The following is a 230,686-nucleotide window of genomic DNA, read 5'->3' on the forward strand; positions in this document are numbered from 1 at the left end:
GCGGAGGCGATGAAGCTGTAGCGGCCGGCACGTCGAGATCGTGCGCCTGGTGGTTGGTGCCGCGCTTGCCGTGGCACCCGTCAGAGCCGGCTTGTGCCTCGACTCCTGGACCGTGAACCGTCGCTCGCGTTTCGCTGCGCGGTTCGGCGTTTGGCATACATGGCGACATGAGAAAGACACTTCGACTTGAAATAGACAGAGTGTATTGATAAAACTGATGCCACCCTCCCAGCGGTGGGCATTCCACCCTGAGCGATCAGACGCGACAGGCAGGAAGGGCATGCACATGACCGGAATATCTCCCTACCTCCATTCCGGGGCCGGGCATTGGTCAAAGCCCGAGGAGCTGTATGCCAGCCCCCCGCCGTGGGACATCGGTCGACCTCAGCGGGCCTTCCTCGCTCTCGCCGACGAGGGGGCCGTCCGGGGCCGAGTGCTGGACGTCGGCTGCGGGACCGGTGAGCACACGCTCATGGCTGCCGGCCTCGGTCTGGACTCCACAGGTGTCGACCTCGCCGGCAACGCGCTGGACACCGCCAGGGAGAAGGCACGCGACCGAGAACTCAGGGCGCGGTTCCGCCTCCACGACGCCCTGAAGCTGGCCGATCTCGGGGAGTCGTTCGACACCGTGCTCGACTGCGGGCTGTTTCACATCTTCAGCGACGACGACCGCGCCGCCTTCGCGGGGAGCCTGCGGTCCGCGGTCCGGCCAGGCGGCCGCTACTTCATGCTGTGCTTCAGCGATCGGCAGCCGGGCAGCCAGGGGCCGCGGCGGGTGACGCGGGGCGAGATCGGAGCCGCGTTCACCGACGGGTGGCGCATCGACTCGCTCAAACCGGCCACGATCGACATCACCACCGACCCGGACGGCATCCGGGCCTGGCTGGTCGCCCTCACCAGGACCTGAACTCCGCAGGGCGCGTCGTGCAGCGGCATGGGAGCCCGTCGATGCCCATGCGTGCCGATTCCGAACGCACGAAGGCGCCCGCCCTGCGGCTGGCATCTCCGGAAAGGAACGCCTTGCCGACCTCCGAAGCCCGTATCTCGACCGACCGCGCGAGCCGGTATCTCACTCAACTCTGCCGACACTCCGACCAGATGGGCCGACGCCCGCACTACCGACCGCGCGCCCAAGGTGGCGGCGACGCGCCTCCCAAGGTGGAGCACACCGAATGGTCCGACACTCACGGAGTCATCAGGTTCGCCCGGGGGCAGTGCACCATGCAGGCCACCCAGAACACGCTGACGCTGCGCGCCGAAGCCACCGACGAGGACAACCTGCGGCAGATCCAAGCCGGCATCGCCGGACGCCTCGAGACGATGGGTCGACGCGATCAGCTGACAGTGACCTGGCAACGCCCCGAGGCGGCGGAGCCCGAGCCCGGCCACGGTGCAGCAGGGCCTCTGCGCCTGAAGGGCTCAGGGGCCCTCCAAGGCCGATGGCCCGTCAAGAAGATTGCCCTCATCGTCGTCGGCGTACTGGTCGTCTCCGTGCATCTGGGGCTGTTCGGTGCCGTACTGACGACCTCGCCGTGGACGGACTGGGCTGCCAACGCCGTCCTGGCGCTCGTCCTCCTGAAGGCCATCACCATTGCCGCCCACATCGTCCCGGCCCGTCTCGCGATCCGCCGCCGCAAGCGGCGCCCGGCACCTGTCAGCCAGGCCGTGCCGGACGAGCCCCATGATGACGAACTCGGCCGCGCCGCCCCGGCAAAGCTCGGCTCGAAGACCGGAGACGACAGACGATGAGCGTCCTCGACGTTCCCGGCGCCCAGCTCTACCACGAGAAGCGCGGCAGCGGCCCACCCCTGCTCATGATCCCCGGCGCCAGCGTCCACGGCCGCGTGTTCGCCACGGGGCCGACCATCTGGCGGGGCACCCTCAAGCCAACGCCGTCTACTCGTTCGAGCACGAGCTGCGCCAATGTCCCGCCCTGAAGCTCGACATCGACACCCGCACCACCCACGCCGGCCGGATCGTGCCGGCCGTCGGGCGGGAGTCACTCGGCTGCCCCTGCCACGAGGTCATCACGCGGCCGGGGATCAAACTCGGCTGGGACGTGATCGACATGCCCGGCGGACGCGTAGGTTGTGCCGCCCATCCCGCCGAACGCAATCAGCGGCGACTACTGCTTGGCACCTCTCCCACGGGTCTCTCACATCGTGACCTGCGTCACATGACCTTCGGGCTCGAATAAACCGAGCTTGGCCACCAACCCCGGCCAGTGATAAAGCCAGTCGCAATTCGGACCTAACAACGAAGGTGCTTAGTTGAAGGCTTGCACGCAGGGCCCGCAATGCCCGTTATGGCGTCAATAAGGGGCGACGTACCTGGAATTCGGGGCGCGCGCTGGACACATGTGGCGCACCACACGTCCCTTGAAGACATGAGGGACACCCTGGTACCAGTTGTCCTCATGTCCCACACCGCTCAGATACCAAGCCACAGGAAACCCAGCCGCAACACGTCGAGAATGGCAGTGCGGGCCGGAGTTGCCAGTGGCGTCCTCGGCACCCTGGCGATGGCCGGGGCGTCCGGCGTGGCGAACGCCGCCGAGCCGGTGACGCAGACCCTCGAACTGCCCACCCTCACGGCCGACTTGGCCACGCAGGTCGCCCAGTCCGCGGACGCCACGCAGCAGGCCGCCGCGAACTACGAGCTGCAGGCGGAGCGCGACGCGGCCACGGCCACGGCCGCCAAGCAGGCCAAGGCGGACCTCGCCGACGCGAAGAAGAAGGCGGAGGCCAAGAAGAAGGCCGAGACGGCCCGCAAGGCCGCCGCCGAGCAGGCCACCTCCCGCAGCGCCGAGCGGACCGCCCTGGCCGCTTCCACGGCCTCCAGCGCCTCGTCGAGTTCCTCAAGTTCGTCGAGTTCGTCGAGTTCGTCGAGTTCGTCGACGGCCACGGGTTCGGCGGCCGCTGTCATCGCCTTCGCCAAGGCACAGATCGGCGACGCCTACGTGCTCGGCGCCACCGGCCCCAACTCCTGGGACTGCTCCAGCCTGCTCCAAGCCGCGTTCAAGCAGGCGGGCATCAGCCTCCCGAGGGTGTCCCAGGACCAGTCGACCGCGGGCACCCCGGTCTCGCTGAGCAACCTCCAGCCGGGCGACATCCTCTACTGGGGCTCCGCCGGCAGCGGCGCCTACCACGTGGCGCTCTACGTCGGCGGCGGCAACTTCGTAGGAGCCGAGAACCCGTCCACGGGCATCGTCGAAAGGCCCCTCTCCTGGGACCCGCCGACCGGCGCGGTGCGCGTGCTCTGACGCGCGCTGATGTCACAACGGGCCACCTTGCCGGGACAGTATCCGAGTCCGGGGAAGGTGGCCCTCGCGCATGCTGGGGCCGCGCCGAGGGCGGCCAGCGTTGTCAGGCGGTACCTCGCCCGTCGATGGGCCATGAACCGGCGGCTACGGTCGTCGCCGTGAACTCGCGTCCCGCCGGGGGGATTTCACGCCCGCTTCCGGGCGCGGCCTTCGTATACGCACCGATGCGGGCGCGCCCACCTCGAAGCGATGAGCGCACCCGAGCGATGAGCGGAGAGCGTCAGGCCTTGTAGGCGACGTTCGCCATCATGCCGGCCTCACCGTGGTAGGCGTTGTGGCAGTGCAGCATCCACTGGCCCGGGTTGTCGGCGTCGAGGAACACGGACACCGTCTTCTTGGGCAGCACGATCGCGGTGTCCTTGCGCGGGCCGGTGGCACCGAGTTGGTACGTGTGGCCGTGCAGGTGCATCGGGTGCCACATCTCGGTCGTGTTGACGAAGTCGAGCCGTACGCGCTGACCCTCCTCGATGACGATCGGGTGCGCCTCGGGATTGTTCATGTCGAACGGGGTGTCGTTGATGGACCAGTTGTACTTCATCATGTTGCCGGTCAGCTTGATCCGGTGCGTGACGTCGGTCTTGGCGGACTTGAGCCGTACGTCGTCGGTGGCCTGCAGCTGGGACGCCGTCATGATCATGCCGCTGAGTTCCTTCGGCCGGACGGTCGCAGACGGCTTGCTCCCGGAGCCCGTACGCACCAGGGCGAGGCCGTTGGCGTTCTTGCCCTCGGCCAGAGCGACAAGCGGGAAGACTCCCTCGCCGAGGGTCACGAGGACGTCGTACCGCTCCCCCATGCCGACCAGCAGGGCATCCACCTCCTGGTGCTGGACCGGGAAGCCGTCGGTGTGGGTGATCGTCAGCTTGTGGCCGCCGAGGGCGACCCGGTAGGCGGTGTCCGAGCCGGCGTTGATGATCCGCAGGCGCACCTTCTTGCCGGGCTTGCCGGTGTAGACGTCGGGGTCGGCGGCCACCCTGCCGTTGATGAGGTGGTGCGGGTACGTCACGTCGCCGGCGTCGCCGCCGAGCAGCGTGCTGGTGGCGCCCGTGAGCATGAACTTCTTGGACATGCCGCCGGACGAGGAGGCCGAGGCGGACGGAGAGGCGGAACCGCCCATGTCCATCCCGCCCATGTCCCCCATGTTGCCCATGCCGGTGTCCGAACTGCTGGGGCTCGCACTGCCACCCATGTCCATGCCGCTCATGTCACCCATGTCGGCCATGCCGCGCTTGAGTTCGGCCAAGGCGTCGTCGGGGGTGCCGGTGACGCCGTCGAGCCAGTCGTCGAGGAGGACGACCCACTCGTCGTCGTACGACAGCGGCTCCTTGGGGTCCTCGACGATCAGCGGGGCGTACAGGCCGCGGTCGAGCTGGACGCCGACGTGCGGGTGGAAGAAGTACGTGCCGGGGTCGGGGGCGATGAAGCTGTAGGTGAAGGTGGAACCGGCCCGCACGGCGGTCTGGACGGCGGGCGGCACTCCGTCCATGTCGTTGCGCAGCGCGATGCCGTGCCAGTGGATCGACGTGGTGGTCTTGTTCGGGAGCTGGTTGGACAGCTCGGCGACGAGAGTGTCACCGGCGGACAGCCGGACCTCCTTGCCGGGGGTACGGCCGTCGAAGGCCCAGGTCCTGGGCATGACCCCGCCGCCCAGGTCGATCATCGCGGGTGCCGCGGTCAGGGTGACCTTCTTCCGCCGTCCCGTGGCTTTGCGCTTCATGTCGGCGGCGGTGACGGCCGAGGCGGTGGGGCTGACCAAGGCGTTGCCGCCGCCGGAGCCGGAGCCACTGCTGCAGGCAGCGAGCGCGCCCGCTCCGGCGGCTCCCAGGCCGGTGAGCAGGACGGAGCGTCGGTTGATGCTGTTCATTGCGTTGTGTCCTCTGAATCGCAACTGCCGATGTGGTCACGGAGGGACGGCACATCGCGCGCCGTCCGGCCCGGCCTATAGGCGCAGTTGAGAGAGGACGGAGAGGTCTGGCGGAGCGCGGCCGACCAGTGCACCGGGTGTGCGTCCCGCCGCGGCCTGCCGCAGGCTCACCAGGGGGTCGTACGAACTCTGGCCCGGTACGGCGAGCTGCACGGTGTCGACGCTCGCCGTGGTGCAGTGCTGCATGCCGGACATGGCGCACCCACCGTTATCGACGTCGTGCGAGGAGGCGTCCGAGACCGACGTTGCCGCACCGCCGCCCATCACGTGTACGACCTGGGCAGAACCCGGCATCACGTGCCCGGCATGGACCGACCCCGACATGGCCGACGACGTTCCCGTCGCGGACGTCTCGTGGTGGACGAGCACGGCCAGCGCGACGCAGAGGGTGAGGAACACGCCGTACGTCCAGCGGACGGCTGTGCCGCCTCCGCTGTGCGCTGTCCGTGTCGCCATGATCTCCACCTGTGTCGCGGGTACCGATCGCCGAAGTCGGCATCCTACCCCCAGGGGGTACCAGGAACCGACGAGACTACGAAAAAATTTAGTAGCCGCGGAAGAAGTCTGACACGCGCCACAATCGGCACCGGCAGCGCCCCGACGCGGGGGAACCGAAGGAGTCCGTCGATCGTCTACGAACATACTTAGATCATTAGGTAAAGAAGAGGAAGCATCATGGGACAGCGCCCGACAGCACGGCCGGTCCGCCGTACCGCGCGATCGCTCGCGCTCACCTCGGCCACCGTCGCCGTCCTCGCCGCATGCAGCTCCGCCGGCGGCAAGGCGGACAGCGGCGCGGACACGGCGGCCGGCGACGGCAGGAACGGCGGACCGGCCGCGATAGCCGTGGCACCCGGCGACGGCGACGCGAAGGTGCCGGTCGGCCGGAAGGTCACCGTGCGCGCTCAGGGCGGCTCCCTGTCCACTGTCGCGGTCACATCCCCTGGCCCCGGCACACTCTCCGGCACCTGGTCGAAGGACAAGTCCGTGTGGACCTCGACAACACCGCTCGCCCCGGGCGCCACCTACACGGTGAGGGCCCATGGCAAGGCGTCCGGCGGGTCCGCTCTCAACAAGAGCGCCTCCTTCACCACCGAGGCGGCCAAGAGCAGCTTCGTCGGCGAGTACTACCCCGACAAGGGCACGAAGGTCGGCGTCGCGATGCCGGTCTCGATCACCTTCAACAAGCCGATCGGCGACAAGGCGGCGGTGGAACGGAAGCTCAAGGTCACCGCGTCCCCCGAGGTCGAGGGCTCCTGGAGCTGGATGAAGGACCGCGACGGCAGGGACCGCGTCGACTACCGCCCCGAGAAGTACTGGAAGACCGGCACGGACGTCACCCTGCGCATGGACCTCGCGGGCGTGGACGCGGGCAGCGGGGTCTACGGCACCCAGCAGCACGTCGTGAACTTCCGCATAGGCGACGCCGTGACCAGCACCGTCGACGTCAGGAAGAAGACCATGACGGTCGCGAAGAACGGCAGAACGCTGCGAACCCTGAAGGTCTCCGCCGGCAAGAAGGGCTTCGAGACCTGGAACGGCACGATGGTGGTGTTGAGCAAGGTCCCGACCATCCGCATGAACTCCTCGACCGTCGGCATCTTCGGCCCCGAGGCATACAACCTCGGCTCGGTGAAGTGGGACGTCCAGCTCACCCCGTCCGGCACCTATGTCCACGCGGCACCCTGGAACGCGGGCAAGTTCGGCGTGGTCAACGGCAGTCACGGCTGCATCGGCATGAGTACGAGCGACGCCAACTGGTTCTACGACCAGGTCCACCTCGGCGACCCGGTCACCGTCTTCAACTCCGTCGACACGGTGGCGACCAACAACGGCTACGGCGACTGGAACGTCGGCTGGACCACCTGGAAGAAGGGCAGCGCGCTGAGCTGACACACCGGTTTCTCCATACCCCCAGGGGGTATATTCTCGCCGTATCGGCCATCGTCGACCACGAAAGCGGACGAGGACCATGAACCGGCTCATCACCGCGGCTGCCAGCGGGCTGCTGGCGCTGTTCAGCATGTACTGGGACGACTCCCTGCACACCGACGTGGGCCGGGACACCTTCTGGAGCGCACCGCACGCGCTGCTCTACGGTTCCCTCACGGTGACCCTCGCCGCCACCGCGTGGTGGGGGATCGGGAGGATCCGCGGCCAGGGCCTCGGCCTCCGTGGGGCTGCGACGGACCCTCTGCTGCGATGGGCGGTCGTATCCGCCGGTTCCATCGGGATCTCGGCCCCGGCGGACGCGGCCTGGCACACCGCGTTCGGCCGCGACGCGGTGCTCTGGAGCCCGCCCCACCTCCTCGCCGTCATCGCGACGTTCGCCCTCGCCGTCACCCTGCTCCGGGCGATCGCCTCCGAGGGCGGAGGCCTGCCGATGACGCTCGGCGGGGGGCTCGTGCTCGCGGCCTCGCTGGCGCCGGTCATGGAGTACGAGTCCGACGTGCCGCAGTTCTCGGCGGTCTGGTTCCTCCCCGCCGCCACGGCCGGGACGACCCTGGCCATCGTGCTGATCCGCCGGTTCGACACACGCCCGTGGGCCGTCACACGCGCGGCCCTGGTCGTCACCGCCGTACGACTCGCGGTGATCCCGGTCCTCGCCGGGCTCGGGCACTCCACGCCGATCGTGCCGCCCGTGCTCGCCGTCGCCCTCGTGGCCGACCTGGTCAGCAGGTGGCGTACGTCGCCGTGGTGGTCGGCACTCGTCGTTCCCCTCGCCGTGCATGCGGCGTACGTACCGCTGCTTCCCGTCCTGCCGCACGGCACGACTGTCGCGGCCGATCAGGTCGTCCCGTCCCTGCTCCTCTCGTTGGGGGGCTCGGTCTTGATCTTGCTCGCCGCCGAGGGGCTGCCACAGACTCTGCTCCCTCCCATCCGGACGGCCGGGCTCACGGTCGCCGTGCTGACGCTCACGCTGCCCCTGCTGTCGGCCGGGCGCGCGGCCGCACACGACCCCGGCCAAGGGACTGATGCCGGCCAGGCCCAATGGCGGGCGACGGTGCGCGGATCCCGGGTCGACGTCACGGTGACTCCGGAGCGGAGCACCTCGGATCGCGCCACTCTTGTCGTACGGCGCGCCGGGAAGAAGCTGACCGCACCCCTGACGCCGTCCGGCAACGGCGTCTACCAGGGGAACATCACGGTGTCGGAGTCCGGCCGCTGGTTCGTCTACGCCACGTTCTCCGGCTCCGGGGCATCGACGACGGAGTCATGGATCCCGGTCGAGGCCGGCTCCTCCCAACTCCTGCGCGAGACTCGGCCCTTGTACGTTCCCGCCCCGCAGAAGGACGGCGCGGGCCGGACGGCCGCCACCGTCGCGCTGTACGGGCTGGCGGCAGCGATCCTCCTGACCATCGCCCGCTCAGGCCGCCGCACGCCTTCACCAGCAGCGGCCTGATCCACTTCAGTATCTACGTACATGGCCGGGATCGCCGCCGTCTCCCTCGGCCTCGGCGGCTCCGGCACGACCGCGCAGGCCGCGCCGAAACCGGCTGTCCAACCCTCCGCAGCCAACGACGAGTTCGACATCCCGCTCAGCACACTCAGCCGGGAGGCCGACGACTTCGCCGACCGCGCGAGCCGTTCGCAGCAGCGCGTCGGCCTTGAACAGCGGCGACCTGGGGAGCAGGAACTCAGGGAGGCCGAGGCGGCCAGCAAGAAGGCTGAGGCCGGCGTCAGAGCCTGGACCGTCATCGGCTGCGCCGGCAGCTCTGGCAACTCGTCGGGCCCACACCTCCGTCTGGAGGTCCACCCGGGCGGTGGCGCCGCCGTGGATCCGCCGGCGTGGCTGCGCGGCCATGACCTCGGCGAGAGGTTCAGCCGGACTGGTCCGTCCCGGCGTCGGCGTCGAGGTCGTACGCGAGCCGGCGCAGTGCCGGGCCGTACTCGGGGTGGGCGAGGGCGTGGGCGAACTGGGCTTCGAGGTACGCCTGCGGGGAGCCGGTGTCGTACCAGGTTCCGGCGATGACCTGCCCGTAGACCGGATTGGCGGAGGCGTAGGCGTCCAGGGCGTCGGAGAGGTAGATCTCGCCCTGCGGGTTGAGGCGCCAGCGGCGGGTCTGCTCCTCCAACTCGGCGACGATGCCTGGGGTGATCACGTATCCCCCGATCGCGGCGTACGGCGAAGGGGCGTCCTTCGGCTTCGGCTTCTCCATCAGGCCGGAGATGCGTAGGCGACCGCCGCCGAGGTCGTCCTTGACGACCGGCACGCCGTAGCGGGAGGAATCGGCGGGGTCCATCGGCATCAGGGCCAGGACCGGGGAGCCGGTGGCCTCGTAGGCCGCCTTGAGCTGCTGGGCGCGCGGGATGTCGGAGACGAAGACGTCGTCCGCCCACAGGACCATGAACGGCTCGTCGCCGATGATGCGGGAGGCGTTGAGGATGGGGGTGCCGTTGCCGTACGGCCCGTTCTGGTGGATGAAGCTGACGTGCGCGGCGAGGTCGGAGAGTTCGCGCACGGTGTCGGCGAGGTCGTGTTTGTCGGTGGTCCGCAGTTGCAGCTCCATGTCGGTGTCGGGGGCGAAGTGCTGCTGGATCAGGGTCTTGCGGCTGGAGGTGACGATGGTGATGTCTCTGATCCCGGAGGCGATGAGTTCGCGCACCGTGTGCTCGATCACCGGCTTGTCGCCGATGGGAAGCATTTCCTTGGGCAGGGCCTTGGTCAGCGGGAGGAGGCGGCTGCCCAGGCCGGCGACCGGGATCACAGCTTTGCGGATCATGGGATTCCTATCGGGTTCGGCGGGATGGGTGATGCCCAACGGGGTGCGCCGGCCTGGCACTTGGCGTCACCGACGGCATGTGGCGGCGCGGTGAGAAGTCAGCGGACTCGGTCACCGCGAGGCGGTCTCCCGCATCGCGCAGAGCCGTGCCAGATGTGAACGGAAGTCGTCGAGCAGCGCGAGAGCGCCGGCCTCGCTGAACTCGGCCGCGTCGTAGGCGGTCCGTCCCACAAGAGCGCCCTGCGGGGTGCGTCGAACCCGCAGGAAGAAGCCCATGTGGTTGTCCTCCAGCTCGGTGCCGGTGGAGTGGACGACTCTGCCGTGCGCCTGGCCGAAGACGAAACCGGCGGTGTCTACGTTCGGGAGGTACTCGAACATGCGGTACCAGGTCGGCTCCTGGCCCGTGAGTCCGGGAACCAGTTGGGGGACGGTTCCCAGAAGATCTCGCAGGGGGAACTGCGCGCGTGGGTAAGTGGCTGTGACGGAGGTCCGGACCCTGGTCACCCATTCGGGCCCGGACTCGCCCGACCGGGTGCGCAACCGCAGCACGGTGGGATAGATGAAAGGGCCGACCAGCTGCCGGGCTTCCTGACGGTCGCGCTGCTCGAAGACAGTGGCCAGCAACAGGTCATCGGTGTCGGTGCGGCCCCGCAGTGCGAGGGCGAACGCGGCCAGGAGCGTGGTGAACGGCGTGCTGCGATGGCGTCGCGACCAGGCGAGCACCGTGCGCATCTCGGCGTGGTCGAGCAATTCGGTGCGCAGCACCCGGCTGGCGGGGGACGACCCAGGTCGGAAGGAGATGTCGCGTTCGTACCGGGGCGGCTGGACGCCGGCGAGCGCGGTCCGCCATGCCTCGCGGTCGGATGCTGCCCGGCCGGCCAGCCGCTCGACCTGCCAACGCGCGTACTGGCCGTACTGCATTGTGTTGGGCGGCATTCGCTGTCCGCGCAGCCGGGCGCTGTACAGCGCGGCCAGTTCGGTGACGGCCAGCCGCAGGGACGTCGGATCGACGGCGAAGTGGTGGAAGACCAGTCCGATCAGGTGCTTTCGCGGGTGGCAGGTGAGGAGGAATCCCCGGACGGACGGAGGCATGCCGAGATCGACCCGAGTCCTTTCCAGGAGGGCCGCCAGCCGGTTCGCGTCGGTTGCGGGGTCGCCGGACGTGTCGAGCGGCTCCAGCTCGGCGTCCTCGACGGACTCGATCTCCATCTGGGTGGTGCCTGCCACGGGTCGGGACCGGAGGGGTTCGTGCCACGCGATCAGGTCCCGGAACGCTGCGTCGAGGGCCTGGGGGTCAAGTGCTCCCTGCACGTCGACGACGATGTTCATGGTGTTCCGGGGGTGGGTGACGGCGCCGGGCCGGATCTCCTCCGCCTGTATGGCGTTCCTCTGGGAAAGGGACATCTCGCGTCTCATCGTGCGCGCTCCTTGATCAGGGAGTCCGGGTAGCTCGTGGCGCGGGCTCGGGCGTCGAGCAGGCGGTGGTGCATGCCTTCGAGGAGCGCACGGGACCGCCCGCTCCGCTGCCAGGCGGCGTACGGGATCCCGAAGCCGAGTCGCTCCCACAGACGTGCGTTGTGTGCCTCGTGTGCTCCGAAGGGCTCAAGCAGGACGACGGGGGTCGCTGCGGCCAGCGAGTCCATCAGGGTGCCGCCGCCGGGCTTGCTGATCATCGCCGTGGCGCTGCGGGCCAGGTAGAAGGAATCGTGGTGCGCTGCGGATCGCCGGAAGTCGACCGTGCCGTCGGACTCCACCTGGCCGAACGGCGGGAATCCGTCGTCGTGCCAGGGGTGCCAGTGCGGGTCGATCATGAAATACCGGCAGTCAGGAGCGCGGGCCTGGGCTCCGGCGCCGGGGATGTCTCCGCGCTCGTACGCGATGATGTCCAACGCCAGCCCGCAGTCGGCCAGTTCGCGGGCACGGGCCGCGTACGTCCCCATGCCCCAGCCGCCTCCATGGACCAGGAAGCGGGGTTCCCGTTCCGCCCAACCGACCGGTTCGGCCGGGCTCACCGGGATGGTCCGGGCGATCGCACCCGCGTGTTCCTCCAGCAGCCAGACGTCCCGGCAGCCTGTCCGCGCTCCGTCTGCCCCCGTGTCCGACGACGCGGCAGACGTGAACGAGGGCGACGCGACCGAGTCGACGTGGCAGGCATGGACACGGACGCCGGGCCGCTGTGCGGCGTACCACCGGGCGGCGGGCAGCCAGAATCCGGAGAGCACCACGAGCAGGTCCACCTCTGCGGACGTCCACTCGGCGAACAGCGCCCGGACGGCTTCCTCGTCCAGGCCCGCGGAGTTCTGGTTCGACAGCCGCTGTCCGGCCAGAGCCAGTCGGAAGTCGCGGTGAAAGGCGTGCTTGGACGCGGGTATCCGGCTGCGTCTGTCCGGCGGCAGGTACCGCTCGAGGACGTCGACGCGGACCGGTCGGCCGGACTCGGTGAGCCGGCGGGCCAGCAGCAGTCCCGGTACGTGCACTCCCAGTGCCACGCCCGAGGTGAGGACGGCGATCATCGGTCGGCCTCGGTGGCGAGGGCCAGGTTACGCGGCGCGTCCTTCAGTTTGTGGCGGCAGAAGCGCTGGGTGACGAGATGCCGGGGACCTGCGTAGCCTCGGGGCACCGCCTCGACGATCATGATCAGGTACAAGTAGGCCTGGTAGAGGGTGAGGCGCCGGCACAGCCGAGGTGTGAAGTCGACCTGTCCTCCGGCCACGCGGTACCCGGCCACCAAGGCGGCGTCCTTCTCGATGTCGTCGAACAGCGCCAGGGAGACGAAGTCGGCGTGCGGGTCACCCCCGAAGGCCCGCTCGGCGTCGATGAGTCCTTCGATGCGCGGTCCTGCCGCGCCGGTGTCCAGCACGAAGTTTCCCTCCCACAGGTCGAAGTGGACCAGCGTCGGTGTGATGACCTCGGCCCGCCTGGTGCCGTGCAGTCCGGTCTCCGGTTGCGGGTAACCGAACGTAGGCCCGTGGATCCGGTGCAGACCGGCCACCAGTTGGCCGAGCTCGTGCCGCAGTCGGCGGCGCACCGGGCTGGTCGGCTGCCTGCGCGCGCGGTGCCACGACGTCCCTCGCAGAGCGGAGGTGACCAGGAAGTCGCGGCCGAGGACGGCGGTGGCTTGGCCGAAGGCCCGGCTCACCGCTGCGGACAGCTCCTCGCCGCTCACCGCTTGTCCGGTTCGACTGTGCACGGTGCTCCCTCCTTGGCTGTGTGGCCGGTGCCGGACCGCAGTAGTCGGATCATGGGAGCCGCGAAGAACGCGCTGATCAGGGCACGGGACAGCAGGTAGGCGGTGGACCACAGCAGGCTCAGGGCGACCGCGTCGGAGCGCGGCAGCAGCTTCCACGTGTCGGTGAGCAGCAGGACACAGACTCCCTGCGGACCGCCGAACCCCCCGACGGAGACGGGCAGTTGGGTGGCGAGCAGGAACAACGCGCCGAACTGCGCGAGGTGTCCCGGGCCGAGCCGGTGGCCCGAGCCGAGCAGCAACAGCCACCAGGCGGCGAGCATTGCCAGCGCCAGGGCGAGCCGCAGCGCCAGTTGCACCGTCATCTCGGCAGGGCTGCTACGGATGAAGGCGGCCAGGAACGCACTGCGGCGTATCCGGGGGAAGACCCGACGTGCCGCCGGCAGCCAGGCCCAGAACAGGAGGAGAGCCAGTACCACGCACGCGCTGATGCCCAGCAGCACGACGCCTGCGGACAGTCCGGTACTGCCGAGCGCCGCGCCGCCCAAGACGAATGCGATCACCGCGGCAACTTCGGCGATGGTCAGGACCTCGGTGGCTCCCAGGGTCCGTGCCATCCCCACCCGCCAGTGGCGGTGAAAGTACACCGGGGCGATCAGCTTGGTGAGAGGCGGGAAGATCAGCCCGAGGAGCTGTTTGCCGCACACGATCGTCACTACGTGACGGACGGGCACCTGCGGGGTGAGATGGCGGCGGTAGACCAGCGTGAACCCGGTGGTGTCCAGGGCGTAGAACGCCACGGTGTAGCCCAGGGCCGCCAGAGCGATCACCCCTGGGTGGGTTTCGTGGAGGGCCCGGGCCAGAGCCGTCCGGTCGACTCCGCGCAGCGCCCACCAGCAGATCGCACCCGCGGCGCCCGCTGTGGCCAAGGCGCCGGTGGTCCTGCGCAGCGGTCCTTTGCGCGCGGGGGCAGGTGGGCCCGCATTGACGGGTGTTCCGACGGCTCCGGTCATCGTCCGGACCTTCCGCTGAGGGCATCGAGGTAATCGAGGTAGATGTCCTCCATGACGGCGACCCGCTCGGCGGCGGCGTCCGAGCAATCCACAGCACCTGGCTGGTCCAGCGTGCGGAGAATCCGGGAGAGCTGGTCGTCGTAGGAGACGGACTGTTCGAAGGACGCGACCCGGTGCCGGCCGTCCTGAGGGGCGATGACCAGATTGACGGGGAACGGCCCGGCAGCCGGTCGCAGGAAGTTGTTCAGCCGTATCCGGCCGCCGGTGAAGGTGAACTCGTGCTCCGCGCGATGCGGCTCGGCCAAGGCCGCGTCAAGCGTGGCGCGCCGACCGGACAGCCAGGTCAGCGTGGCCGTGAAGTCCAGGTCCGCACCGCCCGGACCGCTGAAGTCGGAGTGACCGCCCACCGTGGCCTTGGCGAGACCGACCGTGGCCTGTAGGGCCTGCAGCCAGTAGCTCGCAGTGTCGAGAAACGCGCCGCCGCCCAGCTCGGGCACGAAGCGGTAACCGGAGCCGACCGGGACGTCGAAGGCGATCCGGGAGCGGATCCCGGTCAGTTCGCCCCATTCCCGCGATGCGATCAGGGTTCGGATCACGGCCCGCCAGGGGTGATGGGCGGTCATCACCACCTCCATGACGTGGACACCTCCGGCCAACGCGGCGATCCGCAGCGCGTGCAATTCGTGGCGCCCCAGGCACAGCGCCTTCTCCACGATCACGTCCTCGCCCGCGCGGGCGGCCTCTGCGGCCCACTGGGCGTGAGCCGAGTTGTGCAGCGACACAGAGTCGGTGTCGATGCCCGGGTCGGCGAGCAATGCCCGGTAGTCGGGGTGGGCGACGGGGATACCGTGGGTCGCGCGGAAGGTCTCGGCCCGGTCGGCGGTACTGGCTGCGACTGCCCGCACCCGTATGCCGGGCCGCCCGGCCGAGGGCCCTACGATGGCCCGCTCCGCGATCCGGGTCGCGCCGAGCAGCCCGACCTCATGGAGCATGTGACACCTCAGTGGGATGCCGGCCCATCAGGTCCAGGGCCTCGCCCATGATCTCGTCCAGCAGACGGTCCTCTTCCTGGCTGCGGGCCACCACGGCGTAGTAAAGACGGCCTCGCGGCGGCCGCAGTGTGCCGACTGTCAGCGGAAGCAGCCCTGCACGGTCCGCCCGGAGCAGTGCGCCACGTTCGTCCAGGACGGTCGTCAGTCGGTCGAAGACACGAGAGGCCGTGGACGGTTCGGGCAGGCGCACCGTACGGACGGACAGCCGGGCCGTCCTGCCCGGACCGGCCAGCCGCCGCTCAAGGGCCAGGCTGATCAGGCCCATCGAGACCCGGGGATTGATTTCGAGAACCGGGACGAGGGCGCCGTCGCGCAGCAGCATCGAGTCGACACAGACCGGACCGTGGTACCCCTCTGCGGCCAGGGCCGCGCCGACGCCATTGATCAACTCCCGGTAGCCGGCCTGGGCGAGACGCTGTTCCAATGCTGCCGGGAGGGGACGTGATCCGGTGTAGGAGAACTCCGCGTTCTGCATGAGCCTGATGCCGCGCCGGCGGATCTCGCCGTCCCCGGTGACGTGGATCTGCGCCGAGAAATCGGCGGCCCGGTCGTAGTGGGGCTGCACGAGCAGCTCGACGGCCGCGCCCTGGTCCACCTGCCGCTGAAGGACCCGGGCGACGGTGCCCAGCGTCCGCGGCGATGACACCGCGATGGTGCCGCGACCGGCCACACCGTACGGGTCCTTGATGACCACTGTGCCGGATCCGAGCTGTTCCACCTGTGCCAGCAGTTCCGGCACGGACCTGGCCACGGTGCCGGCGCCGCGGAGTCCCATGGTCCGTGCCAGCGCGTTGGACCATGTCTTCGAGGAGACCCGGCGCACCACGTCGACACCGGGCAGATCCGCCCGCAGACCGCAGGCGCGGATCAGGGATGCGGTCTCCGGCAGGACGGCGTAGGGCGCCAGGCCGTAACCGGCCAGGTCTCCGGGCGGTGCATGCAGCAGCCGCTGCTCGACCGTCAGGTGCGTGTCGTCGTCGGTACCGGCGGGCGGTGCTGCCCGGTACCGCGGCGCGATGCCCGCTCCGGCCAGGACACCGATGAACGAGTCCGGCAGGGACGACCCGGTGATCAGCAGGTCATCGGGGCCGCACAGTACGGCGAGCAGCTCATCCATGGCGGCGACCACCCGGTCGCCGTCCGGGCTTCGGACAGCGGGGAGCGTGGCCAGCCCGCTCGGACGCCAGCTGCGCTCGGCGTCGAACGTGCCGAGGCGGATCAGCTTGCTCTCGCTCATATCGGCCGGCGCTGATGCTGCTGCGCGTCGGCCGTCACGAATGCGCAGAACTGTCGTACCGAGTCGAGCTGTACGAGCTCCAGACTCTCGAAGTCGAGTTCCAGGTCGAACTCGTCCTCGATGCGGAGCAGGAACGTGATCATTTGGATCGAGTCGAGCCCGAGTTCGTTGACGATTCCGGTGTCGTCGGTGATATCGGCCACCAGATCCTGGCCGAGGATCCCGCCCAGGACGGCCTTGACCCGTTCCTGGACCGAGGCACCCGATCCATAACCGTTCACCTGGTCACACTCCGTTCAGATAGAGAAGGATGCACTTGGAGCAGACGGGCATCAGTCCGGTGCCGCTGAGCACCTCTCGCACCCGGCGGAACGGCTCGCCCTGCCAGACCTCGGCGACGCTGTTCGCGTAGAGGTCTCCGATGACGAACTCGGGGAAGAACTTGCAGGAGCTGACCTTGCCGTCGGCGTGCACCTCCAGCCGGTTGGACACCGCCAGACAGCGGCTGCGCTGCTGCGCCGGCTGCGGCGTGCCCAGGACGAAGTCGGCGACCTCATCGGGTTCCAGCTGCGGCTGGTACCGGATGCGCACCCGCCAGGTCCGTTCGGCGAGCTTGGCCATGGAACCGCGCAGCGTCTCGATGAGGTCGGGGTTCAGGCGGTAGGTGTAGGAGTGCCAGGTCGGTTTCGCGCCGGGGGACGGCTGGTCGAGCCACTTGAAGGACTTCTCGTACAGTTCGTCCATGGACTGGGCCACCGGCGGGCTGATGTACCAGGGGAACTGGAAGTAGACGGAGTTGACGCCGAGTTCCTCGGCCCACTCCATGAACTCGTACATGCCGCCCACGGTTTGGTCGCTCACCATGCATGAGATCGAGATCTCTCCCTCGAACTCTCCTGAGCGCTGGAGGTCGAGCATCGTCTTGATGTTGCGGATCGTGCGCGGGAAGGTGCCGCGTCCGCGGAGCGCCTCGTGATCGCCGCCGAGACCGTCCAGGCTCACCAGCAGATTCAGGCCCGGCCCGAGCGGTAACAGGTGGGGCAGATTGCGCTCCAGCATCAGGCCGTTGGTGCACATGTTGATGGTGCGCGGGGTCCGCGCCAGCAGCTCCGAGATCTCCGCGAAGCGGGTGTGCATCAGCGGCTCGCCGCCCCAGAGGAAGACCTTGGCCCGCGTCTCCTCGGTGGCCCGCAGCACCCGGTCGACCACGTCCACGTCCAGCTCGGTGCGTTGCTTCTCCTTGCTGAAGTCGTGGAAGAAACCCTGATCGCTCCACTGGTAGCAGTGGTCGCATCGCAGATTGCAACGATAGGTCAGCTGCATGCTCACCTCACGCGGCATCGGCGTCGCGTATCCCGGATCCAGGACGAGGTTTCTCCGGGTCTCGGAGCGAATAGCGACGGTGCGTCGCAGATCGGCGAATTCGCTGGAATTCAACTTGCGGTCTGTTTTCGGATGCACAGTGCATTCCTCTTGTTGTCGGCCTGGAACGCGTTCGCGCTGCGGTGCCTTCAGCTGCGTGCGGGCCCGGTGACGGTCCAGGTGTCGTTACCGGCGAGGAGTGCGCCCAGGCCGCCCTTGCCGTGTTGTTCGACGGCCCGTTCCACGATGTCCGACTGGTTGGCCGGCCCGGAGCACACCGGTGAGGTGCTTGCGGTCGAAGTCGATGGTGCGGGCGACGAAGGACACCTCGGCGCCGATGGCCAGCGAGACCGTTGCGGCGCAGGGCGTGGATGCGCCCGACGCGTCGGACGGCCTCGGTGATGGGCCCATACGTGGAGCCCCAGCCGAGCACCAGTGTGCGTGCGTGCCCGGAAGGGTCGTCGACGGCGATGTCGGGGACGGTGATGCCGTCGGTCTTCGCCTGCCGGGTGCGGACCATGAGGTCGTGGTTGGCCGGGTCGTAGGAGATGTTGCCGGTGCCGTCCTGTTTCTCGATGCCGCCGATGCGGTGTTCGAGTCCCGGTGTGCCGGGGACCGCCCACGGCCGGGCCAGGGTCTGCGGGTCCCGCTCGTACGGCCAGGAGACCTCGGTGCCGTCGGCAGCAGTGTGGCTCGGTCGGGTGGCCAAGTGCACACAGGTCCGGGAGTTCGTCGGTACCGGCCGGTGATCCGGGGGGACAGTCTTGTTGTCGCTGTGGTCGGCCATGTCAGGTGCACTCCGGGGCAGGGACGGCGGGATGTGCGCGTACACCGGCGGTGTCGTCGGCGTCTTCCACGCTAGGGACGCCATCGGCAGCGGCAGCCAAGAGGCGATGCAGCGGAACGTCAAGAAAACGCGGCGGAGGGCGAGTTGGGGGGCGGCAGGACCGCTCTGCGCCCCGCGCGCAACCCCGGGACACGGGCGTTTCTCGCCCTCTGCCCATGGATGCCATGCTCGTGTGCGGGCATCGACGTCCCGGCCGTGCTGCGGCCGGACGTCGCCCCTCAAGGGATGTGTCAGGCCGTCGTGGTGACGGCGACCGTGTGATACCCGGAGGCACCGGTCGGGAACGGTTCGCGGGGAACAGCGCTCTGCAGCACTCCGCCCCGCCCCGCACAGCGCGCCTGGATCGTGTGGGGGCCCGGCGGCGGCGAGAGCGGCAGCCGCCAGCGACGCCAGGCCGCGGGGGCGAGTTCGGCGGCGAGTTCGGCGGTCTGCCAGGGGCCGCCGTCGACCCTCACCTCGACCGCCTCGCCCCCGTACGGGGGCGCCCAGGCCACTCCGGCGCACACCACCGGGGTGCTCGACCGCGGCCGGGCCGATGCCGAGAACGACCCGGGCTCAGCCGAGGCGATCCCGGAAGCCACCGGTCGTTGATCGTGCCCTCGGCGCGAAGCGGCCTTCAGAACAGGCACTGCAGTTGTCCGGTGGTGTCGTAGTGAGCCGTGTAGCCGACGAGCCCCTGGGTGCTGGACGTTGGCGCAGCAGCCAGTCGAGTCGGTCAGGAGGGTGTCAACAGTGTCGAGGGAGAGAGTGGTGGACGAGCGCGGCCGAGAGGTCCCTGCTCGCCCGCAGGCCGTCCTCCATCAGTGCGGCGGCGTATGCCTCACGGCTGCGGACCGGCGAGTACAGCCAGGCACGGCCCTCGCGCACTGTCGCCGGACGGTTCCACGTCCAGAGGCGATCCATGATCTCCGCCTCCAGGTCCCCCAGCCGCCGCATGGGCCCGGCTTCCCTTCACCGCCGAGTACGTAATGTCATAGTAGACGCCTCAACTGCCCTAAGGACCAGGTGCCTTGTCCGGTGACGTTCTGACAGGCGGACATCCGAAGGCCGGCCGTCGCCGATGTGTCACCGTGAGGTGTCCGTCAGCATGCGCCATCCCGGTGCGTAGTTGCCGTGCAGCACCAGCGACGCCGCCCCCACCGCACCCACGGTGTCCCCCATGACGCTCTGCTCGACGGCGACCGAGCGGATCGTACGGGCGACGGAGGTGCGGTTGACGGCGGTCTCGATCTCCTCCCGCATGATCGGCTCGATGCCGCGCAGCGCCTCGCCGCCCAGGACGACCCGGCTGACGTCGAGGAGGCTCGCGGCGCCCCGTGCGGCCTCACCGATCCGGCGCGCGGCACGGCGTACGACATCACAGGCATCGGGATCGCCCCCGCGGGCGGCGCGGCGCAGCGCCTTCCAGTCGTGGTGCACGGAGTCGGGCGTGCCGGTCAGGCCGATGCGGTCGGCGGCGTCCCGGCCGTGCAGCCGCAGCAGGTCGTCGATGATCGCGGGCGGGCTGACGTACGGGCCGAGACAGTCGAGGGCGCCGCAGTGACAGACGCGGTCCCCGGGTTCCACCGCCATGTGGCCGAACTCGCCGGCATTGCCCGAATCGCCGTGCAGCACCGTGTTGTTGAGGACGATGCCGGCGCCGATGCCGGTGCCGAGGTAGATGAACAGGAAGCTGCCCGCCCGCTCGGCACCGCCGATCCAGCGTTCGCCTATCGCCGCGGCTGTGGCGTCGTTGTCGAGGGCGACGGGCAGTCCGGTGGCCTCGGCGAACATGTCCGCGAGGGGGACCCGGCCCCAGCCCGGGAAGTTCGGCGGGGAGACGACGGCGCCGGTGGTGCCGTCGAGCGGTCCGGGGGCGGCGATGCCGAGCCCGAGCAGGCGGGAGCGGTCGACGCCGGTACGGTCGACGAGTCGCCCGGCGGCGCGCGCGACCCGCTCCACGACGTCGGCGGGGTCCTCGGCGTCGGTGAGCCTCAGCCGGCGTCCGCCGATCACGTGGCCGGCCAGGTCGACGACGACGATGACGGCGGCGTCGGGGTCGAGGTGGACGCCGACGGCACAGGCTCCGTCGGCCCGGATGGTCAGGAGGGTGCGGCGCTTGCCGCCGCTGGAGGGGGCCTGGCCGGATTCGGCCACCAGGCCGGCGTCGAGCAGCTTGCGGACGACGTTGGAGACGGTCTGGTTGGTCAGGCCGGTGATGTCGGCCAGCTCGACCCGGCTGACCTCTCCCGTGGTCCGGATGGCGTCCAGCACGACGGCCTGGTTGTAGCCACCGACCCGCGGCAGGTTCGTCCCGCTGAGCATCGTCACCTGTCAGTCACCTGAGCCCCTCACGTCAACCCCCGCTCCCCCTCGACCCGGTCGCGCAGCCGTCCGGGAGGCATACCGGCGGGTCCGCCAGTGGCCGAAGTTTACATACTCGAAGCATTGACTTCATCCATCAAATGGATTTAGCTAACGCCCACCAAATCCGGCTATGACGGCCAGACAGCGCAGGGCGGCGCCGAGCGTGGGGCGCCGTCGGTCTGGCCTCCCGTCCGGTCAAAATCCCGGCTTTCCCTCAGGTTTCGCGTTCCGGAGGAACCACTGTGCGCTCGTCGAGAATCGTCACCGCCGCGGCCCTGACCGCCGCCACCGCCCTGGCCGTCACCGGCTGCGGTTCGGGCTCTTCAGGCAGCTCGTCCAAGTCGATCAAAGTCGTCTACTGGCAGAACCTGGACAGCACGAACAAGCTCCAGGCCACCTTCCTCTCCTCGATGGTGAAGGAGTTCACCAAGGCCAACCCGGGCACCAAGGTCACCCTCGTGCCGGTGACCGCCTCCGAGAACGACTACTACACGAAGATCCAGCTCATGATGCGCTCCCCCTCGACCGCTCCCGACCTGGTCTACGAGGACACCGCACTGATCAACTCCGACATCGCGGGCGGCTACCTCAAGCCCCTCGACGCCTACACGGCGAAGTGGAGCGACTGGTCGCAGTACGCCAAGGCCGCCAAGGGGGCGGTGACCGGCGCGTCGGACGGCAAGACCTACGCCGTGCCGGACGACACCGACACCCGGGGGATCTGGTACAACAAGCAGCTTCTGCAGAAGGCCGGGGTCTCCGTGCCCTGGCAGCCCAAGACCTGGGCCGACGTGATCGCCACCGCCAAGAAGGTGAAGGCGAAGCTGCCGGGTGTCACCCCGCTGAACCTCTACACGGGCCAGGCGGGCGGTGAGGCGTCCTCCATGCAGGGTTTCGAGATGCTGCTCTACGGCACACCGGCCGGCGACAAGTCGCTCTACGACGCCTCGCAGAAGAAGTGGGTGGTGGGCAGCCAGGGCTTCAAGGACGCGCTGGACTTCGTCCACACCGTATACAGCCAGGGGCTGGGTCCGGCGAAGGAGCAGGCGCTCGGCGCCAACTTCGGGACCACCGTGGGCACCGAACTGATCCCCGAGGGCAAGCTGGCGATCGACATCGACGGCTCCTGGATGCCCAACAACTGGAGTTCCGCGGCGGCCAAGCCCTGGACCGAGTGGCAGTCGGTGATGGGCACCGCGGCCATGCCGACGCAGAACGGACAGGCACCCGGCCGTACCAGCATGTCCGGCGGGTGGGCCTGGTCGATCCCCGCGAAGGCGGGCAACTCGGATCTCGCCTGGAAGTTTTTGTCGACCACCCTCCAGACCAAGGCCAACGCCGCTCAGTGGAACGCGACCAACGCGAACATCGCGGTGCGCACGGACGTCGCCTCCGACTCGACGTATCTGAACTCGGTGCCGACCAACAAGTTCTTCACCGAGCTGGTCGCCGACACCCACTACCGGCCCGGCCTGCCCGCCTACAACCAGGTCTCCACCGCGATCCAGAAGGCGATGGAGTCCGTGACGACCGGTCAGGCATCCGTCGACAAGGCCGCATCGACCTTTGATAACGATGTCAAGGCGGCCGTGGGCGCCGGCAAGACCATCGAGGGCGGCTCGTGACCGCCCTCGCTCCGGCGCCTCACGGGACCGGCGCTCGCCGCCGGTCCCGTGAGGCGCCCGCCCCCGCCGTCCGCACCCTGCTGCGCGGACTGCCGACGCTGCCGGCCGTGGTGCTGCTGGCCGTCTTCCTGGCCGGGCCGATCGCGTACTGCGTGTACTACGCGTTCACCGACATGCAGCTCACCGGCGCCTCCGGTGCCCGCTTCATCGGCCTGGACAACTTCACCCGGGCCTTCCAGGACAGCGACTTCCTCAACGCGGTCAAGCTCACCCTGGTCTTCGTGGTCGGCTCCGCGGTCATCGGCCAGAACACGCTCGGGCTGGCCCTGGCCGTCCTGACGCAGAAGGCCACCAGGCCGGTGCGGGCCCTCGTCAACGGCGTCGTCATCGCCGCCTGGGTACTGCCCGAAGTGGTCGCCGGCTATCTGATGTACGCCTTCTTCTACGACCAGGGCTCGCTCAACTCGCTGTTGGACGCGCTGCGTCTACCGGGACAGAACTGGCTGTACACGATGCCGATCCTGGCGGTGTGCCTGGCCAACGTCTGGCGCGGAACCGCTTTTTCGATGATGGTCTTCACCGCCGCCCTCAACGACGTGCCCCAGGAGTTGACGGAGGCCGCCGAGATGGACGGCGCGAACCCCTGGCAGCGACTGTGGCGGGTCGTCCTGCCCGTCATCAGGCCGTCGATCCTCACCAACCTGATGCTGATCACGCTCCAGACGCTCTCCGTCTTCGGCCTGATCTACACCATGACCCGCGGCGGGCCGGGCAACAAGAGCGAGACGCTGCCGATCTTCATGTACCAGCAGGCCTTCCAGAACAGCCTGATCGGCTACGGCACCGCCATCGCCCTGGTGCTGCTCGTGGTGGGCGCCCTCTTCTCCGTCGTGTACATCCGGCTGCTGAAACTGGAGGACGACTGATGGCCGCCGTCGCCACGCCCCCCGCCACGTCCGCCGGACACACCGCACCGAGGACCGGCACCCCGCGCCGAAGCCGCCGTTTCAGGCCGAGCCGCGTCGCGATCAACGCCGTATTGCTGGCGGTCTCGGTGCTGTACGTCCTGCCGCTGGCGTGGATGCTCCTCGCCTCGGTGAGCGACACCAACTCCTTCCGCCTGACCATGCCTTCGTCGCTGACGCTCGACAACTTCGACGCGGTCCTCAACGTCGACACGACCTACCGGCCGATGCTCAACAGCCTGCTGCTGTGCGGCTTCGGGACCGCGGTGACCGTCGTGGTGTCCGTGCTCGCCGCCTACCCGCTCTCGCGCTACCGCTCACGGGTGCGGCGGCCCTTCCTCTACACGATCCTGTTCTCCACCGGCCTGCCCATCACCGCCGTGATGATCCCGGTGTACAGCATGTTCGTACAGGTCGACCTGATCGACTCGATGCCCGCCACAGCCCTGTTCCTGGCCGCCTCTGCGCTGCCGTTCGGTATCTGGCTGATGAAGAACTTCATGGACGGCGTACCCATCGTCCTTGAGGAGGCCGCCCGCATCGACGGCGCGAACACCATGCAGGTGCTGTGGCGGGTCGTGCTGCCGCTGATGCGACCCGGCGTCGTCGTGGTCACCATCTTCACGTTCATCGGCATGTGGGGGAACTTCTTCGTCCCCTTCATCCTGCTGCTGTCCCCGGAGAAACTCCCGGCCTCCGTCAGCGTGTTCACCTTCCTCAGCGCCCATGACCAGACGCAGTACGGACAGTTGTCGGCGTTCTCCCTCCTCTACTCAATGCCCGTGGTCCTGCTCTATCTGCTGCTGTCGCGCAAACTCGGCGGCGGTTTCGCCCTCGGCGGCGCTCTCAAGGGCTGACTCCCCCCACCCGTACGGAGAAAGACACCCATGCACAACAACCGTGACGTCATCGAACAACGGTTGGCCCGCGTGCTGAACGAGCGGATCCGGCCCGCCGTCCATGCCCGGTCCGTCCGTCTCGACGTGCAGATCTGGAACGTGTCCGGCGAACCGGTGCCGGTGCGCGAGGGCCTGGCCGCCCCCTACCGCCCGGCCCGGGTGGGCGACCACTGGGGACCGGCCTGGTCGACGAGCTGGTTCAAGGTGAGCGGGACGATCCCCGCGGAATGGGCCGGCGAGACAGTCGAAGCCGTACTGGACCTCGGGTTCTCCACCCACTCCCCCGGCTTCTCCGCGGAGGGGCTGGTCTACCGCGCCGACGGCACAGCCGTGAAGGCGCTCAACCCGCGCAACACCTGGGTTCCCGTCGCCGAACGGGCGGAGGGCGGCGAGGAGTTCACGGCCTTCATCGAGGCCGCGGCGAATCCGGTCGTCATGCACACCGCACCCCACGAGCTGACCTTCGGCCCCACTCCGGTGGGCGGGCGCGCACCCTGGCTCGACACCGACGGCGACACTCCGGGCGAACCCCTGTACCGGCTCCGGCGTCTGGACCTCGCCGTCTTCGACCGCACCGTCCACGAACTCGTCCAGGACCTCGACGTCCTGGGGCAGCTGATGCACGAGCTGTCTCCCGACTCCCCGCGCCGCTGGCAGATACTCCAAGCGGTCGGCCGGGCATTGGACGTCATCGATCTCCAGGACGTCGGAGGCAGCGCGGAAGCGGCGCGGGCCCTCCTCTCCCCCGCCCTTGCGGCACCCGCACATGCCGGCGCGCACCGCGTATCGGCCGTCGGGCACGCGCACATCGACACCGCCTGGCTGTGGCCGCTGCGCGAGACGGTCCGCAAGGTCGCCCGCACGGTCTCCAACGTCACCCAACTCATGGACGACCACCCGGAGTTCAAGTTCGTCATGTCCCAGGCGCAGCAGCTGGCCTGGCTGAAGGAACACCGGCCCGAGGTCTACGCACGGGCCCAGGAGAAGGCGAAGACCGGACAGTTCCTGCCGACCGGCAGCCTGTGGGTGGAGCCCGACACCAACATCAGCGGCGGCGAGGCGCTGGTACGCCAGTTCGTCCACGGCAAACGGTTCTACCTGGAGGAGTTCGGGGTCGAGACCGAGGAGATGTGGCTGCCCGACACGTTCGGCTACAACGCGGCACTGCCCCAGCTGATGAAGCTGGCCGGGGTGCGCTGGTTCCTGACGCAGAAGATCTCGTGGAACACCACCAACAAGTTCCCGCACCACACGTTCTGGTGGGAGGGCATCGACGGCACCCGCGTCTTCAGCCACTTCCCACCCGTCGACAGCTACAACGGCGAGCTGTCCGGCGCCGAAGTCGCCCACACCGTGCGGAACTTCCAGGACAAGGGCCCCGCCAACCACTCCCTGATCCCGTTCGGCTACGGCGACGGAGGCGGCGGTCCCACCCGCGAGATGCTCTCCCGCGCCGGACGGCTGAGAGACCTGGAGGGATCGGCCCGGATCGAGATCGAGCGGCCCACCGACTTCTTCGAGCGCGCCCACGCCGAGTACCAGGAGAACGGCGGCGCCCCCGTCTGGTCCGGCGAGCTGTACCTGGAGTTCCACCGCGGCACCCTGACCAGCCAACTGGCCACCAAGCAGGGCAACCGGCGCAGCGAACACCTCCTGCGCGAGGCCGAGTTGTGGGCCGCGACGGCAGCCGTACGCCACGGCCGGCCCTACCCGTACGAGGCGCTGGACCGACTGTGGAAGACGGTGCTGCTGCACCAGTTCCACGACATCCTGCCCGGGACGTCGATCGCCTGGGTGCACCGCGAGGCCGAGGAGACCTACGCGGCCGTCGCCCGTGAGCTGGAAGAACTGATCGGCGTTGCGCAACGGGCACTGGCCGGTCCGGGAGACGGGTCCGTGGTCTTCAACGCGGCACCCCACACCCGCGGCGGCGTCGCGGCATTCGGTGCCGCTCCGCGCTCCCAGCGGCCGGAGGCACCGGTGGCACCGGTGGCGGACGGGGACGGATTCGTCCTCGACAACGGCCTGATACGGGTCGCGGTGGACAGCCGGGGGCTCATCACTTCGGCGTACGACCACGCAGCCTGCCGGGAGGCCCTGGCGCCCGGTACGGTCGGCAACCTGCTCCAGCTGCACCAGGACTTCCCCAACCAGTGGGACGCCTGGGACATCGACGTGTTCTACCGCAACACCGTCCGCGACCTCACGGAGGCACAGTCGGTGACCTCGACCGGCGACGGCGTCCGGGTGGTCCGGGTCTTCGGGGACTCACGGATCGAACAGTGCCTCTCGCTGCCGGCCGGCTCCCGGCGCCTGGTGATCGACACGGTGGTGGACTGGCACGAGCGGGAGAAGCTCCTCAAGGCCGCGTTCCCCCTGGACGTACGGGCCGCGCACTCGACCGCCGAGATCCCCTTCGGTCACGTCGAGCGGCCCACCCACACCAACACCAGTTGGGACGCCGCCAAGTTCGAGGTCTGCGCCCACCGATTCCTCCATGTCGGCGAACCCGACTGGGGTGCCGCCCTGCTCAACGACTCCTCCTACGGACACGACGTCACCCGTGACGTCCGCCCCGACGGGGGTACGACCACCACGGTCCGGCTCTCCCTCCTCAGGGCTGCCCGCTTCCCCGACCCGGACCAGGACCAGGGAACGCACCGGCTCGGCTACGCGCTCCTGATCGGCGCGGACGTCTCCGACGCGACCCGCGAGGGCTACCACTTCAACCTCCCGGAACGCACGGTGCCTGGCGGTTCGACGGTCGCCCCCCTGGTCGCGGTCGACCACGAGGGCGTGGTCGTCGAGGCGGTCAAGCTCGCCGACGACCGCTCGGGCGATGTCGTCGTACGCCTCTACGAGTCCCGTGGCACACGCGCCCGCGCCACCCTCTCGACCGTGTTCCCGCTGGCCTCGGCGACCACGACCGACCTTCTCGAACGCCCCCTCGCGGATCCGGCGAGCCACCGACAAGTCGGCGACGACGTGGAAGTGACGCTGCGTCCGTTCCAGATCCTGACGCTGCGGTTGCGGCCCGCCCCGGGCGACTGACACCACGAGGAAGACAGAAAAGGGGGCCCGAGTCCGGGCCCCCTGGCCATGGCTCCTGCCCGACCCGAAGAAGGACGATGCCCTGCACGGCCCCGTCCCGCGACCGGGCCGTCGTCTCCCCGGCGCGAGGCGTCAGGCTGCCCTCACTCGCACACCGAAGGCCGGAATCGGGACTTCATCTGCTGCGTGGCCCGCGCCACCCGCAGGTGACCCACCTTCCCGTGTGCGGACCATGGCCGTGGTGGCCCAGGACGCGGATCCACCCGGACAGTCCAGACAACCCACAGGTCATGGCGGGATGATGCGGGTACGATCCGCCCTCAGCACCATCCGATGCCCGAGGAGAGGCGGCTGCCATGTCCGAGTTCGACCCGGCGCCCACAGATCTCAAAACACACTACGCCGCCCGGGTGAAGGCGGACCTTGAGCGCAACACCGCGGAGCAGGACCGTATCAACGCCGAAATGGCCGCGCTCCAGGAGCAGTTGCAGTCCCTGCAGCACGACCGGGTGCTGCTGGCAGGCTTGCAGCAGGCGCTGGGCGGCAACAGTCCAGCAGCAACGGGTCCCGGTCCGGAGGAGAAGACCACAGCTGCGCTTGTGGCACCGCAGCAGGCCCCGGCCGAGTCCCGGCCCACCAAGGGGAAGAAGGCCGCCGCAAGGAAGGCCACGGCCAAGAGTCCCGGCGCGTCGACGGCCACACCCGCGGCGAAACAGCCCACCCTGGTGGGCCTCATCCACACCCACCTCGCCCAGCAGACCGAGCCTCGTTCCGCCGCGGAGATCACCTCCGCGCTGGCCGATGCCCACCCCGAGCGTGACATCAAGCCCAAAGTCGTGCGTACCACGGTGGAGGGACTCGTCGCCAAGAGCCGCGTCCACCGCTCCAAGCAGGGCTCGTCCGTCTTCTACACCGTCCTCAGCACCGAGCCGGCCGACGCCCCGAAGGAGCAGAGCGAGCCGGTCACCGCGTGACGCAAAAGGCCGGCCGGATGCCGTCCTTCCCGTGGCCAGAAATTCCAGCACGCCGACGAACACCTGCTGCACTGCACCGGGCTGCTGCCACAGTGCCTCGTTGCGCTCTTCCATGGCGAACCACAGGGTGTAATAACGGGAGATCTGCTCCAGCCGCTCCGGGCTGCTGGTCGGATGCATCAATGCGGTGATGTGCGTGTAATCGCCGAGCAGGAAGGCTGCAAGCCTGTCGTCCGGGAGGACGCCCGTCGAAATGAACCAGTCATGCACGCGGGGCTTGGCCCAGGGGTAGTACGGGCTGACGGAGCACGCGTGCGGGAATCCCAGGTGCGGCATTCCGCGCTGCCGTTGTACAGGGGCCATGGGTGCGTGCCTGGGGCCGACGTGCGCCAGGGGTGTGTAAGCGGGCACCCTGCTCTCGGGAGGGCTGGGCATCTTGTCGGCTTCGCTCGTCGTCGGGACGGAGGTGTGCAGCTCGTCCACCCGGGCCTCCCATCAGGGCCGCAGCGCCTTGGATTCACAGCGTTGATGGCGCGGCTACGCCGGTGCCACAGGCGTTTCCTGTGAGCCGGAATCCGAACGGAGGCCTCGTTGCCACGGCTGTACGTGCTCGACCCGGTGGAGTTCACCTCAGCCTCACCGGCGTGTGATGGTGACGACCGGTGCGGCTCAGGGACGGGAATCGAAACCGCGCGCAACGGATTCCCTTACGCAGCGGATTCCCTTCCGGCGCTGCTGGACTCCGAATCGGTCTTGGTTTCAGGGCCCGGCGGGGCCGATGTCCTCAGCCGGCCCGTGAAAGTCCTTGGCGTTGTTCTCCAGAGACTCGAACGCATCGGCAGCTCCAGGACCCTTGGCGTCCTGGAGGGCCAGTGACTGTCGCGGCCCGGACCTGACGCCTCGTATCCGGCCCGGTCAGATCCAACCGCGTTGTGCCGCGCGCCAGCCCAGCTGGATGCGGTTGTCGGCGTCGGCGAGATCCATCAGGTGCCGGATTCTGCGGGTGACGGTGCGCAGGGACACGCCGATCTTGTTGGCGACGGTGCGGTCGGTGAGTCCGGCCAGCAGGAGGTCCAGGATCTTGGCGTCGAGAGGGGAGAGCCGGGCCGGGCCGAGGTCGCCGTCCGTGTAGGGCGTCGGCTCCTCGTCCGCGGCGCGGGGGCGCAGGGGGTAGGCGTCGGCCCAGGTCTTCTCGAAGAGGGTGACGAGTGGGCTCAGCAGGCCGCTGGAGCTGATCAGCACGGCTCGCGGGATCTCCTGCGGGTCGGCGAGGAGCGGCACCAGCGCGATGGCGGAGTCTGCGATGACCATGGACACGGGCAGTTCGGCGACGATGGCGATTTCCTGGCCCCGGCCGAGGGACTGGTCGATGTCGACTGTCGAGTCGGGGTCGGCCAGGTATGACTGCTCGATGACCGTTCGCATGCGCAGCCCTCGTCCCGCGACGACGGATTCGGCGGGGTTGTCCCGTGGGCCGACCGCGATCGACGGGGTCTTGGTGAAGCCGCATATCTCGTGGTCGGCCGATTCCAGGACCTGGAGGAAGCGTCGGCTGATGGTTTGTAAGCCGGTCACGATCTCGATGAGGCCGCCCGTGTCGCGACTGGCGGCGGCCCGGTGGCGTTCAGCCAGTTCGGTGATGGCGAGCTCGGCCTGACGCAGCTCGTCGCGCCGGGCGGCGAGCAACGAGCCGAGCGTGACGGTGGGCGGGCCGACAATATGGCGGCCGGGTTCGTCGGGTGTGGTGGTGACCAGCCCATGGCGGGCCAGGCCGCCGAGTGCTTCCGCGATGGCCTCTGCCGGGTGCCCGAGGGCCGCATCGAGCGCGGCCGTGGTGGGTTCGCTGCGGTCGACGAGGTGCTGGTAGACGTCCTCCTCGACAGCGCTCAGGCCAAGACCAGCCAGCATCGGGCCTGCCCTCCTTCCGGCCGACAACACGTGGATCAGCACAGCGTAGGCCTCCTGCGGCCGGTTCAGGGCAACGCCCGGTCAGGGCCTGCCTCTCTCGGGAGGCAGGCCCTGACCCGGTACGCCCGTGGCAGGTCGGTCAGTTGTCGCCTTGGGTGACCTTGAAGGCGCGGATGATCGTCTGCTCGGCCGTGTTCCCCCTGCAGTCCACCACCTTGGCGCGCAGGGACACGGAGCTGACGCCGGTGGCGGGCCGCAGCCGGATATCGCCCGCGGTACTGGCGGCGCGCTGCCAGGTCTTGCCCTCGTCGTACGAGACCTCCACGGTGAGCGAGCGCACACCTCCGCGGGCCCCCTCCACGGTGACCGGCACCCGCACCGGCCGGCCGGCCGGTGCGCTGGTGTCCGTCGCGAGGCGAGGCGAGTAGCGGACGTTCAGCAGCGGGATCCGCTCGGTGCCGGACGCGACTGTGGCGGAGCGGAACGTCCAGGTGGAGATGATCCGGGCGGAAACGTCGGTGTACTGGGTCGCCTGGGTCAGGTCGGTGGACAGGGTGTAGCCGACGTCACCGGCGGGGACGGCGACGTTGCGGATGGTGGGCGGACTGGCGGAGGCGAGGAGGGTGGAGCCGTCCGCTACGAGCGTGGTACGGGCGCTGCCGCCGAAGCGCAGACCTGTGCCGCCCGGGTGGCCGAGGCCGTCGGTGTAGAGGGGGAGGCTCATGTTGAGGCTGTTCCCGGTGCGGAACAGTCCCCAGCCGTCGCCGCCGAAGCTGCTCCGGCCTTCCGCAAGACCGACTCCGGGGCCGAACACGCCCACTCCGTAGCTGGTCCGATAGGTCCGGCCGGGCCGGTAACGTCGTTCCGGGCTGTAGTACTTGGCCTCCTCACGCAGCGTCGGGCTGTCCTGCGTCACGATGAAGCCCCAGGACAGGGCGGACTCCGTGGTGACGTAGTCGGTCTGTACTCGGGGCAGGGCGGTGGCACTGCGCAGAGCGATGCCCGCGGCGCTCATGCCGTCCGCCGCGTACGGAACCGCCGTGATCTCGGCCTGCTTGTTCGCGACGGAGGCACCGAGGGTGCTGTCGATCCGGGCCAGGTCACCTCGGGTGACGCGCCGGGTGAGACCGGCGTTCGGCTGGTCCGGCAGCGTATAGGCGAGGCGGTACTGCGGAGCGTCGTTGGCGCCGCCGGCCGTCGGGCGGGTCCATACGCCGGAGATCATCGCCTGGAGTGATCCGGTGGTGGCCGGGCCACCGATCTGCGCGAACGAGAGCCTGTCGAGCGAACCCAGCCACGATGACGTCAGCCTGCTCTGTCCGTCGCCGGCATTCCTTCGGACGGCGAGCACACCGCCCGCCTGCGCGGCCTGCGGGTCGGGGAGTGTGACGCCGATCGGCTTGGCGACGCGGGCGTCGAGCGTCAGGGACGTGTTCTTGTCCACGACGAGTTCGGACTGGTAGAGGACGGCTCGTAGATAGGTGCCGTCGGTCTGGCGGGTGAGGACGGTGCTGTTGAGGTAGTAGGTGCCAGGAGGAACACGCACCACCGAGGTGCCGTTGGACTGTGTGTCGGGCGAGTACAGGGTGCCGGTGGTGACGTCGTAGAGCGTGTCCCCGCCCCCGGGCGCCGGGGTGTTCCCGTCCGCTGCGATGTGGCGGAGCGTCACATCGTAGGCCTCGCTCTCCCGGACGGTGCCGAGCGGGGTGCGGGCTACGACGCCGGATGCCGTGCGCGCGGTGACCGTGCCGGACAGCTGGCCGTCGGCCTGGCCGATCCGGGTGTCGGAGGCGACGGTGGCGGTCGCGGTGCCGCCGGCGGGGACGGTGACCTGCTCCGGGGAAACGGTGAACGTGCCGTCGTCAACCGGCTTGCCCGAGCGGTCGGTCGTCGACGCGGTCAGGTCGAGTACGAGGTCCTCGTCACCGCTGTTGCGGTACGTCAGGGTCCTGGTGACCGGCGCTCCGTCGTGCGGATAGGCGGCGAAACCGAACGACAGCGAGGGCGGCTCGCTGGAAACCTGCTGGGTGATCGCGGCGGCGACGTCCACCCGGCCCGCGCCCTGCTGGAACGCGCCCTGATCGGCACTGGGCCGGGCAGAGGCCATCAGCGTGCTCTTCAGCTGTTCGCCGGACCAGTCGGGGTGCTCGCTCGCCAGGAGCGCCGCCGCACCGGCGACATGCGGCGTGGCCATCGAGGTGCCTGACGCCGAGGTGTAGTTGTCGTCGACCGGACCGTCGCCCGGCTGCACGCAACTGTCCTGGCACAGAGCCGTGCCGGCCGCGCGGGCGGCCACGATCTGCACACCGGGGGCGGTGATGTCGGGCTTGACGGCACTGTCGCCCACCCGGGGTCCTGTGCTGGAGAACGAGGCCAGGACGTCGGAACCGTCGACGGCGCCCACCGTCAGCGCGGCATCCGCACTGCCCGGGCTGTCGACCGTACTGTCACCGGTCCGGCCTTCGTTGCCCGCGGCGACGACGAACAGAGTGCCGTGCTGGGCGGACAGGTCGTCGACAGCGGCTTCGAGTACGTCGGTTTCCGGGCCGTCCTGGCCGCCCAGGCTCATGTTGACGATCTTCGCGCCCTGGTCGACGGCCCACTGCATCCCCGCCAGGATGCTCGAATAGCTGCCGCTCCCCTGGTCGTTGAGCACCTTGCCGTTCAGCAGGGCGACATCGGGGGCGACACCCTTGTACTTGCCGTCGGACGCGGCACCACTGCCCGCGATGATCGACGCCACGTGGGTCCCGTGTCCGTAGTGATCGACCGCGTCGGCGGTGCTGGTGAAGTTCTTCTGGTCGACAACCTTGCCGGCCAGGTCCGGGTGGCTGCTGTCGATGCCGGTGTCCAGTACGGCCACCTTGACGCCCCCGCCGGTGTAACCGGCCGCCCACGCGGTCGGCGCCCCGATCTGCGGCACGCTGCGGTCCAACGTGGCCTTCACCTGGCCGTCGAGCCAGATCTTCCGGACTCCGGCCGCCGTTGACCGCTGACCGTCCACCGCGCGGGAGGCGGCCGGGCGGGTCAGGGTCTGCCACAGCTGCTCGGCCGCCTTCCTGTTGACCTCGACAGCGGCGCCCAGGACGGCCGGCAACCTCCTCGTGACGACAGTCCCGTCGGGAACGGGCTGCGAGCCCAGGCGGGTGGCGGAGAAGGACTTGGCAGTGGACCCGCCGAGGATGAGCGGGAGTCTGCTGCGGTGCGCATCGTCGTACCCGTCGTCCAGCAGCGCCTTCAGGTCGAACAGGCGGCGGTCCACGGTGCCCCGCGCGATCAACTGCTCCGCGTCCGTGGGGATCGCGTAGAGGTGTTCGGCGGAGTTCTCGACCCGGAAGCCGACATCCTCGCGGCCCTCGGCGGGATCGACCGACACGATGTCGTCGTTCGAGTCCACCAGGAACCGGTCCCCGGTGATCAGTGTCACCGCCCGGGTCCCGGGTGCGCTGTGAGGCTCCTTGCCGGCGTCCGCCGAGGAGGCGGCCGTTGAGAGAGGCGCGGCTGTTAAGAGCATCGACGCCACGAGGGTCAGCGCCGTACCGGACGTCGCACAGACGCCCCGCAGTATCCGCAGGGGTATCACTCGTCGGCCTCCGTAGCGAATCAAGGGGTGGGGGATACGCGACAAGATGGCAGACGGGTCAACCTGCGGGAACAAAGCGAAGTGGGGGGGGGGGGGGGGGGGGGCGGCGCGCCCCCACGCGGGGGGGGGGGGGGGGCGCCCCCCCCCCCCCCCCCCACTTCGTGAGTCTCGCGGCCTGTGGACAGCCGACCGCTCAGCCTTCCAGATAGGCGAGTACCGCCAGGAACCGGCGGTTGCCGTCCTCGGACGGCTCGATTCCGGGTTTGGTGAAGATGTTGCAGCTGTGCTTGCTGACGGTCTTCTCGCTGACGAACAACCGGCCGGCGATGTCTGGGTTGGAGCCGCCCTGAGCCATCAGGGCGGCTCCACGGTGAGCACGATCCTCACCTTGATCGGTCTGCCCGTGGCACGGCGGGGCAGTGGAGGAGATCGGGGCGACGACTGAACGAGAGGCTGGAGCCCTACCGCCGGGGCCGCGGGGCGCCCCCTGCTGAGGACCCGATGGAACGCCAACCTCCGAGGCGTGGCTCGATCCCCTCATCCCCCGCAGATAATCACGCGGCTCGCTGACGACCGTATCTGTGCCTATGACCTGGCCGCCGATGCCAGAGGCGTACTGTCACCGGTCATGGTCTGTCGGCCGTCTCCCGATGACGTCGTCGTCGATCACGCCGCTACCGCCGGCCTTCAGCGCGCCTACTACACGACCCTCAACGCAGTCGTCTGCGTGACGGCAGACGGGGCCGAGACCTGGCGGTCGCGGTTCGAGCCATGGTCAGACCAGCAACACGGGCATCGGCCCAGCTGCGTGCTGTCGTTGGACGAACACGTGGTGTGGGTCTACGGGCCTGATGCCATGGCCGGCCGTAACCGCCCCGACCAGTGGGTCGCCCTGAATGCCGAGACCGGTGCGGTCATCGCACAGGCGGATCTGCAGACCGTCGGGCATGGCGGCCAGCAACTGCTGCACCCGGCGAGCGATCAGGTCCTCCTCGACGTGGGTGAAGGGCAGGACGGCTCGGTCATCTACCGCGCGTCGCTGACCGGGGACCGGATGGATCTCGTCGGCTATCCGTGGGACGACCGGTGCCTCATCGACCTGTCGCCCGACGGACACCAGTTCATGACCGTTCACCACGAGCAGGCCGACGTCGCCATCCACACCTACCCCGACGGCGAGGTGAGGTTCGCTCTCTCTGTCGACGCCTTCGGACACGACCCCGACGAGATCTACGTGGAATGGAGCGGCGGCTACCTGAGCCCGGACACCGTCATCGTCACCCTCGCCGGCGAAACCGAGGACGAGCAGGAGTGGTTCCGCCACTACCGCGTAGACGTGCGCTCTGGCCAGGTCCGAACTGAGTTCGACGCCCGCACGGACAACCCCTACGGCATCCAGCCTCTCGGAGACGGATCCTGGCTCACCACAGATACATCCGGTCACCCAATCCGCTGGACCGACTCATAGCCCCATCAGGCGAACTGGTACGTGGGCGCGTGCACGGAGCGGGCGCGGGTGTTGAAACGATGCTCCGGAAGCCGACGGCGGAGGTCGCGCCCGCCGGTGACCTCCGATCCCGACCGGGGTCACGGGCACGCGACGTCACGTGGGACGACCCCGGCGCGCGAAATCCTCCGGTGGCCGGAGGTACCGATGACCCGCGCGGGTCGGATCGAGAACTCGGGCGCGGCCGACAGTGCGTTCACTACGGGCGGTGGGCTCGTCGAGGCACACGCCGGGGACAGCCGTACTTGCCGGCCGGGGCACGGACGGTGCGTTACGCCTGACGGAGGTCATCGGCGGTGCCTTCGGGGAGGAGCACCTTCGCCGCTGTCCTGGCGGTGATGTCCTCGGCGGTGACGCCGGGGGCGGTCTCGACGAGGACCAGGCCGTCGTCGGTGACGTCGAGGACGCCGAGGTCGGTGATGATCCGCTTCACGCACTGCCTGCCGGTGAGCGGCAGGTCGCACTCCCGCACGATCTTCGGGCTGCCGTCCTTGGCGGTGTGGGTCATGGTGACGATCACCCGGCCGGCACCGTGCACGAGGTCCATGGCCCCGCCGACACCGGTCACCATCTTGCCCGGAACCGCCCAGTTGGCAAGGTCGCCCCTCTCGGAGACCTGCATGGCGCCGAGCACGGCCGCGTCGATGTGCCCGCCGCGGATCATGCCGAACGAGAGAGAGGAGTCGAAGAACGCCGCGCCCGGCAGGACGGTGACGGTCTCCTCGCCGGCGTTGATCAGGTCTGGGTCTACCTCGTCCTCGTACGGGAAAGGACCGGTGCCGAGAATGCCGTTCTCCGGCTCCAGCACGACCCGGACGCCCTCGGGCAGGTGGTTGGGGATCAGCGTCGGCAGCCCGATGCCCAGGTTGACGTACTCACCGTCGCGCAGTTCGCGGGCCGCGCGGGCGGCTATTTCCTCACGTGTCCAGGCCATCAGACCCACACCTCCCGCCGCGTCACCGTGAACGCCCAGCACGCCCGCCGCACCCGCCATGCCCGCCGCGCCCAGCACCGGCGGCACCCGAGGCACCGACAGCACCGGGGATCTGCGGCGCTACGACGGCAGGTCGGTCAACAGTCGGCAGTAGACGCGTGCGTAGGCGGTCAGTTGGCCCAACGACAGGGCGTCGCGACGGGGGTCGTCGGTGGCCGGTTTCGCCTGCGGGCCGAGGCGTACGGTCTCGGCGCCGTGGGCGCGCAGTACGACGCCGTCGGTCGATCCCGTCCAGCCGGTGATCGGAGGGGGCTGCGCACCGAACTCGTCGAGCCAGGCCGCCCGGGCGGCCGTCACCACCGGGGCGTCGGCCGGTGTCGCCGCCGCCGCCGCGACCGGCTCGGCCTCCACCTCGACCGCGCAGTCGCGCAGCACCGACTCCGCGCACCGGGCCCGCAGCCGGTCGGCCAGCTCGGCTGCCTGCGCCGCCGGTGCGACCCGGTCGCCCGCGACGACGTAGAGGTCGATCCGCAGCTGGGCCGGCAGCAGGTCCGGCTTGTCCGGCCAGCCCCCGCTGATCGCGCCGATGCCGCACGCCCGGCCGGTCTGGCCCTCCCTCGGGTCGGCGGCCAGGTAGTCCGTGCGCCAGTGGGCCAGCTCGTCCAGGACGACGCCCGCCCCGGCCACGACTCCCCCGGGCGGTGTGGCCGACTCCGCCGCCATCGCGGCCCCGGAGCGGCCCGTCACCCGGACGCTCAGATAGAACGCGCCCGGCTCGTGCCACAGCAGCGTGGGCGGGCCGCACTTGGCGACGATCGCCGAGCGCGGCAGCTGATACGTGTCCGCGTAGGCCTCCAGGCCGGTGGTCCCACCGCCGCGCCGGTGCGTGCCGGAGCCCGCGAGCAGCAGGCGTCCGGCGCCCGCCTCGGCGAACGCGACCAGCACGGCCGCCGCCGGCCCGCGGGCGACCCCGAGGCCGAAGCCGGTCACCAGATCGCCGTCCACGCCGAGCGGGGCGACGGGCGCGGTGTCACCTGTGACGAGACGGCTGTACGCCCCGCCGGCGTCCAGCGACGTGTCGAGGTGCGAGTACAACAGCGGTCCGGCCCCGTGCGCGGCGATCAGGCTGCCGCCCGCGGGGCCGTGCTCCAGTACCTGCCACTCGACGTGCGGCCACCGGTCGGCGCACCAGGCGCGCAGCCGGTGGGCCGCCGTCCGTTCCGCGCCACGGGGAGCGGGGGTCGCGTCGAGCAGGCGCAGGACGTCGAGCAGCTGCTGTCTCAAAAACGTCCCCAGTCGTCGGACGCCGGACGCCACACGTCGATGTTGCGCGGGTCGGCCGGCATCCTGCGGGCCCGGTGCGTCTCGTGCTCCTCCGGCGTGAACACCCGGTGCCGGTCGCACAGTTCGAAACGCGGGCCGAAGCGCGTGTCGTGCAGGTAGAACGCGATCGACGTCGACGCCGAGTGGTTGACGATGTCGGAGGCGATCGGCGCGCCCTTGTACAGCGCGCGAGCGCGCATCCTCATGACGTGGTCGAGGCTTTTCATCGCGAAGCACAGGTGCGCGACGTAGTGCTCCTTGTTGTTCTGCACCGCGAGGCTGTGGTGGTAGCGGTTCTCGCCACGGAGGAACGTGGTCGAGCCGACGACGTGGTCCGAGGGCAGGAACCGCAGGACGTTCTGGTAGAAGTCCAGCGTCTCCTCGTACTTCGCGGTGGCGATGAAGGGGTGCACCAGGTCGAGCGGCCGGATCTCGATGTGCGGCGGCTCCGCGTACTCCTGGAACTCGGTGAACAGCTCGACGACGAGGCCGTTGGGATCCTTGACGGCGAACCCCTTCTCGCACAGCGCCTGCTGCCGCTCCTGGAGTTCGAGGACCTCCAGGCCGGCGTCCAGGACGCTCTTGTGCAGCTGGTCGAGGATCTCCTCGCTCGCCACGCTGTAGCCGACCGCGGTCGTCCACCCGTCGGTGCGCTCGGGCGCGTGGATCAGCTCGATCGCGTGGTGCTCGATGTCGGCGCGCAGGTAGGCGTACTCGTCCGTGCGCTGCTCCAGCTGGAGTCCTACGTGGTATTCGAGGAAGTCGATGGTGGCCTGCATGTCCGGAACCTCGATCCGGGCGTACTCCATGCCGTACGGGCCGTGCGGGCGGGTGCTCACGGGCGCTGTCCTTCCGGGGGCGGGCGCCGGCTGCCCGGCGTACTCGAACGAGGTGATGGCCTGCCGGCCGATGACCGGGCGCCAGCGCGTGTGCACGAAGGTCTCGTGGGTCTCGCTGCCGAGATAGGCCAGCAGGTCGTCCACGCTGTCGAAGTCGACGGACATGGTGTGGGTGAAGGTCTGGTCGCGGGTGCTGATGTTCTCGCCGAGCACGAAGCCGCGCATGGCCGCGTACCGGTCCGGGAAGGTGCGCAGCTCGGCCAGCACGGACTCGCGCGTGGCCTGGTCGGTTCCTTCGGCGAAGCGGAAGGACAGGGTGTGTCGGATCATCGGGTCACCGTCCGTCGCCGGTCAGAGGATGAAGCTGAGCCGGGCGCCCGCGGCGAGCGACTCGTGGCCGAGGACCGAGCGCCGCAGCCGGAAGCGCAGTCCGTCCGCGGTCGGCACCAGCACATGGTCGTACCAGCCGACGTAGGCGTCGAAGTGTCCGTCGCGGGCGCGGTGCACCACGAAGGACGCCGCCACCCGGAAGGAGTCCTCCGTGTGCTCGGACAGCCGTACGTTGGACACCAGCCGGTGGGTGCGCGAGTGCGGGTTCTCGGCGTGCGCCTTGCGGGACTTCAGGCGCTTGACCCGGGCTCGGATCAGATCCCAGTCGTCGTCGACGAACGATCCTGTCTCGTGCGGCGACCAGCCGGGACGGTAGTCGGTGGTCGGGATCTCGTAGCGGGCGCCGGGCTCGAAGAGGGCCAGCCAGCCGTCGTAGTCCCAGCCGTCGAGGACGGCCGCCTCGGCGTAGAGGAAGTCCTCCACCTCCGGCCGGGTGATCGTGCGTCCCTGGCAGTGCACGGAGTGGGTGTTGCCGGTCGCGGTCATCGCACGTCCCTGCCCTGGAGGAAGGACGTCGGCCGCTCGCCGTGGACGGCAAGGTCGTCATCGAGCCCTACGGCTTCGATCCAGTGCCGCCAGAAGCCCCGCATCGCGCCTTCGTCGGTCGACCTGCCCTGTACGCCCTTGACCTCGTCGGCCATGCCGCGCGACATGTCGCTGTAGTCCAGCTCGGGCACGGCGGTGCCGGCCGTTGCCTGGATGCCGCGCTGGACCGCCTCGTACGCCTCGATGTCGTCCGGCGTCGCGAGCCCGCCCGGGCCGACGAAGCTGACGACCGTCTTCATGCGCAGGGCGCGCGCGGCGGGGTCCTCCTCGCGCGGGACCAGCTGCCAGGCGCGCACGTCGGTCTGGTCGGGCGCCACCGGCTCCAGCTGCCGGATCGACAGACCTTCGATGTCGAACAGGAGCAGGTTGGGGAACACGAACAGGATGTGGCTCTCGTCGGCCACGTAGTGTGCCCGTTCCTCCCCCAGCCGCTCCGCCATCTCGGCCCGGTGCTGCTCGGTGCGCACCCGCTCGTCCTCGCCGAAGCGCGGTTCCCAGATCATGCTGATCCGCCCGCCGTGCCCGGTCAGGACCAGGAGTCCGTGGCCGTTGCCGAGGTCGTACGCGTACTGGTTGTCGTCGGTGACGGCGAAACCGCTCTCCCGCAGGTAGCCCACGAACGTGTTGTGGGTCGGTGCGAAGTGGTAGCCGTCCATCGCGTTCTCGACGGCGAGTTTCCAGTTGCCGCGCACGCTGTACCGCTGTGTGCCGGGCAGTGTGGTCATGCCGCCGACGTGCTGCTGTTCGATCATCGTCATGTAGTCGGCCGCGTCGCCGAGGTGTTCGAGCAGCGGCGGGACGTCCGGGTCGAAGGCGACGAAGACGTATCCCTCGTGGATCTCCAGGCGCGGGACGCCGCGCAGTCCCATGGACGCCCGGAACTCGTCGCTCGACTCGTAGGCGCCGGCGTCGGGGATCGCGGCGACCTCACCGTTGTTGCGGAAGGTCCAGGCGTGGTAGAAGCACTGGAAGAGCCTGGTCGAGCCCTCGCTCTCGCGGCACAGCACAGTGCCGCGGTGCGGGCAGGAGTTCAGGAAGGCGTGCACCTCGCCGGCGGTGTCCCGGCAGAAGATCAGCGGCCGGCCGCCGAGGGTGCGGACCTTGAAGTCGTTGGGGTTGGGGATCTCGGTCTCGTGGCCGAGGTAGAGCCAGGTGTGGGTCCATACCCACCCGCGTTCCCGGGTGAAGATCTCCGCACTGCGGTAGGCCTCGCGGTTGACCCGGAAGGTGAGTTGGTCCCAGTCCTCGACGATCATCGGTGCTGGGACAGTCCTGGGGTTGCTTCCCATTACGGCGTGTGCCTCTCACAAGTCCCGACCCGAGTGGCATGCTGCGAGATGCCATCTCGTATGTCGCATTAGCTTCTCCCGGCATGCGCGGGAGTGTCAAGCAATCACCGTGGTTGACACTCCGAGTTGGCGGCGCCATCATCCATTCCATAATAGAAGACACCATCTCGCATTCTGTGCGACCGTGTGAAGGGTAAGAAGCCCGTGCCGTACGTCATCACGCAGGCCTGTCTCGACATCATGGACAAGTCGTGCATGGAGGAGTGCCCGGCCGACTGCATCTACGAGGGCGACCGGATGCTCTACATCCAGCCCGACGAATGCGTCGAGTGCGGGCGCTGCGAACCCGTCTGCCCGCAGATCTCGATCTTCCACCACGAGGACCTGCCCGCCGAGGCCCGGCAGGCGGAGCGCATCAACGCCGAGTTCTTCACCCTCGGCGTCGAGCCGCTCGGGTCGCCCGGCGGCGCGCGCAAGGTCGGCCGGGTCGGCCGCGACCATCCCGAGGTGGGCGCGTGAGCGCCTCCGGGAGCGCCACGGGCACCGGCCCCGAGGTGTCCGTCGACCTGCTCGTGATCGGCGCCGGCCCGGCCGGGCTGTACGCCGCGTACTACGCCGGCTTCCGCGGCCTGAGTGTCGCGGTCGCCGACGCCCTGCCCGAGGTGGGCGGCCAGATCACCGCGCTGTACCCCGAGAAGCTCGTCCACGACGTGGCCGGCTTCCCCGCCGTCCGCGGCCAGGAGCTGGTGGACCGGCTGGCCGAGCAGGCCGCACAGGGGAACCCGGTCTACCTGCTCGGACACGGGGTCACCCACCTCGACGACACGGGCGACGGCATCGTCGCGACCACCGACGCCGGCGCGCGGATCACCGCGGGCGCGGTGCTCGTCTGCGGCGGGATCGGCAACTTCGTCCCGCGTGAGCTCCCCGTGGGCTCCGACTACCTGGGCCGGGGACTGCGGTACTTCGTGCCGCGACTGGACGAACTCGCCGGACAGGACGTCGTGGTGGTCGGCGGCGGGGACTCCGCACTGGACTGGGCGCTGTCCCTGGAGGCGATCGCCTCGTCCGTGACGCTGGTGCACCGACGTGCGCGGTTCCGGGCCCACGAACGCACCGTCGAGCAGGTGCACGCCTCCTCCGTACGGGTCCTGACGCCCTACGAGGTCGAGAAGATCTCCGGCGACGGGGCGGTGTCGGAGGTCGTGGTCGCGGGCTCCGACGGCGACCGGATCAGTCTGCCCGCCCAGTGCGTGGTCGCCGCGCTCGGATTCATCGCCGACCTCGGCCCCATGGAGCAGTGGGGACTGGAGCTGCGCCGCCGGCGCATCCTCGTCGACCGCACGATGCGCACCAACCGGGAGCGTGTCTTTGCGGCCGGCGACATCGCCGACCACGACGGCAAGGTCAGTCTGATCTCGATCGGCTTCGGCGAGGCGGCCCTCGCCGTCAACCACATCGCGTCACTGCTCGACCCGGCACGCTCACTCAACCCGGGGCACTCCTCCGACCTGTGAGGTCGGCGTACCGGGTCGTCGCAACCGGTCGGCGTACCCGGGGCGTCGTACCGGGTCGGCGACCCGACGCCGGCGGCTCCGCGCGGGAGGCGCTCGCGGAGGGCCGGTCCCGGTGGCGCCGGTCCCGGCCGCGCGGCTCGCGGCGGCGGAATACCTCGGAACTTCCAGCACACGACCACGGCCCTCACCGTTACGCTATACGATACGGCGTTCCACTCAACGACTCATCACTTTACTGACACGGGATCAGGAGCAGGATTTCATGGCCACGAAGGCGCAGCCCGGCACCGGCGAGCGAAGCGGTCCCGACACGACCGCGCCGACCATCCAGACGGTGCAGCGAGCGGCGCTGATCCTCGGCTCGTTCACGGTCGGCAAGCCGCACATGAGCCTCAACGAGATCACCGCACGCCTCGGGGCGAGCAAGGCGACCGCGCACCGCTACACGAAGGCGCTGCGGGCGGCGAACCTGCTGCGCTACGACGAGCGCACCTCGCTCTACTCCCTCGGCTCCCAGGTGCTCACGCTGGCCGCGGCCGCACGGGCCGGCCTGCCGATCGTCGCCGCCGCCGAGCCGTACATGGAGAAACTGGTCCGGCGCATCGACGAGACGATCGTGCTGTCGGTCTGGGACGGCGAGTCGGCGACCGTGGTGCGCTCGGTGGACAACACCGACCACATGGTGCGCATCAGCGTCCGGGTCGGCTCGCGTCTCGACCTCACCTCCTCGGCGCAGGGACGGATCTTCCTCACCTTCCTGCCCCCGGACCAGGTACCGACGCTGCCGCGCTCGGTCCGTACGTCCCCCGAGCTCACCGAGGAGCTCGCCGCCATCCGGCACCACGGGCTGTCGGTCAACTCCCCCGCGGTCAACGGGGTCCGCACCATCGCGGCACCCATCTTCGAGGGCGACAAGATCAGCGGGACGCTCGCGGTCGTCGGCACGACGGCGACGGTCTCCGACGACGTCAAGGCGCCGATGGCCCAGGCACTGCTGGAGACGGCCCGCGCGCTGTCGCAGCGGCTGGGCGGCTCGGACGACGAACCCAACGGCGGCTGACCCACCGGTCGCGGCGGCGGCCGGCGCACCGCGCGGGCGGTGGGCCGGCTGGTCGGGCCCCGGTACGGGGCACCGCACGCCCTGCGGTCAGGGAAGCAGGTCTGCCCTCGGCGGGACGAAGAAGTCGATGTTCACGCAGGGGGCCTCCGTCGGCTCCACGTAGTGCTCGCTGCCTCGGGGGACGAGCAGGAACGACCCCGCGCGCATGTCGTGTGCGACCCCGTCCACGTAGTAGTTGGCCCGCCCCTGGGCGATGTGGACCAGCTGGTCGAACTCCTCGTGGCGGTGCGGGTTGAGCGTCATGCCGACGTCGAGTTCGTGGTGGCAGATCATCATCTCGTCCGTCGCGTAGACGCGACGGCGCACCCCCGGCCGTACCTGGGTCACCGGCAGCTCGTCCCAGGTGACGACGGTGCCGAACAGTGCTGTGTTGCGTGTGGTCACTGGTTTCCCTCTCCGGCGGTCACGCGCAGGGCGTCCGCCAACATCTGCAGGTCCGAGCCGACGACCAGGTAGTCGGCGTCACCGAGGCCCAGGTGCGCCGCGGCGTCCCGGGCCGGGGCCCAGCCGCCGAACGCCACCGCCGCCGAACGGGCGGCCCCCCGCACCCGGTCGACCGCGGCACGCAGCACCGCGGCGTCGGCCGGCAGGCCCAGGTCGACGGCGAGGTCGGTGCTGCCGACGAAGCACACGTCGAGCGGGGCGAGCAGCTCCGGCAGCGGATCGGTCCGGGCCGTCTCAATCTGGCCGACCAGCACCGGCGGGTCGTCCTGCTCGGCGCGCAGGAACCCGGCCAGCGGGATCGCGCCGAACCGGGCGGCCCTGTTGGCCAGGCTGACCGACCGGCGGCCGACGGGCGCGAACCGGGCCGCCGCCACGAGCGCCTCGGTCTGGGCGACACGGGTGAGCATCGACAGCTGGATTCCCGCAGCCCCGGCCTCCAGCAGCCGGTTGACGGCGGCGGCGTCCACCTCGGGCACCCGGACGAGGGCCGGCAGGCCGCACACATGCGCGTGGCGCACCAGGTCGACAGCGTTCCGCTCGGTGAGGGTGGAGTGCTCCAGGTCGACGACCACGAACGCGAACCCGGCCGCCGCGGCCAGCTCCACCACGTCGGACGACGCCAGTTTGACGAACGTGCCGACGGCGGGTTCCGCCGCCGTCACGGCCGCGCGCAGCCGGCGCCTCAGCAGGTGGACATCGACGACGGTCATCGCGCTCTCCCCGGGGCGGGCCGGTGGCTCACGCCGCCGGCAGACCGCGCCACGGCACGATGTCGATCTCGGTGCCCGCGTGCAGCACGACGGACGGCTCCAGGCGCGGCGCGAGGATCGTGTTGCCCGCGGCATCGGGCAGGGTGACCTCGTCGGTCCAGTCGACGACCGTGATGTCAGCCCGCCCGCCGACCGCCAGGCGCCCGTAGCCCTCGGCGTCGAGCCCCAGCAACTGCGCGGGAGCGACGGTGGCCCGCCGGACGCACTCCTCCAGCGGCGCGCCCAGCGCGACCAGCTTGGAGATGCTGGTGAGCAGGTCGAATACCGGACCGCGCCAATTGCGGGCGCTGGTGTCGGAGCTGAGGACGTCGGGCAGGAACCCGTCGGCGATCGCCCGGCGCGCCACCTCGAAGCTGAGGTTGCTCTTGCCGTGGGCGGAGTCGAAGAGCACGCCGCGCTCACGGGCCGCGGTGACGGCGGGGTGCACGCGGTCGCCGTCGAGTATCCCGTGCGGCTTGCCGGTGTAGCAGTGCGCCACGATGTCGCCGGGGCGCAGGTGGTCCAGAACAGTGGGCACCGGCTCCTCGGTCTCGCCGATGTGCACCATCAGCGGGAGCCGGGCCTGCTCGGCCAACGCCACGGACTTCTTCAGCAGCGACTCCCAGTTCTCGCCCACGACGTCCTCGGACAGCCGGATCTTGAAGCCGCGCACGATGTCGGGGTGGGCCTCGGCGGTCGCGAGCGCGTCCTCGGGGACCAGGGTGTCGGGGTTGAGGAGTTCGCCGAACCTGAAGTCGATCAGGCCGAGCACCGAGACGTTGAGGAAGTTGACGATGCGCAGCGGGTTCGCCTCGACCACCAGCTTGCGGAAGGCCGCGAACGTCGAGGCGCCGGCCGTACCGGCGTCCGCCGCCGCGACGACGCCGCGCCGCAGGTGGGCCTCCTCGGCCGGGGCGCCGACGGCGGAGACGTACTGGAAGATGTGGGTGTGGCCCTCGACGAGGCCCGGCAGCACGGTGGAGCCGCTCACGTCGATCGTGCGGGCCGCGCCCACCGCCAGCCCTTCCCCGATCGCGGCTATGCGGTCACCGGTGACCGCCACGTCGAGCCGGGCGTTGGTGCCCGACGCCGGATCGATGACGGTGCCGCCGGCCAGGACGAGGTCGTAGGGCGATGCGGGGGAATCGGGCATCGGTGTGGCTCCCATGGTGAGGGGCGGTCAGCTGACCGGTTCGGTCAGCCGGTGGTCGCGCGGTGCGGCGTCCGTGGGACGCACGACGCGGGTGACGAGGGGCAGTACGCCGTCCACCTCGACCCGTACCTCGTCGCCGTCGGCGAGGAAGCACGCGCGGTCCTGGCCGGTGCCGGCCGGGGTTCCGGTGAGGACGACGTCGCCGGGTTCGAGCGTGGTGAACCACGAGAGCCGGCTGAGCAGATCGGTGACCGCGAAGACCATGCCGGCGCTCGTGTCGTCCTGGACGAGTTCGCCGTTGACCCGGGTCCGTACGCGGATCGCGTCGCGGTCGGCGAGTTCGTCGGGGGTGCAGACCGACGCACCGAGCGGTGTGAATCCCGGGTAGCTCTTGGCGAGGGCGGGTGTCGCCGTGCCACGCATGATGTCGCGCGCGGTCATGTCGTTGGCCGCCGTGATGGCGGCGATCGCGGGCCAGACCTCGGCCTCGGACGCCTGGTACAAGGGGTGCCCGACGACGACCGCGATCTCCCCTTCGTAATCGGGTTCGGTCACGGCCCGCGGGATCACCACCTGTGCGCCCGGCGCCAGGACGCCGGACGACGCGGCCAGGTACAGGATCGGCTGCTCGGGCAGTCCCCGGCCGGCCCGGGCCGCCTTCGACACGTAGTTGAGCCCGACGCCCCACACGGCGCGGGGACGGCCCAACGGCGACAGGAGGACGGCTTCATCGAGCGGGATCCGCCGGCGCACCGCGCACGACTCCAGGCCGCGCAGCGATCCCTCCTGCTCCAGGACGGCGCCGACGTGCGGAAAAGCCGTGTTCAGCAGAGCGACGGACCCGTCCTCGATCCGGCCCAGGCCAACCTGTGTCGTTACCACTCGCATGACGGCATCTTTCAATGCGAGACGGTGTCATGTCAAGCAATGCGAGACGGCATCATGCCCAGCGATACGCAGGTCAGGCTGCGGGCATGCCAGCACCCCGTCCACGGGAGGCGGACGGGGTGTTCACGGCGGTGGTTCCGCGCTGCCGACCAGGTGCTTCAGGCGAGCTGGCGCCGCACCTCGCCGCTGTCCCAGTAGTCCGTACGACGCGTCACCAGCCCGTCGACGACCGTGAAAACGAAGACCCCGCGTACCCGTACGGGGCGATCGCCCGCCGAGCGCATCCGGAACGTCATGACGTACGGCACCGCGGCCGACCCGCCGTCGACCAGGAAACGCTCGGGCAGGTAGTGCAGGTCCCCGAAGTCCGCCAGGAACCCGGTCAGCGCGGCGCGGTACTCGGCGCGGCCCGTGCGGCTCTGTCCCAGCGACGAGGTGTGTTCGTTGACGAAGTCCTCGGCCACGCAGTCGGCCACGGCGTCGGCGTCGTGCGCGTTCAACGCCGCGAGGTACGCCTCGACGGCAGCGCGGGTGTCTTTCAGGACGAACCCCACTTCTTGCGGACCGAGTCGAACACCCGCTGGTCGTGGGAGATCTCGACGACGTTGCCGTCGGGGTCCTTCAGCGCGCAGATGTAGCCGACGGGATCGGGCATCTGCCGCGGCTCCCAGTGCAGACAGCCGAGTTCGCGGGCCTGGTCCGCCAGTGCGTCCACGTCCTCCCGCGTCGGCACCTCGATGCCGAGGTGCGCGAACGGGTGCAGCAGGCCCAACTGGTTGCCCCTGTCCTTGTTGAACGACACCAGGACGAGCACGAACGGCGTCTCGGCCTGCTGGTCGTTGGAGAGCCAGACGCTCTCGCCGTCCGCGTCCTTGAACCGCTCGACCACGACCAGCGGAGTCAGCGTGGTGTAGAACGCGATCGCCTTGTCGAGATCGCCGGTCGGCAGCGCGACGTGGGTCCAGCGTGCCGACGTGAGACCGGTGGCGGCCACGGGTACCTCCATGGTGAGTGGTGCGGATTTTCCTGAGACTAGGCGCGAGCGCGCCCACGGGTCGATGTGCTGCGGACACAACACGCAGGCCAGGGATGCTGGCCCCGCGCGACATCGGTTTCCGGCCCGCCGTTGTGCGAACCTGCGGGAGGACAGCGACAGGGCGTCGGCTGGGGATGCGAGGCGAGCGTGGACTACCGGATTCTGGGCGGGACGGGCATCGAGGTGAGTCAGCTCTGCCTCGGGGCGATGATGTTCGGCGCCTGGGGCAACACCGACGAGGCCGAGTGCCACCGCATGGTGGCGACGGCACTGGACGCCGGGGTCAACATCGTCGACACCGCCGACGTGTACGCCTCCGGCGAGTCGGAGGAGATCCTCGGCCGGGCCCTGAAGGGACGGCGCGACGACGTCGTCCTGGTGTCGAAGTTCTCGGGCCAGATGCCCGCCGGCCCCCTCGACCGCAACCGGCGCGGCAACTCGCGGCTGTGGATCACGCGCGCCGTGGAGGGCAGCCTGCGCCGGCTGGGGACGGACCACCTGGACGTGTACCTCGTCCACCGCCCCGATCCGCGCACCGACATCGAGGAGACCCTCGGCGCGCTCGGCGACCTGGTGCGGGCGGGCAAGGTGCGGGCGATCGGCACCTCCAGCTTCCCGGCCGAGGAGATCGTGGAGGCGCAGTGGGCGGCGCGGCGTGCCGGCCGCGAGCGGTTCACCGTGGAACAACTGTCGTACTCGGTCCTGGCCCGGCACGCCGAGGCCGCGACCCTGCCCACCGCGCAACGGCACCGGATGGGCGTCATGGTCTGGAGCCCGCTCAACGGCGGCTGGCTGACCGGCAAGTACCGGGCCGGCGCCGAACCGGCGGCCGACTCGCGCGCGCTGCGCAACAGCGACCACTTCGACTTCGCCGACGAGCGGGTGCGCACGCGCAAGCTCGCCGTCGTCGAGGAACTCGTACGGCTGGCCGCCGACGAGGGCTGCACGCTCGTCGAGCTGGCGCTGCGGTTCGTGCTCGCCCATCCCGGTGTCACCTCGGCCGTGATGGGCGCGCGCACCCACGACCAGCTCCTGTCGCAGCTCACCGCCGTGGACCGGCCGCTGTCCGCCGAGGCGCTGGACCGGATCGACGCGCTCGTCGCGCCGGGCAGTGCCCTCAACCCGCTCGACATCGGCTACACCCCGCCGGCCCTGGAGAACGCGGCACTGCGCCGGCGCTGACCGCGGCGGCGTGAGCCCGCGGCGGATGCCGGCCCCGTCCATGCGCGGGGCCGGCATCCGTCGTCGCCGGGTCCCGGCCATCAGGTCGACCCGCGCTCGAAGGGCCGCCCGAGCGCGGCGGGTTCCCGGTGCTGGGTGGTGAACATCAGCATGGCGAGGAGCGCCAGCAGATACGGGGCCGCGACGAGCAGCTGGGCGTTGAGCGTGACCCCGAGCGCCGGGAGCGCCAGACGCATCGCGTCGGAGAGCCCGAACACCAGGCAGCCGAGCAGGGTCCGGCCGAGCCGCCACGCCCCGAAGATCACCGCCGCGATGACGATGTACCCGCGTCCTGCGGTCATGTTCTGGTTGAACGATCCGACCTCGCCGACCGCGAGGTACGCGCCGCCGAGACCGGCCAGCGCGCCGCACCACAGCAGGGCCTGCCGGCGCCGCAGGTTCACCTTGATGCCCGTGACGTCGGCGGCCTGCGGGTTCTCCCCCACCGCCCGCAGTTCCAGGCCCCAGCGGCTGCGCTCCATCAGCCACCAGGTGAGCGGCACCAGCAGGAGCAGCAGGAAGGCGGGCCAGCGTTCGGCGAACAGGGGCCCGCCGATGATCGGGATGTCCCGCAGCAGCGGGATCGACAACATCCCGACCTGGTGCGACACGAACTCGTTGATCGTGATCAGGTAGCTCGTCAGCCCCAGTACCAGCGCGTTCAGTACGAGGCCGACGACGAAGGTGTTGATCTGCACCCGGTGGGAGAGGTTGCCGTGCACGAAGCCGAGGACGAGGCCGGTCACCACGCCGACCGCCAGGCCGACGGTGGCACTGCCGGTCGCGCTCGCCGTGGCGATCGACGTGAACGCGGCGCCGAGCATCATCGCCTCGACGGAGATGTTCATCGTGCCCGCACGCTCGGCCACGTACTCACCGCACGCGGCGAACGCCAGCGGCACGGTCAGCCGGACACCGCTCGCGAGAACGGTCGAGGTGTTGTCCAGAACGCTCACAGGACCGCCTTCACCTTGGTCGGGACAACGGACACGGCGGGCGTCGCCTGCGGTGCGGCACCGCGACGCCCGCGGAGGAGATCGACGAGGACGGGCGGCGCGACGAACGCGAGGACCAGCAACGCCTTGACGACATCGACGAGGAAGTACGGCACGCCCGTGGCCGAGAGGAAGTCACCGCCCGCGCGCAGCACGGCGAACGCCAGCGACACCGGGATCGTGACCAGGGGCCGGTTGCGCGCGACGAGCGCGACGAGCAGGCCGTCCCAGCCGAAGTTGCCCGACAGCCCGGCCTGCAGCCGGTTGGTGCCGACCGGGCTGACCAGCAGCAGCCCGCCCGCCAGTCCGGCGAAGGCGCCGGACAGCGCCAGGGTGAGGCCGCCGAGCGCGGCCACCCGGATACCGGTGTGCCTGGCCGTCAGGGGATTCAGGCCGACCATGCGCACCCGGAAGCCCCACCGGCTGCGGCTCAGGAGCACGGCGACGCCGACCGCGGCGACGAGGGCGATGACCATGCCCGCGTTCAGCTGCACCGACGGGTACTGCCCGAAGCCGCCGAGCCGCGCGTTCTCCGGCACGGGGTTGGACGCCGCGTCGGCGATACCCGAGGAACCCTGCGCGCTCTGCTGTAGGAGCGCCGGCGTGCTGACGGCGAACGTGACGAGCTGGATGGCGAGGAATGTCATCAGCAGGGTGCTCACGGGGATGTTGACCCCCCGCAGGCGGAGCATCAACGCGCTGAGCGCGGCCCAGGCGCCACCGCCGAGGGCTGCGGCGATCAGCACCACGACGACCAGGGACGGGCCGGGCAGGGCCAGCCGCAGCCCGACCCAGGCGCCGGTCAGGCCGCCGATGAGCACCTGCCCCTCCTGGCCGATGTTGAACGTGCCGGCCGACGCGCAGATACACGCGCCGACCGCGACCAGAAGCAGCGGCGCCGCGTTGAGCAGTGTCGTCGTCCAGCCCGTGGAGTCGGCGAGGCTGCCGGTCCAGATCGCGGACGCCGAGGCGGTCGGCGAGCCGCCGGTGAACAGCAGCAGCAGCGCGGACGCGCCCGCGGCGACGGCGACCAGTACGACGGTGAGGCCCGCCACGATCCAGCCACCGGGCCGGGGCCTCAGCAGGGCGAGCAGACGCGGGGCCGTCTCGTCCCCGCCCGTCGGCGAGGGGGCACTCATGCGGCCTCACCGCCGACCAGCATGCCCAGTCGCTCGGGTGTCGCCTCCGAGACGGGGAGTGCTCCGGAGATCCGCCCGGACGAGATCACCGCGATCCAGGTTGCAAGGGCCATGACTTCCTCGAGTTCGGTGGAGATGAGCAGCACTCCGACACCTTCGGCCGCCGCCCTGCGCAGCCGGACGTACATGTCCTCGATGGCGCCGACGTCGAGACCGTGGGTGGGCTGCGCCGCTACCAGGACGCTGGTGTGACCGGACAGTTCCCGGGCGAGCACGACACGCTGCTGGTTGCCTCCGGAGAGGCTGCGCACCGGCGCGTCGAGCGAGGGGGCGACGATGTTGAACTCGTCGGCGAGGCGCCGGGCCTCGGCGGCCATCGCGCGCCGGCGCAGCAGGAACCGGCCGCTGAACCTGTCCAGGGACTTCATCGTCAGGTTTTCGGTGACGCTCATGTCGAGGACGACACCGCTCTGGTGCCGGTCCTCCGGCACGATGCCGAGACCTGCCTTTCCGAGCGCGCCGGGCCGGGTCACGTCGACCTCGCGGCCGGCGATATCGATGGTGCCGGCGGTCGGCAGGACCAGCCCGGAGAGGACTTCGCCGAGCGTCGCCTGGCCGCTGCCCTCGACGCCGTAGAGGGCGCAGATCTCGCCCGCGCCGACGCTCAGGTCGATTCCTTCGAGAACCTTGACCCCGCTTCTTTCGACCGTGAGTCCCGCCAGGCGCAGGACGGGCGGGGGCCGGTCGTGCGCCCCGCCCCCGCCCGTGCGTGTCGTGTTGACGGGCAGCAGGCCGAGGGCGGCTCCCTCGTCGTGCAGGGACACGTCACGGCCCACCATCCGGCGGGCCAGTTCCGGCGCGGTGGTCTCGGCGGTGACCGCCCGGAAGGCGACACCGCCCTTGCGCAGGACCGTCACCCGGTCCGTGGCCTGCGTGATCTCGGCGAGCTTGTGGCTGATGAGGATGACGGCACGGCCCTCCTCCTGCACCACCCGGCCGAGCACGGCGAACAGCTCCTGCGACTCGGCCTGGGTCAGCACCGAGGTGGGCTCGTCCAGGATCAGGATCCGGGGGTTGCGCCGCAGGCACTTGACCACCTCGACGCGCTGCCGTTCACCCGCCGCGAGGGTGTCGACCCGCGCCTCGGGGTCGACCGGCAGCCCGTACCGCGCGGCGACCTCGGCGATGTCGGCGCAGATGGCCTGCTTGTTCACCGCGCCGGTGTCGCCGAGCGCGACGTTCTCCCAGACGGTGAGCCCGTTGATGAGGCTGAAGTGCTGGTGCACCATGCCGATGCCCAGCTCGGCCGCCTCCTGCGGGCTGTCCAGCGCGACCTCCTCGCCACGCACCAGTACGGTGCCGGCGTCGCGCCGGATCAGCCCGAGCAGGACCTTCATGAGGCTGGACTTGCCCGCCCCGTTCTCGCCCAGGAGACCGTGGATCTCGCCGGCGTCGACGGTGAGGTCCACGGCGTCGCAGGCCAGGACGGATCCGTAGGACTTGGTGATGCCGCGCAGTTCGAGGATCCGGGCCGCTGAGGTCGTCGATGTCATCGCGTGTGAGTCTCCTGGGTCGGTGTCGGCACGGTCAGCCGAGGCGCTTGACCTCGTCCTCCGGGATGATCTCCTTGCTGCCGATCTTCTTGATGAACGTCACCAGCTGCTGGTCCTCGTTGCCCTGGCCCTTGCAGATCTTGACGGTCGGGTAGGGGTCGACGCCCAGCTGCCACACTCGCGACGTGCCCATCTTCAGGTTGTCCTTGGCGAACTCCTCCAGCGCGGCGCGGAAGTAGTCACCCGGGTTGAAGATCACCGAGATGTCGAACTTCGGGCTGGTGGAGTCGCACCGGTCGGTGCCCGGGGTGAGGGTCAGCACGCCGGCGGCGTTCGCCACCCGTGTCGCGGCGTCGGTCGCGCCCCCGAGGTAGGGGTAGATGACCTTGGCGCCCTGGCTGATCTGTGCCTGCATGGCCTCCTTGGCCTTCGCCGAGTCGTCGAAGTCACCGGTGTAGGTGCTGACCAGGGTGGCCTTCGGGACGACCTCCCGGATCCCGGCCAGGAAGGCCTTGGCTCCCAGGACGCTGAAGTCGGCCTTGATGCCGGTGACGAACCCGGCCTTGGTGTAGCCGGCCGCCTTCATCTTCAGGCCGGCGGCGTAGCCGGCGACGAGCATCGACTGGTTGGGGTTGTCGGAGGACAGCAGGATCCGGGGGGTCTGGTCGATGTTCGCCGACGACGGCACGTACCAGGCGGTCTTGGCACAGACCGGCTCCTCGGAGGCCGGGATGGCGGCGCTGAGCTCACTGGCGGCGAGCGCGACCATGTCGACGTGCTGCCGGCACAGTGCGCGTGCCGCGGTGAGCGCGTCGCTCGCGGGCACGCTGCCGCGCTTGATGATCGTCCAGCCCTTCTCCTTGGCGTAGGCGTCCGCCGAGTCGACGAAACCCTGGTAGTAGCCGTGGTCGTTGATGTCGCCGGGGCTGAGAACACCGACGACGACCTTGCCGTCGCCGTTGACATCGGGTTCTTTCATGCCTGAGCCGCTGCCGCTGCTGCTCGCCGTGGCGGTCGTGCCGGTCGCCGTCGCCGTCGCGTCGTTGCTGGCGCAGCCGGAGAGCGCGAGAGTTCCTACGAGGGCGAGGCCGAGCGCCGCCCTGCTACACCAGAGTGATCTTCCTGCAGTCATGTGCGCGGTTCCGTTCACTGGGTGGCACCGCCCTGTCCGGGCGGTGGTGACGTCGAGTGGGTCGGTTGGCGGGGAAGGGAGGGTCAGTTGGCGGGCTTGTCGGCCCGGTCGAGCTCGGCGTAGGAGACACGCTCCTGGTGGAAGAGGGACTCCTCCCCCGCGGTGACGAACCACGGGAAGCCCATCCGCCCGACCGCTCGGACCCGGGTGGGGTCGATGCGGCCCGGGGCGGACATGACCGAGTCGTCGGTGGTGATGCAGACGACCTCGGCGAGCACGATGTGCACGCCCGAGAAGCAGCTGCTGTGGTCGCCGCGGTCGATCACCTCGTGCACCCGGCATTCGAGGTGCGCGGGGCTGTCGGCCAGCGACGGCGTGTCGAGGATCTGCGAGGGCACGGCCCGCCAGTCGGCGACGTCCATCTCGCTGACACCGCGGGGGTATTCGCGGGCCACCGCCTCGATGTGCTCGGCGATCTCGACGGTGGTGAGGTTGACGACGAACTCGCCCGTGCGCTCGATGTTGAGCCAGGTGTCCTTCGGCTGGGGGGTGTCCTCCCGAAGGGCGCCAATGGTGACCGCGATCAGCGGCGGTTCGCCGCTGACCGGCATGTAGTAGCTGTACGGCGCGACGTTGACCCCTCCGTCCGGGTCGAGCGTGGTGATCATCGCGATCGGCCGCGGTACCACCAGTTGTGAGAGCAGGCCCTGTTTCTGGGCCGGTGGGCGCCCGGACATGTGGATGACGTTCAACCGGTGCTCTCCTTCACTGGGTGCCCGCCGGCGGTGTCGGCCGGGTGGGCCAGGTCGGACGGTGTGTGATGCCCGCGCGCCGCAGGAGAGCGGCGGACCGCTCGGCGGCGGCCTCGGCGACGGCGGTGAGGTCGATGCCGGTCGGCCGCCGGTCGCGGAGGACCACGCGGCCGTCGACCAGCACGTCACGGACGGTCCGTGAGACGTGCCCCCACACGAGCTGGCGGGCGAGGTCGCCCCGGGGGATCCAGGCGGGGTCGCGGGTGTCGAGTACGACGATGTCGGCGGCCTTGCCGACCTCCAGGGAGCCGATCCGCTCGCCGAGACCGATCGCCTCCGCGCCGTCGACCGTGGCGAGCGCGAACGCCTGCTCGGCACGGATCGGGTCGGGCAGGTCACGGTCGCGTTCGAGACCGGCGAACAGGTAGGCGGCCAGGAGGACGTCAGGGGCGTCGCCGGCGTTGTGGGCGTCGCAGCCGAGCGCCACCCTGCCTCCCCGGCGCACCAGCTCGGCGTGGCGCGACGCGCGGGTGTAGCCCTGGGCGAGGCGCAGGTAGGCCCCGGGGCAGGCGGCGACCGCGGTACGGGTCTGAAGGATCGCGTCGACCTCCGCGTCGTCGAGCCAGACGGCGTGCCCCAGCAGCAGGCGCGGGCCGAGTACTCCCAGCTCGCCGAAGTGGGTCACCGGTCGGCGCCCGCAGCGCGGGGCGTAGGCCTCGACGTCGGCGGGTCCCGGCGAGATGTGCCAGGTCAGGCCGGTGTCGAGTCGTTCGGCCAGGCTGGCCGCGCCGGTGAAGAGCTCGTCGCTCGCGAGGTCGTGGCCCACCAGCGTCACCCACCCGGTGACCGGCCCGGTGGCCGGCAGCGCCCGGATGATCTCCTCCTGCCGGGCGAGCACCTCGTCGGCGGGGGCGCCGAACGGCACGCCCTCGGCGTCCCAGCCCCAGCCGCCGACCCGCGCGCGGATCCCCGCTGCGGCCAGCCCGGCGGCGACCCGTTCCGGGTGGGCCACCGTGCCCGGTTCCAGCACGGTGGTGATGCCCCGGGACAGGCACTCGACGGCGGTGACGGTCGCGGCCAGTTCGTCGTCGTCGCCGTCGGCGTGGGCGTGCAGCGGGACGATCCAGTCGAAGATCGACGACTGCGAACTGATGTGGTCCGGGATCGTGCTGCGCACGAGGGGGTCGACGGTCGTGTGCTGGTGGGCGTCGACGAGGCCCGGGATGACGACACAGCCCGACGCGTCGATCTCCCGCGCGCCGGGGAAGCGGGCGCGCAGTTCCCCGGCCGTGCCGAGTGCGGCGATGCTGTCCCCGGACACGGCGACCGTCGTGCCGGTGAGGACCCGCCGCGCGGGGTCCATGGTGACGACGTCGCCGCCCACGATCAGCAGATCGGTCATGGCGTGATCACGACCTTTCCGATGGTGTCGCGGGCGTCGAGCACGTCCCAGGCGTCGGCGAGATCGTCGAGCGGGAACTGTGCGGCGGTGGGCAGGTACAGGCCGGCGGAGAAGCAGGCCGACGTGGCGGCGACGAAGTCGGCCGAGGTGTAGCCTCCGGCGCCCAGCAGTCTGAGGCCGCGGTGGAAGACCTCTCGGAGCGAGAACGACACCTGGTCGCCGCTGGTGTTGCCCAGCAGCAGCAACCGCCCACGGATGCCGAGGCAGTCCAGTGAGGTGCGCCAGGTGTCGGTGCCGACATGGTCCAGGACCAGGTCCGCGCCGGTGCCGTCGGTGAAGGCGGTCACCGCTTTCACCAGGTCCGGTTCGTCGTTGCGCAGGGCCAGGTCCGCTCCGGCCGCGCGGGCCGCGGCCAGCTTCGCGTCGCCGCCCGCGAACGCGACGACCGAGGCACCGGCCCGCTTGGCCAGCGCGATGGCCGCCATGCTGACGGGACTCGCCGCCGCGTGCACGACGAGGACCTCGCCGGCGTCCAGCGCTCCGACGGTGTGCACCGCGTGCCACGCCGTCGCGAAGGCGGTGGGCAGGGTGACGGCCTGGGCGAGCGGCAGGGACTCCGGTACCCGGACGATCGATTCGGCGGACGCCAGGACGTACGCGGCGAGCGCGCCGGGGACGTTGCCACCGAGGATCCGCGGGCTGACGCAGTACGCCCGGTCGCCCACCGAACAGCGCGGACAGCCGCCGCAGCCCTGGGTGGGATCGGCGATGACCCGGTCGCCGATGACGGTGGAGCTGACCGCGGATCCGGCCGCCACCACTGTTCCCGCGAAGTCCATGCCGGGGACGTGCGGAAGGCGGAAGCCGGGGATCAGGCCCGGCCCCTTGCGCTGCAGCAGGTCCAGGCGGTTCAGCCCGCAGTACGCGACCTCGACGACAACGTCGCGCGCACCGCACACCGGTTCCGGGACGTCCTGGAGGGACACGGCCTCGGCTCCGCCGAAATCGGTCTGCACCATCGCTCTCACCGTGGGCCTCCCGACCTCAGCCGTCTCGCATTGCGAGGCGATGGAACGTATTGTGGGGCAACTCTGCCCATGGTGAACAGTGCTGTCAACGCCTGTATGGAAAAACTGGATTTCGTAGCTGTTTCGCCTTTTCCACCGCCTCACCACGCAGGCCGCGGGTCGGCACAGGCGGGTGCGGACGCGTGCGGAGCACCGCCCCGGCCGTGGCGAAGGGCGGCTCATCGACGGCTCAGACCGGCTCGTCGTCGCCGCGCGACCGCTCGTCGTCGGCGGCGAGCAGGTCGAGTGCCGCGAGCGCCAGGTGCAGCTCCGCCGAGGCGGCGGGAAGCAGGGGGTCCGTGCCCAGGAGGTTCTTGATCTGGCGAACCCGGTAGCCCACCGAGTTGCGGTGGAGATGGAGCTGTTCGGAGACGCTCTGCCGACTTCCCCGCTCGGCCAGCCAGGCGCGGAGCGTGGCCATCAGCTCCGGACGCTGCCGGATCGGCCCGAGGTGCGTCTCGACATACGCCTCCAACTGCGCGCGCGGGAGGGGCAGCAGTACCTGGACGACCCCGCCGCCGCCGAAGGTGAGCAGCGGGACGCCCCGGGCCCTGGCCAGCTGGAGCAGCCGTTCGGCCTCGGAGAAGGACCGGGCCAGACCGGTGGGCGAGTCGGGGTGGGAGCCGCTCGCCGCGACGACGTGCTCCCCGGCGGGCTCGTCGCCTGTCATGAGGCCCAGCCGGCTCCGCAGCCGGGCGAGCACGGCGTCGCCGGTCACCACCGTCCACGCCGTACGCCCCTCCTGCCGCACAGGGTGCTCCAGCCAGGCGAGGGCCGTGGACCAGGCGCGCAGGCGGGAACCGGTGTAGTGCAGTACGGCACCGGCCGGCGGTCGCCGCAGATCGATCCCCAGTTCCGTGGCCGCCGCCCACACCGAAGGGCTCACCGTCCCGGACCGCAAGGCGGCGACGACGTCCTCCGGTGTGTGCCGCGGCGGGACCTCGGCCGAGCCGTCCCCCGCACGCACGGCGTCGATGAGCAGCGCGGTGACGGCGGCACCGGCCAGCGCCCGCGTGCGCGGATCACCGGGCCCGACGGTCAGCAGCACACCGGCCACGGTCGTCCCCGCCCGTACGGCCAGCGCCGTGGCCCGCAGTCCGTCGAGCGTGTCGACCACCGGTCCGGCCACACCGGCGAGCACCCCGTCCGCCACCGTGGCCGCGACCCCGGATCCGCCATCGGTGGTCGCCAGCGGCACACCCTCGGCGGACAGCAGCCGCATCTGCAGGCCGGTCACCCGGGCCAGCGTGCGCAGGACGTCCGCGCGCGCGGCGCCGGCCAGCACGGCTCCGGTCAGTTCCCGTTCCAGCACGACCGGTTCCGCGTCCGGGCCCGCCCGCTCCCGGGCCGGTCCGGACCTCGCCTCGGCGATGGATGCCATGGTGCCGGGTCTCAGCGGGCCAACAACCGGATGGCCACGCCCTTCTCCTGGGTGTACTCGCGCAACGCGCCGTACCCGCCGCCCCGGCTGAAGCCGCTGTCCTTCCGCATGTTGAAGGGGAAACCGATCACTCCCGCGTCGTGGAACTGGTTGACGGCCACCTGGCCGGAGCGGACGTCCTTCGCCAGCCTCAGCGCCCGCGAGATGTCGTTGGTCCAGATACAGGCAAGCAGGCCGAAGTCCGTCGCGTTCATCAGCTCGGTCGCCTCGGCCGTGTCGCGGAAGGACTGTACGGCGAGCACCGGGCCGAAGACCTCCTCGCGGGCGACGCGCATGCCCGCGTCCACCCCGTCGTACACGGTCGGCCGGACGAACCACCCGTCGCCGGTGGGTGCGCCACCGGTGACCAGTCGCGCCCCCTGGCGGGGCGCGTCCTCCAGGAAGCCGCTGACGCGCGCGAACTGCGCGGCGCTGACCAGCGGCCCCATGTCCAGGTCGGCCTCCCAGGGCCCGGACTTCACGGCGGCCATGGCGGCGGCGACCCGCTCCACGACCTCGTCGTGCACCGAGGCCTCGACGAGCAGCCGGGAACCGGCGTAGCAGTTCTGCCCCGCGTTCTCGGTGATCGAGGCGACGACCGCCTCGATCGCCGTGTCGAGGTCGGCGTCGGCGAACAGCACGTTCGGCGACTTGCCGCCGAGTTCGAGTTTCACCGGGACGAGGTTCTGCGCGGCGGCCGTCATGATCGCCCGTCCGGTGACGGTGGAGCCGACGAAGCTGATGTGGTCGACGCCCGGGTGCGAGGTCAGCGCGGCGCCCGCGTCGGGCCCGCCCGCGACGACGTTGAGCACCCCCGGCGGGAAGCCGGCGCGACGGGCGAGCTCGGCGAGGGCGAAGGGGGTCAGCGGCGCGATCTCGGACGGCTTGAGTACGACCGTGTTGCCGGCGGCGAGCGCCGGCGCGACGTTCGCGGCCATGAGTACGGCGGGCACGTTCCACGGAATGACGACGGCGCACACGCCGTGCGGCTCGGGAACCGTGTAGCCCAGGTAGTCGGGGCTGCGGGTCGGCAGCGTGACCCCGGTGAGCTTGTCGGCCGCGCCCGCGAAGTAGCTGACGATGTCATGGGCGATGTAGATGTTCGTCCGGCCCCCGGACAACGGCTTGCCCACGTCCTGGGCCTCTACGGCGGCCAGCGCCTCGACGTCGGCGAGGATCAGGTCGGCCCAGCGCCGGATCAGCGCCCCACGCTCGGAGGGGCTGGTCGCCGCCCAGCCAGGGGAGGCGCGCCGCGCGGCGGCGACCGCGTCGTCGACATCGGCTCCGCCCGACCGCGCCACGTCGGTGATCACCTGCTGGGTGGCCGGATCGACGATGTCCAGGGTGCCGCCGTCACGGGCCGCGACCCACTCGCCGTCGATGAATTGCCTGGAGGAAGGGAAGTCAACAGCAGCCATACGTGAACCTTGACCGACCTTGTCACGCATGTCAATATGCGATCTCGCAATGCGAGTCACTGAGGAGCCCCCGTGCGCGCCACCGCCGCCCTGCTGGAGCAACCCGGACAGCCGTTCGTCCTGACCGAGGTGGACCTGGACGAGCCCCGCCCCGACGAGGTGCTCGTCCGTGTCGCCGGTGTCGGCATCTGCGGCACCGACCTCGAGTTCGCCACCTTCTTCCCCACCCCGGCGCTGCTCGGGCACGAGGGGTCGGGCGTCGTCGAGAAGGTCGGCGCGCACGTCACCTCCGTACGCCCCGGGGACAACGTCGCCATGTCCTTCGCGTCGTGCGGCAGGTGCGCGCTGTGCCTGACCGGCTCGCCCGCCTACTGCCGCAGCTTCGACGCGGTGAACTTCTCCGGCCGCCGCCCCGACGGCTCCACCGCCGTGACCCATGAGGGGCGGGAGGTCAACGCCCATTTCCTGGGCCAGTCGTCGTTCGCCAGCCATGTCGTCGCACCGGAGCGGGCGGTCGTGCGGATCGACCCGTCGCTGGACCTGCTGCGGGTCGGCCCCTTCGGCTGCGGCTTCCAGACCGGCGCCGGCGGCGTGCTCAACGTGCTCCAGCCGCGCCCCGGCTCGACGATCGCGGTCTTCGGCGTGGGAGCCGTCGGCGTGGCCGCCGTCATCGCCGCCGCGCTGAGCGGCTGCGCGGTCGTCGCCGCCGTCGACGTGAACCCGGCCAAGCTGGAGGCGGCCCGCGGTTTCGGCGCCACCCACACCGTCGACTCCTCGGCCGGACCGGCCGCCGAACAGCTGGCCGCCCTCGTCCCCGCGGGGTTCGACTTCGTGATCGACACGACCGGCCACGCGGACGTCCTGCGCACCGCCGTGGAGTCCCTCGGGCCGCTCGGCCGCGCCGGGGTCATCGGCATCGGCCCGAGCGAGTCGATGAGTTTCGAGTGGCGCAGCATCCTCAACGGGCGCAGCGTCACCGGCATCATCGCCGGGTCCAGCCTGCCCCAGCTGTTCCTGCCCCGGTTGCTCGAACTCAACGCCGAGGGCCGGTTCCCGGTCGAGAAGATGATCACCTACTTCCCGTTCGACCAGATCAACGAAGCCGTCGCGGCGGTCCGGGCCGGGGCGGTCGGCAAGGCCGTACTGACCTTCTGAACGTCGTCCGCCGAACGCCGTCCAGGCGTCGTTGTCGCAGGCAGCGGCACACCTTAGGGTGACCGGCACAGAAGGCATGAGTCATCCGGTGGCGCGGCCGGCCAACACCGCGCAGAAGAACGAGCACGTGGAGCGTGCCCTTCATGTACGCCGAAACCGACTTCGACCACCACTCCGACGAGGCCAACGCCGACCCTGTCGGCTACTACGCGCGCCTGCGCGAGACCTGCCCGGTGGGCCGGTCCGCCGCGCACGGCGGCTTCGTCTACACGACGCGGTACGCCGACGTCGCCCGCATCGCCCGCGACGACGAGACGTTCTCCTCGGCCCGCAGCGACCACGGCGGCCAGGGCGTCGGCATCGTCATCCCCAAGGGACCGGGGCTCGACCAGTATCCGATCGAGCTCGACCCACCGCGTTCGACCGAATACCGGCAACTGATCAACCCGCTGCTGACCCCCGAGGCGGTCGAGCAGCTGGTACCCATGATCGAGCGCCACGCCGCGCGCGTCGTGGACGACTTCATCGAGCTCGGCTCCTGCGACTTCGTACGCGACCTCACCAACCCGCTGCCTGCCGCGGTGACGTTGGACTGGCTCGGCTTCCCCGAGGAGGACTGGGCGAAGCTGGCCGGGCCGATCCACGACATCTTCGCCGCCCCCGCCGACAGCGAGCGCGCCGTGCGCGGGGCCGCAGGACTGGCGTACATGGACCGGCGCATCCGTGAGCTGATCGCCGAGCGCCGGTCGGCGCCACGGGCCGACGCGGTCAGCGCCCTGGTGGCCGGCCGGCGCGGCGACGGCGGCGAGTTCGGCGAGGACGAACTGGTGTCGGTGATCGGCCTGCTCATCGCCGGCGGCGTCGACACCACCACCTCCCTGACCGGATGGACGCTCGTCCACCTCGCCCGCCACCCCGAGCAGCGCCGGCAGCTGATCGACTCCCCCGACCTGCTCGACACCGCGACCGAGGAGTTCCTGCGCGCCTTCGCGCCCTCCCAGTCGATGGCCCGCACGGTCACTCAGGACGTCGAGGTCGGCGGCTGCCCGATGCACGCGGGCGACCGGGTGCTCATCCCGTGGGTCGCCGCGAACCACGACCCCGCCGTGTTCCCCGACCCCGAACAGGTGCGGCTGGACCGCGACGCCAGTCGGCACCTCAGCTTCGGGATCGGGTCGCACCGGTGCGCCGGCGCGCACCTCGCCCGCGCCATGTTCCGCGCGATGATGGCGCAGGTGCTGACCCGGCTGCCCGACTACCAGGTGATCGAGGACGGGCTCGTCGCCTACCCGACGCGCGGCAACCAGTCCGGCTGGGACGCGATCCCCGCGCTCTTCACGCCCGGTCCCCGGGCGAGCACGGCGGCGGGCTCGGTCCGCGTGCTGAACACGCCCACTCCGCTGCGGGTGACCGCCGTACACGCCGCGGCCGAGGGTGTGGTCGCCGTCGGCCTCGGCCTGCCGGACGGAACCGGACTCCCCCCGTGGCAGCCCGGCGCGCACGTCGAGGTGCGGCTGCCCTCGGGCAGGCTGCGTCAGTACTCGCTGTGCGGTGACCCCGCCGACGCCACGACGTGGCGCATCGGCGTCCTGCGTGAGCCCCAAGGCCGCGGCGGCTCGGCCGAGATGCATGAACTGGCCCGCCCGGGAGCCACCTTCGCGGTACGCGGGCCACGCAACCACTTCCCGCTCGTACCGGCGCCGTCCTACCTGTTCATCGCGGGCGGCATCGGCGTCACCCCCGTCCTCGCCATGGTCCGCGCGGCGGCCGGACGCGGCACGCCCTTCGCCGTTGTGTACGGCGGGCGCACCCGCTCGACGATGGCGTTCGCCGACGAGCTCTCCGCCGTCGCCGGCGACGCGCTCACCCTCCTCCCGCAGGACGAGGCCGGGCTGCCCGACCTTCCCCGGCTGCTGGGCGGGCTGGACGCGGACACCGCCGTCTACGCGTGCGGGCCGCCGCCCATGCTGGCGGCCGTCGAGCGCGAGTGCGCCCGCCTGGATCTCACCGACCGGTTGCACCTGGAACGCTTCACGGCCGGCGACGGCCTGGAAACAGCGTTCGACGCGACGCGGAACCGGACCTTCGAGGTCCAGCTCGCGCGCACGGGAGCCACGCTCACCGTGCCGGCCGACCGCCGCCTCATCGAGGTTCTGCGCGATGCCGTGAGCGGCCTGTCCTACGACTGCGAGAAGGGATACTGCGGGGCCTGCGAGACCCGGGTGCTCGCCGGGACGCCGGAGCACCGGGACTCCGTGCTCAGCGACGAGGAACGCCTTGCCGGGCGCACGATGATGATCTGCGTCGGCCGGTGTCAGGGCGACCGCCTGGTCCTGGACATCTGAGCCGGCCCGGGCCTCCAAGCCGACCCCGGCCGACGGACGGCGTCCGTGGACCGGCGGTCCGGCACCAGCCGGCTGCCGCGTGGGTCCGACAGCGGACACGACATTCGCCGTCGGACCCACGCCGCGGCCGGGGGCCGACGCGGGCCGGGTCCCCGTCTCCACGAACGGTCGGCCGAAGGCGCGGACGCCCAGCAGACGTCGGCCAGTACGCCGAAGCCGACCAGGGCGGCACGCGGCACCAGTTCGCTCGGCCTCGTCGCGCCATCCGGCCGCCGAGCACTCCGCCGAGGGGGGACGTCGGCGCGACCACGACCGCGATCGTCCAGTGCACGGGCCGGACAACGCGGACGCGACGAGCGACGGTGACCACGACCAGCTGCGACGTCCCCCTTGAGCACACCCACCTCGGCCTGCCGCCGTAGAGCGCGCCGGCGTAGAGCTTGACGCCGTGGTCGCCGTCGTCAGCGACGAGCAGTGCCCGCAACCGGGGCTGGAAAAAGAGCAGAGCGTCGGCGCCGAGGACGAGGAACGAGACCGCGACCGCTCAGACAGCGCGACGCGGCGCCCACTGCGGAAACGACCGCAAGTGACAGCGCGGAAACCCGCCGGGACGCCCCTCTCAGCGCCGCGGCATTGCCCAGGTGGCCCGCCTGAGCACAACGGAGTCGGTGGCGCACCACCGGCTGTGGAGCTGACGAATCCGCCGATGAGAACAACGTCGCCGACATCGGTCCAGCTCTCCCCCGAATCCACGTATGCGAGATGCCATGTTGCGATACGAGACAGCGTTACGGCGTGGACCCGCACCGGAAACACCGGGGCAACGGGAGGTTCCTAGCGTCGGGCCAGCCCTTCCACTCCATGAAAGGTGGGCCATGACCGCGATCGACTCGCCCCTCCTCGACGTAGCCGCCACCGGCTTCCCGATCCTCCAGCCCGGCCACGGAGCGATCGCGTCACCGACCTACGTCCCTGCCACGCCGGGGAACACCCTGTGGGGCCGCCTTCCGTGCGAGGCGGACACACCGTGCGCCGTCGTTCAGCCGGGCAGCGTCGTCACGGTCGACACGCTCAGCCACGAGGGGGTGCTGGAGGACCAGGGCCGCGACCCCGTCGGGTTCTTCGGCCGCTACGGTGTCGGCGGCGGCCATGTGCTCGACGACGCCCAGCAGATCGCGGACTCCGGGATGCCGCACGACTTCGACGATGACGGACCGCACCTCGTCACGGGACCGATCGCGGTGGCCGGCGCCCGGCCCGGCGACCTGCTCGCCGTGACCGTCCTCGGCCTCACCCCACGGGTTCCCTACGGCCTGGTCTCCGCCCGCCACGGCTTCGGCGCACTCCCCGGCGAGATGCCGTCGACGCCGGGTCCCGCGTTCACCTTCGCCACGGCGCACGCAGATCGCGACGGCGCGTGGGGCCGGATGGCGGTGGACCCGACGGACCCCTCGCGCGGCTCACTGCGCTTCCCCCTGCGGCCGTTCCTCGGCGTGATGGGCGTGGCGGTGCCCGGGGACGAACGCCCGCACTCGGTGCCGCCGGGCCGCCACGGCGGCAACATCGACGTCTCCCTGCTCGGCGAGGGCGCCACGCTGTACCTTCCCGTGCAGGTCGACGACGCGCTGGTCTACTTCGGGGACCCCCACTTCGCCCAGGGCGACGGCGAGGTCGCCCTCACCGCCTTCGAGGCGTCGTTGCGTGCCACCGTGAAGCTGGAGGTGGTGCCGGGCGGTGCGGCGCTGCGGCCCGGGCACGGCCGGGTCACCCCGTTCGCCGAGACGGACGAGTACCTGGTGCCCATCGGCCTGGACAAGGATCTGAACGAGGCGATGCGCGACTGCGTGCGCTGCGCCCTCGACCTGCTCGTGACCGACTACGGCATCGAACGCCACCTGGCGATGGCCTACCTCAGCGCGGCAGGCGACTTCGCGGTCTCCCAGGTCGTCGACGACGTGAAAGGCGTCCACGCGAGGATCCGCAAGTCCGACTTCCGCGAGATCCGCCGACCGCACTGACCGGCGGAACACCGCTTTCCCCGCCACGGAAAGGCTGTACGTAACGTACGAACCAGGCGGCGGGTTCAGGTCCAGGAGGAAAGCGCTCCGCGCCACACACAGTCGGCGACCGCGGTCAGGACCTGGGGACAGACCGGGCTCATGGACCGCAATATCGCCTCGTACTCGCTCCACTCCCGGTCGGCCGACGCGGCCCCGCACGCACTCGCCAGTGCGGCCAGCGCGATCGAGTGCCCGGAGGAATCGGCCGTACCACCGAGGGACCGGACCGCGGCATCCCGCCCCTCACCACGCAGGACGTCGTAGCGACGAGCCCGTCCAGCCGCGGAAGGCCACCGTCTCGGCGTGCGAACGAGGACACCCTCAGCGATCAGGTCAGCCGACAGCCGCTTGTGCGCGCCGACGCTCAGAGCCCTGACCCACTCCGATGCCGTGCGCAACGTGCGGGACGACCGGATCCGCACGAGCACCTCGCCGAGTGCCCGGTCACGGGGCTGCGCACCATGGACGGCGACAATGTATCCGTCAATGGTGTGGATGAAGCCGTCCAGAGCGAGCTCCATCAGCATCGCGCCGCTCAGGCCGAAGCCGAGTCCGGTGCGATAGCCAGGAACACGGCCATGTTCGTCCAGGTACACAGCCAGCATGAAGTCTCCACACAGGCTGGAGGTGGCATCGGTCTTCATCTCGTTCTCCCCAATACGGCACTCCGGCTTCAGCTTGTGGGGGGCTTCCTTACCGGGTGGCCGAGCCAGGTCCCGGGGAGTGTTCGCAGCACTATGGCGGGCCCAGAGCTCTGGCGTCAATGCAAGACATCGTCCCGGAATACGGAACAGGGTTGGCTGTCCGGCCAGACTCCCAGATCGATATTTCAGCGGCATGTCATGACGCCGAGCGGGGCATCGACAGCGCCTGCGGCCGTCCAGGCGCATCGCGGCACGGACCTGGAGGGGCCACAAAGTTCCGGGCAGGGACCCGATAGAGGTGTCCTAAAACTTCGTGCACCCCTCACCAGCTCGTCAACAGAGTCACGGCATCGCACGACAAGGGGCACGATCGGAGCTCACACCGACCCAGCAAAGCGTCAATCGCTGCGGCCGTCCTCACGTTGGAGCGGCAACGCCGAAAACCCTCGGCGAACGGACCGGCCAGCAGGACGAGCGCGACGCCGAGGCACATCTCGCCGAATCCGAAACGGCCCGTACGCTCCACTCACGCTCCCCGCGGCCGCAGTAGACGGGACGCGCCGGATTCATGCTCCTCCACCACCGCAACAACGGCGTCGGCCGTGACCAGCGGCGAGTCGCTCACACCGGCCGCCGGTGTCGCGTCGCGGTCCAGCGTTGCGCGGCCCTGTCCGCGCAGCCGCGGCGCATCCGCTGGCGCTGCGGCGGTTCAGGCTCCCTACTGCCCCGCGCAAGCTCCATGCGGCCACCCGTTCACCTTGTCATAGCGCATCACGAGACGACATCTCGCATATTGACCATCATCCCGACCTCTCCTATGGTGGAGGCACTTCTCGAAAGGGTGGGATCAGCATGAGGCCAGTCGCTCTGATCGGCGTCCTGCTCGTGTCATGCGCCGGCCGTCGGACCTACGACGAGCCGCTCAGCTACTTCCCACCCAGGGAAGGACTGCGCCCCGGCACGGCTGTAGGCGAGCCTCAGACTCCTTTCTGACCGCGGTAGGTCACCGCGCGACGAGCCCCCGCCACACCGAACGTTCGCCGTCCGTCAACGTTCGCCGTCCGTCGTGTCTTCGCCGACGGGACTTTCCATCACCTTTCAGAGGAGTGCATCATCGTGACCACCGCTGTCGGCCCTCAGCCGATCTCCGGACCGTCCGCCTGGCGCGGCGACGAGCTGTCGAAGTCCACCGAATGGATCTACGTACTCAGCGACGCCGAGCGCAAAGAGCTGGAAGCCCTGGGACGGCGCTTCGTCGCCGACGACCCGGACCTGAGCACGGTCACCGCCGCCGACTACCCGTTCGACGTCTGTCGCGCCCTCAACGACGAGTGCGCCCACCAGTTGGACGCCGGACGGGGATTCGTCCTGGTGCGTGGGCTGCGCACCGATGAGTACGGCGGTCCCATGGCCGGGGCGATCTTCTTCATCATGGGCCTGCATCTCGGCCGGCCGATCGGGCAGAACCAGCGGGGCGACCTGCTCGACCACGTGATCGCCACGTCGAACAAGACGATGTCCGACGAGGGCGCGCTGCCCTCGCGCATCCGGGACCGGCTCCCGTTCCACTCGGACAGCTCCGACGTCGTCGCCCTCCTGTGCCTGCGCGGCGCCAAGGAGGGCGGGGCCTCCAGCCTGGTCAGCGGCACCACGATCCACAATGAGATGCTGCGCCGCCGGCCGGATCTCGCTGCACGGCTCTTCGACACCTACCATTGGGACTGGCGGCGCCAGGACCCCGACTCTCCGGAACTGACGTACACCTCTCCGATCATCAGCAGCGTCGACGGCATCTTCAGTACCTACGCCGGCAGCTCGATGATCTTCAGTGCCCAGGAGTACCCCGGTGTCCCCAAGCTGACTTCCGACCAGGCTGCGGCGATCGAACTCTTCGATGAGATCTCCCAGGAGTCCGGTCTGCCGATCGACATGGATTTCCAGCCCGGCGATGTGCAGTGGCTGCTCAATTACGCTGCCCTCCACTCGCGCACCAGCTACATCGACTACCCGGAGCCGGAACGCCGCCGGCATCTGCTGCGTCTGTGGCTCAAGCGCGACGTCGGCCGCCCGCTGGCGCCCAAGTTCGGCAAGCATGTCGTCGTGATGGGTGAACCCACCACCCCTGTGGTGCCCGGAGGCCGGTTCCGCATCGCCGACGCCGTCACTGTCAACGACGACTGGGGGGTATGACGCCGTACCACCCCCGGTGACGGTCGTGCGTTCCCGCCGGCGTTCCCGCCGGCGTTCCCGCCGGCGAAGTCCACCGGCGGGCATCCGGGCTCTGCGCCGACAGGGCGGACGTCGGGTCGGCCGGATCCCAGAGCATCGTCGTCGACATCGGCGTGGTGGAACGCTCTCAACCCCCGTCGCCATAGCGACACCTGGCTGCGGCGGCTGTCTGTCGAAGCGACGAGGTACGCGAGCGCACCCGGGGCAGCGCGGCCGGTGTCCCGGTCTTGAGCTCTGGTCTCGCCTCGTGAGTCGCCTTCCGTCTCAGATTCGGGTGTTTGCCAGTGGCGAGCTGGCTAGGAACGGTGTCCTGAAGGCATCGGGGACACCAGGCTGGAGCCGCTAGAGCTGTCCGAGGACGAGCGGTCGATCTTGCGGAACCGGGCCCGGCCCAAGCAGGCCGCGATCGTGCTCGCCTGTGCGGACGGGCTGAGCAGTACCGCGGTGGCGGCCCAACTGGAGATCGACCGCAAGATGATGCCTCGTTGGCGGACCCGGTTCCTGGCCGAGCGGCTCGACGGCTTGTCCGACGAGCCGCGCCCCAAGGTGCCGTGCACCATCGCCGATGCGCAGGTAGAAGAGATGGTGATGCGGACATTGGACGCGGTGCCGGAGGGCGGCACGCTCTGGTCCCAGCGAGAGTTGCCACGCCAGGTGGGTATCGCGCCGACCGGTGTGCACCGGATCTGGCAGGCGTTCGGGCTGCAGCCGCACCATACCGAGACGTTCAGGATCTCCCCGGATCCGTCGGCCGCTGGACAAGATCCGGGATGTGGTCGGGCTCTGTCAGGCCCCGCCAGCGAACGCGGTGGTCTTCTCGGTCGACGAGAATTCGCAGATCCAAGCACTGGAACGGGCCGCGCCCGTGCTCCCGATGCTGCCCGGTGTCCCCGAGCGGCGCAGTTTCGGCCACATCCGGCACGGCACCACCGATCTCGCAAGGTACTGATCGGAACGCGAAATTGCGGACGCGCCGCCTCTTTCCGGAACCCACCTCCAGCCGCGCCTGGCGATGCCCGATGACGGCCGGGCCATGTCCATGCTCCCCACGACGACGCACCATGCGCCCCTGCCCGTTCTGCGGGCCGCGGTGTTCGCCACCGTCGGGACGGTACTGGGCGTGAGCGCCCACCATCTGATCGCCGAAGGGCCGGCCCCCTGGCGGCAGAGCGCCTGGGCCGTCGCCATGCTCTTCGCCATCGGGCTCGCCGGCGCGCGGCGTCCGCGCACGCTGGGCGCGGTGGCGGCGACAAGCGCCGCCGCCCGCCCGCACGATCACCCCCTTCATTGACTCCGGCCAACACGTTCGCCGGTTGTCGGAGTCTTCGCTCCCCGTTCCGGCCCCTCGGGGTCGGGCACGTCGCAGGTGGTCGGCGTGACGGGACCGTACATACCTCGCTGCCGGAGTCTCCGGCGTTGGATGCGCGCTTGGCGCTTGGCGGCTACGTCCCACAATCCGTCGGCTACTCCTACAACTCGACGAACATCGACTTGTCCGACTATCCGGACCTGGACGACGCGCTCTCGGATCTCCAGAGCGACTCAGACCAGGCGGCGAAAGTCCGCTGTCGATCAAGAACATGAGGCGCCCGGGCAGATGGCAAACGGAGAGTAGGCTGCCGCCCCAGCTGGTCGGCCAGTAGCATGCGGCAGCCCGCGTAAGCGATCCGGTCACGGAGTGTGTCCAGCGACGGCCTGGCGCCAACCGGTACCGGAGCAGCCGGCCTGATCCCTGAGCCGTACAGAATCCGGATGCAGGATGCTTTCGGACCGAAATGGCTGGATGCCATCATGAGGGGATCAGCACGGAACGACTTGTTGGATCACCACTCGGCTCCCCTGACGTCAGGGGACGCCATGACCGGCACGGATACACCAATCGGCACCTGCTGATACACCGAACGTGTTGAGCTGGGCGTGGCTGAGATGCGAGGACCGAATTGATCGACGCCACCGTCGGGTCGCGCCCTGTCCGCTATGCCACGACTTTTGTCGGCCGGGAGCGCGAGAGGGAAACGCTACGCCACGCGGTGCAGTCCAATCGTTTCGTCGGGCTCGTCGGACCAGGTGGTGCGGGCAAGACACGGCTGGTCACGGAGGTCGCCCAGGAGTGGGCGGGGCAATACGACAACGGCGTCTTCGTCGCCGATGTGTCCGAGGTGCGCGGGCCCGAGGAGCTGTGCTCTTGCGTCGCCGCCGCCGTGGGCATGCGGGAGAACGCGTCGCTGCCCCTGAAGCAGATCGCGGAAGGGCTCCGACAGCTCGAAGCCGTGATCGTGCTGGACGGCAGTGAGCTCTTGGGCGTCGACGGCGTCGCCATGATTCAGGAGCTGCTGCAAGCCGGCGACCGCGCCAGATTCGTGGCAACGAGCCGGCGCGCGATCCATGTCGACGGCGGCACGCTCATGACGCTCGCACCGCTACCGGTTCCCTCTGCAAGCGCATGGACGACGGCCGAGAGCGCCATGAGCTACACATCCGTACAGCTCTTCACCGAGAGGGCCCGACTCGTACGCCCGGACTTCGCCGTGACGGAGCACAACGCCGAAGCCGTGGCGTCGCTGTGCCGGCACCTCGACGGGCTGCCGCTGGCCATCGAGCTGGCGGCCTCGTGGGTGAGGGCCCTGTCGGTGGAGCAGATCATCGGCCGGATGCAGGCAAGCCCGGATTTTCCGCGTGCCGGTACCCGGAACGTCGCGCCACGCCATCGCGACCTGCGTTCCCTGACGGCCGGCACCTACGAACTCTGCTCGGAAGTGGAGCGTCGTCTGTGGTGCCGACTCACGGCATTCGAAGGAACCTTTGACTTGGCAGCCGTCGAGGCGGTGTGTGGCGCTCCTCCTCTCGACGGCGTGGACCTTCTGGACGCACTCGTGTCCCTGGTGGACCAGTCCGTGGTCATGGTCGACGACGTGGCCGGTCCGAGCCGCTACCGACTGCTGCGTGTCACGCGTGACTACGGGAACGAGAAGCTGGACGGCGCGGACAACCGTCAGCAGCTGGAAGACCGCCGCATGGAGCACTACGAACGTGTGCTGTCGCGGTTCACACAGGACCTGCCGGGCCCAGGACAGTTCCGTCTCATGGACCAGCTGCAGCTCGACTACTCCAACATCGTGGCGGCCATCGACCACGGTCTGGCGTCCTCGCAGGGTGCTGTTGCCGTAGGCATGGCCGCCGACCTGTGGAATTTCTGGTTCGCCAGCGGTCGCCTGGCCGAAGGCATCAGTGTTCTGCGCCGTGCGCTGGCCGCGTCTTCCGGGGAAGTGGACGCGGCCGATCGCGTACGTGCGCTGTATATCCAGGCATACCTGTGTGTGCTGCGGGACGAACTGCGCTCGGCGGAGAAGCTCCTGCACACCGCCGGGTCCGATGACCAGGGGGCGAGAGACGGGCTCAACAAGGGACTCAGCCTGCAGGTCGATGCCATGGTCGAGATGGCGTACGGCCGGCTGAACACTTCACGGGAACGGCTTGAGCAGGCGCTGGCGATCTACGAGCGGCTGGACAGCGCGCGGGCTCGTGTGCTGTTCATGGACGCGATCGGCGTAGCCGTTCTGCTGGCCGCACTGTCGGGGGACTCCGCCCAGGCTCTTGCGCTCGGACATCGTGGGCTCACCGCCTGCGACGAGTACGAAGACGTGATGTGGCGCGGCTACATCGAGTACGCGCAGGGCGTGAACGAATGGATGCGGAACAACCTGGGGGGCGCACGGCAATCGGCACTCTCGGTGCTGCGCTCATCTCACGATCAACTGTTGCTGACTCACTGCGTCGAACTGCTCGCATGGTGTGATTCTCGTGGCGGACGGCATCAAGCCGCGGCTCGGCTGTTCGGTGTCGCCGACAGGATGTGGAGCGTGCTCGGCGGCTATTTCTCCGGTTTCCGGCTGGTCGCGGAGCACCGGGAACGGTGTCTGGACGACAGTCGTGGCGCGCTCGGCGGGCCGGCGTTCAGCAAGGCCTACGTCGAAGGCGGGCGGCTCAGCCGAGATGAACTACTGGAGGTCGCGTCGGAGCAAGCTCCCGTCCGGCCTCGGACGGAGGCCACCGCACCGCTGACGGCGCGGGAGCTGGAGGTCGCCCACCTGCTGACGCAGGGGATGAGCAACCGCGACATCGCACGCACTCTGACCATCTCGCCCAGGACCGCCGAAAGCCACGTCGACCACATCCTGACCAAGCTCGGGCTGGTCAACCGCACCCAGGTGGCCACGTGGATGCTCTACGCCGACGGGGACGTCCGGTCCAGGTGAGCAGGGGACGTTTCCGGCTCCCCGACGCGCGTCACGCCCCTGCTTTCGCACTCCGATGATCTCCGCCCGAATCCTATGACCCGACATCATCCGGCTTCGGTGTGAAGTGTCCGTACCACGCCTCCGTAGTCCCGTAGGCACACCTCCGTAGTTCTACGGAAGCCATCCGCCGACCCCGGTGCCACGATCGCCCCACATCGGTCAAGCCGGACCTCTGTGAGTCCGGTCACCCTATTCGGAGGCGACAGATGGACACGGTGCAGTTGGCTCAGCAGTACATCGCAGGCCGTTGGCGAGACGGCTCCGGCGAGAAGAAGCTCGTCGATCTCAATCCCTACAGTGGTGACTCGATCTGCGACTTCGCGGTGGCGACGCGGGAGGACGTCGACCAGGCGTACCGGTCCGCGGCGACGGAGCAGCGGGGGTGGAGCAAGCAGAGTGCCTACGCCCAGCGGACAGTGTTCGAGAACGCCGCCCGCATCGTGCAGGAACGCGCGGACGAGATCGCCGAACTGATCGTCGCCGAAGTGGGGGGAACCCGGCTCAAGGCGGGATTCGAGATCGGACTCGTGATCGACTGTCTCAAAGAGGCGGCAACCCTCCCCCTGCGCATGGAGGGGCGCATCCTCGCCTCCCCGGTCGAGGACACGGAGAACTTCGTCTTCCGCAAGCCGGTCGGAGTCGTGGGCGTCATCAGCCCCTTCAACTTCCCGTTCTTCCTGTCGATGAAGTGTGTCGCACCGTCCCTGGCCACCGGCAACGGCGTGGTCGTCAAACCGCACGAGGAGACGCCGATCACCGGCGGCACTCTGATTGCCTCGATCTTCGAAGAGGCAGGGCTGCCGGCGGGTCTCCTCAACGTCACCGTCACCGAGATCCCGGTGATCGGTGACTACTTCCTGGAGCATCCGGTGCCCCGGATCCTGGCCTTCACCGGGTCGACGGCCGTCGGCCGCCACGTCGGTGAGGTGGCGGCGCGCCACTTCAAGAAGGCCATTCTCGAACTGGGCGGCAACAGCGCCTTCATCGTGTGTGAGGACGCCGATCTGGACTACGCCGTCGACGCGGCCGTGTTCAGCCGGTTCACCCACCAGGGCCAGATCTGTATGTCGGCCAACCGCATCCTGCTGCATTCCTCCATCGCCACGGAGTTCAAGCAGCGCTTCATCACGAAGGTGTCCGAGCTGAGGACCGGTGACCCCGCCGCTCCCGACACGATCGTCGGTCCGCTGATCAACGCACGGGCTGTCGCCTCGTTGGAGCAGAAGGTCGACGCCGCGGTCGACGGCGGAGCAACCGCGCTGCTGCGCGGTTCGGCCCAGGGCAACGTGTTCGCCCCGACCGTTCTGGAAGGCGTCGCGGCGTCCGCGGACATCGCACAGGACGAATTGTTCGGGCCTGTGGTGCTGCTGCTGGAATTCGACACGGACGACGAGGCGATCGCCATCGCCAACAACAGCGACTTCGGGCTCAGTGGAGCCGTCCACACCCGGGACATCGCCCGCGGGATGCGCATCGCCCGCCGTGTGGACACCGGCATGATCCACATCAACGACGCCACCATCGCCGACGAGCCGATCGTGCCGTTCGGCGGGGAGAAGCAGTCCGGGATCGGCAGGCTCAACGGTCCGGCGAGCATCGACGAACTCACGACCCTTCAGTGGGTCTCGGTCAATCACGGCCGCCGGATCTACCCCTACCAGTGAGCAGGAACGTCCCCGTGAGCAGCAACGACACAATATCTGGGTCCACTGACCAGCACACCGCTCTGCGGACCGGCTCGCTCGGCGTCACCGCGATCGTCTTCTTCGTGGTCGCCACCGTCGGTCCCATGTCCGCCCTCATCGGCGGGATACCTCTGGCCTTCGCTCTCGGCCCCGGGACAGGCGTTCCCGGCCTGTTTCTGTTCGTCGCGGCGCTGCTGATCCTCTTCTCGGTCGGCTACACCGCGATGAGCCGGCATGTCGTCGCCGCCGGCGGGTTCTACGTCTACATCGGATCGGCCTTCGGCCGCCGGGCGCAGCAGGCGGCGGGACTGGTGGCGCTCTTCAGCTACCACACAATGATCCTCGCCCTGTGGGCGCTGCTCTCGCTCACCACCTCCGCCTTCATCCACGAGGCCACCGACGTGAACGTCTCCTGGATCGTGGTGATGCTCGCCGGACTCGCCCTGGTCGGCATCCTCGGCCGTCGGGACGTCAACCTCAGCGCAGGGGTACTCGGCATCCTGATGCTGGCCGAGGTCGCAGTGATCGCCGTCATGGATGTAGCCGTCATCTTCCAGACCCCGGCGAGCAACTACACCGCTGCTCCGTTCGAGCTGAGCCACATCTTCCACGGAGACGTCGGCGCCGGATTCATGTTCTGCGTCGTGGTCTTCATCGGCTTCGAAGCAACCGCCATCTACAGCGAGGAGGCCCGGGACCCGCGGCGCACCATCCCGCGCGCCGCGTACGTGGCCGTCGGTGTCATCGCCGTGTTCCACATCGTCTCCTCCTGGGTGATGGTGTTGGCCTACGGCACAGATCACGTCCAGAACGCGGCGCTCGGCGACATGACGAACTTCGTCTACACCGTCGCCGACAACAGCCTCGGCGGCGCCTTCGTCGTCGTCATGAAGGTCCTGTTCGTCACCAGCACCTTCGCGGCCTGCCTGGGCATCCACAACGCCGTCTCCCGGTACCAGTTCTCCCTGGCACGGGAGGGCCTGCTGCCGCAGAAGCTGGCGCAGACCCACCCGAAGTGGAAGTCACCGCACCACTCCAGCCTGGCGCAAACCGTGATCGCCATCGTCGTCATCCTCGCCTGCTACTTCGCGGGGGTCGCCCCGACAACGGTCTTCGCACTGCTGCTGGCCGTGGGCACCTTCGGACTGATCACGCTGATGGGGGTGCTGTGTTTCGCGGTCATGTACTTCTTCGGTCGTGACCACCGCGGAGAGAACTGGTGGGTACGGCTGGCCGCCCCGCTGATCGCCGGCGCGGGCTTCGCCACGGTGATCGTGTTCCTGCTGAAGAACTGGGACATCCAGACCGGCTCCAGCACCTGGTTCGCCACCTGTCTGCCGTGGACCGTCCCGGCCCTGGCTGTCATCGGCTTCCTGCTGCCCGACCGGGTCACACGCCAGGGCCGGCACCTGTCCGGTCCCGTCAGCGGCCTGACCGAAGACTCAAAGGCCCAGGCGCAGTGACGGCCAGGCCGAGTGAGGAGCACGACCGAAAGGATCTCCCGTTGGAAGCCCAGCACACCGTCGTGGATGCCGCCCGACTCGCGCGCGGATACGTCCCGTTCCTGGTCGACGGACACGAGACGGGGGAGCTCTCCGAAGTCCGCGGCCGTGAGGACGTCCGTACGGGTGTCTTCCGTGTCTCCGAGGGAGTGTATCCGGACCGCACCGCGGTGCCGTACCTCTTCGAGGCCGACGAGTACATCTGGATCGTCGAGGGCGAGGTCCACATCAAGTCCAGCGAAGAGGAAGAGGAACTGGTGCTGCGAGCCGGCGACTCCGCCTTCTTCAGGCGCGGCAGCGAGTCCACCTGGACGTTCCACGCGCCCTTCCGCAAGTTCTCGGTGGAGATTGGAGTAGTCAGGTGAGTGCTCGCTACGACGTCGCGGTGATCGGCGGTGGATTCGCCGGTCTGGCAGCCGCGCGGGAAGCCTCCCAGTTGGGACGGTCCGTGGTCCTCATCGAGGCACTGGACAGGCTGGGTGGACGAACCTGGACCGACGACCGCCTCGGCACCCGGATCGAGATGGGCGGCACCGACATCCACTGGCTGCAGCCCCATGTCTGGTCGGAGGTGTCACGCTACGGTCTGACGATCGAGGAGTTCGCCCCACCGGAGCAGCTGCTCTTCCTCGACGACGGCACCGTCGCGGAGGGCTCGGAGGAAGAGGTCTTCGGCCTCCTGGACAAGGGCATGCAGGCCCTGGCCGAGGCCGCCCGCGAGGCCTACCCCCGCCCGCAGGACCCGCTCTTCTCCCCCGCCGCCCTGGACTTCGACAAGCTGAGCCTCGGCGACTTCCTCGACCGGGTGGAGATGAGCCAGCAGGAACGGGCCATGGTGTCCTCGTTCTGGTCGGCCGCCTGCCAGGCTCCGCTCAGCGAAGCGGGCCTGACCATCGCGCTGCGCTGGCTGGCCCTGGCCGGCTGGGACTGGCAGGTCATGCTGGACGTCATCTCCCGCTACAAGATCACGGGCGGTACGGGGCTCTTGGTCGACGGCATCGTCTCCGACATCAGAGCCGACTTCAGGATGTCGACGACCGCCAGGCAGGTGACCGAGACGTCTTCGGGCGTGGAGGTCGAACTGTCCGACGGGTCCACGGTCGTGGCGGGTGCGGTGGTGTGCGCCGTGCCGGTGAACGTCCTGTCGCGGATCACGTTCTCGCCCGAGCGTCCGCAGGTCACCGCCGTCGCCGAGGCCGGACAGATTTCCGGAGGCCTGAAGGTCCTCTGCCGCGTCAAGGGCGACAGGACCCCGTACATGGCGTTCGCGCCGGAGGGGCACCCCTTCGTGCTGCTGCAGTACGACCGGCCGGTCGGCGAGGACCACATCGCTGTCGCCTTCGGCCCCGACGCCACCGCGGTGAACGGTCATTCCCCCGCCGAGGTGCAGCGGGTGCTGCGGGCCTGGCTGCCCGACCTGGAGGTCGTAGAGGTCGCGTCGCACAGCTGGACCACCGACCCGATGTTCCGCGGCACCTGGGCCGTGCCCGCCCCGGGACAGCTGCAGCAGCAGCTCGACCTCGTCAGGGACCGGGCGGGCCGGGTGCTGTTCGCCGGCGCCGACCTGGCCAGCGGCAGCTACGCCCTGATCGACGGCGCGATCCACACCGGCATCAGGGCCGGCCGCGACGCGGCCAACCTGGCGTGACACGCGAACCCTGACCGGCAAGACCGTATCGCCGGCCTGCCACGACCGGACGTGTGAGGTGGGGCCCAGCGCCCCTCCCCCGCGTCCGGTCCGCGGTCGTCGCGTAACCAGACGCCCATTCGTGCTTCAACCGTCTGGAGCCATCATGAGAACCACCAGCCCGAACCCCCGCAGCACAGAGCGGTTCGCCCTGGCCATGCAATCGGCGCTCACCCGGAGCGAGGTGATCGACGCCTACCTCACCCACGCGCGCGCCGTGATCCCGGCCAGTGCCGTCGGTCTGTACCGACTCGACCAGCACTCCCGACGGGTTCTGGACGTGCACGCCGTCACCACGGACCAGTTCCTGGACGCCTATGAGGCATATGGCCGGGACGACGACCCGATCCTCAGCCGGGTGATGGATGAGAAGACTGCCCTGGACTCGTCGCGTCTGCCCTGCGGGCAGTGGGACCGCAGCGGGGCCCGCCAGGCTCTGGCGGTGGCCCGCTACGAGCACTCGCTCCTGGCCCCCGTCATGTCGGGAGCCGTGTTCTTCGGCACGATCAACTTCGCACGCAGCACATCCCAAGAACCCTTCTCGCGCGCGGACTTGACCGCCGCCCAGTGCATCGCCGAACACGTCGGACGAGGCATGGAACGCTCGCTGCGTTTCGAGGCGACAGCCCAGCACACCGCGCTGATCGAGAACGCTTTCGATCATCTGGACTACCCGGTGATCATCACCGACCTCGGCGGTCGAGTGCTGTTCTTCAACCGCGCCGCGCGACGTGAATGGCCCGTCCCACTGGGCCCCGACGGAAGTCTGCCCACCGCCGACGGGCTGGCCCGGGCCATCATGGACGCGACGGCGGGATTCGCCCGCGACGGCACGAGGGTGGCGAGCCGCACGGTCTCCACAGCCGGCGGGAAGAGCGTCATCGCCAAGACGGTCCGTCTGGCGGGAGACATTCCCGCCGCGGCTACGGTGCTCTTCGAGCACTCCGGGCCACAGTCCGAGCACCGGCTGCCGGACTGGGAGGTCCTGACGAGCCGAGAGAGGGACATCGCCCAGCTGGTGAGCGAGGGCTTGACGACCCGGCAGATCGCGGAACGCGCCTTCGTCTCCGAGAACACGGTCAAGCAGCACCTCAAGCGCATCTACGCCAAGACGGACGTCACCAATCGCGCCGGGCTGATCCAGCTGATCTGGGCCTCGACACATGGCCCAGCGAGTCGGTAGCGCCCCGCGCCCGCAATCACGTAGGGCGGGTGGCGGTCTCCTCAAGACCGCCACCCGCCCTATCGCGGTGTGGCCCACCCTGACATCCCCGTCTGGGTGGGCCACTGAACCGTCGGAGCAATATCTCTGGACACCCCCGGCTCGTTCATGGAACTCCCCGGCAAGACGGCAAGACCCTGCCTCGCCCGCCGATCGCATCCGGCGCACTACCTCAGGGCGCGACCGCCGTCGCTGTTGATGACGATGCCGGTGACGACCCGGGAGGCTCTCGGGTCGGCGAGGTAGACGTAGGCGCCGGCGTGATCGGCCGGCGAGGGCGTCACCCCGAGCATGGTTCCTGCGGCGATCCGTTCGTCCCTGCCGCTGACCGCGCCGACCGACGACCCGCTCTCCCCCAGTGCCGCAAGGCCGGAGAAACCGGTGCCGCTGGTGCCGCCGGGGGCCACACCGTTGACGCGGACGGAGGGGGCCAGGTCGGCCGCCAGGTGCTGTACCGTCCCGCGCAGCGCCCACTTGGAGCTGCCGTACAGCACACCGCCGCCCACGGGGTGGAACGCCGACTCCGACAGGGTCAGGGTGACCGAGCCGCCTGCCGCGTGCAGGGCGGGCCAGGCTGTCCTGACCGCGACGAGCGTGGCCAGGACGTTCACCCGCCAGATCTCCTCGGCCGCCTTGACCAGCTCGTCCACCGACAGCTCGCGCAGCGAGGCATAGTGGTCGAACACACCCACACAGCAGGTGAGATGGTCGAGCCCGCCGGTCGCGCTGATGGCCTGCGACAGGGCCTGGTAGAGCACGGCGGGAGCGGTCGCGTCCCCGACGACCACCTCCAGGGGTCTGCCCTTGGTCTCCCGCCGCAGTGCGTCGGCGTGGTCCTCGGACCGTTCGACCACGGTCACCACCGCGCCCTCGTCGAGATAGGCGAGCGCCGCGCCCTTGCCGATGCCGGCGCCGCCTCCCACGACGAGAACACGCATTCCTTCCAGCCGCCCGCTCACGGTGCGGGCCTCCTGGCCAGCATCTCGGTGATGAGGTCGGGCTCCTGGAAGCTGAGGCAGTCCAGTGCCACCGCGTCCAGCAGAACGCGGGTGCCCCGGCGGGGCGACCAGATGTCCAGCCGCATGCCGTTCCTGGTCTCCACCTTCCTGATGACCACGTCCGCGAACTCGTTCGCGATGACGATCGGCCCGTCGTTTCCCGGGCCCTCGGGGTAGTGGGACTCCTCACCGATGTCCGGGCGTTCGATGTGCGGCGTGTGGCTCGACGTGTCCACCATGGCCTCCTGATCAGTGCGGCGGGAGCCGGCTAGACGAAGATGGACAGGTTGTGCGCGTTGATCAGCGCCTGGTCGAACGCCGCCCACCTGCGCGCGAGCCGCCATCCGTCGGTCTCCCTGCGGACGGTGTCCTTCCTGGACAGTGAGTAGAGACTGGGCGTCGGGCTGTCCCCTCGGCTCCGGTAGATGAAGCAGTTGCAGTGCACGAGGTACTCGTCCGCCACGTCCGTCGTGTCGACGAGCACGTTGGTGACGTAGTGGCGGGTGCGGGAGGGCGGCTGCTCGGCCCAGGAGAAGTCCGTCTCCAGCCGCCGTACCCGCACCTCCAGTGTCTGGCGGTCGTCGTCGAAGATGCGTGAGGTGGGGGCCAGTTCCCAGTCGGCCTGGGCCTCACGGGTCACGCGGACCGGCACCTCGTAGGTGATGTCGTCGGCGAGCATGGCCAGCCAGTCGCGGAACCGCCGTTCGTCGAGGGCCAGCGCCTCGCGGTACAGGAACTCCTGGATCTCGGACACCGTGTCGCGGTCCACGGGGAGTCGGTCGCCCATCACGCCTCCCCGGCCAGGTAGTCGCCCCAACGGGTCCACAGGTTCCGGAAGTTGGTGTCGTTGACGTAGGGCGTGACGACATGGCCGGGACCGGCGAACTCGGGGTCGGGCTCGCTCTGCATGCCCATGATGTAGGGGAAGTCGAGGTCCTTGACCATGGTCGACCCCGCGGACTGGGTGACCTTGGTCCAGTTCTCGAAGTCGTCCTGTTCGAAGGTTCCGGCCTGTCCGAAGGCCAGGGTGTAGGCGCGGTAGGCCTCGGACTTGTACTCCTCCGAGGCGTTCCTGGGCACGAGACACCAGGAGTACATCTCCATGCGTCCGGGGCCGGCCGGGTGGTAGAGCCGCATGGTGACGAAGCGGACTCCCGGCTCGCCGGGCACCAGGCTGAAGGGCTGCATGAGGAAGGAGAGGTTCGGGAAGACCGTACCCACAGCCGTGCGGGTCCTGGCGAAGACCTCGACCTGCTCGGGCGTCAGGGTTTGTTTCATCTCCTCGACGAGTTCGTCGGGAAACCCGCCGAAGGCCGGGAAGTTGGGGCTGTGGCCAAGCCCGATGCCGTGCCCCTTGCCGGGAACGCTGGCGGCCCAGCCCTGGCTGTGCGTGGAACCTGACGACGGGAAGTAGCCCAGGTTGAAGCCCCATTGGTGGGCCACGGGGGTGTGGTAGCCGTCGCCGGCGAAGTTCTCGGCGCAGATCTTCCAGTCCGTGTCGGCGATCCAGTGGTCCGGCGGTCCGTGCACCTCGACGCCGCCGAAGCCGTGCTTGAGGTAGAGGTCGAGGTAGAAGCGGAAGTCGCCCAGGTACTCGTCGAGCGTGGAAGCCTGCGGATCGAGCGTCCCGAAGACGAGGCCTTCGTATCCGTCGACGCGAACGCCGACCAACCCCCAGTCCTTGCGCTTGAGTTGGCCCTCGTAGCCTTCCTTCATATAGGGCACGCCGATGAGTTCACCCGAGTTCTTGTACGTCCACCCGTGGTACGAACACCGGAAGTGCGAGGCGTTGCCCATCTCGGACTTGCACATCACGTTGCCGCGGTGCCGGCACATGTTCAAGCTGGCATGGATCTCGCCGTGCTCGTCCCGGGCCACGATCAGATTGTTGTTGCCGATCTTGCGGGTGACGTAGTCACCGGGTGCCGGGATCTCGCTCTCGTGCGCGAGGAAGCACCACGCCTTGGAGAACAGGCGTTCCTGCTCTAGGTCGTACACGGCCTGGTCGTTGAAGGCCCGGGCGGGGAACCGGCCAGCGGTGATCCCCACCCGGGTGTTCTCAACCCAGGCATCCAGCTGCTGCTGCTCCGCCTGTGGTGTCATCGGTCATCCCTGGTGCTTCGGCGTGCGCGGCCCGAACCGCTTCTCGATCTCGGTCTTGATCTGCGCATAGCGCTCGACGTGCTGGGCCGTCGTCTGGACGTGCACGTCGGGGACGAGGTCCTCGGTGTAGGGCGGGCGGCACTTGCCGACGTTGATGTATCCGGCCCCGTTCACCCGGATCTTCTCCAGCGGGATGTTGTACTTGGCGAACTCCATGAAGTCCTGGCCGACGAGGAAGGGCTCGTGGGCCCAGCGCAGCCGCTCGGTCAGCCAGCGGGCGTCATCCATGCGGCCCTGCTGGAGCGCGTCGCGCAACTCCAGAACGGGGCCAGGTCCCATGGCAGTGGTGGAGGACCAGGCCATGCCGACGAGCTCCTCGCCGTACAGCTCCCAGGCCGGGAACCAGTCCGTCTCGATCGACATCAGGGGGAAGCTGGTGCCGGTGTGGGCCATGTCGTTGTGGTAGCGGAAGCCGACGGAGGCGCCACCGGCGTACTTGACGGCGACGACCTGCGGCAGCTCGACGAGAGTCTTGTACACGCTCCGGGGGATGATCCCGCGGAAGGCCGCCGTGTTGTCGTAGACGACGATGGCGAGCTCGGGCACGGCCTCGGCCACGTCGCGGTAGAAGCGGTCCATCACCGGGGCGACCATCTCGCCCCACATGGGGCGGCCCAGCAGCGTGCCGGTGACGCCGAGGTCGGCAAGGTACTTCATCCGGGATACTGTGTCCCGGGTGTTGAGCGTGGTGGCTCCGATGAAGAGCGGGAAGTCGGGGTCGATGGCGCGGGCGGTCTCGGCCGCGCAGGCGGCGTACGCCTTCCACTCCTCCAGGGTGAGGGTGGCCATCTCGCCGAGCGTTCCGTTGAGGGCGATCGCGTCGACGCCGTCACGGATCAGGGCGCCGATCATCCGCTCGGTCTCCTGGAGGTCGACCGTGTCGACGGCGTCGACGCGCTCGGCGCCCGGCAGGGCGGGTGTGGGCGGGTAGGCCATCACACCCCGCATGTCACGGCCGGTGACCTTGGGCAGCTTGCTCATGGGGTTTCTCCTTGGACAGAGGGGAGGGAGGGTGTGTCACAGCCGGGCGGCTGCGACGGCGGTGCCCGTGAGCCACTCGGGCACGGGTTCGTAGGCCAGGACGTCGAAGCCGGTCCGGGCGGCGCCCGCGGCTGCGAGCCAGGTGCGGATCTCGTGCGCTCCGTTGCCGGCCGCGTCGATGGCGTCCTGGGTGTAGTCGGTCAGGCGCGCGGGGTCTCCGGATTCGAGGCGTGCGATGAAGTCACGGTCGAATTCCTCGTTGATGGAGCCAGATTCCGGCAGGCCCACCCAGTGCGAGAGGCCGCCGGTCGCCAGGACGACGACGCGCGGGGCGAAGCTCTGGGCCTCGACCGCGTCCCGGATCATCCGTCCCAGGTCGTAGCACCGCTTGGGGGTCGGCCAGGGCGGGTTGACGCCGTTGACGATCACCGGGACGAGCGGGTGCTTCGAGTCCGGGTCGAGATGCTTCAGCGGGACACAGAAGTTCTCGTCGAACTCCAGGCCGCCCTCGACCAGGGCGGGGTCGAACTCCGCCCCCAGGGCGTGGGCGTACAGGTGACGGCCCAGTTCCGCGTGACCGGGGTAGTGGTGCTGTTCGACGTTGAGGAAGGCGGCCATCTCCGCGGTGGTGGGCCCCAGATAGGAGTTGGCCGTGGCGATGGCGAAGGCCGGCAGGTTGCCGAGGTTGAAGTTGGTGAAGTGCTCCACCGAGACGGCTATCACGGCGTCGGGCCGCAGCTCTTCGATGCGCTTGCGTACCTCGGCGTAGGCGTTTTCCACGCTGGCGCGGGCAGCGGCGGGGACCCGTTCGGGCCAGCCGGTGATGCCCGGCGAGTGGGAGGCCGCGAAGACTCCCACGATGCGTCCGTTGCCGCTCATCGTTGCGTCTCCCCTCGTATCTGGGCGTAGTACTGGGCTCGGTCGACCTGGAGCTGAATGGCGCAGAAGTAGAGCAGGTAGGGGTTGATGCCGCTCTCGTACAGGGCCTTGAAGTCGAGGTCCTTCATCCACTGCCGGTGTTCGCCGTGGATGCCGTACGAGTCGAGGACGGCGTCGGGGTCGGCCTGGTAGGCCTTCTTCACCTCTGGATCGCGGCGGATCTCCCAGAGGAGCTGGTGGATCTCGTACACGACGTCACCTCCGGGGTGTGCTCAGGCACTCGCGTGGCCGGCGTCGAGCTTGTGGAGGAACCAGTCCGCCAGACGGGCGGTGGCCACGGAGAAGTAGTCGTAGCTGCAGTGCAGCGATCCGGCGCCGTCGTAGATGTCGACGGTGACGTCCTTGGTGGTCAGGGCGTCGATGAAGCGGCGGGCGCCGGCGATGTCCATGATGATGTCGTCGGTGCCGTGCATGACGTACACGGGGACGGTCAGCTTGTCGGCGACGCCGTCGAGGGTGAAGGCGGCCAGTTTCTCGCGGGCCTCTGCGTCGTCCTTGGAGCCCGACAGCCACTGCAACTGCTGCTGGAGCGGCGGGTAGAACTCGTAGAAGTCGGTGAGGATGCTCCAGGTGCCGCACCATGCGGCGACGGCCTTGATCCGGGGTTCGAAGGCGGCGGCCCGCGGGGCGTAGTAGCCGCCGAAGCTGACGCCGGCCACGCCGATGCGGTCGGCGTCGACGTCGTCGCGCTGCTGGAGGAAGTCGAGGACGGCGGCGACCGGGACTTCGTAGTCGGGGCGGCTGAAGAGCTTCTTGAAGCGCAGCGAACTGCCGCGGCCGGGGGTGTCGACCATGACCACGTTCATGTCGCGGGCGGGGAACTCGGTGCCGCCCATGAAGTACAGCTCTTCGGCCCAGGAGTCGGCGCCGCCCAGGAACAGGACGGTGGGCCGGCGCTTGCCGGAGTTGTCCGGGCGGACGATGTAGCCGTCCATGGTGATGCCTTCGAAGGGCACCTTGATGCGCTCGATGAGACCGTCGGAGAGTTCGACGGCGCGCTGGAAGTTCTTCGTGCCGGTGGTGTAGGCGAGTTCGCGGCGGGGGTCGTCGGAGTTGAGGAAGAACTCCGAGTGGCGCCAGTAGCCGCAGGAGCGCATGAAGGCCCGGCGGGCGGTGGTGATGTTGCCCTCGGCGAGGGCGGCTTCGGCCGCGGCGGCGACCTCCTGTGCGGTGCGGCTCCACTCCTTCTGCCACAGTTCGCCGTCGGTGCTGGTACGGCCGATGCGGGCGGCGGTGCGGGCACACTCGAACAGGTCGGAGCCGCCGACGGCGACCTGCGCCAGCAGGCGCATGGTCTGCAGCGACCAGTCTTCGTCCTGGGGGAAGAGTTCGATGGTGGAGAGGGCGTCGCGGTTGGCGGCGACGGACGACTGGGGCATCGGGCTTCCTTTGCAGAGGAGAGGGTGGATCAGGGCGTGGTGGTCACCGGGTCGGTGCTGCTGCCGGTGATCTCGCGGAAGTCCGCGCGCTGCGCGATGGCGTTGCGCAGGGTGGCGAGCTGCCTGGGGGCGTTGACGCAGACCGCTCCGCGGATGACGCCGTCGCGTCCGTAGGCGGCCACGAGCGAGGTCTCGTCGCGCCGCAGTACGGCGATGTCGTCTTCCGGGGAGACACGTCCGACGCAGCGCAGCTTCGCTTCGAACTGGTCGGTCCAGAAGTAGGGAACGGACTCGAAGGGACGCGACTCGCCGAGCAGGGTTCCCGCCGCGTGCATGCCCTGTTCGACGGCGTTGGTCCAGTGCTCGACGCGCATGGTCTCGTCGAAGACCTTGTTGTGCCAGCGGGCGACGTCGCCGGCGGCGACGACCCCCGGAACGCCGGTGGACAGGTCCGGTTCGCAGCGCACACCGTCGGCGAAGCCGATCGACGAGCCGGTCAGCCAGGCCGTGGCCGGGATGCCGCCCACGCCCACGAGGAGCGTGTCGGCGGTCAGGGTCTCCCCCGTGTCCAGCACCACGTGGGCGCGGTCGTCGGCCGCACGCAGGGAGTCGACTCCGGTGGAGCAGACGATCCGCACTCCGTTGCGCTCGTGCAGGTCGGCGTACCAGATCCCCACCTGTTCGCCGAACCGGTACATGGGGGTGGGCATGACGTCGACGACGGTGACGTCCAGGCCGAGCGCGCGGGCGGTGGCCGCCGTCTCCAGGCCGATGAATCCGGCCCCGATGACCACGAGATGACCGCCGCGCTCCAGTGCCCTGCCCAGCAGTTCCGCGTCGTCGTAGGTCCTGAGGGTGTGCGCGGTCGGCATGGACAGAGTCATGGGCATCCGACGGGATATCGATCCGGTGGCGATGACCAGACCGTCGTAGGTGATGGATGTCCCGGACCCGAGCCACAGCAGGCGGTCGCGGGTGTCGAGGGCGGTGGCCGCCTCGCCGAGTCGCAGCGTGACGCCTCGCGCGTCGAACCACTCCCTCTCCCGCAGGCGCAGTGCCGATTCACTCAGTCCGGTGGCGAGGGCGTCCTTGGACAGCGGGGGCCGGGTGTAAGGCAGCCGGTCCTCCGCGCCGACGAGGACGATGTCCCCCCGGAAGCCCCGTTCCCGCAGGGACTCGATGGCACTGACGCCAGCCAGGGAGGCTCCGACGACGACCACGCGGTTCAGGTTCATTCTGTTCCCTCCACGCGTATGGCCTGGGCCGGGCAGCAGCGTGCCGAGGCCTCGGCGTGGGCGCGCAGGGTGTCGTCGGGGTTCTCCAGCCGCAGCACGGCGGTGTTCTTGTCCTCGTCGAAGTCCCAGAGTTCGGGTGCTTCGATCAGGCAGTTGGCGTACCCCTGGCACTTGGCCGGTTCGAAGATGACGTGGAGGGACATGACACGCTCCCTGATGACTTGTGGTGCGCGGCCTAGTGGCCGGCTGCGGACAGGTGCGGCATCGGTGGGGTCACGTCGACCAGGCGAGCCGCGCGGGGCGTGTTGCGGCTGGTCAGATTGCGCAGGACACCTTGCGTGATGACCGCGGTGATGCCGGGGATGTCGCCGATGGCGAGGGCGCCGAGCGCGTCCGGGGCGGTGGATCCCCAGGGGGCGTCCATGACCACGAGGTCGGCCGCGGCGCCGGGGGCGACGAAGCCCGCGGGCAGGTCCCACGTGCGGGCGTTGTTGCCAGTGGCGGCGGCCCACACCTGTGCGGGGTCGATGCCGGAGAGCGAGGACAGCTCGGCGACGGTCTTGATGACGCCCAGCGGCATCACGCCGGTGCCGGTCGGGGTGTCCGAGCCGATGACGACCCGGTCGAAACGCCCTTCCGCGTGGCACTTACGGAGGATGCGCACCGCTGACTGGAGGTTGCCTGCCTGCACGAGCTGCAACGCCATCGACGTCTCTTCGATGATCTTGTCGACGCCCTCGACGGGCAGGGAGGTCGGCCCGCCGTTGACATGCCCGCACACGTCGGGAGCCAGATGGAGCAGGTGGTCCGGGGTGATCGGCTTACTGCCGGGGATGCTGGCGCCGCCCGAGTGGCACATCACGGTGATGCCGTGGGCCTGGGCCGAGCGCACCTGGTCGTATCCGTCGGCGGGGTCCTCGTACAGGCCGAACCCAAACTTGGCCAGCCGTACACCGGCCTTCTCCAGGTCGGCGAAGTCCTCGTCGGTCAGGGTGGGTTCCAGCACCACGGAGCCGGCGTGGACGGTCATGCCTCCGGGGTGGAAGTTCCTGAAGCACGACATCGCCGCGATGGCCAGCGCCTTCACCCCCGTCGCGTCGTGCGGGCGGCCCTGGGCGTGGATCTCGCCCGGGGACACCACACTGGTGATGCCGCCGTGCACATAGCTGGCGAGGAAGTCCACCGTCTTCTGCCGGGGCGTGTAGTCCCCCAGTACGACGTGGCAGTGCGAGTCGATGAGACCGGGGGCGACGGTCGAACCGTTCGCGTCGATCACCACCTCGGCGGTGTCCACCATGACGCCGAGATCACCGCGCCGACCGACCGCGACGATCACCCCGTCCTCGCTCACCACGGTGTCCGCGTCGGCGATCAGCGGGTTCCGATAATCACCGGACAGCACCGTGCCGGCGCCGACGACAGCGAGGGTGCTCATGACGTCACCCGCGCCTGCGCCTCAGCCTTCGTCAGCCCGCCCACCCGCGCGTTGATCCGCCCTCGATTGGCGACCACGGCGATGATCACCAGCTCGTCGGGGTGCGGGGCGTCGGGGATACGCACCGTCATGGCGTCGTAGTGGCTGCGCACCCAGATCTCGTCCTTGAAGGCGAGCGGTACGTCGATGGTGGCATCCGTGCCGGAGGCCTTGGTGACGGACGTGATCCAGGCCTCGCCCCCGCCGATCGCTTTGCGCAGGGCGTTGCCGAACGTCGAGGTGACGGCGGCGTTGATGTGCTCCTGCTCGCCCGCGGTGCCGACCAGCCCGCCTTTGCCGTAGCTCTCCGGAGTGGAGCCGAGCAGGCGGACCGCTTCCTGCCCGAGGTAGGTGCCGATCTCGTCCGAGCCCTCGACGATCTGGGAGAGGTCGGCGACGTATCCCTGCCCGGCGAAGGGGTTACGGACCACCGCGCACACCGCCACCTTGCGCAGCGGGCCGCCCTCGTCGCCTTCGTCGGCCACGGACCGGATCTCTTCGATCTGGGCGAATGTCTTCCGCACAACCAGGCCGCTCACGCTGACTCCTTCGTCCTAGGGCCCCCGGCGGTCCATCTCGCTGGGGTGACACGAAGAACGGTATGAACGGCGACCACCCGTCCGCCGTCCCTGAACGGGTGTATTCGCTGCCGCGTGAAGGCCCGGAGAACCGCAGCCGTCCGGCGGCGCGATCCCGGTCGAGGAACAGGGTCCAACGGGCGGGCCGGCGGCATTGTTGACGTCCCACGATCCCGCCGGCCATCAGCCGCGGCCGACGGCTCGCTTCGCTCAGAAGCCGAGCCAGGCGTACCGCAGCACAGTGAACGGGTCCGGGAGGCTCCATTTCCCGGCTGTACACGGCAGGCAGGACCGGTCGGGGTCGGTGGGGACTGGTACGACGCCATCCCGCTTTCCGGCACGAGGGTGGGGTTGATCGTCCGTGATGTCGCGGGACACGGCATCGGAGCAGCCTCCAGATGGGCCGGCTGCGTACCACCGTCAGGGCTCCGGCCGCACTCGATCTCGCGCCGGACGAGCTGCTCGCCGGGCTCGACGACCTGCTTGCCCGGGTCGGGTCCTCGTCCTCGGCCGACAACGAGCAGGAGAACCAGGCGCCGGGCGCGACCTGCCTCTACGTCGTCTACGACCCTGTGTCCCGGCACTGCTTCATGGCTCGCGCAGGACACCCGCCGCCGATCCTGGTCAGGGCCGATGGAGACAGCGAGATCGTGAGCCTACCGCCGACCCGCCACTGGGCCTCGGCGGACTGCCCTCCGAGAGCCTGGACGTCGAAATGCCCGAGAACGGCATGCTTGCCCTGGTCGCCGACGGGCTCGCCGAAAGCCGCGAACGGGACATCGACATCCGCACCCTTGCGAGACACCCTCGCGGAGCAGCACCGATGCTCTGGACAGTGCCTGCGACGCTGCCATCGACGCCTTGCTGCCCAGCCCGCCCCAGGATGATGCGGCGATTCTGCTGGTCCGCGTGCACTCCCTCTCCCTGAGCATCTGGTCGCCGCCTGGGACATGCCCGCCGATCCCGGCGAGGTGGCTCATGCCCGGGAACCGGCCTGCGAAAAGCTCGCCGAGTGTGACGTGGCGGACGGGACATCGTTCGTCGTCGAACTCGTCGTCAGCGAACTGGTCACCCATGCGATCCGCTGCGGTGGCGCCCCGGGTCGTCTGCGGCTCATCCGTCACCGCGGGCGCATCGTCGAGGTGGCCGACAGCGGCAACACCCCTCCCCACTTGCGGCGAGCCGCAACGGAGGACGAAGGAAGTCGTGGCCTGTTCCTCGTCGCACAGCTCACGGAGCGACGGGGTACTCGCTACACATCGACCGGGAAGACAATCCGGACCGAGGTATCACTGGGGGCGCGTGAACCACCCCGCATCCTGGTGGCCGGGAAACCTTTGTGGTCTCCCGGCAGGCGATCCGGCGATGCGCAGAACCGACGGTCCGTCATCTTCCCGTGCGCTGCTGCCAGTTGGTGAAGGAAGAAAGAGGGTCGGCGCTCTCACGGGACCAGGGGTACGCCGTGACGAGACCTCCGATCGCCCGGAACACCTCGCCTGCCTGCGCGCCCCGCCTCGCCTGAACGAGCGCGTACGCCAGCAGATTGAGATCAGCCACGGCCGCGGCGTGGGTCAGGTACCCCGGGCGGGGCCAGTCGGCCAGAGCACGGCCCACTGCCGCCTCGGCGTCCGGGCGGTTCCACAGGCGCTGCGCGGTAAGGGCTTCGATACTGCCCTGATCGACCGCGCCGTGGTAGAGGTCGATCAGGGCCGCTATCTCAATGCCGGCGGTCGGCGCGGTGGGAGCTGCCCCCGCGCGCACCCGGTCGAGGAACTCGACCGTCTGCCTGTGCGAACCGCACTCCCGCGGGGACAGATAGCCGAGCATGTGGAGGTGCGCCTCGCGGTGCCATGGGTCGCGTCTGACGATTTGTCCCCAGAGCGGGTACACCTCCGAGCTGGGCCGTCGCCACAGACGCAGCAGGCCCAGCCGCACCACCCATGGGTTGGGGTCTTCAGGCCGCGACGCGGCAGCCCGGGCGCAGGCGTCGAGCGCCTCTCGCGCCTCGGCCGCGTCGGAGGGTTCCCGGAACCCCGTGCGCAGCATCACGCCCCAGGCATAAAGGAGTTGTGCATCCGGTTCCTGAGGCTGATCATCAGCCCAGGAGCGTTGGAGGATCGGTGATGTCGACTCCGCAAGAACGCTCATCCGGTGAGACCTGCGGTCCCAGTCCCTCCCGGTATCGCGCAGCAACTGCTCGATCAACGCCACGGACAGACCGTATCCACCCGAAGCCCGCTTCTCGACAAGCCGTTTGCGCACCAGGCCGAGATCTGTGTCGTCGAGTTCGGGGGCGAGTCTGACGGGGGTTCGTCCGCGACCGAGAAGAGCCATGCCCGGAGAGTAGCGAAGTTCCGCCGGACAGCGACGACTTGAGCTTCTGATTGGCTGATCCGATATTCCGTCGGGTGAGGGCACACGGGACACCGGGCGGGCAGCATGAGACGCCGGACAATAATGGCCTTACCGTTGATACCCAAACGACGGAGATCTGCTCACCACGCACGTCGGGAACACCGGCTCAGCTCGACTCTGAAGCTGATCGGAAAATCGAAGTGCGGGAGGGCAGGCGGCAGCATCCGGGCCGCTGGCGGACCGGATGGCGGTGAGACGGGGCGGTCAGGCTGATGTCGGGCTGAGCGCGACTTGGTGGCCGAGGGTCCGGAGTTGGCGGACGAGGTCGCGGGTTTTGCGGGCGGGGTCGAGGTGACGGCGGTGCCAGTCGGCGCCGAGCTCCTGGTAGGAGTCGTCCGGGTCGTTGATCAGGTGCCAGGCGATGACGAGTGTCGAGCGGGCGACGGCGGCCAGAGTTTTGGCATGGCCGCGGCGTTTGACGATGCGCCGGTAGCGGGTGCCGAGGAAGGTATCAGCGCGGGCGGCTGCGTTGGCGGCCTTACCGAGAGCGTCCTTGAGCCAGAGATTTCCCTGCCCGGCCGGCCCCGAGGTGTTCTTCGCTCCGGACTGGATTGTGCGGGGGCACAACTTGGCCCAGGACACCAGGTGTTCAGGGGTGGAGAAGCGGCTCATGTCCGCGCCGATCTCGGCGAGGATGATCTGCGCGGTGGTCGGCCCGATCCCGGGGACGGCGTCCAGTTTCTCGGCGAGAGTCCGCGCACTGACCGCGACGGCTTCGTCCCCGGCGCCTGTGCTGCCTGGCGGGGTGGTGATCTCCTCCAGCGTCCGGGCGACCAGCCGGCCGAGTTTGTCGATCTGCGCAGTGAGGTGGTCGACGGTAGACAGCAGCACCCGCAGCAGCCGGGCGTGGTGGTCTTCGAACTACCCAGGTCAGGGCCTTGATGAGGGCTGGCATCTTCTTGACCAGGTTGCCCTTGGCAGGGTCGGCCAGGGTGCGCGGGTTGCCTTCTCCGGTGACCACCGCGTCGAGCATGGCCCGCCCGGACATGCCGAACAGGGCCGAGACGACGTCGGACAGTTTGATCCGTGCGTCCTGCAGGGTCTTGTCGATGCGGCGCTTGTGCCGGATGCACTCCTGGACGAACACGGTGCGGTGCGGGTGTAGTCCCGCAGCTGTCACACCGGCTTCGGTGGGACGAACGAGGCGCGGACCATGCCGCGTTCGGCGAGCTTGGCCAGCCAGACCGCATCCGGCTTGTCCGTCTTCGGGCGCCCGGGGACGTTCTTCACGTCACGGGCGTTGAAGAGCCGGCAGTCCAGGCCTCGGGCCTCCAGCAGAGAGAAGAACGGGCGCCACTACGAGCCTGTCGCTTCCATGACCACCCGCTCGACGCCCCGGCACACAAGCCGGTGTACCGATTCACCCGGTCTGGTCGAAGCGCTCGTTGCGCTCTTGGTCCTTGTGCGGCAGACGGGGGTTCCCGATCCGGCGCCCGTCGCGGTCGAACCACCCCGTCGGCACCCTGGCGCCCAGCCGCTTGCGGCCACGGCCAGACCCGCCGCGCGCATCCGGTCCAGGAACAGATCCGACAAGCGCTGAAGATCCCCACCCGAGATGTTGCGGTCGTACAACTCGGCTGAACAGCCAGTGGTCGAATCCGGTGTCCATCAGCTCCAGCCCCAGGGGAACCTTCCGTCGATGCGGCCGCGGTAGGCCGCGGCGACCTTCCGGTCGGACAGTCCCTGGGCGATCTGCTGGACGGAGCCGGGAGCCAATCGGGACAGCGACCAGCTGGACGCCCTCAACGTGTATCCACGTCCGCGAAGTCCTCATCCATGAACATCGGGGACCAGCGCCTCACGGATCCGCCCGCACAACAAGACCTTCGGGAATGCGAAATACGCCACCGCGGCGTTCGTGTCGGCACATCACCAGAGAACGGACCGGTGGCCGCCCCGGGGTACAGGTGGGCGCTTACCCGGGCGCGGCCAAGGGCATGGCGAACGACGGCTGTCAGCCGGGAGTGGCCGTCATGTCCGGGTTGCCGTAGTAGGCGTCGGGGCCGTGTTTGCGGGTGTAGTGGCGGGCGAGGAGGTGTGGGGGTGGGGGTGCTGTGGGGGACAGGGCGAGGGTGTTGATGGCCATGTCGGCGACGGCTTCGCAGATGATGGCGTGTTCGAGGGCTTTGCGGGGGGTGGTGCCCCAGGTGAAGGGGCCGTGGTGGGCGACGAGGGCGGCCGGGACCTCGGCGGCTCTGCGGTCGTCGCTTTCGAGGAGGTCGACGATGACTTGGCCGGTGTTGTACTCGTAGTCCTTCGCGCATTGGTCGGCGGTGAGGTCGGGGGTGCAGGGGATGGGGCCGTTGAAGGTGTCGGCGTGGGTGGTGCCCAGGACGGGTATGTCGCGGCGGGCCTGTGCGAAGGCGACGGCGTGGGTGGAGTGGGTGTGGGTGACGCCGCCGATGGACGGGAACGCCAGGTAGAGGCAGCGGTGGGTTTCGGTGTCGGTGGAGGGGCGCAGGTCGCCGCCGACGATCTTGCCGTCGGAGAGGCGGACCGTCACCAGGTGGTCCAGGGCGAGATTCTCGTAGGGGACGCCTGAGGGCTTGATGACGAAGACGCCCGCCTCGCGGTCGACGCCGCTGACGTTGCCCCAGGTCAGGGTGGCCAGTCCGGCCTGGGGGATGGTCAGGTTGGCGTCCAGTACCTCGTGCCGCAGGCCGTCACGGACTCGGACGGTCATCGCTGTTCTCCTCGCGTGCGGTTCTTCAGGAACATGGGGGTCACGGGGGTCACAGGGCCTGGGCGAGGCGGTGGTAGGCGGCGTTCCAGCGAAGTTCCTTGGCGAGGTGCTCGACCGTCGTCTCCGCGCCGATGGTGAGCAGTTCCACGCCGGTCATGTTGGCGTAGTCGGTGAGGGTTTCGGTGTCGACGGCGGAGCTGAGGACGGTGTGGTGGGGGGCGCCGGCGAGCAGCCAGCTCTCGGCGGACTCCGCGAGGGAGGGGCGTGGCTTCCATACGGCGCGGGCGACGGGGAGTTGCGGCAGCGGCTCACTCGGACCGACGACGTCGACCTCGTTGGCGGTGAGGCGGAAACGGTCGCCGAGGTCGGACAGACCCACGACTATGGCGGGGCCGGGGGCCGCGTCGAAGACCAGACGCACCGGGTCCTCGCGTCCGCCGATGGACAGGGGGTGGATCTCGCAGCGGGGGCGCTCGGCGGCGATCGTGGGGCAGACTTCCAGCATGTGGGCGCCGAGGATGCGGGGGGTGCCGGGGCCGAGGTGGTAGGTGTAGTCCTCCATGAAGGAGGTGCCGCCGGGGTGGCCGGTGCCCATGACCTTCATGGTGCGCAGCAGGGCGGAGGTTTTCCAGTCGCCTTCGCCGCCGAAGCCGTAGCCGTCGGCCATCAGGCGCTGCACGGCCAGACCGGGCAGCTGGCGCAGTCCGCCGAGGTCTTCGAAGTTGGTGGTGAAGGCGGTGAAGCCGCCCCCGGTGAGGAAGGCGCGCAGGCCGATCTCCTGACGCGCCGCGTAGAGGAGGGAGTCGTGGCGGATGCCGCCCGGCCGCAGGGCCGGCACCACGTCGAACAACTCCACGTACTCGGCGGCCAGTTGGGTGGCCTCCTTGTCGGTGACCTCGTCGACGACGGCCACGAGGTCGTTGACGGCGTACGTGTTCACCGAGTAGCCGAAGCGGAGCTGGGCCTCGACCTTGTCGCCCTCCGTCACGGCGACGTCGCGCATGTTGTCGCCGAAGCGGGCCAGGCGCAGGGTGCGGGAGGCGTGCCGGCCCACCGCGGCCCGCGCCCAGGCCACGACGCGGCGGATGACGCGGGGGTCGGTGGCGTGACCGGCGACGATCTTGCGGTCGATGTGGAGGCGGGATTCGATGTGCCCGAACTCGCGGTCGCCGTGGGCGGCCTGGTTGAGGTTCATGAAGTCCATGTCGATGCTGGGCCAGGGCAGGGACAGGTTGTACTGGGTGTGCAGGTGCAGCAGCGGCCGGTCCAGGACACTGAGCCCGGCGATCCACATCTTCGCCGGGGAGAAGGTGTGCATCCACACGATCACGCCGACGCAGGTGTCGGAGGTGCTGGCTTCCTGGCACAGGCGGCGGATCGCGTCGGCGTCGGTGAGGACCGGCTTCCACACGATCCGGACCGGGATCTTCCCGGGTCCGCCCAGGATCTCGGCGATACTTTGGGACTGGTCGGCGACCTGGTGCAGGATGTCGTCGCCGTACAGACCCTGGCTGCCGGTGAGAAACCAGATCTCCCGGCCGGGGTAGGGGCTGGCGTGGGTGTGGGTGTCCATGAGGGTTCCTTTCGAAGGGAGGTGACCGCCGGGCAGGGGGTACCGCTCAGGCGGAGGCCTCGGCGCGGAGGTGGCGCAGACGGTGCATGACCTCGTTGGCGCCGCGGCCGAAGTAGTCGTGCAGCAGCCGGTACTCGGCGTACAGCCGGTCGTAGGCGGCGGCCCGCTCGGGGTCGGGCCGGTAGACGGCCGGGCGCGCCTTGGCCATCGCCTGGGCGGCGGCCCGGATGTCCGCATACACGCCGGCGGCGACCGCCGCGTGCATCGCCGCACCCAGCGCCGGACCCTGCGCCGAGTCGATGACACCGAGCGGGAGGCGGGTCACGTCGGCGTAGATCTGCATCAGCAGCGGATTCTTCATCAGCCCGCCCGCGACGATCAGCTCACGGACCGGCACGCCGGACGTCTCGAACGCCTCGATGATCGTGCGGGTGCCGAACGCGGTCGCCTCCAGCAGAGCGCGGTAGACGTCCTCGGGGCGGGTGGAGAGCGTCAGCCCGACCACGACGCCGCTGAGATCGTGGTCGACCAGAACCGACCGGTTGCCGCTCTGCCAGTCCAGGGCGACCAGCCCGTGCTGTCCCACCCGCTGTTCGGCCGCCAGGGCGGTGAGGTGCTCGTGCGGGTCACGGCCCAGCGCGGCGGCCTCCTCCGCATACGCGGCGGGGAAGGCGGTGCGCACGAACCAGCCGAAGATGTCCCCCACCCCGCTCTGTCCGGCCTCGTAACCCCACAGGCCGGGCAGGATGCCGCCCTCGACGACCCCGCACATGCCCGGTACTTCGGCCCACTGGTCGCTGCTCATCACATGACAGGTGGAGGTGCCCATGATGGCGACCATCCGGCCGGGTTCCACGGCGGTGGCCGCGGGCGCGGTCACATGCGCGTCGACGTTCCCCACGCACACCGCGATGCCCTCCGGCAGGCCCGTCCAGGCCGCCGCTTCGGCCGTCAACCCGCCCGCGCGGTCGCCGAGCTGGCCGATCGGCTGCTCCAGCTTGTCGGTCACGAAGTCGGCGAAGCCGGGGTTGAGTGCGGCGAGGTAGTCGGGGGAGGGGTAACAGCCGTCCTGGAACTGGCCCTTGTAACCGGCCGTGCACGCGTTACGGACGTAGGTGCCGGACAGGCGCCAGACGATCCAGTCGGCGGCCTCCACCCACCGCTCGGTCAACCCGTACAGCTCCGGGTCCTCCTCGAGGAGCTGCAGGGCCTTGGCGAACTCCCACTCCGAAGAGATCTTCCCGCCATACCGCTTCAGCCACGGCTCCTTGCGGGCGTCGGCGAGTTCGGTGATGCGGTCCGCCTGGGCCTGTGCGGCGTGGTGGCGCCAGAGCTTGACGTAGGCATGCGGGCGGCCCGCGAGGCCCGGGAGTTCGCACAGGGGCGTGCCGTCGGCGAGCACCGGCAGGACCGTACAGGCTGTGAAGTCCGTGCCGATACCGACGACTTGGTCCGGTCGTACGCCGGAGCGGGCCAGTGCCTCGGGGACGGCGATGCGCAGCACGTCGATGTAGTCGGCGGGGACCTGGAGCGCCCAGTCGGGTGGCAGCGGGGTGCCGTCCGGGAGCTGCCGGTCGAGGACGGCATGCCGGTAGACGTGCTCGGCCGTCCCCAGTTCCGCGCCGTCTCTGACGCGGACGACGACGGCCCGCCCGGACAGCGTCCCGAAGTCGACCCCTACGACGCAGGGTTCCGAGTTCTCTGCCGTGTGGTCTCCGGCGTTCACCATCAGTCTCCTCCCAGAGTTGTTCGATACGCCGATCACTGTCCGACTTGCCGAAGATGCCGAGGCGGCGGTACCCGCGCGGGGATCGGCGGAGTCGACCGACGTACTAGCTCCGGCTCTTGCCGAAGTAGCGGGCGCGTGCCCGGTCGAGCAGGATGGCGATGCCGAGGACCGCTCCCTGGACCACCTGCTGGTCGTACGGGCTGACCTTGAGCGCGAGCAGGCCGTTGGTGATGAACTCCAGCAGGATCGCTCCGGCCGCGATGCCGGCGATGCGGCCCTCGCCGCCGGAGAGCGACATGCCGCCGACCACCGCCGCGGCGATCGCGGTCAGTTCCCAGCCGGCGCCGACCGAGGGGTCGGCCACGTTCATCCGGCCGATCACCATGATGCCGACCACGCCGGCCAGTGCGGCGCTGGCGACGTAGGTGGAGGTGATGCGGCGGGCGGTCGGGATGCCGGCCAGCCGGGCGGCCTCCTTGTTGCCGCCGACCGCGTAGATCTGGCGGCCCACGTATGTGCGCTCCAACACGAACCACGCGATGACGGCCGCGCCGACGAAGAACAGGGCGGGGACCGGAACTTCGCCGATGTAGTACTGGCTCAGGTTGCTGAACATCGGCGAGAGGTTGTTGATGGGCGAGCCGCTGGTGATCGCGAGCGCCATGCCCTGCGCCACGGTGTAGGTGACCAGGGTGATCACGAAGGGCGGCACGTTCAGGCGGGTGACCATGATGCCGTGCCAGAGACCGACCCCACCGCAGATCACCAGCGTGAACAGGATCGCGAGGGGCGCGGGCATGCCCTCGTTCACGTTCATCCAGGCGGCCAGGATGCCGGCCAGACCGGCCAGTGCGCCCACCGAGAGATCGATGCCGCCCGTCAGGATGACCAGCGACTCGCCGATCGCCAGGATGCCGACCTGTGACAGGTCGCGGCCCATCACCTGGAGGTTGCCCACTGCGGTGTATGTCTCCGCGTTGGCCGCGATCCCGATGAACACCAGCACGCAGGCGATGATCACGCCGGCCTCCGGGGAGGCGGCGAGCTTGCGGGCGAGGCTGGAGACGGCCGGGCGGGAGCGCGGCGCGGCCTCTTCGGGTGCGAGCGTGCTCGGCGCGCTCATGCTGGGGCTCCGTTCGTCAGTTGTTCCTGGTCGGGGTTTCCCGGATCGGGACGGTCGGCCTTTCCGTGCTCGGGCTCCGCCTCCTGGAGGGGGGAGGTGCCGGCCGCGGCCGTCATGATGCGTTCCTTGGTGGCTTCGGCCCGGTCGATGACCGTGGCCACCCGGCCGTGGTTCATCACCGCGATGCGGTGGCAGATCCACAGCAGTTCCTCCAGTTCGGAGGAGGCGACCACCAGCGCCATGCCCTGCTCCGCCGCCCGGTCGATCAGCTTGTAGATCTCCGCCTTCGCGCCCACGTCCACGCCGCGGGTCGGCTCGTCGAGCAACAGCAGGCGCGGTTCGGCGGCGAACGCCCGGCCGAAGATGGCGCGTTGTTGGTTGCCGCCGGAGAGCGAGCCGATCGGCTGCTCCACCGACTGCATCCGCACGTTGACGTTTTCGGTGATCTTCCGTGCCTCGGCGCGCTCGCGGCCCGGACCGAGCAGGCCGCGGGTGCTGATCCGCTTGAGCACCGAGACGACGACGTTGGACCGGATCGACGCGAACAGGACCAGCGACTGTTCCTTGCGGTCCTCCGGGATCAGCGCGATCCCGGCCGCCACGCCGTCCCCCGCGCCGCGCGGCCGGTAGGACTCGCCGCCCAGCCGCATCCGGCCGCCCGTCGCGGGCTGCGCGCCCGCGATCGTGTGGACCAGTCGGCTGCGGCCCGAGCCCATCAGCCCTGCCACGCCCAGGATCTCGCCCTCGCGCACCTCCAGGTCGACGGGGCCGAGACCGTCGGCGGTCAGACCCTCGACCTGCAGCAGGACCGGGCTCGTCGCCGGCGGCGCCTTCGGCTCGCCCTGCGCGACCTCGCCGCCGACCATCTCCCGGATCAGCCGTTCCTCGGTGGCCTCGACCGGTTCGAGGTCGGCGACCAGCCTGCCGTTGCGCAGTACCAGGACGCGGTCACTGATCTCCCGTACCTCGTCCAGACGGTGCCCGATGAACAGCACCGTGCCGCCGCGGTCGGCCAGTTGGCGGGCCAGGCCCAGCACCATCTCGGCCTCGACCGGCCCCAGCGAGGAGGTCGGCTCGTCCAGGATGAGCAGCTTGGGCTCGCGGCCCCAGGCCTTGGCGATCTCGATCATCTGCCGGGTCGGCACCGGAAGGGTGCGCACCTCCCGGCTCACCTGGATGGTCTCGGCGGACAGGCCGATCTCCGCCAGCATCGCTTTCGCCTCGGCGCGTTGGGCGGCGCCGTCGACCAGGAACCGGCGTTTCGACTTCCGCGGGCGGCGGCCCAGCAGCAGGTTCTCCGCCACCGACAGCTGTCCGACCAGGGGAAACTCCTGGGAGACCATGGCGATACCGAGCTGTCCCGCGGCCTCGGTGGACCCGGCGGCGAGCGGCTCGCCGCCGATCAGGATCTCGCCGCCGTCCCGGTGGACGGACCCGGCCAGGGTGCCCATGAGCGTGGACTTCCCGGCGCCGTTCTCGCCGACCACGCCGATGACCTGGCCGGCGTACAGGTCGAGTTCCGGCAGGTCGAGGACGCGCACCGGTCCGTAGGACTTGTGCACTCCCCGCAGCCGCGCCGTGACGGCGCGGTGCGGGGCGTTCTCCGTGGCCGTCATGCTCAGCCGATCCCGAGCTGCGACTCGAGGGACTGGTACGCGCTCAGGTCGGACTTGGTGACCAGGCCCACGCCGGAGCTGAGGGTCGAACCGTCCTTCTCCAGATAGGGCTTGACGAGGGCCATCGCCGCGGACTTGCCCAGCACCTTCTCCGCGGCCAGGATGTACGCCCCGGTGTAGCCCTGCTGGTACGGCATCTGCACGACGGTGCCGGAGATGACTCCCGACTCGATGAACTTCAGGGTCTGGGCGTCGGAGTCGTCGGACACGATGTGCACCGAGGCGGTCTTGCCGGCCGAGGTCACCGCCTGCGCCAGCGCGGGACCGTCGTAGGAGTAGACGCCGTAGAGGCCGGTGACGTCCGGGTTGTTGGCGAGGATGGTCTCGGCGTCGGAGGTCGCGGTGCTGGCCTGGAGGTTGTCGTTGACCTTCTGGGCGACGGTGATCTTGGTGCCCTTGAGCGCGTCCTCGAAGCCGGCGATGCGCTGGGTGGCGTTCGACGCGGTGAGCGAGCCGACCAGGATGGCCACCTTGCCCTTGCCGCCGAGGACCTGCTTCATCGCGGTGCCTGCCTGGAAGCCGGCGGTGTAGTTCGGGGTGCCCAGGTAGAGCGAGGCGGCGTCGGTGCCGGGCAGCGGCGAGTCGATCGCGAGGACTCCGATGCCCTTCTGGACGTCGGTGTGGATGGTGCCCGCGGCCGAGGTCGGGTCGATCGCCGAGATCGAGTAGCCGGTGACGCCCTGCGAGCGCAGGGTCTCCAGCTCCGAGTTCTGCTCGGTCAACTTGCCGTTGGGCGGGGCGAAGTAGGTGCACTTGCTCTTCGATATACCGAGGTCGGAGCAGCCCTTGAGGAAGCCGACCTGGCCGGCCTTCCAGTAGTCGGCGGCCACGTTCACGACCATCGCGATGTCGACCTTGGACAGGTCCTTGCCGGCCAGCGCGGACTTCAGTGCCGCGTCGAGCTTGGCGAGATTCGTCTGGTTGAAGGTGACCGAGCCGGCCAGGGCGACCGGCGCGGCGCCGGGGCTCGCCGAGTCCGAGCCGGAGGAGCCGTTGGCGTTCTTGGAGCAGCCGGCCGCTGCGAGCGAGAGGAGCACCGCGGTCGCGGCGGCCACAGTGCGGGACTTTCTGGTACGAATCATCGTTGATCAATGCCTTTCTGAGGGTGTCCGAGCGGGGAGAGCCCACGGCCGGTCGCGGTACGGGCGGATCGGGAACAGCCGGGGTACGGCGCTGCTGGATCTTTCCGGTAGCGGACATGACGGTGCGTCAGGAGGTGGGCAGGGACGGCGGGTTGCAGTCCGGTCCGGGGAAACCGGGCGGGCGGGTCACCGGCTGCCGTCGAGCAGGGGTCAACCCGGTGGGCGCGGTGAAGGCAGGGATGCGCGATTCTGACAGAGCGTCAGGAATTGACGCCAACCGGATTGACGGACAGATCACTTCGTAGGTGTCTCGGCCCAAGTGGTCCGGAAAGAGCGGTCGTTCGGCATACGGCACTCACGTGTCTCGGCACCCTGGCGGACGGGGGCCCGTAGCCGGATGGCCGGTGGTCACGTCCGTGGGAAGCGGCCCATCTCCCTTCCTCTTCTCTGAGCAGGCCGGTGGTGCGACCGGGGCGCCGGTCAGTGGCGGGGACGGGTCGCCGAAGTGCGCACCACAAGACTGGGTGGGATGACGATGTGGGGTCTTTCGTCGGCCGCCGGGAGTCCCCCGTCGGGGTCACCGACGATCTCGATCAGCGCGCGCAGGGCACGTCGGCCGAGTTCGTCGAAGTCCTGGCGGACACTGGTCAGTGACGGGCCGAAGTACTCGGTCTCCGGCATGTCGTCGAAACCGACGACGCTGATGTCCTCGGGCACCCGGCGCCCGGCCTGCTGCACAGCCCGCAGCAGGCCGAGGGCCATGTGGTCGTTGGCGCAGAACACCGCGGTGACCTCGGGGTCGGCGGCGATCCGTTGACCGATCTCGAATCCGGTACGGGCCGTCCAGTCGGCGCCGCCCAGCGGTTCGACCACCGGAGCACCCCGCTTTTCCAGGGTCCTGCGCCATCCTTCCTCGCGCTCCTGCGCGTCGAGCCAGGAACGCGGCCCGACCACGTGGTGCACGGTGCGATGTCCGAGGTCGAGAAGGTAGGAGGTGGCGAGTTCGGCCCCCGCCTCGTTGTCCACGGCGACCGAGGCCAGTCCGGCGTGGGTGCCGCAGCCGACCGCGAGCAGCGGCACGTCCGACGGCACGCTCGCCAGCGCTCCGACGGCCGAGGTCTGCGGCGCGATCACGATGATTCCCTCGACACCCTGATCACGGAGCCGGTCGACGGCGTCCAGCACCGAACGACGGTCGAGCGTGCCGACCGCGGCCACGGTGACGAAGTACTCGTGTTGCCTGGCCGCCTGCTCGATGCCGTAGAGCATGCAGGCCGGCCCGTACAGCGTGGTGTTGAAGCTGATCACACCCAGGGTGCGGGTGCGGCGGGTGGCCAGGTTGCGGGCGGCGGCGTTGGGACGGTAGCCGAGTTCACGGACCGCGGCGAGCACACGTTCACGGGTGGCGGACCGTACGTTGGGGTGATCGTTGAGGACTCGCGAGACCGTCTGGTGCGAGACGCCCGCGATCCGGGCCACGTCCGCCATCACCGGTGCGCGCTCCCCGTCCATCCTTCGCCTCCTCACCTGTTGTCGTGTTTCCAGTCGGTTGCCTCTCCGGTCGGCACCCGCCTGTCGTGGAGAATTGTTAGCGCACACATTCTGGAGCGGTCAAGGATCGCAACCGCTCGCTTTCGGATGTTTCGGACAGCGTTGTCAGGCTCCCCCGAACCGACCTGACCTGGAAGGTCATCACCGAGGGAAGCTCCGTATCACCGGGGCCGCGGACCGCGCACCACGAAATCCAGGGCATCTGTTTCCACACTCTTGACCGTCCGTCACTGTTGACCGCTCGTTCATCCCCACGTAAAAAAGGCGGAGTTGCGAGACCGGTCGATCACGTCGGCCGTGCGAGGCCGGCACATGCCCAACATCCCGGTTCCAGGCCGGGTCAGCCGCTGTGGCATGCAGCCATCACGCTTTGAAGCCGTGCCGAACCGAGGAACACACAGGCCGGCAGCACCCCTGTCCCCGTAGGGCTCGGATGAGTGACGGCATCCGGGAATCTTCACTGTTAGCGCTCACATTTCCTGCCTGGCGGGACGGCAAGGCTCCGTTCGACGCCGACGCCATGTCCCGGAGGCAGCTCCCGGCGTGCGGATCACCGCGTACCGGATGTCCCCCCCTGCTCCCTGCGCTTGCGGCGCCGGGCTCCAGAAGAACGCGACACGGAAGAGGTTCACAGTGACAGCAAGGCATTTGAGAGGGCTCCGGCTGCGGGTGGTCGGCGCGGTTCTCGCACTTCTCGCCGGCATCCTGGTCGCGGCCGTCGGCACCGCGGGCACCGCCCAGGCGGCCTCGTCCCTGCCGTGTGACATCTACGCGTCCGCCGGCACCCCCTGTGCGGCGGCGCACAGCACCACGCGAGCCCTCTACGCCTCGTACAGCGGCGCCCTCTACCAGGTCAAGCGTGCCTCGGACTCCACCACCGCCGACATAGGCGTCCTCAGCACCGGCGGCTACGCCAACGCCGCGGCCCAGGACTCCTTCTGCTCCGGCACGACCTGCGTCATCACCAAGATCTACGACCAGAGCTCGAACCACAACGACCTGACCATCGAGGGTCCGGGCGGCAACGGCGGCCAGGACGTCGGCGCGATCGCCAACGCCCTGCCGGTCACCGTCGGTGGCCACGCGGCGTACGGCGTCTTCGTCTCCGCGGGTGTCGGCTACCGCGACAACAGCACCACGGACATCGCCACCGGCAGCTCCCCCGAGGGCGCGTACATGGTGACCAGCGGCCACCACGTCAACAACCGGTGCTGCTTCGACTACGGCAACGCCGAGACGTCCGGCAACGACACCGGCAACGGCCACATGGACGCGATCAACTTCGGTACGGAGTGCTGGTTCTCGTGCACCGGCTCCGGCCCCTGGGTCGAGGCGGACCTGGAGAACGGGCTGTTCTTCGGGGCCAACGGCGCCTACTCGGGCAACACCGGCATCTCCAGCGAGTACGTCACCGCCATGGAGAAGAACAACGGCACATCGGCCTACGCGATCAAGGGCGGCAACGCCCAGTCGGGTTCGCTGAGCACCTTCTACAACGGGGCCCTGCCCACCACCAGCGGATACAACCCGATGCAGAAGGAAGGTGCCATCGTTCTCGGCACCGGCGGTGACAACAGCAACGGGTCCGACGGCTCCTTCTTCGAGGGCGTCATGACCTCCGGCTACCCGACCGACGCCACCGACAACGCCGTACAGGCCAACGTCACCTCCGTCGCCTACACCACCCCGACCGCGAGCTTCCCCGTCACCGGCACCGCCTACCGCCTGACCAACACCAACTCCGGCAAGGTCCTGGACGCGGTGAACTGCGGTACGGCCAACGGCACTTCGGTCGACCTCTGGTCCTCGCTCGGCAACACCTGCCAGCAGTGGAAGTTCGCCAGTGCGGGCAACGGCCACTACACGATCACCAACGTCAACAGCGGCACGGTCCTGGACGACAAGAACTGCGGGCAGAGCAACGGCACGGCCGTCCAGCTGTGGGCCTCGCTGGGCAACACCTGCCAGCAGTGGGACGTCACCAAGGTCGGCAGCCACTACACCATCTCCAACGTCAACACCGGCATGACGCTGGACGTCACGAACTGCGGAACGGCCAACGGCACCGTGGTGCGCCAGTGGCAACAGCTCGACAACACGTGCCAGCAGTGGGACATCGCCTCCTGACCGGAGAACCGATCCGCCGATGGTCCGCCGGCCTCCCCGACGGCGGACCATCGGCCCGTCCCGCGCCGCGATCGGCGGACGGACCTCGACACGGTCCGGGCCGCCCCCTCCCCGGCCGGCCCGGAGCACACTGATCCGCGCTCGGTCCTGACGCACATTCAGCCGTCGCCCTGCCTGCCCGCCCCACGGAGAACCCGACCTGGCCGCCGATCCCCAGCCGGGCATCCGCCACCCCCGCACTCGCCCGGAACCCGCCGCGGAAGGGCACCCGCCGCACCTCCCGATCAGCCCCCAGCCCTGCCGCGCCCCATGCGCGGTCGCCCGATCGAACCGTCTCGTAAAGGAACTCCCCCATGCCTCCCGAAACCGGACTCCCCCGCAGAACCGTCCTCACAGCCCTCGGCGCCGCATCCCTGGCCGGAACCTTCGCCGCCGCCGCTCCGGCCGAGGCCGCCGTACGCTCCGGCACGCCGGCGGACGCCACCGCCTCGGACCTGCCCGCCGCAGCCGCACACTGGACCTTCGACGAGGGCTCCGGATCCTCCGCCGCCGACTCGTCCGGCAACGCGCGCACCGCGACCCTCCAGGGCGCGGCCTCCTGGGACACCGGCAAGGTCGGCGCGCACAGCCTGAGCCTCACCGCAGGGGGCGACGCCGCGGTCACCGGGCCCGCCCTCGACACCTCCAAGGCATTCTCGGTGGCCGCCTGGGTGAACCTCGGTCAGTTGGGCGGCTACCAGACCGCCGTCAGTATCGACGGCCAGGTCGTCAGCGCCTTCTACCTCGGGCTGCGCGACGACACCGGCACCTTCGCCTTCGCCCGGCTCGCCTCTGACGCCACGCAGGCCGCCGCCGTGGCAGCCGCCGCCTCCGCCCCCACCACCGGCACCTGGACCCACCTGGTCGGCGTCAGCGACCCGTCGGCCGGCGTCACCCGCCTCTACGTCGACGGCGTACTGGAAGGGGAGACCGAGTACACCGCGGGCTGGGCCGGCACCGGCGACACCGCGATCGGCCGCGCGCTCTACGGCGGCGGGCACGTCGACCAGTGGCACGGCCAGATCGACGACGTCTGGATGTTCCCGACCGCCCTCACCTCCGACCAGGTCGCGACGCTGGCCGGAGTGCCGGTGGAGTCCACGACACCGTTGCTGAGCGTCGACGTCGCCAACCCGGCCCACGCCGTGTCCCCCATCCTTCCCGGCCTGATGTTCGAGGACATCAACCACTCCGGCGAGGGCGGCATCTACGCCGAGCTGGTGCAGAACCGCTCGATGATGGCCGACGACTCCTCGGCCGTCCACTGGTCCGCCGTCGGCGGGACGACCCTCGCGCTCGACACCACCACGCCCCTCAACAACGCCCTCACCCGTTCCCTCAAGGTCGTCCTGCCGAGCGGCACCGGCGCCGGAAACCGGGCCGGAGTGGCCAACGACGGGTTCTGGGGCATCCCCGTGCGCCCCCGCACCACCTACACCGCGCGGCTGTTCGCCAAGGCGTCGCACCGGATCGGCCCCCTCACGGTGACCGTCGAGTCGGCCGACGGCTCCACGGTGTACGCCTCCGCACGGCTGCACCACGTCGGTACCGCTTTCCCGGACCGCCCCTTCGAGCTCACCCTGCGCACCGGCCCGCACACTCCTGTGGTCGGTGACGCGAGGCTGACCGTGACCACCGACGACCCGTCCGCGGCGGGCGAGACCCTCTGGCTCCCGTACGTCTCCCTCTTCCCACCCACCTACAACAACCGCCCCAACGGCCTGCGTATCGACCTGATGGAGAAACTGGTCGCGCTCAAGCCGAAGTTCCTGCGCTTCCCCGGCGGCAACTTCCTTGAGGGCAACACCATCGCGACCCGGTTCAACTGGAAGAACACCATCGGTCCGGCCTGGGAACGCCCCGGTCACATGGACGACGCCTGGGGTTACTGGTCCACGGACGGGCTCGGACTCCTCGAATACCTGCACTGGGTCGAGGACATGCACGCCCAGCCGGTCCTCGCCGTCTTCGCCGGCTACACGCTGAAGGGCGAACACGTCACCGGCGACGCCCTCAAGCCGTACGTCCAGGACGCCCTCGACGAGATCGAGTACGTCACTGGTCCCGTCACCAGCACCTGGGGCGCGAAGCGCGCGGCCGACGGCCACCCTAAGCCGTTCCCGCTGGAGTTCGTCGAGATCGGCAACGAGGACTGGTTCGACTCCTCCGGGTCCTACGACGAGCGGTTCGCGGCCTTCCACGACGCGATCAAGGCGACGTACCCGCACCTGAAGCTGATCGCCACGACGACGGTCACGAGCCGCACGCCGGACCTGATCGACGAGCACTACTACCTCGCGCCGTCCGCTGCGCAGGCGGCCTCCCACAAGTACGACAACCAAGACCGCGCGTCGACGAAGGTCTTCGTCGGCGAGTGGGCCGCGCAGGAGGGCCGCCCCACGCCCGACCTCAACGCCGCGCTGGGCGACGCCGCATGGCTGGCCGGGCTGATCCGCAACTCCGACCAGGTCCTCATGGAGTGCTACGCCCCGCTCTTCTCCCACGTCAGGAACAACGTCTGGGCCACCAACCTGATCGCCTACGACAACCTCACCAGTTACGTGTCTCCCAGCTACTGGGCCCAGCAGATGCTGACGAGCAGGCTGGGCAGAACGGTCCTGCCGGCCACCACCCGTGCGTTGCCCGTCGTCGCCACGGTCGCCACCCGCTCCGGGAACCGTCTCTACCTCGCGCTCGTCAACTCCGGGTCGGAGAAGGTGAACGTACCGGTCGAGCTGAAGGGCCTGGTGAAGGGTGTGAAGAAGAACGCCACCGCCACGGTCCTGACCGGCCCCTCACGCACCACCACCAACACACTGACCGAACCCACCACACTGGTCCCCAAAACCAGCACCGTCACCGGCGCGGCAGCAGCCTTCACCAGCACCCTGCCACCGCTCTCCGTCACGGTCCTGGAACTCGTCCTGACCTGACACCCGTCCACCCTGCGGCGCGCCCTGCCCACCCACTCGTCGCGGGGCAGGGCGCGCCGGGCCACCAGGCTGGTTCAGGGCCGAACCGCTCCGGGACAGTAGCGACCCGCCCAGCCCGCAGCCGCGTGTGTGCTGGACGGCACCCGGTTGAGGACACGGGAGGCCTCCTGGCGGCGGTCCTCGGTCCATTCGCCGTTCGGGCTGCGTCGGCGAAGCCGGGAGCACCGGCGCGTCGAGGCGAGGATCAAACGGGCAGTGGCCCTTGTGTTGGGCACCCACGACAGAGACGACAGTCCGCTCGCTCCGCTGTACCGCCCATGGGCGGACTCCGCGGCACTCGGCCGACGGATGATGACGGCCTGGAGCGGCTTCGCCCGCACCGGTGACCCTGGCCGGGTCCCGCACACACCCGGCGCCGCCGACGTCCAGGTGTTCGGCGCCCCGGACTCGTCACCGAACCGCCCGCCGCCGGCGCCGATGCCTGGCAGGGTGCCGCGCACCCGTCGACCGTCCCCGAGCGGCGGACACCACCGCTGCGCGAAGCGCCGACCGCTGAGGGACCACGTCACCTGGGCTCGATCCCGTCGACCGTGGCGTCGGAGGCGATGGCGTCCGCGGTCAGTTGTCGCGCGGCGGCGGGAACGGCCTGCTCCAGTTCCTCGCGCTTACGGAGGAACAGCGAACGCGGAGCCGTGACCGACAGGGCTGCCAGAGCCCGGCCCTTCGAGTCGAGGACCGGGGCGGCCAGGCAGCAGACCTCTTCGAGGATCTCGCCCAGGTCGAGGGCGAAGCCGTCCCTGCGCACACTCGCGATCTGCTGGCGCAGAGCGCCGAAGTCGGTCGTCGTGTACCGCGTGTAGGCGACCGGGACCACCGTCCGCAGATACTGCTCGACCTCGTCGGCGTCCCGGTGGGCCAGGACGGCCTTGCCCAGGGCCGTGCAGTAGGCGGGCAGGGTGGTGCCGGGCTTGGCCTCTATCCGGAACATCTGCCTCGACGGCACCGTCTCGGCGTAGACGACGTTGCCGTTCGACACCACACCCAGGTGCACGGTCTCGTGGAACCGGTCGTTGAGGTCGAGCAGGTACGGTCGGGCGATCTCGGGCAGTTTCGTCCGCGGCCGGATCCCGTTGGCGATGGCGATGAACCGGATGGACAGCCGGTAGCGCCGCGACTCGGCGTTCTGTTCCACGAAACCGCTGTCCAACAGGGTGACCAGCAGCCGGTCGACGGCGGGCTTGGAGACACCGAGCTCACGGGACAGTTCCGACACTCCCGCCTCGCCGAGTGTGTCGAGCTTCTCGATGAGCCGCATGGCGTTGGCGACCGAGGCGATCTTGCGTTCCTCCCGCGATTCGGACGGCGCCTGGAAGCCGGTCCACCCCTCGATCGACCGTGCCGACTGCTCCGACGCCACTGGACCCTCGCCTCTCGCATCGCGGTTCACCGATTCACATCCCGAACCATCGTACGTGGCATGCGGCTCGCTATCCCGGGACGGGGAGCATCATCCGCGGGCGCACGGTCCGGCTCATCCGCCGACGGTCGCGATCGCCTCCACCTCGAAGAGGATTCCGCTCACCAGCACGGCGCCCAGTGTGGTGCGTGCCGGGTAGGGCTGCGGGAACCTGCGTGCGTAGATGGCCTCGAAAATCGCGAACTGGGACAGGTCGGCCAGGTAGCAGGTGGCCTTGAGAACACGGTCCAGCCCGCTTCCCGACCGCAGCAGGACGCTCTCCAGGTTGTCGATCGCCTGCTCGACCTGGGCTTCGAAGCCCTCGGCCAGGCGCCCTGTCGCCGGGTTCAGACCCACCTGGCCCGCGGTAAAGACGGTCGGCGTCCCGACGGCCGCGGCGGAGAGGGAGACGGGGAGGGCGGGTTCGTTCGCGACGAAAACGTTGGCGCGATCGTTCATGGTGGGGTTCCTCACGTGATCCGGGGACCGCCGCCGGTACGCGCGTCGGGTCGGTCGGTGGTCGGTGGTGGATTGCGTTCGCGGGTCGCCGGGTCACCGCAACCGCGTCGGCGAGAGCTCCCTCAACGCGTCCGCCGCGCAGGCCGGTTCCTGGGGCCGCGCGAGGCCGAGCAGGTCGGCGGCTGCCAGCTGCGACATGGCCGGAGCGAGCTGCATGCCGTACCCGCCCTGTGCGGCGTACCAGAAGAACGACTCGTGGTCGCTGTCCGCGCCGACGACCGGAAGGCCGTCGGCGACGAAGGTGCGCAGGCCCGCCCAGGGGGACGAGATGCCGCGGATCCTCAGCACGGTGGCTTCGTTCAGGTCGTCGATCGCCCGCGCGATCTCCAGTTCGTCCGGCTTGGCGTCGGACGGCGGCTGCAACGTCTCCTCGGCGGGTGAGCACGCGAACATCTCCCCCTGCGGCATGAAGTGCCAGGAGTGGTCGAGGCTTCCGGTGAGCGGGATGCCGCGGGCCCGGACCCCGGCGGGTGCCTTGACCATGAAGGCGGAGCGGCGCAGCGGCCTGATCCCGACCGGGCGTACGCCGAAGACGGCCGCGACCTCGTCGGCCCAGGCGCCGGCGGCGTTGACGACGACCTCGGCGGTGCGGGTGGCTCCGGAGGCGTCGGTGACGACCCACGCTCCGTTCTCCCGTCGCGCGGCCACCACCTCGGCGCTCTTGTGGATCGTGCCGCCGTTCGCCCTGAGGCCCCGGATGTAGCCCTGTTGGAGCTCGTGGACGTCGATCTCCGTGGTCGCGGGGTCGAACATGCCGAGCTCGAAGTGGCCCGGCGCCAGCACCGGGTTGATCTCGAGGACCTCCGCCGCCGGGACGAGCCGGGACTGCGGGGCGTTGTCGAGCACGGACGCGTGGAAGTCGACAAGGTCGCTTCCCTGCCCCGGCCCGGCGACCATGAGGAGTCCCAGGGGGCTGAACAGCGGCGAGTCCACGCGGGTCGGGGGATTCTCGAAGAAGGACCGGCTCGCCCGCGTCAGAGCGCGTACGGCCACAGGGCCGTAGCTCTCCACGAAGGTCGCGAGTGAGCGGCCCGAGGTGTGGTGGGCCAGCGCCGATTCCATCTCGAGCAGCACCACCGGCACATGCCGCGAGAGCTCGTAGGCGATGGACACTCCGGAGATGCCCCCGCCGATGACGAGGACGGACGCGCGGTTCACTGGACCTCCCGAGGATGCGGACGGGGGTGGGGAGACGCGCTGGATGCCGGGCACGGCGTCGTCACTCATCGGAGCCGCCCGCCTTGGCCGCAAGCTCCCGCAGGCCCGCCGGGACCGAGTAGGCGATGCCCGCCCCGGCCGCGAGTCGCTCGACGGACCGGAAGTAGTCGCTCAGATGACGGACCTTGACGAACTCGTAGCCGCGTACGAGGTCGGGGGTGTCCGCCAGGTCCTGGACACCGGCGGTGCTGTGTTCCGAGAGTGCCGACATGGCCAGGCGCATCATCTCGACGTACTCGTGGACGAGTGCCCGCTCGATGCGGCGGACCTTCGCCGGTCCGAAGGGGTCGAGCGGCGTACCGCGCAGACCGCGCATCGACCGCAGCAGGACGAACGCCGGGGTGAACCAGGGGCCGAGCTTCAGCTTCCGCTTCATTCCCAGCGCGCGCAGGAACGGAGGATGGAGGTTCCAGGACACCTTGGCTCCGGTGCCGAACTCGGCCGCCACGGCCTGCCTGGCCGAGTCGAGCAGCAGCAGTCGCGCCACCTCGTACTCGTCCTTGTAGGCCATCAGCTTGTACAGACCCCGTGCGTAGCGTGGCGTGATCGCCGTCGGACCGGGTCCGGTCGACGAGCGCTCCGCCTCGAACACCTCGGCGACCAGGGAGAGATAGCGCCGGGCGTAGCCGAGGTTCTGGTAGCCGCGCAGGTCCTCCGCCCGGCCGAGGACCAGAGCGCGCAGCGCCGGGTCGTCGGCGAACGGCGTCAGCATCGGTGTCAGCGCGGGGTCGTCGACTCCCCCGCCGGTGGGGCGCGGTGCGAGACCGAGGTCGGCGATCAGCGCGGGGCGGGCCACGGCGACCCGGCCCCAGCCGAACGCCTTGAGGTTGTCCCGCACCGCGACGCCGCTGTCCCGGAACGCCTGGAGCAGGGACTTCTCGGTGAACGGCAGGGCGCCCGCCTGGTAAGCGGCGCCGATGAGCAGCGCGTTGGCGCTGCGCTGGTGTCCGAAGACCGCGTCGCAGACCGCGGCGACGTCGACGAACGCGCCGGCGTCGGAACGCGAGAGGGACCTGAGCCGGTCGATGAGGAGCTCTTTCGGCGGCAGCGGGATCGACGGGTCGACGGCCATGTCGCCGGTGGGTTCCAGGGAACTCGACGCGACGACGACCGTCCGGTCGACGCCGAGCGGATCGAGCAGTCCCGGAGCCATCGCGCCCAGCATGTCGAAGCCCAGGAACAGGTCCGCCTCGCCGGGACTGACGACCGCCGCGGGCTGGGGCGAACCGTGGGAGTAGACCTGGATCTGGGACACGACCCGCCCCGCCTTGATGCTGGGTCCTGGCAGGTCGAGGCTGCGCACCTCGAAGCCGTCGAGGGCCGCGGCCCGGGCCAGGACAGCGTTCGCCGACACCACTCCGGTGCCGCCGATGCCGGTCATGTGGGCGGTGAAGCCGTCGCGCGGCACGAGCACCGAGGGGCCCGCCACGTCCGGAGGTTCGGGCGAGGTGCGCTCGGCCTTCTTCGCCTTCTTGACGTCGACCGTCAGGAACGAGGGGCAATCGCCCTTCACGCAGGTGAAGTCGAGGTTGCACGACGACTGGTGGATCCGGGTCTTGCGGCCGTACTCGGTCTCCGTCGGCTGCACGCTCAGGCACTGGGACTTGGCGTTGCAGTCGCCGCATCCCTCGCAGACGCGCTGGTTCACCATGATCCGCCGGGTGGGCTTGGGCAGTTCGCCCCGGCTCCAGCGGCGGCGGCGCTCGGCGGCGCACTCCTGGTCGTGGATCAGCACCGTCACTCCGCTGATCGTGGCCAGTTTCTCCTGTGCCTCGATCAGCCGGTCCCGGTGCCACACCTCGGTGCCCGGGGCGAGATCCCGCCTGCGGTGCCGCCTCGGTTCGTCGGTCGTGATGATGATCTTGCGGACGCCCTCGGCGCGCAGGGAGTGGGTGAGTGCGGGGACGCCCATGTTGCCCTTGACGGCCTGGCCGCCCGTCATCCCGATGGCGTTGTTGTAGAGGATCTTGTAGGTGATGTTGACGTCGCTGGCCGTGGCGAGGCGGAGCGCCAGGCTCCCGGAGTGGTGGTAGGTGCCGTCGCCGACGTTCTGCAGGATGTGCCGTACGCCCGTGAAGGGCGCCTGGCCGACCCACTGGGCGCCCTCTCCGCCCATCTGGGTGAAGCCGGTCTGGTTGCCGTACTCCTCCCGGTTCACCAGGAGGCTCATGATGTGGCAGCCGATGCCGGCGCCCACGACGGCGCCCTCGGGCGCCCGGAGCGAGACGTTGTGCGGGCAGCCGGAGCAGAAGAACGGGGCGCGCGCGGTCTCCAGCGGCAGCACGGGCAGCAGGCCGCCCAGCGCCGGGCGGGCGGCGGGCGGCTCGACGACGCCGTGCTCCGCCAGCCGGCGGCCCAGGATCCTCGTGATGAGGTCGGGCCCGAACTCGCCGTGGACCGGGAAGAGTTCGGCGCCGTCCTGGTCGGTCTTGCCTAGTACGGCAGGGGCGTCGGTCCGGCCGTACAGCGTGTCCTTGAGGGCCAGTTCGAGCAGCGGGCGCTTCTCCTCGATCACGACGATCTGGTCGAGTCCGTCGGCGAAGCGCAGCCACTCGGCCCGGCCGATCGGGTGGAGCGCCGAGACCTTCTTGATCCGCAGCGGGGCCGTCGCCAGGGTGTCGTCGTCGAGTCCGAGGTTCGTCAGCGCCCGGCGGAGGTCGTAGTAGGTCTTGCCGGGGGCCACGATGCCGATGCGGGCGTCGGTCCCCTCGACCACGATCGGGTTGAGCTCGTTGATGTCGATGTACTGCTCGGCGAGCTGCCGGCGTCCGCCCAGCATGTCCTTCTCGGCCTCGCGCATCGGCGGGCCGGGATCGTTGGCGCGCAGCACCGGGCGGAAGGGCTTGCCGTCGATCCGCACGGCGGGCTCGCGGAAGGTCAGCCGGGCCGGGTCCGTGTCCACGGTCCCGGAACCGTCCGCGATCGCGGTGACCATCTTGAAGCCCACCCAGAGCCCGGCCGCGCGGGACAGGGCGTAGCCGTGGTGGCCGAGGTCCAGGATCTCCTGCACGCTTCCCGGATAGAGGACGGGCATGCCGAAGGCATGGAAGAGGAAGTTGCTGTCGGACGGGTAGTTGGTGGCGTTGGCGTTGGGGTCGTCGCCGGCCAGGACCAGGACGCCGCCGTGCGGGTGCGCCCCCCGGATGTTGCCGTGCCGCAGGGCGTCCGCGGCCCGGTCCACTCCCGGGGCCTTGCCGTACCAGAGGCCGAAGACGCCGTCCACCTTCGCGTCGGGGAGGGTCGGGACCGTCTGGCTGCCCCACACGGCGGTGGCGGCGAGTTCCTCGTTGAGGCCGGGCGCCTGGTGGACCCCGGCCTGTGCGAGCCGGTCCGCGTTCCGCTCCAGCTGGCCCTGCAGTCCGCCCACGGGGGACCCCGGGTATCCGGTCGCGAATCCTCCGGTCCGTACGCCACGCCGCCGGTCGAGCTCGGCCTGGTCGACGAGGAGCCGCACGACGGCCTCCATCGCCGTGAGTCTCTCCAGCGGGCGATCGCTGATCGGGTTCCGGCGCTCGGGCGCGTCCGTGGCTGTATCCGTGTCGAAGGTCATGAGTACCTGTTCAGGCCTTTCCGACGGACTACTCATCGCGTCTCGGTATGCGGGCTAGCACTTCGCCGACCGAGACGGACGGTAATCCCAGACCTCGCACATCGCAAGCGATCAGGGGCGAATTACCGACTTTCCTGGAGAACCCGCGGTTCTGCGATGCCGATCCGCCGGCGCTTTGGCGAATCGCTTGACTCGACAGGGCGCGACCAGCACCATGCCTTCATTGGTCTATTTTCCAGGACAATAGACCAATGGGTTTCCCCTGGCCACGGGGCTGAGCCGACACCGACGCCTGCCCCTCTCCGACACCGACGATCGCGGCGACGTGACACACGACGAACGGAAACCGATGACACCGGGAACCAGCGAGGACGAGCTGCGAGGACCCGCACACCATCATGCCGACGGGGTGACGCCCACCAGCGGCGCCCCGTGGACGCCCCTGGTGGGCGTCACCGGGCGGCGTTACGCGGGAGCCACGTTGTTCCCCCAGTACCCGGCGATGTGGGACGGGGTGTTCGTCGACGTGGGCGTCCAGCTGTACGCGCGGAACATCGCGGCGGCGGGTGGCATGACCGTCGTCCTGCCCCGGGACTCGTCGCCCGAGGCCCTGGTGCGGCGGCTCGACGCCGTCGTGCTGTCCGGTGGAGCCGACGTGCACCCGCGCTTCTACGGTGGTGAGGTCACCGCGGACACCACGCCGCTCGACGCCGAGCAGGACGAGTTCGACATCGCGGTCGTCCGGGCGGCGATCGCACGCGGCATCCCGGTGCTCGGGACCTGCCGGGGCCACGAGATCCTGAACGTCGCACTGGGCGGGACCGTGTACGACCACCACCTGCCGGGCCACGAACGGCGCGACCAGGCGGCGGCCCTCCCCGCACACCGGGTGAACTTCGTCGAGGGCACCACGCTGCACTCCCTTTACGGGGAGCGGGCCCAGGTGAACAGCATGCATCACATGGCGGTCGACACCGTGGCGCCCGGCGTCCGGGTGGCCGCGCGCTCCGACGACGGCCTCGTCGAGGCGATCGAGTGCGCCGACCACGACGCCCTCGGCGTCCAGTGGCACCCCGAGGCCCACGCGGCACCGGACCCCGCCTTCCAATGGCTCGTGGAAACCGCCCGTGCCCGGGCAGCGGCGTCGAACGGGTCGCCCGGCGCCAGGTGACAGATCCTCCGCCCATCGAGAACGTCCGACGAAAGGTCACCCCATGTCCACCGAACGACTCGTCCTCGCCGGCACCCGCGCGCCGTCCGCCGACGGGAAGACCTTCACCGTCTACGAGCCGGCTACCGGAGCGGAGCTCGCGGAGGTGGCGTACGCCTCCACCGTGGACGTCGACCGGGCCGTAGCGGCGGCGGTGACGGCCCAGGAGTCGTGGGCCGACACGGCGCCCTCGGCCCGCGCCGCCGTACTCCACCGCTGGGCCGACCTCGTCGAGGCACGCGCGGAGGAACTCGCCGTCCTCCAGACCCGCGAGAACGGCCTGACGATCCGGGAGTCCCGGGGGATGCTCCGGGCCACCTCGGCACTGCTGCGCTACAGCGCCGACGCGGTCGACAAGATCGTCGGCGAGACCATCCCCAACGACGCCGGCGGTCTGCTGATGACGCAGCGCGAGCCGCTCGGCGTCGTGGCGGCGATCACGGCGTGGAACGCGCCGATCGCCATGGCGGCGCAGAAGGCCGGCCCCGCGCTCGTCACGGGGAACACGGTCGTCCTCAAGCCCTCCGAACTGGCCCCGCTCACCTCGCTGGTCTTCGGTGACCTCGCCAGTGAGGCCGGGCTCCCCGAGGGATGTCTCAGCATCCTCCCCGGCGACGGCTCGGTGGGCCGGGCCCTGGTCGAGAACCGCGCCGTGGCGCGCGTCACCTTCACCGGCTCGACCGCGACGGGCCAGGACATCGCGCGGCGCGCCGCGAGCACGTTCAAGCGCCTGACGCTGGAGCTCGGCGGCAAGTCCGCGGCCATCGTCTTCGCCGACGCCGATCTCGACCGGGTCTGCGCAGTCGCTCCGGAGGCGATGTTCGGCCTCGCGGGCCAGGACTGCTGCGCGCGGTCCCGTCTGCTGATCCACGAAAGCGTCTACGACCAGGTCGTCGAGGGGTACGCGCGGACCTCGGCGCGGCTCAAGGTGGGCGACCCCCTGGACGAGAGCACGGACCTCGGTCCGCTGATCTCTGTCGCCCAGCACGACCGCGTGCACGGATTCGTCGAGGAGAGCGTCGCCGACGGAGCCGTGGCCGTCACCGGCGGCGCCAAGCCCACCGGTCTTCCCGAGGGGGGCGGCTGGTACGTCCCCACCGTGCTCACAGGGGTGCGCCCGGACATGCGGGTCGCTCGGGAAGAGGTGTTCGGCCCGGTCGTCAGCGTGATCCCGTTCGCCACCGAGGAAGAGGCGATCCGGCTCGCGAACGACACGCGGTACGGTCTGTCGGGGTCGATCTGGACCGGGAACGTCGCGCGGGCCATCCGCGTCTCGCGCAAGGTGAGGAGCGGCGTCCTGGCGGTCAACTCGAACACGTCCAACCATCTCCAGGCGCCGTTCGGCGGGGTCAAGCAGTCGGGCATCGGCCGTGCGAACGGCCTGGCCGGACTCGAGGCGAACACCGAGCTCAAGACCTTGTTCATGGACGGCACGTGACCTCGCGTTACGCTGACCAGGTGTCAACCGACGACAACACGGCTTCCGCGGGTCTGCGACCGGTGGACATCGCCCCGGCGCACAGCGTGGTGGTGCGCTACCTGAAGCGCGCCATTCACCTGTACGAATTCCCCGCCGGCTCACGGCTTCCCTCGGAACGGGACCTCGCCACCCGGCTCGGCGTCTCCCGCGCCACCCTCCGCGAGGCCCTGCGCAACCTCGAAGGCGCCGGCTACGTCGAGGTCCGCAGAGGCGCCGCGGGCGGCAACTTCGTCCTCGACCGCACCGGGTCCATCGACGAGGTACGGCGCTGGTTCACCGACCAGGGAATCGACCTGGAGGCCATCTTCGACTTCCGCGCGACCGTCGAGTCGCTGGCCGCACACCGAGCGGCCACCCGCGCGAACCCGGCCCTCATCACCACACTGCGTGATCTCAACGACCGTATGAGCCGCACCACCGACCCCGGCGAGTTCCGGCAGTGCGACCAGCGCTTCCACATGCGCATCGCCGAAGCGGCCCGCGCGGAACTCGTACGCGACGCCGTCGAAGAAGCCCGCGCCGCCCTGTTCCACCCGTACCGGCTGCCGACCCTCCGGACCCTGCAGGACCGCTGCGTCCCCGAGCACGAGGCCATCATCGACGCCCTCGCCGACCACAAGGACACCGACGCGGCGGCTCTCATGAACCGGCACATCCGGGCGACCGCCGACTCCGCCGGCATTTTCATGAGGACGGACACGCCGAAGCCGACATGACCACGAGGTGACCTACGAGCCGGTCGTGGGTCACCTCGCGGGGCGGGCGCAGGTCTACGCCTTCACAGCGGCAGACCAGGGCGGTCCGTACCGACGATCTGCTTGCCCGTGAAGAAGCCGAGCAGGTCCCGGTCGCCGTGGCCGCCGAAGCCGCCGTCCCCGAAGAAGCTCTGCACCGATCCCTCGGACATGTCCAGCACGCTCGAACCGTTGATCTTGACCTCGCCCGCCACCAGACGGGCTCCGAGTGCGATTCCCGCATCGATGTCGGCCGTCATCACATAGGCGGCCAGTCCCACCTGGCCCGCGTTCGCCAGTGCCACCGCCTGGTCCTCGGTGTCGTACGGCTGCACGCTGAGCAGTGGCCCGAACATCTCGCCGACGGCGTCGAGCCCCTCGCCGTAGGCGATGGTCGGACTGAAGAACCAGCCCTTGTCCGGCACGTCGTCGACCCGCAGGAGGCGGGCGCCCGATGCGGCGAACTGCCGTACCTGGCCCTCGAGTTCGGTTCGCCTGGCCTCGAAGGCGACGGGTCCGACCCGGGTCGCGGCATCGAGGCTGGAGCCCACACGCCACCGGCCGACCTCGGCGAACAGGGCGGAGACCAGGTCGGGCAGCAGCGCACGGGCGACCAGTACACGCCGGGGCGCCTCACACCACTGCCCCGACAGCTTCAGCGAGCCGGAGACGATGACGCTCGCGGCTTCCACCACATCCGCGTCGCCCCGCACGACGACGGGGTTGTTCGATCCCAGCTCCAGCTGGAGCCTGGTGAAGCGGGGTGCCGCGACGGCCGCGATGGCCCGCCCGGTCGGCGTCGAGCCGGTCATGGAGATCGCCCGGACACGGGAGTCGGACACCACCGCCGTACCGACGTCTCCCCCGCCCAGCACCATGTTCACGACACCGGCCGGCAGACCCGCCTCGTGCGCCGCCCGCACCACCAGCTCGGCGCTCCACGGTGACGCGGGTGACGGCTTGAGGACCACGGGGGCGCCTGCCGCCAGTGCGTAGGCCAGCTTCTTGACCGCCATCGCGGACGGCGCGTTCCACGGCACGATCAGCGCCGTCGGACCCCACGGGACATGGCGGACCGTCACCGGCCGCTGATCGGAGGACACCGAGTACGTGTCTCCCCGCTCGCGGAGCAGCCGCACCGCCTCACGGACGGTTCCGCTGTTCGACGAACCGAAGAGTGCGGTGACGCTGATGGGAACACCGCTGTTCAGGGCGTCGAGACGAGCGATCTCCTGCCCTTGGCCGTCCAACCGGTCCGCCCAGGAGAGAAGAACCTTGGCGCGGCCCTCCGGCCCGAGAGCCAGCCAGTCTCCGTCGCGGTGCGCGCGCTCGGCTGCGGCGAGGGCGCGCTCGACCTGGTCGGCCGAACTGGCCAGGTTCGGGGCCAGGACTTCTTCGGTGTTGGGATCGAACAGGTCGCCCGCGGGAACAGGGGATTTCTCGGGTGCGCCGTCGACCCAGGTGAACAGTTCAGGAAATTCCATGGCTCAGATCCGATCGAGATAGCGCTCTGGATTACGTTCGGCGTCCTTCGACGGGGAGACGTCCCCGGCCAGGAATCGCGGCGCCGTCGCGGTGACGACACGAGTTCTCACCCGCTCGTCGGGCAGGCGGTCGCTGTCCTGTGCGGCGGAGACCAGCCAGTGGAAGGCCGGGTCGCCGCCGAACACCTCGGGATGCCACTGGACTCCGAGGAACCGGCCCGCCGCCGCCTCGATCGCCTCCACGACGCCGTCATCGGCCCGTCCGGTGACGGTGACCCCCTCGCCCGGCCTGGCGACGGACTGGTGGTGGAAGGAGTTCACCATCGTCTCCGCGCCGTAGAGGGCGTGCGCGATGGTCCCGGGCTCGAACGAGACACGGTGCACGCGGTCGGTCCGGTGGTAGGCGGCCAGTCCGTGGGACTCCCCCTGGCCCGCCGGCAGGTCGGCGACGAGCGAGCCGCCGAGGGCGACGTTGATCAGCTGACTGCCACGGCAGATGCCGAGCACGGGAATGCCCTGATCGAGGGCCGCTCGCAACAGCCCGGACTCGAAGGCGTCGCGTGCCCGGTCGATGCGTGACGTCTTCGGCCCGGCGACCTCGCCGTAGAGCCGCGGATCGACGTCCTCCCCGCCGGAGATCACGATGCCGTCCAGACTCTTGACCAGGCGGCTCGGCGGAGCGTCCATCGGCAGGTGTACCGGCACACCACCGGCGTCCAGGACCGACCTGGCGTAGTCGCTCACATAGATGTCGAGAGCGGTGTCGAAGAAGGGCTCGGGAAATCCGAGCATGTGTCCCGCACCGCGACGGCCGGTCAGGCCGATGAGGGGGGCTGAATCGAAGTTCGCCATCAGGCGTGCGTCCTCATGTCCGGGAGGGCTTCCCAACCGTGCTCGTCGACGGTTGTCCGTGGTCCAGGTTCTGTCGTCAGCGCGCAACGCCGTGCGCGCCGTACCGGGTCAGGAGCCCGACCTGGTCACAGCGTCGGGACCGAGGTCGGTGATCGAGCCCCGGCCCAGCAGCGTGAGCGTCGAGATCATCTCCTCCCGCAGGAGCCACAGCGCGTGTTCGACGCCGGCCTGTCCGCCGGCGGCGAGGGCCGCCGCGACAGGACGTCCGAGGAACACGGCCCTGGCCCCGAGAGCGACGGCCTTGACGATGTCGTTTCCCTGTCGTATCCCGCTGTCCAGGAGGATCTCGGCCCGTCCGCCCACCGCGGCCACGACCTCGGGAAGCTGCGCCAGCGCGGGGGGCGCGCTGTCCAGCTGGCGCCCGCCGTGGTTCGACACGACGAGCGCCGACGCGCCTGCGCCCACCGCCGCCTGCGCGTCCTCACCGTTCAGGATGCCCTTGGCGATCCAGGGCAGGGACGTGTGCGACATCTCCGCGGCGAGTTCGTCCCAGCTCCAGACCGGTGCGGTCCGGGAGAAGAGCTGCCCGAACACCTCACCGAGTTCGCGGGGGCCCCACCACGCCGGATAGTTGCCGCCGAAGACTTCCCGCTGCACGTCGAACTTGTTGCGGAGGTTCCGTTCGCGCCAGCCGGCCGTCGGGCAGTCCACGGTCACACAGATCGCCGAGTATCCGGCTGCCTCGATCCGCTTGAGCATGCGCCGGAAGCCCGCGGGATCCCCCATCGGGTGGAGCTGGCAGATGCGTGCCGCAGCGGGCGAGGCACTCGCCACATCCTCCATGGAGAACGTGCCGGCCTCGGGGACGACGCTGATGACGCCATGGACCTCGTTCGCCTGGGCGACCGCCTTGTGGCCCTCGGGAGCGAACATGCCGTCGGCGCCGAACGGCGCGGTCAGGACGGGCAGGGCGAGCGGTATCCCCAGGACGGTCGTGGAGGTCTCCGGCGACGGCAGACCGCTCATGACCCTCGGCCGGAACTGCCAGCGGGTGAACTCGGCCCGGTTGGCGCGCAGCGTGATCTCGCTGCCCGCGCCGCCCTCGAGGTAGTCCCATGCTCCGGGTTCGAGGTTCTCCTTGGCCTTGGAGAACGCTTCCTCGATGGTCGCGAACGGGGGTTCGACGTCTGGAGAGATGGTCGACGAACTCGACTCGTTGGTCACGTCCTGCTCCATTCGGTGATCGTGGTGAGGCAGTGCTGTGGGCGCGGTACCCGGCCGGGATTCGTCATCAGACGATCTCGAAGTAGCGCTGGATCTCCCAGCGTGGGATGTGCGCCGCCGCGAGGGCGGCGTACGTCTGGACCTCGTGGTCCCGGCTCTGCGCGTAGAGCTCGACCACCTCGTCCCCGAGCCAGTCGCGGGCCAGTTCGGACTTTCGCAGCAGGACCGCCGCCGTGGCGAGGTCCTGCGGCAGCTCCCGGCCCGGCACCGGAGTGCCCGGTTCGATCAGCTCTTCGGACGTGAGGATGCCGTCGACCCCGCCCGCGAGGCACGCGGCGATCGCGAGGTACGGATGGAAGTCGCTGCCACCACGCCTGTTCTCGAAACGGGCCGAGTCCTCCGAGAGAGTGATCGCGCGGAGGGCGGTCGTCCGGTTGTCCCAGCCCCAGTCGAGAGTGACGGGCGCGAAGAAACCGGGAACGTAGCGACGGTAGGAGTTCGGCCAGGGCGCGAAGAACGCCGTGCACTCGTGCGAGGCGCGGAGGGCGCCGGCCGCATAGTGGCGTCCCGCCTCGCTGAGCGTGTCTGACGCGCCGCCCCAGAACACGTTCCTGCCGTCTTTCCACAGGCTCTGGTGCAGGTGGCCGGAGGTTCCCTGCTCGGCCAGGTTCACCTTGGCCATAAACGACACGAAGAAGCCGTGCCGCTGCGCGACCTGCCGGAGCAGGACCTTGAAGCGCGTGGCCATGTCCGCCGCCTGGAGCGCCGGGGCCGGAGCCAGCGCCGCCTCGATGTGGTGGGTGCCCACCTCGGTCATCATCATCTCGATCGGGATGCCGTAGGCACGCGCCGAGTCGTCCAGGTCTGTCGCGAACTCGCCGAAGTCGGCCCATCGCGTCAGGCTGTAACACTGGTTGCTGCGCGAGATGCGGGTCATGCCGGGCACGTCGCCGGCTCGTCGCGCCCGGTCGGAGTCGGGGTCGTCCCGGAAGATCGTGAACTCGAACTCCACGCCGAAGACGCCTTCGTAGCCGTGTGACGCCGCCCGGTCGACGACGTTGCGAAGAACGCTGCGCGGGTGCATCGGATGCCGTTGTCCGGACTTGGTCTCGCCGTCGGCCAGAACGGCGACCACGCCGGGTTCGCCGGGCATCGCGCGCGCCGTCGACCAGTCGGGGGCCAGCAGCATGTCGCCGTTTCCGGCCTCCTCCGCACTGAGGGCGGTGTCGAAGAGATCGTCGTCCACGGTCGCGGCCAGGTACACCTCCGTGATGGGGATGCTCTTCCCCGACCGCACCTTGTCGGCGGAGAGGTACTTCCCCCGCAGACCGCCGTTCAGGTCGGGAGTCTCGACTCGCACACGTGTCACGTCACCGAAGCGCTCCAGCTCCGACGGGGACTTCGACGCCGGACGGGCCTGGTCACTCATGATTGGCTCCCACTATCACTCTTGGCTGACAACTCATCTGTCTTCGCGGCACAAGCACATGCGGCGATCGGCCACCGGAGGCCGGGGCCGCAGGCCCTCGGCCGTCACCGCACCCGGACGGCCGGAACGGGATGCCGCGAGCGACGGCCGGCAAAGGCCCATGGAATCGCGGTCCGCCCGCGCGGGGCCTAGGCGAGCCCGCCCGGACTCCGGGGAACCCCCGGGCCACTGTGCCCGGCGACGCCCACGCCCGCGGGCAGCAGGGTTGGAGCATTGGTCTGCACCGTAGAGCATTGAACCTGCCGGGACAATAGGCTTCGGCATGCGGTTTCGGTACTCGAAGACGATGACACGGAGCACCCCGCCTCCACCCTTGGATTTTGCGCCCAGGCCATGAGAAATGCCGCATGTTGCTTGACAGTGCTCCCTGCTCACCGCCACCGTATGGCTCGCATAAAGGAACGCCCCCTCGGATACCGAGACGATGACGCTCGGCAGCAAGGTCGTTCCCAGGTTCCGCCGACTCCCTGTCGAGGGCGACGTCCCGGAAGCCGGCTCCGACAACCCAGGAGATCCAGTGAGTCAATCGTTGGGAAAGCCCACGTCAGCGCCGGTCGGAGCAGGCGCCGACCACAAACTCTCAGGTTCCATCGGTCTCGGCACGCTGACATTCATGGTGCTCGCGATGGCCGCGCCCCTGACGGTCGCGGCCCTGAGCACACCGATCGGCATCCTGGTCGGCAACGGCCCCGGGTACCCGGCCGCCTACATAGCCGCGACGGTGATCCTCGCCCTGTTCGCCGTGGGATTCGTGGCCATGACTCCACACGTCGGCGAGGCCGGCGCTTTCTACACCTACGTCACCCGAGGTCTGGGACGCGGGCTCGGGATCGGCACGGGATTCCTCGCCCTGGTCACCTACACCGCCAACATGTTCGGCATCCTCGGCTTCATCGGCCAGGCGATCAGCAACCTGCTGGTGCAGTACGGCCTCCCCGCCGGAAAATGGTGGGTGTGGGCGGCGGCGGTGATCGCGCTCGTCGGCTTCCTCGGCCATCGGCGGATCGACCTGTCCGGCAAGGTTCTCGGGTTGCTGCTCATCGCCGAGGTGGTCGTCGTTGTCGTCGTCGATGCCGCCGTCCTCGTCAAGGACGGTCCGGAGGGCTACTCGTCCGGCATCGTGCATGTCTCGGCCATGACCTCGGGCTCGCCGGCGCTCGCGCTCATGTTCGCCATCGGGGCATTCGTGGGCTTCGAGAGCACCGCCATCTACCGCGACGAGGTCCGTGACCCCCAGCGGACCATCCCGCGGGCGACGTATCTGGCGCTGGCCCTGATCGGCGGCTTCTACACCCTCACCGCCTGGCTGATGGTCACCGCGTGGGGTGACAACGGGGTCGTGGGCCGGGCGGCGAAGGATCCCAGCACGATGTTCATCGACACGGCGCAGAACTTCGCGGGCAAGGTCACCGCGGACGTAGTGGTCGTCCTGATCGTGACCAGCGCGCTCGCCTGCGTCCTCAGCCTGCACAACGTATTGGCGCGCTACTACTTCAACCTCGGTACCACCGGGGTGCTGCCCGCGAGGCTGGCACAGGTGCACCCCCGGCACGGGTCGCCCGGATTCGCCTCGAACACGCAGACCGTCATCAGCGCCGTGTTCGTCGCGATCTGCGTCGTGGCGGGGCTCGACCCCGTCGTGCAGGTGGCCACGTGGTTCGGTGGAATCATGGCGGTCGGGATCGTCCTTCTCATGCTGCTCACCTGTTGCGCGGTGCTCGTCTTCTTCCGACGCGACCGGGTCGGCACACGGCGGTGGAACACCCTGGTCGCTCCCGGTCTCGGCGCACTCGGTCTGGCCCTGGTCCTGGCGATCATGATCCGCAACCTGCCTGTCCTCATGGGCGGCTCCGACGTCCTCGGTGTCGTCGCGGGCGCCGCACTGGTGCTGGCCGTGCTCGGCGGCGTCGTACTGGCCCGTCTGCGGCCCCGAGCCGCGTCGCCGGCCACCGATCGGAGCGCGGAGAGCCGCGCGTAGTCCGGGCCACCCCGCCCGGCCGGCCCGACGTGAGAGCGGCCGCCATGGCGAGGGCCTTGCGTTTCCGGCCAGTACAGGGATGCGACTCGAATACGTGACGGAGTACGTCCGTACGCACCTCAGCAGCGTGGCCTGTGCGGCACGTCTGGTTCTAACCTCATACCTATGAATCGCAGGGTTACGGCCGTCACGTTGACGCAGAGCATCCAGGACCACCTCAAGGGCCGCATTCACGGAGGCACGCTGAGCCCAGGTGATCGTCTGCCCCCCGAGCGAGAGCTGGCTGCGAGCCTGGGCGTGGCACGGGTCAGTCTGCGGGAAGCCATCCGGCAGCTGGCGGCCGAGGGGTACGTCGAGGTGCGGCGCGGTCCGCACGGGGGAACGTTCATCACGTCGTTGCGGGAGCCGTTCGAGCAGTGGCGGGTGCAGGTGCGGGAGCGGGTCGACGAGATGGACGACATGATCGACTTCCGCGTCGCCGTCGAGTCGCACGTGGCGGCCCTGGCGGCTGTCCGACGCGCTGCCGACGATCTGTCCGCCATGAGCGACGCGATCGAGCGGCTCGCGCAGGCGACCGCGCTGGGGGCGTTCCGGCTGGCCGACTCGCAGTTCCACGACGCCGTGGCCAGGGCGTCACGCTCCACGCGGCTGGAGGCCGCCGTCCACCAGGCGCGGGGTGAGTTCTTCAGTCCCGCGCCGATGTTCGATCACACACTGGTCCTGGAGGACAACCGTCGGGAGCACCAGGCGGTCTACGAGGCCATCAAGGACGGGGATGACCAACGTGCCGCGGCCGCGATGCGCGCGCACATCGGGCACACCCGGGAGCAGCTGCACCTCTGGGCGTTCGAAGGCGACTCCACGTCCCGCTGACCATGGGGTGGCTTCGGAAGCGACTCCGGTTCTCGTTCCTGAAGCCAATTCCTCGTTCCTGAAGACAATCGGGGAATCGCCCGCCGGCGCACACCGGCCGTCGATCGCCGCTCGCCCTGCCTCGTGCGGGCGGAGAGCGTGATCGAAGCGCCCGGGGTGCACCGGGGCGCCATCAGGCCAGGGCGGTGTCCGGTTCCGCCACGACGGCCTCGGCCTCGTTGCGTGCCGGATGCAGACGGGCCCAGATCACGGCCGCGGCGACGAGGAGCAGCATCAGTACGAGTGCACCCAACATGTCGGTCCGCACGGCCGGCAGGGTGAGCATGAAGCCGAGCAGGGCGAGCATCGCCGCCAGAGTGAACCAACTCAGCGCGGGGAACAGCCACATGCCGGTGCCGGGAGCCGGCGGCCGCCCGTCGAGCCGGTCGCGCCGACCGAGCACGAGCTGGGTGACGACGATGGTCAGCCAGATCAGATAGACGGTGGCCCCCGCGACCCCGAGCAACCGGGAGAAGGCCGTGCTGGGGTGGAAGAACTGGAGCAGCAGCAGGAGAACGGCCAGCGAGACGGCGAGGAGGATGGCGTTGCGCGGGGTGCCGGTTCTGGAGATCCGGCCCAGGATGCGTGGCGCCGCGCTGTCGCGTGCCAGGGAGTACATGATGCGTGAGCTCACATACACCTGGGAGTTCATGGTGGAGATCATCGCCGCGAAGATCACCACGCTCAGCACGGTGGAGGCGTTGCTCAGGCCCAGATGCTGGAGAGTGGCCGCGAAGGGGCTCTCGCCGACCGCCGCGCTGTTCCAGGGCAGCAGCAGGACGACCACCAGCAGGGAGCCGAAGTAGAAGAGGCAGATCCGCCACAGGATGCTGCGTGTGCTGCGCCGGATGGCCTTGGCCGGGTCCGCCGCCTCGCCCGCGGCGATGGTGACGATCTCGGTGCCGGAGAAGGCGAACATCGCCCCCACGGACGCGGTCACGACTCCGCCGATTCCCTGGGGCAGGAAACCGCCGTGGCCCAGCAGATTGCTGGTGCCGGGCGCCTGCGTCCCGGGAACCAGCCCGCCGATGGCGATCAGGCCGACGGCGATGAAGGCCACGATCACCGCGACCTTCAGCCAGACCGCCCAGTACTCGACCTCCCCGTAGGCGCGCACCGAGGTGAGGTTGACGGCGGTGATGACCGCGATCAGCAGTACTCCGCCCAGCCACACCGGTATCACGGGGAGCCAGCTGTGCAGGATGGTTCCGGTGGCGATGCCTTCGATGGCCAGCCCCAGCGGCCAGCCGAGCCAGTACATCCAGCCGGTGGCGAACCCGGCCCAGCGGCCGAAGGCCAGCCGGGCGTAGACGGCGAACGCGCCCGAGTCGGGACGGGCCACCGCCATCTCGGCGAGCATCCGCATGACCAGGACGACCAGTACCGAGGTGAGGCCGTAGGAGATCAGGATGCCGGGCCCGGCCTGCTGGATGCCGACGCCGGAACCGACGAACAGTCCCGCGCCCACCGCACCGCCGATGCTGATCATCGTCATATGACGGCCCTGAAGGGATCTCACCAGTTGTCGCCCGGCGACCGCCTGGGTGCTGTGTTCGGTGTTCATGCGCGGTTCGCCTCCTTCGTGAGCGCCGTGAAGAGCGGGAGGCGCAGTGCGGCGTCCGCGTTCTCGAGTTCCGGGTGCCACTGCACACCGAGGAGCCAGCTCTCCGTGCCGGAGGCTTCCACCGCTTCGACGCAGCCGTCCGCCGCACGGGCGGTCACCCGCAGATCGGTGCCGACCTCGTCCACGGCCTGGTGGTGCGCGGAGGCCACCGAGATCGTCCGCTGCCCGTCGTAGACCGCGGCGCACCGGCTGTCGGCTTCCAGTTCGACGTCGTGCCTGGCGATCTCGTCTCCCCCGAAGAACGGAAGGCTGTGGGTGACCGTCGTCGGGGGAAGATCGACGAAGAGGGTTCCACCGCGGGCCACGTTGAGCAGTTGCAGGCCCCGGCAGATGCCGAGCAGGGGGCGGCGAACGCGCAGGGCGTACTCGATGACGGCGAGATCCAGCCGGTCCTGCGCCGGGTTGACGTCGTAGACGGCGGGGTGGTCGGCCGGGCCGCCGTACAGGGCCGGGTCGACGTCGCTTCCACCCGGCACCAGGAACCCCTGACACGTGCTCAGCAGCACCTCGGTCTCCTCCGGCCGGCCCGGTTCCACCAGAACCGGCCGCGCCCCAGCCGTCCGCACGAGTTCCAGCACCACCTCGGAAGCCTTGTAGGCGGCCCGCACCCGAGGGTCGGCCGCGGCATCACCGCGATCGAGACGGACGGGGACCGCGATCAAGGGTGCACTCGATCCAGAACTGTTCATGTGGTTCCTCTCCGGCATGCCGAGCACGAAGTGGGAAGAGCGAGCGAGCAGAACGTCCGGCAGACCCACGGCCGGATACGGGCCGTGTCCCACCGCGACCCATCAGTGTTGGTACAAGGACCAGACCTAATACCTTTTAAGAAACCGCAGCCCTCCTGTGCTGTCAAGAGTGGAGGCGAACTCGGGGCGTGCCCGGTCAGGCAAGCAGCGGTGCGAGGCGCTCCGCGTGTTCCCGGACCACGGCGACCAGTTCGTCGTTCGGCTGAGCCACCCGGGCCGGTGGACCGGACAGCGCGAGCCCGGCGACCAGGGTGCCGGCGGCGGGATGGCGTATCGCCACGGCGAGGCAGCCGCGGTCCGCGCGGAGTTGGCCGCACTGGCGGGCCAGGCCGGTCTCGGCGACCTGTTTGAGCTCGGTGGTCAGCTCCGCGCCGTCGGTGATCGTGTACTGGGTGAACCGGCGCAGGTCGTGCGCGACGGCGTGCCAGTCGGGCTGGGCCGCGAGGAGGAGGTGGCCGAGCGCGGAGGCGTGCGGGAAGCGGCCGAGGAGGGCTTCGTCCGAGGGCGGGTGGTCGGGGTCCGGATCGATCATGACCAGGCGGTCGGTGGTGAAGGAGGCCAGGTGGACGCCCCACCGGATGACGTTGCGCAGGTGGTCCAGGACGGCGCGCGCGGCGAGCGGCAGGTGCGGCGGGACCGGGACGCACAGCCGGGCGGCGCGGCGGCCCAGCGCGAAGCCGCCCAGGCCGGGCAGGCGGACCAGGTACTCCTCGGCGACCAGGAGGTTGAGCAGCCGGTACGTGGTGGCCGGCGGCAGTCCGAGCGCGGCCGAGATCTCCTTCGCGGTCACTCCGGGGCCGGCGGCGATCACCTCCTCCAGCACGGCGAAGGCGCTGCGGATCGCCCTGGGCTGGCGTCCCGGCAGCGAGGCCGGTTCGAGCGGAGGGCTCATGCCGCCTCCCGGGGTGCCACCGGAGCGCCCAGCAGGTCGGCGGCGCGGGTCTCGTCGTAGATCCCGACCGCCGCGAGTTCGCGGGGGCGGCGCCTGCGCAGTACGGCGAACCACAGCGCCCCGAGGACCAGGGCAGCGCCGATCGCCCACAGGGCGTGCGCCGACTGGGCGGCCAGGAAGGCACCCAGGACCGTGAGGAGGGCCGGGGCGCAGATCACGGTGACCGCGACGGGCCAGGCGGTGAGTTCGCCGATGCGGTGCAGGAAGACGGGCGCGGCCACACAGACCAGCAGGTACGCCACCAGGTAGCCGAAGGTGGCGGTGTTCAGGAGCAGCATCAGCACCCTGTCCGTGCCCAGGCCCGCGAGGCGCAGCGCCACCGGGACGGCGACGGTGAGCGGCACGGCGACGGCGATCGCCACGTGGGGGGTGCGGTAGCGGGCGTGGGCCGCGCCCAGTCGGCGCGGGGCGATGCCCTCACGGCCCATCGAGAACAGCACCCGGACCAGGGCGGTCGAGCCGGCCAGGGCCGCCGCGAAGAAGGACAGCGCGACACCCGCCTCCAGGAGGGCCGACAGCCAGGGCAGGTGCTGGGCGTCGGCCAGGGCGCCGACCGGTTCCCGCTGTCCGGAGAGCCCACCGGGGAGGTCGGCGAGGCCGACTTGCTGGGAGTAGGCGGCGAGCAGGTAGAGCAGTCCGGCGACGGCCGCCGTGGAGCGGACCGCCCAGGGCACCGTGCGGTAGGGGTGCCGGGCCTCGACGCCGACCGCCGCCGCGGCCTCGAAGCCGATGAAGGCGCCCAGGGCGGGCAGCACCCCGGCCGCCGTCGTGCCGAGGTCGGGGGGCGGCAGCCCGAGCCGGTGCAGATGATGCGGGATGCCGTGGCGGATCAGCAGCGCCCCGAAGATGACCAGCATCAGCACGATGGACACGGCCTCGAACAGCAGCATCACACGCGCCGCGGGACGGATGCCACGGATCATGAGGACGGCCACCACGGCGGCCAGGACGAGCATGACGCCCACAGACACCACACCCGGCGCACCGAGCCCGGCGCGGGCGAGCAGCGCGGTCAGGTAGCCGGCCGCCCCGGTGAAGCCCGCCATGGTCAGGACGCCGTATCCGATGAGCAGCCCGCCGCCGCAGACGAACGCTCCGACGGGGCCGAGCCCCTGGGCAGTGAGGCTGTAGAGCGAGCCGGCGGCGGCCATGCGCCGGGTGAACTGTCCGATGCAGGACCCGATCAACAGGGCCAGAGCGGTCGCCACGGCGAAGGACCACACCGTGGAGCCCGCGGCCGTGGCGGCCACGATCGCCGGTGTGGCGGCCATCGCCGCGGCGGGCGCGGCACCGGCCACGGACTGGGCGAGAACCTGGAGCGGATCCAAACCGCGCCGTTCCAGGCCGTGCACGGGCGAACGGGTGGAGAGCCGGCTCGGCTCGGCCGTGGCCGCGGCGGCCAGGTTCGCGTAGCCGGGCGCGGCCGAAGCCGCCCTACGGTCGGGCATGGGTGGTCACGCTCCCCGCGGAACTCCTGGAACCGCCCCGCGAGCTGTTCGGCGGTTCTGCCGCAGCAACGTAACCCGCAGGAAGTGTCGGTGGAAGCCGCGCGCCTGTTACTGCCAGAAGTCATGAAGTGGGAATCACGGTCCGCGGATTCCCGGGTTGTGGGAATCCCTGCGGCTTCTGTTCCCGCGGCCCGCGACAGGGCCGGCCAGTGTTTCCGGGCCGGGAGAGCGCCCGTTGACCCCCGGATGACGGCGCGGCGAACGTCTGTCCGCGTCGGAGTTCTCCTCGACCGGATCCCGGGAGGGTACATGGACACGAGGGTCACGGACGGAAAACGGTCGCTCAGCGGCTCGCTCGGAGTCGGTTCGATCGTCTTCATGGTCGTCGCCGCGGCCGCCCCGCTCACCGTCATCGCCGGCGCCGTCCCGGTGGGCATCGCCCTCGGCGACGGCGCGGGCTTTCCCGCCACCTTCGTCATCTGCTGCGCGGTGCTGCTGCTGTTCGCCGTCGGCTTCTGCGCCATGAGCCGGCACGTGCCGGACGCGGGCGCCTTCTACACGTACGTCCAGCAGGGCCTGGGCCGGGTCACCGGTCTCGGCTCGGCGTTTCTCGCCCTGGCCACCTACACGGCCGTACAGCTCGCGGTGTACGGCTACTTCGGCGCCGCGGTGCAGGCGCTGATCGTGCACTACGGCGGGCCCGAACTGCCGTGGCCGGCGTACTCCTTCGCCGCGCTGGCCCTGGTGGGCGTGCTCGGCTACCGGCACATCGAGCTGTCGAGCAGGCTGCTCGGCGTGCTGCTGGTGTGCGAGGTCGCCATCGTGCTCGTCTTCGACCTGGTGGTGACCGCACGCGGCGGGCACTCCGGTCTCTCCACCGCGTTCCTGGAGCCGTCGGAGATCGCCTCGGGCTCGCCCGGCATCGGGATCATGTTCGCGATCGCCAGCTTCCTCGGCTTCGAGGCCACCGCCGTCTTCCGCGACGAGGCCCGCGACCCGGAGCGCACGGTGCCGCGCGCCACCTATCTCGCCCTGCTGCTGATCGGCGGCTTCTACACGCTGTCGTCGTGGGCGCTGGTGTCGGCCTGGGGCGACGACGAGGTCGTCAAGCAGGCGGGTGCCGACCCCGGCGGCATCCTGATCACCTCGATGACCCACCGGCTCGGGTCCGTCGGCGGCGATGTGGCCCAAGTCCTGCTGGTGACCAGCCTGTTCGCCGCACTGTTGTCCTTCCACAACGTGGTGGCGCGCTACGCCTTCTCCCTCGGCAACTCCTCCGCCCTGCCCGCCTCCTGGGGCCGCGCCCACACCCGGCACGGCTCCCCGCACCTGGCGTCCCTGGCCCAGAGCGCGTCCGCCCTGGTGCTGCTGGGCGTCTTCGTGGCGGCGGGCCTGGACCCGGTGACCCAGGTCTTCGCCTGGATGGCCGGGACCGCGACGCTGGGCGTGCTGGTTCTGATGGCGCTCACCTGTCTCGCGGTCGTCGTCTTCTTCCGCCGTACGAAGGCCGACACCCGCCCCTGGCACACCCTGGTGGCACCCGTGCTGGGCCTGGCCGGGCTGTGCGCCTGTCTGGCGCTCACCGTCACCAACTTCCCGCTGCTCATCGGCGGTTCCCACGGCCTCGCGCTGGCGATCGGGGCGGTCCTGGCCGCCTTCTTCGCCACGGGTGTCGTCCTCGCGCTGGCACGGCCCGACGCGGCGCGTGCCCTCTCCCGCCAGCCCCACCCGACCCAGTCACACATGGAGGAGCCGGTATGACCGCCCACCCCCTCGACCTGACCACGGAGGACGAACTCCGCACGGTGAAGGCCGTGTTGACGGACAACGGACTGCTCACCGAGTCGGTGCGCGTGGCCTTCTGCGGCCCGGAGGAGCCCGACAAGGCCGCCGTCCTCGCCCACGCCCCGGGCTCGGTGGTCGACCGTCGCTTCCGCGTCCTGCTGCTGGATCTGCCGACCGGTGAATCGCACGACGTGATCGTCTCCGCGTCCCGTTCCGAGATCGACAAGTCCGTCCGGATCGACCCCGCCGTCACCGGTCAACTCCCCATCACCGACACGGAGTTCGATCTGGTGGAGGAGATCGTCCTGGCGAGCGAGGCGTGGTGCGAGGCCCTCAAGCGGCGCGGTCTCGACCCGTCCACCGTCCGCACGGTCCCGCTGTCGGCGGGCGCCTACGACGACTGTCCGGTCGGCGAGGGCCGCCGGATCGTACGCGCCCTCGGTTTCCAGCAGTTGCACGAGAAGGACCACCCCTGGGCCCACCCGGTCGACGGTATGGTGGCCTACGTCGACCTCACCTCCCGCGAGGTCATCGAGGTCGTCGACCACCGCGAATTGCCGGTCCCGGCCGAGTCCGGCAACTTCGACGACCCCGAGGTCGCCGGCGAAGCGCGCACGACCCTCAAACCGATCGAGATCACCCAGCCACAGGGCCCCAGCTTCACCCTCGACGGCAGCCTGCTGACCTGGCAGAACTGGAGCCTGCGCATCGGCTTCAACGAGCGCGAGGGCCTGACACTCCATCAACTCGGCTTCGACGGCCGCCCGATCGTCTACCGGGCGTCGATCGCCGAGATGGTCGTCCCGTACGCCGACCCCTCCCCCGTACGCTACTGGCAGAACTACTTCGACGCCGGCGAGTACATGTTCGCCCGGTACACCAACTCCCTGGAGCTCGGCTGCGACTGCCTCGGCGAGATCACCTACCTGGACGCGGTGATCGCCGACGACTTCGGCGACCCGAAGACGATCCGCAACGCGATCTGCGTCCACGAGGAGGACTACGGCGTCCTGTGGAAGCACAGCGACATGTTCGCCGACTCCAACGAGACCCGCCGCCAGCGCCGCCTGGTCGTCTCCTTCTTCACCACCATCGGCAACTACGACTACGGCTTCTACTGGTACCTCTACCTCGACGGCACGATCCAGTGCGAGGCCAAGGCGACGGGGATCGTCTTCACCTCGGCGTATCCGGAGGAGGGGCACGAGTACGCCACCCAGATCGCCCCGGGGCTCGGCGCGCCCTTCCACCAGCATCTGTTCTCGGCCCGGCTGGACATGACGGTCGACGGCACCCACAACGCCGTGGAGGAGGTCGACGCGGTGCGGGTGCCGATGGGGCCGGGCAACCCGTACGGCAACGCGTTCGCCGAGCGGCGCACCCGGCTCGGGCAGGAGTCGCAGGCACGGCGCCTGGCGGACCAGGGACGGGCGCGGACCTGGCAGATCGTGAACCCGGAGAAGGTCAACCGCCTCGGCCGACCGGTGGGTTACGCCCTGCACCCCGAGGGTCGGCCGGTCCTGCTCGCCGACGACTCCTCGGTCATCCACGACCGGGCCGCCTTCGCGACCAAGCACCTGTGGGTGACGGCGTACGACCCGGACGAGCGCTATCCGGCCGGCGACTTCGTCAACCAGCACCCGGGCGGGGCGGGTCTGCCGGAGTGGACCGCCGCAGACCGCCCGCTGGACGGCGAGGACATCGTCCTGTGGCACACCTTCGGGCTGACCCACTTCCCCCGCCCCGAGGACTGGCCGGTCATGCCCGTCGACTATGCCGGATTCACGCTCAAGCCGGTCGGCTTCTTCGACCGCAACCCCACGCTGGACGTGCCCGCGTCGGCTGGCCGTCACTGCCACGGGGACTGAGGGTCCTGATGATGCTGCGCCGGTACAGGGGCGGTGGGGTGGGGTGGGTTCGTTGTCGGGTGCGGGTCCGGTGGGGGTTTCTCGCGCAGTTTCCCGTGCCCTTAAAGACAACGGCCCCTGCGGGCCGTTCAAAAAGCACGGGGCGCAGCCCCTGCCTTTCGGGGGTGCGGGGAACTGCGCGACCAGCCCCCACCGGACCCGCACTCACCGACGAACCCTCAGCCCACCACCCCGAGGAGAGGACACGCCCATGACCACGACCACGCAGGAATACGAACTCAGCACCGCCGTAAGGAGTTTCATCATCGGCGGACCCAAGAAGCTGCTGATCGACGGGCAGTGGGTGGAGGCGGCCGCGGGCGCTGTCTACGCCACCCACGACCCGGCCACCGGCGGCAAACTCACCGACGTGGCCCGCGGCACCGCCGAGGACGTGGACCGGGCCGTGGCCGCGGCCCGCCGCGCCTTCGACGAGGGGCCCTGGGGCAGGCTGACACCGTCCGAGCGAGGACGGCTCGTCTGGCGGATCGGCGACCGGCTGCTCGAACGGGCCGAGGACTTCGCCCAGTTGGAGGCGCTCGACAACGGCAAGTCCGCGGGTGTGGCGCAGGCGGTGGACGTCGCCTGGTCGGCGGACATCTTCCACTACTACGCGGGCTGGGCCACCAAGGTCGAAGGCCGGACCATTCCCGTGTCGGTGCCCTGGGTGCCGGGCGCCGAGTGGCACGCGTACACCCTGCGTGAGCCGGTCGGGGTCTGCGCTCAGATCATTCCCTGGAACTTCCCGCTGCTGATGGCCGCGTTCAAGGTGGCCCCCGCGCTGGCCACCGGCAACACCGTGATCCTCAAACCCGCCGAGCAGACCCCGCTGACCGCCCTGCTCCTGGGGGAGATCATCCAGGAACTGGACATCCCACCGGGGGTGTTCAACATCGTCACCGGCTTCGGTGAGGCGGGCGCCGCCCTCGCCGCCCACGACCATGTGGACAAGGTGGCGTTCACTGGTTCCACCGAGATCGGAAAGAAGATCGTCGACGCGGCGCGGGGCAACCTGAAGAAGGTCTCCCTGGAGCTGGGCGGCAAGAGCCCCAACATCGTCTTCGCCGACGCCGACCTGGACGCGGCGGTGGCCGGCTCGGCGAACGCCTGGCTGTTCAACCACGGCCAGTGCTGCGTGGCCGGTACCCGCCTCTTCGTCGAGGACAGCATCTTCGACGAGTTCACCCAGGCCGTCGCCGACTTCGCCGCCCAGGCGAAGCTGGGCCCCGGCCTCGACCCGACCGCCCAGGTCGGTCCACTGATCGACCAGGAACAGGTGGACCGCGTCACCGGCTACCTCCGCCAGGGCCTGGCCGACGGGGCCCGCGCGCTGACCGGCGGCGGACGGCACGGCGACACGGGGTTCTACGTGCAGCCGACCGTCCTGGTCGACGTCAAGCCCAAGTTCAGCGTCGTACGCGAGGAGATCTTCGGCCCGGTCGTCGTGGCCCAGCCCTTCTCCGCCGGCAACGGGGTGATCCCCCAGGCCAACGACACCGACTTCGGCCTCGCCGCCGGCGTCTGGACCCGCGACATCTCCAAGGCCCACCGCATCGCCCGCCGGCTCAAGGCCGGCACCGTCTGGGTCAACACGTACAACGCCTTCGACACGGCCCTTCCCTTCGGCGGCTACAAGCAGTCCGGCTGGGGCCGCGAGCTCGGCGAAGGCGCCATCGATCTCTACACCCAGGTCAAGGCGGTCAACGTCCAACTCTGAGACGAGTCGCGGTGCGGGCCCGTACGGCGGGTCCGCACATCGGTGACGCTGACACCACAGAGGACGCCACAGAGAAACCGCCGGTGCCCACGCCGACGTCACAGGTCGGTCGGGGCGCGGTGGTTCTCGGCACCCGCGGGCTCATCGGCCGTTGACCGATGCTCCGCCGGTCGGCTCGGAGCGGTTGGCGCGGTCAGCACGTCGAAGGCGTGGTGCCGGTGGGTGGCGAAGAGTTCGAGGGCGGCCTCGGCGTCGCGGGCGCGCAGGGCGGCGGCCAGTTCTCGGTGCTCGCCCGGGATGTGGGAGAGGTAGCCCTCGGAACTGATACCGATCCGGGTCAGCAGGAACAGGTGGACCTGGGAGCGGATCGCCTGCCATGCCTCCTGAAGGCGCAGGTGCCGGGCGGCGGCGTAGACGGCGTCGTGGAAGGCGATGTCACAGGCCACCATCGCGTGCTCGTCCTCGGCGCGGTCCATGCGCTCAGCCGCCTTCTCGACGGCCACGATGTCCTCCTCCGAGGCGTTGGCGACCATGTGCTGGACGGCCAGGTGCTCCAGAGCGCCGCGCAGGCTGTCCAGTTCGGCGACGTCCTGAGCGGACAGCGTCGTCACGGTGGCGCCGCGGTGCCATGCGCTGCGGACCAGGCCCTCGCGCTCCAGCCGGAGCAGTGCCTCACGCACCGGACCCCGGCTGACGTCCAGCGCGCCGGACAGTTCCACCTCGCGCAGCTGTGCGCCGGGAGCGAAGGCTCCACTGAAGATGGCCTCCCGGATCCGGTCCGCGACCTCGTCGGCCAGCCCTCGGCGGCGGGCGGGAGCCACCCTGTCCACCCTGTCCTGTTCACCCATGGCCTTGCCTCCTTCGACTGTCGCAATGTTAACATTCAGACATTGTGGTCGGCGGCCGAGCCGGGCACGTCAGCGAGGAAGGTGGCACAGCCCATGACCACGTCCGATTCCCCGATCCCGCGGTTCCACCTGGCCATGCCGGTGGACGACCTGGCCGCCGCGCGCCACTTCTACGGAGAGGTACTCGGCCTGGAGCAGGGCCGCAGCGCGGACACCTGGGTGGACTGGAACCTGCACGGCCACCAGTTCGTGACGCACCTGTCGTCGGCCCGCTCGCAGCGGATCCACAACCCGGTCGACGGCCACGACGTCCCGGTGCCGCACTTCGGCCTGATCCTGACGATCCCGGCGTTCCAGAAGCTGGCCGACCGTCTGCGTACGGCGGACACCGCGTTCGTGATCGAGCCCTACGTGCGCTTCGAAGGCGAGACCGGCGAGCAGTGGACGATGTTCCTGCTCGATCCGGCGGGCAACGCCCTGGAGTTCAAGGCGTTCGCCGACGACTCCCAGGTCTTCGCCGTGTAGTGCTCTGATCGCGTCGTGCCTGGTGATCGGGGCCGGTCCGCCGGCGACCGGCCGATCCCGCTTCGTCACGGTCTTGTTGTCCCAGTCGATGGAGAACGCGTCCAGGGAGTAGGCGCCGCTGTGCAGGTTTGCCTGGCTGCTGGTGTTGGAGGACATCGGACCGACCACCTCGACGCCCAGGTCACGGCGGGCGGCCACCAACGTGGGACCGTCGAGATAACCGGCGTCAAGGAAATGCTCGGCCGGCACCGTCGCCACCGTCCCGGACATCGCGATGACCAGCACCATCCACGCGCAGCTCGCCGAACGGGTGAGCAGGTTCGGTGCCCCGGCCTCGCACGTCTCGGTCAGATGGACCTTGTAGCCGTCCCACATGGTGTCGCGCTTGACGCTGCAGCGTGCGTCCCGGTCATACGGTGTGACCAGGCGCTTCGCGCCTGGTGGACGGTCTTTTGGGCCCCGCCTCCGCACCTCCCCGTCGACCAGCTGGAAGGGCTGGACCCAGACCTGCCGCAAGATCTGCACCGCGGGAAGTTCCCGCAGGTGAGGTGGCGTTCCGCCCCGTGCACGGCCTGAAGCAGGTGCATACCGTCACCTGCGATCCGCAGTCCGATCGCGTCCCGGCCGCTGCGGCTCCTGGGAAACCGGCTGTCCTCCAGCCTGGTGGCGTAGTGCTTGAACCAGTCGGGCAAGGCGACCGCCTCCAGCCAGTCCGGCGCCGCGTGGGCCACCGCGTTCAAGGCGGCTCGCAGGGTCTCCCCGACCTGCTCCAGCCAGCACAACTCCCGTGCTGAGGAAACTACGTGCGTGGAGTCGGTGCGAGCCTTCCCACCGGTCTTCAGCAGCCCCCGCGCGCCGGCCGCCGTGAGCACCGCGTCGAACAACTCCCGCCCTGCCTCGGCTGCGACCAGGCGGTCCCGGAACTCCGAGAGGACCGAGTAGTCGAATCCCGCATCGCCGAGCTCCAGCCCGAGGGCATATTTCCCCTCAATGCGAGCCCGCACGGCCTCCGCGGCCTGCCGGTCCGACAGGCCCTCGACGAACTGCAGCACAAGCACCAGCGCCAGCCGGCCCGGCGACCATGCAGGCTTGCCCCGGGCCGGGAACAACCCTGAGAACGCCTCGTCCCGGAACAACACGCCCAGCTCATCACGGACCCGGATCGCCAGACTGCTCTTCGGGAACGCCTTCCGCGCCACCCGGCCCGTCTCGGCCGGAACCTCACCCGGCTCCTGAACATGCAACGACACGGACGCGCCCTCCCCAGGCACAACGTCGGCCTACACGACCACAACCAGGTCGTGTAGGCCGACGTCACGCACAAGGCCCCCATTCGCCAACGGCGTCCCTGATGCAAGGGCCCGCCCCACAGTCGTACCCGGTGGGACTACGCGAAGATCTCCCGCGCCGCGGCCTTCGCGAGCAGCAGCGCGGGCGGCTCGAAACGGGAGCCGTAGCGGTCGGCGAGCCGGCGGGCCCGCGCTGCGAAGGCGGGCAGGCCGCCCTCGTAGCCGTTGATGTACTGGAGGACCCCGCCCGTCCAGGCCGGGAAGCCGATGCCGAGGAGCGAGCCGACGTTGGCGTCCGGGACGCCGCGCAGCACGCCGTCCTCGACGCAGCGGACCGACTCCAGGGCCTCGGCGAACAGCATGCGCTCCTTGAGGTCCTCGAAGCGGACGTCCTGCGCGCGCTCGCCGCCCCGCCCGAAGTGTTCGGTGAGGCCGGGCCACAGACGGGTACGCCGGTCGTCGGCGTCGTACTCGTAGAAGCCGCCGCCGGTGGACCGTCCGGCGCGGTCGAACTCGCCGACCAGGCGGTCGACGACCGTCTCGCCGCCGTGTGCCTCCCACGCCCCGCCCTCGGCGAGGACAGCCGCCCTGGTCTCCTCGCGGATCCTCCGCAGCAGGGTGAGTGTGATCTCGTCCCACAGCTGGAGCGGCGCGGCCGGGTAGCCGGCCTGGAGGCCCGCCTGTTCGACGGTGGCCGGGGCGATGCCCTCGCCGACCATGGCGGCGGCCTCGTCGAGGAAGGTGCGGATGACGCGGGTGGTGAAGAAGCCGCGTCCGTCGCCCACGACGACGGGTGTCCGGCCGATCTGCCGGGTGAAGTCGACGGCCCGTGCGAGGGCCTCGTCGCCCGTCTTCTCCCCCACGACGATCTCGACGAGCCGCATCCGGTCGACCGGCGAGAAGAAGTGCAGCCCGATGAAGTCCGCCGGGCGGTCCAGCCCTTGGGCCAGGTCCGTGATGGGCAGGGTGGAGGTGTTGGAGGCGAGGAGCGCGTCGGGGGCGACGACGCCTTCGATCTCGCCGAGGATCCTCTTCTTCAGGGCCGGGTCCTCGAAGACGGCCTCGACGACGAGGTCGGCGCCGACGGCGTCGGAGGCGTCCGCGGTGGGCCGGATGCGCGCCAGCAGCCGGTCCGCCTCGGCACGGCTCGTGCGTCCGCGCGCCACTTCCTTGTCCAGCACACGCTGCGAGTAGGCCTTGCCCTTGGCGGCGACCTCGGCGGTGACGTCCTGGAGGACCACGTCGATCCCCGCCCGGGCGCACGCGTACGCGATGCCTGCGCCCATCATGCCGGCGCCGACGACCACGGCCTTGCGCACTGTGGCGCGCGCCGGGCCGTCGGGGCGGGTGCCGCCGGCCTTGATGTGCTGCATGTCGAAGAAGAAGCCCTTGATCATGTTCTTCGACACCTGGCCGGTGACCAGCTTCGTCAGGTACCGCGACTCGATGGTGAGCGCCGTGTCGATGTCGACCTGGGCGCCCTCGACGGCGGTCGCGAGGATGGCACGGGGCGCGGGCAGGTTCGCGCCCCGCACCTTCGCGCGCAGGGTGGCGGACAACGAAGGAAGTACGGCGGCGAGCTGCCCGGCGGCCGGGGTTCCGCCGGGCAGCTTGAACGCCTTGCCGTCCCAGGGCTGTACGGCGTCGGGGTGTGCGGTGATCCAGGTACGGGCCGCGGCCATCAACTCGTCGTGCGTCGCGGCGAGTTCGTCCACGAGGCCCGCCTCGACGGCTGCCGCGGGGGTGAAGGTGCGGCCGTCCAGCAGGACGCTCTCCAGAGCCTGCGTGACACCCAGCATCCGTACGGTGCGGGTGACTCCGCCTACGCCGGGCAGCAGCCCCAGGGATGCCTCGGGCAGACCGATCCGCGAGCCCTTCGCGTCGAGGGCCACGCGGTGGTGGCAGGCCAGGGCGATCTCCAGGCCGCCGCCGAGCGCGGCGCCGTTGATCGCCGCGACCACCGGCCGGCCCAGGGTCTCCAGGCGGCGCAGATCGGCCTTGACGCCTTCGATGAACGCGAAGAACGCGGCGGCCTGTTCGGGCCCGGTGGCCAGCATGTCGTTGAGGTCGCCGCCGCGAAGAAGGTCTTCTTGGCGGAGGTGACGACGACCCCGCTCACGCTCTCGCGTTCGGCCTCCAGGCGGTGCACGGCGGCGCGCATCGACGCCGCGTAGGCCTCCGTCATGGTGTTGGCCGACTGCCCCGGGTGGTCCAGGGTCAGTACGACGACGCCGTCGGCGCCCTGCTCCCAGCGGATGGTGCTGTTCATCAACTGCCCTTTCACACACGCTCGATGAGGGTGGCCACACCCATGCCGCCGCCGATGCACAGGGTGATGACGGCGCGGCGCGCGCCACGGCGCTCCAGCTCGTCGACCATGGTTCCGGTGATCATGGCGCCGGTGGCTCCGAGGGGGTGGCCCATGGCGATGGCGCCGCCGTTGACGTTCAGCTTCTCGTCGGGGATGCCCATGTCCTTCGCGTACTTGAGCGCCACGGAGGCGAACGCCTCGTTGATCTCGAACAGGTCGATGTCGTCGATCGTGAGACCGGTGTGCGCGAGCAGTTTGCGGGTCGCGGGGGTCGGGCCGGTGAGCATGATCGTGGGGTCCGCGCCCGAGGTGGCCGTCGCGACGATCCGGGCCCGTGGGGTCAACCCCAGTTCGCGGCCCGCCCGTTCGCTGCCGATCAGGACGAGGGCGGCGCCGTCCACGATCCCGGAGGAGTTGCCGCCGTGGTGGACGTGGTCGATCTTCTCGATCCAGTGGAACTTCTGCAGCGCGACGGCGTCGAAGCCGCCCAGGTCGCCGACGGCGGCGAAGGCCGGCTTCAGCCTGCCGAGCGCCTCCACCGTCGTACCGGGCCGCATGTGCTCGTCCCGGTCGAGGACGAGGAGCCCGTTCTGGTCGGTGACCGCGACGACGGACCTGTCGAAGTAGCCGCCGGACCAGGCAGCAGCGGCGCGCTCCTGGGAACGTACGGCGAACGCGTCGACGTCCTCGCGGCTGAAGCCCTCGACGGTGGCGATCAGATCGGCGCCGATGCCCTGCGGCGCGTAGTACGTGTCGTAGCTGGTCGCCGGGTCGTTGTACCAGGCTCCGCCATCCGAACCCATCGCCACGCGGGACATGGACTCCACACCGCCCGCCAGCACGAGCTGTTCCCAGCCCGAACGGATCTTCTGGGCCGCCACGTTGACCGCCTCCAGACCGGAGGCACAGAACCGGTTGAGCTGTACGCCGGCCACCGTGTCCGGCAGCCCGGCCGCCAGCGCGGCTGTGCGGGCGATGTCCGCGCCCTGGTCGCCGACGGGCGACACGACGCCCAGCACGATGTCCTCGATACGGCCCGGGTCGAGGTCGGGGTGGCGGGCGCGCAGGGCGTCGATCAGGCCGGTGACCAGTGAGATGGGTTTGGTGCCGTGCAGCGCGCCGTCGCTCTTGCCGCGACCGCGCGGGGTGCGGATCGCGTCGTATATGTAGGCCTCGGTGCTCATCGTCTTCGCTCTCCTCGGGCGCCGCGCCAGTATGCTGACCTAGCGATCGCTAAGGTAACAGATACCCTGGGCTGCCACTTAGCGATCGCTAGGTAGATTTACGACCATGGCCCCTCCGAGAAACGGCAGCACATGAGAGACGGCACCATCACACCCGGCGGCATCGGCATCCTCCGGGACGGCGCCGTGCTGCGCCTCACCCTCGCCCGCCCTGACCGGCTCAACGCCCTGGGCACCACCGGATTCGCCGACCTCGCCGACGCCGTCGACGTGGCGGACACGGACGACGGCGTCCGGGTCGTCGTGCTGACCGGCGAGGGACGGGCGTTCTGCTCCGGCGCCGACCTCGGCACCGTCGTGGACGCGCACACGGTGGAGGCCGCCGGCCGTGCGGTGCTCGCCCTGCGCCGTACCGGCAAGCCGGTCCTCGCCGCGGTCAACGGCGCCGCGGCGGGCGCCGGATGTTCCCTCGCCCTCGCCTGCGACCTGGTGCTGGCCCGCCGCTCCGCCTACTTCCTGCTCGCCTTCGCGGGGGTGGGACTGATGCCGGACGCGGGCGCGACGGCCTTCGTCCCGGCTGCGATCGGCCGGGCCCGCGCGCTGCGGATGGCCCTGCTCGGAGAGCGGATCCCGGCGCCCACGGCGGCGGAGTGGGGCCTCATCGGAGAGGTCGTCGACGACGCGGACTTCGACGAGGCGGTGACCTCCCTGACCGCCCGGCTCGCGTCGGGACCACCGCTCGCGTACGCCAGGATCAAGGGGGCGGTCAACGAAGAGGCGCTTCCGGGGCTGACCCGTGCCCTGGAGACCGAACGGCAGGGGCAGGCCGCGCTGCTGCGCAGCGGCGACTTCGCGGAGGGTGTCGCCGCGTTCCACGATCGCCGGGACGCGAAGTTCACCGGGAGGTAGGACCCGCCTGCGGGCGGCCTTGCGCCATCGGGTCGTCCGCGCTCAGCGCTGCGGACCGTGGCCCACGGCGTAGAGCGCGATGGTGACGTAACGCTCCGCGATCTCCTGTGGGGTCAGCGGGCCGTCGGGGCGGTACCACTGGGCCACCGCCTGACACATGGAGAGAACTGCGCGGCCGGCGTCCACCGGCACCGGGACGGTGAAGACCCCGGCCCGCGAGCCGTCGCGCACGGCGTCGCGCATCAGCCCTTCGAGTTCGTCGCGCAGGTCCACGTACCGTTCCCGGTTGCCGCTCTCCAGGCTGCGCGTCTCGGTGTCGAGGAAGGCGAGCGGGGCCCGATGGGTCATGAACAGCACGATGCACTCGACGAGCGCGCGGAAGCGGTCGACGGGGTCCTCACCCGCCTCCTCGACAGCCGAGCGGCAACGGCCGAGGACGGCCCTCAGGGAACCCAGCAGCAGTTCCACGAGGATGGCCTGCTTGTTGGCGTAGTGATAGTAGAGAGCCGGCACGGTGACGCCCACGCGGCGGGCGAGGTCACGGACGGTGGTGGCGTGATAGCCCTGCTCCACGATGGCGTCGAGGGCGTGCGCGAGGATCGGCGGCAGCTCCAGCGTCCCGTAGACGCGCCAGTCCGTGTGTCCGTCCGCGCGCAGGTCAGCGACCGTCTCCGTCATGGCTGCCCGGCTCCCCGTGATCGACTGAACTAACGTTCACTAAGTCGTCTACGAGTCTACGGGTTCCCGTCCTGCTCTAGCACGGGCCGGTCCCCATGAGTCGTGCCACCGAGGTGCACGGTGACATTGCCTGCGGGGTCGGCGGGCACAGCTACGAGGGCTGTCGCCGCCGATCATGATGCGCGGCTACCCTCCTGGCTGGAACTGCCACTGCGTCTCGCCGGGCGAGACCGCGTACCGTGTCGGTTTTCCGGGAGAGACGAGCTTGGCGTTCTCCGGACTGTCCCGCAACGGCGCCCGCAGGTAACCTCGCCGCCTGTTCATGGCACCCGGCGTGCAGCGCTGCGCCGGCGGTCCCCGTGCCGCCCGGGTCTTCGACCACCCGGTCGGCGAGCTGAACAGCTGCTGGCCCCCCGACCGCGCCCCGAAGGCGAAGCCGTGGAGCCCAGGAGCCGCGACCGGCTCCCGCGTCGTTTGCGACCACGGCCGCGTCAGTCTTCGCGTTCCGCGCCGATGAGGACGAAGGCCATCGTGACCGGTTGGCCACTGCGGTTGCGCCAGGCGTGGCGGGTGCCGTTCTGGATCACGATGTCCCCGGCGGACAGACGGGTGTGCCGGCCGTCGTCGAGTTCGAGGACGATCTCGCCCTGCAGCACGACGCCGTAGTCCACGGTCGGCGTCGCGTGCATGCCGTCGGGCTCGATGAGATCCGCGATGCCGGGCGAGTCGGCGCGCTGCTCGCGGTCGAAGGCGACGGGATCGAACGCCGGATCGGCCATCGCGGTGTCCGGCGGGAAGGTCACGACGATGAACCGTGTGCCGCCGGGCGCGGGGAGCAAGCTGGTGACCTTCGGTGTGGGGTCCTCGCCGGTCGGGCTGACCGGTTCACCGGGTTCGGTGGCCCAGGGCAGGCGCGACACCCAGCCCGGCAGACTCGTGAACTCCCGGCTGCGCGGAACGGGGCCGTCGCTGACGACGACCGACCTGCCGTTCTCGTCGTGGCCGGTGACGACTCTGCGCATGTGTCTCTCCTCGGTCGGTCGTGTCGGATCCGCGAGGCCGCCGAACCCGTCGAATCGGTTGTGCCGTCAGCCGGGCCGGCCGCTGCCGGGCTCGGTCGGCGCCCCGAGCGCGGTCGCCCAGGCGTCCAGGACATCCGCCACCGTGGGCGCGGGCGCCCGGAGCAGGGCCGATGCCGCTGTGCGTACGAACAGCCGGTGCCGCTCGTCCGTGAGGTACTCCACCGGGGACTTGCCGTCCACCCGCGCGAGCAGCAGCGCCGGCAGCAGTGCCGCGGCCCGCGCCTCCAGAGCCGGCCGGGGCTCCCAGTCGACGCGGCGGACGTACTCCTCGGTCAGTACCCTGGCGGACCGCAGGAGATCGCCCCGGTGCCCGGGCACGACCAGGCTCTTGAGCAGCAGGTGGTTGACGCAGAAGGCGAGGTCGAAGGCCGGGTCCCCGTACCAGGCGCACTCGGCGTCCAGCAGCACGGGCCCTGACGGTCCGACGAGGATGTTCTTGGGGCTGACGTCGCCGTGCACCAGGGCCAGGCGGGTCGTGGCCGTGCGGTCGGCGAGGCTCTGGATAACCCCTTCGAGGGCAGGGTGTGCGGCTGCGGTGGCCAGCAGGTACGGCTCGATGCGCAGCGCGTGGAAGTTGTCGTCGGTGGCGAACTCCGCCGCGAGGGAGGCGTCACCGGCGCTCGCCGCGTGCAGGGCGCCGAGCAGCTCTCCGACAGCCGCCGCGGTCTCGACCCGCACCTCGCCGTGCAGCAGTTGCGCCTTCCACACGGGGTAGTGCCCGGGTGGCAGGAACGCCATCACGAAGAGCCCGGCTTCGGGGTCGTGGGCCAGCAACTCGGGCACGCTGTCCGGGCGGTGGCGGGACGCGAAGCGCATCCACGCCCATTCGTAGGCGTTGCGCGACACCGGTGCCTGCCAGTCGGCGGCGACCTTCAGCTTGGCCAGGGCTCGTTTGACGCAGAGGGAGCGTCCCGGCAGGTCCACTCGCCACAGGTCGGACGAGACGCCGCCGGCCAGTGGCGTCCACCGGGCGGCTTCCCCGGGTCCGGCGAGCTGGTGGGCGGTGAGGAAGTCGGTCAGTGCGGGTTCCGGGCCCGGCTGCGCGGAGGGCCGGCTCATCGCCGGTCCCCCGGCCCTGCGGGCAGACCACGGGGAGTGTTGCAGGCGTGGGCCGGTGCCTCGCCCGCCAGGATCCGCACGACCTCCTCGGCCGCGCGGCGGCGCAGTTCCGTGACCGAGGCGTCGGAGGAGAAGGCGATGTGCGGGGTGAGGAGTGCGCCCGGCTGGTCCAACAGCGCGGTGGGGACGTGCGGTTCGGTTTCCAGGACGTCGAAGGCGGCTCCGTCGAGGTGCCCGCTGTCAAGGGCCTTGATCACCGCGTCGGTGTCCACCAGGCCGCCCCGGCTGACGTTGACGAGCAGGCCGCCCGGCGGCATCAGCGCCAGTTGCCCGGCGCCGATGATGTGCTGTGTGTCGGGAGTGAGCGGCACGTGGAGGATCACCACGTCGCTGCGGCGCAGCAGCTCCTCCAGGCCCACCATGTCCACTCCGGGGGCGTCCTTCGGCGGGTGCGGGTCGTGGGCGAGGATCCGGCAGCCGAACGCGCCGAGCTTGCGCGCGGTGGCGCGTCCGATACGGCCGTAGCCGACGACTCCGCAGGTCAGCGTCGACAGACGGCGCAGGCGGGCAGCGGCGGGGTCCCAACGGCCCGCGCGGACCTCCCGGTCGGACACGGCCAGGCCCCGCGTCCAGGCCAGCACCATGCCGACGGCATGGTCGGAGACCTCCTCGACGCAGTAGTCCGGCACGTTCGTGACCCACACGCCGCGCTCGGTGGCGGTGTCCACGGCGATGTTGTCGAGGCCGACCCCGAGCCTGGCCACGATCCGCAGATCCGGTGAGGTGCCGATCGCGGTGGCGGAGACGGGGGCCCAGCAGGTAAGGATCGCGGCGGGACGGTGCTCGGCCACCAGTTCCTCGATGGTCTCGGCGGAGGCGGGATCGGCGGGGCCGGTCACCAGGGTGTGGCCCGCCTCCTCGATGACCGAGCGCTCGACGGAGTCGTCGGGCCAGGCGTGGTCGGTGAGCAGCACGGTGGCTGGGCGGCTCGGTGGGTTCATGGCAGGTCGTCCTCGCAGAATCGTGCGGCCGCAGCGGATGGCCGCGGGGCATGTCCGGTCACATCCGGTGAAGCGGGTCTGGATCGCCACCTGTGAGGGCGGCCGTCGGCTTGTCCGTTGGGCCGTCGGCCGCCATGGGCGGGCGGAGGGGGTTGCTGGGCTCGGGTCCGGTGTCGCCGGCGCTCGCCGACTTGTGGTCGGTGCGGGCGCCGCAGGACGTCCCTGGAACGGGTCACGAGTTGCCGGGGCACGTCGCATCACTTTGTCACAGCCACGTGATGCTAACGATAGCACTAGGCCGTTTCGACGCGTCAAGAGTGCGGCGGACACCTGGCCGCCGGCATGCCTGTTTCAAGGTCCACTCAGGGCCGAGGAACGCTGTCAGGACGGGAAACAAAGGCACGCCGAAGAAAACCGGTGTCCGCATCTTGACGGGCCGGAGATTTCCCCCTCATGGTTTCTGCCAGCGCCGCCCGTGTGACCGACAAGTGTCCGCACGGGGTCCGGCTGTCGATGACGCCATAGCCACGGACGTCCCCGACGGGCGATATACGGCTGAATTCCGCATGCGGTGTCCGACCGCGCGGCAGCCCGTCACCCTCATTCCGCCTGACGACGACACCATTGCCGTCGCCGGCCCGAGTCCGTGTTCAGTTCACCGCTTCCCGTCATCGCCCGTACCGCCTCGTACGGGTGATGGATCCGCCGCGGCCTGCCGCGGCCCATTCCTCCTCAGGAGCCGCAATGACTCACGCAGCGCAAGTCGACACCGGTGCGGTGCCCGCAAGCACAACGCACGAAAGCAGCCGTTCCCCCATTTCCCGCCCGCTGATCGGTGTGGGCTTCCTGCTGGTGACCCTCTCCTACATGGTCAACGCGATGGACCGTCAGGTCTTTCCCCCGCTGCTGCCCAACATCCGTACGGAGTACGGGTTCTCCCTGGAGCAGGGCGGGCTGCTGGCGACGAACTTCACCCTCGGCATGGCCCTGGCCGGCCTGCCCGCCGGTTATCTCCTGGACCGCTTTCGCCGCAAGACCGTACTACTGGTCAGCATCGTGATCTACTCCCTGGGCACGATGGCCACGCCACTGGCCACCGGTTTCGCCGACATGACCCTGTACCGGGTCGTCTCCGGCTTCGGGGAAGGCATGCAGTCCGCCGCCATCTTCGCGGCGATCGGCGCCTTCTTCGCCCACCGGCGCGGCCTCGCCTTCGGCCTCATCGGGGTGGGCTACTCCGTCGGCGTGTTCATCGCCCCGCTCATCGGTGTCCGGCTCATGAGCATGCACGGCTCCTGGCACGCGCCCTTCTACCTGTTCGGCACGGCCGGGCTGCTGATCGCCGCGGCCTCCCTGTTCCTCGTGAAGAGCGGTCTGACCGAGCACTCCGTCGAGAAGACCGTCTCGACCAGGAGGTACGAGTACATGCCGGCCTCCGCCTACAACCGCAACACCATCGCGCTGGCCGTCCACTCGGTCATCAGCGGTGTGGCGATCTACGGGTTCCTCGGGCTCTACCCGACGTTCCTCATCACCTCGCTCCACTACAATTCCGGGCAGGCGGCACTGGCGATGAGCTTCCTCGGATTCGGCGGGATGTCGGCCGTCTTCGGCGGCTGGCTCGGCGACCGCTTCAACCAGCGCAACCTGCTGATCGTCAGCCTGCTGGCCGTCTCCGCCGTCAGCGTGTGCATCTACGAGACGCATGCCGGAGTCGGCACGCAGTGCGTGTTCGCCTTCCTCATGGGCGCCTTCGGTCTGGGCTTCATCTACCCCAACACCAACAGCGCGTTCCAGCGCGCCGTCCGTCCCGCGCAGATCGGACGCGCCTCCGGCCTCTTCGTCACCAGCTACTACGGGCCGGCGGCGTTCTCGGGCCTGCTCTTCGCCGCCCTCGTGGACTCCTTCGGCTGGGACCTGGCCGGGCTGGTGCAGGTGACGGCGCTGCCACTGGTGGGCGTCCTGGCGCTGGCCTTCGTGCGCCCCTCGCAGTTCAACAACGCGGTTCGCTAGCGAGCCAGAACCGACACGTGTACCGGGGTCTGCCAACCGCTCGACGGTGGGCAGACCCCGGTACACGTGTCGGACTTGCGAACGTCGGGACTCAGAGGACCTCGGCCACCACCGGATTGCGCAGCACTCCGATGCCCTGGATATCCACCTCGACCTCATCCCCGGGGCGGATCGGCCCGACGCCGGCAGGCGTTCCGGTCATGATGGCGTCGCCGGGCAGCAGTGTCAGGTAGCGGCTGAGGTAGCCGACGATCCCGGGAACGGCGAGCAGCAGGTCGGCGGTCGTCGCCGACTGCGTGACGGTGCCGTTCACACGGGTCGTCAGCGACAGGGCCGAGGGGTCGATGTCGGTCGCGATGACCGGCCCGAGAGGGGCGAACGTGTCCTGCCCCTTGCCGATCAGAAGAGTTCCGAATTTGCTTTCCTTGCGCTGGACGATGCGGTCACTGACGTCATTGCCGCACGTATAGCCGAGGATGTACTCATGAGCCTCGGAGGGCTTCACATGGCGGGCTTCTTTTCCGATGACTACGACCAACTCGCCCTCGAAATGGATCAGTTCACCATCCGCCGGGTAGACGATGGGGTCATCCGGCCCAATCACCGCAGTGCTCGGCTTCATGAAGCACACGGGAATCTCCGGAACATCACGGTCGGTCTCCTCGACGTGCGAGGCGTAGTTGTAGGCGAGCCCGAAGATTCGGGGCCGCTCCAGCGGCGCGAGAACCACCGCGTCGCCGATTTCGTCGATGTCCCCAGTAGGGGACAACCCGGTGAAGAGGTCGCCTTCGCATCTCGCGATCCTTGTGTCACCGGCATCGAGATCTCCATAGTGACGCACACCGCCGACGGCATACCTGACGATCCGCACGGACACCTCCGCAACTGGGCAGCCGCGGGCGGCTGCACGGCCCATTCAGCAGTGCTAACGTTAGCATAAAGGTGATGATCGGCCGAGCGCCTCCACTTCACCGACCACTGAGCGCGACGTGAGCGCTATCGTTGGCACACGGATAGTGACGGCACGGGATCAGCCAGTTCAAGGGGGCCTTACGTGATCACGACCAGGGACATCGCCGAACGCCTCGGAATCTCCGTCTCGACGGTCGGCCGGGCACTCTCCGACGATCCCCGCATCAGCGAGGAGACCAAGTTCCGGGTCCGCCAGGCCGCTTCCGAGATGGGGTACGTCGGCAACCGCGCGGCCCGGATGATGCGCGGCGCGTCCAGCAATGTGGTCGCGCTGGTCATCCCGGACATCCGCAACAGCTTCTACTCGACGATCGCGCACGAGCTGTCCACGAACATGGAGGCCGAGGGCTTCCAGCTGATGCTCTCGGAGACCGACGACGACCGGATGGTGGAGCTGCGCCACCTGCGCGAACTGTCCGCCAACCGCGTGGCCGGCGTCATCATCGTGCCCACCGCCCGCCCGCACAGCGACTCCGTCAAACTCCTGCGCGGCCTCCCGCACCTTCAACTGCTGCGCCGTCACCCGTCCCTGGGTTCCCAGTGGTTCGGCGTGGACGACCACGAGTCGCTGCGCCAGGCGACGGCCCACCTGATGGCGCTGGGCCACACGCGCATCGCGTATCTGGGCGGTCCTCAGGAACTCCCCACGGGCGCGGAGCGTCTGCGCGGCTTCCGCAGCGCCCTGAGCGAGGGCGGTCTGCCGGATGACGCCGGGCGTGCGGAACTGGGCCCACCGTCGTCCGTGGACCACGGCCGCCAGGCGGTACGCCGGCTGTTGGAAGGGCCGGACGCGCCCACGGGTCTCGTCCTGGGGTCGATCCAACTCACTCTGGGGGTCCTGGAGGAGTTGTCCGAGCAGGGGGTGAAGGTGCCCGGGGAACTGTCCGTGGTCGGGTTCGGGGACGAGCCGGGGTTCTCCTGGTGGGGTCCCGGGCTCACCACGATCGGTCTGCCGATCCAGGAGATGGCCACCGGCTGCGCACTGTGGCTGCTGCGCCGGCTCAAGACCAATGCGGGCAACGACAGTGCGTACACGTCGGTCTCGCCCGGCTCGCTGGTCCTGCGCGGCAGCACCGCGCCTCCTGGCGGAAAGGCTCCGTCCAGGTCCGTCTGAGCCAGGAGCCGCCTCATCCGCGAACACCGAGGGCGCCCGGAGCACATCGCTCAGGGCGCCCTCGTGTGCGTGCCGCCAGGTCAGTGCGTGCCGTTGCGCAGCTTCCGCATGACGCGGGCGGTCCGCGCGAGTTCGTCGAGCACCTGCTCGGCGGCGGACTCATGGATCTTGCCGGGCCTGAAACAGCCGTCCTCGACGAGCTGACCGACGAACGGGATGCTCACGGTCGGACCGATCGGCAGCATCCTGAGATTCGCCACGACCTGCTTGCCCATCTGCACCGCGCGGGTGCCCGCCGAGACTCCCCCGTAGCTGACGAAGCCGGCCGGCTTGTGCTGCCACTCCACGGCGAGGTAGTCCCACGCGTTCTTCAACGGGGCGGGGAAGCCGCCGTTGTACTCCGGAGTGACGAAGACGAACGCGTCCGACGCGTCGACGATCCGGCTCCATTCACGGGTGTGGCTCTTCGTGTACCGCTGCTGGGCGGGCGGATGCGGCTCGTCGTAGAAGGGGAGAGCGAGTTCGCGCAGGTCGACGGTGCGCGACTCGAACTGGTCGTGCTCCGCGGCCCGGAGAGTGAACCAGTCCGCGACGGATCTGCCCACACGCCCGGGGCGCGTGCTGGCCACAACGGTGGTGAGGGTCATGGGCACCGCGGAGGGCTGGGGTGTCATGGCGGGTCGCTTTCCTGTCGGCCGGGATCCGGCCCGGCGGGCCCACGCCGCCTGTGCTGTCCGTCCGTCCAGGAGAGCGCGGGTCCGCCGGAGTCTCCACCGGAGCGCTCCAGATTGTGCGAACGATAGCATTCATGCCCCGACAGGCCAAGGCGGCACAAACAAACCTTAAGATCCCCGATTCGAAGTCCACCCCACCTCTTGACAGAGCTGCCGCCGCTTTGCACGATTGCGCTATCGATAGCACTACCGAGCCGCGGTGGACGTGCTGAACGAGCAACACTCGTCGCCCACCTTTCCGCTTTCTCCTTCTCGTTCGCCCCCAGCGCCACCGCGTCGTTCCCGGTACCGCCGCGAGCACTGTCCGACCGAGGGCAGGCACGGGCAGCGCTCCGCGCCCGGATCGTCCGAACTCCGAAAGGTTGCACCGCCATGACAGACGCGCGGATCGTCCAGCTCCACGGCCGCAGGGTGTGGGACTCCCGTGGCCGGCCGACCGTAGAGGTCGAGGTCCACCTCGCGGACGGCGCGACCGGGCGGGCCATCGCTCCGGCGGGGGCTTCGACGGGGCAGGGAGAGGCGCTCGACCTGCGCGACGGAGGCAGCCGCTTCGGCGGTCTCGACGTCCGCCGCGCGGTGGGCTCCGTGAACCACGAGATCGCTCCCGTGCTCGTGGACCGCGACGCGACCGATCAGGAAGCCGTCGACCGGCTGCTGGTGGACCTCGACGGCACCCCCGACCGCAGCCGTCTCGGCGGCAACGCGATCGTGGCCACGTCCATGGCGGTCCTGCACGCCGCCGCCGCGTCGGCAGGCGTGCCCCTGTGGCAGCACCTGGCGGGCGGACGCCCGGTCCGCATCCCCCTCCCTGAGATCCAGATCTTCGGCGGCGGCGCCCACGCGGACCGCCGGGTCGACGTCCAGGACTTCATGGTGGTCTGCCCGGCGGCGCGGAGCTTCTCCGAGGCCCTGGACTGGACGGCGGAGATCTACCGGGCCGCCGGCGGTCTGATGCGGAAGGCGGGCAAGGCGCAGGGGGTCGCCGACGAAGGCGGCTTCTGGCCCGCGTTCGACTCGAACGAGGAGGCGCTGGAGACGCTGACCCGGGCGATCGAGAGCGCGGGCTTCACACCCTCGACCCAGGTCGGCATCTCACTGGATGTCGCGGCCTCGCAGTTCGGCAGCGCCGGGCGGTACACGCTGGCCCTGGACGACCGCACGCTGGACACCGTCGCGCTGATCGACATGCTGGGCGGCTGGATCGAGCAGTATCCGATCCTGTCCGTCGAGGACCCGGTGGGCGAGGACGACCACGAGGGCATGCTGGAGTTCACCCGGCGTTACGGCCACCGCTGCCAGGTGATCGGCGACGACTACCTGGTCACGAACGCCAAGCGGGTCGAGGCCGCGGCCACCGGCGGAACGGCGAACGCCGTCCTGATCAAACCGAACCAGGCGGGCACGGTCACGGAGGCGTACCAGGCCCTGCGGGCAGGGAAGGAAGCGGGCTTCGGCACGATCGTCTCGGCGCGTTCGGGCGAGACCGAGGACATCACCATCGCCCATCTGAGCGTCGGCTGGGACGCCGGTCAGCTGAAGGTGGGCTCGTTCACCCGCTCCGAGCGTATGGCCAAGTGGAACGAGGTTCTGCGTATCGAGGAATACCTCGGTGAATCAGCGGAATTCAGCGGCTGGTCCGCCTTCACATTCACCGGGTCCGGGCCCTCGACAGCCAAGCTGTAAAACAGCCCCGCAGTATTAAAGTCATCGAAATCCAGAGCCGATCCGAGCACGGAGACCAGCATGCTGCCACCCGTCAATCTGCGCCCGAGTTTCAATATCACCCGCTCCAGTCACGTGCGTCTCACGGTCGCGGATCTGGCCGAGAGCCGGAACTTCTATGTGAAGGTGCTGGGGCTGGTCGTCAGCGACGAGGACGAGCGCACCTGCTACCTGCGCGGCCTGGCCGAAGCCTGCCACCACAGCCTCGTCCTGGAACTGGACGAAGAGGGCGCGGGCCAGTGCAGGAGGATCGGCTTCCGGGTGTTCTTCGATGAGGACCTGGACGTCGCGTACGCCTGGTTCCGTGAGCGGGGACTGCCCGCAGAGTGGGTCGACGTGCCGTATCAGGGGCGCACCCTGCACGTCAGCGACCCCATCGGCACACCGCTCGAACTGTGCGCGCACATGGAGACCCGGCCGCGGCTGCACATCGACTTCGAGCAGTACAAGGGTGCCCACGCGCAACGGCTGGACCACTACCAGACCTTCGCGCCCGACACCTACGAACTGTGCGCGTTCTACGGCGAGCTCGGCTTCCGCAACTCCGAGTACCTGGAGCACGGCGACAAGCTGCTGGGTGCGTTCATGTACCGCAAGGGCACCTGCCTCGACCTCGCGATCGTCGAGAACACCGGACCCGCCCTGCACCACTTCGCCTACACCGTCTCCGAGAGCCACGACATCTTCACCGCCTGCGACTGGGCGGGCATCCTCGGCTACGGCGACGGCGTGGAGCGCGGTCCCGGACGGCATGGTCCGGGCGGGATGCTCTTCACCTACCTCCGCGACCCCGACGGGCACCGCGTGGAGGTCTTCAACAGCCACTACCAGACGATCGACACCGAGATCGAGCCCGTGCGCTGGGACGCCGCGTCGCTGAGCACCAACGCCCGCTGGGGCCTCCCTGCCCTGGAGAAGTGGTACTTCGAGGCATCGCCCTTCGCAGGAGTCAAGCAGATCCCGCCGGCCCAGACGCCGAACCCGATGACGCTTGAGCGGTTCCTGCTCGAACAGTCCGCACGCTGACCTTCCGTACCTCCAGGAGTGACCATGGCACGAGTCCCCTATCTGCGCCGCGAGGACGCGGACGAGTCGCAGAAGCCCCTGTACGACCGGCTGGAAGCCGAGCGCAAGGTGCCGACGGCGAACATCTTCCTCGCCCTGGCCAACGCGCCGACCCAGCTGGACGGCTTCCTGACCTACGCCAACTCGCTGCGGGCCGCCGACCTCAGCCCCAGGCTGCGGGAACTGGCGATCCTGACCGTGGGGTACGCGACCCGGTCGGCGTACGAGGTCGCGCACCACCAGTCGCACGGGCTGGGGGCCGGTCTCACGGAGGAACAGCTGGCGGCGGTGCCCTACTTCGAGTCGTCCGATCTGTTCGACGCGACGGAGAAGGCCGTGATGCGCCTCGCCGAGGAGTCCACGCTCCAGGTCGACGTCTCGGAGGAGACCTGGCGTGCCGCCGCCGACCGCCTGACGGACAAGCAGATGGTCGAACTGTCGCTGTCCATCGCCTGGTACAACTCCGGCGTCCGCATCATGGGGCTGCTGGGAATCGACCTTGAGGACAATTACCCACACCCCTTCCCGAATTCGTAGAGGATTCTCGACATCTCCGCCCCGGCCGCTGGGACGGAGAGGTTCCAAGGAGTATTTCAATGGCGAAAATGCTCGCTGCACGGCTGCACACACTCGGTGAGCCGATGTCCGTGGACACGATCGACAAGCCCACCCCACGACCGACCGACGTACTGGTGCGGGTCAAGGCGTGCGGAATCGTGCCGAACATGGCCAACGTGATCAACAACTGGCCGACCTGGTTCCCGCACCAGCCGTTGCCGAAGCTCCCCGCCGTCTTCGGCCTGGACGCCACAGGCGTGGTCGAGCAGGTCGGCGAGGCGGTGCTGCACACCAGACCGGGCGACCGGGTGTACGTCAACCCCCTGCGTTCGTGCGGAAGTTGCCAGGTCTGCCGCGGCGGTGAACTGAGCCGGTGCCGGTACTTCACCCTGAACGGCTACTTCAGTACCTCCCGTGACGGCCAGCGGATCTTCGACCTGTATCCCTACGGCGGCTTCGCGGAGTTCATGACCGCTCCGCAGTACTCCATCGTCAACATCCCGGACAACATGACGTTCGAACAGGCCGGCAAACTGGGCTACATCGGCACGTCCTACGGCGCGCTCAAGAACGCTGCGGCGGGCCCCGGCCAGGTCGCGCTCATCGACGGGATCACGGGAACCCTCGGCGTCGCGTCGACCGTCCTCGCGCTCGCCTCCGGCGCCTCCCGGATCCTCGGCACCGGCCGCAACGAGGAACTCCTCAAGCGCGTCAAGGAACTTGCCCCGGATCGCGTCGAGGTCTTCCGCCTGGGCGACGGCTCCACCGGTGAGTGGGCGAAGTCCCGCACCGGCGGCGAGGGCGCGGACTACGTGATCAGCGCCCTCGGCGCCAAGGCGCCGGTGGAGACCATGCTCGACTCCCTGCGGGGCGTCCGCCGGGGCGGCAAGGTGGTCAACGTCGGCGGTGTGGCCGACCGGCTGCCCGTGGACATGAAGTGGCTCATGGACGAGCAGGTCCAGCTGATCGGCTCCAACTGGTTCAGCACCGCGCAGGGACAGGAACTCGCCGACATGGTGGCCACGGGCACCCTGGACCTGTCCTACCTACAGGCCAAACCCTTCCCGCTGTCCCGCGTCAACGAGGCGATCTCGGGACTCACGGACCGCGACGGCGGATTCAGCAACTACGTCGTCATCCCCTGACAGCCCCGACTCACCCCGCGGTGGGACCTGTTCTGCCCTGACGCCGCCGCGGGGTGTCCATCCCACCGGCCGTATGCACAGCCGGTGCACCCAGCAGGACGGAGGAGCCGGTGGAACTGCGCTGGCTGGAATCGTTCGTCGTCGTCGCGGAGGAACTGCACTTCGCCCGCGCGGCGGACCGGCTGCATCTGGCCCCTTCGGCACTCAGCGCCCAGGTCAGAGCGCTGGAGTCGCACCTGGGAGTCCGATTGATCGACCGCGGACGACGCACCCGCCCGGCGCTCACCAGCGCCGGGCGGCTGTTCCTCGAAGAGGCACAGCTGACCCTCGCGCAGGCCGCCCGGGCCGAAGCGGTGGGCCGGCGGGCCGGCCGCGGGGAGCTGGGGCACGCCGAGATCGCCTACGTGGCCTCCGCGGCCTTCTCCGGTGTACTGACCGACGTCCTCACCAGATGTACGGCCCTCGACACCCACCTCACCGTGCAGGTACGCGAGTTGGAGACCCCGGCCCAGTTGGAGGCCCTGTCCTGCGGGGACATCGACGTCGGTTTCCTGCGCTGGCGGCCCGAGTACCCGGCCGGGATCACCACCACCTGCCTGCTCACCGAGGACGTCGTGGTGGCACTGCCCAAGGGCGCCCCGCTGGCGGCGTACGACGCGGTGCCGGCGGCGGAGCTGCGCCACGAGCGGTTCACGGCCCCGCACTTCGACGAGGAGTACGGCTGCCGCGACCAGATCCTGGAGGTGGCGCAGCGGGGCGGCTTCAGCCCACAGTGCGCGCCTCCGGTACGGGACTTCATCGCCGCGCTCACCCTCGTGGGCGGCGGTCTCGCCGTGGCCCTGGTGCCCGACTCGCTGCGCCGAGTACAGATACCGGGCGTCTGCTACCGCCCGCTGGCGGACGTGGCACTGACCACCCGGCTGGTGGGTGCCTACCGAAGGGGCGAAACCTCACCCGCGGTGCGCGGCGTGATCCGCCGACTGCGGGAGGCTGCCGCGGCCACGATCACCGTCGGCTGACGTCGCATACCCCGGCACGCGTCCAAGCGGACGAGGAAGTGCGCCGTCCACGCTCCGGTCAGGGTGCCTCGGCCCGTTTCCCGTCGGTGCCGTCATGCCTGTCCGCGGACACTGTCCGCAATGACCGCGACCGCCTCCTCATCTCCCGCTTCTCCGGTCGCCGGACCCGCCCCGGACGTGATCATCGTGGCTCGGCACGGCCGGGTCGGTCAACCGCGAACCGGCGCATTTTTGTGCGTGGATGACGCACCGTCTGAGCAGGTCAGAGGCGTTGTAGGCGGTCTACGCTCGATGTGGCACCACAGACCGTGACGGCGTCGCTCGACCACCGCCGGACGGAGGACAGGCGGAGGAGCACATGACATCGATCAAGCACGTGGGAATCGTCGGCGCCGGCCAGATGGGCCGCGGCATCGCCGAGGTCTGTGCCCGCGCCGGTCTGCACGTCACGTTGTGCGACGTGACCGAGGACCGGGCCCGTACCGGACTGGTGGGCGTAGCGGACTCCCTGCTCAAGGCCGAGAAGCGCGGCACCATCACCCCGGAGGAGCGCGCGCATGCGCTCGCCGGGATCTCGGTCACCGGCGATCTCTCCCGCCTGTCGGGGGCGGACCTGGTGATCGAGGCCGCCGTCGAGGACGAGCGGGCCAAGACAGAGCTGTTCCGGCAACTGGACACCGTGGTCACCGACCCGGCCGCCGTGCTGGCCAGCAACACCTCCTCGATCCCCATCGCCCGGCTCGCAGCCGCGACCAGTCGGCCGCAGGCAGTGGTCGGCCTGCACTTCTTCAACCCTGTCCCCGTCATGCCGCTGGTCGAGGTGATCCCCTCCCTGCAGACCTCGGAGGCCACGGAACTGCGCGTGCGGGCCTTCGCGAGCGAGACCCTGGGCAAGACCGCCATCGTCACTGAGGACCGTGCGGGCTTCGTGGTCAACTCCCTCCTTGTGCCGTACCTGTTGGCAGCGGTGCGGATGGTCGGCTCCGGCACCGCGACCGCGGAGGACATCGACACCGGGATGACGGCGGGCTGCGCCCACCCCATGGGCCCGCTGCACCTCGCCGACCTCATCGGTCTGGACACCGTCGCGGCGATAGGCGAGGCCCTGTACGAGGAATACCGGGAACCGCTGTACGCCCCTCCCCCGCTCCTGCGCCGCATGGTCGAGTCAGGGCTGCTGGGCCGTAAGTCAGGCCAGGGGTTCTTCAGCTACCAGACGGCCTGAGGACCCGTGCTGTCGTACCCGTGGCACCCAGCACCTCGCCACGGGACGTCCCGGATCCACAACGAGCACGTCGGCTCCACGTACGAACGGCTCCGGCAGCCGTCAAGCCCGGAGCGCGTCCCGTATGCCGAAGGCCGAACACCAAAGCGCCCACGGCCAGGCTCCGTGGGCGCGGTGGTCTGCGGCGGCGTGCGTCCGACCGCGTGGTGGAAGGTGGATACCGCAGGGGGGGCGGGGTCCCTCCCGGCCGTACTCACCTGGATCATGGCCCGCCCGACGGCGGACCTCTCCGGCTCACTGACGGCGGGCCGTCACTTCCTGGGTGAGCTGGGGCGCCACCGCGAACAGGTCTCCCACCACGCCGTAGTCGGCGAGGTCCAGGATCGGCGCCTCCGGGTCCTTGTTGACCCCGACGATGGTCTTGGAGGTCTGCATCCCGGCGAGATGCTGGATGGCTCCGGAGGTTCCCAGGGCGATGTACGGCTGCGGGGAGACGGTCTTGCCGGTCTGCCCGACCTGGTACCGCTGCGGGTAGTACCCGGCGTCCATTACGGCGCGGGAGGCACCCACCGCACCTCCCAAGGCGTCGGCCAGCTCCTCCACCACCGCGAAGCCCTCCGTTCCCCCGGCACCGCGGCCTCCGGAGACGACGACGGTCGCCTCGGTGAGCCCGGGGCGGTCGCCCGCGGGCGTGTCGCGTCGGGCAGTGATGCAGGCGGACGCCGCGGGGTCGACCGCCGGCAGCGCGAGTGTCCGCTGAACGGGTTCCGCGGGGTGTTCCTGCGGTTCGAAGGCGCCCGGGCGCACGCTGATCACCGGTATGCCGTGGATGACCTGGGAGCGGACGGTGTAGGACCCACCAAAAAAACGACCTGGGTGACCACACCGGAGGAATCCAGGTCGACCGCGTCGATCAGCAGTCCGGCGTCCAGGCGCGCGGCGAGACGCGCGGCCACCTCCCTGCCGTCCGTCGTGGCGGAGACCAGGACGGCGACAGGAGCTGCTTCTCTGACCGCCAGCTCCAGGGCGTCGACGGCGAGCGTGAGAAGGAACTCGGCCGCTTCGCCGGACTCCGCCACGTGGACGCTCGTGGCGCCGTACCGGGCGAGGGAATCCGTAAGACGCGCCGCCGTGCCGGGAGTTCCGACGACGACGGCCCCGGGGTCCCCCAACCGCCCTGCGGCGGCCAGGAGTTCGTACGTGGATGTGTTGACACGTTCGCCGTCGTGGTCGACGAGCACGAGGACATCGGGCACGGGGTGCCTGTCTTCTTTGTTCTTGGTCGGGTCTTCTTGACGGGGCGGTTCAGAGCAGCTTCTGGCCGATCAGGTACGGGGCGAGGGACAGGTCGGCGACGACGGCCGGAACCGCGCCGGCCTGACCGTCGGTGCTCGCGTTGCCGGCGAGCACCAGGTCGACGTCCGCCACGTTCCGCACGGCGGCTGCCAGGACCTTTGCGGTGATCAGTACGTCGGCGCCGCGCAACCTGTCGTCGCAGATGTGGATGCCCTGGTCACCGCCCATCGCCAGGACCTTGCGGAGGGCGTCGCGCGCGGACTCGGGTGCCATGGAAACAACGGTGACGTGGGCGTCCGAAGTGTCCTCCAGTCTCAGGGCTTCTTCGGCGGCGCGCTCGTTGATCTCGTCCAGGGGGGTTCGGTGTCCTCGCGGTCGAGGGTGTGGTCGGTGTGGGACAGGGTGCGTTCGGCGCCGGAGTCCGGGACCTGCTTGACGAGTACGACGATGTTCACGGGTGTCCTCCCTCGGTCTTCGGCGATCAGCGGAATGCGGGCCGGCCGGTGATCGCCTGGCCGACGACGAGGGTGTGCATCTCGCTGGTGCCTTCGTAGGTGAGGACGGACTCCAGGTTGTTGGCGTGGCGCAGCGGGGAGTACTCCAGCGAGATGCCGTTGGCCCCCAGGACGGTGCGGCACTCGCGTGCGATGGCGATCGCTTCCCGGACGTTGTTGAGTTTGCCGACGCTGATCTGCTCGGGCCGGATGCGGTGCTGGTCCTTGAGCCGGCCCAGGTGGACGGCGAGCAGTGCGGCGTTGCCCAGGGTCACGCTCATGTCGGCGAGCTTTTTCTGGGTGAGCTGGAAGGCACTGATCGGCTTGTCGAACTGGACGCGGGAGTCGGCGTACTCGATGGCTGTCTGAAGTGAGTCGCGGGCCGCGCCGACCGCGCCGAACAGGATGCCGAAGCGGGCCTCGTTCAGGCAGGACAGGGGTCCGCGCAGACCTTCCGCGAGGGGCAGTCGGGCCGAGTCGGGCAGCCGTACGTTGTCGAAGTACAGCTCCGAGGTGATGGACGCGCGCAGCGACATCTTGTGCTTGATGTCCTGCGTGGTGAAGCCGGGCGTCCCGCGCGGGACGAGGAAGCCGCGGATGCCGTCCTCGGTCTGTGCCCAGACGGTGGCCACATCCGCGATGCCGCCGTTGGTGATCCACATCTTGGAGCCGTTCAGGATCCAGTCGGCTCCGTCGCGGACGGCCCGGGTGCGCATTCCCGAGGGGTCGCTGCCGAAGTCGGGCTCGGTCAGGCCGAAGCAGCCGATCGCCTCACCTGCGGCGAGCCGGGGCAGCCACTCCTGCTTCTGCTCCTCCGAACCCCACTTCCAGATGGAGAACATCGACAGCGAGCCCTGCACCGAGACGAAGCTGCGGAAACTGGAGTCCGCCGCCTCCATCTCCATGCAGGCGAGGCCGTAGCCGACCGCGTTCGTCCCGGCGCAGCCGTACCCTTCGAGGTGCATGCCGAGCACCCCCAACTTGCCCATTTCAGGGGCGAGTTCGCGGGCGAAATGCGCGTTCTCGAACCACTCGCCGATGTGCGGGCGCACCCGGTCGGCGAGGAACTTGGCGACGGTGGTCTGGATCTCGCGTTCCTCGTCGGTGAGGGTGGAGGCGAGGTCGATCAGGTCGAGGGGGTCCTTCATCGGCTTGCGGCTCATCAGTGGGCTCCTGGTGGTTGCGGTGTGCGGTTCGGTCGTGGCGGCTGCGCGGCGAACGGTCGGACGACCGGTCTGTGCCACGCTCAGCCGTGGTGGGGAACGCGGAGGATCTCAGCGGTGTGCCGGCCCAGGTGTGGCGGTGGCAAGCGGTACTGCGCCGGCGTGCCGCTCAGCGCGATGGGGTTCGCGACCTGGCGGGAGTGCCTGCCGTGTGTCTCATCAGCGGCGATGTCGACGATGCCGGGCAGGCCGAGGTTCTGGGCGAAGGCGAAGGCCTCGTCGAGGGTGTTCACCGGCCCGGCCGGCACCCCGGCGGCCAGCAGGACGGCCGACCAGTGGTCCGCGCCGTCGGCACCCAGGCGTTCGGTCAGGATGTCCCGAAGTTCGGCGCGGTGGGCGACCCGGTCGGCATTGGTGCGGAAACGGTCGTCGAGCGCGAGATCCGGATCCTGCACGGCCTTGGCGAGTGCCGCGAACTGGCGGTCGTTGCCCACCGCGATCGCGATCGGGCGATCGGCGGCCGGGAAGGTCTCGTACGGGGCGATGCTCGGGTGCGCGTTGCCCATCCGGCCCGGGACCACGCCGGCGACGGCGAACGCCGACGCCTGGTTGACCATGGCGGACAGCAGGGAGCTGAGCAGGTTCACTTCCACGTGCTGCCCCTCCCCGGTGGCGTCCCGGTGGCGGAGAGCGGCGAGGATGCCGAGCGAGGCATGCAGGCCGGTGATCACGTCGACCAGGGCCACGCCCGCCTTCACCGGCGCCCCGGCCGCGTCGCCGGTCACGCTCATCAGACCGCCGACGGCCTGCACGAGCAGGTCGTAACCGGGGATCGCCGCGCCCGGACCACTGCCGAAGCCGCTGATCGAGCAGTAGACCAACCCCGGGTGCCGGGCGCGGAGTTCGCGAGGTCCCAGCCCGAGCCGTTCCATCGTGCCGGGCCGGAAGTTCTCCACCAGCACGTCGGACTCGGCGACCAGGGCACGGGCCTGTTCGAGGCCGGCGTCGGTGGTGAGGTCCAGGACGACGGACTTCTTGTTCCGGTTGACGCTCAGGAAGTAGGTCGACGTGCCGTCCTGATCCGCCGGGGGATGCCAGGCCCGGGTCTCGTCCCCGATGCCCGGCCGCTCGACCTTCACCACGTCGGCACCGAGGTCGGCGAGGAGCATCGTGGCGTAGGGGCCGGCGAGTACCCGGGAGAAGTCGGCGATGCGCAATCCGTCCAGCGCGCCGTGCCCCGCTCCGTCGAGACCGCCCGTTTGTCCGTCCGGTGCGCTGTGCTGGGTGCCCACGCCCCCTCCTCTCTGGTCGTCCCCCGCGTGCGGGGTGGCTGTGTCCCGGCCCGTTCCCGTTACCACCAGCGCGCCAGTGGCGATGCCGGGTGGGTGAGTTCGACGAGGGGCAGTCCCTGACCGAGGGGAGCGACGGACCGTACGACACTCACCCGTGACCCCGCCCCGACCGCGACCGGCGCCGTCCCGGTGACCTGGCAGAGCAGGTTGAAGCCCTCGTCCATCGCGACGAACCACGTGTTGAGCTGAGCATGACCACTGCGGCGAACGACGACCCCGAAGCCGTCGCTGCTCTCCCGGGTGAAGGCCGTGGCCCCGCAGGTACGGCAGAACGAACGGCGGTTGGCCGCAGTCCCGCACCAGAGGCAGCGCTGGAAGAAAAGCTCGCGGCAGACCGTCGGCGCAGTCGACATCGCTGCCGTGGCAGTGGCTGCGGTGGCGGACTCCTGGCCGTCTGCGCACTCGGCATGTCCACGGGTCTCTGTCTGGAGCATCACGGCCTCCTGCTCTCGGTTCGGCTACCGGAAACGGGTGTCGGAATCCGATCTGGCTCCATCACCCTGGCCCCGGCGCACGTCACCGGTCAACGACGTACTGACGCATCTTTGTGCGCGGAAACCGTTCCGTTCACCGAGGTCAGAGCGGGTTTCGGCCGCTACTCTCACAGCGGAGCCCGTGTGGTCACGAGCGGCGCCCGCCAACGACCCTGAAGGTCCGGTGAGGCCCTGAGGCATACGCTCGAACCAGGGGGATCGGCTCTCTGGAGCGGCCATGGGAGAAGAGGGACATCTCGCGAGGTCATCGAGCCCCGTGACGGCTCTCGACACCGCGGACCGGATACTCGCCGCAGGGCTGCGGCAGACGGTGCACGAGCTTCAGGCAACGACCGGTACCGCGATGGTTCCCCTCGATGACGGGCAGACGCTGGCCAACGTTCTCGTGGCGGGCGACCCGCTGTCGATCTTCACCGTGGCGGACCACCACGCGATGACCGACGATCGATACATCGGAGCCGTCGCCTACCGCACCGGACGCCAGTGCGTACGCGTGCTGAGCGAGACTCCCAGCGGTGTCCGACCGGCCATACCGTTCCCGTACGCGACAGTCGCCACTCCGTTGATCGGCAGCGACGGGCGATCATTCGGGGTCGTGGTCCATCTCTGGGCCGGCCCTTTCGCGGACCAGGGGCTCGATGTCGTCGTCGACTTCGCCGGGTACGGCACCACCACGGCGGGCGCCGTGGAGACCGTCCGGCGCGACGGCCGCGTCGTCCAGGTCGGGCTCGGCGTCACGGAAGGCACCATCACCTCCAGACGCTCACCCTCAACCAGGTCGTCCTGCTCGGCTCACAGGCCGGCACTCCCGAGGACTGCCTGAAGGTCGTCGACCTCATCGCCGAGGGCAAGGTGCGCTCGCGCATCACCCGGATCGGCTTCGACGAGATCGGCGAAGGCGTGGAGCGGCTCAAGCGCGGCGAGGTGGTGGGACGGCTCGTCGCCATGTACGAGTGAGCGGATCGGGCCCGCCCACCGAGGCGGTGAGGAGAGGACCAAGGCGCGGACCGCCCGTTGACGAAGAAGTCGTACGACTCCGCACCCGCGCCGGTGAACGCAGCCGGCCGGGCGGCATGTGGGCTCCTCGTCACGCACCTGCCGGTTCTCGGCGACCGTGCAGGTCATCGTGGATGCCGACACCCGTCTGGTGATCGCGGCGGCCCGGCCGGTGCCGGGCTGCCAGGATGTGATCGTGCTGGGCGACGACGCCTGCCTCGACTGCGGGATGGTCACCCCGCACCGCAGACGCCCCCATCGGACCCTGCCGGCGGGCAAGGAAGAAGACAACGCCGCCCACCGCAAGGTCCGCGCGCGGGTGGAGCGCGACCCCGGAGCGGCAAGCCGTCGTACCGCCTCGGTCACGTCGTCCGTGAGCAACCGCTCGGGCGCCGCCGGACAGGTGCAATCGCCTGCACCGACAGGCAGCCCACATCACCGGCCCGTCTCAGAGACCCGAGACGGTGGGGCCGGGCGGCCCGCCGCACACGAGCCACGTCAGCACCCGCCGCCGGGGCGCGTCCGGCCAGTCGGCCCGGCATGGGCACACTCCTTCAGCAACAGTTGTGTGGAGGGCGAATGTCGTTCGGAGTCGCATTGCACGAAGGAGCGGGCCGACTGGGCCGTCAAGCACGCAGCGCCTCCACGCGACGCATCACGTCACGGCAGAACCGGCCGACCGCGTGCGGGTCGTCGATGAACTGGTTCGGCTTGACGCAGAACGTGGTGAAGCCCTGCTCCAGTTGTTCCGGGATGACCGCGAGCGCCGCGCCGAGGTCCGCCGGGGAGTGGTCGTCGGGGAACACCGCCTGGGTGCCGCCGATCATCTCCAGTTCGGCGATGTCCCGGCCGGCCGCCGTCAGGGCGTCCTTGAGCACCTGGATCTCCTGCGGTGCCGGCCGCCCCAGTGGATGAAAGCCGTGGCCGTACCGCACAAGTCGGCGCAGGACGGGGCCGCCCAGGCGCTGCCCGCCGAACCAGAGTCTCGGTCCTTCGGGGCGGTGTGCCCTGGGTTCGAAGTACACGTCCCGGAACGGGTAGTGCTCGCTCTCGTGGGAGATCGGTGAAGGCCCCCAGGCCTTGGCCCAGACGGCGAGGTGTTCGTCGAGCAGCCGCCCGCGTCCGCCGAAGGGGACGCCAAGGGCGTCGTACTCGTCCCTGCTCCAGCTGACCGTCGGCTGCACCAGCAGCCGGCCCTCGCTGATCAGGTCGAGGGTGCCCAACTCCCGGGCCATGAGCAGCGGATGGCGCAGGGGTGCCAGTACCGCGGCGGCGGCCAGGCGCAGGCGTTCGGTGACGGAGGCGATGGCCGACAGCAGGAGCAGCGAGTTCGGCCAGGGTGTGTACGGATCCTGGTTGCCCGGCAGGGCGTAGTCTCGGGGGTTGCCCATGATGCCGTCGGCCGCCGCGTCCGGGCCGAGGACGATGTGCTCACTGACCATGACGGAGTCGAAACCGGCGTCCTCGGCCTCGCGGGCCCACCGTACGGCGGCGGGCAGGTCGGCCCGGCCGCCGGTCAGGGTCCAGTTCTCGCTGAGGACAAGCAGCATGCGGGGTGTGTCGGTCATCGGGGACGTCCTTCGCCTGCGCCGGCCGTGGCAGGCCGGTTTCTCATTTGGCCTCAAACGTATTGAGGGGATTGTCGGGCGGTCCAGGTCGGCGCGGTCAGCGTTCGTGGACGACGCGCCCGTCGAACACCGTCAGGTCCACCTCGACGTCCGTGAGGGAGTGCGGGTCCAGGTCCAGCAGCGGGCGGTCCAGCACGCACAGGTCCGCGACCTTGCCGATCTCGACGGACCCTTTCCAGTTCTCGGCGAAGTCCTGCCGGGCGGGATTGATCGTGTAGGCGCGCAGGGCCTCGGCGAGCGACACGCACTGCTCGGGACCGCTCTGTCGGCCGCTGGCCTTCGACTCCCGCAACATCATGGCGGACACCCCCTGCCGCCAGTCGGGCTCGGTGATCGGCGCGTCGGAGCTGGCGCAGACGGTGACCCCGGCCTCGACGGCGAACCGTACGGGCCATTGGTACGCGGAGCGGCCGGGGCCGACGACCTCGTCCATCAGGTCGGAGATGGTCCACTTGATGGCGGGGTTCATGTTGACGCCATAGCCATGTGCGGCCAGCTTGGCGAGGCTGTCGGCGCCGACGAAGTCGCCGTGGATGACGTAATGGCGGGCGTCGGGACGCGGAACGGCGTCGTTCGCCGCGAGGAAGGCGTCGACCACCGTGTCGATGGCCAGGTCGCCGGTGACGTGCACGCCGAGCTGGAAGCCCGCCTCGTGGGCGACGCGGATCATCTCGGCCAGTTCGTCGCTGCGGAGTGCGGGGGTGTCGCCGTGCACGCACAGCGCGCCGTGGCCGCCGTCGGCGTACGGCTCTCGCATCCAGGCCGTCCCGTTGGGCGGCACCCCGTCGGCGAAGATCTTGACGCCGATGGCGTTCAGGAGCCGCGGATCGGCGGACTCGGGGCGCCGCAGTTCGGCCAGGCCCTTGCGGACGTCGTCGGCCGAGCCGCCCATGGGCGCCGGCAGCAGCAGGACGCTGACCCGGGCCTGGAGTCCGCCACTCGCGGCGAGGTCGGCGTAGGCAGTCCAGTTGTCGGTGCTCAGGCCGCCGAAGAGGGATGTGGCACCGCCCGGGCCGAGGCCTGGTTCGGTGTAGCTGGTGATGCCGCGGGAGTGCAGTTCACGCACCATGCCCTGGATGGCCGCACGGCGCCGGCCGATGGTGGGCGAGGGCAGGTGGGCCAGGACGAGCTGCTGTGCGGCCTCGCGCAGGATGCCGGTGGGCTCCCCGCCGGAGTCGGTGTCGACGACTCCGGCGGACGGCGGCACGCTCACGGTGTCGATGCCGCAGCGGCGCAGCGCCGCGCTGTTGACCCACACGAGGTGCGAGGAGAAGTGGGTCAGACAGACCGGGTTGTCCGGTGCGATCGCGTCCAGGTCCCGTCGGTGCGGGAACCGTCGCGCGTCGGCCAGGCACTCCGCCAGGTAACCGGTGTCCCAGCCGAGCCCGACGATCCACTCACCGGGCCGGGCCGCGCGGGCCGCCCGCTCCACGGCGGTGGCGATGTCGGCGATCGACCCGACCGCCGGGTGGCCTACGTCGAGGGCGAACGGCGGCTTCGTCATGCCGTACGCCGCCCCGTGCAGGTGCGAGTCGTTGATGCCCGGCAGGACGGTCCTGCCGTCGAGTTCCACGATCCGCGTGCCGGGTCCGGCCAGGGCGCGCAGGTCGGCGTCGCTGCCGACGGCGACGATGTCCCGGCCGTGCACGGCCACGCCTTCGGCGACCGTGAAGTCGTGGTCGACGGTCAGGACCTGCCCGCCGGTCAGGATGAGGGAGGGGTCGCTGTCGCGCACGTGAGGCCTTTCCGCCGGAACGGTTCGGGGCAAGGGGGCGGTCACCGCGTGAGCCGTGGGCCGAAGCGGGCGAGCGCGGCGCCGGCCACCAGGGCGCTGCCCTGCGCCATCTGCTGCCAGAACGTGGGCACGCTCAACAACGTCAGTCCGTTCTGCAGGCAGCCGAGGAAGAGCACACCGAGCAGGACGCCGAGGACCGAACCGGAGCCGCCGCTGAGCGCGACCCCGCCGAGCAGTACGGCGGTGAGCACGGTCAGTTCGAACCCGGCCCCCGATGTCCCGGACACGACACTGTCCAGTACCGATGCCTTGATCGCGCCGGCCAGGGCCGCGGCCACACCGGTGACGACGAACAGCGCGAAGGGCGTCCGGCGCACATTGATGCCGGAGAGATAGGCGGCCTCCCGGTTGACGCCGATGGCGAAGGCGTGGCGTCCGGCCGGGGTGAGCGCCAGGAACAGCGCGCCCGCCGCGAGGACGAGTACGGCGATGACGACCGGTGCGTCGATTCCGGCGATGCGGGATCCGCCGAGCCAGGCGAACCCGGACCCGAAGCCGCTCAGCGGCAGCGGAAAGAGCTGCTGTGCCAGTCCGCGGACCGCCGTCAGCATGCCCAGTGTCACGATGAACGCGGACAGCCCGAGGTAGCAGCACAGGATGCCGTTCACGGCGCCCACCGCCGCGCCGACGACGAGCGCGCCGAGCACGGCGACGACGGGCGGCTGGTGCTGCTGCCCGGTGAGCCAGCCCGCCACGAGTCCGCCGAGCGCCAGCGTGGAGCCGACCGAGAGGTCGAGGTAGCCGCTGATGACGAGCAGGGCCAGCGGCACCGCCACGATGGCGAGGGTCGCCGCGTCGGTGGCGATCCCCCGCAGGTTGCCGGGGTCGAGGAAGCTGCCGGTGGTCAGCTGGAAGACCAGCACCATGAGGGCGAGGACGACCAGCAGGGGATGACGCCGTAGGGCGTTCAGCCCGCCTCCGGCCAGGGCGCGCGGGCCTGGGGTCAGGCGGTTCGCGGGGGCGGTGGTCGCGGTCGTCATGCCGCTCCTTCCGAGGTCGTGGGGGCGGTGTCGTCGGCGTCGTGGACGGCCGACAGCAGGGCGGCTTCGGTGAGTTCGGCGCCACTCAGTTCGCCGGTGATCCGGCCGCCCGAGACGATCAGGCAGCGGTCGGCGAGTGCGACGACCTCCTCCCGGGTCGCTGGAGGCGAACAGCACGGCCGTTCCCCGCCGGGCGGCGAGTGCGGAGACGACCTGGTAGATCTCCTGACGAGCGCCGACATCGACGCCCTGGGTGGGCTCGTCGAGGAGCAGGACGTCGACACTGCGCGCCTCGTTGATCCACCGGCCCAGCACGAGTTTCTGCTGGTTGCCGCCGGAGAAGGCGGCGGCCGGCAGCCGCGGACGGACGGGCCGCAGCCCGACCGCGTCGGACAGGGCACGGAACACCCGCCGCTCGGCGGCCAGGTCCCGTAGCCCATGCCGGGCGAGCGGGCCGATCGACGGCAGCAGCACGTTGTCCTGCGCGCTCAGTACAGGGAACAGGCCCTGCCTGCGCCGGTCGGCCGGCACCAGGGCGATCGCCGCGGCCAGCGCGTCCGCGGGACGGGCGGGCGCGACGACCTGCTCCCCGACCCGCACCGTGCCGCCCGAGGCGCGGCGCCCGCCGAAGAGGGTCTCCAGGATGCGCGTGCGGCCCGAGCCCATGAGTCCGTAGAGTCCGACGGTCTCCCCCTCGCCGACGTCGAACTCCACGGGGCCGAACCCGGGGCCGCGGAGCCCGTCGACCACGAGCCTGGGGGCACTCGGAAGGGCGGAGGTGCCGTCCCCCTCGACGACGGTGGGACCGGCGGTGCGCGTGGTGTCCTCCGGGACGGGTTCGGGTCGGCCGACGATGGCTTCGACCAGCTCGCGTCGGGTGTGACCCGCGACCGTCGAGTGGTGGGCGACCCGGCCGTCGCGCAACACCGTCACCGCGTCCGCGAGCCGCTCCACCTCGGCCAGCAGATGGGTGACGTACACGATGGCCAGGCCCTGGGTACGCAGGTCCTCGACGCGTTCGGACAGGGCATCGCTCTCGGCCCCGGACAGTGCGGCGGTCGGTTCGTCCAGGACCAGTACCGCGGCACTGCGGCTGAGGGCCTTCGCGATCTCCACCAACTGCCTTTGCCCCATGGGTAGTTCACCCACCCGGTCGCGCGGCGAGCAGCTCGCCGCGACCCGCTCCAGCAGCCCCGCCGCCACGTCCTCCTGCGCTCGGCGGTGCACGATGCCGCAGCGCGTCCACTCCTGGCCGAGGAAGATGTTCTCGGCCACCGTCAGGGAGTCGACGACGCTGAGTGTCTGGAAGATGATCGCCACGCCCGCGGCGATCGACTCGCGTGGGGTCAGGCGCGCATGGGCGGTCCCGCCCACCTCGATCGTGCCCGCGTCCGGCGGAAAGGCACCGCCGAGGCACTTGATCAAGGTGGACTTGCCGGCGCCGTTGTGACCGAGCAGGGCGTGGACCTGGCCCGCCGGGACCGTGAGGTCCACGCCGTCCAGGGCCCTGACGCCGCCGAAGGACTTGCTCAGCCCCCGGATACGAAGGTTCGGTTCCGTCATGGCGGGCGCCTAGGAGTTCTGCGCGAGAAGGTCGTCGATACGTGCGATGTCCCCCTGCCCGACGAGGGTGATCGGCACCTGGACGCTGGGGTCCGCCTTCCCGGCGGCGACGGCCAGGGGTACGTCGACGACCGCGTTCGCGATGTCCTTCGGCGCCAGGGCCGCCGAGGCCCGGTAGAAGGTGCCCTGCTTGATGGCGAGGAGGGAGGGGGCGGCGCCGTCCTGGCCGCCGACGAAGGTCCTGGCGTCGGTCGACTTGCGGCCCGTCTGCTGGAGTGCCTTGAAGCCACCGTAGGCGGCGGCGTCCGTGACGCCGAGGACGAGGTTGAGGTCGGGGTGTTTGGCGAGGACGGCACGGGACTTGGACAGCCCGCTGTCGGGGTCGACGGCCTGTTCCTGGGCGACCACGTCGACGCCGGGCGCGTGCTGGGTGAAGGCGTCGATCATGCCCTTGGTCCGCTCACGGCCGAGCTCGATCGTGCTGTCGGTGAGGAAGGCGATCTTGCCCTTGCCGCCGAGCGTCTCGTTGGCCCACTTCGCGGCGGCCTCCCCGAGCAGCGTGCCGCCCTTGAGGAAGCTGAACTGGATGTCCGCGCTCTGATGCTGCAGGGATCCGCCGTACGTCACCCAGATCAGCCCCGCGTCCAACGCCCTCTTGGCGATCGCCTCGGTGGCCTCGAAGACCATCGGGAACGACACGATGGCCGGCGTTTTCTGGGCCACCCATGTCGTGAGATTGGTGGCCTGGGTGTCGGCGCTGCTCGCGTCGCTCGTGGTCAGCAGGGAGACGCCGTGCTTCTTGGCCGCGGCCGTGGAGAGTTTCACGAGGGTCGCGTAGAGCGGGAGTTGGGTGAAGGGATAGTCCAAGCCGATCCTGGTGAGGGACTTCGACCGCGCCGACGGCTCGGCGGCGGCCGTGCTCGTGCCGTCGTCCGGCGCGGAACAGCCCGAGAGGGCGAGCGCGGTAGCGGCGACCATGCCTCCGGAGAGCGTCAGGAACTGGCGGCGCGAGGCCGAGGAGGGACAAGAGGATCTGGGCATGGCGGGGCGCTCCGAGGGATACGGCCCGATGGCGCTGGCACCGGGCGTCCGGCTGTGCCGAACAGCAAAGACCCGGGCGCCCCGCCCCGCCATCCGTAGAAGTACCGACTGTCCGAGCGGCCCGGGGGCGAGCGGTGGGTGTCCGGTCGCAAAGGCCGTGCCCCGGTCACGGAACAGTGGACGGCTTGTCCGGCCTGCCCGGAAGCCCATACCGTTAGGAGTCAAACGACATCTTCGTCGTGGGGTTCCGGGAGGCCCGTATGGTCAGCCACCAGCAGCTCGCGGCAGCGACCCGCATCTGCATGCTCACCCGCGAACGCGACACCGCTTCGGCCTGCGCCCAGGCGCTGGAGGAACTCCGCCGCGCCCTGCCCCTCGACGCCGCCACCCTGCTCACGATCGATCCGATCACCGGAACACACCTTCAGGTCGCGGGAATCGGCTACCCCGCCACGACGTCCGAGTCGCTGGCCGCCGAGTTCGTCTCGACCCCGTGGTACGCGAACGTCGTACGGCAGCCGCTCCCGCCGTCCATCACCGAGGACGCCGAGGACGCCGCATCGGGCGCGCAGCGCTTCCGCAACGGCTGGTTCTACGCCGAGCGGGTCCGGCCCGCCGGGTTCCGCGACGCGCTCACCGGCGCCCTGCGCCACGACGGCCGCCTGGTCGGCCTGGTCAACGTGTCCGTCGAGGGACCGGGCACCTACGACACGGAGGCACGGCACCTGCTCGCCTCGATCCTGCCCGCGCTGGGCGTCCTCGCCGATCCGACCGCCCACACCGGTGACCTGCACGACGTACCGGCGGACGCGGGGGCCAACCTCGTCACCGCCGAGGGTGTCATCCGCCTCCCTGGCCGGAACCCCGCCGACGTACTCGACGACGACCAATTCGGCCGCCTGGTGCGGGCGTTCGCCGACTCGGGCGGCCTGCGGCTGCGCGTCCTGTGGCCGGTCGGCCGCGGCTGGCGCCGCGTGGTGCTGCGCCGATGCACGGTGGGGTCACCGGTCGCCCGAAGGGCGGTCCTGGTGTCGGACACACCCACACCGCTGCCCTACGGCCTGAGCCCGCGCGAGCTGGAAGTACTGACCCGCGCGGCCAGGGGCCAGACGAACCAGGCCATCGCACAGGCACTGTTCCTGTCCCCGCGGACGGTGCACAGCCACATCGAGCACCTGCTCCGCAAGACGGGCTGCGTCTCACGCGCGGAGGCCACGGCCCTCGCCGTACGCGACGGTGTACTCAGACCCAGCCCCGAGGACCTGGAGCACTTCGTGGAACGGACGGGCGCAGGACAGGCGCGGCCCTGGTAGTCCTCCTGCCGGCGCCGGCCGACCACGAGCGACTCACGGAACCGGGGGAAGGCCACCGACCGCTCCTGAGCCGAGACCCGTCGTGAACAGTCGCGCCCCGGCACGAAGGCGTCGGCAGACTCCTCGGGGACCGGTTCACTTCCCCCTTTGTGCTTCTGGTCACACGACGATCACCTTCTGTCATTTACTAGGACGTCCTAGTATTTCGCTCGTCAGCTCTCCTGACCGTTGCGGGGAAGACTTCATGAGCGATCTACACCGTCCGGTGCACCCTGTCCGTCTGGTCACGGCTTCGGCCCTGTTCGACGGGCACGACGCATCGATCAACATCATGCGGCGGATCTTCCAGTCCCAGGGCGCCGAGGTGATCCACCTCGGGCACAACCGGTCGGTGCAGGAAGTGGTGGACGCCGCGCTGGAGGAGGATGTGCACGGCGTGGCCGTCTCTTCCTACCAGGGCGGACACGTCGAGTACTTCGAGTACCTGGTCGATTCCCTGCGCGCCCAGGGCGCCGAGCACATCCGTGTAGTGGGCGGGGGCGGCGGCGTCATCGTGCCCGAGGAGATCACCCGGCTGCGCGGGAGCGGAGTGACCATCTTCTCGCCGGAGGACGGGCAGCGGATGGGTCTCGCCGGGATGGTCAACTCCGTTGTGCGGGACTGCGACTTCGACCTGTGGGAGAGCGCGCCGTCCGACGTCTCCGCCGTCCTCGCCGGCGACCGTTTCGCGATCGCCCGCGCCCTCACCGGAGCCGAACTCGGCAAACTGCCCGCGGAGTTCCTGGCGCAGGTGCGCACCGCGGCGCGGGCACGGACCGTGCCGGTGCTGGGCATCACGGGCACCGGTGGTTCGGGAAAGTCGTCACTGACCGACGAGTTGGTACGCCGGTTCCGGGTTGACCAGCAGGACAAGCTGCGGATCGCGGTGATCGCGGTCGACCCGACCCGACGCCGCGGCGGTGGCGCACTGCTCGGCGACCGGATCCGGATGAACTCCCTCGACGGCAACCGGGTGTTCTTCCGCAGTCTGGCCACCAGGGGCAGCCGCGAACTGCCCGAGCACCTGACCGAGGTGATCGACGTCGCGAAGGCCGCCGGCTTCGACCTGGTGATCGTGGAGACACCGGGCATCGGTCAGGGCGACGCGGCGATCGTTCCGCTCGTCGATGCCTCGCTCTACGTGATGACACCGGAGTTCGGTGCCGCCTCGCAGCTGGAGAAGATCGACATGCTCGACTTCGCCGACGTGGTGGCGATCAACAAGTTCGAGCGGCGCGGCGCCAAGGACGCGCTGCGCGACGTCGGCCGCCAACTGGTCCGCAACCGCGAGGCGTTCACCATGCGCCCCGAGGACATGCCGGTGTACGGCACCTCGGCGGCGACCTTCAACGACGACGGCGTCACCGCGCTCCACCAGCACCTCAAGCCGGTCCTGGCCGAGAAGGGCCTGCCGCTGTCCGAGAGCACGCTGGCACCGGTCGACGTGCGCCACTCCTCCGGCATCCGCCAAGTCGTGCCGGCCGACCGGGTGCGCTATCTCGCCGAGATCACCGACACGGTACGCGCCTACCACGGCGACACCTCCCAACTGGCCGATGCCGCACGGCGGGTGCAGCGTCTGGAGGCGGTCAGAGCCGAACTCGTCGACGCCGGCACCGACGCCGAGAACGTGCGGTCGTTGCTCGACGACGCACGGAAGCTGCTCCCCCACGACATGGTCGCCCAGATCCTGAACTGGCCTGCGGTGGTGGCGTCGTACTCCGGCGACGCGCAGGTCGTGAAAATCCGGGACAAGGAGATCCGCACCGAGCTGACCCGCGAGTCCCTGTCCGGCAGCAGGATCCCTCGCGTCGCACTGCCCCGCTTCACCGACCACGGGGAGCTCGTGCGTTTCTGGCGCCGGGAGAACCTGCCCGGCCGCTTCCCCTTCACCGCCGGGGTGTTCCCCTTCAAACGGGACGGCGAGGACCCGGCCCGGATGTTCGCCGGCGAGGGCGACCCGTTCCGCACCAACCGGCGCTTCAAGCTGCTCTCCGAGGACCAGCCGGCGACCCGCCTGTCCACGGCCTTCGACTCCGTCACCCTCTACGGCCGTGACCCGGGCGAACGCCCCGACATCTACGGCAAGGTCGGCACCTCCGGCGTCTCGGTGGCCACGCTGGACGACATGAAGGCCCTCTACGACGGCTTCGACCTGGTGGCTCCGACCACTTCGGTCTCCATGACGATCAACGGACCCGCCCCGGCCATCCTGGCGTTCTTCCTCAACACCGTCGTCGACCAGCAGATCGACAAGTTCCGTGCCGCCGAGGGGCGTGACCCGTCGGCCGACGAGGCCGCGGAGCTGGGCGCGCACGCGCTGGCGAACGTGCGCGGCACCGTCCAGGCCGACATCCTCAAGGAGGACCAGGGCCAGAACACCTGTCTGTTCTCCACCGAGTTCAGCCTGCGGATGATGGCCGACATCCAGGAATGGTTCATCACACACAAGGTCCGCAACTTCTACTCGGTCTCCGTTTCCGGCTACCACATAGCCGAGGCCGGCGCGAACCCCATCAGCCAGCTCGCCTTCACCCTCGCCAACGGCTTCACCTACGTCGAGAGCTACCTCGCCCGGGGCATGCGCATCGACGACTTCGCCCCCAACCTGTCGTTCTTCTTCTCCAACGGCATGGACCCCGAGTACTCCGTGCTCGGCCGCGTGGCCCGCCGCATCTGGGCCGTCGCGATGAAGGAGAAGTACGGCGCGAACGAGCGCAGCCAGAAGCTGAAGTACCACGTCCAGACCTCCGGACGCTCCCTGCACGCCCAGGAGATGGACTTCAACGACATCCGCACCACCCTTCAGGCACTCATCGCCATCTACGACAACGCCAACTCCCTGCACACCAACGCCTACGACGAGGCCGTCACGACTCCCACGGAGGACTCCGTCCGCCGTGCTCTGGCCATCCAGCTGATCATCAACCGGGAGTGGGGCCTGGCGATGAACGAGAACCCGCTCCAGGGGTCGTTCATCATCGACGAACTCACCGACCTGGTCGAAGAAGCCGTCCTGCGCGAGTTCGAGCGGATCAACGAGCGCGGCGGTGTGCTCGGCGCCATGGAGACCGGCTACCAGCGCGGCCGTATCCAGGACGAGTCGATGCTCTACGAGCAGCGCAAGCACGACGGCACGCTGCCCATCATCGGCGTCAACACCTTCCGCAACCCGCACGCCGACTCCGCCGAGCCCGGCGCCATCGAACTCGCCCGGGCCACGGAGGTGGAGAAGCAGTCCCAACTCGACCGCGTCCGCGACTTCCAGGCCGGTCATCAGGAGCAGGCCCACACCGCTCTGGCCGCTCTCAAGGAGGCGGCGACAAGTGATCGCAACGTCTTCGCCGTCCTCATGGACGCCGCCCGGGTCTGCTCTCTCCAGCAGATAACCGACGCCTTCTTCGAGGTCGGCGGCCAGTACCGCCGCAATGTCTGACCACGACCATCGATCGGACAGGACTTCACATGGACTCCATCACCCGTCTCGGCGTCGTCGGTTGTGGGCTCATGGGCTCCGGCATCGCCGAAGTGGCCGCCCGCCGCGACATCGACGTCCGCGTCGCCGAAGCCACGCCCGACGCGGCGGCGACAGGTCGGCGACGGCTCATCGCCTCGCTCGACCGAGGCGTGCAACGCGGCAAACTGAGCGAGGCAGAACGCGACCAGGCCCTCGCCCGGCTCTCGTTCACCCACGACCTCGGCGATCTGGCCGACCGTCAGTTCGTCGTCGAAGCGGTCGCAGAGAACCGCGACATCAAGACCGAGGTCCTGCGCGCCCTGGACAAGGCGGTGGAGGACCCGGCGGCGATCCTGGCCACCAACACCTCGTCCATCCCCATCGTCGACCTCGCCGTCACCACCGAGCGGCCCGGCCAGGTCGTCGGCATGCACTTCTTCAACCCCGTGCCCGTACAGCAACTCGTAGAGGTCATCCCCGCCCTCACCACGAGCCAGGACACGCTGCGACGCACCCGTGCCTTCACCGATCAGCTCGGCAAACAGGCCGTCCAGGCGCCCGACCGCTCCGGCTTCGTCGTCAACGCCCTGCTCGTGCCCTACCTGCTCAGCGCGGTACGGATGGTGGAGTCGGGCGCCGCCCGCCCCGAGGACATCGATCAGGGCATGGAACTCGGCTGCGCCCACCCCATGGGACCGCTGCGTCTGCTCGACCTGATCGGTCTCGACACCGCACAGGCAGTGGCCGAGTCCATGTACGAGGAGTTCAAGGAGCCGCTCTACGCGCCCCCCGCACTTCTGCGCCGCATGGTCGCCGCCGGCCACCTCGGCCGCAAGAGCGGCCGAGGTTTCTACCCCTACGACGGTTCATAGGCGTACGCCTGACTCTTCGCACCCGTCGGAAGTACACGGCCAGGTCCTGCCCTCTCCCCCGACACCCATCGTGACAACACCGAGTTCGAGGTCCCTGCGGACCAAGTCCTGGGCAACTCGCAAGGACAGGATCGCGCCGGTCGCGCCCACTGGGTACCCCAGCACGACGACACCGCCGTACGGATTGGTCCGCTCAGGATCCAACCCCGAACAGCCTCCGGAGCGTCAACACCGTCGCGTAGCCCATGAGTTCGGGCCCCCTTCGCCACGGTCACCACCGACCGCCCACGTCCACCTGGACGATCTCGCCGTCGCCGGGTCGGACACACACCCTGTCGACGACATCACCGCACGACGCCGCCGACCACGAGACCGAAGCGCGGTGGGCTGCTTGAGGCCCTTCCTCCAGGAGGCTACGGCCGCTTCGGCGTCCCTCGCGCTCCGCCCCCGAGCAGCGGTCCGGGAGGATCGAGAAGACCAGGACGCGTTCCTTCCTCTCGATGACGGACAGCCGCGGGCGCGTGCAGGCGGTGCGCAGGTCCAGTTCGGAGGCGATGGTCATGGCCCTACCGGGTTCGACTTCTCCTTCGGCACCACGCATGCCTACAGCACCGCCGTCATTGGTCCGCCAACCGCCTACGCTCCCGGTCTGTCTGCTGCTGCGTTCTCCTCGCGAGGCAGACCCCGAGTTCGTCCCGCTCGACCGACACTCCGACCGAGTGCGACCGCCTCGACGCAGGATGGTGTGGTCCCCGCCGGTGTAACCCGCATACGCGGCACAATCAAAAGTGACGAACGCGCGCGAGAGCACGGGCAGGCCATGCTGGTCGGCGACGAACCCGGCGTCCGCGAATTCGTCGGCCCCCCCTGGTGGCGAACCGGGCTGCGAGATCGGCGTGCTCCGGGTCAATCACAGGTACGGTCCCACGCTGCGCCGCTACGAACGCGGGGTGGCATTCAGCACCTTCGTCGAGGCCGACCAGCACCAGCACCAGCGACCGGTGTCATCGGTGGTGGTCACTACGGTGACGCCGCTGGGAAACGAGGCCATCGCGTCACGGAACAGCTGAGACTGATCGGAGCGGACGTGCACCTGCTGATTCACGAGACCTCACTCCCACCCGTGTGCACCCGAAATCCACTGAGCCTATGGTCGGATCGGAAGCGTTGAAGCGACATGGTGGGCGACGTCTCCAGAGGTGGAGTGATCTCTCGCCACCCGGCGCGACACACGCCTGACCCTCGTACGGGGTCCGGCCGCCGAACTGGCGACCGCCGTGGGCGAACCGGCCGACGCGGTGGTCTCCGGGCTGCCGTGGACGGTCATGTCACGGGAACGGCGCGGGCACATCCTGGACTCCACCCGCCCGTCACTTCGGCGCCGAACTCGCGCGCCGCTTCGGCCCGTTGGAACGCTCGCCCGCGGTGTGGCCCAACCTCCCACCCGCCTTCGCGCACCGGACCACCCACAGGACAATGACCACCAGCACGAGCCCTCCGGTTCGTCCGCCGTCAGGTCGTCATCGCGCGGGCGGCGCGGACAAGGGCACTGTTGTCGGACGCCAGGGACCCGTCGGGAAGATGAATGCCGTCCTCGAAACCGATGCGTATCTGGTGGCCGTCCTCCAAGGCCGCGCGCAACACGGGCCAGGTCGTGGCTCCTTCGCCGTGGTAGAGGAGAGGACAGGTCACCCCCGCTTGACGGATACGCACGGCCATCGCCCGGCCGTGGGTCACCGCTGCGGCCGGTTCGGTGTCCATCGGCTCGATGAGGATGCGAACGTTGTCGTGGAGCGTCGGGGAGGCGAGCAGTGCGGGGAGGTCGTCCAGGCTCCACACCGCGCTCTCCAGATCCATGCCGCGTGCGACCACCAGGGACGCCGTCTCGGCGGCCCCCTCCTCGCTGAAGGCGACGGAGGCGAAGTCGGGCAGCACCTCCCACGCCTTGACCAGCGCGTACCGTTCCTCGGGGCCCGAGCAGGTCCACAGACCCGTGGTGGTGCCGACGATCGCGCCGGGCACCGCGGAGCGGACCTCGCGCAGCACCTCGGCGAGGGCACCGGGTTCGATGGTCTGGCCTCCTTCCGGGGTACGGACGTGGAGGTGGACGACGTCCGCGCCGGCGGCGATCACGGCGGCGGTGTCCGCGGCGAGTTCCCGCGGGGTGACGGGGACCGAGGGGTGTTCGGTCTTGGTGAGTCCACCGTTGACGGCTGCCTTGAGAAACACGGAAACTTCCTTGTCGGGTACGGGAGTTGATGAGGAACGGCGGTCGGTTACGGCGTCGCGGGCGCGGCGCGCAGCTTCGCCACCGTCGCCGAGGCCCCGGTCAGCTCACCGAGCGGCTGGCCCGCGTAGAGCTCGGCCACCAGCGAGGGTTCCTCCTCGTCGTCGAGGAGCGCCTCGTCGAGTACGGCGGCCAGACGTGCGGCGGGGGCGATCAGCAGCCCGTTGGCGTCGCCCAGGACGAGATCGCCCGGCCCGACCGGCACACCGCCACAGTTGACGGGCGCGTTCACACTGCCGTCGGGGATACCGTGCAGTTTGGTGGTCAGCAGCGAGGTGCCGTACGCGTAGACCGGTATGCCGAGTTCGCGCAGCGCGTCGATGTCCGTGCAGACCCCGTCCACGACGGCGCCGGCCGCTCCGCGTGCCGCGAGGGCGTTGACGACCACCTCGCCGAGCGGGGCGTGCCTGCGGTCCCCGCCGCAGTCGACGACCACCACGTCACCGGGGCCGACCAGCCCCGCCGTGTGGTGCAACAGCGTGGAATCGGTGGGGGTGATGCGCACGGTCACGGCGCGGCCGACCAGTTTGTCCGTGCCGGCGACGCGCCGGAGCCCCGGGTCGCAGAAGCCCTCCTCCAGGTAGTGACCGAGGGTGGGGAAGTCCACCTGGGCTAGCCGAGCCGCCAACTGGACGTCGAGCGGCGGGAATTCACTCAGGGAACGGAGATCGAGTGGCATGCTCGTGGTCACCTCGGTCCGATGATGATGCGGCGGTTGCGGAGCACCGGCAGGACGGTGCGGGCGCGGTCGATGCGGTGCTTGTCGGCGTCGATCACGAACAGGGCGCGTTCCTCCTCGCCGAGCGCGCCGCGGACGATGCCGAGGGGGTCGACGGCCATGCTCATCCCGATGCAGTCGGGCGTGGTGAGCGAGGCGGCCACCACCCAGCAGGTGTTCTCGATCGCCCTGCTGCGCAGCAGCGTCGTCCAGTGGTCCTCCTTCAGCGGGCCGCGCACCCAGGCCGCCGACACCGACAGGAGATCGGCGCCCATCTCCACCAGGGAGCGGGTGAACTCGGGGAAGCGGATGTCGTAGCAGTTGACGAGCCCGACGTTGAACTCGCCGATGCGTACGACGCAGGGGCCGTCGTCGCCGCGCTGGACCTCGCGGGACTCGCGGTAGTCGAAGGCGTCGTAGAGATGCATCTTGCGGTAGCGGCCGAGGAGTTCACCGTCGGCGGAGACGGCCGCGATGGTGTTGTACGGGAGGGCGGCGCCGCTGCCCTCGTAGCCGCCGGCGATCACCGCGGTGCCGTGCGCGGCGGCGATGCGGGACAGCGCGTCGAGGAAGACGGGCCAGTGCTTCTCCGCGACGTCGCTCAGAGGCTGCGCGGCGGCCTCGGCCGGGATCATCGACTCCTCGGGGAAGACCACGAGTTCGGCGCCCGCCGTCACGGCCTCGCCGACCATCTCCTCGATGGTGGCGATGTTGCCGCCTGTGTCGGCGGTCGGGGCGAACTGGGCTACGGCGACCTTCAAGGCCGTATCTCCTTGCTGTGGGGGTGGGTTACAGGCGTGCGGGTGTGAAGTGGGCCTCCAGTGAGGCGCGTTGTGGTCACTCGGCCAGGAGCCGGGACGCCTGCGGGTCCCAGTGGGCCAGCACCGGTCCGCCGGCGGTGAGTCCGGCGGGGGCGGCGCCGTGGCTCTCCGCGATGAAGGTGCCGCCGTCGGCGAGGGCGAGGTGGTAGCGGGTGGCGCTGCCGAGGTAGACGACCTGCTGGAGCGTGGCGGGCAGGACCGCCCGTCCGGCCGGGGGCGCGGAGTCCCCGGCGCTGATGTGGACGTGCTCGGGGCGTACGGCGAGATGGGCCTCGCCGGTGAAGGCCCCGGGCGGGAGTGGCACGGTGCCCAGGCCGTCCACCGTCAGGACGGTGCCGTCCGCCTTTCCGGTCAGGAAGTTGGAGGTGCCGATGAACTCGGCGACGAAGCGCGTGGCCGGCCGCTCGTAGATGTCCTCCGGGGTGCCGACCTGGACGACCCGTCCCTCGTGCATGACCGCGATGCGGTCGGACATCGTCAGGGCCTCCTCCTGGTCGTGGGTGACCGTGACGAAGGTGACCCCGACCTCGCGCTGGATCTTCTTCAGCTCCAGTTGCATCTCGGCCCGCAGCTTCTTGTCGAGCGCGCCGAGCGGTTCGTCGAGCAGGAGCAGGGAGGGCCGACCGATCAGGGCGCGGGCGATGGCGACACGCTGGCGCTGGCCGCCGGAGAGCTGGGAGACGGCCCGGTCGCCGTAGCCCTCCAGACGGACCAGGGCGAGAGCCGCGCGGACCGCTTCGGCCATCGCCTGCTTGGAGTGGGTCCTGCGCACCTTCAGTTCGAAGGCGACGTTGTCGTGGACGTTCAGGTGCGGGAAGAGGGCGTAGCTCTGGAAGAGCATGTTGAGGTCCCGCTTGTGCGGCGGGACGCCGCCTGCCGGGACGCCGCCGAGTTCGATGGCGCCCTCGGTGGGCTCCTCGAAGCCGGTGATCATGCGCATCAGCGTGGTCTTGCCGCAGCCGGAGGGGCCGAGGATGGAGAAGAACTCGTTGTCCCGGATGTCGAGGGTGACGTCCCGGACGGCGTGCGTGGTGCCGAACGACTTGCCGATCCCGGTCAGTTGCACGGCCGGCACGGTCTGCGGTGGGGAGACGGTCATGGTCAGGACGCCTTCACCTTGGTCCAGCCCTGCTGGAAGTACTGCATCGCGGTGCCCGGGTCGAGGAGGAAGTCGGCCTTGGCAATGGCGGAGTCGGGTGCGTAGATCGCGGGGTTGCTCAGGGCCGCCTTGTCCTTGATGTGGGCGCGGGCCGCCTGGTTGGCGCTGGCCGAGGAGCCGTCGTCGGTGGCCTTCGCGGCGACCTCGGGACGCAGCAGGTAGTTGATGAACTTGTAGGCGGAGGTGGTGTTCTTGGCGCCCTTGGGGATCGCGAGGCCGTCGGTCCACACGGAGCCGCCCTCCTCCGGGATCACGTAGTGGACGTGGGAGTCGGACTGCACGACCTTGGCCATCGCGGTACCGCTCCACGCCTCGGCCGCGCACGCCTGGCCGCTGGCTAGCAGTTGCGCGTAGTTGGTGGAGTTGTAGCCGGCGAGGATCTTCTTCTGCTTCTCCAGGGCCGACGTGGCTTCGGCGATCTGGTCCTTGTCGGTGCTGGTGGCGCGGTGACCGGTCACCTGGAGGCCGGCGATGTAGGCGGCCAGCATGTTGTCGAGCATGTACAGCTTGCCCGTGTACTTCGAGTCGAAGAGCGTCTTCCAACTGGTCGCCGACTTGACGCACTTGTCGTTGTAGGCGAAGCCCGTCGTCCCCCAGATCCACGGGACGCTGTACTTGTTGCCCTTGTCGTACGACGGGTCGCGGAACTTCGCGGCGAGGTTGCTCAGGCCCTTGAGCTGCGCGTGGTCCAGGGGCTGGATGAGCTTCTGGCCGATGAGCTGCTGCACCGTGTACTGGCTGGGCTCGACCAGGTCGTAGCCGGAGGATCCCGAGCTGAGCTTGGCGGTCATCGTCTCGTTGCTGTCGAAGGTGTCGACGGTGACCTTGATGCCGGTCTCCTTCTCGAAACCCTTCACCACGCTGTCGGGGATCTCCCCGGCCCAGGCGTAGATGTTCAGGTTCTTGCCGCCTCCCGAGGAGGAGACGGCATCGGAGCCGGAGCCGCCGCAGGCGGCGGCGAGCAGGGCGGTGCTGGTGACGACGGAAGTGGCGAGAAGGGCTCTGGAGACGGTACGACGAGGCATGACAGGGCCTTTCGAGGACGTGCCTGAGGGTGGGCGTACGGCCGTGCGGAAGCGGGTGGGGTGCGGGGTCAGCCGGGTGTGCGGTCGCCGCCGACGAGAACGCGGCGCATCTGACGCAGGCCGGCGCCGAGGATGATCAGGAACGTGAACAGGACGAGGAGTGTGCCGAGCGCGTTGATCTCGGGGGTGAGCCCGCCCTTGAGGAGGGAGTAGACGCGCAGCGGGAGGGTGGTGGTGCCGACACCGCTGGTGAAGGTCGACATCACGATGTTGCCGAAGGAGATGGTGAAGCAGAGCAGCCAGGCCGCCACCATCGCCTGCCGGAGCAGCGGAAGGGTCACCCGGCGGAACCGCTGCCAGGCGTTGCAGCCCAGGTCGGCGGCGGCCTCGTCGAGCGAGGGGTCGAGGGCGCCGTGCGCACCGAGGACGATCAGGGCCGCGTACGGCAGGGTCACCACGAGATGGCCGAGGACCAGGGTGGTCAGGCCCAGGTCGGCGCGCAGCTTGCCGAAGACCGACAGGAGGGCCACCCCGAGGACGATCTCGGGGATGATCAGCGGCAGGAACAGTCCGCCGGAGAACACCACCCGCAGCCGTCGGCCGAGCCGGGCCATGCCCATGGCGGCCAGCAGCCCGCCCGCGGTGGCCAGGGTCGCGGAGGCCACCCCCACCTCGGCGCTGACCCGCAGCGAGGACAGCAGATCGGTGTCGTGCGCGAGGACGCCGTACCAGCGGGTGCTGAACCCGGCCCACTTGTAGGTGACGTCGGAGTCGTTGAAGGACAGGACGACGACGACCACGATCGGCACGTACAGGAAGACGATGACGCCGCGGGCCAGCCAGTTGGTGGCGCGGTCGGGAAGGGACTTCACGACGCCTTCCTCCTCAGCCGCCCGGCCGCGGTGCCGAACACCGCCAGCGAGGCGATCATCAGCACCAGCAGGACGACGGAGGCCGCCGCGCCCATGGGCTGGTTCCGGAACTCGGTGTAGAGCGTGACGATGAGGTTGCCGACGAGCTGGTGCTTGCCCCCGCCGAGCAGCACCGGGATCACGAAGACACCGAGCGTCGGCACGAAGGTGAGCAGCGCGGCCGCCAGCAGACCGGGACGGGCGAGCGGCAGCAGCACCTTGCTGTGCACCCGCCACCAGCCGCAGCCCAGGTCACGCGCCGCCTCGCCGAGCACCGGGTCGACGCCGCGCAGGGAGGCGTACACCGGGAAGATCGCGGTCGGCAGGAAGGCGTAGACGAGACCGACGAAGGAGGCCCCCTGGCTGGGGATCCACTGGGTCGGCCCGTCGGTCAGCCCGAGGGCGTCGGTGAGGGCGTTCACCGGGCCGCCGGGGCTGAGCAGGTTGATCCAGGCGAAGGTGCGCACCAGGAAGTCGGTCCAGAACGGCACGATGATCAGCAGAAGCAGCAGTCCCTGGCGCTTCGGCGGCCGTCCGGCGAGGTAGTACGCGACCACGTAGCCCAGGACCAGACATACGGCGGTGTTGAGGGCCGCCATGCCCAGGCTGTAGCCGAACACCTTCAGATAGACCGGGTCCAGCAGCTCGTGGTAGTTCGCCAGGGTGAAGCCCCCCTGGATGCCGCCGTACGGGTCGGAGGTCGCGAAGCTGTTCCGCACGACCAGGGCCAGCGGCACCAGCACCAGCGCGCCGACGGTGAGCCCGGCGGGCGCGAGGAGAGCCGCTGTCACCGCCTTGTGCCGCAGGCCGGCCTGCCGCGCGGGGGCCGCGGGCCGGGGCACGGTGGGCGACGGCGCGGTCGCGGTGTCCGTCACCGCGGCCTCCGCTGCGGCGAGGGAGGGGGTGCGTGCATGTGCTCTGCCTCCTTGGGATCCGGTCGGACGGCCGACGCGGGTGCCTCGGTCGTCCTGCTTGCGCAACAGCTTCTGCCAGGAGTACGGGAGGTGAACAGGCGCCACGGCATCGAATCGAGTGGAATCGCGCGCCTGGTTCCACTCATCTCGCAGCGGGCCGCCGGGACCGGCCGGATGCGAGGCACCGCGAGGGCCGGGTGATGATGGAGGGAGACAGCACGCGGAACGGGGAGGTGTTCACATGATCGACGACCTCGACCGGCAGATCATCGACCAGCTACGGGTCGACGGCCGGCGGTCCTTCGGCGAGATCGGCCGCTCCGTGGGACTGTCGGAGGCCTCCGTGCGCTCCCGCTTCCAGCGGCTGCAACGCCGGGGGATCATCCAGGTCGTGGGCATGACCGACGCGGTGAAGCTCGGCGAGATGGAGATCCACCTGGCCGTACGCGTCCACCACATCCCGGTGTCCCTGGTCGCGCGCGAGCTGTCCCGGATGCCGGAGGTGCGCTACGTCGCCTCCTGCGTCGGGCCCTACGACCTGATCACCGATGTGCGCTGCCGGGACCTCGCGCATCTGTCCGAGCTGCTCACCGAACGGGTCCGCCGGGTCAACGGGGTCGCGCACGCGGAGGCACTGACCGTCCTGGACGTCGTCAAGGACACGTACCTGTGGGCCGGCTTCCGGGAACTGCCCGCCGCGCCGGGCGAGCGGATCCTCCCGCCGTGATCACTCGCCGGTCTCGCTCTGCCCCACCGCGCTGGTGAGGCCGTTCCACGAGTAGTCCTTGAACAACTCCAGCAACAGCAGGACCTGCACCTTGGACACCCCGGGCAGCATCCGGATGTTGTCCAGAAGCTGCACCAGCTGCGCCTGGTCCCGGCAGGTCGCCTCCAGGAAGATGTCCTGACTCCCGGCGCACAGCGCCACATGGTTGATCATCGCCATGTCCGCGAGACTCTTGGCGACGGCACGGGGGGTGAGGTCCCGCACCCGGATCATCAGCCGTACGGACTGATGGCCCAGGGTGAGCGGATTGCACAGCGCCACGATGCGCAGCGCTCCGCTCTCCTGGAGCCGCGACACCCGCTGGCGCACGGTGGCCTCCGACACTCCCAGATCCCGGGCGAGCGCCGTGTACGGCGTGCGGCCGTCCCGGGTGAGTGTCTGCATGATCTTCTGGTCCAGCTCATCGATCACGGAAGACCTCCTCACCTGAGGGTACGTGGCACCGTCCGACCCCTGCGCGAGAGGTTGGACCGCCCTGGGTGGACACGGTCTGATCGCATCCGGGCCGGCACCCTCACCGGCTGTGGTGAACCGGACGCGCACGGCCGCCGCATCGACCGCCCGGACGTCGACTTGGCGCAGGGCGGCCACGGCGAACCGTCTCCGCCGCGGGCACGGGACTCGCTACGACGACCTCAACAAGGGCCGGATCGACGTTGCCCGGCGGTGGCGACGCCCGAGCCGTCCCAGTGCGCTGCCGCCGCGAGGACGGCGGCAGCCGCGCCCGTTCCGAGTACGGCGCCGGCGACGACGTCGCCCGGGTAGTGCACCCCGGTGTGGACGCGCGAGTAGCCCACAGCACAGGCCAGCAGGCCGAGGGGCACCGTGACCGCCGGGAACGCGGGCCCGGCCGCCGCGGCGAAGGCGACGGCGGAAGCCGTGTGGCCGGAGGGGAAGGAGGCGGACGCCGGCATGGGGACGTGCCGACCGGGGAAGGGCGAGTCCTCGGCGCGGTGCGGGCGTGGCCGCCGTACAAGACGCTTGCCGAGCAGGTTGGCCGTGGTGGAGGCGACGCCGATCGCCGCTACGCCGAGCACCGCGGCGCGACGGGAGCGGCCGGGGCGCAGAGCCAGGGTGGCGGCGATCAGGAGGGAGATCTTCGAGTGATCGGCCGCCGCGGACAGTCGGCGCAGCGCCGAGTCCAGTGCCGGTGTGCTGGTGACCGTGACAGCCTCGTAGAGCGCCTGGTCGAGGCTGGCGAGATCGCGCAACAGGCCCTGCGGTACTCGCTGTTGCCGAGGGCAGCGGTCAATCATCGCTCTGCTCCTGGTTCTTGTCGCGTGAGGGGACTGTGGGGTCGTGGCTCTCGGGTTCGTGGGGCGACCGGTCGAAGGCGAGGCGCAGGACGCGGTACCAGTCGACGGCCGGTGCGACGTACGGTGCCCCGGGACGTTCCCGTGGCACGCGCACCCGTAGCGCGCCGGGTCGTATCGTGCACACGACGGGCGGCGACAGGACGAGTGCCTCGCCGTCCACGGCCACCGGGACGGTCTCCTCGTCGGACTCCACGACGACACTGCGGGACGTCAGAGTCGTGATGCCGCTGGCCCGCTCCCCCAGCAGCGCCATTTCGGCGGCCTGTACCGCGCCCCCGACCCGGACCGCGATCACGCCGAGCACGCCCGTGTCGAGACGTTCCCTGCGGCCACCGGTCAGGGGGTCGGCCCGTACGTAGGGGTTGTTGCTGACCAGCACCGCCTGTGGGGCCTCCAACCGCTCTTCGTCGGTCCGGGCGATGAGTTCGGCGCCCGACTCGCCCGCCAGCAGGTCCGGCAACTGGTCGAGCGCGGTGACCGCTTTGGCGTCCCGGTAGTCGGGGTTCTGCACGATGTGCGCGTACGTACCGAACGAGGCGGTGTTGACGAACGGCCGGCCGGAGATGTCTCCGAGGTCGACGCGGAGTTCCACACCGTCCGAGAGCGCCTCCAGGCTGCTCACCGGATCGTCCCGGTCCAGGCCGAGGTCCATGGCGAAGTGGTTGCGGGTGCCGGCCGTCACGACCATGAACGGCAGGCCGTGCTCGGCGGCCACTCCCGCCACCAGTGCCTGGGTGCCGTCGCCGCCGGCCACACCGAGCAGGTCGGCTCCCTCGGCGACAGCCTGCCGGGCCAGTGCCACCGGATCCGGATCCGTGTCGAGGTCGAGCAGGATCACTCGCGCGCCCAGCGCTTCGGCCCGCTCCACGAGTCCGTACCGCCCGACCTTCCCGCCACCCGACTTCGGATTCATGATCAGCACGGCCCGGCGGGGCGGGCGGACTGTGCGGGTGTGCATGCCGTGCGGCTTGCGCATACGGCGCAGGGCACTCCTCGCGCAGCCGAGCGCGGCCGTCCACGCCGCGAGGGCGACCACCGCGACCACCCACAGGCCCGACACGGCGTACAGCACCAGGACGCCGACGGGTGCGGCGACCGCCAGCAGGGCACCGAGGAGCCGGGCGACACCGCGGTGCGCCAGCGCCCACCACAGGCCCGCGCCGGCCAGCCCGAGGCCCGCCAGGCCCAGCAGCAGGATGAACCAATGGCCGGTGCCGGCCACCACTGCCGCCACTGCTCCCGCGATGCACAGCAGGGCGAGGCGAGCCAGGGCTCGGGCCGAGCCACGACCCGTGTCAGGTCTGTGCCGTTCCGTCTCGCGTGTCGTTCTGGTCTCGTTCACTGCCGCTTCCCGGTCATGGCTGGGTCGGACGGTCCCCGACGCGACGGGCGCTCCGTCCGCCCGGCACTCCAGAGAATCCTGTCGGTGTCCATGGAACGTACCCGTTCCGATGCGCCGACCGGCGGACGGGCTGTCAGCGCAGTCGGCGCGCCCGCAGCACCACGTCATCGGTGTGGTGCGCACCGGCGCCGCCGTCCGGTGCCACTCGTGGCCGCTGCTCGTCCACCTCCACCGTCCAGTCCCCGTCGAGCAGAGCGGCGACCATGGAGGGCCAGACGTAGTCGGCCGGATCGAACTCGCTGTCGTGTTCGTGCCGGGTGTCCATCCCCGCGTGGTGCACGAGCAGCAGCACACCGCCGGGCGCGACGGCCGCGAGCAGCGCTCGCTCGGCTGCGGCGTCGGGTGTCCGCAGCAGGGCCGGGTACTGCGCGGAGACCAGGTCGAAGGAGGCCGGGGGGAGTGCCGCTTCCGCCAGTCCGGCATGGACCCAGCGGACGGTGACACCGGCGTCCTGTGCGTGCCCCGCGGCCCGCTCCAGCGCCACGCCCGAGACTTCGAGCGCGGTCACGTCCCAGCCGCCGCGTGCGAGCCAGACGGCATCGGCGCCCTCGCCGCAGCCGACGTCGAGCACCCGTCCGGGCGTGAGCCCGGCGACCTCGGCCACGAGCGCGCCATTGGGCCGGCCGCTCCACAGTTGCCGGCGGTCGGCGTATCGGTTGTCCCACTCCGCCCGGACCTCGGGGTCTCCGACGTATCCGTCGGCAGGCAAGGAGGTGTCGGGCGCGGACGATCCTGCGATGTTGTCGGTCACCGGCCCACGGTCACCCACCAAGTCCTGGTCACGCCACTCTTGTTGCTGCTCCGGCAAATCGTCGGCCCCGTCTCACGCGAGCGTCACCTCCACGGGCAGCCTCTTGATGCCGTTGACGAAGTTCGAGCGCACGCGCGGCACCTCGCCGGCCAGGCGGATGTCCGCGAGGCGGGGGATCAGCTCCTCGAACATGATGCGGATCTCGGTGCGGGCCAGCAGGTTGCCCAGGCACAGGTGGGGACTGCCCTTGCCGAAGGTCACGTGGTCGTTGTGCTGCCGGGCCACGTCGAGGTCGTAGGGGTCGGTGAAGACCTCCTCGTCGCGGTTGCCGGAGGCGTACCACATGACGACCTTGTCGCCCACCTTGATGCGTTTGCCGCCGAGTTCGACCTCTCGGGTGGCGGTCCGGCGGAAGTGGTAGACGGGGGACGCCCAGCGCAGGAACTCCTCGACCGCCGTGGGGATCAGCGACGGGTCGTCCTTCAACCGGGCCAACTGCTCGGGGTGTTGGAGCAGGGCCAGCACGGAGTGGGTGATGGTGTGCCGGGTGGTCTCGTTGCCGGCGACGACCAGGAGCAGGAAGTAGTTGTCGAAGTCCTGCGCGGAGAGCGGGACGCCGTCGCGCGGGGTGGTGTTGACCAGTTTGGAGACCAGGTCCGTGCCCTCGCCACCGCGCCGCCGCCTGGCCAACTCCCGCCCGTACTCGAAGACTTCGAGCGAGGCGGGTGAACGGAACGGCAGGTCGCGGTACTTCTCGCTCTCCTCGCTGTGCAGGAGTACGTCGGCGTAGTCCGGGTCGGTGTTGCCGATGATGCGGTTGCCCCAGTCGATGAGCTGCCGGTTGTCCTCCGGAGGGACGTCGAGCAGCCGGGCGAGCACGTTGATGGGGAAGTCGGCGGAGATCTCCTTCACGAAGTCGAAGCTGCCCTTGGCCAGCGCCGCGTCCAGGGTCTTCGCGGTCAGGCCGCGCAGGAAGTCCGCGTAGCTGTTGATCACCCCCGCGCCGAACTGCCGCTGGATCAGGCTGCGCAGTGCCCGGTGGCGGACTCCGTCGAGTTCCAGGATGGAGGCGCGTTTCTTGATCTGGTCGTCGTCGACCTCTTCGAGGTTGACGAACCGGGTGGAGGTGAACGTCTCCGCGTCCCGGTCGACCCGGGCGATGTCGGCGTGCCGGGTCACCGACCAGAAGCCGGAGTTGGGGGCCTCCTCGGGCTGCCAGTGGACGGGGTCCTCGTGGCGCAGGGTGTGGAACATGCGCCAAGGGGTCACGCCGTCGGTGAAGTTGTCGAGGTCGGCGAGGTTCACGTCTGCGAGCGGCAGCGGTTCGTTCGCGACGGCGGGCAGGGTCGTCTCGGTCATCGGTGGCTCCTGGGGGTCGTGCGGGCTGTCACAGGTGGTAGGCGTACTCGGTGAACTCCCAGTCGGTGACGTGCCGTTGGAAGCGCTCGACCTCGTTCCGCTTGTAGGCGAGGAAGGACGTGGTGAAGTCCTTGCCGAGCACCTCGGCCAGAGCGGTGTCCGCCTCCAGCGCGTCGAGGGCCTCGGACAGGGTGCCGGGCAGGACGGCGGAGCGGGCCGGGTCGTAGCCGTAGCCCTCCAGCGGGGCGGGCGGCTCCACGGCGGCCACCACGCCCAGCAGAGCTGCGGCGATCGTGCCGGCGATCGCGAGGTAGGGGTTGGCGCTTGCGTCGCCCAGCCGCAGTTCGAGCCGGGCCCCGGAGCCGCGCTCGGGCGGGATGCGGACCATGGCGCTGCGGTTGTCGAGCCCCCAGTCGACGAGCCAGGGCGCGAGCGTGTCGGGGCCGAAGCGTTTGTAGGAGTTGACGGTCGGGTTGAGCAGCGCGGCGAGGGCGGGTGCGTGCGCCATCACGCCGGCGACGGAGTGCCGCGCCGTGGCGGAGAGGCCGTTGGCCCCGGAGGGGTCGTCGAAGGCGTTGCGGCCCTCGGTGTCGACGCTCGACAGATGGAGGTGGAAACCGGACCCTCCGGCGTCGTTGAACGGCTTCGCCATGAAGGTGGCGAGCCTGCCCTCCTTGCGGGCCAGTTCCTTGATCGCGGCCTTGAAGCGGAAGGCGCGGTCGGCGGCCGACATCGCCTCGGAGTGGACCAGGTTGATCTCGAACTGTCCGCCGTCGAACTCGTGGTTCCCGCTGAGCACGCCGATGTGCAGGTCGCGGACCTGGCGCAGGGTGCGCAGGAGGTGGTTGTCGGGGTCGGCGCGCAGCCCCGCCGTGTAGACGACACCGGGGTCGGACGCGTACCGGCGCCAGCCGCCGACGTCGTCGCACTCGCACAGGAAGTACTCCAGCTCCGGGCCGACGACGGGCCGCAGACCGTGCTCCGCGCACCGGGCGAGGACGGTCTTGAGGAGGTCGCGGGGCGACTCGGGGGCGGGCGCCCCGGTCGCCGGGTCCAGGACCTCGCCGAGACAGGTGGCCACGCCGGGCTCCCACGGGAGAGGCACGAGAGTGTCCAGGTCGGGGCGCACGCAGATGTCGGGCAGTCCCGCGTCCAGACCGCCGCGGACCGGGACCACATCGCCCTGCGGGCTGGTGTGGTAGACGGCCCGGCAGAAGGCGAGCCCGTGTTCCATGGCCCGGGGCAGTTCCTCCAGCAGGACGTCTCGGGCGCGGTCGGTGCCGATGAGGTCGGGGTAGGTCACCCGGACCACGTCGATGCCGTCGGCGGCGAGTCGCTCCATGTGGCGGCGGACTTCCGGGATGTCTTGAACGCTCACCGTTGTCTCCTCGGGCGGACGGTGGGGCACCTCCGGGTCAGGAGCCCGGAGGCGGGCGGCGGGGGAATGAGGGGCCGGGACACAGCGGTCACGGGCGACCCCGGCAACATTGTTTGATGCCAAACGGTAGGAGCGGCCCCCGCGTCCCGCAAGAGGCGACGACAAGAAAATTATCCATCCGGATAGGTATTGACCCCACCTCGGCGGCTTCCTATCTTGTTTGAAGCCAAACGAGTCAGGGGCCGGTCTTCGAGCCCCTTTGGCCGGGGCCCGGCCACCGTGCCGGGCCCCTCTCCCCACACCTCTCCGACGCCCTCACCCCAGGAGGCCGGCCATGAAGGTCGTCGTCGACATGAACAAGTGCCAGGACCACGGCCAGTGCGTCTTCGCGGCCCCCGACGTCTTCCACCTGGACGACGACGGACACCTCGGCCACGTCCCCGACCCGGACGACGCCCTGCGCGACGAGGTCGAGGAAGCGGCGGACGTCTGCCCGCTCCAGGCGATCCGGATCGAGGAGTGATGACCGGGGGAAGCGTGGTCGTCGTCGGCGCCTCGATGGGCGGTCTGCGCGCCGCCGAACAACTGCGCACGGCCGGCTGGACCGGCTCCGTGACGGTCGTCGGCGACGAACCGCACATGCCCTACAACCGGCCCCCGCTCTCCAAGGAAGTCCTCGCCGGCAAGGCGTCCTTCGACTCCCTCGCCTTCACCCCCAAGGCGAGCACCGCCGACGTGGAGTGGCGGCTGCGAGGTGGCCGCCACCGCCGTGGGCCTCGGTGTCGCCGAGGTGACCGTCGTCGACCCGCTGCCGCTGCCCATGGTGGGGCCGCTCGGTGAACTGCTCGCCGGTGCCCTGCTACGGCGCCATCAGCAGCGCGGGGTGCGCTTCGCGCTCGGCACCGGGGTCGCCGGCTTCGAGGGGGACGACCGGGTGACGGGTGTCGTGCTGAGCGACGGCACCGTCCTGCCCGCCGACGTGGTGGTGGAGTCGGTCGGTTCGCTCGCCAACACCGAGTGGCTGGAGGGCAACGGGCTCGACCTGAGCGACGGCGTACTCACCGACGCGTTGCTGCGGGTCGGGGGCCTGCCGTCCGTCGTCGCGGTCGGCGATGTGGCCCGCTTCCCCAACGCCCGCTACGACGGGGTGCCGCGCCGGGTCGAGCACTGGTCGATCCCGACGGACAGCGCCAAACATGCGGCCAGAAGTCTCGTCGCCCATCTCACGGGCGCCCAGGGCGAGTTGGGAGCCTTCGCGCCGCTGCCCACCTTCTGGAGCGACCAGCACGACTTCCGGTTGCAGTCCTTCGGCTCGCCCCTGCTCGGCCTCGACGACGTCCGGGTACTGGACGGCGACCCGGACGGCGACCTCGTCGTCGGCTACCACCGCGAGGGCCTGCTCGTCGGCGTCGTCGCGCTCGGCGCTCCCACGACGGCCGCGCGGGCCGCCCGCTATCGCACCGCGCTCCTCCAGCAGCCCGCCCTCACCGCGTAAGGAACCAACGTCATGGACAGCGTCCGTGGTTACTTCCACCCCAAGACGGCGACCGGTTCGTCGTCACTGATCCCCGCGCCGCCCTGGCGCTACTCCGGCGACCTGCTCACCGTCGAGTACCGCACGGACCCCGCACGGGTACGTGAACTCCTCCCCGAACCACTGGAGTTGGCCGACGAGGACCCGGGCGCGGTCGCGTTGATCTGGGCCGACTGGCAGTCCTGCTCGCAGACGGGCGACGAGCTGCTCGACCCGGTGCTCGCCCAGTACAAGGAGGCGTTCGCGGTCGTGCGCTGCGCGTTCCGGGGGCGGACGTACTCGCGGTGCGTGTACATCTGGGTCGACAAGGACTTCGCGATCGCGCGCGGACTGCACCAGGGCTATCCGAAGAAGCTCGGCTCCATCCACCAGACACGACCGCACCCCTACGGCCCCGCGCCCCGCATCGAGGCGGGCGCCCGCTTCGGCGCGACCCTCGCCGCGGCCGACCGGCGGCTCGCCGAGACCGTGGTGACCCTGCGCGAACCCGCGGAGACGAACGGGTTCGTGAACGGACACCCCATGGCCCATCACCGCTGGCTCCCCTCCATAGAGAAGGGCAAGGGCCTGGCACTGGACGAGCTGATCGAGACGGGCGCGGCGGCCTTCGAGGGCGGTCAACCGTGGGTCGGGGACGCCGAGTTGGCGTTGTTCGAAGCGCCCACGGAGGAGCTGTCCCGGCTGGAGGTCCACGAGCCGATCGCCGCGTACTACCGGCAGGTGGGGGTCGTCTGGGACGGCGGCCGACTGCTGGAGTCGGGGACGTCCGGAGCGTCCGCCGGGTAACGCCCGTGGCTGGTCGCGCAGTTCCCCGGCACCCGCCCCGGAGGACGGACCTCTCCCTCTTCGCTCGACAGGAGCCCTTCTCATGACCGCCAACATCATCGTCGCCGGAGTTTCCGTCGACACCCGTCACTTCATCGGCGACCGACGCGTCGCCTCCACCGACACGTTCGACGACCTCTCCCCCATCGACGGCCGACTCCTCGGCCGGATCGCCCGCGGCGGATCCGCCGAGGCCGAGGCCGCGATCGCCGCCGCCCGCGCGGCCTTCCCCGCCTGGGCCGCCACCCCTCGCGCCGAACGCGCCCGCATCCTGCACGCCGTGGCCGACGGCGTCGAGAAGCGCGTCGAGGAGCTCTCGGCCGTCGAGACCCACGACAACGGCGCCCTCCTCCGTTCGCACCGCCGGGGCGTCATGCCCCGCGTCGCGCACAACTTCCGTTTCTTCGCCGACTGGTTGCTCACCCTCGGCCACGAGGACTTCGAGACGCGCGGCCACACCAATCACGTCACCTGGGACCCGGCCGGCCCCTGCGTCCTGATCACGCCGTGGAACGCCCCTTTGATGCTGGCCACTTGGAAGGTCGCCCCGGCCCTCGCCGCCGGCAACACCGTCGTCCTCAAGCCCGCCGAATGGTCACCCCTCACCGCCTCGCTGCTCGCCGACATCGCCACCGAGGCCGGACTGCCCGCCGGTGTCCTCAACGTCGTCCAGGGCTACGGCGCGGAGATCGGCGACGCGCTCACCTCGCACCCGGACGTACGCCGGATCAGCTTCACCGGCTCGGTGCCCACGGCCACGAGGATCGCCGCGTCGGCCGCCGCCAACCTCACCCCGCTCAGCCTCGAACTCGGCGGCAAATCACCGCTGTTGGTGTTCGCCGACGCGGATCTCGACCTCGCCGTCGACCTCGCCGTCGAGCAGTACGACAACGCCGGGCAGGTCTGCCTGGCCGCCACCCGCATCCTCGTCGAGGAGTCCGTCGCCGAGGAGTTCACCCGACGGTTCGAGGAGAAGGCCTCGGCCCTGGTCCAGGGCGACCCGCGCGAGGAGGCCAGCGACCTCGGGCCGACCATCCACCCCCGCCAACTGGAGAAGATCGACGGCTTCGTACAGCGCGCGATCGAGGCCGGCGCCCGTGCCGTCGTCGGCGGACACCTCAAGGACGGCCAGTACTACGCGCCGACCCTCCTCACCGATGTCGCCCAGGACTCGGAGATCGTCCAGGAGGAGGTCTTCGGACCGGTCCTGACCCTCCAGACCTTCGCCGACGAGGACGAAGCGGTCCGGCTCGCCAACGACACCCGCTTCGGACTCGCCGCCACCCTCGCCACCGGCGACCGCGACCGCGCCGACCGCGTCACCGCGCGGCTGGTCGCGGGCACGGTCTGGGTCAACTGCTTCTTCGTACGCGACCTCCAGGCGCCGTTCGGCGGCTCCCGACTCTCCGGTGTCGGCCGCGAGGGCGGCACCTGGAGCTTCGACTTCTACTGCGACCTCAAGAACACCGTCACCGCCCCCAACGGATGGAACAACCATGGGTGAGATCGTCGGGGCCGGCCTGCTGGCCCATGTGCCCACCATCGTGCTGCCCGAGGCGGATCGGCTGGAGCTGAACGAGGGCAAGGAGATCACCCTCGTCACCGGCCTCCGCCAACTCCGCGAGGACGTCTTCGACCGGGACGACTACGACACCGTCGTCGTCCTCGACTCCCACTGGGCGACGACCGTCGAGTTCGTCGTCACCGCCCAGCGGCGCCGAGCCGGGCTCTTCACCTCGGAGGAGTTGCCGCGCGGCATGTGCCGGATGCCGTACGACTACCCGGGCGACCCCGAACTCGCCCGGAACATCGCCGAGTTCGCCGACCGGCACGGCACCTGGATCACCCCGATCGAGGACGACCACCTCCCCGTGTACTACGCCACGATCAACCTCTGGAAGTTCCTCGGCGAGGGGCTGCCGGACAAGCGGTGGGTGACCATCGGCGTCTGCCAGACCGGTGACATGGAGGACCATCTGCGCCTGGGCCGCGCGCTCGCCGACGGCATCGCGGCCACGCCCGGCCGCCGCGTCCTGCTCATCGCCTCCGGTGCCCTCTCGCACACCTTCTGGCCGCTGCGCGAGATCCGCGACCACGAGGCCAGCGACCCCGCGCACATCCGTACGCCCGAGGCCCGCGAGGCGGACTGCGAGCGGATCGCCTGGTTCAAGGAGGGCCGGCACGACAAGGTCCTCGACACCATGGACGAGTTCTGGCAGTACAAACCCGAGGCGAAGTTCTTCCACTACCTGATGCTGGCCGGAGCCCTCGGCGAACAGGCCTGCACCGCGAGGGCCCGCCAGTACGGCGAGTACGAGAACTCCGTCGGCACCGGCCAGGTCCACCTCTGGTTCGACCGCCCGGCCACCGGCTGGACCGGCGACGACCTGCCCGTACCCCCCTCACCCCGCACACCGCACAGCCGCGCCTAGGAGAGCGACATGCCCGAGTACCGCCGCATTCTGCTGGACGGCGCCACCGTCGAAGTCACCGTCGACGGGGACGAACTCGTCGCCGGTGACGGCCGCCGCGTCAAGATCGACGAGGCACTGCATCTTCCTCCGGTCGTGCCGTCCAAGGTGATCGCCGTCCACCTCAACCACCGCAGCCGCGTCGACGAGTTCCGGATCGACCTCCCGGACACCCCGACCTACTTCCACAAGCCGACCTCCTCCCTGAACTCCCACAAGGGCGCGGTCGTCCGCCCCGAGGGCTGCAAGTGGCTCAACTACGAGGGCGAGGTGGCCATCGTCATCGGGAGGACCGTGCGGAACGTCTCCCCCGCCGCGGCGGGCGAGTACATCGCGGGCTACACCGTCGCCAACGACTACGGCCTGCACGATTTCCGCGACACCGACGCCGGTTCCATGCTGCGCGTCAAGGGCTCCGACACCCTCTGCCCGCTCGGCCCGGGCCTGGTCACCGACTGGGACTTCCACGGCAAGCGGCTGCGGACGTACGTCAACGGCGAGGTGGTGCAGGACGGTTCGACCGACGAGATGAAGTGGGACATGCACTACCTCGTCGCCGACATCGCCCGCACCATCACCCTGTACCCGGGGGACGTGCTGCTGTCGGGCACACCCGCCAACTCCCGTCCCGTCCAGCCCGGTGACGTCGTCGAGGTCGAGGTCGAGGGCCTCGGGAGGCTCACCAACCACGTCGTCACCGGCCCCACCGCGATCCGAAGCGACGTCGGCGCCCAGCCGACCGAGTCGGAGGAGGTGCTGTCCACCGCGCTCGGCGGCGACTGGGAGTTCCGTGGCGTTCGTCCACCGCGCCGCTGAGGGCGACGGCGCAGGTAGGGTCGCCTGCATGACCGAGCCCGCCGGCCGCCGCCCCCGCAAGCGCGTCACCTACGGCGCGGGCCGCGAGGCCCTGCTGGACGCCGCGGTGCGCGTGGTGGGCCGGGGCGGACTGCGCAGGCTCACGTACCGCGCCGTCGCGGAGGAGGCAGGGGTCACCCACGGGCTCGTGGTGCACCACTTCGGAACCCGCGACGCGCTGATCGAGGCGGCGCTCACCCACGCCATCCGCTCCTCCCTCAGCAGCAGCGACCTCGAACCCGGCACCGGAAAGCCCGAGGACTTCTCGCTCGGCCTGACCGAGATGGTGGACTCGGGGCCGGACCTCCAGGCCTTCCAGTACGAACTGCTCCTGGAGTCCCGGCGCAGGCCGGAGCTGCTGTCCCACCTCCGCGCGCTCTACGACGAGTACTTCGCCGCCACCCGGCGCGAGCTCACCCAGATGCTGCCGGGACCGGTCGACGAGGGGCTGTCCCGGATGGTGTTCGCCACCCTGGAGGGCCTGGTCCTGCACCAGCTCGTCTTCGGCGAGCGCGAGGTCGTCGAGGACGCGCTCGACGAGCTGCGGAACGTCCTGCGGCTGCTCGCGCGGGCGCGCGAAGGGCACTGAACGCCCGGCCCCCTCTCCCCCACTGATCACGGCCTCGCAGGAAATCCGCGTCGGCCACGGATTCTCCGCGCCACCCCCTTGCCAAACGGATAGTTCCGCCCCACGATGAGGCAACTCGTTTGGCCTGAAACGACCCTTCCCTTAACTGGCAGGTGATCCGAGTGGACAGTCAGGCGGTCGCATCCCAGCGGTCCGTGCGGGACGAACCCACGGCAGGCACGCTCAAACCCAACGCGCTCGGCGTGCTGGGCATCCTCTTCCTCGTTCTGTCCGCCCAGGCGCCGCTCACCGGCATCGCCGGAGCGGTCCCGATCTCCGTCGGCATCGGGAACGGTCCCGGCACCGCCGGCGCCTACGTCCTGGTCGGCGTGGTGACCCTGCTCTTCTCGGTCGGCTTCGTCACCATGGGCCGGCACGTCGTCGACGCGGGCGCCTTCTACACCTACATCGGCACCGGTCTCGGCCGCACCACCGGGGCCGGCAGCGCGGGCGTGGCACTCTTCGCGTACTGCGCCATCCAGGCCGCCATGTACGGGCTGTACGGCTCCATCGTCAGCGGCCTGGTCGACGCCCACACGGGACTGAACCTGCCGTGGTGGGTGTGGTCGCTGGCGACCATGGCCGTCGTGCAGATCCTGGGCGCCACCGGCATCGACATGGGCGCCAAGCTGCTGGCCGTGTTCGTCCTGGCGGAGTTCAGCATCCTGCTGGCCTTCAGCGTCGTCACCCTCTTCAAGGGCGGCGGCCCGCAGGGCCTCGGTTTCACCGAGACGTTTGCACCGAGCGCCGTGACCCAGGGCGCACCAGGCGTGGCCGTGATGTTCGCCGTCGCCTCCATGTTCGGCTTCGAGGCCACCGCGATCTACGGCGAGGAAGCGCGCGAGCCGAAGAAGACCGTCCCCCGTGCCACCTACCTGGCGGTCGTCGTGGTCGTCGGCTTCTTCGCCCTGACCTCCTGGATGCTGGTCGCCGCGTACGGACCCTCCAAGGCCGTCGCCGCGGCGGGCAAGGCGCTGGCGAGCGGGGACTCCACGGCGTTCGTCTTCGCCCCGATCGCCGCCCAGTTCGGCGGCTGGGTCAACGACGTACTGCCCGTCCTCCTCGCCACCTCCCTCTTCGCCGGCCTGCTCACCTTCCACAACTCCGCCAACCGCTATCTGTTCTCGCTCGGCCGCGACGGGCTGCTGCCCCGCCGCCTGTGCACCCTCAACAGCCGCCATGCGCCCTGGGCCGCCGGCTGTGTGCAGACCCTCGTCGCGGTGGCCCTGGTGGTGCCGTTCGCGCTGGCGGGCAAGGACCCGGTACTGACGCTCTTCTCCTGGTTCAGCGGCGTCGCCGTCCTGGCGATGATGCTCCTGTACCTGCTGACCTCGGTGTCCGTGGTGGTCTTCTTCCGCCGCGAGCGTCTGGAGGTGCGGCTGTGGAACACGCTGATCGCCCCGATCCTGGCGACGATCGCCGTCGCGGGCGCGGTCTGGCTCATCCTCGCCAACTTCACGACGCTCATCGGCGGCGACAGCGACACGGCACTCTGGCTCGCCCTGTCGGTCCCGTTGGTCATGGCCCTGAGCATCGTGACCGCACGGCTGAGCCGCCGGGGAGCGTCGACCGCCGACGGCTGACCGGCTCCCCTCCCCCGGTGCGCGTCCGACGACACGGGCGCGCACCGGGGTGGGCACACCTCGCTCTCCCCCACCCCATGACGAAGTGGAGTTCCCCATGCCGGCCGTCACCCATGACGAATGGCTCCGTCGCGCCAAGGCCTTCCAGGTGTACGGCGCCCACCACATCGACGGTGCCGACGAACCCGGGGCCGGCCGCACCTTCCGGGTCGTCTCGCCCCGCGACGGCCACGTGGTCGCCGAAGTCGCCGACGGCGGTCCCGCCGAGGTGGACGCGGCCGTGGCCGCCGCCCGGCGCGCCTTCGACACGGGCCCGTGGCCGCGCCTGGCCCCCGCCGAACGCGGCCGGGTCCTGCTCCGTCTCGCCGAACTCCTCGAAGAACAGCGGGAGTCGCTCGCCCTCGCGGTGAGCCTGGAGATGGGCAAGCCGGTCACGGACGCCCACGACATCGAACTGCGCGCGGCCATCAACGCCTTCCGCTGGTACGGGCAGTTGGCCGACAAGCTGACGGATGAGTCCCCGCACACCGCACCGGACGCGCTCGCCCTCGTCACCCGCGAACCGGCCGGTGTCGTGGGCGCCGTCGTCCCCTGGAACTTTCCGCTGACCCTGGCGAGTTGGAAGGTGGCCCCGGCACTCGCGGCCGGCTGCGCGGTCGTACTGAAGCCGTCCGAGAACTCTCCGCTGTCCGCCCTGCTGCTGGGCCGGCTCGCCACCGAGGCCGGACTGCCACCGGGAGTCCTCAACGTGGTCACCGGGGACGGCCCAACTGCCGGTCGGGCAATCGGACTTCACCCCGATGTCGACGTGCTCGCCTTCACCGGCTCCACCGCCGTCGGCCGGCACTTCCTGCGCTACTCCGCCGACTCCAACCTCAAGCGGGTCTGGCTGGAGCTGGGCGGGAAGTCGCCCAACATCGTCCTCCCGGACGCCCCCGACCTGGAGAAGGCAGCCGCCACCGCCGCCTGGGGCATCTTCTTCAACCAGGGCGAGATGTGCACCGCGCCGTCCCGGCTGCTCGTGCACGCCTCCGTCGCCGAGCAGATCACCGAGGCCGTCGTCGCACGAGCCCGGGAGCTGCGGGTGGGCGATCCTCTGGACCCGGCGACGGAGATGGGCGCGCTGGTCGGCGAAGGGCATCTGGAGCGCGTACTCGGCCATGTGCGGCGCGGTGTCGACGAGGGCGCCCGGCTGCGTACGGGCGGCGCGCGCACCCGCACGGACAGCGGCGGCAGCTTCGTCGAACCGACCGTGTTCGACCGGGTCGGGGCCGGCGCCGGGCTGGCCCGCGAGGAGATCTTCGGCCCCGTCCTGTCCGTCATCTCCTTCACCACCCTTGAGGAAGCGGTGGAGTTGGCCAACGCCACCGAGTACGGCCTGGCCGCCGGTCTGTGGACCTCGGACCTGAGCACCGCCCACCGGGTCTCCCGCGCCCTCAAGGCGGGCACGGTGTGGGTGAACTGCTACGAGGAGGGCGATCTGACCGTGCCCTTCGGCGGGATGAAGCAGTCGGGCAACGGCCGCGACAAGTCCGCACACGCCCTGGAGAAGTACACCGAGCTCAAGACGACCTGGATCCAGTTGTGACCGTCCCGCCGCGCCCGCTGATCGCCCTGCCCGCCCGCTTCTCCGCCACCGCCTCCGCGCTGCGGTACGCCGCCGAGGTCAACGCCCGAGCCCTCGTCGAGGCGGTGTGGCGGGCGGGCGGCGAACCGGCGACCATCCACCCGTACGCCCCCGACGGCACGGCCGGCCCCGCGGAGGTCGCCGCCCGTCTCGCCCGGTTCGACGGGGTGCTGCTGCCCGGCGGCGGGGACCTCGCACCGTACCGCTACGGAGCGGTGGGGACCCACGAGAGCGTGTACGACGTAGACGACCGGCAGGACGGCTTCGACCTCGAAGTCGCCCGACAGGCCTTGGAGTCGGGCCTGCCGCTGCTGGCCGTCTGCCGCGGACTCCAAGTCGTCAACGTGGCCCTCGGCGGCACCCTGCAACAGGACATGGGCGGACCGGAGCGCGAACACCGGCACGTCGTGCACCCCGTGGCCCTGGAGCCGGGGTCGCTCCTCGCGCGAGCGACGGACGCCGAGAAGGTGGACGCGTCCTGCTATCACCACCAGCGCGTCGACCGGCCGGGCAGCGGACTGCGTGTGACCGCGCGGGCCGCCGACGGCACCGTAGAAGGGCTCGAACTCCCCGGCGCCCGCGGCTGGTTCACGGCCGTGCAGTGGCATCCCGAGGACACCGCGCACGAACAGGCGGCGCAGCAGGGCCTGTTCGACGCGCTCGTCCGGGCGGCTGGGCGGCTCCGCTGAGACTCAGCCCCGGGGTCGGCGCCCGCTGCGGCGGGGCGCCGGCTCCGCTCCGTCCAGCAGGGACTGCCGGCGCTCCTCACCGTGGTCCTCCACCTGAAGCACGACCCGGCGCAGCATGTCCGCGAGACTCCGGCACTCGTCGTCGGTGAGCTGCCCGGTGACGAAGGCCTCCTCCTCGTTGAACTCCGGGAACAGCCGGCGCATCAACTGCTCACCCTCGTCCGTGAGACTGAGCAGGACCAGCCGTCCGTCCGTCGGATGACCGGCCCGCTTCAGCAGCCCACGTGACTCCAGCGTGCGGGCCACGCCTGTCAACGTCCCCTTGGAGATCCCTGCCTCCTCCGCGACGTGCCGGGTCTCCGACTCGTCCCAGACCCAGACGACCCACAGGACGACGAAGGCGGTCCAGGTCAGGTCGGAGCCCCGCAGCACGGAGTTCTCCAGATGCTGGCGCACCGCCGCCGCGGCCCGGTGAATGTTGGCGACCGCCGCCATCTGATCCCGGCGTATCGGGAAACCGCCGAGCCGCTGCGCGGCGAGCTTCTCGGCTTCGGTAATGGATCGATGGCCGGGCACGGGCCCTCCCTCACTCACGGACACTGATCGTTCGGGATCAAATTGTACGGAGCCCTGCCCGGGAACGGTCAGTCGCGGGCCGGCGGCGTGTAGAAATCACCGACGGACGTCCACACGCCGTTCTTCACGACCACGCGCTGCACACTGCGCGTGCCGAGGTGATCGCTCGCGCCGAGCATCGGCGAGTTCGACATCGTGGGGGACGTCCACGCGCTGAGCCGGCACTCCACCACCTTCCACTGCTGAGTGTGGGCGGGCGAGTGCCACGACCCCGACCGCATCACCAGTGATCTTCAGCCGTGCACGGGCCGCCAGACCGGCCACCACACGTACTCCGCGATCATCGACCGCACGAACACCGCCGCGGAGCAGCTCCGCTTCCACCTCGACGGCAATCTGACGTTCACCGTCAACGAGAACCAGGTCTCGGTCGCCACCTGGCAGGCCGCCGTCGACCAAGGGCTCATGGCCATCTTCGACCTGGCGATCGCCGGTTCGTACCCCGACAGGGTCTGCGGTCGCAGCTCGGCCGCCCAGACAGGCAGCATCACATCGGGTGCCGTCATGAGCGTCGACTGGTTCGCGGTCTACCGACAAGGCACCAGCGGCAGTACCACCGGTGGTACGACGACCGGTGGAACCACAGGTGGCAGCACGACCGGCGGGAGCACGACGACGCCCGACCACACCGCCGGCGTGACGCGTCTGAGCGACAGTCAGGCGCAGATCACGTTCCTTCCGACGACACCCGCGGCGTACGTCGATGTGCACTACCTCATCAACAACGCCGGCCGGCAGAACTTCCGTATGACCAACAGCGGCGGCACCTGGACGCAGAACGTCACGCTCACCGCCGGATCCACCCTGACCTACTGGTTCACCTACGAGAAGAACGGCCCCCAGTACGACAGTCCGCACTACACCTACACCCAGTGAGCCTCCTGGGCCGGTCCCGCGAGGCCGGCCCAGGTACCACGGCCGTGCAACTGCCGCGCCCGGAACGAAAGTCGTCAGTAGCGGTCGCAGGTCTCGCGGACGTAGCCGTCGTGGCCGGCCGGGGTGACGTCGAGGTCCCGCCGTACGATGCTGATCCGGTCGCCCCAGCCCGCGCAAGCCCTCTTCATGCCCTTCTCGGTGTACTCGACGACGATGACGTGGTCGCCGAACGCGTCGACGTAGGACCCGCATTCGTCGTACTGTCCGCACTCCTCCACCACCGCGAAGTCGAGGCCGACCCGCTTGCGGTCCTTGGCGAGTTCGAGGGTGTTCTTCTGGGCGATGGCGAGGTGCCGGGCGTGCGCGTGGCGGGCGAGCAGGGTCTGGAACGCCTCGGCGTCGGCCGCGGTGAGCAGTCCGTGCGGGGCGCGGGTGTAACTGTCGTAGTTGTCCGGCTCTACGGCGTCGAATCCCTTGTCGGCGCACGCGTCGATCCAGTCGTCCACCTTCGCCGCGATCCGCGCCCGCTTGGCCGGGGTGCCGATGTCGAGCATCGCCTCGCCCCAGTCCTCGTCCATGACGACCATTCCGGAACGGTCCCGCAGGAGGAGGTCGGCGTCCCAGGCCCCCTCCTCGTCCGGCTGGGCCTGGAACGCGTTGACGTAGCAGATGTTGTAGACGCCCGGGGCGGGCGAGGCCGTGTGGTCGCGGGAGACGACGGAGACGCCCTTCGGCGGGGTGTAGGCGCCGCCGAGTTGGTAGTCGACGCCTGCGTGGACGGGCGGTACGGACACCTTCGCCGTCGAGGTCTTCGGCGATGAGTCGGCGTCGGTGACGGAGCAGCCGACGGCGGCGAGGGCTGTCGCGGCGAGGACGACGGAAAGGGGCACGGAGACTCGGCGGGAGCCGGCCCGGGACTTGCGCATGACGGTCTGCCTCTGGATGCGAGAGCATGCCCCGCCTCGGACACGCTCGATCCTGGCGACTGGGGCCGGACTGACGGCTCGAAGGCCTGTGTTACCGGCTGGGAATGCCTTGGTTGTGCGGACCGTGGGGGTGTCGGGTGGTCCGGTGCCGTGACGATACCAAGGCGGCCGCGACCGTTTTGGGCCGCCCCAGGACCTGGTCGGCGGGTGTCCGGGGTCGACAAGGGGGTGAGGTCAGGTGGCTCATCAGGCGCTGCCCCTCGTGTCGTGGCCGACGGCGGACACGTCTCCGGGATCGGCCGCCGGACAGAAACTCATCGGTGCGGAGCCCCACGCCTCCTCAGCGGCCGTGGGTCGAGGTGCTGCGGTAATCGGTGTACGTGTAGGGGTTGTCGAGGACCTTGGCCTCGGGGACGTCCGGGTTCATGCCCCTCGCCCAGGCGTCCTCACCCATCGTGGACCGTAGATGGTCCACGGTGCGCTCGACGGTGCGCCGCACCGCGGCCAGGTCGGTGTCGAGCAGACGGTGCTCGTACTTGACCACCCGGCCGTCGACGATGACGGTGTGCACGTCGCCCCGCTGGGCCTGGAAGGCCACGTGGCCGTACGGGTTGAGCAGCGGGAACGAGACCGGTGAGTGGTCGTTCTTCAGCAGGACGAGGTCGGCCTTCTTGCCCTCCTCGATGCTGCCCAGGTCGTGTTCACGGCCAAGTGCCCTGGCACCGCCGCGAGTTGCCCACTCCACCACCTGGTCGGCGCGCAGCGCGCTGTGGGTGACGGTCTCGCCCTCGGCGTGGGCCTCCAGGTGCTCGCGGGCGCGGTCGGCGCCGAGGGTGGTGCGCATGGCGGAGAACAGGTCTCCGCTCCACCACACGCTCGTGTCCATCGACAGGGAGACGGGGATGTCGTGGGAGCGGACCGCCCAGGTCGTCGGGTAGCCCTGGCCGGCGCTCTGCTCGCTCTCCGTGGACACCGAGACCGAGCCGCCCGTGGCCGCGATGCGGTGGTAGGAGTCGGCCGACAGGGTGGAGGCGTGGACGTAGACCGTCTCGGGGGTCATGAATCCGTGCTCGTGCATGAGCCGGATGCCGTCGTCGTTGGTGGCGCCCCAGACTCCTGCGTGGGTGGTGACGGCGACGCCCAGGTCACGGGCGACCTCGAAGGCGGGCTTCTCGGGGAAGGCCGGATCGCCGGTGACGTCGAAGGCGATCTGGAAGCCGAGCATGTCGTCGCCGGTGATGCGGCGGCGCACGAAGTCCCGGAACTGCGGTGCCGCGGTCCATTCCGCCGGAGCCTGCTGGATGTTGCCGTAGGCGAGGACGAACCGGCCGGGCACGGCCCGCAGCGCGTCCACCGCCGCGTCGGCGTGGTCGACCGTCTGCAGTCCGTGCGACCAGTCGACGACCGTGGTCACCCCGGCGTCCAGCGCCTCGACGGCGGCGAGGAGGTTTCCGGCGTGCACGTCCTCGGGCCGGAAGGCGGTGCCGTGTTCGAGGTAGTACCAGACGAAGTACTGGGTCAGCGTCCAGTCGGCGCCGTAGCCGCGCATCGCCGTCTGCCACATGTGCCGGTGCGTGTCGATCATGCCGGGCATCACGATGCCGTCGGACGCGTCGATCTCGGCGGTCCCCTCCGGCACGGCGAGCCGCGGGCCGACCGCGGTGATCCGGTCACCCGTCACGAGCACGTCGGTGTCGCTCAGCACCCGCCGGGTGCGGTCCATGGGCAGGACGGTGCCGCCGCGCAGGACGACGGGTCGCCCCGCCGGGAATGGGGTGGACTGGCTCATCACTGACTCTCCCACTCGACATCGGACGACTGTCCGTATGACGGCTCTCGGTTGGTGACCGATCGTCGTCAGGGTGTCGTCCGGTGTCAATACTCCGCGGTTTCCGAATTCCGCCCGGTAATGTCCAGAGCCGTCCGCTCTGCGGTCGGCTCCGAGCTACCGTGTCCGAGCCGTCGCGACGGAGGCCTGTTCTGCTGCGTAGAGTGCCCTCGACGGGTGTCCGTACGGCGGACACCCCGGAGCGAAGCCGACGGCGACCAGAGGAGCCACCATGCCGCGCGAAGGAACCGGACCCGATTTCATCGAGGCGCTGGCCCGGGGCCTGGAGGTCATCACCGCCTTCCGGCCCCGGCATCCGGTGATGTCACTGTCCGACGTGGCGACCGCGACAGGGCTGGCCAGGCCGACCGCGCGCCGGATCCTGCTCACCCTGACCGAGCTGGGCTACGTACGCCAGCAGGCAGGCGGTTTCGTGCTGACCCCGCGCGTCCTGGACCTCGGCGTCGCCTACGTCCGCTCGACGGGACTGTGGGAGGTGGCCCGCCCGCACCTGGAGTGGCTGGTGGAGCGCACGAACGAGTCCTGCTCGATCGCCCAGCTCGACGGCTCGGACATCGTCTACGTCGCCCGGGTCTCGGTGCCCAAGATCGTGACCCTCGCCGTGCAGATCGGCACCCGCTTCCCCGCGCTGCCCACCTCGCTGGGCAAGGTCCTGCTGGCCGCGCTGCCGCCCGACGAGGCGGCCCGGGTCCTCGCCGAGCCCAGCCGCTCGGGCCTGGAGTCCGTGTGGCACCCCGGCCGGGCCGAATGGGAGGCGGAGCTGCGGGAGGTGCGCGCGCGGGGCTGGGCGATGACCGACGAGCAACTGGCCAGGGGCATCCGTTCGGTGGCCGCCCCGCTGCGGGACGGCTCGGGCCGCGTCGTCGCGAGCGTCAACGTGAACGCGCACGCCGCCGAGACCTCGATGGAGGTGCTGTTCGACGACTATCTGCCGCTCCTCCTCCAGGCCGCCGGCGAGATCAGCGTGGACTTCGCCCGCCTGGAGTCCGCACCCCACGCGGTCCGGCCGTCCGGCCGTCCGGCGCGATTGTGACGTCTTGACGCCTCCGTCGTCCGGGACAGAGAATCACTGTCCGGACGACTGTCCGGTGTACGGACAGAAAGGCAAGGTCCATGTCGCAGAGCGCCAAGCCCACTCCGCCGGGCACCGCGGGCCCGCTCTCCGGGGTGCTGGTCGCGGACTTCTCACGGATCCTTGCCGGGCCGTACGCCACGATGCTGCTCGCCGACCTGGGGGCCGACGTCGTCAAGGTCGAAGGGCCGGGCGGCGACGACACCCGCGCCTGGATGCCCCCGACACGGGACGAGGTCTCGACCTACTACCTCGGCATCAACCGGGGGAAGCGTTCGATCGCCCTCGACCTGCGGGACGAGGACGACGCCCAGGTCGCCCGGAGCCTCGCCCGCCGGGCGGACGTCCTGATCGAGAACCTCAAGCCCGGTGGCATGGCGAAGTACGGACTGGACTACGACTCGGTCCGGCAGGACAACCCCGGGCTGATCTACACGTCGATCACCGGCTTCGGCGCCGGACCCGGCCGGCACGTCCCCGGCTACGACCTCATGGTGCAGGCCATCTCGGGGCTCATGAGCCTGACGGGCGACCCGGACGGACCGCCCTACCGGGCCGGCATCTCCGTGTTCGACGTGATGGCCGGCAACCACGCCACGATCGGCATCCTGGCCGCACTGCGCCACCGGGACGCCACCGGGACGGGCCAGCTCGTCGAGGTGAACCTGCTGTCCTCGGCCCTGACCGGACTGGTCAACCACAGCTCGGCCTACGTCGCCGGCGGCACCGTGCCCTACCGGATGGGCAACGCCCACCCCAGCGTGTTCCCCTACGAACCGCTGCCCACCGCCGACAACGACCTCATCGTGACGGCCGCCAACGACGGCCAGTTCCGCAAGCTGTGCGAGGTCCTCGGCATACCGGAGGTGGCCGACGACCCGCGGTTCGCCCGCAACGCCGACCGCACCGCCCACCGCGACCTGCTGCGGCCGTTGCTGGCCGAGAGGCTGAAAACCCGCGGGGCCACCGAGTGGTTCGAGGCACTGGTGGAGGCCGGTGTGCCGAGCGGACCGATCAACACCATCGACGGCGGCTTCGCCATGGCCGACCGCTTCGGACTCGACCCGGTCGTCACCGTCGGGGAGGGGGACCGCGCGGTGCCCACCACGCGGCATCCGATCCGCTTCTCCGTCACCCCCGCCTCCTACCGTCTGCCGCCGCCCGAACTCGACGAACACGGCGCGGAGTTGCGCACCTGGCTGTCCGCACCCGAGGAGACGGACCATGTCCGAGAGGAGGCCGACCATGTCTGAGCCGGCACCGCGCCCCGCCTACCCCACGGCTCTCGGCGCCTCCGACCTGAGGACCATCACCCTGCTCGGGCACGACCTGGCCGAGGACATCATGGGCTCGGTCGGCTTCGGTGAACTCGCCTTCTGGCTCGCCACCCAACGACGGCCCACCCCCGGCCAGACACGTGTCTTCGAGGCCGTACTCGCGGCGCTGGCCGACCACGGCTTCACCCCCACGGCCATCGTCACCCGCCTGACCTACCTCTCCGCCCCGGACTCCGTCCAGGGCGCACTCGCCGCCGGACTGCTCGGCGGCGGCTCCCGTTTCCTCGGCGTCACCGAGGACACCGGCCACTTCCTGCACGACGTACTGGAGTCCCTCGACGCGGACCTGCCCACCGACGAGGCCGGCTGGGACGCGGTCGCGGTGCGCACGGTCGAACGGCGGCGCGCGGCCGGGGAGTTCGTCCCCGGCCTCGGTCACCACGTACACAAGGAGGGCGACCCCCGTACGCCGAGACTGATCCGGATCGCTCAGGAGGAGGGCGTCTTCGGCCCGCACCTGAGCCTGTTCGCCGCCATCGGCCGAGTGCACCCGACGGTGCTGCACCGGACGCTCCCCCTCAACGGAGCCGGGGTGTGCGGCGCCGCCCTCGCGGACCTCGGCCTCCCGCTCCAACTGCTGCGCGGCTTCGCTCTGTTGGCCCGTACGGCCGGACTGATCGGCCAACTCGCCGAGGAACTGCGCCACCCCGTCGCCCAGGACGTGTTCCTGTCCGTCGACCTCAACAACACCCCGGTGCCGCCGGAGCCGTACACCCCGGACCCGCTCACGAAGGACCGGCGCGAGGACTGACATCCCCGCGCCCGCCGTCCGACCATCCACCCGCACGCAGACCAAGGAGCCGCAACCGTGTTCGTCGACGAGGACAACATCACCGAGCTGGCCGTCGAGCGGTGGGCCACCGCGCACTCCCCGCGGCTGGGCGAGCTGATGACCGCGCTGGTCCGTCATCTGCACGCCTTCTCGCGTGAGGTGCGGCTGACCGAGGAGGAGTGGACGGCGGCGATCGAGTGGTTGACCGCGGCCGGCCGGATCAGTGACGACAAGCGGCAGGAACTGATCCTCACCTCCGACGTGCTCGGACTTAGCACGCTGGTCGTCCAGTTGAACAACGAGTTCACACCGCGGGCGACCCCCGCCACGGTGCTCGGGCCGTTCCACATCGACGGCTCGCCGACCGCACCCCACGGCTTCGACATGTCGGACGGCATCCCGGGCACACCGCTGTTCGTCACCGGCAGGGTGACCGACACTGAGGGCAAGCCGCTCACGGACGCCGTGCTCGACGTGTGGCAGGCCGACACGGAAGGCGCCTACGAGGCCCAGCTCCCCGAGATCGACGAGGCACGCCTGCGGGCCAAGTACCGCACCCGCGCGGACGGCACCTACTGCATCCGCACCATCGCGCCGCGCGGGTACGCCATTCCCATGGACGGCCCCGTCGGCGACCTGATGCGCAGGACGGACATCAGCCACTTCCGGCCGGCACACGTCCACTTCCTGATCGACGAGCCGGGCTACCGGAAATTGATCACCCATCTGTTCCAGGCGGACAGCGACTATCTCGACTCCGACGTCGTCTTCGGCACCAAGGACGCGCTGATCATCCCGTTCACCCAACGGCCGGCCGGTACCGGGCCCGACGGCGGCACGCTCGAAGTGCCGTACCTGCACGCCGAGTACGACTTCGTCCTGCAGTCCCGCTGACCGTCGGGCGGAGGACACAGCAGCACGACACCGGCACCGGGCCCCGCCCGGCCGGACCGACTCCAGCGCCGCGCCGCCCCCGTGGCGAGCACGGCGTTGCCGATCTCGTTCAGGGCCCAGGCAGCGAGCGCCCCGAGGCCGCGCGAGGCGACACCGGCGCCTCGGGCAACTGGGGGTACCCAGTCGCTACGCCGGCCGTGGTAAGCAGACGAGAACCGGCACGCCCCCGGCCCTCGAACGGTCCGGGGCCACGGAAAAGGCGACGGTCTGAGCACGCACGGCCCGCAAACAAGCCCTTGGAAACCGTGGCCCCCTCGATCGTGCCCGAACCCCGCGGCCCTGCCCTCGGCAGACATCTGCACCGATCGGTACGGGAAGGGGGTAATCTGGGACCGTGGGAACTCAGCAGAAGATGCCGATCGGCCGCCCACGCGGCTTCGACGCCGACAGCGCGCTCGACAAGGCCATGCGGGTGTTCTGGAGCCAGGGCTACGAGGGCGCCAGCCTCACCGACCTCACCAACGCCATGGGCATCAGCCGCACCAGCATGTACGCGGCCTTCGGGAACAAGGAAGATCTGTTCCACAAGGCCCTGGAGCGCTACAGCGACGGACCTGCCGCCTACGTCCCCCGGGCTCTGCAGGAGCCGACCGCACGACAGGTGGCCACCGCGTTCCTCAACGGTTCCGTCCAGGCCACCACCCACCCCGACTGCCCCGCCGGTTGCCTCGGCGTCCAGGGTTCCCTGGCGGCGGGCGAGCCCGGCCGCACAGCCCGCGACACTCTGACCGCCTGGCGCGACAACGGCATCTCACTCCTGCGGGAGCGGTTCCAGCGCGCCGTCGACGAGGGCGACCTGCCCGCGGGGACCGACCCCGGCCTGCTCGCCCGCTACCTCATGACCGTGGGCAACGGCATCGCCGTTCAGGCCGCCGGCGGCGGCGCCCGCGACGAACTCCAGCTGGTGGCCGACATGGCCCTGCGGCAGTGGCCGCCCGCCTGAGAGAGCGGCGGGAGCATACGTGCGGTCACCGGTCACCGCGCGCGAGGCCGGGAATGCCGGCACCCACGTCAAGGGGGACAACGCACCGGACGAGCCGGGAGCACCGTGCCGTAGCCGACCGGCTTCGCCGGGCCGGGGCAGGGGGATGCCCGGAGGTCGACGGCGCAGGCGGCGGTCAGGACAACGACGACCGCGGGAACACAGACGGCAATGTTCCACTCCCCCGTCCAGGTCTTCACCGCGCCCGGGGTGCGGACGATGTGGTGCCGGCCGCGGGTGAAGGGCGTGCGGTCGGCCAGGTCATCGGCAGGGCTGCTGCCCCCGGCAGCGGAGCCGCTGCTGACGATCCGGTCGTACGCCTGCCGGAAGACGGCGATCTCGCCGTCCGTGGCGCCCATGAGCCGTACCAAAGCCTCAGGACGGGGCCAGATGCCGGACAGGTCCTCGCTGGTTTGCACGTAGCGGCCGTCGTCGAACATCTCCACCGACGTGCGGTCCACCAGGATGCGCAGCTTCACCGTGCCGGCGGACGGGTCGAACGGGGTGTGGCTCTCCTGCCACCTGCCGGACGTGTCAACGTTGACCGTGCCTCGTCGGTTGAGGAAGGCGTAGTCGGCGTAGATCCCGGCGTCGATGTGCCGGCCGCCGCTGGGTGAGCGCCTCAACTGAAGCCCTGCGCCGGTCAGTTGGGACCACGTGATGTCGGTCGTCACCTCGTAGGAGATACCGGTGTAGTCGAGCACCTTCGTGCCGTCCACGGTCACGTCGCCCAGGTTCACCGTGCGGGGGACATACGCGTCGAGACCGGCGACGGGCCGGGAGGCGAGGTAGTAGATGTTGTCGGACCGCTCGCGTCCCGCTCCTCGAAAGCCAGGGCGCCGTACCAGTCCCAGCCGTTGCCGAGCCACTGCGGGTCCGGACAGCACCACGCCGCTTGACCAGCCCGGCGCACCCGAGGCGGTCAACCGTCAAAGGCCGGCAGCCGGACCGCCTGGTCGTCGTAGGTCACGCGGGCATGGAACTCGCTGAGCTCCGAGAAGTCGAAGCCCGGGCCGGGCGGCCCAAACCCGAGACAGTACTTCCGGTACTTCCGGTCAAGCCTGGAGCGCACCGCCACAGCCGCCTGCCGGTCGGCGACACCACGCAAGACGGGCCGGAGACAGACCCCGGCACCCAACAGATAGGTACCAGCCGACGAAGTCCTCGTCCGCACACAGCTCGTCCAGCCGGTCACGCACCCACACGGCCACGCTGCCTCCTGGATTGCCAGACCGCGCCACCCGCACCATCAGCGGCGGGACCAATCGCCCCTGACCCATTCCCATCGCAGCCGGCGAGGGACCGCCCGCTCCACCCCGCACTCAGCCACCGGACCACCAAGCATCGGCCAACACGACGGATTTCAAGAGGACTTCAAACGATCAATGGCCCGCCGTCCTGCCGCCAACCCTGCACGAGGGCGTCAGAAACCCTCGGTCATCGGAGTGTCCAGGTCTGATTGTCCCTTCCGTTGCATTCCCAAAGGACCGCGCCTGTTCCGCTCGCGCCCCCGAAAATGTCGACGCATTTCTGGGACTGATCAGCCATCAGTTCGGTGCCGGTGAGGTGGAATCGCTGGTCGGCGTCTCCGTTGCAGCCGGCCAGTTGGATCTCGGTCCGGTCGGCGGTCGCCACTCCGGCCACGGTCATGCACTTGCCCGCCGACCGGAGCGTCCCACCCGATCCTGTCCGCCACAACTGCGCCGAGGAGCCGTCGCACGTGGCCTGGATCAGCTGTATCCCCTCGGTCCCGGCACCGCTGCTCAGGCACTTCCCCGAGGCCGCGACCACCAGGGTATGGCCGACGGCCGGTGCGGGCGATGTCTCGGATCCGCTCCCGGTGGACGTGTCCTTGCCTGCGGATCCCGGCCCGGAGCCGTCCTGCGCGGCTGGGGACGCCGACTGGGACGAGCCGGACGCCGGCAGCGTGGCGCCGGAACTCGCGGAAGACGGCGAGACGGGAGGCGAGGTGGCAGGTGCGGACGTGTCCGTGGCCCGCGACGTGCGGTCGTCGGCCGCGAGCGGGGCGTCCGACGCCTTGGCGACGGTGCCGTTCTGCTCCGTTGGCACAATACTCAGCACGGCGACCGCGATCAACAGCGCCGCGGCGACCGTCGCGGCGAGCACGACCGGCTTCTTCGAACGGCCCGGGGACCGCTGCGCGTGCAGGCCGGCCGTGACGGGCTGCGGACGATCCGCCGACCGCCCGGCGGCGGAGACACCGTCCGTTCCGGGATCCGAGTCCAGCCCCGGCCCCGTCACCAGAGCCGGCGCGTCGCCGGCCGTCGCACGAACGGCGGGCGGAACGGCACAGGAGCCCGCTTCGCCCGCCGCCGGCAGTCGCAGCAGGCGCTCGGCGTCCTCGGCCGATATGCGGTCGGCCGGTCTGGCGGTGAGCAGCCCCTCGATCAGCGGGGTGAGCGGGCCGGCACCTCGTACCTCGGGGGCCGGTTCCATGGCGATGGCAAACATCGTCTGCGCCACCGTGTCCCGGAGGAACGGCGAGCGGCCCTCGACCGCCTGGAACAGCGTGGCGCCCAGCGCCCACAGGTCGGCCTCCGGACCCGGCTTGGCGCCGACGAGCCGCTCGGGGGCCATGAAGTCGACCGACCCCACCAGCTGGCCGGTGCGAGTGAGAGCCGGGGCCTCGGCGGCCTGGGCTATCCCGAAGTCGGTGAGGACCACCCTGCCGTCCTCGGCGAGCAGCACGTTCGCCGGCTTCACGTCCCGGTGCATGACCCCGGCCCGATGCGCAGCCCGTAGCGCGGCGAGCACGCCACGGCCGATCCTGGCGACCTCTTCGAGCGGGACCGGGCCGTGCGCCTCGATCAGGTCGGCGAGGGTGGTCGAAGGCACGTACTCCATGACGATGGTGGGCAGGCCCTCGTCGTCCACGACGTCGTGGACGACAACGACATTGGAGTGGCTGATCCGGGCGGCACTGTGGGCCTCGCGCCGGGCGCGCTCGAAGAGTGTGGCCAGTTCATCGTCGTCGAGATGCGGCTGGGGATGAAGCTTCTTGACGGCGACCTGGCGGCCAAGGCGTTCGTCCCAGGCACGCCAGACAGTGGCCATGCCGCCCCGGCCGATCCGATCGAGGATGCGGTACCGGCCGGCGATCAGCCGTCCTTCGTCGGACACCGTGGCTTCCCTTCCGCTGCCGCACGGCCCCTTCGGCCGACGGCACCACTCGGTTCCTGCGACCGGAGAGCCGCTCAACGACCCCGTCCCTGGACGGGAGTTAGCGCTTACTGCCGGTCGAGGGGTGAGCATATGGCGACACGACGTCCCCGGGCATTGGACGGGACGTCAACACCCCCGGAGCGCACCAACCCGCTCATCGCACAGCTCGCCGGCAGTCGTTGACACGGGAACCGAGGGCCACGTCGTGGCCACCGACACTGAAGAAGACGCCGAGGACAACGAGGTTTCCGCGGACGCCGCTGATCGTCATCAACTGCCCGTCCGTCACCGCACCCGACGAGGTACACCCGTCCCGGGGCGTGCACAGGGGGGACCAGACGAAGCCGCGCCCGCCCGGACGGACTGTCCGGGCGGGCGCGACGGGAGCGGGTGGCGCTGGGGTCAGGTCGCGGTCAGCGACAGGTCGGCCGTCGTGGCGCGGCCCGGCAGCAGGGTCACCACGGTGGATGCCGGACGGTGGCCGGCGGCCGAGGCCGTGATCCGCAGCGGGTTCGGGCGGGTTTCGAGCCAGAGGTCGTAGTGGCCGCCGGAGTCCGTGCGTACGGTGTGCGCGACGTGGTCGCAGCCGGTCGTTCCGGCGTGCGCCGCCGGGCAGATCAGGACAGTGGCTCCGGCGAGCGGTGCTCCCGTGTGCCGGTCGGTGACCGTTCCGGAGAGATGGCCCCAGGTCCGCGGGATCGTGACCTTGAGGGTGACCTCGACCGATGCTCCGGCGTAGGGGGCGTCGGTGCTGTAGGTGAGCCGCGCGGTGTAGGTGCCCGCCGCGGCCACGGCGGAGGCGTCCGCGCGGACGGTGACCGTGGTGGAGCGGCCGGGGGCGAGGTCGAACGAGGTCCTGTCCGCCGACAGCCAGGTGACGTCGTCGCCGTCGCACTGGTCGTGCCCGGGCAGGACCTCGGCCGAGGTGGCGGTGTCGTGGGCCGCGGTCATGCCGCCGATGCGGTAGATCCCGCAGCCGCCGCCGGCCCGGAAGACGGCGGAACCGGCGTTGGGCAGGTTGGACCAGGTGTTGGACACCGGGTCGTACTCGACGGCGGTGTTGACCGCGTTCACTCCGATAATGCCGCCGACAACCTGGAGTTTGCCGTCATTGCCACTGGCGGTGGCGCCCCAACCGGCTTGGGGCATGTCGGCCGCACGGGTCCAGGTGTCGGCGGCGGGGCTGTAGCGGTAGGTCTGTCCCGTGCGGGGGGCGACTCCTCCGCCGACGGCCGTGATGCCCCCGGCGCAGACCACTTCACCGGTGATGCCGGCGCAGGCCCCGCGCTCCATGGTGAACGGGTAGTCGGCGCGGCGGGTCCAGGTGTCGGTGGCCGGGGTGTAGCGGTAGACCGTGCTGACACTGTCACCACAGTCGGATCCGGTGCAGCCTCCGATGACGTAGAGACTGCCGTCGAGGACGGTCACGTTCGGCATGCCGATCGCCTGGGGCAGGTCGCTGAGTCGGGTCCAGGTGTCGGTGGTGGGGTGGTAGGCGTAGAGCGAGGCGCTGGCATGGTCCCTGGCCCAGCCGCCGGCGACGTACATGGTCCCGTTGATGAACGCCCCGCCGGGTGACTCCAGGACCTCGGGGAGGTCCGCGATGGGCGTCCAGGCGTCGGTGGACGGGTCGTGCACATAACTGTGGGTGAGGTACTGCCCGTAGAAGATTCCGGAGACTCCGGCGACGGAGTAGACCTTGCCCTGGTAGGTGCCCACCGCGTTGTCCATGACGGGCTCGGGGTAGTCGGCGATGCCGGTCCAGGGCCCGGTCGATGCCGATGTCGGTGCCGTGGCCGGCGGGTCGCTCTGCGTGCTCTTCGCGGCCGACGGGCCGGAACTCATCGGTCCCGGTGAGTAGTTGCCCTTGACGCGCAGCGTGGGGGCGCCCGCCGAGGAGTCCGACGTGGTCGTCGAGGTGCCGTCCGGTGAGGTGTAACCGGTGCTCTGCTCACCGAGGTCGACGTGCAGCGGCGCCTGTCCCCTGTTGGTGAAGGTGACCCTCTTGCCACCTGATCCGCCGAGCGTCTCGCTGACGGTGACGCTGCGCGAACTCACGGCCAGGCGGCCCGCCTTGAGCGTGCGGTCGAACCGGTTGACCTTGTCCGGCCGCGTGGTGAGGGTGCCGGTCGAGGTGGTGTAGCGGGCGGCGGCCGTCCGGTACGTGTGCCGTCCGGCGGGGGCGCTGAACAGCCAGTAGTAGCCGTCGGCCAGCGCCAGGTCGTCGGGGGTCGCCACGGTGGTCGCCGTCGCGTAGCGGTCGGCGGTGTCGGTGACGGTGGCGGGCGTGATGGCACCGCCGGTGTTGCCGTCGACGACCTTTCCGGCGACGATGCCTCCGCTCACGGCCGCGCAGGAGCCGACGGTGACGGTGTCGAGCTGCCAGATCGACAGGCCGCTGCCGGAGTAGTGGAAGCGCACCTTCACGTGCTTCGCGTTTGCCGCCTGGGGCAGGGGGACCTCGACGTGGCCCAGGTACTCGGCCGTGTCCCGGTGCCACACCGTGGTCCAGGTCGCGCCCGAGTCGAGGCTGAGGTCGACGTCGGCCGCCGAGTCCTTGCTGGCGGCGTAGAGGGCGTAGAAGGCGAGGACGGGCACGTCCTGGCCCGCCAGGCTGAAGTCGGGCGAGACGAGTTCGGTGTCCTCGGGGGCCCCGCCCCGGCCGTACGGGTCTGCGGCGGCCCAATTCCCGGTTCCGCCGGTGTAGTTGGCGAGGAAGCTGTCGGCGAAGTCCCAGGCGGCGCCGCTCGTCCCGTGGTCGACGACCGTCCAGCCGTGCTCCGGCGTGCTGCCGGTCCAGCCCTCGAAGTCGGCGGCACCGCGGTAGGCGTGGCCGGGTGCGACGCAGGCGGTCAGGTCCACGTCCGGGGACACGTCGGTCCGTACGTCGGCCGTGCCGACGGGGACGGTCAGGTCCGTGCTCCGGTAGCCGGGGTAGACGGGGGCCACGTGGAGGTCGTAGGTGGCCTTCTCCGGAAGCTCCACGCGGTACTTGCCGGTGTAGGGGTCGGTGTAGACGGCGCCGTTCGGATAGCCGTCGATGGTGATCCGCGAATACAGGGGCCAGCCGTGCCCGCTGCCGTCCTTCACCGTGCCCGACACCGTGCGGGTGGGCAGTTTCACCAAGGTGAGGTCGGCGGTGGTGGTCAGGTTCTCGGCGACGCTCACCGTTGAGCCGGTGTTCTCCTGGTAGCCGAAGTCGGTGGCGGTGATCCGGTAGTCACCGACCGCGACGGGGAGTTCGTAGGTGCCGTCGGCGTCGGTGGTGACGTGGTACTCCCTGCCGCCTGTCGCTGCGGAGACGGCCAGCGCCGCACCGGCGAGCGGGGCGCCGGACGCGCTGTCGGTGACTCGCCCGGACAGCGTTCCGTGGACGCCGAAGGCCAGCGCGGACACGCCGACCGGGGTGCCGAGACCGGTGGGGCCGTCCCAGCCGGCGCCGGCGGTGCAACTCACCTTGCCGCAGGCGTCGTTGGAACCTTCGGTGACATCGGTCAGCCCGGAGGCGTTGATGTACGGGTAGGTCACCGGGTAGGTGCCCTCGACGGGGGTGCCCGCCAGCGCGTACATCGCCGTGATCAGCGGTGCGGAGAGGCTGGTGCCGCCGACCTGCAGCCAGCCGTCCCTGCCCACCGTGTCGTACACGGCCAGGCCGGTCGCGGGGTCGGCGACCGCGGAGATGTCGGCCGTAGCCCGGGTGTCGCAGCCGGTGGTGAGCCCCCTCTGATAGGCGGGCCGGGCCTCGTACAGCGAGCAGCCCGATCCGCCGGAGGTCCAGGCGGACTCCGTCCAGCCGCGCGCGGTGTCCTCGGTGCGGGTCAGCCGGGTGCCACCGGCGGCCACCACGTCGGGGTTCGTGGCGGGCCAGTTCTGGACATGGCCTGTGTCGCCGGTGGAGGCGACCACGGCTACACCGGGATGGTCGTAGTGGTGGTCGTACGCGGTCTGGGAGGCGCTCTCGCCGGGCAGACCGTAGGAGTTGGAGACGTACTTGGCGCCCAGGCGTACGGCGGTGTCGACCGCGGTGCCCAGGTCGTCCAGGCTCGCCGAATCACCCTGCACGAGAAGGATGTTGCACGCCGGGCAGGCGGAGGAGACGGCGTCGAGGTCGAGCGCGGTCTCCAGTGCCCAGCCCGGGTCGTCGGCGGGGTAGTCCGTGCCGCCGCTCTGGTCGGCCTTGCGGAAGCAGCCGTTGGCGGTGGTGCACTCGGGCAGCCCGTAGTACTCGCGGTACGCGGCCAGGTCGGCCTCGGCGTGGGAGTCGCCGTACGCGTCGACGATCGCCACCGTCCTGCCCTCGCCTGTGGCGGGGAGGTTGTAGGCCGCCCGGATGTCGGCCGGGCCCAGCGCCGCGGACGGGGGCGCGCTCACCTGCGGCCGGACGATGTGGTCGGAGCCGGTGCGCACGTCGGCGAAGCACTGGGCCACGCCGTCCTTGAGGCTCGGGTTGTTGCAGCCGGCCGGGACGTAGTCCTGCGGGACGTTGGTCTGCGGCACGGCGTTGAGCAGGTCGGAGGCCTTGGAGGAGCCGGCGTCGGACGAGGGGGTCGAGGACCCGGGGGTGGCCGAGGAACTGAGGGTGGCCGCGGAGGCGGTGACCGGCTGTATCGCGGCGAGAGCTCCGGCGCCGAGACAGCCGGCTATCAGGAAGGAGAGGGGCGCGCGGACGCGCGCACGTCTTGAGGACAGCAAGGAGCACCCTTTTCATCACGTTCAGGACCCGGTCGGGCCGAGGTCAGAGGGGTTCGTAACCGCTGTACGAGTCGTCCGCACATGCGGGGTCCGCCGTGGTGTCGTCGACAGGTGCGCCCGGTGCGGCGGGCGTCGGTTCGGGGTGCCGCTCTCCGGCGGGCGGCACGTCGGTGTGCCGGGGTCCGGTGACGGCACCTGCGGGACTGTCCGCGCCGTCCGTACGGGCGCCCGGTGCACCGGACTTGGGGTCGGGGGGTGTGCTGCTCATCCGACGGATGGATGCCTCTCCGGTCGTGCCCAGGTACAGGCCGGCTCACGGACTCTGCGCGCGCACCGAGTATCTAGGGGTGCCGCGTGCCTTCGCGATGGGGCGGATGACCTAAAGATCGGAGCCCGCGCCGGCGGTGCGGCCTTGCGACGGGGTGATTCCGGCCTGTGTCAGGCTGACCGCCAGCGCGGTGCGCGAGGTCACTCCGTATTTGCGCATCGCGGAGTTCAGCTGCGCGGCAACGGTCTTCGGGGAACGGGAGAGGGTGCGGGCGATGGCCGGGTTGGTCAGACCGGTGAGCATCAGCCGCACCACTTCCAGCTCGCGCGGGGACAGTTGGTCGCCGTAGCCGCGCCGCCCGCCGCGCCACACCTGTCGTACCGGCGCCCCGGCCGCGCGGAGCGCGACATGCGCCCGGTCGGCGTCGGTCCGGGCTCCCAGGGCCGTGAATCCGGCGTGCGCGCGGGCGAGTTCGGCCAGTCCGGTTTCCCTGTCCCCCGCTGCCAGCAGGCAGCCGGCCCGGCGTTCGGCCGCGAGCAGTGCCTCGTACGGCCGGGGCAGGCGCGTCCAGGCGGTGGCGGCCCGGCCGAACGCGGCGGCTGCCTCGGCGTTGCGGCCCTCTCCTTGTGCCAGCACCGCGCGACACGTCTGAAGGGCCGCGTCCGCTGACGGCAGGTCCTTGCCCTGGAGCCCTTCGGCCAGGTTCGCGACGAACTGCCTTGCCTGGTCCGGCCGTTGGACCGCGAGAAGCGCCCCGGTCCGCACCGGCGCGAACTCGGTGGCCCAGAGCCAGATGTTCTTGCGGGCCACGACGTCGGCCGGTCCTTCCGTCAGCTCCAGTGCCTCGGCGGCCACCCCCTCCGTGAGCCGGATCCGCGCCAGGGCGGCGGCAGGCTCCAGCGGCAGATCCACGATGCCGCGTCGCAGCCCCGCGTCCAGCACCTGGCGCAGCCGCTCCTCGACCGTGCCGATCCCGCCTTCGGTCACCGCCGCGGGGCCGGGATCCGCGCCGCCGCCGACCGCCCGCTCCAGCAGAGCCGTGATCAGCAGGGCGTCCAGCTGGAGCACGGGTTCCGCGTCCACCTCTGCCAAGGCGCCGGCTCGCTCGGCCAGTCCGTCCCAGGCGCCGGTGAACCAGTCCAGGTGCACCAGCGTCACCAGGATCATGTCGTGGAGCCGCTGGTACCGGTGTTCCTCGGCCCTGGCCAGCGCAGTGGTCAGCAGCTGTCTGGCCTCGTCGTAGCGGCCCCAGCGCATGGCCGCGTTACCGATGTTGAGTCCACTGCGGGCCAGTTGCATCATTCCTTCCGGGGTCGTCGCGGTGTCGGGCAGTTCCGCGGCCACCGCCCAGCCTGCCTCGTCGCCCATGTCCAGCAAGGCGGTTGCCCGGTCCACCACGAGAGCCAGCCGCTGGTCCGTCGTCATCGGCAGCCGGGCCGCGTCGGCCGCCCGGTCCAGCCAACGGCGGTGCTCCCCGGCGGACATGAGGGTGCTCGGCGGGCTGCCGAGCGTGTTCATCGCCCAGGCGGCCTGGAACGGTTGGCCGGCCAGATCCGGCAGTGCCCTCTCCAGCTCCGCCGCACCGGCCGCGTACTCGCCCGAGTGCAGCAGCATCCGCCCCAGTTGGGTGCGGACGGCCGCGCGGTCGTGCGGGGCGAGCGCCTCCCCGTCCAGCACCCTGCGCAGCGCGCGGGTCAGGTCGCCGCGGCCGACGAGCCCGCTGAAGGCCAGGACCGGCACCTTCTGCGCCCACCGGGCCACCGAGGCGGCGGGTGGATCGCTCTCGGTGAGCAACTCGTGCAGCAGTCCGACGGCGGTGCGATGGTCCCCGGATGCCAGGGCGAGATCCGCGGCCCGTTCAGCGAACTGACGCCACTGCCCGACGTCCCCCGCCTCCCGGTAGTGGTGGGCGAGCCGGGCCACCGGCTGCGGCGTCGCGGCCCGCAGCGAGAGCCCCGCTCCCCGGTGCAGTGCTCGGCGGTCGGGCGCGGGCGTCATGTCGTAGACCGCACGGGCCGCCAGCGCGTGCCGGAAACCGACCCGGCCGGCACGGTCCTCGCCCAGCAGCCCACTGCGTACGGCGGCGTCCACCGCCCGGGTGGCAACGTTGTCCGAGAGCCCGCTCACCGTCGCGAGGACAGCCGGGCCGACCGGTTCGGCCAGTACGGAGGCAGCCTGCAGCACGCGTTGCGCGACCGGAGTGAGCCGCGAGACCCGCTCGGCGACGGCGTCCCGGATCGTGGGCGGCACAGCGATGTCAGCCAGCGTCCTGCGCACCCACTCGCCGTCGCGCCGCACGAGATCGGCCCGGTCGCGCAGCAGCCGGACGGACTCCTCGATCGCCAGCGGCACACCGTCGGTCCGTTCCTGGAGGAACGACGCGAAGGTCTCGGAGACGTGCTCCCCGTCGAGCATCGACGACACCAACTCGGCGGTCTGCGGCACGTCCAGCGCACGAAGACGGATCCGTACGTACCCGGTGCCGGCCGGGGGCCGTGAGGTCAGCCGCATCAGCGCGGACTCCGGCGCCACGTCCTCGGGACGGTAGGTCAGCACCAGGCTCATCCGGCGGGAACGACGGGAGACGAGGAACAGCAGGAAGTCCAAAGTGGCCTCGTCGGCCCAGTGGACGTCCTCCAGGACCAGCACGCCGACGCCCATGGCGTCCAGCAGCTCGGCCAGCGCGCGGAAGAGCCGGTGCCGGGCGGCGCCCGCGTCGGACAACGCCTCGGGGGCCGGCGGCAGGTCATGCCCCCACTCGGGGAACAGGGGCCGCAGCACCCCGGCGAGGGCGGTGAGGGCCAGTTCCGCCACATCGGGCCCGGCCTCGCGGGCGGCGTCGACGACCGGGCCCAGGGTGAGTGCCTCCCGGAACGGGGGGCACATGGCGGCCAGCACCCGCCGGGCGGCGATACCGGGCTCGTCCAGCGCCTCCTGAACGAGTCGGCTCTTGCCGATTCCGGCCTCACCCTCGACGAGAACCACAGCCGGCGGCTGGGCCAAGGCGTCGGTCAGCCGGTGCAGTTCGGCCGCTCGGCCGACGAAACGCGGAGCGCTGAGACTGGGCAGCACGGGCGAGCGGCCGTCCTTCGCAAAGCGCTCCATCCGCCCACCTTCCCCACGTCACCAAGGGGTTGTGCGCCCCGAGCGCCAACTGCTTGTGCGGGACTCAACACCGCAGCATGCCACGACCGCCGCACTCACCGCGCCCGGGGAGGCCAACTGCATTCTTCCCAGGCGAATCTGATAGACCGTCACTTATTGACGGATCGTCAAACATGTGTCGCCGTACACTTCATAACTGCGGTGCGGGTGTCCCCTTCTCGTCGGCACGGCGGTGAGGGCAGCCGATGGTTGGCCAGGATCGTTCGCTGAGCTCGTGAGGCGGTTCACTGGGCGGTTCGGTCGCGTTGAGCCGAAGAGTCGGATGCAGTCCCCGGCGACCCGCCGGGCGAGTCGGCAGTCGGAGGTCGGCGAACGGTCTCCGGCACGCCGGCCCCCGGCCTGGTCGCGGCCGACGCGACCGCCGCCCACTGCGCGTATCCGTCGCTCCTCATGACCCACCTGGCGGGCCGCACGGTCCTCGACGGCGCCGGACTGGAGACACGTCTCCCCCCTGCCGGCCCGCTACCCGCTACCGGGGAGCGGTTGGGACATGTCCGTCCTCCATCGCCGAAACACGCCGCCGCTCACAGCTCAGCCTTCCCGTGTGATCCCCTCTCTCGCCAACTCGCCGGACGTGTGGGTCCAGCTGGCGAGGATGTCGAGGGCTTCGGCGGAGGGCGAGGCGGGTTCGGGGGTAAGGATCGTGAGGTTCTGGTCGGGGTCGCCCTCGACTGCCAGGACGACGTAGTCGAGGGTGAGGTCGCCGACCAGTGGGTGGTGGAGGCGTTTGGTGCCGGTGGTGTGGGCCAGGACGTCGTGGTCGGCCCACATACGGCGGAAGACATCGCTGTGCACGGACAACTCCCCGATCAGCTCGGTGAGTTGGGGGTCGTCGGGCCGCCGTCCGGCGTACAGGTGCAGCGTGGCGACGCAGTCGCCGGCGGCCGTCTCCCAGTGGTCGGCGTACAGGGCGCGAGCGGTTTCGTCGAGGAAGACGTAACGGGCGAAGTTGCGCTCTCGGTGGGGCCGGGCCTGGAAGTCGGTGAAGAGGGCGTATCCGAGTCGGTTGGCCGCCAGGACGTCCATGCGTCGTCCCAGGACGATCGCGGGAGTGCCGAGTGAGTCCAGGGCCCGGTACAGGACCGGGCGCACCCGCTGCGGGCTGAGCGGCCGCCGGTGCCTGGACCGGGTTGTGGTGGGCCGGGCGAGGTCGAAGAGGTGCGCGCGTTCGGTGTCGTCGAGCCGCAGGGCGCGGGCGACGGCTTCCAGTACGGCGTCGGAGACGCTCTGGGTACGGCCGCGCTCCAGGCGGACGTAGTAGTCGACGCTGACCCCGGCGAGCTGGGCGACCTCCTCGCGGCGCAGCCCCGGCACCCGGCGGACGCCCGGGTACGGGGTGAGTCCGGCCTGCTCGGGGGTGACCCGGGCCCGGCGGGTGCGCAGGAACTCGCGGATCTCTGTGCTCCGGTCCATGAATCCACCGTACGGCCGCCCCGGCCCGTGGGCCGCTCGGAAAGGGGTACTGCCGGACCCCCGGTGGAGCGGTGCCCGTTGTGGCGGCCCGGCAGGGGTCGGCGGGTGGTTGCCTGGATGACGGGCCCACCGCACCGCACCTCAAGCCCAGAGAACAGGACACCCCCCATGAGTTCCCCGACCGTATCGAAGCTGACCGGCACCGTCGCGCTCGTCACCGGCGCGAGCAGCGGAATCGGCGCCGCCACCGCTCGCCGGCTCGCCGAGCACGGCGCCTCCGTCGCCCTCGTGGCCCGTCGCGAGGACCGCCTGGACGACCTCGCCGCCGAGATCGAGAAGGCGGGCGGCACCGCGCTGGCGGTGGGGGCGGACATCACCGACCCCGCCCGGGCCGAGGCCGCCGTAGCGCGGACCGTCGAGCACTTCGGCCGACTGGACATCCTGGTCAACAACGCCGGGCTGATGCTGCTGGGCCCCGTCGTCGGCGCGGACGCCTCGGACTGGGAACGCATGATCGCCGTCAACGTCCGGGGCCTGCTGCACATCACCCGCGCCGCCCTGCCCCACCTGCTCGACGCCGCCGAGCGGGGACCGCGCCGGGTCGCCGACATCGTCAACATCAGCTCGATCGCCGGCCGCGTCGCCTGGAGCGGCTACGGCGTCTACAACCTCACCAAGTTCGGTGTGAACGGCTTCACCGAGTCCCTGCGCCAGGAGGTCACCCGGCGGCATGTGCGCGTCGGCGTCCTCGAACCGGGCGGCGTGGACACCGAGTTGGGCTCGCACAACAAGCCCGAGATCCAGGGCTCGATGATCGACCCCTTCTACGAGACGACCGAGGTCCTGGCCCCCGAGGACATCGCCGACGGCGTCGCGTACATGATCACCCGGCCCCGCCACGCCTCCGTCGGCGAGCTGTGGATCATGCCGACCGACCAGGTCTGACGGAGCCTCCCGACATCACCTCAAGAACACCCTGAAAAGGAATCACCATGAGCAAGGTCATCTTCGTCACCGGTGCCGGACGCGGTCTGGGCACGGACATCGTCCGCGAGGCCCTCGCCGCCGGCCACCAGGTCGTCGCCACCGGCCGCCGCCCCGAGGAGGTCGAGAAGACTCTCGGCGGACCGCGGGACAACCTGCTGGTCACCCGGCTGGACATCACCAGCCCGGAGGACGCCGAGTCCGCAGTACAGGCCGCCGTCGAGCGGTTCGGCCGTATCGACGTCCTGATCAACAACGCCGGCAATTTCTACGCCGGCTACTTCGAGGAGATCCCGGACACGCAGATGCGCCGGCAGATCGAGACGAACCTCTTCGGCCCGATGAACGTCACCCGCGCCGTCCTGCCCGTGCTGCGGCGGCAGCGCGCCGGCCACATCATCACGCTCTCCTCCTCCGCCGGTCTGATCGGCCAGGAGTTCTGCGTCGCGTATGCCGCCTCCAAGTTCGGCGTGGAGGGCTGGATGGAGTCGCTGCGCTACGACGTCGAGCCGTACAACATCCACACCACGGTCGTGGAACCCGGCTTCTTCCGCACCGAGTTGCTCGTCGACGGCTCCACCATCTGGCCCGAGCCGGTCATCGACGACTACGCCGAGCGCACCACCGCCACCGTCGCCGCCTGGAAGAGCATGAACGGCCGGCAGGGCGGCGACCCCGCCAAGCTCGCCCGCGCCCTCCTCGCCATCGCCGGCCAGGCAGAGCCGATGGTGCGATTCGTCGCCGGCGCCGACGCCATCGAAGGCGTCGAAGCCAAGGCCAGGGAACTCCTGGCACAGGCCCAGGCATCCCGCGAACTGGGCGGCGACCTGGCATACGACGACGCCCACGCCTGAACACCGGCCACTTGACAGAGTCACGCATCGGGCGGAGCCGGCCCGCCCGATGACCACGGAAAGCTCCTCCACCGGCCACTGCCGTCGAGGCATGAGCGGCAGCGCGCAGCAAGCCTGCATCGCCTGGCCGACTACGAGCCGGCTGCATGCGCCGTCTCGTTCGGGTGGGCATCCGCTTGGCGGTCGGGGCCGGTGGCGCAGTCCCTGGTCCGATGCGTCCGTGCCTGTCCGCCGACCGGCGGGGGCGGGCACGGAGGCCGGCCACGACCAGGAGACGAGGCAGACATGCTGGACAGCAGACGTCCGACGGGCCGCGGTGCCGCCGCCGTCCGTGCTGCGGGTCTGGCGCTGGCGGCCGTACCGGCGTCCGCCGTACTGCCCGCGAGCGCCTCCGCGCACGCCGCCGAACCGGCGTGCCCGGCGGCGGCCCGACGGCGACAGCCTCTCGGGGGTGAAATCGGTGAGCAGAGTCATGAGGAGACCTCTCTTCAGGAACACGCGGGCATGGCGAAGCCGGCACGTGCCACGAAGCGGTGGAAGGCGTGCGGGGGGGGGCGGTGCCCTCGTACGGGGGATCAGAGGTGCGCGCAGGCGTTCACAGCGAACGGGCGCACGGTCGTCAAAAAGCGCACGGCAGCGATGGCAGCCGCGCGCAGACAGAAGCCGGGATCAACGGCGGATCCCAGAAGAAGGGTTCAGCCGAGAGCCGGCAAGCTGCGACAAGGACGTCCATCGGGACTCGGACTCGGACTCATCCCGATCACCTCCTCGCTCGCGCTTTCATGAACCTCAACGAGGCCAGCACTGTGTCGCACTGCACCCGAACTGCGGCTCGACGCGATGACAGCGGGGGCGCCCAGGGGCCGACGTGCGGCGCTGTCGATCAGCTCCTTCACCCGGCCCGGCCCCGCGGAGACCTCAGCACCCGGCGTCTCGCAGCAGGGGCAGTGCGTCAGGACGCGCGTACCGCCGCGAAGGCCGTCAGCTCGCGGGCGATGTCCGGGCCGCTGGGGGTGTAAATGATCTCGCGGAAGCCGTCGTCCGCCAGACTCTCGAGGTGGCGTCCGATGCTGTGGGCGTCACCCACCGCGGTGGTGTGGTCGATGTGTTCCAACAGCTTGCGGTCACGGTCCGGCAGATGAGTGACGTGACCTTCGAAGGTGGGCAGGTGGCGTGACTCCGCCGGTGCGAGCGCCTCGACCGTGTGCCGCCACTCCCGGCCGCCCGGCAGGGCGTCCACGGCCTCGGCGCCGGCATGGGCGTAGGCGTTGTGCCAGTCGACGACGCGCCACGGTCCGATCGCGCGACGCACCCGGTCGCCGCCCGGGTCCTCGCCCTTGTCCAGGACGGTGCCGGACACCAGGGTCGCCGCGGGGAGGTCGGGGTGGACGGGGCCGATGATCCCGTCGGCGATTTCGCCGGCCAGCTTGGCGCCCCGAGGCCCGAATGCGCTGAGCCACAGGGGAACGTTCATCGGGCGCGGTTGCGCGAGACCGTCCGCGTGGAGCATGCGGACGGTCCTGCCGTTCACGAGCGTCGTTTCTCCGGCCAGGAGTCGGCGGAGTGCCCGGATGTAGTCACCCAACTCACCCATTTTCATGGGCGGTTGTCCGACAGTCAGGCGTGCGGTGAAGCCGGTGCCGAAGCAGGGCCGGAACCGTCCGCCGGAAAGTCGTGCGAGTGTCGCGATCGCCGAGGCCATCGCCATGACCTCGCGTTGCGCCGGGATGAGAACGGCCGTGCCCAGCCCAATGCGGCTGGTGCGTTGAGCGGCGAGCGCCAGGTGGACGAACGGGTCTTCCCACAAAGGTGCCGAGTCGTAAATCCACACCCGTGCGTATCCGAGTTGTTCGGCCAGCACGACGAGATCGGCGAAGTCAGGCCCGGGCGGTAGCCCGCACGACAGCTCGAATTCAGTCACGGGGCGGCTCGAAACCGCTCAGCAGCACCGCGTTCGACTCGGCGGCAGCCTGGCGCAGCGGCCTGGCCTGAGCGTAGGAATCAGAGTCGTACCAGGCCTGGGCTGCTTCAACGGACTCGAATTCGAGAAGGACGGTGCGATTTCCGTGCCATTCGCCCTCCAGCACCCGGGGTTGCGCGTCAACAGCCAGGGGTCTGGCCCCGCTCTCGGCCATTGAGGGCGCGGCAGCCTGGCTGTACGCCGCCATTCCCGCACTGTTCTTGATGGCTTCGGTCAGGATGACGTATCCCTTGGGCATCGAGTTTCTCCTGAGAACCAGCGGGTTGAGGTCTTGATCTCGTTCAACGGAAGTGTTCCGACGGGCCGCGGTTCAGCCCGTCTCGCTCTCGGTGGCCTTGGAGGGTTGATAGGACGTAGCGAGGAGACCCAACGCGGCTCCCGCGCCGACCACCAGCGCGCCGACGGGCCACCAGGAGCCGGTGGTCTCAAGTCCGAGCACATGGTCCAGTGACCACTCGCCGGGTCCGACCCCTGCGACTCCGACCGCCACGAGGCCGACGAGCAGCACGTACTCGCAACCGCCCTTGAAGACGAAAAAGCCCTTGTTCCGGTGATCGGTAAGGGCGGCCACAAGCATCAGCCCCACGTATGCGGTACATGCCAGGCCTGTCAGCAGGCCAAGGCCGAGAAGAACTCCCGCAGCGATCTCCGTGGCCGCGGCGAGCCGTGCGTGTACCCACGCCGGACGCAATCCGAGCGAAGCGAACCAGGCGGTCATACCGCCCAGTCCACCGGGTCCGAAGACCTTGTTCGCCCCGTGGGCAATCAACATCAGCCCAAGAGCCGACCGGATCACCAGCATGCCTATGTCATGGCTCATGGCCGTCTCCGACTCCTTACCTGGTCAGGAGGGCAGCGTCGATCCCAGCCCTCACCGACGGATGACTCCCCGGAAGTTCGACAGTCTCGCCGCCCGTCAAGGAGTTGAGGTCTCGCCGGCCGTAACTCAGGGACGGACAGGATCAGTTGCCAGCCATCCACTGCGGCTCGAACGGCATCAGGCGTCCTGGGACAAGGGAGCGAGTTTCCGGCTTTTGTCGAAGTGGACGACGTCGGCGAGGGTGCCGCCCAGGATGGCCGCACGGTCCTCGTCGTTCACGCCCTCGAAGTTCTCCGCGATGCACTCCGCACTGCTACGGAAGGTGCCCTCCGCGTGCGGATAGTCGTTGCCCCACATCACCGTCGACAGACCGGTGATGTGGCGCGCCTTGACGGCCGTGGGGTCGTCGGCGAACTGCACATGGATCTGCCGCCGCACGTACTCGGTGGGCTTGAGCGGGTAGGGCCACTTGTCGTTGATCGCGAACAGCCGCCCCATCGACGGCTGTTCGCCCGCCGGACGGCTGTCGTCCCAGAAACCCAGCCACCAGTCCGGGTCCTGACCGGTGCCCGTCTTCCACGCCTTGTCCATGTACCCCATGAACGACACCAGCCAGCCCGCCGTGTACTCGATCAGGTTGAAGTGCAGATCCGGGAAACGCTCGCACACCCCGCCACCGACCAGACTCGCGATGATCCCCTGCGGACCCGCCACCCCCGCACCCGCCGCGAAGCCCATCGTGCGGCCCGCGACCATGTCATCGGTCAGATTGCCCTTGCCCATGTTCATCGCCGTCATCAGACCCCGCACGGTCTGCGCCGTCCCCGAGATCTCCTCCTTCACCTTCACCCCACCCGTCGCGACATGGATGAAGACCGGCAGACCATGCGCCTGCGCGGCAGCCCAGATCGGGTCGTACTCCCGCGCGTAGTACGGCAACGGCGGGATCTCCGGGAGGAGGATCGCGCCCAGTCCCAGCCTCGCGATCCGTTCGATCTCCGCCACAGCTGCGGGGACGTCCGTGATCGGGATCGCGGCGGTGGGGCGCAGCCGGTCCTTGTAGGGGAGGTAGCGCTCGACGAGGTAGTCGTTCCACACGCGCGCATGCGCCATCGACAACTCGTGATCGTCCGTGAACAGGACGAACAGCGACAGGTTGGGGAACATCACCGACGCGTCCACCCCGTCGAAATCCATGTCCCGGAGGATGTGCTCCGGGTCGCCGTCCGGGGTCTCCCCGCCCGTCTGGCGGTACTTGGAGATGGTCCAGCCGTCGAACCCGATCGTGTGGAGCTTCTTGAACTCCGTGTGCCCGCCCGGCACGATCGGCTCCTCAAGCGTGAACTCCTCCTCCCACAGCGCGCGTTCACGCAGCACCCTGGGCAGGCGGGTCTTGAACAGATCGACCGGCTCGATGATGTGCGAATCACCGGACACCACAAATTCCTTGAACACAGGCCGTACCTCTCTCCGAACTTCGTTGTTCGTTCCAAAACCCACGTGCGGATGATGGAAGGCACCTCCGACCGGCGTGATGCAACCGAACCCGGGGATCCGACGCGGAAGAGCTTCGATTCCGCCGTCCACGACTGCGCCATGGATCTCACTGCCGAATCAGGATCGATGTACCGACCGGTCGTTCTAATTTAGACCCGCACTTCCCCCCTTCGTCAAGCGCACGGGCACTCTCACCATCAGGTACCGCCCGTGATCCCGGCTGCCACGCACAGCCGAGCCCACCATGGCGCTGGCGCTGGACAAGTCCCCCCGGCAGGAGGTGGTGGCCGCATCGACCAGGCCCGTCCGGCGGGTCATTCCGGGCCTACGTGCTGCTGGGCATCCTGCCGAGGGGCCGCTTGCCGTGTGGAGGAGTGGGACGTGGTTGGCCATGCCGGCCGCACGAAGCCGAACCGTGTGATCGAGAGGGCAGCACCAGTGACCCTGCCTCGGTTCACCACCCGGCCTGCGCCGGCGGTTCGCGGAGACCGGCCCGCTCAGCGCCGACGGCGGCGTGCTCTCCGCCGCCGAGCCGGACGGTGGGCCGGGTCGAGCGGTTCGCCACGCCGGCGGGTGGAAGCGACCCTGACACCTCCACCCCCCGGACCCTGACGATCGGCCCGGTGCCGGCCTCGCACGGCCGTGGCTCTGGACCTCGGCGAACTCCCACTCAGATGCGCCCCGCAGGTACGTGTCGGTTGCCGGACTCCCGGAAAGGGGTCGGCGTCCCGCACCGGGGACCGGGCCAACCGCAGGCTCAGCGGCGGCGGTTGGCCTTCTCCAGGGCGGGGACGACGGCGTGGGCG

General features: G+C 70.1%; 192 protein-coding genes and 11 pseudogenes (1 of these 203 cut by a window edge). 76 read left to right on the plus strand and 127 right to left on the minus strand.

Annotated features, from left to right (window positions below; translation table 11 throughout):
* Positions 1–286 precede the first annotated feature (286 nt).
* The 4 genes from ACIQBL_RS16420 (at position 287) to ACIQBL_RS16435 (ending at position 3,262) form a co-directional block, all read left to right on the plus strand.
* Complete coding sequence (locus ACIQBL_RS16420) at positions 287–907, plus strand: class I SAM-dependent methyltransferase (RefSeq protein ID WP_401941846.1); 621 nt, start codon at positions 287–289, stop codon at positions 905–907.
* Positions 908–948: 41 nt separating this feature from the next.
* A complete protein-coding gene (locus tag ACIQBL_RS16425) occupies positions 949–1,749 on the plus strand; it encodes a DUF2218 domain-containing protein (RefSeq protein ID WP_401941849.1) in 801 nt (266 codons plus the stop codon).
* Positions 1,746–1,937, plus strand: coding sequence for a hypothetical protein (locus ACIQBL_RS16430; protein ID WP_401941850.1), 192 nt, complete (start codon positions 1,746–1,748; stop codon positions 1,935–1,937). Before ACIQBL_RS16425 ends, ACIQBL_RS16430 begins: the two co-directional genes overlap by 4 nt.
* Positions 1,938–2,416: 479 nt before the next feature.
* A complete protein-coding gene (locus tag ACIQBL_RS16435; protein ID WP_401941853.1) occupies positions 2,417–3,262 on the plus strand; it encodes a C40 family peptidase in 846 nt (281 codons plus the stop codon).
* 280 nt (positions 3,263–3,542) lie between these two features.
* Here the strand turns inward: ACIQBL_RS16435 and ACIQBL_RS16440 are convergent, their stop codons facing one another.
* Together ACIQBL_RS16440 and ACIQBL_RS16445 are read right to left on the minus strand one after the other, a co-directional pair.
* Complete coding sequence (locus ACIQBL_RS16440) at positions 3,543–5,183, minus strand: multicopper oxidase family protein (protein WP_401941855.1); 1,641 nt, start codon at positions 5,181–5,183, stop codon at positions 3,543–3,545.
* Between the two features lie 75 nt (positions 5,184–5,258).
* Positions 5,259–5,699, minus strand: a complete 441-nt coding sequence (locus tag ACIQBL_RS16445) for a hypothetical protein (RefSeq protein WP_401941858.1) — start codon at positions 5,697–5,699, stop codon at positions 5,259–5,261.
* Between the two features lie 219 nt (positions 5,700–5,918).
* Between ACIQBL_RS16445 and ACIQBL_RS16450 the strand changes: the two genes are divergently transcribed.
* Together ACIQBL_RS16450 and ACIQBL_RS16455 are read left to right on the plus strand one after the other, a co-directional pair.
* Positions 5,919–7,136: an Ig-like domain-containing protein gene (locus ACIQBL_RS16450; RefSeq protein ID WP_401941861.1), complete on the plus strand. Its 1,218-nt coding sequence runs from the start codon at positions 5,919–5,921 to the stop codon at positions 7,134–7,136.
* A gap of 79 nt (positions 7,137–7,215) precedes the next feature.
* On the plus strand, positions 7,216–8,646 hold the full coding sequence (locus ACIQBL_RS16455) for a hypothetical protein (protein WP_401941864.1): 1,431 nt from the start codon (positions 7,216–7,218) through the stop codon (positions 8,644–8,646).
* Positions 8,647–9,064: 418 nt separating this feature from the next.
* On the opposite strand, the gene ACIQBL_RS16460 is transcribed toward ACIQBL_RS16455, so the two are convergent.
* From ACIQBL_RS16460 to ACIQBL_RS16530, 15 genes and pseudogenes are all read right to left on the minus strand, one after another.
* Complete coding sequence (locus ACIQBL_RS16460) at positions 9,065–9,967, minus strand: UTP--glucose-1-phosphate uridylyltransferase (RefSeq protein WP_401941866.1); 903 nt, start codon at positions 9,965–9,967, stop codon at positions 9,065–9,067.
* Between the two features lie 111 nt (positions 9,968–10,078).
* Complete coding sequence (locus ACIQBL_RS16465) at positions 10,079–11,383, minus strand: condensation domain-containing protein (protein WP_401941869.1); 1,305 nt, start codon at positions 11,381–11,383, stop codon at positions 10,079–10,081.
* On the minus strand, positions 11,380–12,480 hold the full coding sequence (locus ACIQBL_RS16470) for a hypothetical protein (protein ID WP_401941871.1): 1,101 nt from the start codon (positions 12,478–12,480) through the stop codon (positions 11,380–11,382). Before ACIQBL_RS16470 ends, ACIQBL_RS16465 begins: the two co-directional genes overlap by 4 nt.
* Positions 12,477–13,157, minus strand: a complete 681-nt coding sequence (locus ACIQBL_RS16475) for a phosphotransferase family protein (protein WP_401941874.1) — start codon at positions 13,155–13,157, stop codon at positions 12,477–12,479. Before ACIQBL_RS16475 ends, ACIQBL_RS16470 begins: the two co-directional genes overlap by 4 nt.
* Entirely contained in the window at positions 13,130–14,167 is a 1,038-nt protein-coding gene (locus ACIQBL_RS16480) for a lysylphosphatidylglycerol synthase domain-containing protein (protein WP_401941877.1), read from the minus strand. The genes ACIQBL_RS16475 and ACIQBL_RS16480 overlap by 28 nt, the downstream gene beginning before the upstream one ends.
* Positions 14,164–15,159, minus strand: coding sequence for a Gfo/Idh/MocA family protein (locus ACIQBL_RS16485; RefSeq protein WP_401941880.1), 996 nt, complete (start codon positions 15,157–15,159; stop codon positions 14,164–14,166). Before ACIQBL_RS16485 ends, ACIQBL_RS16480 begins: the two co-directional genes overlap by 4 nt.
* Positions 15,149–16,456 (minus strand): hypothetical protein, encoded by a 1,308-nt coding sequence (locus ACIQBL_RS16490; RefSeq protein ID WP_401941882.1) that lies wholly within the window; start codon positions 16,454–16,456, stop codon positions 15,149–15,151. Before ACIQBL_RS16490 ends, ACIQBL_RS16485 begins: the two co-directional genes overlap by 11 nt.
* Positions 16,453–16,737 (minus strand): acyl carrier protein, encoded by a 285-nt coding sequence (locus ACIQBL_RS16495; RefSeq protein ID WP_401941885.1) that lies wholly within the window; start codon positions 16,735–16,737, stop codon positions 16,453–16,455. The genes ACIQBL_RS16490 and ACIQBL_RS16495 overlap by 4 nt, the downstream gene beginning before the upstream one ends.
* 4 nt (positions 16,738–16,741) lie before the next feature.
* Positions 16,742–17,779 (minus strand): radical SAM protein, encoded by a 1,038-nt coding sequence (locus tag ACIQBL_RS16500; protein WP_401941888.1) that lies wholly within the window; start codon positions 17,777–17,779, stop codon positions 16,742–16,744.
* Positions 17,780–17,967: 188 nt separating this feature from the next.
* Positions 17,968–18,096, minus strand: coding sequence for a hypothetical protein (locus tag ACIQBL_RS16505; protein WP_401942536.1), 129 nt, complete (start codon positions 18,094–18,096; stop codon positions 17,968–17,970).
* Positions 18,056–18,169 (minus strand): annotated as a pseudogene (locus tag ACIQBL_RS16510) (2-oxoacid:ferredoxin oxidoreductase subunit beta); the annotation flags it as partial. The gene ACIQBL_RS16505 and the pseudogene ACIQBL_RS16510, both read right to left, overlap by 41 nt.
* Before the next feature lie 28 nt (positions 18,170–18,197).
* A pseudogene (locus ACIQBL_RS16515) lies at positions 18,198–18,552 on the minus strand (2-oxoglutarate ferredoxin oxidoreductase subunit alpha); the annotation flags it as partial.
* Between the two features lie 343 nt (positions 18,553–18,895).
* On the minus strand, positions 18,896–19,246 hold the full coding sequence (locus tag ACIQBL_RS16520; protein WP_401941891.1) for a hypothetical protein: 351 nt from the start codon (positions 19,244–19,246) through the stop codon (positions 18,896–18,898).
* Between the two features lie 169 nt (positions 19,247–19,415).
* A pseudogene (locus tag ACIQBL_RS16525) lies at positions 19,416–19,601 on the minus strand (BlaI/MecI/CopY family transcriptional regulator); the annotation flags it as partial.
* Positions 19,602–19,730: 129 nt separating this feature from the next.
* Positions 19,731–20,969, minus strand: coding sequence for an ROK family protein (locus tag ACIQBL_RS16530; RefSeq protein WP_401942527.1), 1,239 nt, complete (start codon positions 20,967–20,969; stop codon positions 19,731–19,733).
* Positions 20,970–21,253: 284 nt separating this feature from the next.
* Here ACIQBL_RS16530 and ACIQBL_RS16535 point away from each other — a divergent pair, with 284 nt between their 5' ends.
* The 5 genes from ACIQBL_RS16535 (at position 21,254) to ACIQBL_RS16555 (ending at position 28,525) form a co-directional block, all read left to right on the plus strand.
* Entirely contained in the window at positions 21,254–22,636 is a 1,383-nt protein-coding gene (locus ACIQBL_RS16535; protein ID WP_401941894.1) for an extracellular solute-binding protein, read from the plus strand.
* Positions 22,633–23,562, plus strand: a complete 930-nt coding sequence (locus ACIQBL_RS16540) for a carbohydrate ABC transporter permease (protein ID WP_401941896.1) — start codon at positions 22,633–22,635, stop codon at positions 23,560–23,562. The genes ACIQBL_RS16535 and ACIQBL_RS16540 overlap by 4 nt, the downstream gene beginning before the upstream one ends.
* Entirely contained in the window at positions 23,562–24,458 is an 897-nt protein-coding gene (locus ACIQBL_RS16545) for a carbohydrate ABC transporter permease (RefSeq protein ID WP_401941899.1), read from the plus strand. The genes ACIQBL_RS16540 and ACIQBL_RS16545 overlap by 1 nt, the downstream gene beginning before the upstream one ends.
* A 30-nt stretch (positions 24,459–24,488) precedes the next feature.
* Complete coding sequence (locus ACIQBL_RS16550) at positions 24,489–27,551, plus strand: alpha-mannosidase (protein WP_401941901.1); 3,063 nt, start codon at positions 24,489–24,491, stop codon at positions 27,549–27,551.
* A 356-nt stretch (positions 27,552–27,907) separates the two neighbouring features.
* A complete protein-coding gene (locus tag ACIQBL_RS16555) occupies positions 27,908–28,525 on the plus strand; it encodes a hypothetical protein (protein WP_401941903.1) in 618 nt (205 codons plus the stop codon).
* Positions 28,526–29,440: 915 nt separating this feature from the next.
* Here ACIQBL_RS16555 and ACIQBL_RS16560 read toward each other — a convergent pair.
* The 3 genes from ACIQBL_RS16560 to ACIQBL_RS16570 form a co-directional block, all read right to left on the minus strand.
* A complete protein-coding gene (locus ACIQBL_RS16560; protein ID WP_401941906.1) occupies positions 29,441–30,433 on the minus strand; it encodes a helix-turn-helix domain-containing protein in 993 nt (330 codons plus the stop codon).
* 139 nt (positions 30,434–30,572) lie between these two features.
* Entirely contained in the window at positions 30,573–33,860 is a 3,288-nt protein-coding gene (locus ACIQBL_RS16565; protein ID WP_401941909.1) for a S8 family peptidase, read from the minus strand.
* Positions 33,861–34,209: 349 nt separating this feature from the next.
* A complete protein-coding gene (locus tag ACIQBL_RS16570; RefSeq protein WP_401941912.1) occupies positions 34,210–34,371 on the minus strand; it encodes a LuxR C-terminal-related transcriptional regulator in 162 nt (53 codons plus the stop codon).
* Positions 34,372–34,539: 168 nt separating this feature from the next.
* Between ACIQBL_RS16570 and ACIQBL_RS16575 the strand changes: the two genes are divergently transcribed.
* The gene (locus ACIQBL_RS16575) at positions 34,540–35,484 is read left to right on the plus strand and encodes a hypothetical protein (protein WP_401941913.1); all 945 of its coding nucleotides are present in this window, start codon (positions 34,540–34,542) and stop codon (positions 35,482–35,484) included.
* A gap of 310 nt (positions 35,485–35,794) precedes the next feature.
* Here ACIQBL_RS16575 and ACIQBL_RS16580 read toward each other — a convergent pair whose 3' ends face one another.
* From ACIQBL_RS16580 to ACIQBL_RS16600, 5 genes are all read right to left on the minus strand, one after another.
* Complete coding sequence (locus ACIQBL_RS16580; protein WP_401942529.1) at positions 35,795–36,457, minus strand: CoA transferase subunit B; 663 nt, start codon at positions 36,455–36,457, stop codon at positions 35,795–35,797.
* A 120-nt stretch (positions 36,458–36,577) separates the two neighbouring features.
* Entirely contained in the window at positions 36,578–37,741 is a 1,164-nt protein-coding gene (locus tag ACIQBL_RS16585) for a hypothetical protein (protein ID WP_401941916.1), read from the minus strand.
* Positions 37,738–38,949 carry a Dabb family protein gene (locus tag ACIQBL_RS16590; protein WP_401941918.1) on the minus strand — a complete coding sequence of 404 codons (1,212 nt, stop codon included), beginning with the start codon at positions 38,947–38,949 and terminating at the stop codon, positions 37,738–37,740. Before ACIQBL_RS16590 ends, ACIQBL_RS16585 begins: the two co-directional genes overlap by 4 nt.
* A 21-nt stretch (positions 38,950–38,970) precedes the next feature.
* Positions 38,971–39,495 (minus strand): aromatic-ring-hydroxylating dioxygenase subunit beta, encoded by a 525-nt coding sequence (locus tag ACIQBL_RS16595; RefSeq protein WP_401941921.1) that lies wholly within the window; start codon positions 39,493–39,495, stop codon positions 38,971–38,973.
* Positions 39,492–40,811, minus strand: a complete 1,320-nt coding sequence (locus ACIQBL_RS16600) for an SRPBCC family protein (protein ID WP_401941924.1) — start codon at positions 40,809–40,811, stop codon at positions 39,492–39,494. The genes ACIQBL_RS16595 and ACIQBL_RS16600 overlap by 4 nt, the downstream gene beginning before the upstream one ends.
* A gap of 219 nt (positions 40,812–41,030) precedes the next feature.
* Between ACIQBL_RS16600 and fdxA the strand changes: the two genes are divergently transcribed.
* The 3 genes from fdxA to ACIQBL_RS16615 all read left to right on the plus strand — a co-directional run bounded on the left by fdxA (position 41,031) and on the right by ACIQBL_RS16615 (position 43,421).
* Positions 41,031–41,363: a ferredoxin gene (fdxA, locus tag ACIQBL_RS16605; protein WP_401941927.1), complete on the plus strand. Its 333-nt coding sequence runs from the start codon at positions 41,031–41,033 to the stop codon at positions 41,361–41,363.
* Complete coding sequence (locus ACIQBL_RS16610) at positions 41,360–42,361, plus strand: NAD(P)/FAD-dependent oxidoreductase (protein ID WP_401941930.1); 1,002 nt, start codon at positions 41,360–41,362, stop codon at positions 42,359–42,361. Before fdxA ends, ACIQBL_RS16610 begins: the two co-directional genes overlap by 4 nt.
* A gap of 262 nt (positions 42,362–42,623) precedes the next feature.
* On the plus strand, positions 42,624–43,421 hold the full coding sequence (locus tag ACIQBL_RS16615; RefSeq protein WP_401941931.1) for an IclR family transcriptional regulator: 798 nt from the start codon (positions 42,624–42,626) through the stop codon (positions 43,419–43,421).
* Positions 43,422–43,508: 87 nt separating this feature from the next.
* Here ACIQBL_RS16615 and ACIQBL_RS16620 read toward each other — a convergent pair whose 3' ends face one another.
* The 6 genes from ACIQBL_RS16620 to ACIQBL_RS16645 form a co-directional block, all read right to left on the minus strand.
* Positions 43,509–43,865 (minus strand): cupin domain-containing protein, encoded by a 357-nt coding sequence (locus ACIQBL_RS16620; RefSeq protein WP_401941934.1) that lies wholly within the window; start codon positions 43,863–43,865, stop codon positions 43,509–43,511.
* The gene (locus ACIQBL_RS16625; RefSeq protein ID WP_401941936.1) at positions 43,862–44,635 is read right to left on the minus strand and encodes an aldolase/citrate lyase family protein; all 774 of its coding nucleotides are present in this window, start codon (positions 44,633–44,635) and stop codon (positions 43,862–43,864) included. Before ACIQBL_RS16625 ends, ACIQBL_RS16620 begins: the two co-directional genes overlap by 4 nt.
* 28 nt (positions 44,636–44,663) lie before the next feature.
* Complete coding sequence (locus ACIQBL_RS16630) at positions 44,664–45,827, minus strand: amidohydrolase family protein (RefSeq protein ID WP_401941938.1); 1,164 nt, start codon at positions 45,825–45,827, stop codon at positions 44,664–44,666.
* A gap of 27 nt (positions 45,828–45,854) precedes the next feature.
* On the minus strand, positions 45,855–46,715 hold the full coding sequence (locus ACIQBL_RS16635; RefSeq protein ID WP_401941941.1) for a fumarylacetoacetate hydrolase family protein: 861 nt from the start codon (positions 46,713–46,715) through the stop codon (positions 45,855–45,857).
* 158 nt (positions 46,716–46,873) lie between these two features.
* Complete coding sequence (locus tag ACIQBL_RS16640; protein WP_401941943.1) at positions 46,874–47,269, minus strand: nuclear transport factor 2 family protein; 396 nt, start codon at positions 47,267–47,269, stop codon at positions 46,874–46,876.
* A complete protein-coding gene (locus ACIQBL_RS16645) occupies positions 47,254–47,709 on the minus strand; it encodes a VOC family protein (RefSeq protein ID WP_401941946.1) in 456 nt (151 codons plus the stop codon). The genes ACIQBL_RS16640 and ACIQBL_RS16645 overlap by 16 nt, the downstream gene beginning before the upstream one ends.
* A gap of 189 nt (positions 47,710–47,898) precedes the next feature.
* Here ACIQBL_RS16645 and ACIQBL_RS16650 point away from each other — a divergent pair, with 189 nt between their 5' ends.
* On the plus strand, positions 47,899–48,933 hold the full coding sequence (locus ACIQBL_RS16650) for an aldo/keto reductase (protein WP_401941948.1): 1,035 nt from the start codon (positions 47,899–47,901) through the stop codon (positions 48,931–48,933).
* Between the two features lie 80 nt (positions 48,934–49,013).
* Here the strand turns inward: ACIQBL_RS16650 and ACIQBL_RS16655 are convergent, their stop codons facing one another.
* The 9 genes from ACIQBL_RS16655 to ACIQBL_RS16695 form a co-directional block, all read right to left on the minus strand.
* On the minus strand, positions 49,014–49,928 hold the full coding sequence (locus ACIQBL_RS16655) for an ABC transporter permease (RefSeq protein ID WP_401941950.1): 915 nt from the start codon (positions 49,926–49,928) through the stop codon (positions 49,014–49,016).
* Positions 49,925–51,106, minus strand: a complete 1,182-nt coding sequence (locus ACIQBL_RS16660) for an ABC transporter permease (RefSeq protein WP_401941952.1) — start codon at positions 51,104–51,106, stop codon at positions 49,925–49,927. Before ACIQBL_RS16660 ends, ACIQBL_RS16655 begins: the two co-directional genes overlap by 4 nt.
* A complete protein-coding gene (locus ACIQBL_RS16665) occupies positions 51,103–52,659 on the minus strand; it encodes an ABC transporter ATP-binding protein (RefSeq protein ID WP_401941955.1) in 1,557 nt (518 codons plus the stop codon). Before ACIQBL_RS16665 ends, ACIQBL_RS16660 begins: the two co-directional genes overlap by 4 nt.
* 34 nt (positions 52,660–52,693) lie before the next feature.
* Entirely contained in the window at positions 52,694–53,791 is a 1,098-nt protein-coding gene (locus ACIQBL_RS16670; RefSeq protein WP_401941958.1) for a BMP family ABC transporter substrate-binding protein, read from the minus strand.
* Positions 53,792–53,874: 83 nt separating this feature from the next.
* Complete coding sequence (locus ACIQBL_RS16675) at positions 53,875–54,543, minus strand: flavin reductase family protein (protein ID WP_401941961.1); 669 nt, start codon at positions 54,541–54,543, stop codon at positions 53,875–53,877.
* Positions 54,544–54,556: 13 nt separating this feature from the next.
* A complete protein-coding gene (locus ACIQBL_RS16680; RefSeq protein WP_401941964.1) occupies positions 54,557–55,945 on the minus strand; it encodes an amidohydrolase family protein in 1,389 nt (462 codons plus the stop codon).
* On the minus strand, positions 55,942–56,964 hold the full coding sequence (locus ACIQBL_RS16685) for a zinc-binding dehydrogenase (RefSeq protein ID WP_401941967.1): 1,023 nt from the start codon (positions 56,962–56,964) through the stop codon (positions 55,942–55,944). The genes ACIQBL_RS16680 and ACIQBL_RS16685 overlap by 4 nt, the downstream gene beginning before the upstream one ends.
* Positions 56,965–57,202: 238 nt before the next feature.
* Entirely contained in the window at positions 57,203–58,393 is a 1,191-nt protein-coding gene (locus ACIQBL_RS16690) for a PucR family transcriptional regulator (RefSeq protein WP_401941970.1), read from the minus strand.
* An 11-nt stretch (positions 58,394–58,404) separates the two neighbouring features.
* Positions 58,405–59,850, minus strand: a complete 1,446-nt coding sequence (locus tag ACIQBL_RS16695; protein WP_401941972.1) for an aldehyde dehydrogenase family protein — start codon at positions 59,848–59,850, stop codon at positions 58,405–58,407.
* A gap of 72 nt (positions 59,851–59,922) precedes the next feature.
* On the opposite strand from ACIQBL_RS16695, the gene ACIQBL_RS16700 reads away from it, so the two are divergent.
* The 3 genes from ACIQBL_RS16700 to ACIQBL_RS16710 all read left to right on the plus strand — a co-directional run bounded on the left by ACIQBL_RS16700 (position 59,923) and on the right by ACIQBL_RS16710 (position 65,368).
* Positions 59,923–61,005: an NAD(P)-dependent alcohol dehydrogenase gene (locus ACIQBL_RS16700; RefSeq protein ID WP_401941974.1), complete on the plus strand. Its 1,083-nt coding sequence runs from the start codon at positions 59,923–59,925 to the stop codon at positions 61,003–61,005.
* Positions 61,006–61,148: 143 nt separating this feature from the next.
* The gene (locus tag ACIQBL_RS16705; RefSeq protein ID WP_401941977.1) at positions 61,149–63,350 is read left to right on the plus strand and encodes a cytochrome P450; all 2,202 of its coding nucleotides are present in this window, start codon (positions 61,149–61,151) and stop codon (positions 63,348–63,350) included.
* Positions 63,351–64,225: 875 nt separating this feature from the next.
* On the plus strand, positions 64,226–65,368 hold the full coding sequence (locus tag ACIQBL_RS16710) for an acetamidase/formamidase family protein (protein ID WP_401941980.1): 1,143 nt from the start codon (positions 64,226–64,228) through the stop codon (positions 65,366–65,368).
* Positions 65,369–65,433: 65 nt separating this feature from the next.
* On the opposite strand, the gene ACIQBL_RS16715 is transcribed toward ACIQBL_RS16710, so the two are convergent.
* Positions 65,434–66,054 carry a GPP34 family phosphoprotein gene (locus ACIQBL_RS16715; RefSeq protein ID WP_401941982.1) on the minus strand — a complete coding sequence of 207 codons (621 nt, stop codon included), beginning with the start codon at positions 66,052–66,054 and terminating at the stop codon, positions 65,434–65,436.
* 1,116 nt (positions 66,055–67,170) lie between these two features.
* Between ACIQBL_RS16715 and ACIQBL_RS16720 the strand changes: the two genes are divergently transcribed.
* From ACIQBL_RS16720 to ACIQBL_RS16765, 10 genes and pseudogenes are all read left to right on the plus strand, one after another.
* A complete protein-coding gene (locus tag ACIQBL_RS16720; protein WP_401941985.1) occupies positions 67,171–68,244 on the plus strand; it encodes a TauD/TfdA family dioxygenase in 1,074 nt (357 codons plus the stop codon).
* A gap of 483 nt (positions 68,245–68,727) precedes the next feature.
* A pseudogene (locus ACIQBL_RS16725) lies at positions 68,728–68,913 on the plus strand (IS630 family transposase); the annotation flags it as partial.
* Positions 68,914–69,055: 142 nt separating this feature from the next.
* On the plus strand, positions 69,056–69,232 hold the full coding sequence (locus ACIQBL_RS16730; protein ID WP_401942538.1) for a hypothetical protein: 177 nt from the start codon (positions 69,056–69,058) through the stop codon (positions 69,230–69,232).
* An 84-nt stretch (positions 69,233–69,316) separates the two neighbouring features.
* A complete protein-coding gene (locus tag ACIQBL_RS16735; protein WP_401941987.1) occupies positions 69,317–69,574 on the plus strand; it encodes a hypothetical protein in 258 nt (85 codons plus the stop codon).
* Positions 69,575–70,223: 649 nt separating this feature from the next.
* Entirely contained in the window at positions 70,224–72,539 is a 2,316-nt protein-coding gene (locus ACIQBL_RS16740; protein WP_401941989.1) for an ATP-binding protein, read from the plus strand.
* Positions 72,540–72,787: 248 nt separating this feature from the next.
* Entirely contained in the window at positions 72,788–74,245 is a 1,458-nt protein-coding gene (locus ACIQBL_RS16745; RefSeq protein WP_401941992.1) for an aldehyde dehydrogenase family protein, read from the plus strand.
* Between the two features lie 14 nt (positions 74,246–74,259).
* Entirely contained in the window at positions 74,260–75,729 is a 1,470-nt protein-coding gene (locus ACIQBL_RS16750) for an APC family permease (RefSeq protein ID WP_401941994.1), read from the plus strand.
* 41 nt (positions 75,730–75,770) lie between these two features.
* Positions 75,771–76,133, plus strand: a complete 363-nt coding sequence (locus tag ACIQBL_RS16755) for a cupin domain-containing protein (RefSeq protein WP_401941997.1) — start codon at positions 75,771–75,773, stop codon at positions 76,131–76,133.
* Positions 76,130–77,416: a flavin monoamine oxidase family protein gene (locus ACIQBL_RS16760; protein ID WP_401941999.1), complete on the plus strand. Its 1,287-nt coding sequence runs from the start codon at positions 76,130–76,132 to the stop codon at positions 77,414–77,416. The genes ACIQBL_RS16755 and ACIQBL_RS16760 overlap by 4 nt, the downstream gene beginning before the upstream one ends.
* 145 nt (positions 77,417–77,561) lie before the next feature.
* Complete coding sequence (locus ACIQBL_RS16765) at positions 77,562–78,638, plus strand: LuxR C-terminal-related transcriptional regulator (protein ID WP_401942002.1); 1,077 nt, start codon at positions 77,562–77,564, stop codon at positions 78,636–78,638.
* A gap of 206 nt (positions 78,639–78,844) precedes the next feature.
* Here ACIQBL_RS16765 and ACIQBL_RS16770 read toward each other — a convergent pair whose 3' ends face one another.
* Genes ACIQBL_RS16770 through ACIQBL_RS16825 form a run of 12 tightly spaced genes read right to left on the minus strand, consistent with a single transcriptional unit; the run spans position 78,845 to position 88,385 of the window.
* Positions 78,845–79,636: an SDR family NAD(P)-dependent oxidoreductase gene (locus ACIQBL_RS16770; RefSeq protein ID WP_401942004.1), complete on the minus strand. Its 792-nt coding sequence runs from the start codon at positions 79,634–79,636 to the stop codon at positions 78,845–78,847.
* Positions 79,633–79,914, minus strand: a complete 282-nt coding sequence (locus ACIQBL_RS16775; RefSeq protein ID WP_401942007.1) for a dihydrodiol dehydrogenase — start codon at positions 79,912–79,914, stop codon at positions 79,633–79,635. The genes ACIQBL_RS16770 and ACIQBL_RS16775 overlap by 4 nt, the downstream gene beginning before the upstream one ends.
* 29 nt (positions 79,915–79,943) lie before the next feature.
* The gene (locus ACIQBL_RS16780) at positions 79,944–80,462 is read right to left on the minus strand and encodes an aromatic-ring-hydroxylating dioxygenase subunit beta (protein ID WP_401942010.1); all 519 of its coding nucleotides are present in this window, start codon (positions 80,460–80,462) and stop codon (positions 79,944–79,946) included.
* The gene (locus tag ACIQBL_RS16785; RefSeq protein WP_401942013.1) at positions 80,462–81,778 is read right to left on the minus strand and encodes an aromatic ring-hydroxylating dioxygenase subunit alpha; all 1,317 of its coding nucleotides are present in this window, start codon (positions 81,776–81,778) and stop codon (positions 80,462–80,464) included. The genes ACIQBL_RS16780 and ACIQBL_RS16785 overlap by 1 nt, the downstream gene beginning before the upstream one ends.
* A 3-nt stretch (positions 81,779–81,781) precedes the next feature.
* Positions 81,782–82,819: a dihydrodipicolinate synthase family protein gene (locus tag ACIQBL_RS16790; protein WP_401942016.1), complete on the minus strand. Its 1,038-nt coding sequence runs from the start codon at positions 82,817–82,819 to the stop codon at positions 81,782–81,784.
* A gap of 36 nt (positions 82,820–82,855) precedes the next feature.
* Positions 82,856–83,698, minus strand: coding sequence for a hypothetical protein (locus ACIQBL_RS16795; protein WP_401942019.1), 843 nt, complete (start codon positions 83,696–83,698; stop codon positions 82,856–82,858).
* Positions 83,695–83,949, minus strand: coding sequence for a hypothetical protein (locus ACIQBL_RS16800; protein WP_401942022.1), 255 nt, complete (start codon positions 83,947–83,949; stop codon positions 83,695–83,697). Before ACIQBL_RS16800 ends, ACIQBL_RS16795 begins: the two co-directional genes overlap by 4 nt.
* 21 nt (positions 83,950–83,970) lie before the next feature.
* Entirely contained in the window at positions 83,971–85,137 is a 1,167-nt protein-coding gene (locus tag ACIQBL_RS16805) for an alpha/beta hydrolase family protein (RefSeq protein ID WP_401942024.1), read from the minus strand.
* A gap of 29 nt (positions 85,138–85,166) precedes the next feature.
* Complete coding sequence (locus ACIQBL_RS16810; protein WP_401942025.1) at positions 85,167–86,372, minus strand: NAD(P)/FAD-dependent oxidoreductase; 1,206 nt, start codon at positions 86,370–86,372, stop codon at positions 85,167–85,169.
* Entirely contained in the window at positions 86,369–86,575 is a 207-nt protein-coding gene (locus ACIQBL_RS16815) for a ferredoxin (protein WP_401942028.1), read from the minus strand. Before ACIQBL_RS16815 ends, ACIQBL_RS16810 begins: the two co-directional genes overlap by 4 nt.
* Positions 86,576–86,607: 32 nt before the next feature.
* The gene (locus ACIQBL_RS16820; RefSeq protein WP_401942030.1) at positions 86,608–87,807 is read right to left on the minus strand and encodes an amidohydrolase family protein; all 1,200 of its coding nucleotides are present in this window, start codon (positions 87,805–87,807) and stop codon (positions 86,608–86,610) included.
* Positions 87,804–88,385, minus strand: a complete 582-nt coding sequence (locus ACIQBL_RS16825) for an amino acid synthesis family protein (RefSeq protein ID WP_401942033.1) — start codon at positions 88,383–88,385, stop codon at positions 87,804–87,806. Before ACIQBL_RS16825 ends, ACIQBL_RS16820 begins: the two co-directional genes overlap by 4 nt.
* A 437-nt stretch (positions 88,386–88,822) precedes the next feature.
* On the opposite strand from ACIQBL_RS16825, the gene ACIQBL_RS16830 reads away from it, so the two are divergent.
* Both ACIQBL_RS16830 and ACIQBL_RS16835 read left to right on the plus strand, forming a co-directional pair.
* Positions 88,823–89,311 (plus strand): SpoIIE family protein phosphatase, encoded by a 489-nt coding sequence (locus tag ACIQBL_RS16830; RefSeq protein ID WP_401942035.1) that lies wholly within the window; start codon positions 88,823–88,825, stop codon positions 89,309–89,311.
* Between the two features lie 63 nt (positions 89,312–89,374).
* A complete protein-coding gene (locus tag ACIQBL_RS16835) occupies positions 89,375–89,842 on the plus strand; it encodes an ATP-binding protein (RefSeq protein ID WP_401942037.1) in 468 nt (155 codons plus the stop codon).
* On the opposite strand, the gene ACIQBL_RS16840 is transcribed toward ACIQBL_RS16835, so the two are convergent.
* From ACIQBL_RS16840 to ACIQBL_RS16885, 10 genes are all read right to left on the minus strand, one after another.
* The gene (locus ACIQBL_RS16840) at positions 89,811–90,635 is read right to left on the minus strand and encodes a hypothetical protein (RefSeq protein WP_401942040.1); all 825 of its coding nucleotides are present in this window, start codon (positions 90,633–90,635) and stop codon (positions 89,811–89,813) included. The two genes, ACIQBL_RS16835 and ACIQBL_RS16840, sit on opposite strands and share 32 nt — an antisense overlap.
* 408 nt (positions 90,636–91,043) lie before the next feature.
* Complete coding sequence (locus ACIQBL_RS16845; protein WP_401942042.1) at positions 91,044–91,670, minus strand: transposase; 627 nt, start codon at positions 91,668–91,670, stop codon at positions 91,044–91,046.
* A 777-nt stretch (positions 91,671–92,447) separates the two neighbouring features.
* Positions 92,448–92,585, minus strand: a complete 138-nt coding sequence (locus ACIQBL_RS16850) for a hypothetical protein (protein ID WP_401942043.1) — start codon at positions 92,583–92,585, stop codon at positions 92,448–92,450.
* Between the two features lie 208 nt (positions 92,586–92,793).
* The gene (gene araD / locus ACIQBL_RS16855) at positions 92,794–93,522 is read right to left on the minus strand and encodes an L-ribulose-5-phosphate 4-epimerase AraD (protein ID WP_401942046.1); all 729 of its coding nucleotides are present in this window, start codon (positions 93,520–93,522) and stop codon (positions 92,794–92,796) included.
* A gap of 49 nt (positions 93,523–93,571) precedes the next feature.
* Entirely contained in the window at positions 93,572–95,095 is a 1,524-nt protein-coding gene (araA, locus tag ACIQBL_RS16860; protein ID WP_401942049.1) for an L-arabinose isomerase, read from the minus strand.
* Positions 95,096–95,141: 46 nt separating this feature from the next.
* Complete coding sequence (gene araB, locus ACIQBL_RS16865) at positions 95,142–96,824, minus strand: ribulokinase (RefSeq protein ID WP_401942051.1); 1,683 nt, start codon at positions 96,822–96,824, stop codon at positions 95,142–95,144.
* A gap of 103 nt (positions 96,825–96,927) precedes the next feature.
* Complete coding sequence (locus ACIQBL_RS16870) at positions 96,928–97,947, minus strand: ABC transporter permease (protein WP_401942054.1); 1,020 nt, start codon at positions 97,945–97,947, stop codon at positions 96,928–96,930.
* Complete coding sequence (locus ACIQBL_RS16875; RefSeq protein WP_401942056.1) at positions 97,944–99,563, minus strand: sugar ABC transporter ATP-binding protein; 1,620 nt, start codon at positions 99,561–99,563, stop codon at positions 97,944–97,946. Before ACIQBL_RS16875 ends, ACIQBL_RS16870 begins: the two co-directional genes overlap by 4 nt.
* Before the next feature lie 2 nt (positions 99,564–99,565).
* Positions 99,566–100,705 (minus strand): substrate-binding domain-containing protein, encoded by a 1,140-nt coding sequence (locus ACIQBL_RS16880; RefSeq protein ID WP_401942058.1) that lies wholly within the window; start codon positions 100,703–100,705, stop codon positions 99,566–99,568.
* A gap of 480 nt (positions 100,706–101,185) precedes the next feature.
* Positions 101,186–102,217 (minus strand): LacI family DNA-binding transcriptional regulator, encoded by a 1,032-nt coding sequence (locus ACIQBL_RS16885; RefSeq protein ID WP_401942061.1) that lies wholly within the window; start codon positions 102,215–102,217, stop codon positions 101,186–101,188.
* Between the two features lie 672 nt (positions 102,218–102,889).
* Between ACIQBL_RS16885 and ACIQBL_RS16890 the strand changes: the two genes are divergently transcribed.
* Together ACIQBL_RS16890 and ACIQBL_RS16895 are read left to right on the plus strand one after the other, a co-directional pair.
* Positions 102,890–104,383 carry an arabinofuranosidase catalytic domain-containing protein gene (locus ACIQBL_RS16890; protein ID WP_401942063.1) on the plus strand — a complete coding sequence of 498 codons (1,494 nt, stop codon included), beginning with the start codon at positions 102,890–102,892 and terminating at the stop codon, positions 104,381–104,383.
* A 353-nt stretch (positions 104,384–104,736) separates the two neighbouring features.
* Positions 104,737–107,355 carry a LamG-like jellyroll fold domain-containing protein gene (locus ACIQBL_RS16895; protein WP_401942066.1) on the plus strand — a complete coding sequence of 873 codons (2,619 nt, stop codon included), beginning with the start codon at positions 104,737–104,739 and terminating at the stop codon, positions 107,353–107,355.
* 565 nt (positions 107,356–107,920) lie between these two features.
* Here ACIQBL_RS16895 and ACIQBL_RS16900 read toward each other — a convergent pair.
* The 4 genes from ACIQBL_RS16900 to ACIQBL_RS16915 form a co-directional block, all read right to left on the minus strand.
* Positions 107,921–108,772, minus strand: a complete 852-nt coding sequence (locus ACIQBL_RS16900; protein WP_401942069.1) for an IclR family transcriptional regulator — start codon at positions 108,770–108,772, stop codon at positions 107,921–107,923.
* 114 nt (positions 108,773–108,886) lie between these two features.
* The gene (locus tag ACIQBL_RS16905) at positions 108,887–109,270 is read right to left on the minus strand and encodes a RidA family protein (RefSeq protein WP_401942072.1); all 384 of its coding nucleotides are present in this window, start codon (positions 109,268–109,270) and stop codon (positions 108,887–108,889) included.
* Positions 109,271–109,363: 93 nt separating this feature from the next.
* Positions 109,364–110,488 (minus strand): NAD(P)/FAD-dependent oxidoreductase, encoded by a 1,125-nt coding sequence (locus ACIQBL_RS16910; protein ID WP_401942074.1) that lies wholly within the window; start codon positions 110,486–110,488, stop codon positions 109,364–109,366.
* Between the two features lie 61 nt (positions 110,489–110,549).
* Positions 110,550–114,098 (minus strand): indolepyruvate ferredoxin oxidoreductase family protein, encoded by a 3,549-nt coding sequence (locus ACIQBL_RS16915; RefSeq protein ID WP_401942077.1) that lies wholly within the window; start codon positions 114,096–114,098, stop codon positions 110,550–110,552.
* Between the two features lie 349 nt (positions 114,099–114,447).
* Between ACIQBL_RS16915 and ACIQBL_RS16920 the strand changes: the two genes are divergently transcribed.
* Genes ACIQBL_RS16920 through ACIQBL_RS16930 form a run of 3 tightly spaced genes read left to right on the plus strand, consistent with a single transcriptional unit; the run spans position 114,448 to position 117,504 of the window.
* On the plus strand, positions 114,448–115,269 hold the full coding sequence (locus tag ACIQBL_RS16920) for a gamma-glutamyl-gamma-aminobutyrate hydrolase family protein (protein ID WP_401942079.1): 822 nt from the start codon (positions 114,448–114,450) through the stop codon (positions 115,267–115,269).
* 43 nt (positions 115,270–115,312) lie between these two features.
* The gene (locus tag ACIQBL_RS16925; RefSeq protein WP_401942080.1) at positions 115,313–116,746 is read left to right on the plus strand and encodes an aldehyde dehydrogenase family protein; all 1,434 of its coding nucleotides are present in this window, start codon (positions 115,313–115,315) and stop codon (positions 116,744–116,746) included.
* A gap of 20 nt (positions 116,747–116,766) precedes the next feature.
* Positions 116,767–117,504, plus strand: a complete 738-nt coding sequence (locus ACIQBL_RS16930; RefSeq protein WP_401942081.1) for a FadR/GntR family transcriptional regulator — start codon at positions 116,767–116,769, stop codon at positions 117,502–117,504.
* Between the two features lie 62 nt (positions 117,505–117,566).
* Here ACIQBL_RS16930 and ACIQBL_RS16935 read toward each other — a convergent pair whose 3' ends face one another.
* The 4 genes from ACIQBL_RS16935 to ACIQBL_RS16950 form a co-directional block, all read right to left on the minus strand.
* Entirely contained in the window at positions 117,567–119,006 is a 1,440-nt protein-coding gene (locus ACIQBL_RS16935) for an aldehyde dehydrogenase family protein (RefSeq protein ID WP_401942083.1), read from the minus strand.
* A gap of 3 nt (positions 119,007–119,009) precedes the next feature.
* On the minus strand, positions 119,010–119,858 hold the full coding sequence (locus ACIQBL_RS16940; RefSeq protein WP_401942086.1) for a gamma-glutamyl-gamma-aminobutyrate hydrolase family protein: 849 nt from the start codon (positions 119,856–119,858) through the stop codon (positions 119,010–119,012).
* A gap of 108 nt (positions 119,859–119,966) precedes the next feature.
* On the minus strand, positions 119,967–121,094 hold the full coding sequence (locus ACIQBL_RS16945) for an alpha-hydroxy acid oxidase (RefSeq protein WP_401942089.1): 1,128 nt from the start codon (positions 121,092–121,094) through the stop codon (positions 119,967–119,969).
* A gap of 55 nt (positions 121,095–121,149) precedes the next feature.
* On the minus strand, positions 121,150–122,511 hold the full coding sequence (locus ACIQBL_RS16950; protein WP_401942091.1) for a glutamine synthetase family protein: 1,362 nt from the start codon (positions 122,509–122,511) through the stop codon (positions 121,150–121,152).
* A 484-nt stretch (positions 122,512–122,995) separates the two neighbouring features.
* Between ACIQBL_RS16950 and ACIQBL_RS16955 the strand changes: the two genes are divergently transcribed.
* Complete coding sequence (locus tag ACIQBL_RS16955; protein ID WP_401942094.1) at positions 122,996–124,549, plus strand: APC family permease; 1,554 nt, start codon at positions 122,996–122,998, stop codon at positions 124,547–124,549.
* 165 nt (positions 124,550–124,714) lie between these two features.
* Positions 124,715–125,422, plus strand: a complete 708-nt coding sequence (locus tag ACIQBL_RS16960) for a FadR/GntR family transcriptional regulator (RefSeq protein ID WP_401942096.1) — start codon at positions 124,715–124,717, stop codon at positions 125,420–125,422.
* A gap of 172 nt (positions 125,423–125,594) precedes the next feature.
* On the opposite strand, the gene ACIQBL_RS16965 is transcribed toward ACIQBL_RS16960, so the two are convergent.
* The 4 genes from ACIQBL_RS16965 to ACIQBL_RS16980 form a co-directional block, all read right to left on the minus strand.
* Positions 125,595–127,025 (minus strand): amino acid permease, encoded by a 1,431-nt coding sequence (locus tag ACIQBL_RS16965; protein WP_401942097.1) that lies wholly within the window; start codon positions 127,023–127,025, stop codon positions 125,595–125,597.
* The gene (locus ACIQBL_RS16970) at positions 127,022–127,747 is read right to left on the minus strand and encodes a gamma-glutamyl-gamma-aminobutyrate hydrolase family protein (RefSeq protein ID WP_401942100.1); all 726 of its coding nucleotides are present in this window, start codon (positions 127,745–127,747) and stop codon (positions 127,022–127,024) included. Before ACIQBL_RS16970 ends, ACIQBL_RS16965 begins: the two co-directional genes overlap by 4 nt.
* Before the next feature lie 223 nt (positions 127,748–127,970).
* Positions 127,971–128,726, minus strand: coding sequence for an IclR family transcriptional regulator (locus ACIQBL_RS16975; protein ID WP_401942103.1), 756 nt, complete (start codon positions 128,724–128,726; stop codon positions 127,971–127,973).
* Entirely contained in the window at positions 128,723–130,234 is a 1,512-nt protein-coding gene (locus ACIQBL_RS16980; RefSeq protein ID WP_401942106.1) for an APC family permease, read from the minus strand. Before ACIQBL_RS16980 ends, ACIQBL_RS16975 begins: the two co-directional genes overlap by 4 nt.
* 309 nt (positions 130,235–130,543) lie before the next feature.
* On the opposite strand from ACIQBL_RS16980, the gene ACIQBL_RS16985 reads away from it, so the two are divergent.
* The 3 genes from ACIQBL_RS16985 (at position 130,544) to ACIQBL_RS16995 (ending at position 135,643) form a co-directional block, all read left to right on the plus strand.
* Positions 130,544–131,995, plus strand: a complete 1,452-nt coding sequence (locus ACIQBL_RS16985) for an APC family permease (protein ID WP_401942107.1) — start codon at positions 130,544–130,546, stop codon at positions 131,993–131,995.
* Positions 131,992–133,887: a primary-amine oxidase gene (locus ACIQBL_RS16990; RefSeq protein WP_401942110.1), complete on the plus strand. Its 1,896-nt coding sequence runs from the start codon at positions 131,992–131,994 to the stop codon at positions 133,885–133,887. Before ACIQBL_RS16985 ends, ACIQBL_RS16990 begins: the two co-directional genes overlap by 4 nt.
* Positions 133,888–134,137: 250 nt before the next feature.
* A complete protein-coding gene (locus ACIQBL_RS16995) occupies positions 134,138–135,643 on the plus strand; it encodes an aldehyde dehydrogenase family protein (protein ID WP_401942112.1) in 1,506 nt (501 codons plus the stop codon).
* Between the two features lie 98 nt (positions 135,644–135,741).
* Here the strand turns inward: ACIQBL_RS16995 and ACIQBL_RS17000 are convergent, their stop codons facing one another.
* The gene (locus tag ACIQBL_RS17000; RefSeq protein ID WP_401942115.1) at positions 135,742–136,491 is read right to left on the minus strand and encodes a GntR family transcriptional regulator; all 750 of its coding nucleotides are present in this window, start codon (positions 136,489–136,491) and stop codon (positions 135,742–135,744) included.
* Positions 136,492–136,584: 93 nt separating this feature from the next.
* On the opposite strand from ACIQBL_RS17000, the gene ACIQBL_RS17005 reads away from it, so the two are divergent.
* A complete protein-coding gene (locus tag ACIQBL_RS17005; RefSeq protein WP_401942117.1) occupies positions 136,585–137,016 on the plus strand; it encodes a VOC family protein in 432 nt (143 codons plus the stop codon).
* A gap of 305 nt (positions 137,017–137,321) precedes the next feature.
* Here the strand turns inward: ACIQBL_RS17005 and ACIQBL_RS17010 are convergent.
* The 3 genes and pseudogenes from ACIQBL_RS17010 to ACIQBL_RS17020 form a co-directional block, all read right to left on the minus strand.
* Positions 137,322–138,266: pseudogene (locus ACIQBL_RS17010) on the minus strand (transposase); the annotation flags it as partial.
* A 137-nt stretch (positions 138,267–138,403) separates the two neighbouring features.
* Positions 138,404–140,574 (minus strand): annotated as a pseudogene (locus tag ACIQBL_RS17015) (3-hydroxyacyl-CoA dehydrogenase NAD-binding domain-containing protein).
* Between the two features lie 11 nt (positions 140,575–140,585).
* Complete coding sequence (locus ACIQBL_RS17020; protein WP_401942120.1) at positions 140,586–141,800, minus strand: acetyl-CoA C-acetyltransferase; 1,215 nt, start codon at positions 141,798–141,800, stop codon at positions 140,586–140,588.
* A 132-nt stretch (positions 141,801–141,932) separates the two neighbouring features.
* On the opposite strand from ACIQBL_RS17020, the gene ACIQBL_RS17025 reads away from it, so the two are divergent.
* Positions 141,933–142,709 (plus strand): enoyl-CoA hydratase-related protein, encoded by a 777-nt coding sequence (locus ACIQBL_RS17025; RefSeq protein ID WP_401942122.1) that lies wholly within the window; start codon positions 141,933–141,935, stop codon positions 142,707–142,709.
* Between the two features lie 42 nt (positions 142,710–142,751).
* On the opposite strand, the gene ACIQBL_RS17030 is transcribed toward ACIQBL_RS17025, so the two are convergent.
* The 4 genes from ACIQBL_RS17030 to ACIQBL_RS17045 form a co-directional block, all read right to left on the minus strand.
* On the minus strand, positions 142,752–143,387 hold the full coding sequence (locus ACIQBL_RS17030; protein ID WP_401942125.1) for a TetR/AcrR family transcriptional regulator: 636 nt from the start codon (positions 143,385–143,387) through the stop codon (positions 142,752–142,754).
* A gap of 491 nt (positions 143,388–143,878) precedes the next feature.
* Positions 143,879–144,409 (minus strand): cupin domain-containing protein, encoded by a 531-nt coding sequence (locus ACIQBL_RS17035; RefSeq protein ID WP_401942127.1) that lies wholly within the window; start codon positions 144,407–144,409, stop codon positions 143,879–143,881.
* A 66-nt stretch (positions 144,410–144,475) separates the two neighbouring features.
* A complete protein-coding gene (locus ACIQBL_RS17040) occupies positions 144,476–145,528 on the minus strand; it encodes a phosphotransferase family protein (protein ID WP_401942129.1) in 1,053 nt (350 codons plus the stop codon).
* Positions 145,525–146,529: a C-terminal binding protein gene (locus ACIQBL_RS17045; protein WP_401942131.1), complete on the minus strand. Its 1,005-nt coding sequence runs from the start codon at positions 146,527–146,529 to the stop codon at positions 145,525–145,527. The genes ACIQBL_RS17040 and ACIQBL_RS17045 overlap by 4 nt, the downstream gene beginning before the upstream one ends.
* 744 nt (positions 146,530–147,273) lie before the next feature.
* Between ACIQBL_RS17045 and ACIQBL_RS17050 the strand changes: the two genes are divergently transcribed.
* A complete protein-coding gene (locus ACIQBL_RS17050) occupies positions 147,274–148,542 on the plus strand; it encodes an MFS transporter (RefSeq protein ID WP_401942134.1) in 1,269 nt (422 codons plus the stop codon).
* Between the two features lie 91 nt (positions 148,543–148,633).
* Here the strand turns inward: ACIQBL_RS17050 and ACIQBL_RS17055 are convergent, their stop codons facing one another.
* The gene (locus tag ACIQBL_RS17055) at positions 148,634–149,413 is read right to left on the minus strand and encodes a fumarylacetoacetate hydrolase family protein (protein WP_401942135.1); all 780 of its coding nucleotides are present in this window, start codon (positions 149,411–149,413) and stop codon (positions 148,634–148,636) included.
* 183 nt (positions 149,414–149,596) lie between these two features.
* On the opposite strand from ACIQBL_RS17055, the gene ACIQBL_RS17060 reads away from it, so the two are divergent.
* The gene (locus tag ACIQBL_RS17060) at positions 149,597–150,628 is read left to right on the plus strand and encodes a LacI family DNA-binding transcriptional regulator (RefSeq protein WP_401942138.1); all 1,032 of its coding nucleotides are present in this window, start codon (positions 149,597–149,599) and stop codon (positions 150,626–150,628) included.
* Positions 150,629–150,708: 80 nt separating this feature from the next.
* Here ACIQBL_RS17060 and ACIQBL_RS17065 read toward each other — a convergent pair whose 3' ends face one another.
* Complete coding sequence (locus ACIQBL_RS17065; protein WP_401942141.1) at positions 150,709–151,302, minus strand: NADPH-dependent FMN reductase; 594 nt, start codon at positions 151,300–151,302, stop codon at positions 150,709–150,711.
* 432 nt (positions 151,303–151,734) lie between these two features.
* Here ACIQBL_RS17065 and eno point away from each other — a divergent pair, with 432 nt between their 5' ends.
* The 6 genes from eno to ACIQBL_RS17095 all read left to right on the plus strand — a co-directional run bounded on the left by eno (position 151,735) and on the right by ACIQBL_RS17095 (position 158,096).
* Positions 151,735–153,045 carry a phosphopyruvate hydratase gene (gene eno, locus ACIQBL_RS17070; RefSeq protein ID WP_401942143.1) on the plus strand — a complete coding sequence of 437 codons (1,311 nt, stop codon included), beginning with the start codon at positions 151,735–151,737 and terminating at the stop codon, positions 153,043–153,045.
* Between the two features lie 60 nt (positions 153,046–153,105).
* Positions 153,106–154,110: a VOC family protein gene (locus ACIQBL_RS17075; RefSeq protein ID WP_401942146.1), complete on the plus strand. Its 1,005-nt coding sequence runs from the start codon at positions 153,106–153,108 to the stop codon at positions 154,108–154,110.
* A 24-nt stretch (positions 154,111–154,134) separates the two neighbouring features.
* On the plus strand, positions 154,135–154,686 hold the full coding sequence (locus ACIQBL_RS17080; RefSeq protein WP_401942148.1) for a carboxymuconolactone decarboxylase family protein: 552 nt from the start codon (positions 154,135–154,137) through the stop codon (positions 154,684–154,686).
* A gap of 59 nt (positions 154,687–154,745) precedes the next feature.
* Positions 154,746–155,852, plus strand: a complete 1,107-nt coding sequence (locus ACIQBL_RS17085) for an alcohol dehydrogenase catalytic domain-containing protein (RefSeq protein ID WP_401942151.1) — start codon at positions 154,746–154,748, stop codon at positions 155,850–155,852.
* A 110-nt stretch (positions 155,853–155,962) separates the two neighbouring features.
* Positions 155,963–156,871 carry a LysR substrate-binding domain-containing protein gene (locus ACIQBL_RS17090; protein WP_401942154.1) on the plus strand — a complete coding sequence of 303 codons (909 nt, stop codon included), beginning with the start codon at positions 155,963–155,965 and terminating at the stop codon, positions 156,869–156,871.
* A gap of 358 nt (positions 156,872–157,229) precedes the next feature.
* Positions 157,230–158,096, plus strand: a complete 867-nt coding sequence (locus tag ACIQBL_RS17095) for a 3-hydroxybutyryl-CoA dehydrogenase (protein WP_401942157.1) — start codon at positions 157,230–157,232, stop codon at positions 158,094–158,096.
* Between the two features lie 294 nt (positions 158,097–158,390).
* Here ACIQBL_RS17095 and ACIQBL_RS17100 read toward each other — a convergent pair.
* The 6 genes and pseudogenes from ACIQBL_RS17100 to ACIQBL_RS17125 all read right to left on the minus strand — a co-directional run bounded on the left by ACIQBL_RS17100 (position 158,391) and on the right by ACIQBL_RS17125 (position 162,835).
* Positions 158,391–159,352 (minus strand): annotated as a pseudogene (locus tag ACIQBL_RS17100) (electron transfer flavoprotein subunit alpha/FixB family protein).
* Between the two features lie 49 nt (positions 159,353–159,401).
* Positions 159,402–159,746 (minus strand): electron transfer flavoprotein subunit beta/FixA family protein, encoded by a 345-nt coding sequence (locus ACIQBL_RS17105; RefSeq protein WP_401942531.1) that lies wholly within the window; start codon positions 159,744–159,746, stop codon positions 159,402–159,404.
* Positions 159,707–159,847: a hypothetical protein gene (locus ACIQBL_RS17110; protein ID WP_401942158.1), complete on the minus strand. Its 141-nt coding sequence runs from the start codon at positions 159,845–159,847 to the stop codon at positions 159,707–159,709. The genes ACIQBL_RS17105 and ACIQBL_RS17110 overlap by 40 nt, the downstream gene beginning before the upstream one ends.
* A 26-nt stretch (positions 159,848–159,873) precedes the next feature.
* Entirely contained in the window at positions 159,874–161,049 is a 1,176-nt protein-coding gene (locus ACIQBL_RS17115) for an acyl-CoA dehydrogenase family protein (RefSeq protein ID WP_401942161.1), read from the minus strand.
* Between the two features lie 83 nt (positions 161,050–161,132).
* The gene (locus tag ACIQBL_RS17120) at positions 161,133–162,341 is read right to left on the minus strand and encodes a CaiB/BaiF CoA transferase family protein (RefSeq protein WP_401942164.1); all 1,209 of its coding nucleotides are present in this window, start codon (positions 162,339–162,341) and stop codon (positions 161,133–161,135) included.
* A 59-nt stretch (positions 162,342–162,400) separates the two neighbouring features.
* Positions 162,401–162,835 (minus strand): hypothetical protein, encoded by a 435-nt coding sequence (locus tag ACIQBL_RS17125; protein WP_401942166.1) that lies wholly within the window; start codon positions 162,833–162,835, stop codon positions 162,401–162,403.
* Between the two features lie 316 nt (positions 162,836–163,151).
* On the opposite strand from ACIQBL_RS17125, the gene ACIQBL_RS17130 reads away from it, so the two are divergent.
* A complete protein-coding gene (locus ACIQBL_RS17130) occupies positions 163,152–163,718 on the plus strand; it encodes a hypothetical protein (protein WP_401942168.1) in 567 nt (188 codons plus the stop codon).
* 246 nt (positions 163,719–163,964) lie between these two features.
* Positions 163,965–164,216: pseudogene (locus ACIQBL_RS17135) on the plus strand (IS5/IS1182 family transposase); the annotation flags it as partial.
* Positions 164,217–164,517: 301 nt separating this feature from the next.
* On the opposite strand, the gene ACIQBL_RS17140 reads toward ACIQBL_RS17135, so the two are convergent.
* From ACIQBL_RS17140 to ACIQBL_RS17155, 4 genes are all read right to left on the minus strand, one after another.
* Complete coding sequence (locus ACIQBL_RS17140) at positions 164,518–165,459, minus strand: LLM class flavin-dependent oxidoreductase (protein WP_401942171.1); 942 nt, start codon at positions 165,457–165,459, stop codon at positions 164,518–164,520.
* Between the two features lie 97 nt (positions 165,460–165,556).
* Entirely contained in the window at positions 165,557–167,254 is a 1,698-nt protein-coding gene (locus tag ACIQBL_RS17145) for an amidohydrolase (protein ID WP_401942173.1), read from the minus strand.
* Between the two features lie 41 nt (positions 167,255–167,295).
* Positions 167,296–169,857: an ATP-binding cassette domain-containing protein gene (locus ACIQBL_RS17150; protein WP_401942175.1), complete on the minus strand. Its 2,562-nt coding sequence runs from the start codon at positions 169,855–169,857 to the stop codon at positions 167,296–167,298.
* Positions 169,858–169,866: 9 nt separating this feature from the next.
* Entirely contained in the window at positions 169,867–170,898 is a 1,032-nt protein-coding gene (locus ACIQBL_RS17155; RefSeq protein WP_401942178.1) for a sugar ABC transporter substrate-binding protein, read from the minus strand.
* A 260-nt stretch (positions 170,899–171,158) separates the two neighbouring features.
* Between ACIQBL_RS17155 and ACIQBL_RS17160 the strand changes: the two genes are divergently transcribed.
* The 3 genes from ACIQBL_RS17160 to ACIQBL_RS17170 all read left to right on the plus strand — a co-directional run bounded on the left by ACIQBL_RS17160 (position 171,159) and on the right by ACIQBL_RS17170 (position 176,579).
* Positions 171,159–172,211 carry a response regulator transcription factor gene (locus ACIQBL_RS17160; protein ID WP_401942180.1) on the plus strand — a complete coding sequence of 351 codons (1,053 nt, stop codon included), beginning with the start codon at positions 171,159–171,161 and terminating at the stop codon, positions 172,209–172,211.
* Between the two features lie 244 nt (positions 172,212–172,455).
* Positions 172,456–175,686, plus strand: coding sequence for a fused isobutyryl-CoA mutase/GTPase IcmF (gene icmF / locus ACIQBL_RS17165; protein ID WP_401942182.1), 3,231 nt, complete (start codon positions 172,456–172,458; stop codon positions 175,684–175,686).
* A 29-nt stretch (positions 175,687–175,715) separates the two neighbouring features.
* A complete protein-coding gene (locus ACIQBL_RS17170; protein WP_401942185.1) occupies positions 175,716–176,579 on the plus strand; it encodes a 3-hydroxybutyryl-CoA dehydrogenase in 864 nt (287 codons plus the stop codon).
* On the opposite strand, the gene ACIQBL_RS17175 is transcribed toward ACIQBL_RS17170, so the two are convergent.
* The 10 genes from ACIQBL_RS17175 to ACIQBL_RS17220 form a co-directional block, all read right to left on the minus strand.
* A complete protein-coding gene (locus ACIQBL_RS17175) occupies positions 176,574–176,744 on the minus strand; it encodes a hypothetical protein (RefSeq protein ID WP_401942186.1) in 171 nt (56 codons plus the stop codon). The two genes, ACIQBL_RS17170 and ACIQBL_RS17175, sit on opposite strands and share 6 nt — an antisense overlap.
* Positions 176,745–176,850: 106 nt before the next feature.
* Positions 176,851–177,141, minus strand: a complete 291-nt coding sequence (locus ACIQBL_RS17180; protein WP_401942188.1) for a hypothetical protein — start codon at positions 177,139–177,141, stop codon at positions 176,851–176,853.
* Positions 177,142–177,516: 375 nt separating this feature from the next.
* Entirely contained in the window at positions 177,517–177,684 is a 168-nt protein-coding gene (locus ACIQBL_RS17185; RefSeq protein WP_401942190.1) for a hypothetical protein, read from the minus strand.
* Positions 177,685–178,091: 407 nt separating this feature from the next.
* Positions 178,092–178,808: a 3-keto-5-aminohexanoate cleavage protein gene (locus ACIQBL_RS17190; RefSeq protein ID WP_401942193.1), complete on the minus strand. Its 717-nt coding sequence runs from the start codon at positions 178,806–178,808 to the stop codon at positions 178,092–178,094.
* Between the two features lie 47 nt (positions 178,809–178,855).
* Entirely contained in the window at positions 178,856–179,545 is a 690-nt protein-coding gene (locus ACIQBL_RS17195; protein ID WP_401942196.1) for an RraA family protein, read from the minus strand.
* 8 nt (positions 179,546–179,553) lie between these two features.
* The gene (locus ACIQBL_RS17200; protein WP_401942198.1) at positions 179,554–180,345 is read right to left on the minus strand and encodes a carbon-nitrogen hydrolase family protein; all 792 of its coding nucleotides are present in this window, start codon (positions 180,343–180,345) and stop codon (positions 179,554–179,556) included.
* Positions 180,346–180,421: 76 nt separating this feature from the next.
* Positions 180,422–181,504 (minus strand): ABC transporter ATP-binding protein, encoded by a 1,083-nt coding sequence (locus tag ACIQBL_RS17205; RefSeq protein ID WP_401942199.1) that lies wholly within the window; start codon positions 181,502–181,504, stop codon positions 180,422–180,424.
* Between the two features lie 2 nt (positions 181,505–181,506).
* On the minus strand, positions 181,507–182,589 hold the full coding sequence (locus ACIQBL_RS17210) for a PotD/PotF family extracellular solute-binding protein (protein ID WP_401942201.1): 1,083 nt from the start codon (positions 182,587–182,589) through the stop codon (positions 181,507–181,509).
* Between the two features lie 68 nt (positions 182,590–182,657).
* On the minus strand, positions 182,658–183,461 hold the full coding sequence (locus tag ACIQBL_RS17215; protein ID WP_401942203.1) for an ABC transporter permease: 804 nt from the start codon (positions 183,459–183,461) through the stop codon (positions 182,658–182,660).
* A complete protein-coding gene (locus tag ACIQBL_RS17220) occupies positions 183,458–184,375 on the minus strand; it encodes an ABC transporter permease (protein WP_401942205.1) in 918 nt (305 codons plus the stop codon). Before ACIQBL_RS17220 ends, ACIQBL_RS17215 begins: the two co-directional genes overlap by 4 nt.
* Before the next feature lie 280 nt (positions 184,376–184,655).
* Between ACIQBL_RS17220 and ACIQBL_RS17225 the strand changes: the two genes are divergently transcribed.
* Positions 184,656–185,141, plus strand: coding sequence for an Lrp/AsnC family transcriptional regulator (locus ACIQBL_RS17225; RefSeq protein WP_401942207.1), 486 nt, complete (start codon positions 184,656–184,658; stop codon positions 185,139–185,141).
* On the opposite strand, the gene ACIQBL_RS17230 is transcribed toward ACIQBL_RS17225, so the two are convergent.
* The 6 genes from ACIQBL_RS17230 to ACIQBL_RS17255 form a co-directional block, all read right to left on the minus strand.
* Positions 185,142–185,612, minus strand: coding sequence for an Lrp/AsnC family transcriptional regulator (locus ACIQBL_RS17230; RefSeq protein WP_401942209.1), 471 nt, complete (start codon positions 185,610–185,612; stop codon positions 185,142–185,144).
* 224 nt (positions 185,613–185,836) lie between these two features.
* Entirely contained in the window at positions 185,837–186,457 is a 621-nt protein-coding gene (locus tag ACIQBL_RS17235) for a phosphatase PAP2 family protein (protein WP_401942212.1), read from the minus strand.
* Positions 186,450–187,859: a diacylglycerol/lipid kinase family protein gene (locus tag ACIQBL_RS17240; RefSeq protein WP_401942215.1), complete on the minus strand. Its 1,410-nt coding sequence runs from the start codon at positions 187,857–187,859 to the stop codon at positions 186,450–186,452. The genes ACIQBL_RS17235 and ACIQBL_RS17240 overlap by 8 nt, the downstream gene beginning before the upstream one ends.
* A gap of 133 nt (positions 187,860–187,992) precedes the next feature.
* The gene (locus tag ACIQBL_RS17245; protein ID WP_401942217.1) at positions 187,993–188,670 is read right to left on the minus strand and encodes a class I SAM-dependent methyltransferase; all 678 of its coding nucleotides are present in this window, start codon (positions 188,668–188,670) and stop codon (positions 187,993–187,995) included.
* A 72-nt stretch (positions 188,671–188,742) separates the two neighbouring features.
* The gene (locus tag ACIQBL_RS17250) at positions 188,743–190,029 is read right to left on the minus strand and encodes a cytochrome P450 (RefSeq protein ID WP_401942220.1); all 1,287 of its coding nucleotides are present in this window, start codon (positions 190,027–190,029) and stop codon (positions 188,743–188,745) included.
* A 28-nt stretch (positions 190,030–190,057) separates the two neighbouring features.
* Complete coding sequence (locus tag ACIQBL_RS17255) at positions 190,058–191,371, minus strand: glutamine synthetase family protein (protein ID WP_401942534.1); 1,314 nt, start codon at positions 191,369–191,371, stop codon at positions 190,058–190,060.
* A gap of 370 nt (positions 191,372–191,741) precedes the next feature.
* On the opposite strand from ACIQBL_RS17255, the gene ACIQBL_RS17260 reads away from it, so the two are divergent.
* The 10 genes and pseudogenes from ACIQBL_RS17260 to ACIQBL_RS17305 all read left to right on the plus strand — a co-directional run bounded on the left by ACIQBL_RS17260 (position 191,742) and on the right by ACIQBL_RS17305 (position 201,619).
* The gene (locus ACIQBL_RS17260; protein WP_401942223.1) at positions 191,742–191,930 is read left to right on the plus strand and encodes a ferredoxin; all 189 of its coding nucleotides are present in this window, start codon (positions 191,742–191,744) and stop codon (positions 191,928–191,930) included.
* Positions 191,930–192,902: pseudogene (locus tag ACIQBL_RS17265) on the plus strand (NAD(P)/FAD-dependent oxidoreductase). The gene ACIQBL_RS17260 and the pseudogene ACIQBL_RS17265 overlap by 1 nt, the downstream one beginning before the upstream one ends.
* A gap of 12 nt (positions 192,903–192,914) precedes the next feature.
* Positions 192,915–193,727, plus strand: a complete 813-nt coding sequence (locus ACIQBL_RS17270; protein ID WP_401942224.1) for an acetoacetate decarboxylase family protein — start codon at positions 192,915–192,917, stop codon at positions 193,725–193,727.
* Positions 193,728–193,809: 82 nt separating this feature from the next.
* Positions 193,810–195,270: an aldehyde dehydrogenase gene (locus ACIQBL_RS17275; protein WP_401942227.1), complete on the plus strand. Its 1,461-nt coding sequence runs from the start codon at positions 193,810–193,812 to the stop codon at positions 195,268–195,270.
* A complete protein-coding gene (locus tag ACIQBL_RS17280) occupies positions 195,263–196,198 on the plus strand; it encodes a 3,4-dihydroxyphenylacetate 2,3-dioxygenase (protein WP_401942230.1) in 936 nt (311 codons plus the stop codon). Before ACIQBL_RS17275 ends, ACIQBL_RS17280 begins: the two co-directional genes overlap by 8 nt.
* 9 nt (positions 196,199–196,207) lie before the next feature.
* Positions 196,208–197,053, plus strand: a complete 846-nt coding sequence (locus tag ACIQBL_RS17285; RefSeq protein ID WP_401942232.1) for a fumarylacetoacetate hydrolase family protein — start codon at positions 196,208–196,210, stop codon at positions 197,051–197,053.
* Positions 197,054–197,081: 28 nt separating this feature from the next.
* Positions 197,082–197,681 carry a TetR/AcrR family transcriptional regulator gene (locus ACIQBL_RS17290; RefSeq protein WP_401942234.1) on the plus strand — a complete coding sequence of 200 codons (600 nt, stop codon included), beginning with the start codon at positions 197,082–197,084 and terminating at the stop codon, positions 197,679–197,681.
* A 161-nt stretch (positions 197,682–197,842) separates the two neighbouring features.
* Positions 197,843–199,303 (plus strand): APC family permease, encoded by a 1,461-nt coding sequence (locus ACIQBL_RS17295; RefSeq protein WP_401942237.1) that lies wholly within the window; start codon positions 197,843–197,845, stop codon positions 199,301–199,303.
* 97 nt (positions 199,304–199,400) lie between these two features.
* On the plus strand, positions 199,401–200,891 hold the full coding sequence (locus ACIQBL_RS17300; RefSeq protein ID WP_401942239.1) for an aldehyde dehydrogenase: 1,491 nt from the start codon (positions 199,401–199,403) through the stop codon (positions 200,889–200,891).
* The gene (locus ACIQBL_RS17305; RefSeq protein WP_401942240.1) at positions 200,888–201,619 is read left to right on the plus strand and encodes a gamma-glutamyl-gamma-aminobutyrate hydrolase family protein; all 732 of its coding nucleotides are present in this window, start codon (positions 200,888–200,890) and stop codon (positions 201,617–201,619) included. Before ACIQBL_RS17300 ends, ACIQBL_RS17305 begins: the two co-directional genes overlap by 4 nt.
* Before the next feature lie 3 nt (positions 201,620–201,622).
* Here ACIQBL_RS17305 and ACIQBL_RS17310 read toward each other — a convergent pair whose 3' ends face one another.
* Entirely contained in the window at positions 201,623–202,195 is a 573-nt protein-coding gene (locus ACIQBL_RS17310) for a MarR family winged helix-turn-helix transcriptional regulator (RefSeq protein ID WP_401942243.1), read from the minus strand.
* 68 nt (positions 202,196–202,263) lie between these two features.
* On the minus strand, positions 202,264–202,389 hold the full coding sequence (locus ACIQBL_RS17315) for a hypothetical protein (RefSeq protein ID WP_401942245.1): 126 nt from the start codon (positions 202,387–202,389) through the stop codon (positions 202,264–202,266).
* Positions 202,390–202,441: 52 nt separating this feature from the next.
* Here ACIQBL_RS17315 and ACIQBL_RS17320 point away from each other — a divergent pair, with 52 nt between their 5' ends.
* Positions 202,442–203,131: a hypothetical protein gene (locus ACIQBL_RS17320; protein ID WP_401942247.1), complete on the plus strand. Its 690-nt coding sequence runs from the start codon at positions 202,442–202,444 to the stop codon at positions 203,129–203,131.
* A gap of 74 nt (positions 203,132–203,205) precedes the next feature.
* Here the strand turns inward: ACIQBL_RS17320 and ACIQBL_RS17325 are convergent, their stop codons facing one another.
* Complete coding sequence (locus ACIQBL_RS17325) at positions 203,206–204,057, minus strand: endo alpha-1,4 polygalactosaminidase (RefSeq protein WP_401942249.1); 852 nt, start codon at positions 204,055–204,057, stop codon at positions 203,206–203,208.
* Positions 204,058–204,397: 340 nt separating this feature from the next.
* Positions 204,398–205,846: an amidohydrolase family protein gene (locus tag ACIQBL_RS17330; RefSeq protein WP_401942251.1), complete on the minus strand. Its 1,449-nt coding sequence runs from the start codon at positions 205,844–205,846 to the stop codon at positions 204,398–204,400.
* 271 nt (positions 205,847–206,117) lie between these two features.
* On the opposite strand from ACIQBL_RS17330, the gene ACIQBL_RS17335 reads away from it, so the two are divergent.
* The 5 genes from ACIQBL_RS17335 (at position 206,118) to ACIQBL_RS17355 (ending at position 210,984) form a co-directional block, all read left to right on the plus strand.
* Positions 206,118–206,939, plus strand: a complete 822-nt coding sequence (locus tag ACIQBL_RS17335; RefSeq protein ID WP_401942254.1) for an IclR family transcriptional regulator C-terminal domain-containing protein — start codon at positions 206,118–206,120, stop codon at positions 206,937–206,939.
* Between the two features lie 80 nt (positions 206,940–207,019).
* The gene (locus ACIQBL_RS17340; protein ID WP_401942257.1) at positions 207,020–208,231 is read left to right on the plus strand and encodes a CaiB/BaiF CoA transferase family protein; all 1,212 of its coding nucleotides are present in this window, start codon (positions 207,020–207,022) and stop codon (positions 208,229–208,231) included.
* A complete protein-coding gene (locus ACIQBL_RS17345) occupies positions 208,224–209,066 on the plus strand; it encodes a citryl-CoA lyase (RefSeq protein ID WP_401942260.1) in 843 nt (280 codons plus the stop codon). The genes ACIQBL_RS17340 and ACIQBL_RS17345 overlap by 8 nt, the downstream gene beginning before the upstream one ends.
* A 57-nt stretch (positions 209,067–209,123) precedes the next feature.
* Positions 209,124–209,981, plus strand: coding sequence for a dioxygenase (locus ACIQBL_RS17350; RefSeq protein WP_401942263.1), 858 nt, complete (start codon positions 209,124–209,126; stop codon positions 209,979–209,981).
* 394 nt (positions 209,982–210,375) lie between these two features.
* The gene (locus ACIQBL_RS17355; protein ID WP_401942264.1) at positions 210,376–210,984 is read left to right on the plus strand and encodes a TetR/AcrR family transcriptional regulator; all 609 of its coding nucleotides are present in this window, start codon (positions 210,376–210,378) and stop codon (positions 210,982–210,984) included.
* Positions 210,985–211,427: 443 nt separating this feature from the next.
* Here the strand turns inward: ACIQBL_RS17355 and ACIQBL_RS17360 are convergent.
* From ACIQBL_RS17360 to ACIQBL_RS17385, 6 genes and pseudogenes are all read right to left on the minus strand, one after another.
* A pseudogene (locus ACIQBL_RS17360) lies at positions 211,428–211,900 on the minus strand (GH32 C-terminal domain-containing protein); the annotation flags it as partial.
* 45 nt (positions 211,901–211,945) lie between these two features.
* Positions 211,946–212,131 (minus strand): hypothetical protein, encoded by a 186-nt coding sequence (locus ACIQBL_RS17365; RefSeq protein WP_401942266.1) that lies wholly within the window; start codon positions 212,129–212,131, stop codon positions 211,946–211,948.
* A 329-nt stretch (positions 212,132–212,460) separates the two neighbouring features.
* The gene (locus ACIQBL_RS17370; protein ID WP_401942267.1) at positions 212,461–214,164 is read right to left on the minus strand and encodes a protein kinase; all 1,704 of its coding nucleotides are present in this window, start codon (positions 214,162–214,164) and stop codon (positions 212,461–212,463) included.
* Between the two features lie 444 nt (positions 214,165–214,608).
* Positions 214,609–218,898 (minus strand): carboxypeptidase regulatory-like domain-containing protein, encoded by a 4,290-nt coding sequence (locus tag ACIQBL_RS17375; protein WP_401942270.1) that lies wholly within the window; start codon positions 218,896–218,898, stop codon positions 214,609–214,611.
* 43 nt (positions 218,899–218,941) lie between these two features.
* Complete coding sequence (locus tag ACIQBL_RS17380) at positions 218,942–219,166, minus strand: hypothetical protein (protein ID WP_401942272.1); 225 nt, start codon at positions 219,164–219,166, stop codon at positions 218,942–218,944.
* 111 nt (positions 219,167–219,277) lie between these two features.
* Entirely contained in the window at positions 219,278–222,271 is a 2,994-nt protein-coding gene (locus ACIQBL_RS17385) for a helix-turn-helix transcriptional regulator (protein ID WP_401942275.1), read from the minus strand.
* 372 nt (positions 222,272–222,643) lie between these two features.
* Between ACIQBL_RS17385 and ACIQBL_RS17390 the strand changes: the two are divergent.
* Positions 222,644–222,781: pseudogene (locus tag ACIQBL_RS17390) on the plus strand (aminoglycoside phosphotransferase family protein); the annotation flags it as partial.
* Positions 222,782–222,862: 81 nt separating this feature from the next.
* Here the strand turns inward: ACIQBL_RS17390 and ACIQBL_RS17395 are convergent.
* Positions 222,863–223,744 (minus strand): helix-turn-helix transcriptional regulator, encoded by an 882-nt coding sequence (locus tag ACIQBL_RS17395; protein WP_401942277.1) that lies wholly within the window; start codon positions 223,742–223,744, stop codon positions 222,863–222,865.
* Positions 223,745–223,912: 168 nt separating this feature from the next.
* Between ACIQBL_RS17395 and ACIQBL_RS17400 the strand changes: the two genes are divergently transcribed.
* Both ACIQBL_RS17400 and ACIQBL_RS17405 read left to right on the plus strand, forming a co-directional pair.
* The gene (locus tag ACIQBL_RS17400) at positions 223,913–224,689 is read left to right on the plus strand and encodes an SDR family NAD(P)-dependent oxidoreductase (RefSeq protein WP_401942279.1); all 777 of its coding nucleotides are present in this window, start codon (positions 223,913–223,915) and stop codon (positions 224,687–224,689) included.
* Positions 224,690–224,736: 47 nt separating this feature from the next.
* On the plus strand, positions 224,737–225,582 hold the full coding sequence (locus tag ACIQBL_RS17405) for an SDR family oxidoreductase (protein ID WP_401942281.1): 846 nt from the start codon (positions 224,737–224,739) through the stop codon (positions 225,580–225,582).
* Between the two features lie 952 nt (positions 225,583–226,534).
* On the opposite strand, the gene ACIQBL_RS17410 is transcribed toward ACIQBL_RS17405, so the two are convergent.
* The 5 genes from ACIQBL_RS17410 to ACIQBL_RS17430 all read right to left on the minus strand — a co-directional run.
* On the minus strand, positions 226,535–227,503 hold the full coding sequence (locus tag ACIQBL_RS17410) for an LLM class flavin-dependent oxidoreductase (RefSeq protein WP_401942284.1): 969 nt from the start codon (positions 227,501–227,503) through the stop codon (positions 226,535–226,537).
* On the minus strand, positions 227,496–227,801 hold the full coding sequence (locus ACIQBL_RS17415) for a DUF1330 domain-containing protein (protein ID WP_401942285.1): 306 nt from the start codon (positions 227,799–227,801) through the stop codon (positions 227,496–227,498). The genes ACIQBL_RS17410 and ACIQBL_RS17415 overlap by 8 nt, the downstream gene beginning before the upstream one ends.
* A gap of 72 nt (positions 227,802–227,873) precedes the next feature.
* Positions 227,874–228,383 (minus strand): DoxX family protein, encoded by a 510-nt coding sequence (locus ACIQBL_RS17420; protein ID WP_401942288.1) that lies wholly within the window; start codon positions 228,381–228,383, stop codon positions 227,874–227,876.
* A gap of 177 nt (positions 228,384–228,560) precedes the next feature.
* On the minus strand, positions 228,561–229,820 hold the full coding sequence (locus ACIQBL_RS17425; protein WP_401942290.1) for an amidohydrolase family protein: 1,260 nt from the start codon (positions 229,818–229,820) through the stop codon (positions 228,561–228,563).
* An 817-nt stretch (positions 229,821–230,637) separates the two neighbouring features.
* A protein-coding gene (locus ACIQBL_RS17430) for an aldo/keto reductase (protein ID WP_401942291.1) crosses the window boundary here: on the minus strand, positions 230,638–230,686 show its 3' portion. The gene runs 1,010 nt beyond the window's last position; the window shows 49 of its 1,059 coding nt (coding positions 1,011–1,059); the start codon falls outside the window, past its right edge; the stop codon is at positions 230,638–230,640.

Origin of the sequence: Streptomyces sp. NPDC088350, assembly GCF_044753545.1 — a bacterium.
In the GTDB taxonomy this organism is placed as follows: Bacteria; Actinomycetota; Actinomycetes; order Streptomycetales; family Streptomycetaceae; genus Streptomyces.

Coding starts and splice junctions, on each gene's coding strand:
- ACIQBL_RS16420 (WP_401941846.1), top strand. CDS start 287: ATGACCGGAATATCTCCCTACCTCCATTCCGGGGCCGGGCATTGGTCA.
- ACIQBL_RS16425 (WP_401941849.1), top strand. CDS start 949: ATGCCCATGCGTGCCGATTCCGAACGCACGAAGGCGCCCGCCCTGCGG.
- ACIQBL_RS16430 (WP_401941850.1), top strand. CDS start 1,746: ATGAGCGTCCTCGACGTTCCCGGCGCCCAGCTCTACCACGAGAAGCGC.
- ACIQBL_RS16435 (WP_401941853.1), top strand. CDS start 2,417: ATGTCCCACACCGCTCAGATACCAAGCCACAGGAAACCCAGCCGCAAC.
- ACIQBL_RS16440 (WP_401941855.1), bottom strand. CDS start 5,183: ATGAACAGCATCAACCGACGCTCCGTCCTGCTCACCGGCCTGGGAGCC.
- ACIQBL_RS16445 (WP_401941858.1), bottom strand. CDS start 5,699: ATGGCGACACGGACAGCGCACAGCGGAGGCGGCACAGCCGTCCGCTGG.
- ACIQBL_RS16450 (WP_401941861.1), top strand. CDS start 5,919: ATGGGACAGCGCCCGACAGCACGGCCGGTCCGCCGTACCGCGCGATCG.
- ACIQBL_RS16455 (WP_401941864.1), top strand. CDS start 7,216: ATGAACCGGCTCATCACCGCGGCTGCCAGCGGGCTGCTGGCGCTGTTC.
- ACIQBL_RS16460 (WP_401941866.1), bottom strand. CDS start 9,967: ATGATCCGCAAAGCTGTGATCCCGGTCGCCGGCCTGGGCAGCCGCCTC.
- ACIQBL_RS16465 (WP_401941869.1), bottom strand. CDS start 11,383: ATGAGACGCGAGATGTCCCTTTCCCAGAGGAACGCCATACAGGCGGAG.
- ACIQBL_RS16470 (WP_401941871.1), bottom strand. CDS start 12,480: ATGATCGCCGTCCTCACCTCGGGCGTGGCACTGGGAGTGCACGTACCG.
- ACIQBL_RS16480 (WP_401941877.1), bottom strand. CDS start 14,167: ATGACCGGAGCCGTCGGAACACCCGTCAATGCGGGCCCACCTGCCCCC.
- ACIQBL_RS16485 (WP_401941880.1), bottom strand. CDS start 15,159: ATGCTCCATGAGGTCGGGCTGCTCGGCGCGACCCGGATCGCGGAGCGG.
- ACIQBL_RS16490 (WP_401941882.1), bottom strand. CDS start 16,456: ATGAGCGAGAGCAAGCTGATCCGCCTCGGCACGTTCGACGCCGAGCGC.
- ACIQBL_RS16500 (WP_401941888.1), bottom strand. CDS start 17,779: ATGCAGCTGACCTATCGTTGCAATCTGCGATGCGACCACTGCTACCAG.
- ACIQBL_RS16530 (WP_401942527.1), bottom strand. CDS start 20,969: ATGCTCAGCGGGACGAACCTGCCGCGGGTCGGTGGCTACAACCAGGCC.
- ACIQBL_RS16545 (WP_401941899.1), top strand. CDS start 23,562: ATGGCCGCCGTCGCCACGCCCCCCGCCACGTCCGCCGGACACACCGCA.
- ACIQBL_RS16550 (WP_401941901.1), top strand. CDS start 24,489: ATGCACAACAACCGTGACGTCATCGAACAACGGTTGGCCCGCGTGCTG.
- ACIQBL_RS16555 (WP_401941903.1), top strand. CDS start 27,908: ATGTCCGAGTTCGACCCGGCGCCCACAGATCTCAAAACACACTACGCC.
- ACIQBL_RS16560 (WP_401941906.1), bottom strand. CDS start 30,433: ATGCTGGCTGGTCTTGGCCTGAGCGCTGTCGAGGAGGACGTCTACCAG.
- ACIQBL_RS16570 (WP_401941912.1), bottom strand. CDS start 34,371: ATGGCTCAGGGCGGCTCCAACCCAGACATCGCCGGCCGGTTGTTCGTC.
- ACIQBL_RS16580 (WP_401942529.1), bottom strand. CDS start 36,457: ATGGCCTGGACACGTGAGGAAATAGCCGCCCGCGCGGCCCGCGAACTG.
- ACIQBL_RS16590 (WP_401941918.1), bottom strand. CDS start 38,949: ATGATCCGACACACCCTGTCCTTCCGCTTCGCCGAAGGAACCGACCAG.
- ACIQBL_RS16595 (WP_401941921.1), bottom strand. CDS start 39,495: ATGACCGCGACCGGCAACACCCACTCCGTGCACTGCCAGGGACGCACG.
- ACIQBL_RS16600 (WP_401941924.1), bottom strand. CDS start 40,811: ATGATCGTCGAGGACTGGGACCAACTCACCTTCCGGGTCAACCGCGAG.
- ACIQBL_RS16615 (WP_401941931.1), top strand. CDS start 42,624: ATGGCCACGAAGGCGCAGCCCGGCACCGGCGAGCGAAGCGGTCCCGAC.
- ACIQBL_RS16625 (WP_401941936.1), bottom strand. CDS start 44,635: ATGACCGTCGTCGATGTCCACCTGCTGAGGCGCCGGCTGCGCGCGGCC.
- ACIQBL_RS16630 (WP_401941938.1), bottom strand. CDS start 45,827: ATGCCCGATTCCCCCGCATCGCCCTACGACCTCGTCCTGGCCGGCGGC.
- ACIQBL_RS16635 (WP_401941941.1), bottom strand. CDS start 46,715: ATGCGAGTGGTAACGACACAGGTTGGCCTGGGCCGGATCGAGGACGGG.
- ACIQBL_RS16660 (WP_401941952.1), bottom strand. CDS start 51,106: ATGAGTGCCCCCTCGCCGACGGGCGGGGACGAGACGGCCCCGCGTCTG.
- ACIQBL_RS16665 (WP_401941955.1), bottom strand. CDS start 52,659: ATGACATCGACGACCTCAGCGGCCCGGATCCTCGAACTGCGCGGCATC.
- ACIQBL_RS16670 (WP_401941958.1), bottom strand. CDS start 53,791: ATGACTGCAGGAAGATCACTCTGGTGTAGCAGGGCGGCGCTCGGCCTC.
- ACIQBL_RS16680 (WP_401941964.1), bottom strand. CDS start 55,945: ATGACCGATCTGCTGATCGTGGGCGGCGACGTCGTCACCATGGACCCC.
- ACIQBL_RS16685 (WP_401941967.1), bottom strand. CDS start 56,964: ATGGTGCAGACCGATTTCGGCGGAGCCGAGGCCGTGTCCCTCCAGGAC.
- ACIQBL_RS16690 (WP_401941970.1), bottom strand. CDS start 58,393: ATGGCATCCATCGCCGAGGCGAGGTCCGGACCGGCCCGGGAGCGGGCG.
- ACIQBL_RS16695 (WP_401941972.1), bottom strand. CDS start 59,850: ATGGCTGCTGTTGACTTCCCTTCCTCCAGGCAATTCATCGACGGCGAG.
- ACIQBL_RS16705 (WP_401941977.1), top strand. CDS start 61,149: ATGTACGCCGAAACCGACTTCGACCACCACTCCGACGAGGCCAACGCC.
- ACIQBL_RS16710 (WP_401941980.1), top strand. CDS start 64,226: ATGACCGCGATCGACTCGCCCCTCCTCGACGTAGCCGCCACCGGCTTC.
- ACIQBL_RS16715 (WP_401941982.1), bottom strand. CDS start 66,054: ATGAAGACCGATGCCACCTCCAGCCTGTGTGGAGACTTCATGCTGGCT.
- ACIQBL_RS16735 (WP_401941987.1), top strand. CDS start 69,317: ATGTCCATGCTCCCCACGACGACGCACCATGCGCCCCTGCCCGTTCTG.
- ACIQBL_RS16745 (WP_401941992.1), top strand. CDS start 72,788: ATGGACACGGTGCAGTTGGCTCAGCAGTACATCGCAGGCCGTTGGCGA.
- ACIQBL_RS16765 (WP_401942002.1), top strand. CDS start 77,562: ATGAGAACCACCAGCCCGAACCCCCGCAGCACAGAGCGGTTCGCCCTG.
- ACIQBL_RS16775 (WP_401942007.1), bottom strand. CDS start 79,914: ATGGTGGACACGTCGAGCCACACGCCGCACATCGAACGCCCGGACATC.
- ACIQBL_RS16780 (WP_401942010.1), bottom strand. CDS start 80,462: ATGGGCGACCGACTCCCCGTGGACCGCGACACGGTGTCCGAGATCCAG.
- ACIQBL_RS16785 (WP_401942013.1), bottom strand. CDS start 81,778: ATGACACCACAGGCGGAGCAGCAGCAGCTGGATGCCTGGGTTGAGAAC.
- ACIQBL_RS16790 (WP_401942016.1), bottom strand. CDS start 82,819: ATGAGCAAGCTGCCCAAGGTCACCGGCCGTGACATGCGGGGTGTGATG.
- ACIQBL_RS16795 (WP_401942019.1), bottom strand. CDS start 83,698: ATGAGCGGCAACGGACGCATCGTGGGAGTCTTCGCGGCCTCCCACTCG.
- ACIQBL_RS16805 (WP_401942024.1), bottom strand. CDS start 85,137: ATGCCCCAGTCGTCCGTCGCCGCCAACCGCGACGCCCTCTCCACCATC.
- ACIQBL_RS16810 (WP_401942025.1), bottom strand. CDS start 86,372: ATGAACCTGAACCGCGTGGTCGTCGTCGGAGCCTCCCTGGCTGGCGTC.
- ACIQBL_RS16815 (WP_401942028.1), bottom strand. CDS start 86,575: ATGTCCCTCCACGTCATCTTCGAACCGGCCAAGTGCCAGGGGTACGCC.
- ACIQBL_RS16820 (WP_401942030.1), bottom strand. CDS start 87,807: ATGAGCACCCTCGCTGTCGTCGGCGCCGGCACGGTGCTGTCCGGTGAT.
- ACIQBL_RS16830 (WP_401942035.1), top strand. CDS start 88,823: ATGGGCCGGCTGCGTACCACCGTCAGGGCTCCGGCCGCACTCGATCTC.
- ACIQBL_RS16835 (WP_401942037.1), top strand. CDS start 89,375: ATGCCCGCCGATCCCGGCGAGGTGGCTCATGCCCGGGAACCGGCCTGC.
- araD (WP_401942046.1), bottom strand. CDS start 93,522: ATGACCGTCCGAGTCCGTGACGGCCTGCGGCACGAGGTACTGGACGCC.
- araA (WP_401942049.1), bottom strand. CDS start 95,095: ATGGACACCCACACCCACGCCAGCCCCTACCCCGGCCGGGAGATCTGG.
- araB (WP_401942051.1), bottom strand. CDS start 96,824: ATGGTGAACGCCGGAGACCACACGGCAGAGAACTCGGAACCCTGCGTC.
- ACIQBL_RS16870 (WP_401942054.1), bottom strand. CDS start 97,947: ATGAGCGCGCCGAGCACGCTCGCACCCGAAGAGGCCGCGCCGCGCTCC.
- ACIQBL_RS16875 (WP_401942056.1), bottom strand. CDS start 99,563: ATGACGGCCACGGAGAACGCCCCGCACCGCGCCGTCACGGCGCGGCTG.
- ACIQBL_RS16880 (WP_401942058.1), bottom strand. CDS start 100,705: ATGATTCGTACCAGAAAGTCCCGCACTGTGGCCGCCGCGACCGCGGTG.
- ACIQBL_RS16885 (WP_401942061.1), bottom strand. CDS start 102,217: ATGGACGGGGAGCGCGCACCGGTGATGGCGGACGTGGCCCGGATCGCG.
- ACIQBL_RS16895 (WP_401942066.1), top strand. CDS start 104,737: ATGCCTCCCGAAACCGGACTCCCCCGCAGAACCGTCCTCACAGCCCTC.
- ACIQBL_RS16905 (WP_401942072.1), bottom strand. CDS start 109,270: ATGAACGATCGCGCCAACGTTTTCGTCGCGAACGAACCCGCCCTCCCC.
- ACIQBL_RS16915 (WP_401942077.1), bottom strand. CDS start 114,098: ATGACCTTCGACACGGATACAGCCACGGACGCGCCCGAGCGCCGGAAC.
- ACIQBL_RS16920 (WP_401942079.1), top strand. CDS start 114,448: ATGACACCGGGAACCAGCGAGGACGAGCTGCGAGGACCCGCACACCAT.
- ACIQBL_RS16925 (WP_401942080.1), top strand. CDS start 115,313: ATGTCCACCGAACGACTCGTCCTCGCCGGCACCCGCGCGCCGTCCGCC.
- ACIQBL_RS16935 (WP_401942083.1), bottom strand. CDS start 119,006: ATGGAATTTCCTGAACTGTTCACCTGGGTCGACGGCGCACCCGAGAAA.
- ACIQBL_RS16940 (WP_401942086.1), bottom strand. CDS start 119,858: ATGGCGAACTTCGATTCAGCCCCCCTCATCGGCCTGACCGGCCGTCGC.
- ACIQBL_RS16945 (WP_401942089.1), bottom strand. CDS start 121,094: ATGGAGCAGGACGTGACCAACGAGTCGAGTTCGTCGACCATCTCTCCA.
- ACIQBL_RS16950 (WP_401942091.1), bottom strand. CDS start 122,511: ATGAGTGACCAGGCCCGTCCGGCGTCGAAGTCCCCGTCGGAGCTGGAG.
- ACIQBL_RS16955 (WP_401942094.1), top strand. CDS start 122,996: ATGACGCTCGGCAGCAAGGTCGTTCCCAGGTTCCGCCGACTCCCTGTC.
- ACIQBL_RS16960 (WP_401942096.1), top strand. CDS start 124,715: ATGAATCGCAGGGTTACGGCCGTCACGTTGACGCAGAGCATCCAGGAC.
- ACIQBL_RS16965 (WP_401942097.1), bottom strand. CDS start 127,025: ATGAACACCGAACACAGCACCCAGGCGGTCGCCGGGCGACAACTGGTG.
- ACIQBL_RS16975 (WP_401942103.1), bottom strand. CDS start 128,726: ATGAGCCCTCCGCTCGAACCGGCCTCGCTGCCGGGACGCCAGCCCAGG.
- ACIQBL_RS16980 (WP_401942106.1), bottom strand. CDS start 130,234: ATGCCCGACCGTAGGGCGGCTTCGGCCGCGCCCGGCTACGCGAACCTG.
- ACIQBL_RS16985 (WP_401942107.1), top strand. CDS start 130,544: ATGGACACGAGGGTCACGGACGGAAAACGGTCGCTCAGCGGCTCGCTC.
- ACIQBL_RS16990 (WP_401942110.1), top strand. CDS start 131,992: ATGACCGCCCACCCCCTCGACCTGACCACGGAGGACGAACTCCGCACG.
- ACIQBL_RS16995 (WP_401942112.1), top strand. CDS start 134,138: ATGACCACGACCACGCAGGAATACGAACTCAGCACCGCCGTAAGGAGT.
- ACIQBL_RS17000 (WP_401942115.1), bottom strand. CDS start 136,491: ATGGGTGAACAGGACAGGGTGGACAGGGTGGCTCCCGCCCGCCGCCGA.
- ACIQBL_RS17005 (WP_401942117.1), top strand. CDS start 136,585: ATGACCACGTCCGATTCCCCGATCCCGCGGTTCCACCTGGCCATGCCG.
- ACIQBL_RS17020 (WP_401942120.1), bottom strand. CDS start 141,800: ATGAGCACCGAGGCCTACATATACGACGCGATCCGCACCCCGCGCGGT.
- ACIQBL_RS17025 (WP_401942122.1), top strand. CDS start 141,933: ATGAGAGACGGCACCATCACACCCGGCGGCATCGGCATCCTCCGGGAC.
- ACIQBL_RS17030 (WP_401942125.1), bottom strand. CDS start 143,387: ATGACGGAGACGGTCGCTGACCTGCGCGCGGACGGACACACGGACTGG.
- ACIQBL_RS17035 (WP_401942127.1), bottom strand. CDS start 144,409: ATGCGCAGAGTCGTCACCGGCCACGACGAGAACGGCAGGTCGGTCGTC.
- ACIQBL_RS17040 (WP_401942129.1), bottom strand. CDS start 145,528: ATGAGCCGGCCCTCCGCGCAGCCGGGCCCGGAACCCGCACTGACCGAC.
- ACIQBL_RS17045 (WP_401942131.1), bottom strand. CDS start 146,529: ATGAACCCACCGAGCCGCCCAGCCACCGTGCTGCTCACCGACCACGCC.
- ACIQBL_RS17050 (WP_401942134.1), top strand. CDS start 147,274: ATGACTCACGCAGCGCAAGTCGACACCGGTGCGGTGCCCGCAAGCACA.
- ACIQBL_RS17065 (WP_401942141.1), bottom strand. CDS start 151,302: ATGACACCCCAGCCCTCCGCGGTGCCCATGACCCTCACCACCGTTGTG.
- eno (WP_401942143.1), top strand. CDS start 151,735: ATGACAGACGCGCGGATCGTCCAGCTCCACGGCCGCAGGGTGTGGGAC.
- ACIQBL_RS17075 (WP_401942146.1), top strand. CDS start 153,106: ATGCTGCCACCCGTCAATCTGCGCCCGAGTTTCAATATCACCCGCTCC.
- ACIQBL_RS17080 (WP_401942148.1), top strand. CDS start 154,135: ATGGCACGAGTCCCCTATCTGCGCCGCGAGGACGCGGACGAGTCGCAG.
- ACIQBL_RS17085 (WP_401942151.1), top strand. CDS start 154,746: ATGGCGAAAATGCTCGCTGCACGGCTGCACACACTCGGTGAGCCGATG.
- ACIQBL_RS17095 (WP_401942157.1), top strand. CDS start 157,230: ATGACATCGATCAAGCACGTGGGAATCGTCGGCGCCGGCCAGATGGGC.
- ACIQBL_RS17115 (WP_401942161.1), bottom strand. CDS start 161,049: ATGAGCCGCAAGCCGATGAAGGACCCCCTCGACCTGATCGACCTCGCC.
- ACIQBL_RS17125 (WP_401942166.1), bottom strand. CDS start 162,835: ATGCTCCAGACAGAGACCCGTGGACATGCCGAGTGCGCAGACGGCCAG.
- ACIQBL_RS17140 (WP_401942171.1), bottom strand. CDS start 165,459: ATGACCGACACACCCCGCATGCTGCTTGTCCTCAGCGAGAACTGGACC.
- ACIQBL_RS17150 (WP_401942175.1), bottom strand. CDS start 169,857: ATGACGGAACCGAACCTTCGTATCCGGGGGCTGAGCAAGTCCTTCGGC.
- ACIQBL_RS17155 (WP_401942178.1), bottom strand. CDS start 170,898: ATGCCCAGATCCTCTTGTCCCTCCTCGGCCTCGCGCCGCCAGTTCCTG.
- ACIQBL_RS17160 (WP_401942180.1), top strand. CDS start 171,159: ATGGTCAGCCACCAGCAGCTCGCGGCAGCGACCCGCATCTGCATGCTC.
- icmF (WP_401942182.1), top strand. CDS start 172,456: ATGAGCGATCTACACCGTCCGGTGCACCCTGTCCGTCTGGTCACGGCT.
- ACIQBL_RS17170 (WP_401942185.1), top strand. CDS start 175,716: ATGGACTCCATCACCCGTCTCGGCGTCGTCGGTTGTGGGCTCATGGGC.
- ACIQBL_RS17180 (WP_401942188.1), bottom strand. CDS start 177,141: ATGACCATCGCCTCCGAACTGGACCTGCGCACCGCCTGCACGCGCCCG.
- ACIQBL_RS17195 (WP_401942196.1), bottom strand. CDS start 179,545: ATGCCACTCGATCTCCGTTCCCTGAGTGAATTCCCGCCGCTCGACGTC.
- ACIQBL_RS17205 (WP_401942199.1), bottom strand. CDS start 181,504: ATGACCGTCTCCCCACCGCAGACCGTGCCGGCCGTGCAACTGACCGGG.
- ACIQBL_RS17210 (WP_401942201.1), bottom strand. CDS start 182,589: ATGCCTCGTCGTACCGTCTCCAGAGCCCTTCTCGCCACTTCCGTCGTC.
- ACIQBL_RS17225 (WP_401942207.1), top strand. CDS start 184,656: ATGATCGACGACCTCGACCGGCAGATCATCGACCAGCTACGGGTCGAC.
- ACIQBL_RS17235 (WP_401942212.1), bottom strand. CDS start 186,457: ATGATTGACCGCTGCCCTCGGCAACAGCGAGTACCGCAGGGCCTGTTG.
- ACIQBL_RS17250 (WP_401942220.1), bottom strand. CDS start 190,029: ATGACCGAGACGACCCTGCCCGCCGTCGCGAACGAACCGCTGCCGCTC.
- ACIQBL_RS17255 (WP_401942534.1), bottom strand. CDS start 191,371: ATGGAGCGACTCGCCGCCGACGGCATCGACGTGGTCCGGGTGACCTAC.
- ACIQBL_RS17260 (WP_401942223.1), top strand. CDS start 191,742: ATGAAGGTCGTCGTCGACATGAACAAGTGCCAGGACCACGGCCAGTGC.
- ACIQBL_RS17270 (WP_401942224.1), top strand. CDS start 192,915: ATGGACAGCGTCCGTGGTTACTTCCACCCCAAGACGGCGACCGGTTCG.
- ACIQBL_RS17275 (WP_401942227.1), top strand. CDS start 193,810: ATGACCGCCAACATCATCGTCGCCGGAGTTTCCGTCGACACCCGTCAC.
- ACIQBL_RS17280 (WP_401942230.1), top strand. CDS start 195,263: ATGGGTGAGATCGTCGGGGCCGGCCTGCTGGCCCATGTGCCCACCATC.
- ACIQBL_RS17285 (WP_401942232.1), top strand. CDS start 196,208: ATGCCCGAGTACCGCCGCATTCTGCTGGACGGCGCCACCGTCGAAGTC.
- ACIQBL_RS17290 (WP_401942234.1), top strand. CDS start 197,082: ATGACCGAGCCCGCCGGCCGCCGCCCCCGCAAGCGCGTCACCTACGGC.
- ACIQBL_RS17300 (WP_401942239.1), top strand. CDS start 199,401: ATGCCGGCCGTCACCCATGACGAATGGCTCCGTCGCGCCAAGGCCTTC.
- ACIQBL_RS17315 (WP_401942245.1), bottom strand. CDS start 202,389: ATGTCGAACTCGCCGATGCTCGGCGCGAGCGATCACCTCGGCACGCGC.
- ACIQBL_RS17325 (WP_401942249.1), bottom strand. CDS start 204,057: ATGCGCAAGTCCCGGGCCGGCTCCCGCCGAGTCTCCGTGCCCCTTTCC.
- ACIQBL_RS17330 (WP_401942251.1), bottom strand. CDS start 205,846: ATGAGCCAGTCCACCCCATTCCCGGCGGGGCGACCCGTCGTCCTGCGC.
- ACIQBL_RS17335 (WP_401942254.1), top strand. CDS start 206,118: ATGCCGCGCGAAGGAACCGGACCCGATTTCATCGAGGCGCTGGCCCGG.
- ACIQBL_RS17340 (WP_401942257.1), top strand. CDS start 207,020: ATGTCGCAGAGCGCCAAGCCCACTCCGCCGGGCACCGCGGGCCCGCTC.
- ACIQBL_RS17345 (WP_401942260.1), top strand. CDS start 208,224: ATGTCTGAGCCGGCACCGCGCCCCGCCTACCCCACGGCTCTCGGCGCC.
- ACIQBL_RS17380 (WP_401942272.1), bottom strand. CDS start 219,166: ATGAGCAGCACACCCCCCGACCCCAAGTCCGGTGCACCGGGCGCCCGT.
- ACIQBL_RS17385 (WP_401942275.1), bottom strand. CDS start 222,271: ATGGAGCGCTTTGCGAAGGACGGCCGCTCGCCCGTGCTGCCCAGTCTC.
- ACIQBL_RS17395 (WP_401942277.1), bottom strand. CDS start 223,744: ATGGACCGGAGCACAGAGATCCGCGAGTTCCTGCGCACCCGCCGGGCC.
- ACIQBL_RS17400 (WP_401942279.1), top strand. CDS start 223,913: ATGAGTTCCCCGACCGTATCGAAGCTGACCGGCACCGTCGCGCTCGTC.
- ACIQBL_RS17405 (WP_401942281.1), top strand. CDS start 224,737: ATGAGCAAGGTCATCTTCGTCACCGGTGCCGGACGCGGTCTGGGCACG.
- ACIQBL_RS17415 (WP_401942285.1), bottom strand. CDS start 227,801: ATGCCCAAGGGATACGTCATCCTGACCGAAGCCATCAAGAACAGTGCG.
- ACIQBL_RS17420 (WP_401942288.1), bottom strand. CDS start 228,383: ATGAGCCATGACATAGGCATGCTGGTGATCCGGTCGGCTCTTGGGCTG.